The following is a 230,686-nucleotide window of genomic DNA, read 5'->3' on the forward strand; positions in this document are numbered from 1 at the left end:
CGACGTCGTAGTCGACGACGCAGTTCACCGCGACCCAGGTGAGGTTGCCGTGCGTCAGCACCGCTCCCTTGGCCCGGCCGGTCGTGCCGGACGTGTAGATGATCGCCGCCGGGTCGTCCATGCCCACGCCCGCTGGCTCGGCCGTCGCGCCTTCCGCACCTGGCAGGCGCGTGAGCCCGGGCCGGGCTGGGGTTCCTCGGCCGGTGGAGACGACGTGCGGCACGCGGGCCCGGTCCGCGACGGGCGTCACGGCCTCCGTTAGCTCCGGGTCGTGGATCAGGATCCGGGCGCGGCTGTCCGTGAGGACGTGGCGCACCTCGGCCGGTGCCAGCCGGGTGTTGACCGGGACGAAGACGGCGCCGACCTGCGCGACGCCGAACATCACCTGGAGGAGGTCGGGACTGTTCTCGCCCAGGTACGCGACCGCGTCACCGCGCCGGACGCCGAGCCGCCGGAGCACCGAGGCCACCTGGTCCGCGCGATCGGCGAACTGCCGGTAGGTGGTCGACCGGTCGTCGTGAACCAGCGCGACCTTCTCGGGCGACCTGAGCCGGCGCTTGGCCAGCCAGGTGCCGATACCCTGCTGGTGCATCAGCGACCTCCCAGCTCAGGCGTAGAAGCGGTAGAGCCCGCGGGCGACCACCGCGGGCTTGGGTCCGCCTTCGATGTCGATCGCCTGGTCGACCGTGATCTGGAAGCCCCCGGTGACCGCGGTGACCTCGGCGACGACGGCCCGCATGCGGATGCGGGATCCGACCACGACGGGGGCGGGGAAACGCACCTTGTCGAGACCGTAGTTCACCTTCGTCGCCACGCCCCGCACGTCGAGCAGCTCCGTCCACAGTGGGATGAGTAGGGCGAGGGTCAGAAAACCGTGCGCGACCGGCGCACCGAACGGGCCGGACCGGGCGCGCTCGGCGTCGACGTGGATCCACTGGTGGTCGTCGGTGGCGTCCGCGAAGAGGTTGACCTGCTCCTGCGTGACCGTCCGGTAGGCACTGTGACCGAGGTCCGCGCCGGCGATCTCGGGGAGCTGGTCATAGCTGATCGTCGTCGGCACGCAGGTCCTCCTCCTGGTCACCCGACAGCCCCAGCAGCCGGGCGGCGTTGTCCTTCAGGATGCCGGGCAGCACCTCGGCCTTGATTGCCGTGCCGGCCACGTCCCGCAGCCACCGGTCCGGGGTGAGCAACGGGTAGTCGGTGGCGAAGAGCACCCGGTGGGCGAGCATCGAGTTGGCGTAGCGCACCAGTTGCGGCGGGAAGTACTTCGGGCTCCAACCGGACAGGTCGATCCAGGTGTTGGGTTTGTGGCTGGCCACCGACAGCGCCTCGTCCTGCCACGGCACCGACGGATGGGCCATCACGATCTGCAGGTCGGGGAAGTCGGCGGCGACGGCGTCGAGCAGCATGGGGTTCGACAGGCCGAGCCGCAGACCGTAGCCGCCGGGGAGCCCGGCCCCGATGCCCGTCTGTCCGGTGTGGAACAGCGCGGGGACGCCCAGCTTCTCGATCAGGCCCCACAGCGGCGCGTACGCCTCGTCGCTCGGGTCGAAGCCCTGCACCGTCGGATGGAACTTGAACCCGCGTACGCCCTCCTCCTCGACTAGCTGGTTGGCCAGTTCGAGCGCCGCCTGGCCGGTGCGCGGGTCCACCGAGCCGAACGGGATGAGCACGTCCGCGTGGTCCGCCGCGGCGCGGGCGATGTCGACGCTGGACAACGGGGCGTGCGCGAGCTGCGTGCGCGCGTCCACCGTGAACACCACGGCGGCCATGCGCCGTTCACGGTAGTAGCGCGCCACGCTGTCGACGGCCGGTCGGGGGCCGTCGGTCCGGAAGTAGCGCGACGCGGCGGCGACCAGGGGAGCGGGGAGCGAGGTATGGCCGTGGTCGTCGACCTCGATGTGCACGTGTGTGTCGATCGCGGTCAGGGCGGCGAGGTCGATCGCGGGCTGATACATGTTCAGGAGGCCGGCCGGAACGCCTCGGGAAGGTCCGGGAACCGTTCTCCGACCTGCTGCAACGCCCCGGCGAACGTCGTCGGCCACGCGGCGGCGAGCGTGTCGTAGGACCAGCCACCCTCGTGATGGGCGGTCAGCGCGGCCTCGGGGTGGGTCCAGATCTGGATGCGGTCACCACCGACGCCGACCACCTGACCGGTGACCGCCGCGGCCGCGTCGGAGGCCAGGAAGGCGACGAGGCCGGTCACGTCGTCCGCGGTGCCGAACCCGAGGTCGTGCCGGAAGAAGGCGGGTACGGGCTCCCCGCGCGAGTCCGCCCGCACCGCGGCGGCGAAGTAGGGGATGGTGGAGGTCATCGCGGTCGCCGCGACCGGGACGACCGCGTTGACGGTGATGCCGGCGCGTTCGAGCTCCAGCGCCCAGGTGCGCACCATGCCGACGATGCCCGCTTTGGCGGCCGCGTAGTTGGTCTGGCCGAAGTTGCCGCGCTGGCCCGTGGGTGAACCGACGCAGATGACCCGCCCGCCCTCGCCGGCCTGGCGCATGTGCCGGACGGCCGCGCGCACCGTGGTGAAGGTGCCCCGCAGGTGCACGTCGATCACCGCGTCGAACTCGTCGTCGCTCATCTTCCACAGCACCGCGTCGCGCAGGATGCCGGCGTTCGTCACGAGGATGTCCAACCGGCCGAAGCGGCTGACGGCCTCGGTGACCAGTGCCTGCGCCGTGGCGGTGGGACCGACGGGCGCGACCACCGCGACGGCACGGCCACCGGCTGCCTCGATCGCCGCGACGGCGTCGTCCGCGGCTTGGCCGTCGACGTCGTTCACCACCACGCAAGCGCCCTGCCGGGCGAGCTGGCGGGCGTAGGCCAGGCCGAGGCCCTGCCCGGCTCCGGTGACGATCGCGACCTTGCCATCGAGGGGCATGCGAACTCCTTCGCGTCGACCGCAACATAATGCGAAATCCGGCAGCACGTCAACGAATGTGTAATACATCGATGCTCGGTCAGCGGGTGTCGACGAGTTCCTCGAAGCGACGTTGGGCCGGTTCTGCCAGCGACTCGGCCGTGCGAAGGAACAGCTGCCTCGCCTCGGCGCGCGGAAAGGACGGCGGCAGGAACTCGGCCGGAAGATCGGGGTCGTTGCCCACCAGCGCCCGCCAGTCGTCGACGATCTCGGTGCGGTGGACGAGCGCCGCCCGCGGTGCCAGCCCGCCCTCGACGGCCCGGCTCGCCAGCCGGCGATGGCGGGCCAGGAAGTCGCGGTAGGCGCCGGCGAGGTCGTCGATGCGCCAGCCGGCCTCGAGCCGGGCCCGGCCGGTGGGCAGCAGTTCCAGGTCGCGGGACCGCAGCACGACCGCGTCCGTGATGCCGAGCTCGCGGAGTTGGTCGCGTGCCTCGTCGAACCGGTCGTGCGGGGTGACCCAGGTGCCGTCGTACAGCGGCCAGAAGGTCAGCCAGCGCAGCCTGGCCCGCAGCAGCCGGCGCTGGCTCGCGTCGTCCAGGGGGAGGGTGAACGCGATCAGCGTCCAGAGGCCGTCCCAGGTGCTCTCGTCGCTCGGCGCGAAGATGCGCCGAGCGCCGCGGCGCAGGATCTGCCAGGCCGGATCGGTCAGTCGGTAGCTGGTGTGTCGGCCCTCTTTGGACCGCTCGAGCAGACCTCGCTGGGTCAGTCGGCTGAGCGTCGCGCGCGCGTTCGCCGGAGCGATGTCGAACTCGGACAAGGCCGTGACCAGCCCGCCGGACGGCAGCGGCTCCCGGTCGGCGCGCCAGTAGTCGCCGAGCAGGGTCACCAGCAGCCGCTGCGCCCGGGCCCGCCCGACCGGTGGCCGTCGCTCATCGCTGTCGGTCAACACGCCTGAGAAGCTACCGCCCTCGCCCGCGCGGGCCAGAAAGACAGTCGTCTTTTTTCGTTACGAAGGTCCATTCGAAATAGTCCTCGCGACGCGGTCGATACACCTCTTGAAAGTTTCCGAAACCATCTGGCAACATCGGCGCTACCCGATGTGAACGGTTCGTCCTCCCTGTTTGAAATGCGCCCGGGCTTTGTGCGAAATCGAATGTTAACGCTCACATAGCCAATCACGTGAGGCGAGAGGAGTTGATCGTGAGAGTTCGCCGGATGGCCCGGTTCGCCGCCCTGGTGCTCGCTGTTCTGCTCGCGGGAGGAGGCGCAGTGGTCCTGCGGGCGCCCGCCGCCACGGCGCTGGCGAACGGTGTGGCGCGCGTGCCGCCGATGGGCTGGAACAGTTGGAACAGCTTCGGCTGCAACATCAACGAGACCCTGATCCGGCAGATGGCGGACGCCCTGGTCTCCAGCGGAATGCGCGATCTGGGTTACCAGCACGTCGTCGTGGACGACTGCTGGTTCAACCCCAACCGCGACGCCGCCGGGGACCTGCAGGGCGATCCGTCCCGCTTCCCGAGCGGGATGCGGGCGCTCGGCGACTACCTGCACGCCAGGGGCCTGAAGTTCGGCCTCTACCAGGTGCCGGTAGACCGGACCTGCGCGCAGTACTTCGGCGCCTATCCGGGTGCGACCGGCAGCCAGGGGCACGAGGCGCAGGACGCGCGGCAGTTCGCCGCCTGGGGCGTCGACTACCTCAAGTACGACTGGTGCTCGCCCAACGGAACGATCCAGGACCAGGTCACCACGTTCGCGAAGATGCGCGACGCCCTGGCCGCCACGGGCCGGCCGATCGTCTACAGCATCAACCCCAACAGCATCCACGCGAAGACCGGGCCGCAGCGCAACTGGGGTGACGTGGCCAACCTGTGGCGCACCACCGAGGACATCACCAACGCGTGGGACACCGGCCAGAGCAACGGCTACCCGATGGGCATCCAGAACATCGTCAACGTCACCGTCCCGCTGGCGAACTACGCCGGCCCCGGCAGCTTCAACGACCCCGACATGCTCGAGGTCGGCCGCGGCGGGATGTCGGACACCGAGATGCGCAGCCACTTCGCCCTGTGGGCCATGCTGGCGGCGCCGCTGATCGCCGGCAACGACGTGCGGTCCATGACCTCGGCGACGCAGACGATCCTCAAGAACCAGAACCTCATCGCGATCAACCAGGACTCGCTGGCCCTCCAGGCGCGCCAGGTGTCCGGCGACGGTTCGCGCCGGGTGCTCGCGAAACCCCTCGCGAACGGGGACGTCGCGGTCGCCCTGTTCAACCAGAGCGGCTCGACCGCCACGATCTCGACCACCGCCGCGGCGGTCGGCAAGAGCGGCTCGTCGTTCACGCTGCGGGACGCGTGGACCAACACGACCACCAGCTCGACCGGCACGATCAGCGCGTCGGTGCCGGCCCACGGCACGGTCGTCTACCGGGTGTCCGGGGGCGGCACCGTGCCGTCGAACACGGGGACCCTGGTCAGCGCGGCATCCGGGAAGTGCCTCGACGTGCCCCAGAGCAGCGGGGCCAACGGCACCCAGCCGATCATCTGGGACTGCAACGGTGGCACCAACCAACGCTGGACGCGCGACGGGCAGACCGTCCGGGCGCTCGGCAAGTGTCTGGACGCTCCGCTCAACGCCGCCGCCGGGTCGAAAGCGCAGCTCTGGGACTGCAACGGCGGTGCCAACCAACGCTGGACGTTCGGCTCCGACGGCACCGCACGCGGTGAGCAGTCCGGACTCTGCCTGGACGTCGACCGGAACCTGACCACCAACGGCACCGTCGTGCTGCTCTGGAACTGCACGGCGGCCGCCAACCAGCGCTGGGCGCTCGTCACCTGAGCGGCCCAGGAAAGGGAAATCGGCTCGTTCGCCGACGACGTCGCCATCCAGTAGGACGCCGAACAGCTGGACGGTGAGGGCCGGCTCCCGCGGGTTCCACCCCGCGGGAGCCGGCAGCCGGACGCTTCCCGAACCCTATATTCGAGTGGTACGGCCCCGAGCCGGCTCGAAGGGGGATTCGTGGCGCTGACCGACGAAGCCATCGCGAAGCTGCGCGGCATGATCGCGAGCGGCGAGCTGCAGCCCGGGGCCAGGCTGCCCCCGGAACAGCAACTGGCCACGCAGATCGGCCTTTCGCGCAGCGGTGTCCGCGAGGCGGTGAAGGTTCTCGAGTCCGCTCGGGTGCTGGACGTCCGCCGGGGAGACGGCACCTATGTCACAAGTCTGTCGCCGGGGCTGTTGCTGGAAGGACTCGGTGTCGCGGTGGAGCTGTTGCGAGACGACACGCTGCTGGAGGTCATGGAGGTCCGCCGGATGTTGGAGCCGGTGGCGACCGGCGTGGCGACGCTGCGCATGACCACGGTCCAGCTCGCGGAGCTGAGCCGCATCCTCGACGACATGGGTGCGGCGGCCGGCGACGCGGAGAAGCTCATCGAGTACGACACCGCGTTCCATCACGTGATCACCGCCAGCACCGGCAACGAGACGCTGACCTCGCTGCTCGACGGCCTCTCCACCCGCACCCTGCGCGCCCGGGTCTGGCGCGGGTTGATCGAGGGCAACGCGGCCGACCGCACCATCGACGAGCACCGGGCGATCTATCTCGCCCTGCTCGCCCGGGATCCGGCACTCGTCCACGCCGCCGCCCTCGTCCACGTGAACACGTCGGAAGCCTGGCTGCGTACGGTGATCGGTGCCGCGCCTGCCCTAAACGAACGCGACCGTCCACTGTAGGTTCGTGCTGCCGTTCGACGCCCACTGCTTGAGCGTCGAGCCGGCGGCGACGCTGCCGCCGTTGTCGACGGCCAGTCCGGTGGTCCGGTTGAGAATCCGATAGCGGCCCTCGCCGAGGTGGAGGACCTGCCACTGCTGGTTGGTGCCCCCGTTCCAGGCCGCCTGCCGCACCGGGGAGCCGTTGGCGGTCGATCCCCAACCGTCGGCGACCATGCCGTTGGCGCGGTTGACGATGCGGTAGTAGCCGGTGCCGAGCTCGACGAGCTGCCATTGCAGGTTGTTGCTGCCGTTCCAGGCCCACAGCTTCAGGTTCGAGCCGGAGGCGACGGACCCGCCACTGTCGATGACCAAACCGTTGGCCACGTTGGTCACGCGCACGTACCGCGACGGGTTGAAGACGACCCGCACCGACGCGATGGCGTCGTTGTTGCCGGTGGCGCGCAGGTCCGCGTTGTCCGCGGTGAAGGTCCAGCTCGTGCCCGTGAAGTTGTCGTTCGCGTAGCCGACGACCTGGTATCCGGAGGTCACCCGGACCGACGACGCGGTTCGCAGCCCGATCCCGGCCGACTGGAGCTGCGCCGCCGTGAAACTGCCGACCGCGAGCGCGGCGCCGCTGCCGCCGAAGTTCGTGTCCGAGTAGAGCGCCGCGGTGCCGACGACCGGAAGCTGCGCCGCGGTCACCCGGTACGTGCGCCCGGCCAGCACCGGAAGTGCGATGACGTCGCTCTCCGGTCGGGTGACCGAGACGGCGCCGCCGGTGCTGGTGTCGACGACCTGGAAGGTGCCGGCGAAGTCCCGGCCGCGGACGTTGACGGTCCCGGCACGGTCCGCCCGCACCAGGATCTCGCTCGCCTGTCCGGCGCTCCAGGTGATGCCGACGGTGTAGCCCCCGCGACCGCGGAGCCCCTGGACCTGGCCGCTCGTCCAGGCGGACGGCAGCGCCGGCAGCACGTGCAGCTCTCCGGCGTGGCTCTGCAGCAGCATCTCCGCGATGCCGGACGTCGCGCCGAAGTTGCCGTCGATCTGGAACGGCGGGTGCAGGTCGAACATGTTGGGCGCGAGCCTTGCCGGCGTGGCGAGCAGTCGGATCAGGTCGTGCGCGCGGGTGCCCTCCTCCAGCCGTGCCCAGTAATTGATCTTCCACGCGAGCGACCAGCCGGTGCCGTCGTCACCGCGCAGCTCGAGGGTGCGCCGCGCGGCGTTGAAGAGAGTGGCATTGCCGCGCTTGGTGATCTGGTTGCTGGGATGGAGCCCGTAGAGATGCGACACGTGGCGGTGGCTCGTCTCGGGTTCGACCCAGTCGTACAGCCACTCCATGATGTTGCCGCGTGACCCGACCCGCATCGGGGGCAGCCGGTCGCGGGTCGCCAGCACCCGGGTCCGGAAGTCGGCGTCCACCCCCAGCACCTGGCTGGCCTGGGCGTACGCGTTGAACAGGTCCCGCAGGATCTGGTTGTCCATGGTCGGCCCCGCGCACACGCTGACACCGGAGTGGTGCGCGAGCTCCGGCGAGTTCGACGGGTTGGTGACCAGGTAGCCCAGGCTCGGCTCGGGCACCAGGCTGTCCACGAAGAACTGGGCGGCGCCCTTGAGCGCCGGATAGTACTGGCGGAGGAAGTCGAGATCGTTGGTGAACCGGTAGTGGTCCCAGATCAGCGTGGCCAGCCAGGCGCCTCCGGTCTGCCACATTCCCCACAGCGCACCGTCGACGACGGAGCTGCCCCGCCAGGCGTCGGTGTTGTGGTGGGTCACCCACCCGCCGGCGCCGTACTGCACCTGTGCGGTGCGGGCGCCGGTCACGGCCAGGTCGTTCACCATCCTGAACACCGGCTCGAAGCACTCGGACAGGTTCGTGGTGTCGGCCGGCCAGTAGTTCATCGGCAGGTTGGCGTTGATCGTGTACTTCGAGTCCCAGGACGGCGCGAGCGAGTCGTTCCAGATGCCCTGCAGGTTCGCCGGTTGGGTGCCCTGGCGCGACGAGGAGATCAGGAGATAGCGACCGAACTGGAAGAGCAGCGCGGAGAACTGCGGGTCGTTGACGCTGGCGTGCTGGGAGATCCGGACGTCGGTCGGCTGGTCGGCCGCCGAGGTCCGACCGAGGTCGAGCGTCGTCCGGTTGAAGAGCGTCTGGTAGTCGGCCACATGCCGGCTGCGTAGCTGGTCCCAGGAGCGGCTCTGCGCGTTGGCGAGGTGCCCCCGCGCGATGCCCTGGTAGTCGCCGGACACGTTGGCGTAGCTGACGTAGTTGGTGCCGATGGAGATCAGCAGCGTCACGCTGGTGGCGTTGCTGACCGTGAGCGTCCCGCCCGAACTGCTGACGCTGCCTCCCTCGACGACGGCCCGGGCCAGCGCCAGGAACCGGACGCGCCCGGTGACGCCCTCCATGTCGCCCGAGAGGCCGTCGAGCGCGATCGTCGCGCTGTCCGGACTGGACTGCGTCGTGCGCTGCGGGCTGTCGAAGCGGGCCGAGAAGCTGATGGCGCCGGCGCGGTCGGCGGTCAGCCGGACGGCGATCGCCTGGTCGGGCGCGCTGGCGAGCGTCTCGCGCTGGTGCCGGACCCCGTTCTGCAGGTACGACACCGAGGTCGTCGCGGTCGTCAGGTCCAGATGCCGGTAGTACTCGGAGACCCCGGAGCCGCTCGGGAACGTGAGTCGGATGTTGCCGACCGTCTGGTACGCGAGCTGGCCGGCCGGTCGGCCGAGCATGGCCTGGTCGACAAGGGACTGTGCCTGGCTCCACTGGTTGGCGAACACCAGACGCCGGAGCTCCGACAGCGCCCCCGCGCCCTGGGTGTTGCTCGAGTCGTACGGCCCGCCGGCCCAGACGGTGTCCTCGTTGAGCTGCAGACGCTCGACGTCGACGTTGCCGAACACCATCGCGCCCAGCCTCCCGTTGCCGATCGGGAGGGCGCGCAGCCAGTCCGTGCCCGCGCCCTCGTCGTACCAGAGCGCGAGGTCGTTCGCCGCCAGCACCGCGGCGGGGGCGGCCGACGCCGGCCGAGGATGAGCGATCCAGGGGAGCATCGCGGCGCCGGCGCCTGCCGCTCCGAGCAGCACTTGCCTCCGGGTCAGGTCAGACATGACGGACCTCCGCAACGCATCGAAACTCGTCTAAGCGATGTGAAGGTCAGGTTACAAACATCTGACGTCTAACGTCAACACAGGACCAGACCTCGATGATTTACGGCCATCAAGGCGCCAAACATGTGAGCTTTAGGCTCAGGGCAGGTCGATCGGCCGGAGAACGCGGTCGATGCCGTGTGCGATCTGCCGGTTGCCCTTGTTCACGTCGAACCTGATGACGCGCGGGTCGCGGTCGGTGCGATCGGCGTCGACGAGCCTGACCCGCTTCCACCAGTAGCCGTACACGTCGACCTTGACGGTGGACCCCGCCGCGGTCGGCAGCGCGGCGCCGTCGGCCTTCAGCGCCGCCTTGCGCGTGATCGTGGAGCCCGGCACCACGTGGTAGAGCAGAACCGACTCCACGGTGTCGATGCCGAGCCCGGCCACCGCGGTGAACGACGCCCGCTCGCTCGGCAGCCGCTTGGTGTGTCGCAGGTCGGCGACCAGCGTCTGGAAGGCCCGGTCGTTCGGGATGAACGCGGTCAGCGCCGTCCTGCCGTCGGTGAGCACGCCGACCGCGCTGGACGGCTTGGCTTCCAGGACCGCCAGCACCGCGGCCGTCAGGATGTCGTAGTCGCCGCCGTTGCGGTCGAACCCGCTGGTGTCCGCGGTCAACACCGTGGCGAGCGACCGGGTTCCCAGCTTCCCGTGTGCGTCGGCGGGTGCGGCGGCGAGAGCGGACGTGACGATCGCCGCCGCAGCGACGGCGACGGTTCGGAGCAACCTCATCGTCGTGAGTCCTTTCGAAGTACGGGGCGGTGGCTTTGTTGCCACCACCCCGTACTTCGGCCGCGTTGCCCGCGCTGGATGCACCTAATAGGTCAGCGTTCCGCGCAGCAGGCTGCGGCCGGAGTGTGCGGCGTCTCCGTCGTGCGGCTCGTCGCTGATGTCGACCAGGCGGTACCGGTTCATGTCGATGCCGGGCGGCACCGTGAGCACCACGTCCGGCTTGTCGGACAGGTTGCCGATCGCGACCATCCTCGTGAGGTCGTCAGGGTCGATCAGCCACACCTCGTGGAAGCCGGTGGTCAGCGGCAGGTTCCGCACGTCGACGCGCATCTCGCCTTCGGCCAGCACCCGCACGGTCCCGCCGGCTGCCGCGGGCACGGACGGCAGCGGAGAGAGGGTCGCCCGGGCCGTCACCCGCTCCGCCGGAGCGCGGTGCGCCAACCGGTCGACCACGACCGTTCCGGCGACCGCGAGCACGGCGGCCGCCGCCGCGGCGAGCACCGGCATGAGCCAGCGTGGCCGTGACCGGGGTGACCGTCGGGGTCGCTCAGCGAGGTCAGTGACCGCCGGCCCGGCGATGCCGGCCTCGATGGACTGCCAGATCCGCTCGGGCGGCGGTGGCAGGTCACGCAGGTCCTGGCTTTCCGCGCCCAGGTCGGCGACGGTACGCAACGCGTCGAGCTCGTGCCGGCAGACCGCGCACTCGGCCAGGTGGTCGAAGTCGAAAGGGCCCTCGGTCTCCTCAGAGAGCGCGAGAAGAACCAGCCGATCGGGATCCAGATGTTGCACCGTCCACCTCCCAACGCCGTCGTAGGTTCGCCAGTCCACGGCGAATGTGGCTCTTGACCGTACCGAGCGGGAGCCCGGTGACGGCCGCGATCTGTGGATGGGTCAGGTCGTCGAAGAAGGCCAGCTCCAGCGTGCGCCGCTGCTCGGCGGGCAGCCGGCCCAGCTCGTCGGCCACCACGAGCCGGTCGACGACCCGCTCCGGAAGCTCCGCCTGATCCGGCGCGGAGAGCTGGGCACGGACCGTCTGCGTGACCCGGTCGTCGCGGACGGTCGACCGGATCCGGTCGATGGCCTTGCGCCGCGCTATCCCGAGCAGCCAGCCCAGCAGCGTGCCGCGCTGCGGGTCGAACGTCTCCCGCCCCGCCCACGCGGCTACGAACGTCAGTTGCGTGACGTCCTCGGCGTCGGCGCGGTTGCTCAGCAGGCGTTGGGCCAAGTAGAGCACGGCGGCGCCGTGCCGCTCGTACGCCGTGCGCAGGGCCTTCTCGTCACCGTCGCGCAGGCGCTCGGCAAGCTCGTCGTGGGAAATCATCAACCTCCTTCCGGGCAGCGGTTCTCTTTGTCATTCGCTCCGCGGGCCCGAAATGGATGCGGCGACTTTTTAACCGTGCGGACCGCATCCACGGGTGAGGGCTGCGACGAAGACCAGGGCGTACGGAATTCGCGACTATCTGTTCGAGGTGTATCCATGCGTATCCTGCACCTTCGCCGTGCGGCCACGGTCGGCGCGGTCGCTCTGATCGCGTTCGGCGCCGCCGGCGCGTTCCTCTCCGGCCCGGCGTTCGCCAGGGCGAACTCGCAAGTGTTCGTTGTACACGGCATCCCCGGGCAGCCGGTGGACGTCTACGTCAACGGCGAAAAGGCCCTCCCGGACTTCCAGCCGGGCAAGGTCGCGGGGCCGCTGAGTCTGCCGGCCGGGCAGTACGACATCGCGCTCACCAAACCCGGCGACGCGATCGCTGACGCGCTGCTGACCGTCGACAACGCCGACGTGCCCGGCGACGCGAACATCAGCCTAGTGGCGCACCTCAGCGCGGACGGCGAGCCCGTGTTGACCCCGTTCGTCAACGACACCGCCAAGCTGGCCGCGGGCAAGGCCCGGCTCATCGTGCGGCACACCGCCGCCGCGCCGGCCGTCGACGTCCGCGCGGGCGGCGAGCCCGTCTTCAAGGATCTGACGAACCCGAAGGAGGCCAAGGCGGACCTCGACGCGGGCACGGTGTCCGCGGACGTGGTGCTGGCCGGCACGTCGACCCGGGCCATCGGCCCGGCGGACCTCGACCTCAAGGAGGGCACGGCGACCATCGTGTACGCGGTGGGCTCGGCCGAGGACAAGACGCTCGGCCTGGTCTCGCAGAGCATCACCGGGCTGCACTCGGCGCCGGGCGGCGTGCCCAGCGGCGACGGCGGCGGCGCCGATCGAGGCGTGCCGTTGCCCTGGTACGGCGTCGGTGGTGTCGGCATCGTGCTGGCCCTGCTCGGACTCGCGCGGCTGGCGACCGGCCGCCGGTGAGCGGACCCGACGGCGCGCCCCGACCTGTGCCGGGGCGCGCCCTGCTCCTGCTGGCGGTCGGCACGGTCCTCACTGGATCCGCCGGCGTGGCGGCCTGCCAGGCCGAACCAGCCGGCGACTTCGGCCGCCCCACCGTGACCGCACCGACCTCGGCTCCGCCGTCCGTACCCATCCAGGACGGAACGGCCCCCGCGCCCGCCGACGCCGACGGACCCACTGCGCTGACCGTCCCCGCGTTGAAGCTGAAGGCGACCGTCAACGCCGTCGGCGTCGACCCGGAAACCGGTGACTTCGCGGTGCCGCCGAGCGTCGACCAGGTCGGCTGGTACCGGTTCGGGCCGGGCTTCTCGGCGACGGCCGGCTCGATCGTCGTCGCCGGGCACGTCGACAGCGCGGCGGACGGTCAGGGCGCGTTCTTTCGTCTGGGCTCCCTCGAGGCCGGCGACGAGATCACCCTGGCCGGACCGGACGGGCAGAGCCGGGCGTTCCGGGTGACGGCCCGCGAGCGCTATCGCAAGACGGCGATCCCGCTGCGGAAGTACTTCGCGCGAGAAGGCCCCGTGCGGCTCACCCTCATCACCTGCGGCGGCCCGTTCGACACACGCACCCGCCACTACCGCGACAACGTCGTCGTCACCGCCGTGCCACGGACCTGAGCGCCGGGTTCGACGTGGGCGGTTCCATGGCGGCCAGCAGCGCGTCGAGCGGCACCGTGGCGAAGCCGACGCGGGCGTCGCTGGCTCCGAACGGCAGCCACAGCTCACCACTGTGGACCAACCCTCCGCAGGAGTAGACGACGTTGGGAACGTAGCCGTCACGCTCGGTCTCGTCGGGTGCGAGCAGCGCGCCCGGCAGCTCGCCGATGACCCGCTCCGGCCGGTCCAGGTCGAGCAGGAGTGCGCCGATGGCGTACCGGCGCATCGGGCCGACGCCGTGCGTGAGCACCAGCCAGCCCGCGGCGGTCTCGATCGGCGAGCCGCAGTTGCCGACCTGGATCAGCTCCCAGCTTTCCCGCGGTGCGTGCAGCGGGACCGGTGGCTGCCACTGCCCGCCGGCGTCGAGGCAGGTCAGTCCGATGGTCTCCCCGTCGGAGCGGCACAGCGCCAGCTCCCGACCTCCGACGGTACGGGGGAACAGCGCGAGTCCCTTGTTGCGGGCGCCCGGTCCACGCATGGGATGGATCTCGAAGCGGCGCAGATCGTCGCTGGTCAACACGCGGGCGGCGATCCTGCGCCCGTCGTAGGCGGTGTAGGTCGCGCGGTACACCGGCCCGGACTCGTCGACGTACCTGACGAAACGCGCGTCCTCCATCCCGTTGCTCTCCGCCGGAGTGGCCGGCCACAGCACGCGTTGACGCAGGTCGGCATCGGCGGGGAAGGTCGCGGCGTAGCTTTCGGCGTTGATGCGGCGTAGCTGTTCGAGCGTGGTTCGCCCGGTGCTGCGGGAGAGCAGCTCCGCCGGGAGGTCGCCGAGCACCCGCTCGAAGGTCGCCTCGTCGTAGCGTGCCGGAAGCGCGTCGAGCACGGTCGCCGACACCTCGTTGTCACAGTCCTGTTCGGACAGGCCTGAGGCGAGCAGGTCGCGGCGGTGCGCGATGCCCACCCGTTGCCCGACTACCAGCGGGCCGCGGCGGTCGCCGATCGAGAGCCCGCGCCCTGGTCCCAGCACGGCGGTGGCGAACCCGATCGAGGACAGGTGTCCTTCACCGATCTGGCGAAGGCTGACAGCGACGCGAAGCTGCCCGGGCTCCAGACCGTCCTGGTCGGGGTGGGGGACCATCGACGGGTTGCACAACGCCGCCGCCTCCACCGCGTACTCGTGGCTGAAGTAGGCACCCACGAGCCGCCGGGCGGTCGGCGAGAGGTCACGAGCCCGGGTGACCCGGTGTCGGACCAGCGCGTAGTGGTGCTCGAACGTGGTCTCCAGGTCGCGGTGCCGATCGCCGAACCGCTGGAGGATCTCGCGCAGCAGTCGATCGGTCTCGTCGGCGTCGAGGTGCGCGATGCGGTCGATGAGAGCCTGCGCGCGGGTCCGGACGAGCGCGGCGTCCTCGCCCGGCACGAAGAGCTTCACGATGACGCGGCTCGGGTCGGGGATGAGGATCGTTTCGTGCCGGACGGCCACGGCCCGGATCACGACCACCGCCGGGCGTGCTGCATGGTGGAGATCAGCGCGAGGGTCGACTCGGCGCCCTGGTTGAGGTTGGGTCCGTGCCGGGTCAGCCCGTCGTAGCCGCCGCCGGTGTTCGGATCCCACATCGGGGCGTCCGCGTCGTTGTCGCCGAGGAACCAGCCCACGCAGTGGCGCACCGCGGCGTCCCAGACCGGGTCGCCGGTGATCGCGGCGGCGGTGGCGCAGGCGTCGGCGAGTGCGGCGACCTCGATGGGCTGCTGGTCATGATGGAACCGCACCCCACCGCGGCGCCAACCTGAGGCGGGTACGACCGAGAGCCGCCCGTCGCGCGACTGGACGTCACGCAGCCACGCCAGCATGCCCAGGCCTTTGGTCAGCAGGGCGCTGTCGGCGTGGGCGTGGCCGGCGGCGATGACGACCTCGGCCAGGGCCGCGTTCGCGTAGGTCAGCCGATCCTGCGGCCACGGCCAGCGTCGGTCCGGATCGGGCTTACCGACCGCGACCGCGGCATCGGCGAGCAGCGACGCCGCCCCGACGTGTTGGGGGTGCCGGCGCAGCACCTCGGCGGCGCCGAGCCCGGCGAAGGCCATGGCGCGCGGGTGGGGTGAGCGCCGCAACGCGCCGAGGGCGAAGGCGACCAGCGCCTCGTCCCGGATCCAGGGTGCGGGGCTACGGGCGACGGCGGTGCCCAGTCCCCACAACGCGCGGCCCCACCAGTCGCCCAGCGCGGGCTCGTCGTTCCAGCGCCGGTCGTGGCCGAGCCGGTTGTGGAAGGCGCCTCGGGCGTCCTGCGCGTGGGTGAGGAAGCCCAGGTAGCACTCGGCGAGCTCAAGCACCACCGGCGACGGTTCGGGCTCGCGGCTGGTGACGACCAGACCTCGGGCGACGTCGTCGGTGCAGTAGCCGTGTTCGCGGCGGACCGTGGCGTGCCGGGCGTGCTCGAACAGTCCGGTGTCGTCGGTCAGGCGGGTCAGGTGGGTGAAGCTCGGCGCCGGGGCGACGACCCGGTAGGCGATGCGCGGATCGGCGGCGGTGGTCACGCCGACGCCGGACTGACCTCGGGTGTGCGCGCGGCGATGAGCTGTTCGGCCAGGGCGCGGTAGCGGGCGGCGACCGCCGGCCAGCGCAGGTCAGCCGCGATCGGCTGGGTGCGGCCGGCGAGCCCGGCGGCCAGGCCCGGCTCGGTCACGATCCGCCGGATCGCCTTGGCCAGAGCTGTCGGATCCCGGTGGGGCACGAGCAGGCCGGGGCCGTCGGTGAGCAGCTCGACGGCGTGTGGGAACGGCGTGGCCACCACGGGCACCCCGGCGGCGACCGCCTCGATGAGGACGCCGGAGGTGACCTGCTCACGGGAGTCGTACGGGAGCACGACGACATCGGCCGAGCGGATCAGCGCGCCGAGGGCCGCGTCGTCGAGATAGGCCGGCTGGTAGTCGACGGCATGTGCGACACCGAGGCGCGCGCCGAGCTGGTGCAGGCTCGACCGATAGGCGTCACCGTGCAGCTCGAGAACCTTCGGGTGGGTCCGGCCAGCGACCGTGTAGGTCGGCGCGGGATCGAGATCCTGGAGGCGCGCGAGGGCCCGCAACGCCCACTCGATGCCCTTGCCGGGACCGAGCAGGCCCCAGGTGAGCAGGTGCGGGCGGGCACGACGCTCCACCGGCGCGTCGAACCCATCGGCGGCGCCGTGCGGGATGACGGTGATCTTCGCCGGGTCCACGACGTAGCCGACGATCAGCCGTTCGCGGGCGGTGTCGGTCATCGTGACGACCGCGCCGGCGGCCGCGACGATCTGCTCCAGCACGAACTTCTGCCTGGGGGAGGGCTGGCTGAGCACGGTGTGCAGGACCACGATGCTCGGTGTGGTGAGCCGCCGCAGCAGCGGCAGCACGTCCTGGCCGTCGGCACCGGGGTAGATGCCGTACTCGTGCTGGACGACCGCCACGTCGAAGGCGTTCAAGGCGGCGGCCGCTGGCTGCCAGCCCACCGCGGTGCGGGCCGACCAGGTGTGCACGACGTCGGCTCTGGCGCGCTGGTCGTCGCTGCCGTCGGTGACCCGCACGACGCCGCCGCGCGTGCCGTCGGCGGTCAGGTGGGCGGCGAGGGCGGAGTTGAAAGTGGCCAGTCCGCACTGGGTCGGCGGGTGGGTGCTCAGGAAACCGTAGCTGGCGGGCATGGGCGCCGTGCCTTCCGATTATCGGCCACGGCCGCAGGAACGCGGCGAGCCTCACGCGGTTGCGGCGCGCGCCGGCCAGCGTGTGTGGCCGACGGAACGAGTTCGGGGCAGGCCGCCGCAGTTGCGGGACTCGGCCGGCGCGAACCTGTCAAGAGGGGCCGGGTCCGGTGCGGACCGTCGGCCGTTTGAACAGTATCAGGGTCGCCGGCGACCGGTCAGAACGTCGTCGTAGACCGCCAGGTAGTCGGTGACCATCCGATCCACGCCGAAACGCCCGGCGGCGCGGTCCCGACAGGCGGCCCGGTCGATCTCCTTGATCCGGGCGACGGCGGCGACCGCCTGCGCCACGTCGTGGACCAGCATCCCCGTCACCCCCTCGTCGACGACCTCCGGCATCGACCCACGTGCGTACGCGACGACCGGCGTGCCGCAGGCCATCGACTCCACCACCGAGAGGCCGAACGGCTCGTCGAACGCGATCGGGTGGAGCAGGGCGGCGCTCGCGCCCAGGATCTCACCGCGTTGTCGCGGGCCGACCGCGCCGAGGAACACGACCCGCTCCCCGTCGATGTGTGGCAGCACCTGCTCGGCGAAGTAACGCTCGTCCTGGACGATGCCGCAGATGGTCAGCGGCCGGTCGGCGAGGCGGGCAATCTCGATAGCGGTATGAATGCCCTTGTCGGGGTGAATCCGCCCGAAGGCCACCAGGCCGTCGCCCGCGTCCGCCTGAAACGGAAGGCCGCCGAGGTCGACACCGTGGTGCACGGTCGCGACATAGTCGAGCCCGGGGACACGGTCGCTGTCGGAGATCGACACATAGGACGAACGCGCCCGCTCGTACGCGGGGAGGATGCCGGCACCGGAGAATCCGTGCACGGTGGTGACCAGTGGAGCCCGGCAGTGCGCGGCGAAGGCCAGCGGCAGCCAGTCGATGTGGTTGTGGACCAGGTCGAACTCGCCGGACCGGGCCATCGCGCGGGACACGTGGAGCGCCTCCCACACGCGCCCGTCCATGGTCGGATCATCGGCATAGCCGTGGGGGCTGACACCGTCGAGGGTGGCTGCGGTGATCGAGTCCAGAGTCGCGAACAGGGTCACATCGACACCGCGTGCGCTCAGTCCCTCGGCCAGCAGGCTCGTCACCAGCTCCCAGGGCCCGTAGGCGAGCGGTGGCGTCCGCCACGCGACGGGTCCCAACAGGGCAAGCTTCACTCGGTGTGCCGGTTCATGAGCCAGACGCTACGCCTACCTGGGCGTCAGTGCGCTGACGGTGCTCCTGGTGCGCATGTTGCACTCCTTCGACGTTTGACCCTGTCCTTGGAACACGCTCTTTACTGGGGGACTGGTCATTCCGCCCCCATCGAAGGAGCTTCGCGCCATCGAAACGCTTGTCCGTAACTTCCAGGATCTCGTGGCCCAGGTGCCCGAGGCCGTCCAGCCGTTCGTCGTCATGCTCGCCGGTGCGATCCCCTTCATCGAGGGCGAAGGGGCATCGCCGATCGGGGTCATCGGCGGGATCCACCCCGTCGTCGCCGGGGTCGCCGCAGCCGCGGGGAACTTCCTCATCGTGCTAGTCGTCGTGCTCCTCAGCTCGCGGGCCCGCACGGCCGCCATGGCCCGCCGTGGGAGCCGAGCCGACGCGCCCCAGCAGCACAAGCCCGAGTCGAAGGGGCGTCAGCGCTTCCGCAGGTACCTGGTCCGGTTCGGCGTGCCAGGCGCGAGCCTGCTCGGACCTCTGGCGGTGCCCACCCAGATCACCTCCGCCATGCTCATTGCCTCTGGCACGCCGCGTCGGTGGGTGCTGCTGTGGCAGGCGGTGGCGATCGTCGTGTGGACAACCCTGACCACCACTCTGGCGTGGACCCTGTTCCCGGCTGCCCAGGCCTAGGTGTCCCGACGGCGAGGGGGCACCTGGATGATCGTCTCTCGCAGGCGGAGTTTGCCGGCGGTCGTCGTGCAGCGCATGTCCTCACCCATCGCCCGGTACGGCGTGATGAAGCCGTCGCGGAGCAGCGGCAGCACGAGCCGGCGGTCGCGGAACACGGTGAGGGCCGCGAGCACCAGGTAGACCACCGACAGCCCGATCAGCTCGCGGCCCTGCCACGACGAGGGCACCGCGGCGCTGAGCACGAACTGACCCACGAACAATCCGAACAACAGCAGCGCGGCCCGCAGGGTCAGGGTGCGGCCGATCAGCAGCGAGACCGCCAGCAGCGACTGGGCCGCGGTGAGCAACAGCTCCTCGCGTTGCGTGGACTCGATCGGCAGTCCCGACCAGCCGCCGCTGGACACGGCGAACACGATCGGCAGCGAGCCCACCAGCAGCGTCCACTGGTTGACCTTCGAGGAGAGCAGCGCACCCAACGCGTCCGTGGTGTGCAGCCGCCAGGCGTAAAGGCCCGCCACCAGCAACTCGGGCGCCTCCGATGCGAGTGGCGCCAGCCACTGCACCAGGAGGAACTCGCTGATCCCGAACTGCGCACCCGTCTCCACGAGCGAATCGGCGAAGTGCTCGGCGGTGAGCAGGATGACCGCGGCCGCCCCGAGGAACATCGCCACGACCGTTAGGCGGCGGGGGCGTCGCGACAGTGCGCCGACCCATGCCGCCGGGCCGATCAGGTCCGGCACGCCGGCCGGAGCGCGCGAGACCCGCCAGCTGTAGACGACGAAGATGGCCAGCAGCACTCCGCTGTCGACCAGCGACAGTGTCCGTTTGAACGGCAGCACCAGGCAGTACAGGGAGGCCACGGTCAGGAACGCGATGGCGACCGAGTCCGGGCGGCCGAGGGTGACCCGGGTCGCCGTCGCCGGTGGCTCGCCGCGCGCCCGCATGCGGCGCCAGGCGATCACCACCACCAGGGCCCAACCGACGCCGACCAGGATCCGGTTCGCGCCGGTCATGTTGGCCAGGGCCAGCGAACAGTTCGACGTCTCCTCGCCGGGCGCCAGGCACGACGGGCCGTACGCGGCGACCGCCTCGCCCCCGCGGGCGGTGAACACGAAATCCACGGCGTACTCGGGCAGCACGGCGATCAGCGCCAGCAGTGCGACGGCCAGCCCGGCGGAGATGTCGACCTGTGCGGCCTCCGCCGCCCACGCCAGCAGGAACGCCGCACCCACGATCGCGAGTCCATAGACGACGGCCGCCACCGGAGGGGATGGGTGCAGCCCGGCGACACGGATCACCACGCCGGGGACCGCCAGGAGCACGGCGATCAAGCCGGCGGCGGGCGGCCGACCCCCGGAACCAGCGGACATGCTCACGACCTTATGGCCGACCCAGGTCACAGGCGACCGACTCGCGGGGAGGAGAGCCCTGTTGTGTCCTACGGCGCCGGTGTGGACGCACCACGCGGCACACACCCGGTTTCGGTGCCCCGCCGTTGGGCATCTCGCCTGCATGGGTGACTTCACGGACAAGGCGAAGGACTTCGACAACGAGCACGACGGCGCGGTCGACAAGGGCCTGAAGCAAGGCGGGGACAAAGTGGACGACCGCACCGGCGGCGAATATCACGACAAGATCGAGAAAGGCGTCGACGAGGCACAGCACCGCACGGGTGACGGTGACCAGGTCGACTGACCTCCGTCAGTTAGGAGAAGGCGAACGCGATCGACGCGGTCACCGCGTAGTGTCCTGTTTTCGATCGACAGCGTTGTAGGGATTAGAGTCGCGTGCCCGGTTGATCGGCCAATCGGGCATCGCGTCGAGGGCGGCGGCCAGATTTAGCAGGTCCCACAACCGCCGTGGCCCGAATGATTCGACCGAGGCGTTGCGCGGCGTCTGCGAGAAAAAGTCGCTGTTGTGGCGAAAAATCCCCATGTCTGCCCTCGAATTCGGTGCTCGCGAATGCCGAGGTCCGGGGCATCGTGCGTATGTGCGGTTCAGCGTACTCCGTCGCAAAGCGACAGTCGGGAAAGCTGAACTAGCAGGTAAAGTTCACCTTTACAGTTGGCTATCGGCTGACCATTCGACTACGGTTGCCTTTGAGCAAGTATGACCGCTGGCTGGCGGGTTCGCCTCTAGACCCTGGGTGGATGAGCTTCACGTTCAACCCGGGTTGAGGAGAACGATGACGACCACCACCGTTGTTTTGCGTGGCACGATCTCTGATCGAGTAACGGACGCCGGTTACACGTCGACCGCCACCGAGTTGCTCACCGCGCTGACCACGATGCCCCTTGACCACCCCGGCCGCGCCCGGGCACGCGAGCGCGCGATCGAAGCATGGCTCCCACTGGCCCGACACCTGTCCCGCCGTTACACCGGCCGCGGCGAGCCGACCGACGACCTGCTGCAGACCGCGTCGCTCGGCCTGATCAAGGCCATCGATCGGTTCGAACCCGAACGTGGCATCGATTTCCCAGGCTTCGCCATCCCGACCATCGTCGGCGAGCTCAAGCGCCACTTCCGCGATCGCACCTGGTCGGTGCGGGTGCCACGCCGTCTCCAAGAGCTGCGCATGGCGATCGCCACCGCCAACGCCACTCTGATGCACACGATGGGTCGGTCGCCGACCGTCACCGACATCGCCGCTCACCTAGGTGTCAGCGAGGACGACGTCCTCGACGGGCTCGAGGGCGCCCGCGCGTACCGCGCCGCGTCGCTGTCCACGCCGGTTGGCGATTACGACGGTGTCATGGAACTCGGTGACCTGATCGGCGGCGTCGATCCAGACTTCGAAGTCGTCGAGAACCGCCTGGCGCTGGGCCCGGCGCTGCGCCGGCTCAACCAGCGGGAACGGCGGGTTCTGACGCTGCGCTTCTACGGCAACCTCACGCAGACCCAGATCGCCGAGCAGGTCGGCATCTCCCAGATGCACGTGTCCCGCCTGATCGCCCGGGCGCTGGCCACGCTGCGCCGCAACCTTGACGACAGGGACGCCTGAAGCGAGACCGTTGACACAGCGTCGTGAGGATTCGGCGGCCTGCCGGCGGGCACTCCGCTGTGGACGAGTCCTGCCGCCACCCGAGTGCTGTACCGCGTCGTAGGAGAATCCGATCAATACCGCTTCCGAACGTACCGACGGCACGCTGGCCTATACGTTCGCGGGCAGTGGCGAGCCCCTGCTGCTCGTTCACGGCCTCGGTGGGGACCGCCACACCTGGCGCCACCTCATCGGCACGTTGGCCCGGTCGCACACGGTGATCGCGCCGGACCTGCCGGGACATGGAGACTCCGCCGCTCCCGCCGGCGACTACTCCCTGGGCGCCCATGCCACCGCCCTGCGCGATCTCCTCGTCTCGCTCGGCGTGACCTCCGCGACCATCGTCGGCCACAGCCTTGGGGGCGGGATCGCCCTCCAGTTCGCCTATCAGTTCCCCGAGCGAACCGATCGTCTCGTGCTCATCAGCAGCGGAGGGCTCGGACCACAGCTCACGCCCGCGCTCCGGGCGGCCACCTTGCCGGCCGCGGAGACCGTCGTCGCGGCCCTGGCGCGGATCCCTTCCTTCCTGACCAGGCGGGTGCTGCCCACGATGCCGGCGCTGATCGCCCGACAGGACGCACAATCCGTCGCGGACAGCCTGCGCGGCCTGAGCGACGCGCGGCGGCGCCGGACCTTCATCCGCACCGCGCGCACGGTCATCGACTGGCGAGGGCAGACCGTCAGCGCGATCCAGCACCTCAATCTGCTGGCCGGCCTCCCGGTCCTGGTGGCCTGGGGCAGCGACGACAAGACCATCCCGCCACGGCATCACAAGGCGATCGCGGCGGCGAAACCCGCCTTTCACACCGCGGAGATCGCTGATGCCGGGCACTATCCGCATGAGACCGCACCGGATCGCCTCGTACCCGCGATCCAAGCGTTCCTGCGCACCACCCGACCGTTCCGGTACTCGGAAGCGTCGTGGCGTGCCGTCGTCGACGCGGCTGGCAGCGAGAGACCGAAACGCCCACTGCCGAACCTGAAAGCCGCGTGAACATGCGATTCGACGGCAAAGCCGGACGCGAAGCGGCGCTCGCCGCACTCCCACCGACACCTGATCCCCACCGCGTACGCCCTCCGCCGCCGTGCGGTCCATGTTCCTGACCTGCCCGCGCGGAGGCGCCCGGACGCGTTGCGATTCGGTGTCGCAACGTGGGTTCGGATCCGCCGCGGTTTGACCGCTCTGGCCGTCGGGCACCTAGCGGCCGTCGCTGAAGGACACAACCCCCGAGGAGGAGAACGGCCATGACCCCAGGTGGAATCATCACCGCCCTTATTGTCGGTCTGATCATCGGCGCGCTGGGCCGTCTCGTCGTGCCCGGTCGCCAGAACATCCCGTTGTGGCTGACGCTGGTCATCGGTGTCGTAGCTGCGCTCATCGGCTCCGCGATCGCGCGGGCCGGTGGTTTCTCCGACACAGACGGCTGGATCGACTGGCGTGAGCTGCTCCTCCAGATCGCTCTCGCGGCTGTCGGGGTCGCGCTCGCCGTCGGCTTCGCCGGCCGCGGGCGGCGAAGCGTCACGCGCTGACCCTGTTCCATCGGTGCCCCGGCCAACGGCCGGGGCACCGCCGTGTCTGGGATTTGTGGTTCCGACCCATTTGGGCGTTATGTCCGGCATACTGAACTGGAAGCTCAAGCGCACAGGGGTAGGTCGACACCGACACCAGAAGGTTGGTCCGGGATGCAACCCATCGTTCCGCCGCCGCTCACTGCGACGCTCGGCGAGCTCAATGACGCCGTACGCCAGCTACCCGCCGCCGCCGAGCATTCCGCGCCGGCGAGATTGCGGCGGGAGGCCATCGCGTTGGCCGACGTCATCCACCGTGACGGCGAAGGCGCCCACACGGCCGAAGCGAGTCGCCTATTGCGCCGAATCCGCGGCTATCTCGTGGACGCGTCCGAACCCAAACCGTAGAAGGGACCCGGGGGTTCGCTGAACCCCCGGGCCCCGAATGGCAGCTAGCGCGTGGCCGCCCAGAGCACCGCGCGACCGAGCTGAGGCTGCAAGCCCTTGGGATGCAGCCGGTACGCCGGGTCCGTGCCGAACAGCACCGTGCCGTTGCCGCCGGCGCTGACGCCCCGGACGATGCTGGCCTGCCCGGCCGCCGCGGCCTGGCCGTTGGTGCCCGCCGCGTTCGACGCCCACCAACCGGAGAGCAACGGGTCAGGCGCGTACGACTGCTCGACGCTGACGTTGGCCCCCAGGCCCGTGAACCACACCGGCTGGTTGATGAACGAGTGCGGGATGGCACCCGCGGTGACCGGACCACCGCTGTTCACGATGTTGGCCACGCCGCTGGCCAGGCTGTCGCCGGCCGTGGCGGTCACGCTCAGCAGCGCCGTCGCGTTGCTGAACGCGGCGCCGGCGGTGCCGAGACCCACGACGCCGCCGTCGCGGGCGAGGAACGCGTCCAGGGCCGCCTTGTTCTCCGGCGTGAGGGTGGCCACGTTGAGGTTGCCGCCGACCAACAGCAGGTCGACGTCGTCGGTCAGGGTCGTCGCCAGGGTGGCGGCGGTGACGGCGCGGGCCTCGAAGCCGATGTCGAGCAGCGTGTCCCGCTCCTCCGCCGCGCCGACGTAGCCGACCACCACCTCGTCGAGCAGCGTCCCGCTCCAGCGGCGCGGCGCCCGCTCGAAGGTGACGTCGTGCTCGCGGACCTCGTGCGCGGCCAGCCGGCGGTTGGTCCGGGTGCCGGGGATCGCCACGGAGCCGTCGGTCAACCGGTAGACCTTGACGCCCTTGTCCAGCAGCGAGTTGACCGCGAGCAGGTCGGTCGCGTCCTGGATGTCGAGGCGCAAGTCGCCGTCGCCAGGCAGGTAGCCCTCTGCCTCGCCGTCGTAGACCCGCTCCAGCCGCACATCGGGGAGCGTGGACCAGAGCGTGTCCACCGTGGCGCCCCAGGTCAGTCCCTGGCTCCAGGCGGCCGGTCCGGCGTAGAGGTCGTCGACCCGGTCGGTGAGGTCGATGCCGGGCTCCAGCAGGGAGTTGACGAGTCCACGCTTCGGCTGGTGCAGGTCGACCACGTACGAGCCGGCCTGATAGGTCTTGCGACCGACCCGGAAGTCCCGCTTCGCCTGCGTGACCCGGCCGCCGCTGTCGACCAGCAGGTCGACGAGGCGTGCCGCGGCGGTCTCGGAGTGCTGGCCGGGGCCGGTCGGAATCACGTACGACCGGGGGAAGACCGTCTGGTAGTTGTCCTCCTGTCCCCAGCCAGGCACGTACTCGTCCGGGATGTCCCGCAGCGGCTCGCCGGCCCACCCGCGCCGGTAGACCTCGGCCTGGTCGAAGATCACCTGGGCGCGGTGGTCCTGGATGTACTGCAGCGAGGTCTTGATCGCGACCTCGTGGACGTCGGTGTTGATGGCGGAGCGGCGCACGCGCTCCTCGGGGGTCAGGTTGCCGCGGGGGTTGAGCGGAGCCTCGATGGTGTACGGGATGCTGCTCTGCAGCATGGCGAACGAGGGCACGTAGATCGGCGGGAAGTCGTCCCAGACACCGGGCTCGTCGTCACGGAACGGGATCCGGGCCCGCTGCGTCTCGGGGTAGCCCAGCGCGCGCAGGCCCTGCTCGATCGCCAGCGCGTTCGGCAGGCCGTGCTTGATGTAAAGGTCGTACTCGTTGTTGACGTTGTGCGGGGGAGTGCTGGGGTGCAGCAGCGTCGGGTTGACGTACCCGTGCAGGTCCAGCGTGATGATCGGCTTGGTGTCGACGATCAGCTCGCGGATCAGGTTGGTCTCGGGCTGCGACACGATCGTCAGGTCGCGGTTGAGGTCATAACCGGCGGCGTTGGGGCGTTGGCCGGCCACCCGACCGTCCGGGTTGGACGTGATGTTGAAGACGAGCCGGTTACGCCGCAGCAACCGCTCCACCGCGGGGTCAGTGCTGGTCGCGAACTCCTCGATGACCCGCAGCGCCGCGTCGGTGCCCTCCCACTCGTTGCCGTGGATGTTGGCGTTGACGAACAGCGGCGTCTTGTAGCCGGCGAGCAGCTTGCGGTCCGTGCGGGCCTTGGCCGGCTCGTCCTCGATCCACCGCTTCCAGGCCTCCTGCTGGCGCGCATCTGAGCGGCTCTCGGGCGCGGTCACCGTGACGGCGTACAGGTCGTAGCCGCCCGAGGACTTGCCGGCGACCCGGGCGGACACCCGGTCGCCGGCCGCCTGCAGGGCGTTGAGCTTCGGAGCGATCTCGTCGTACGGGATGACCCCGATCGGGATCGACGCGTCAGCGGGGTTGTCCGGCCAGAGCGGCAGGACGTGCTTCTGGGGGAGGCTTTTGACGTCGGACAGCTCGACGGGCCGGCCCGGCTCCTCGGGCAAGGCCGTCGCCTGGGCAGGCACGGCCCAGCCGACGGTCGCGAGCATCGCGGCGGTCACGGCCAGTGTCGAGAGTGGTCTTCCGCGCATAAAGCAGAGTTCTTCTATCGAGAAGATAGAGATTCAGCGGCCAGATAGATCTTGTGCGATCCCCACGCCCGTGTCAACCGTGAAGGCATACGGATCGAGAGGAGATGACTACCGGCAGTAGTCGCTGCAGCCCCGAACGGACGATTCTGGCGGCCATCCGTCGCCGATCGTCGGGGCTCGGCCATAGTCCTTGGATGACCGTTGACCAGTTCTTTCGCCAGCATGTCGGCAACTGCGCAGTCGGAAGGCTGACGCAGGGCCCAGCGGCCGACGTCGATGCTGTTAAGCAGAGCGCGACGTAGAACGAGAGCGTCGAGCCGTGCGAAGGGATCGGGCGATGCGGCTGCAAGGACGTGAACTTCGCGCCGGCATGGCCGGTGACGACGTCAAGGAACTCCACATAGCGCTGGGTCGGCTCGACTACCGCCTTCCCGAGCAGGAGGTGCGCCACGGCATCTTCGGCACGAGCACGGCGCAGGCCGTCGCGGTGTTCCAGAAGGCCCAGGGCCTGCTCGACACGGCGGTCGTCGACGCACGCACCGCCGAGGCGCTGGATCGGGCGACCGAGGACGCCGAGCCGGCCGTCGCTCCACCGCTCCCGCGCACGCCCATTGACGCCGACCCGCCGGCGCCCGATGAGCCGGCGCCGGTCGAGCCGTCCGGGGACGAGCCGCTCGCCGCGGAGCCGGAGTACCTCGTCCGTGGCCAGATCATCTACCGGGGCGGGCTGCCGATCCCGAACCTGGTCGTCCGGGCGATCCACCGCGACCTGCGACGCGAGGTGGACCTCGGGCAGGCCACCACGGACGCCCGTGGACTGTTCGAGATTCACTATGGGCTGGCCGGGCTCGGGCTCCCGCCAGGGCGGTCGGCCGACCTGCTCGTCCGCGCCTTCCAACGGACCGACGACGGCACCGCCGCACTCGTCGCCGAGTCGAAGGTCATCTACCACGCGCGCAAGGTGGAGAAGGTCCGCCTGCAGGTCGACGGCGGACCCGAGAACACCTGGTCCGAATACGAGCAACTGCTCGCCGAGGTGAAGCCCCTGCTCGGTGACGTCGCGATCGACAGCCTGCACGAGACCGACGACGACCCGGACGTCAGCCTGCTCGTCGGCAAGACCGGGCAGCCCGCGCGGCGGGTGGCCGACCTCGTCCTCGCGCACAAGCTCGCGGCGCACAGCAAGGTTTCCCCGGAGCTCTACTACGGGCTGATCCGATCGGGTCTGGGCACGAACCTGTCGGAGATGCTGGCCCAACCCGCCGAGGTCCAGCGCCGCGCGCTGGAGTCCGCCGTGGAGTCCCGGATCGTGCCCGGGCGCCTGGCCGACGAGGTCGACGAGGTGCCGAGGCGACTGGCCGAGGCGGCCCAGCAGTGGATGCTGCGGCTGCGCGTCGACGACGGTCGCACGCCCTTCGGCGCCGTGCTGGCCACCGCGCTGCCCGCAGCCCCGGACCGGACGGCCTTCGCCGCCCGCTTCCTCGCCCACCGGGGGCCGGTCGAGGACTTCTGGGCCGGCGTACGCGACGACGACCGGCTGGGCCCGCGGGCCGAGAGCGTCCAGCTCTCGCTGCGGCTCGCGGCGCTGACGCGCAGCCACGTGCCGACGATGCAGGCGCTGCGCGAACGGGTCGGCCGGGCCGGGTTCCGCGGCCTGGCCGGGCTGTCGACGGAGGACTTCGAGCAGATCATCGGTGCGTTGCCGGAGGAGCAACGGTTCCCGCCCGGCATCCCCGGAGGCTCACCCCAGGAACGGCTCACGGCGTACGCGCAGACGTTGTCCCGCATCGTGTCGGACGCACTGCCCACCGAGGTGCTGGCCCACCGTGCCGCCGACGACACCGAGCAGCCGGCGGACGCGCGCACGTTCTGGCGCAACGTCATCGCGAGCGACGTCGGGTTCGACCTCAGGAAGACCAACGTCGGGACGTTCCTGTCCGCGCATCCGGAGCTGCTGTCCGGCGTCGCCGACGAGGCCGGCGTACGCGCGGAGGTCGCCGGCGTCCGCCGGTTGTTCAACCTCACCCGCGACTACGACCAGGTGCGCACGCTCCAGCAGGCCGGGCTGGACTCCGCGACCGCGGTGACCCGACTCGGCACCGGCGTGTTCGTCTCGCGGTTCGGCGACACGTTCGGCGGGGGAGCCGCCGCCCTGGTGGCGTACGAGAAGGCGGCGACGGTCTCGGGGACGAGCCTGGCCCTGGCCTCCAGCCTCAGCCCGCTGTTTCAGAACCTCGGCACGTACGCACTGTCCACACCGGACTTGAGCGCACTGCCGGATCTGCGGACGCTGTTCGGGTCGCTCGACTACTGCGACTGCGCGCATTGCCGTTCGGTGCTCAGCCCGGCGGCGTACCTCACCGAGTTGCTCACCTGGCTCGGGGAGCGCGCGCTCGCCGACGACACGACCGCACGGGACGTCCTCTACGCGCGCCGCCCCGACATCGGTGAGATCGAGCTGACGTGCGCCAACACCAACACGTCGCTGCCGTATGTCGACCTGGCCATCGAGTTGCTCGAGCTGCTGGTCGAGCCGCTGGAGGGGTTCGCCGTGCCGGGCTCCCTCGCGGGCGACCTCGACGCGCGGACCATCTCCGCCGCGGTGCGCGACGCGTTCGCGGCCAACGGCGTGCCGCTCGCAGGCGAGCACGTCGCCTACGTCGTCGAACCGGACCAGCACTGGTTCCTCACCGATCACGCGACCCTGTACGTCGTGCGGCGATCCGCCGCCGACGAGCTCGAGGTGCGCCTGGGCAGCTACCAGACCCGCGGCACCGACGTCGAGCTCGCCGCGGAGGCCGAGCACCAGCACGCTCCGGCGTACCAACGGCTGCGCGATGCCATCCACCCGTCGGCCCTGCCACTTGACCTGTGGTGGGAGGAGGTCCGGGCGTACCTCGACCACCTCGGCGTCGCCCGCACGGACCTCATGCGGGAGTTCGCCCCGGCTGCGTCCGATGTGGACGCCGACCTCGCGTTCGCCACCGAACAGCTCGCCCTGACGCCGGTGGAACGCGACCTGGTCACCGGCACGGGCGCCGCCGGCACCCGACCGCCCTGGGAGCACTTCGGCCTGGCCGAGACCGGCAACCTGGTCGAGGTGTTCGACGCGTCCGCGCCGGGCGGCGTCAGCACGCAGCCGCTCGGCTGGCTGGCCGCGCTGTCCTGGGTCCGAGAGCTGCTCAAGCGGACCGAGCTGACGTACCAGGAACTGCTCGACGCGCTCGACACCCGCTTCGTCAACCCGGACGGCGCCGTGCGCATCGAGTCCGCGGACCCGGCCGACCTCGCCTCGTGCGACCTGGCCAAGCTGCGCCTGACGAACCTCACCGTCACCGCGGCCAGCCGCCTGCGCCGCTACGTGCGGCTGCGCCGCCGGCTCGGCTGGCGGGCGGACGAGCTCGACGACGCGATCGCCGCTCTCGCGTCCGACACCCCCGACGTCGACGAGCAGCTCTCCGACACCTTGGTCCTGCGCCTGTCCCACCTGGTCCGGCTGCGGGCGACGGTGGGCGGCTCGATCGAGGAGCTGTGCGCCTTCTGGGCACCGCTGGGCACCCGACGCGACGACGCGCTCTACCACCGCCTGTTCCGCAACCCGGCGGTGCTGCTCCCACTCGACCCGGCGTTCCGGCTCAACGCCCAGCGCGACGAGCTGGCCATCGTGACCGAGTCACCCGCCGACGCGACGATCGGCGCACACACCCCCACGGTGCTGGCCGCGCTCGGCCTGACCGCCGCGGAGCTGGACCTGCTCGCCGGCGTGCTCCCCGACGACACCCTCGACCTGGCCAACCTCGGGACGCTGCACCGGCACGCGCGGCTCGCCCGTGGACTCGGCCTGAGCATCCGCGACCTCCTCACGCTTCGCGAGGCGGCCGGCCTGGATCCGTTCGCGGACACCGCCGACACGGTCCGGTTCGTCGACCTGGCCTCCCGCATCCGGGCCAGCGGGCTGTCGGTGTCCGAGGTGGACTACCTGCTCTTTCACCAAACCCCGCTGGCGCCCGCCGAAGCCGAGCTCGCGACGATTCTCACCGAGGTGCGCGACGGGCTCCGGTCGATCGCCGACGAGACCGCCGGCCAGCCCGGCCCGGCCGGCGAACGGCTGGCCAAGGCGCTCGCGTCGCTGCGCTGGCCCATCGAGCTCGTCGAGCGACTCGTCGCCCTGCTCGACGGCAGCGCGACCTACTCGGCGGCGTTGGCGGCCGCACCCGGGGACCTGACCGTGCCACCCGGGCTGGCCGACCGCGTGACGTACACCGACGGGCGGCTCCTCGTCCGGGGAACGCTCACGACGGCCGAGCGGGACGCGTTGCTCGCGGGCAGCGCGGACGGGGACTACCACGCGGCCGTGGCGCAGATCTTCGACGCGCCGCGCGGGTACGCCACGACCTACCTGACGGCCTTCGCGTGGCCGGCTTTCCGCGCACCGCTGCCCGCGCCGGTCGCCGTCCCCGCCGACCTTCGCGAGCGCGTCTATCACGACGGGCCCGCCGGACAGCTCGTCAGCGTCGGCCCGCTGACGGAGACGGACCGCAACCGGCTCCTGGCGCTCTCGGCAGACACCGCGTTCCAGGCCGCAGTGACGCGACTGTTCGAAGCACCGGCGACCTTCGTGCCGGACCCCGGCAACGCGTTCCTCGAAGAGGCCGACGTGTCCGCGATCCTCGACCTGCCCCAAGCCGAGCGGTTCGCGGCCGTCAACGCGCCGCTGCGCGAATACCTGCGGCTCGCGGCGAGCCGGCGGCTGGTCGTGCACCACCTCGGCGAGGCGCTCGGTGTGCCGACCCGGATCGCCGAGCGGCTGCTGACCCGGCAGGTCTCCGTGGCGGGCGAGCCTGGCCGACCCGCGGTCGAGGCTTTCCTGGACGCCGCGTTCGCCGACAGCCACCCCGACGTCGCACTGAGCGAGGCGAGCTTCCCCGCCCCGTTCCGGACCTTCCTGCGCCTGCACAAGGCCGCGGCGCTGATCGGCGGGCTGCGCCTGACCACCACCGAGTTGGACTGGCTCGCGGCGTACGGGGACGCCGTGCCGCCGCGGTCCGTGCCCTGGCTGCCCGGCACGGGAGCCACCGCCCGCTGGCTGAGGTTCGACGACATCCCGGCCACGGCAACCGCGCGCACACCCGGACCCCTCGCCGCGTTGTTGCGGCTCGTCGAGCTCGGCCGCATCCGTGCCGGCCTCGGCGAGGCCACCGTCGGCGACGTGCTCGCCGCGGCCCACGGCCCCTCGCCCGCGTCGTTGCTGGCCTTGTTCGCCGACCGCACGGGCAGCGACGAGGCCGAGCTCACCACGCTGGCCGGACCCGGGATCCTCGACCTGGACCTGCCCGACGCCTTCCGCGACGAGACCGGCCCGGCGCTGATCGCCCGGTGCCTGCGGCGGATGCGGGCCATCGGCAGCTCCGCGAACCAGTGCCGGGCGTTCGCGGCCCCGTCGCCGGACGCCGTCGACGCCCGCGCCGCCCGGCACGCCGCCAAGGCCAGATACGGCGAGGCCGACTGGCCGGCGGTGGCCCGGCCGTTGCGGGACCGGCTGCGCTCCCGGCAACGCGACGCGCTCGTCGCCTACCTCGTCACCCGGGGCCACGACTTCGCCGACGTCAACTCGCTCTACCGGCACCTGCTGATGGACTGCGAGATGGACCCGTGCATGGTGACCTCCCGCATCAAGCAGGCGATCGGCTCCGTCCAGCTCTTCGTGCAGCGGTGCCTGCTCAACCTCGAACCGGACGTGGTCGTCGACGAGGCCGTCGACACCGGCTGGCGGGACTGGCGCTGGATGAAGAGCTACCGGGTGTGGGAGGCCAACCGCAAGGTCTTCTGCTACCCGGAGAACTGGCTGGAACCGGAGCTGCGCGACGACAAGACCCCGTTCTTCGAGGAGCTCGAGTCGGCACTGCTGCAGGACGACGTGACGGCCGAGGTGGCCGAGGAGGCCTTCCGGACCTACCTGCAGCGCCTCGACGGGGTGGCGCGACTGGAGATCCTGGGAAGCTGCCGCGAGGCCGCCGCCGACGGCCGCCCGGCGGTGCTGCACGTCTTCGGCCGCACGCAGGGGATGGCGCCGACCTACTACCACCGGCAGCGCATCGACGGCGGACGGTGGACGGCGTGGCAGCGCATCGACGTCGACATCACCGAGCCGCAGCTCCTGCCGGTCGTGTGGAACCGGCGCCTGTACCTGTTCTGGCCGGTGTTCACCGAGGGCACGATCCCGGTGGAACCACCGCCGGACAAACCGGTGACCCCGAAGCGCTACTTCGACATCCAGCTCGCGTGGAGCGAGTTCCGGCAGGGCCGCTGGCAGCCGAAGCAGCTCAGCAGCCTGACGGTCCGCTCCGCACAGACGCCCGACGCCAGCCCCGACCACGGCCGGCACGCGCACGTCTTGCGGGCACGGGTGACCGATCCGGCGCTGCGGGTCTGGTACGAGTACAACAACCCCTCGACGACGTACGACGAAAGCGACGACTACTACGGCCCGGTCACGTACGGCTTCGCGACCGTCAACGGCTGGTACTTCACCGGTTGCGACGCGAAGGTCCAGGGCTACTCCCAACGCATCTACGGCCTGTTCGAGCCGAACGCCACGGTGCCCAGCGGCATGCTCTTCGAACAGGTCGGCGCCAACCCGCTCTACCTGCCCACGGGCGGGTCGGCGGCACAGGAGGACGTCGCGCTCGCGGCGCCGCCGGCCACGTTCACGCTGTCGTACACCCACGAGGACGCGTACATCACGGGCGGGCAGACGTTCTTCTTCCAGGACGCGGCCAAGACCTACCACGTCGATCCGTCCGAGGAGGTCGTCTGGGATCAGGTCTGGAGCTCGCCGTGGGCCTTCGGTCCGCTCCACGTCGACCTCGTCAACCAGCGGTACTACGAGCCGGATCTGGCCACGGTCGACGGCGCCGGGCCGATAGAGCCGACGCCGATGCTGCGCGCCCTGCTGCACGGGAGGGGCGCGGCCCCGTCGGCGGCAACCCGGGGTGCGGCTGATGATCCGGTCACGACCGCCCTGGCCACCATCGACGGTGGCCGCGCCGCGCTGGTCCGCGCACAGACCGCCGAGCTCGAAGCGCGGGCCAGGCCGGGCGCCACCGTCGACGCACCGTCCACACAGGCCTTGCGCAACGTCATCGTCAGCCGCCCCGACAAGGCGCTGCTGACCATCGGCGAGTACGTGGACGAGGCCCGGGCCCTCGGCGCCGGCTGGACGGTCCCGGTCGCGGCTACCGTCCACCGCTACCATTTCAAGACGCACTACCACCCGTACGCCTGCGCGTTCCTGCGTGACCTGAACGCCGGTGGCATCGAGCGCCTGGTCCGCCGGACCGCGCAGCTCCGCTCCGCCAACCCGTTCGCCGGGCGCTACCAGCCCACCGACCTCGTCCTGGCCGGCCCGGAGCAGCAGCGCTATCCGATCGAGGACGTCGACTTCGACCACCGTGCCGCGTACGCCGCGTACAACTGGGAGCTGTTCTTCCACGCGCCGCTGCTCGTGGCCCTGCGGCTGTCGGCCAACCAGCGCTTCGAGGAGGCCCAGCGCTGGTTCCACCTTGTCTTCGACCCGACCGACGCGTCCAACGGGCCGGTGCCCGCGCGGTTCTGGCAGACCCGACCGTTCTACGAGCAGAGCCAGCCCGAACTGCTCGCCCAGCGGATCGAAGAGCTCCTCGCCCAGCTCGCCGACGGCTCGGCCGACCCCGCCCTGGTCAAGCAGGTCCGGGAGTGGCGGGCGCAGCCGTTCCAGCCGTTCGCGATCGCCCGACTGCGGATCACCGCGTTCCAGCGGTCCGTCGTGATGCGCTACCTCGACAATCTCGTCGCCTGGGGAGACCAGCTCTTCCGGCGCGACACGATCGAGTCCATCAACGAGGCGACGCAGTTGTACGTGCTCGCGGCGGAGCTGCTCGGGCCTCGTCCGGCCGGCCTGGCGCCGCGTGCCGCCCCACAGGTGCGCACGGCGGTCTCGCTCGACCCGGAGCTGGACGCGCTGTCGAACACCCTGGTCGAGCTGGAGCAGCTCATCGCGTCACCCGCGCCGGACAGCGTGATCGTGCCGCCCGACGCCCCGCCACTGACCCTGGCGAAGATGGCGTACTTCGGCGTGCCCCGCAACGACAAGTTGCTCGGCTACTGGGACACCGTCGCCGACCGGCTCTTCAAGATCAGGCATTGCATGAACATCGAGGGCGTCGTCCGGCAGCTCCCGCTGTTCGAGCCGCCGATCGACCCGGCGTTGCTCGTGCGGGCCACCGCCGCCGGCGTCGACATCGCCAGCGCGCTGGCCGACGTCTCGGCTCCGGTGCCGCACTACCGGTTCCGCACGCTCGTCCAGCGCGCCGGCGCCCTGTGCCAGGAGGTCAAGTCGCTCGGCCAGCAACTGCTCGGCGCGCTGGAACGGCGCGACGCCGAAGCCCTGGCCCGGCTGCGGGCGACCCAGGAGCGGGAGCTCACCGACCTCGTCGAACAGGTCCGGGTCCGGCAGCAGGACGAGGCGCGCGCCCAGATCGCGGCGCTGCGCGCGGCCCGTGCGGTGGCCGTCGGGCGTTACCTGCACTTCCAACGCCTGCTCGGCACGAGCGCACCGCGCACACCCGCCGAGGACGAGCCGATCCCGCTCGTTGACCCGTCCGCGAACGCGGGGATCGCGGTGTCGGAGGGTGTCCGGATGCTCCGCCACGACCGGGCCGAGCTGAGCAGCCTCTCCGACGCACACGACAACACGAGGCTCAGCTCCGGTTCCCAGGTGGGCGCGAGCGTGTTCAGCGTCCTGCCCACCGTCTCCTTCGACGCCAAGCCATGGGGCGTGGGCACGGGATCGAGCTGGGGCGGCCCGAACCTCGGCGCCGCGGCGTCGGCGCTGGCCGGTCTCTTCGGCATCTTCGCCGAGTCCGACAGCCACGACGCCGGGCGATCCGCCCGGCTCGCGCAGCACGTGGTGCGTGAGCACGACTGGGTGTTGCAGAGCAACCAGGCCGCGCTGGACATCATGAGCATCGACCGGCAGCGGCTCGCGGCCGAGCTCCGGCTCGAGATCGCGGGTGCCGAACTGGCCAACCACCGCACCCAGATGGAGCACCAGCGCGCGGCGGAGGAGTTCCTGCGGAACAAGTTCACCAACCGGGAGCTGTACGAGTGGATGGTCGGCCGACTGTCCACCGTGTACTTCCAGTCGTACCAGCTCGCGTACGACGCGGCGAAGGCGGCCGAGCGGGCCTTCCGCCGTGACCTCGGTGTGGCGGAGTCCGAGCACATCCGGTTCGGCTACTGGGACAGCCTGCGCAAGGGCCTGCTCGCGGGCGAGCAGCTCCAGCACGCCCTGGGGCGGATGGAGGCGGCGTACCTCGACCAGCACCGCCGCGAGTACGAGTTGACCAAACACGTGTCGCTGGCCGGCCTGCACCCCGAGGCGCTGGTCGACCTGCGCGAGACCGGCCGCTGCTACGTCCAGATCCCAGAGGCCGTCTTCGACCTGGACCGCCCCGGCGACCACCTGCGCCGGATCAGGGCCGTCAGCCTCTCCATCCCGTGCACCGTCGGGCCGTACGCCAGCGTCAACTGCTCGCTGACCCTGCTGTCCAGCCGGGTCCGGGTGGAGACGGGCACGGTGCCGGAATATGCCTGGACCGGTCCCGACGACACCCGGTTCCGGCACTCCGCGGGAGGCACGACGACGATCGTGACCAGCTCCGGCCGGGAGGACGCCGGTCTGTTCGAGACCAGCCTGAGCGACGAGCGCTACCTGCCGTTCGAAGGTGACGGGGCGATCAGCACCTGGCTGCTCGAACTGCCGACGCCACTGCGGCAGTTCGACTACCAGAGCATCACCGACGTGGTCATCCACCTGCGGTACACCGCGCGCGGCGGCGGGCCGGCGCTGCGGGCGGCCGCCCTCGACGAGCTCACCGCGCAGCTCAACGCCATGGAGGTCGAGCAGGGCGTCCGCGGGATGTTCCGGCTGCTCTCCGCGCGGCACGAGTTCGGCAACGCCTGGCAGGCATTCCTGTACGCGCCGCCGGACCCGGCCGCGCCGCAGCGGTTCGCCGCCGTGCTCGGCATCGACCGCTTCCCGTCGATGGTGCGCGACCAGGCCGTGCGGATCGCGCAGGTCGCCGTCTTCTTCCGGCCGGCCGCCGCGTACGACGACAGCCAGCCCTTCGCCGTGCTGGTGCACCCACCGGGCGGGGGAGCACCCCACCCCGTGCCCTTACAGCGGGTCGACACCCACCTCGGTGGGCTACCCGGGGGAGTGCTGGACCTGGGGCCGGGCGGTGTTCCGCTCGACGCCGAGGCGCCGTGGACGATCGAGGTCACCGACGTGCCGGACGACCTGGCCGAAGAGGTCGAGGTCGACGGCCAGACCGTGCGCCGCCTACGACCGGGGGCGGTGACGGACCTTGGCCTCCTTGTCCGCTACGTGTTCTGACGCCCGGACGGTCGGCGACTGGCTGAGCGGGACGGCGCGGCGCCTCGGCACGGCCGACCCCGGAGACCGGCTGGGCGACGTGCTCGCCGGCGCCTTCGCGCGCCCCATGGACGACGCCGCCTACCGCGGCAACGCGCTCGTGCCGGGCGGGTGGCCGCTGGAGGTGTCGTTCTCCGAGGAACGCCCGGACCGGCTCCGCCTCGACCTCCAGCCCTCCGATGTGGAGTGTCTGCCGGTGCGGCGTAGGGCCCGGACCCTGACGGTGGTCGGTCGGCACGCCGGAACCGGGTTCCACCGCCGCTACGCCGCCTGGCGTCCGTATCTGCGCGCCGACCGCTTCGGTGCGTTCCTCGGCGCGGAGTTCGGCCCGGACGACCTGACCTCCGTCAAGGCGTACCTCGAGCTCGACCCGGCGGTCGCGCCGGCCGCCCTGCCCGGACGCCTCGGCGCGGCCGCGTCGATGGTGGCCGCGCACGTGCCCGGCGTCGTACCGCACCTGGTCGCGATCGGCGGCGGCCTCGACGGCCCGCTGGAACGGGTCTACCTCGCGTGCCGCGGCGGCCTGCGGATCCTCGCGCTCGACGGCCTGCTCGCGGGGCTGGGCCTCCGGCACCGGTTGCCGGCGCTGGCCGCGACCGTCGCGGAGCTCACCGGGGGCCGGCTGCTGCTTCCCGAGGACGCGGCGCTGGTGGCGGTCGCCGAGCGGGCGGGCGGGCTCGACCTCAAGGTGGAACTGCTCTCGGACGCCCTGGCCGGTCCGGCGGAGGCCGCGATCGAGCGTCTGTTGCTCGACCGACCGTCGTCGCTGGCGGCGTTCCGGCGGTGGCGGCACGCGGTCGGCCCGGCCGTCACCACCAGCGTGGTCAGCGTTCGGCTCGCCGGCGACAGCCCGCCGCGGCTCAACGTCTACCAACGGATCGCCGCGCCGGACCGGCTGCGCCCGTGACGTCCCCGTTGGCCAACGCCCGCCGGGGCGCCCAGGCCCTCTACCGGCTCGGCGCCCGCCGGGTGTGGATCTGCGGCTCGATCGCCCGCGCCGGCCAGTGGGATGAGCGCTCCGATGTGGACTTCGCCGTCGAGGGGCTGCCACCGCACCGCCTCACCGAGGCGCAGGGCGCGCTGGCCCGGCTCTCGGGCCGGCACGTCGACGTCGTACCGCTCGAACAGGCGGCCGCCGGTCTCCGCGCCGCCATCCTGGCCGGGCGGATCCTCGTCGACCCCGACGGCCGCGTCCACGGCGCGGCGGCGGCGCCGCTCACCGCGCGGCTCGCCGGACCGGTGTCCGCGCCCGGCCCGTGGCACGAACGGCGGCTGGCCGCCGTCGCCTCGGTCCTGACCGAAGCGGGCGCCCGCCGGGTCGTCGACTTCGGCTGTGGCACGGGCCGACTGGTCGAGTCGCTCGCCCGCGCGGGGATCGAGCGGCTGACGGCCGTCGACCGCGACGCGGACACGTTGGCCCGCGCCCGAGCACGGGTCGAGCGGACCCTGCCGCCCGCGACCTGCCGCCGCATCACGTGGCGGCACGCCGCGGTGTCCGTCTGGGACGACGCGCTGGCCGGGCACGACGCCGCCGTCGCCGTCGAGGTCGTCGAGCACCTGGACCCGGCCGACCTCGACGGGTTCGTCACCGTCGTGTTCGCCCGCCTGCGCCCGGCGGTGGTCGTGCTGACGACGCCTAACAGCGAGTACAACGCGTTGTTGAAGACCGTCGACCTGCGCCATCCGGAGCATCGCTTCGAATGGACCCGGGCGCAGTTCCGCGCGTGGTCCGATCACGTCGGGAGCACACACGGGTACGCCGTGCGGGTGCGGCCACTCGGCCGCGCGTACCCGGGCTACGGCTCGGTGACGCAGCTCGCCGTGTTCACCGCGTGACCGTCACTTGAGCCGCTCCACGGTCCATTTGGTCGAAGACTTGATGTAGCTCTCCATCCGATTGGCGACGTCTTCGATCTCGGCGGCCGTCAAGGCTCCCTTCCCCTTTCGCGGGACCCCCTTGATCTGCGACTCGAAGATCTCGTGCAGGCGCAGGTGGAAGTTCAGCCCGAGGCCCGTGCTCCGGTTGTCGAACGCCTCGCGGTCGGTGATCACGATCAGGTTGTCGAGCCGGTTCGGATCCAGATGTGGCTGGAGATGCGCGAACTCCAGCGGGACGCGATGGTGGACCTGGGTGCCGGTGGGCAGGCGCTTTCCCCGGGCGGCCTCCGCGATCTCGCGCGCCTCCTTGCGGAGCTTGGTCCGCTCCGCGTCGGTCAGCTTCTTGGTGACGTACCGGCGCGGCTTGGCCGTCGACTTCGTCCCGCCCTGGTCTTGGTGCCCGGAGCCCTTGCCCTTGACCACCTTCTTGCCGATCTTCAACGCGGTGTCGACGGCCTTGTCCTGCAGCTTGCCGATCCCGTAGTTCTCCGCGGCGGTGGTGACCCCGTTGTCCCACGCGTCGCTGAGGAACTGGAAGGCGCGGTACGCCGCGACGGCCTTCTTGGGTCCGAACCCCCAGTCCAGGGCCGTACCCACCCATCCGGCGGCCGTCCCAAGCCAGCCCTTCGACTCCTTGGGGACGGTCCCGGTAACAGTGATCACTTCCGACGAGGACGGCAGCCACCCCTCGAACGTCACGACCGGCCGGATACGCGTGACGGCCCGCAGCCCGCTATGCACGACCCGCTCGCGTTTGTAGTAGAAGAACGACCAGGCGTCGAACCTGGTCTCCGTCGTCTCCCACTCCGACTCGAGCTCAATGACCGGCTTGTCCTCCACGATCCGCACGTAGTTCCAGATGTCGCCGTTCTGGTCCGTGTAGCTCCAGTGGCGGCCCTCGTCGGTCATCTGGTTGAGGCCGGTCCACCCCTCCGAGTCGTGCCCGGTCCGGTCGACGAGAGTGATCGGGTTACCCCGGCAATAGGCGTACGTGTTGAGGTTGTCCTTGATGCCCGACGGGTCGCTGCTCGTCCACCGCCCGAGCCAGGTCGCGTAGTACCGCGCACCGTGCTGGCTCAGGCCGGTCTCGTCGTCGCGCTCGAGCCCGGTGTACCGGTACCGCTTGAGCTTGACCTCCGCCAGGCTCCGGCCGGCCTGGTACGACGAGCCGCCGTAGGGGAAGTACTCCTCGTAGGAGATCACCTGACCGGCCGCGTCCAGCTCCAGCGCCGCCGACCCGAGATGGTTGCCGAACTGGTACCGCGTCAACTGCTCCGGCACGCCGGGCTCGCTGCCCCGCGTGCGCGTCTCGACCAACGCGACACGCTGCTGGTCGTCCATGACGTGCAGCGTCTCGCGTTCGAGCGTCACCGTGGCGCCGCTCCCGTCGTACTCGCGGTACACCTCGAAGCCGCCGATGTAGACGCGCTCGTTCATGCGCGTGCCGTTCTGCCGTTCGGTGATCTTGCGGACGCGCGCACCGCCCGCGTCGTAGACGTAGTACGTCGTCTCGGGCGTGCCCTCCGTCACCGACTGCTTCGTGGTGGCCGCGAGCTCGTCGTGGTGGTTCCAGTCCATCCCCGTCAGGTGCGGCATCGACGTCATGTTGCCGTGAGCGTCGTACGTGTAGAGCTCGGCGGGACCCGCTCCGACCTTGGTCGCGGTGAGGCGATTCGTGGTGACAGCCGGATCGAACGGGCTCGGCGAGCCGTAGGCATAGGTCCGGGTCCAGTCACCCCCGGCGGCCCGATGGATCAACCGCTCCACGTTGCCGACCGCGTCGTAGTCGTAGCGCTCGCTGTAGGCGCGCATCGCCTGGCCGTCGGTGGGCAGCGGCAGGTGCTCGTCCCAGCCCGGCCTTGGTCGCGCGGCCTGGCCGATGTGCTCGCGCCCCGAGGCGGCGATCAGGCGGTAGACCGCGTCGTAGCGGTAGTCGCTGTCCGGTGTGACGACCTGGTTGTCGTAGTAGAGCGTCTGCTGGGCCTCGTCGCGGATGTGCGTGATGTTGCCGACCGGGTCGTACGTGTAGCGCAGGTTCTGCACGGTCGCCTGGTCCGAAGCGCGCGTCGTCCCGACGCCGGCCAGGCGGAAGGTCAGCGGGTCGTACGCGTACTCGGTCCTGGCGCCGTTGCCGTACTCGACCCTGGTGCGCTGCCCCTTCGCGTCATAGCCGAGGTCGCTGACGAAGGTGGTCGCGGTCGGCGCACCGCGCAGCCGCACCCGCACCCGCTCGAGCAGGTTCGCCTCGTTGAACGTCGCGAGGTAGACGCTTCCGTCCGGTGTCGTCGCCGATGTCGGCCGGTTGAGCCCGTCGTACGTGACGCTGCCGGCGAACGTGGTCGGGTCGAGTGCCGGGGCCGCACCCCAGTCGAGGGTCCCGCGGAACTCGCTGGCGAGCTGGCGAACGCTCGTCAACGCGTTGCCCCGCAGGTCGTACGTGTCGGTGGTCGTCACACCGGACTGGTCGAAGACCTGCACCATCCGGCCGCGCAGGTTCCGCTCGGCGGCGTCCGGCCGGCCCTCACCGTAGACGGACCGCCCGAGCAACACGGGCGACCCGGTTCCTTCGCGAAGGTAGCTCTCGACGGGCCGCCGGCCCGCGTCGTACGCCGTCCGGAACTCGTGGTCGCGGCTGTCCCAGGTGCGGATCGACTTGCCGTCGACGGCGCCCAGCATCCAGCGGTCGCCGGCCTCCATGCTCGCCTGATGCAGGAGCGTGCCGAGCAGGTCGTAGTCGTAGCTGACGACCACGCGATCGCGCGCGTCGACCACGGCCCGCTCGTTGCCTTCGACGTCCAGCTCCAACCGCGTCGCGTAGGTCTCCCGGACGGTCGCGCCGTCGCGCACGAACGCGTTGTGAGCCACTTTCAGGAACGTCCGGCCGAGCGTGTCCGCGTGGGTCACCAGTGGTGTGGCCGCATGGATCGTCGTCTTCTCGGCCGCGTCCTGTTCCTGCGGACCGAGGTCGCCTGACAGCCGGCGCTCGAGCCAGGTCGGCCGGTACTGCGCGTCGTCCAGGCGGCGGAAGAAGCCGCCGGCGTCGGCGTCCGCGGCGGGATCGGCGACGAGGGCCGTGTCGTTGCCGTCCCAGCTCTCCTGGCGCCAGGAGTCGAACACGACCTTCTCCCACGTGTGGTTCGGATGCAGCGTCGCCACGGCGCGGCCCGCGGGGTCGTAGAAGATGACGGGGCTGACGCCCACCCGCATGTCGGACTCGAACGTGAAGGTCGGGCTGAAGAACGGCTCGTACTGCCGGACCGGCTTGCCCTTGTTGTTGAAGACCGTCCAGCCGCCGCCCACCCAACGCCCCAGCTCCGCCTGCGACTTCTGCTGGATGGTGCGGCCGAACCCGTCGGAGTACGCGAAGCGGTGCTGGACCCGGGTCAGCTCGCCCGCGCCGAGCTCCGCGTCGGGGGTCTCGCGCGTGAGCGTGTAGACGACGCACGGCGCCGGCCTGTCCTCGTGCCGCGTGCGCCAGTAGGCGAAGGGGTCGTAGACCATTCGCGTCGTCGCCCGGCCGAGAATCGCGTGCGGGTCGGTGAGCGGATCGCTCAGGTGCGCGGCCACGACGTCGTCGGGGAGGTCGGGCTCGAAGCCGTCGAGCAGGTCGCCCTGCCGGGGCGCCGGGGCCGGTTTGCCCATGACGGCCGTGCCGACGAGCAGGCCGAGCGCGTCGAAGCTCGCCGCGGACCGGTTGCCGTTCGGGTCGGTCACCAGCTTCGGTTGGAGCACGCGATAGTCGTTGCCCGACGACAGCACGTTGCCGGCCGGATCGCGCTCACCGGACGTCACGGTGTTGCCGAGCGGGTCGCTGATGCTCTCGGTCATGAGGTCGTACCCGTCGTAGGTGACGGCGGTGACTTGGCCGAACGGGTCGAGGTAGCGATGGGGGAGGTAGAAGTGACCGCGCGCATAGGCGAGCTCGTCGTCCGCCGCGCTCGGCGACAGGAACGCCCGGCCAGAGGGCACCCACCACTGGTCGTCGCCCTCGCTGTGCACGTATCCGCCCTCGCCGGACAGCACCGCGTCGGAGACCCGCGTGCCGAACACCTGCTCGACCAGTTCCCGCGTGAGCGCCAGCTTCAGGCCCTGGAAGGGAATCGCGCGCGGATCCAGGCGGCCCAACGGAAGGGCTCCCGACAGGTCGTCGGCGCGGTACAGCATCCGCGAGTGGCCGACCAGCCGCTTCTGCGGCCCGCCGTCGGACAGGGCGGCCAACAGCTCGTCCAGTGAGAAGCGCGTGTCCGGCGTCAACCCCGTGAGCTCGAACGACCGCGACTCGGACGTCAGCGGGGTGCGATAGTCGTCGGGGGTGTCGACGGCGTTCGTCATCGCCTGCTCGATGCACATGACGTGCACCTGGCCCTGCTTCGCCTGGTCGCGGGGCTCCAGCGTCGGGTCGGGCCGGCGGCGTGCGTACGCCACCACCGCCGACTGGAGGACGTTGCCGAAGGCGTCGACGGCGAGCGTCAGGTTGTGCGTGACGCGCGGATCGACCGGATCGCGTTCGTAGTGGTAGACGATCGACTCGCGCGAGTGTGGGAAGAAGACGGCGTGCGGGTTCGCGTTCTGGGGCTGCACACACACGACCGTGAAGTTCTGTTCGGCGACCGTGTACGGGTAGGGGGACTGGTCCGTGCCGTCGAGGGCGTAGATCTCCTGTCGCAGCATCGAGCCCTTCAACGCCCGGCACGCCTCGCGCTGCTCGTCGGCGGTCAGGCCCGGGGGCAGCACCGTGTCGTCGAGCAGCAGGCGCTCCGCCTCGGCGTCGGTCAGTCCTGGCTCACGGAAGTACTCGTCGGCGTAGTAGCGCGAGATCCGCTGCCGATCGTCAAACACTCCAGTGTGGAACCAACTCCGGGTGAGCACCGGCGGCACGTCCGAAGCCGCGGCGAACTCCTGCGTGTCCCACTGCTCCACCAGGCCGAAGCCGCGGAACTCCCGCTCGACGCCGTCGAAGAAGCCATGGTGGTACGCCGACCGGGTGACGAAACGGTTGCCCGAGATGCGGTCCAGGGTCTCGACGCTCTCGACGACGTGGACCGGGAACGGCAGGCGCGTGATCCACGGCCGGCCCGCGCGCTCGTCCGCGAGGTAGAACTTCGTCGAAGGGGCGTACCGCATGCGCGTCTCCGCGCCGAGGTTGTTCACCGTGCCGACGAGCAGGTGCGGCTTCTGCCCGCCCATGAGGTCCACGTAACGCATCGCGGCGTCCAGCGGTGAGGTCCACACCAGACACGCGGTGCCGTTGCCCAGCAGATCCACGGCCTGGACGGTCGAGAGGTCGTCCACGACAGGGAACGCCGGCAGCGTGCGCGCGCCCGTCCAGCCGTTGCCGGACTCGTTGAAGTAGAGCCGTACCTCCGTCGCCGCGAGATAGATGAGGTCCGTCGGGCCGGATCCGTCGATGTCCGCCAGACGCAGGCGTCGCGGATCGAACACGTCGGGCGCGTCGAACCACGGTGCGTGATCCATCGTCACCTTCGCACCGAACCGCCCGTAGCCCAGGTTGGGCCAGTAGCAGACCTCGCCGTTCCGCACGCGGACGATGTCGGCGAGGCCATCGCCCGACATGTCCGCGGCGAAGACCGTCTGGTCCAGGTCGGCGAAAATCACGGGCTCGCGGGGGCTCGGCACGCGGAGCGCGGAGCCGAATCCGTCCTCGGCGAGCGACGGATACCACGTCAGAGCGTCGCCCTCGGTGATCGCGAGGTCGACGTGCCCGTCCCCGGTGAGATCGACGAACCGCAGGTTGGGCTCGTTCCAGTCAAGATCGGGAAACGAGGCGAGCGGCGTGTACGGGTCCCAGCCGCGCTCGTCGGTGCGCTCGAAGAAGCCCGGCGCGGGACGCTCCAGCACCACGCAGTCGAGCCGGCCGTCACCGGCGAGGTCGAGAAACTGGTGGTGCCGGGCCGGAGTGGTCGCGAACGACGGCAGGCTCGCCGCCTCGACCACCGGATCGAATCGCGCGGACGAGCCGGACAGCGGGCTCACGTTGCGCTTGTAGAACCAGGCGCCCTGCTGTTGGGCGAGCAGACCGGGCGACCCTTCGCCGTCGAGATCGACCCACTGGTACGCCGAAGCGCCCAGCGGCAGGTCCCCCAGGTCGACGTCGCGGACCTCGCCGTCGACGGTGGCCGGGGAGTACTCGAACTCGACGGGCGGCATCGACTTGCGCAGGTAGCTTCCGTCCGTGCGGAGCACGTAGCCCGAGTTCGTCACCTGCGTGACCAGTGACCGGACGCCCGTGGTGTCGTAGGTGATGTCGGTGGAGCGCACCAGACAGTCGGCGGCGCCGAGCTCCGCCGGGAAATGATGGAACATCAAAACGCGCTGGCACAGCCGCGAGGTGCGCACCTCGAAACCGGCGCGGTAGGTCGAGAAGGTGTCCTCGCGGCGCGCCCAGGCACGCTCGTGGTCGCCGAGCACGGCGGACACCGACCGACCGTCCGCGCCGGGCGTGACGTGCTCGCCGTAGTCGAACACGACCTCGAACAGCCAGTCGGCCCTGGCGGCCAGGTCCTCGTCCGCCAGCCGGGGCGTGCGGTTGCCGTACTTGATCCGCTTCAGGTAACGCCCCGCCGATCGCGCGGCAGGTGTGCGGTGGCGCTCGTGTGACTGCGCCGCGAGGTCCACACCGGACGAGTCCTCGGCCTTGTACTCGTACCGGATCGCATTGCCCTTGTCGTCGTAGCTCTCGCACATCAGCCAGCTGAAGACGCGGCCCGAGTCGGCGATCCGGCTCTCGCCCGTCTTGCCGTACCACGTCGTGATGTTGTCGCGGGAGATCGCCCGCCAGCACACCTCGCGGCTGTCGGTGGTGCTGGTCCACCGCTCGATCCGGGCGAACGACCCGTCGATGCGCGGCCGGTACTGGTCCACCGTGTAGGTGATGCCGCCCAGCGTGCGCCGCAGGGGTCCGCCGCCGGCGCGCGGCACCAGGTCCTCGGCGCCCGACAGGACGAAGACGTCGGACTCGATGCCGTCCTCGTAGCGGGGCAGCCCTTTGTCGGTCTTGCGGGTGACGGTGGCGAGGGCCAGGTTCCAGCCGAGCCCGAACGGCCCGTTGCCCTGGCCGGAGTCGTACGCGAGCGAAAGCTGCGGCCCGAACCCGCCGCGCCCTTCACTGGTCGCGATCGGCACCGACATCGTGCCGGTGCCCGTCACCGGATTCGCGCCGAGCTTCTCACCGATCCCGCGAACCGCACCCCCACCTTTCGGCAGCGTGATCTGCGGGGCCTGGATGGCCGATCCCGTCATCTCAGCTTCTCTCCACGACCCGCTGAGCCCTTGTGCCCGTCACACTGCCAGCGAATGTCCGCGGAACCAACGAAAAGTCAGGAAAGTAGCACCACGAACGGCTGACCCTCGGCCGCCGTCGCGGACGCGCGCATAATCAGGACATGGAGACGAATCGATGGATTCGGGCGAAGTCGGCGATTCCGGTGATCGGCGGCTCGTTGGCCTACATGCACGACCCGCTCACCCTGATGCGTCAGCTTTACCGGTCTCACGGTCCGGTCGCCCCGGTCGCGATGCCGGGCCCTGGGCCGGCGGCGTTCATCCTCGGCCCGGATGCTTGCGGCGCCGTTCTCCAGAACGGCGACAAGGCCTTCGTCAACGGTTGGGAGCTGCTCGTCGGCCCGTTCTTCGACCGTGGCCTGATGCTGCTCGACGGCGCGGAACACAAGCAGCACCGCCGGATCCTGCAGCAGGCGTTCACCCGTTCGCGGCTCGCGGCCTACACCGCGGCGCTGCACCCCGCGGTCGCCGCGGAGCTGGATACCTGGCAGGCGGCGGAGCGTTTCCCGGCGTACTCGGCTCTCAAGCGGTTGACGCTCAATCTCGCCACGCAGATCTTCATGGGCGGGCACCGGATCGCCGACCCGGTCGAGCTGGACCGGGTCAACCGGGCCTTCATCGACTGCGTGCAGGCCGCCGGCGCGATCATGCGCGTCGCGGTGCCGGGCAACAAATGGCACCGCGCGACGCGCGGGCGGGCGACCCTGGATCGGTTCCTCACCGCGCAGTTGCCGGCGGCGCGGGCGGCCGGCGGCGACGACCTGTTCTCCGTGCTGACCCGGGTCGAGGACGAGGACGGCACCCGCTTCGGCGACGCGGACGTCGTCAACCACATGATCTTCCTGCTGATGGCGGCGCACGAGACCACGACCTCGACGGTGTCGACCGCGATGTACTACCTGGGCCGTCATCCCGACTGGCAGGACCGGGTCCGTGCGGAGGCGGCGGTGCTCGGTCCGGAACCGACCGTGGAGCAGCTGAGCACGTTGCCCGACCTGGACATGGTGATCAAGGAGTGTCAGCGCCTGGTCGCGCCCGTTCCCGTGGTGGCGCGGCGGGCGGTCAAGGACACCGAGGTAGCCGGCCGCCACGTTCAGGCCGGCACCCGAGCGTTCGTGTGTCAGCAGCTCTCGCACTACCTACCGGAGCTCTGGACCGGCCCCGAGGCGTTCGATCCGTCGCGGTTCTCACCGCACAGGGCGGAGGAACGGTCGCACCGGTTCGCGTGGGCGCCGTTCGGCGGGGGAGTGCACAAGTGTCTGGGGATGGCGTTCTCGAACCTCGAGGCGCGGACGGTCCTGGCGCAGATTCTGCGACGGTTCCGGTGGTCGGTGCCGGCGCACTACACGCCGCCGATGAGCAACGTTTCGCTGCCGTACCCGAAGGATGGGTTGCCGGTTGATCTGCTGCCCATGGCGCTGATCAGCTAGTCACAGAGTGACCAACCGCGCGTCCGGGAAGCGCGGCGAAGGACGGTGCAGCAGGCCGTCGTCGTGGTGCCGCAGGGTCAGGTCCAGGAACGAGCGCAGGTACGCCCGGGCCGTGCGCACGGAGGCCGCCGGGTTGATCGTGCCGATGAAGCCCGCCACCTGCTCCGGTGTGAAGCCCGCCGGCCCGGCGAGTTGGGGGATCAACGCCTGGAAGTCGGTGAACGACAGGTGCCCGGAGTCGCGCAGGTTCACCGCGGCCCGGAAACCGTGGAGCCGTGTCCACAGCTCGTGCAGGGTCGGGTCGAGCGTGGTGTCGTGCCCCTGGCCCAGGAAGAACAGGAACGGCTTGTGCGACGCCTCCCACAGCGGCGGGCCGAAAATGCCACCGTCGAGGTTCGCGCCGGCCCGCACCCTCGGGTCGTTCAGCAGGTGCGCCGCGGTCGCGCCGCCGAGCGAGTGCCCGATCACCGCCACCCGCCGCAGATCCAGCGCGCCGGCCAGGCCCGCCGGCAATGGCCCACCCGCCACCGACGGATTCCGGCCGGCGTTCACCGTGGGCAGACGGTCCAGGGTGAAGAGCACGTCGGCCATCCGCAGCCCGACCGCCCGGACGTCGTCGTCTGGAAGCCCGGCGACCACCACGTGACCGTCCGGGAACTGCACCTCCCCGGCGTCGTGCGGGTGGTCCACGGTGACCACCACGTACCCGTGGCTGACCAGATCCTCGACCAACACAGTGGCGCTGTCGCGGTCCAGGCCGAAACCGGGCGAGAAGATCACCACCGGGTACGGCGTGGCCACGTGCCTCACCCGGGCACCGATCCGACCGTGTGTGCGGGGGACGGCGAGGACGTCGAGCGGCAATACGTTGCGCTCCTGGAACGTGCGCCAGGCCGCCGGCAGGAGCCAGTCGGCGCGGGGCTGCCCGGGTCCTGGATTCGCCGGATACCAGACGCTCACCATGAAGTCGCGGAACGTGATCTCGGGAATCACTGGGTCGGGGCGCGACAGGTCGCGCAGGTGCAGCGGCAGCACGCCGACCGGGAACCGACCCGTGGGCGTGGGCAGCAGCAGCGGGATCCGCCGGGCCGGGGCGGGCGCGGTGGTCGCGCCGGCGCGGGTCGGGGCCAGCAAGGGGGCGGCCAGCGCGGCGGTGGCCGCGGCGGCCAGGAACGAGCGCCGGGAAAGCGGGTTGCCCGGCATCGCCATCAGCGTCACGGTCCGACTGTATGGCCCGCGGGCATGACCCCGGATCCGGCACAAACCCGGGCTGTGCCCTGAACGTCCTCAGGGTCGCACGCGCTGGGACGCCGGGGTGCCGGACGGAACACCGTTCTACCAGGCGGCCAGCGGTTAAGATCTCCTGCTGTGGCGCCCGACCGCGGTTCAGCTCTTGCCGCGCTGCGAGAGCATGGCTTCGTCGTGCTGCGCGCGCTGCTGTCCGAGGCGGAGCTCGCCGCGGCCCGCGATCACGCGGATGACCTTCTGCGGGGGGCCGGCTGGAGCGACAACGACTTCGACGGCCGGCGCACCCGGCGCGTCTACTCCCTGCTGAACCGCGTCGGCTCCCTCGAACCGCTGCTGCTCCGCCCCGAGGTGCATCACCTCGTCACCGCACGCCTGGGTGAGGTCTACCAGTTCGGCATGCTGTTCCTGTCCGCCGTGGATCCGGGCCAGGGCGCCCAGCAGCCACACTTCGACGCGGGGGTCTACCCACTTCCCCGAGAGGTCGAGGCGGAGACCAACGTCATCTGGGCACTCGACGACTTCACCGCAGGCAACGGCGCCACCTTGATCGCCCCGGGAAGCCACCACTGGGCCGCGGGACGCCGTCCGCAGCCGCAGGAGCTCGTTCCTGCGGTCATGCCCGCCGGCAGTGCGCTCGTCTACAGCGGCCGCCTGTGGCACGCCGCCGGGCACAACACCACCGAGACCACACGGCGGGCCCTGATCTGTGAACACGTCCTGCCCTGGCTCCGGCCCGCCGACAACCACATCCTGGCCACCGGCACCGACCAGCTACGGAGCCTGACCTCCCACCTTCGACGCCTGGCCGGAGTGGCGCTGGCCAGCGATTACCTTGGTTTCGTCGCGGGCGAAGACCCTGAGCGATGGCTGCTCCAGTCCTCATGACATGGCGGGAGTCAAAGCCGGGGGTCCACCGGCTCTGATTCCAGGGCGAGGATCCCGAAGACCAGCTCGTGTACGCGCCACAGCGGCTCGCCGGCGGCGTGGCGGTCGAGCGCGGCGAGTCCGAGCGAGTGTTCACGCAGCGCCAGGCTTCGTTTGCGGCCGAGGTTGCGGCCGCGCAGGCCCGCCAGGGTGTCGGGGGTGGTGTAGTCGGGGCCGTAGATGATGCGCAGGTATTCGCGGCCGCGGCATTTGAGGCCGGGCTGGGCCAGGCCGCCGCGTGCCGTGCGGACCAGGCCGTCGGCGGGCTTGACGACCATGCCCTCGCCTCCGGCGTCGGTGAGCTCGGACCACCATTTCTCGGCGGCCTCCGTGGTCGCCGGATCGTCGAGGTCGACGGGCACGCGGGCCGTCCGGGTGAACAGCGTGCTGTCGGCGGCGACCAGCCGGTCGGCGATGCTCAGGTGCCATCCGTTGTCGTTGGTGGCCAGGTTCGTGCCTTCGGCGGCGAGGACGGCGAACGGGGCGATGGTGACGCCGGTGAGGTCGGTCGTGGGGCGGACGTAGCGCTGGTAGGCCGCGGTGAAGAGGGCGGCGTTGGTGGCGCGGTCCCGGGTGCGGTCGCGTAGGGCGGTCACGTCCAGGCCGCGGTTGATCGCCGTGGCGAGGACGTCCAGCGTTGCGGGCAATGCGGCGCCGGCGGCGGCACCCACGCTCGCGTACTGGCCGCGGATCAGCTCGCCGGCCTTGGCGGACCAGGGGAGGATCTCGGTGTCCAGCAGCAGCCAGTCCGTCTCGAGTGCGGCCCACAGGTCGGCTGCGGACACGGCGGCTCGGACGCGGGCGAGCAGGTCGGCGGTGAGCGGCGGCGTGAAGAACGGCCGGCCCGTGCGGGTGTAGATCGCGCCGGTCTCGCCGTCGGTGACGCCGAACCTGCGCGCTGCCGCCGCCTCGTCGCGGCACACCAGCACGAGGGCCCGCGATCCCATGTGCTTCTCTTCGCAGATCACCCGGGTCACACCGGCCTCGCGGTAGCCGTCGAACGCCTCCCGGGGATGCTCGAGATAGCCGTCCGCTTTCGAGGTGGGCGCGGGTGCCATGGTCGGCGGCAGGTAGATCAGCCAGCGCGGGTCGATGGCGAACCGTCCCAGGATCTCCAGCGCGGCTGCCGCCTGGGGCGCCTCGATCGGGATGCGCCCGTACGGCGTGTCGAGCTGGCGACGTCCCGAGCCGGGCAGCACGTCGGCGACGTCGAGCAGGTCGCCAGGGCGTTCGGGAACCGTCGTCGCCAGCGGTGTGGCCGGTGCGTAGTGCTCGCGTTCGGCGGGCACGGACACCAGGGTGCGTTCCGGGTAGCGCAGGGCGGTGAGCTCTCCGCCGAACACGCAGCCGGTGTCGACGCAGATGGTGTTGTTGACCCACTGCGGGTCGACCGTCGTCGTATGTCCATAGACGACGGTGGCCGGGCCGCGGTAGTCGTCCGCCCACGGATACCGCACGGGGAGGCCGTACTCGTCGGTCTCGCCGGTCGTGTCACCGTAGAGGCAGAACGCGCGTACGCGGCCGGATGCCCGACCCTGGTATTCCTCCTTGATGCCGGCGTGCGCCACCGCGAGCCGCCCGCCGTCGAGGATGTAGTGGCTGACAAGTCCGTCGATGAACGCGGTGGCGTCGGCGACGAAGCCGCCGTCCTCGCCGTCGAGCTGTTCGAGAGTCTCGGCCAGGCCGTGTGAGACGGTGACCTGTTTGCCGCGCAGCTTGCGGAGCAGCTTGGCTTCGTGGTTGCCGTTGACGCACAGGGCGGTGCCGGAGCGCACCATGCCCATGACGAGTCGCAGCACGCCGGGGGAGTCCGGTCCGCGGTCGACGAGGTCGCCGACGAAAACGGCCGTGCGCCCCTCGGGGTGCTCGGCGTTGACCGGCCGGCCGGCGTCGTCGCGGCTGATCGTCCAGCCGAGGCGGGTCAGCAGCGTTTCGAGCTCGGACCGGCAGCCGTGCACGTCGCCGATCACGTCGAACGGCCCGGCCAGCTCGCGGCGGTCGGTGTAGAGCGGCTGGAGCCGGATCGTGGCAGCCTCGATCTCGTCGCGGCCGCGCAGCACATGGACGGTGCGGAAGCCTTCGCGGTTCAGTCGCTTGAGAGTCCGACGCAGGTCGCGGGACTGGCGGGCGAGGACACCGCGTCCGAACGAGCGGTCCGGGCGCTGCTCGGTGCGTGACCAGCATTCTTCCTCGGGCAGGTCGAGCACGATCGCCACGGGAAGCACGTCGTGGGCGCGGGCCAGAGCCACGAGAGTGGAGCGGGCGTGCTCCTGGACATGGGTGGCGTCGATCACCGTGAGTCGGCCGGCCGCGAGCCGCTTGCCGGCCACGTAGTGCAGAGCGTCGAAGGCCGCGGCGGACGCCGACTGGTCGGTCTCGTCGTCGGCCACCATCGCGCGGAAGGCGTCGGAGGAGAGCACCTGGCTCGGCAGGAAGTGCCGCCGAGCGAAGGTGGACTTGCCGGCGCCGGAGATCCCGATCAATGCCACCAGGCTCAGGGCGGGTACGGGGAGCTCGGTCATGCGTTGCCTCCGGCTGCGGTGAAGACGGCAAGCTGGGTCGGTGCGCCCAGGTCCGCGTCGGCCGGACCGACGCCTTCGATCGTCACGGCGTAGTCGTTGGCCGCCGACACGGCTGCCGCCCAGTCCGCGAACTGGGCCCGTGTCCATTCGAAGCGGTGGTCGGTGTGGCGCATCGCCCCCGCGGCCAGACCCGCGTATCGGGTGTTGTACTCCGCGTTGGGCGTCGTGACGATCACCGTGCCGGGTCGTGCGGAGCCGAAGACGGAGCGGACCAGGGCCGGCAGGCGGGACTCGTCGACGTGCTCGATCACCTCCATCAGCACGGCCGCGTCGTATCCGCCGAGCCGGGCGTCGCGATAGGTCAGCGCCGACTGCACCAGCGCGATCCGCTGCCGGTCCCGCTCCGCGATCGCACCGGGCCGATCGAGCCGCAGCCGCCGCGCCGCGATGGCCAGCACCCGCGGGGCGATGTCAACGCCGACGATCTCGGTGAAGCGCCGATCCGCCATCAGGTCGGCGAGCAGCGCCCCGGGACCGCACCCGAGATCGAGCACCCGCTGCGCACCCGACTCACGCAGCACCCGCAGCACCGCCGCGCGCCGGACGACGGCAAGCGACGGGGCGTCTTCGTCGGCGTCCGCGGGCAGCACGGCGTCGACGCTGTCCGCCACGACCAGGTCGTCGGACTCGGCGAGCCGCTCGAGCGCGGGCTCGGACAGCGCGCGGCTGTGCGCCAGGTATCGCCGCACGATGAGCTCCCGCTCCGGGTGTCCCGCCAGCCAGCCCTCACCGGCCCGGACGAGCTTGTCCACCTCGTCGGTCGACACCCAGTAGTGCTTGGCGTCATCGAGCACGGGCAGCAGGACGTACAAATGGTGCAGCGCGTCCGCGAGCCGCACGGTGCCACGGAGCTGAAGGTCGACGTAGGGACTCTCGCCCCACTCCGGATGCCCCTCGTCCAGCGGGATGGCGGCAGCGGCGACGTCGTAGCCGAGCGGCGCGAACAAGCGGTCGGCCAGGTCCGCACCGCCCCGGCATCGCAGCACCGGGATCCGGATCTCCAACGGGATCGCGGTCGCGACCAGCTCGGGCCGATCCTTCGACCGCCCCGCCATCGCGGTGCGGAAGGCTTTGTTCAGGGCTGCCGACATCAAGCTCGACGCCGCGTACGGCCGGTCGTTGACGAACCGCCCGAGTGAGAAGCCGTCCGGCGCCGCACGCCGATCAGGCGCGTCCACCTCGAGCACCAGCGCGGCGGTGCAGCGCGCCTCGTCGGCCTCGGGGAAGCACACGGTCGCCCGCCCGGTCGGCAACTCGAACTCGTGCACCCGGTCCGGGTGCTTCACCAGCAGATAGCCGAGATCGGTCGCGGGCCGATACGTGGTCCCGATGGTCAACATCACGCCGCCATCCTGCCAGCGCCCCCGAACCAACCTCACGTGATTTTGGGCGGGCCACCGATCGTTGTCAGGTGTTGGCTACTTCGGTCCAGTCAACGGTTCCGCGCGGCACCGGTGCGGCGGCGGACGTCGCCGGCGGCGGCCGCACCATCGAGGTCAAGGCCTACGGCCAGTACTCCCGCGGTCAGGATCTGTGGCTCGAGCCTCGGCAGAAGAACGAAGCGGCCAGCGACCCTGACTTCTGGATCTACATCGTGGAGAAGTGCGTCAGGGTGACCCGGCCAACTTCCGGCTCATCCAGATCGGAGGCGACGACCTTCAGCGCCTCATGAAGCGGGCCGTCGAACGGCAGTACTTCACGGTCCCATGGCCGGTCGCCGAATACGACGCGCTCATCGTCCAGCCCCCGACCTGAACCCCGCAGTCGGCGGCGGCCGCGTTGGGCGGCCGCCGCCGGGGCGGAGTGTCAGTTCGTCATTACTGGACCGTCACACGCTGCTTGAGCTCGGCCATTGTCTCCGGGGTGTTGGCCACACCGGGAACAGCGTTGCCGGCCTCCGCGTACCCGTTGGCGTTGCCGAGGTTCTCGGCTCCGACCCTGGCCACGCAGTGGCAATCACCATCGATGGTCGTGGTCGCGACGTTGAAGCCGCTGATGGTCACGACCGGATCCTGCCTGCCCAACTGTGAAGCGGCGTACGTCTGGGTGATGGTCTGCGACTGTCCCGGCCAAAGCGTCACATAGTTGTCGCTGTACGAGGCCGGCCTGACCTGGCTGTCACCGCTGCCAGGCTTGGACCCGCGCCCCCGATGCACGTCGACCCGCACCATGAACGCCACGGTGTCGGAGTTGTTCGTCAGCGTGACGTCGGTGGCCGTGTCCTGCCCGTCGGAAAGCCCGGACTGCCGGTGCGTAACCGCGCTGGCCCGGATCTTCGTCGAGGGCAGCAGCCCGTTGGCCGGATCAGCCGCCGGACTCTGCAGGTTGCGCAGGTCCCCATAGGTGGAAAGGTTCGGATAAGCACTTCCGGTATAGGTAGGAACGTCATTGACCGTCGACAGCCAATAGACGTTGCGGTCGACCACGTGCGAGCCCCGCTTCAGCAGCAACTCCAGGAAGTACGTCCGCTGCGGTGTGCCGTTGACGTCCGGGAGCGTCGGGTTCGGGACGGTCAGAAGCTGGTTCATCACGCCCTGGCTGGGCATGGTGATACCGGCCGCGTTCTGGGTCGTCAGCACAGTGCCGTGCATGTCATAGGTCCGCGCCGTCACCGACAGCCCGCTCTGCGTCTGACCGGTCAGGTTGGACACGCCCACCGTGCGGTTGCTCGGGTCCGCTTCCGGTGCCGGGTGGGCGTAGTAGACGTGCAGCGCCTCGTTCGCCTTCTTGGCGCCGAAGTACGTGCCCGCCTGGTCGAAGTCGAACCCGTACAGGTTCCACAGCAGGCTCGGCATGGGCTTGTTCATCATCCAGTAGACGAGCCCCGTCGAGGGCGAGTCGGTCCTGGTCGAGTGGTCGAGGTACGCCTCGAACTGGGCGCGCACCGTCTCGTAGTTGATGGCCTGGGCCTTGCGGACGAAGTCGTCGACACTGGGGTTGTCGCCGTAGAGGCCCGTGGCACCTGGCGGGTTGGTCGGGCACGTGACCGGGTTGGCCGTCCACGGGCCGTAACGGTGGCAGATCGCGGTCGCGAGCACGCCGACATGCTGGAAGCTCGAGTAGCTCGTGCCGCTGGACTCCTCGCCCCGTCCCGAGTTGAACTGCGCCAGGTTCGGCGAGGTGACCAGGGCGGTCTGGTCGGCCGGCGTCATGAACCGGTTGAGCGAGTCCTGGGTCGGGATGGTCGATCCAGGGCTGGACTCGGTCTGGAACCCCCACGCACCACCGCGGTTGACGAACTCGCCGCTCGTGCAGGGGTCGTTCCCCGTGCGGCCACGGCAGTTCGAGCTGTACGCGTAGCTCGGCGGGAACCAGTTGTACGGTCCTTCCTTCATCCCGGACGGGCCGAGGGTCGGGGTGGACTTGTACTCGGCCGAGGCCATGACCGGGATGTCGAAGTCGGTCTCGGCGAAGCCGCGCAGGACGCCGGCCTCCTGGCTGGCGGACGGCTCGTTGTCACTCCAGCTATAGAAGACGACGCTGGGGTGGCTGCGCTGCTGACGGCCGAGGGCCACCGCGGTGCGGTAGTTCGTCTCCTGGTCCTTCTCGGTCCAGCGGGAGGCTTCTTCCCAGTAGTTGCAGCACAGGAAGCCGCCGTAGATGAGCAGGCCGGCCTTGTCCATCTGCTCGTAGAAGTCGTCCGGCTGGTCGTCGCCCTCCAGCCGCAAACCGTTGAGGCCCATCGACTTGATGAGCTGGATCTGGTCCGCCACGTTGTCGCGCGAGTAGCGCAGGAACATGTCCTGGTCCATCATCCCGCCGCCGCGGAAGACGAACGGCTTTCCGTTGATGGCGAACCACCTTGAGCCGTCGTACGCCTTGGTGCCGGGCGACGAGAGCCACGAGTCGATGGTGCGGATACCGAAGGTCTTGCTGTCCGAGTCCGAGACCTGCCTGTCCCGCGAGACGTTCATCGACAGCTTGTAGAGGGGCTGGTCGCCCATCTGGTACGGCCACCAGAGCTGAGGGTGCCGCAGGTGCAGGGCGGAGTCGGTGCTCGGGTCGAAGGCGACGTTCTTCGCCTCGCCGGCCTGAAGGGTGATCGTCTTGCGCAGGTTGATCGGGTGCTTGCCCCGCGGGTCGGTGACGGTCGCGTTGACGGTGGCGGTCCGCGACTTCCTGGACGTGTTCGTCACGGTGCCCTTGACCGTCAGATCAGAGCTGCTCAGGTCGGTGGCGTTGGCCTGCACGACGTGCACGTCGTCGAGCCGGAACGTGTTGGACGTGTGCAGCCGGATCGGGTACTTGATGCCGGTGTTCTGGTCGCGTGCGGCCTGGGTCCAGTCATTGAAGTCCTGGGTCAACATCTCGCCCGGTACGTTGGGATAGATCTTGAATGCCAGCGCGTTGGGGCCGTTGCCGTTGACCAGGTCGGTGACGTCGAAGGTGTACTCGGGCTCGGAGCCCTGGAGGACGTCCTTGGTGGCGAGTTGGACGCCGTTGACCCAGAGGTCGGCCTGACCCATGATCCCGCGTACCTCGAGCACCACGTTTCGGTCGCCTGGCTGCGGGTGTGCGCTGAACTCCGTGCGGAACCACCACGGGAAGTTGTACTGGTCGTTCGGAGCGCCGTGCGCGTCGGGCTGCGGTCCCTGGCACGCCGTGATGTTCTCCGAGTAGAAGATGTTGTTCGCGCCGCACTGGTCGTCTGGCGGGATGTTCTGAAGCTGTGCCGCGACCACGCTGCCGACCGCGTGGGCGTCGTTGGTGCGCACCGGCAGCCAACCGCGCGGCGAATAACTGCGCCGGGAGATGAGGTCGCCGGTGTCGGGGGTGGCCGTGCTGCTCTGCACCTGCCATTTCCCGTCGAGGTCGACCGTCGATTCCACACCAGCGGAAGTCGCACTGCTGGGGGTCGCCGGAAAAGCTGCGAGAAGCGAGCTGACAAGGAGTACGGGTAGGGCCGCTGCGACGGTGAATCTGCGATTCATGGGGTTACCTCTCCGGGATCACCCGATTTCGAGGACATCGCTTTAAAGCCGAGATTGACATGCCTCAATGCCAACGGTCGATAGTTCCCCCTTCATCGGGCTGATCGGCTCAGTCCGGGGGTGTGGGTGTTGACTAGCTGACGCCCACCGCTTCGACGGCCAGGGCGAGTGCGCCCAGCAGCGGCGCGTCGTCGATGAACGTTGCCGGTGCCAGCTCCGGCGGGAAGGGGACCGCCCGGGGGAGCAGGGCGGCGATGCGGGGCAGGATGCGCTCGGCGGCGCCCATCATGCCGCCGCCGATGACCACTCGCGCCGGGTCGAGGGTGATGCACAGGTTGGCCACGGCCTGGGCCAGCGTGCGCAGTGCTTCGTCGATGAGCGCGTCCACGCGCGCGTCACCGGCCATGGTGAACAGTTCAGCGGCGGCCACCGGGCGGCCAACCAGAGCTGAGCCCTGGGCGGCCAACGCGCTGCCGGACACGAGCTCCTCCAGCGGCGCGTCACCATCGGCATAGCAGTTGTCGCGGGTCGGGTCGAGCAGGTAGCCGATCTCGCCGGCGGCGCCGTGCGCGCCGCGCACCACTCGACCGTCGACGACCAGCGCCGCCGCCAGGCCCGTGCCCAGGTTGAGGTAGATGCCGACGTCGACTCCGCGCAGCGCACCCCAGCGCAGCTCGGCCGCGGCGGCGGCGTTGACGTCGTTGTCGATGACGACCGGTGTGTCGCCGTACTCGTCGCGCAGCATCCGTGGCAGCTCCATGCCCTCCCAGCCGGGCACGTTGGGGGCGAGCCGGATCCGCTCGTCACGGACGACGCCTATTGTGGACACTCCGACGGCGAGGGGTGCGGCGACCATCTCGCGAGCGGCCTCCAGTGACCGCCGCACCACCTCCTCGGCGCTCCCGGTCGTCGGGAGCCTTCGCCGGGCCGACGAGACCACGGGCGACCATCCTGGATCCGCCGTGGCCAGCGCGACCTTCGTGCCGCCGAAGTCGATGCCGAGCACTTGGCCCGCCGTCACTGCTCACTGCCCCGACGGGACAGCGAGTCGATGGCCACGGCTGCCGCGAGCACGACGGCGGTGACCATGAAGCGGATCGACGAGTCCACATTGAGCAGCAGCATTCCGTTCGTGATCGACTGGATCACGAGGATGCCGAGCAGGGCCGCGTACGGACGGCCCCGGCCACCGAACAACGACACCCCGCCGATGACCGCGGCAGCGATGGCCATCAGCAGGGTGTCGCTGCCCCCCGAGCTCTGGTTGACGGCAGCGAGCCGGCTGGCGGCGAGCACACCGCCGAACGCGGCCAGCGTCGACGCCAGGACGAACGCGACGATCCGCAGTCGGGTGACGGGGATGCCGGCCCGCCGTGCCGCCTCCGCGTTGCCGCCGATGGCGTAGATCCACTGTCCGAACACGGTGTTACGCAGCACCAGGTCGAGGGAGACGACCAGGGCGCCGAAGATGACGAGCAGCAGGGGTACGCCGCGGTCTGCGCTCAGCACGAGCACGGCGGCGCCGAGCAGCACCGTGAGCCCGCCGATGCGCAGGATCGAGCGGTGCACCGGTTGCAGCGGCAGGTCGGCACCCCGGCGGGCCCGCCTGTTGAGCACCGCGCTCGTCGCCACGACGCCGACGATGAGCACGACGATGAGCCAGCTTGACCAGGGTGGGAGCCAGGTGTCGCTGAGGCGGGCGATCGCACCGTCGAACGGGAGGTTGATCGTGCCGCCCCGGCCCAGCACGTAGAGCAGCAGTCCTTGCCAGCCGATCAGGCCGGCGAGGGTCACCACGAAGGACGGCATGCGGAGCTGCGTGAACATCAGTCCGTGTACGAGGCCGATGACCGCACCCAGGGCGAGCGCGATGACGACCGCGAGCAGTGCGGACTGTCCATGTCGGACGTGCACGATGGCGAGGACCGCCGCGCACAGCCCGCTGACGGACCCGGCGGACAGGTCGATCTCGCCGAGCAGGAGCACCATGATGATGCCCAGCGAGATCGTGCCGGTCGCGGCGAGTTGCAGTGCGAGGTTGGTGAGGTTCTCGGCGGACAGGAACTGCTCGTTGAGCGAGCCGAACACGATCGCGATGACGATCAGCCCACCTACGACCGGCCAGCTACCGACACCGCCGGGCCTCGCGGCCCGCTCCGCCGGCCGGCGGAGCGCTTTCGCCAGGGTAGTCATGCCACCGCTCCGGTGATTGCGGCCACGATCGCCTCCGGGCTGGTCTCGGCTGTTCGGAACTCGCCGGCGTTGCGCCCCAACCGCAGCACGACCGTGCGGTCGCTCACGGCGCGGACGTCGGCGAGGTTGTGCGAGATGACGAGTACGGCCAGACCGCGGTCGCGCAGGCGCCGGATCAGGTCCAGCACCTGCGCGGTCTGCTCGACACCCAGGGCGGCGGTGGGCTCGTCGAGGATGACCAGCCACGGCTCGCCCACCAACGCCCGGGCGATGGCGACGGACTGACGCTGGCCGCCGGAGAGCATCGCCACCGGCACCTGGATGTCCTGGATCCGCACGTCCAACGAGGACAGCAGCGTACGTGCGGTCCGTTCCATCTCAATCTTGCGCAGCAGCGACCAGCGTCGTCGCTCCGAGCCGAGGAACAGGTTGCCGATGACGTTGAGGTTCTCGCAGAGCGCGAGGTCCTGGTAGACGGTGGAGATGCCGAGGCTTCTGGCCTGATGCGGGTTGTTGATCTGCACGGGCACCCCGTCGCGCTCGAGCTGTCCCTCGTCCGCGGTCACCGCGCCGGAGATCACCTTGATCAGGGTGGACTTGCCGGCGCCGTTGTCGCCGACCAGCGCGACGACCTCGCCCGCGCTCAGGTCCAGGTCGACCGCGTCGAGCGCCCGCACCGCACCGAACCGTTTTGACACGCCTCGCACCGCGAACATCTACTGGATTCCCGCCTTGGCGCAGGCGGCGGCGACGGCGCCCGTACAGATCTCGCTGGCCTTGTAGAAGCCGTCCTTCACGATGGTGTCCTTGATCTTGTCAGCGGTCACCGCGATCGGGTCCAGCAGGAACGCCGGGATGTCCGCCGCCCCGTTGTTGACCTTGGTCGTCGCCGAGGCCGGCTCGCCCTTGGCCAGCCCGACCGCCAGCTCGGCGGACTTCTCGGCCTCGCTGCGGATGTCCAGGTAGATGGTCATGTACTGCTCGCCGGTCAGGATCCGCTGCACGGCGGCCAGCTCGGCGTCCTGCCCGGTGATCGGCGGCAGGGTGGTGTAGCCGGCCCGCTTCATGGCGGCGATCGCACCACCGGCCATGCCGTCGTTGGCCGAGAGCACGCCGACGATGTTGTCCCGGCCGAGCGCCGTGATGGCCTGCTCCATCTGCTGCTGCGCCTTGTCCGGACTCCAGTCGGGAGTGTCGAACTCGCGCCCGATCTGCACCTTGCCGTCGAGGACGTTGTGCGCGCCGGTCTTGTAGTCCGCGGAGCTCGGATCCGTCGGCGCCCCGTTGATCATCACGATCTTGCCCTTGTCGGCGGTCCCCTTGGCGTTGAGGGCGTCCAGCAGCGCCTGACCCTGCGCCTCACCGACACGGACGTTGTTGAAGGACACGTAGTAGTCGTACGAGATGTCGGAGATCAGCCGGTCGTACGCGATGACCGGCACTTTCTTCTGCTTGGCCTGGTTGACCAGAGAAGCGGCCGCGGCGGCGTCGACGGCGTCGAGCACCAGGACGTCCGCGCCCTGCGCGAGGGCCGACTCGACCTGCTGCTGCTGTTTGGCGGCGTCCTGGTCGGCGTTGTTGTAGAGCAACTTGCAGTCCGCGCAGAGCGCCTTGACCTTGGCCTCGAACAGCGGCCGGTCGAACGCCTCATAACGGGTGGTCTTGGACTCGGGTAGGAACAAAGCGATCGTCGGTGCGTCCTCTGCCTGCTTGCCGGAGCCGGAGTCCGAGCCATTGCCGCAGCCGGCGGTCAGCACTGTGGTCGTCAGCGCTGCCACGGATAGGACGAGGAACCACTTAGGTCTCATGGCGTACCTCTCGTCGGAGGTTCAGGCCAGCAGGATGCACCCGGCCGAACGCATTTGGCAAGGTCTCTAACGAAATTCGTAATGGACCTTTACGAACCCGTGTGAGACCGTGAGCCGATGGCGACCGACCACCAGACCGCGAGCACGACGACGATGCTCCGCGTCATGAACGAGCGGGCGGTGTTCGGGGAGATCTTCCGGCTGGGCCCGGTCTCGCGGCCCGAGCTGGCCCAGGCCACCGGCCTGTCCAAGCCGACGATCTCGGTCGCCCTCGCCAACCTGGGCCGCGCGGGCCTGGTGCGGGAGGTCGGCCTGCGCGCGGGACCGGCGGGCCGTTCCGCGGTGCTGTACGAGGCACGCCCGGAGGCGGGCTGGGTGCTGGCCGTCGACATCGGACGGTCTTTTGTCCGGCTGGTGCTGGCCAACCTGGCGGGAACGATCGTCACCCGCATCGATGATCCGTCCGGCAGCCGGAACCCGACCGACCTGCTCGCCCAGTTGACCGGCCTGGCCGACCGCCTGACCGCACAGGTCGGCATCACCCGCGCCGACGTCACCCTGACCGTCTTCGGCACGCCCGGCATCCACGACAAGGAAACCGGCTCACTGCACCTGGCGCCCAACCTGCCCGGCTGGGACCTACCCGGCGCCGTAGACCGGTTCTCGGTGGTGTCGCCGTCGCCGTACCTCGTGGAGAACGACACGGACCTGGCCGCGGTAGGCGAAGCGACCCACGGGTTGGGCCTCGGAGTGGCCCACTTCGCCTACATGTCGATCGGCACGGGCACCGGCATGGGCATCGTGATCGACGGCAAGCTCTACAGGGGTGCGCGAGGCTGCGCGGGCGAGATCTCCTACCTCCCGATCGGCGAGGGCGACCCGCTGCAGGACGACCCGGCCGCCACCCGGCGCGGAATGTTCGAGACGGTGGCCTCGGCCGACGGCATAGTCGCGGCGGCCCAGCGACTGGGCTGGACGAAGGCAACGAGCGCCAAGGAGGTCTTCGACGCGGCCCGGGCCGGCGACCCGATCGCCCAACGCGCGGTGGAGGTCGAAGTCAACCACGTAGCGCACGCGTTGGCCGCGGTGACCGCGGTGCTGGACCTGGAGCTCATCGTGCTCGGAGGCGGCGTGGGAGTCCAGGGAGGCGACCTGCTGATCGGCCCGATCCAGGACCGCCTCCGCCACCTGGTGGCGCTGCAACCCCCACGGATCGAAGTGTCCTCACTGGGCGCCGACGCCGTCCTCGACGGCGCGGTAGCGGTCGGCGTCACCGCCGCCCGCGACCTGGTCCTCGACCGAACCGTGGCGGCGAACGCCTGACGCCCTGCGAGCCAGGTCGGCGTTGACTCGCGGGTTGAGTGCCGAGGCCCGTGAGCGCCGCTATCAGGTCCCGACGTCGCCGAGACGCGGCGCGCGCTACGTAGTCATCATCTGCACGATCGACGTCCGCCCGGACCCGATCACGGTGTACGAGGCGCCACCGGCACATCGCCTCCCGCCGCGCCGCGCCACCTGGTTCGCCCGGATCCAAACGAGCGCCGACGGCCGCCCGGCGCGCGTGCGGATGTTCGACTCAGATCGCTCACGTCCGCCATGTCGATATCTGGACTGGCCATTCGATGGTGCTTTGTCGGCGGCTCGGTTGGCCAAGAACGCGGAACACTCCGTCACATGCACCAGGTACGACGAGGTCGTCGTTCTTTCGCCAGGACCAACCGTTGCGGGGCCGGCGTGTCATCCGTCGGACCTTGGCAGGAGCGAAAGGACAACGCCTGTGGCTGGACCCAGCCGACCGTCGGGCGGTCATCAGCGGCGGCCTGGCGACGGGGACTACCCCGTGGTCAAGACGGCAATCGCGGCCCTCGTCACGCTCGCCACCCTGAGTGGAACCGCTGAGAGCGAGGGAACGATCCGTCTCGCGATGCTCCTCATCGGACTGCTTGCCCTTGCCGTCCTGGTGGTTACCACGCGGCGCTGGGCTCGTCGCCGGTGAGTCGTGGCCTGGCGCGGCGTGCGCCGACGTGATGTCGGCGCACGCCTCCCGCTCGGCTAGGCCGGGTCGCGGTCGAAGCGCGACGTCGACCACACGTAGCCCAGCACCGCCAGGCCCACACACCAGCCGACCGCGAGCCAGCCGTTGTGGCCGATCTCCCCGCCCAGCAGCAGGCCGCGCAGGGTTTCGATGGCCGGCGTGAACGGCTGGTACTCCGCGATCGGCTGGAACCAGCCCGGCATCGAGTGCAGCGGCACGAAGGCGCTCGACAGCAGCGGCAGCACGATCAGCGGCAGCGCGTTGTTGCTCGCCGCCTCCGCGTTCGGGCTGACCAGGCCCATGCCGACCGCGATCCAGGTCACCGCCAGCGCGAACAGCGCGAGCAGACCCAGGGCGGCCAGCCAGTCCAGGACTCCCGCGTCCCTGGACCGGAAGCCGATCGCCACCGCGACCGCTCCGACCAGCACCACGCTGGCCACCGACTGCAGCACGCTGCCGACGACGTGGCCGACGAGTACCGCGCCGCGGTGGATCGACATCGTGCGGAAGCGGGCGATGATGCCCTCGTTCATGTCGTTGGAGACCGACACCGCGGTGCCGATCACGGTGCTGCCGATGGTCATCAGGAGCAGGCCCGGCACGACGTACGCGAGGTAGCCCGACCGGTCGCCGCCCCCGATGCCGGAGCCCAGCGCGTCGCCCAGGATGTAGACGAACAGCAGCAACAGCATGATCGGGGTGAGCAGCAGGTTCAGGGTGAGCGACGGATAGCGCCGCGCGTGCAGGAGGTTGCGGCGCAGCATCGTCGACGAGTCGCGCACGGTCAGGGCGAGGGTGCTCATCGGGCGGCCACCTTGGTCGGGGCGGGGACGCGTACGCCGTCGGTCAGGGCGAAGAACACGTCGTCGAGGTCGGGGGTGTGCACGGTGAGCTCGTCGGCCTCGACGCCGGCCGCGTCGAGTTGGTCCAGGACGTACCGGAGCTCGCGTTGGCTGCCGTCGCTGGGGATCCGCAGCGCGAGGGACTCGTCGTCGCGGGCGGCGTCGGGCAGGGTGGTGGCCGCGGACCGGTACGCCGCCGGGTCGGTGAAGCGGAGCCGGACGTGGCCGCCGGGGATGAGCCGCTTGAGCTCGTCCGCGGTGCCCTCGGCGGCGATCCGGCCGTTGTTGAGCACGGCGATCCGGTCGGCTAGCTCGTCGGCCTCCTCCAGGTACTGGGTGGTGAGGAAGACGGTGGCGCCGTCGGCGACGAGCTCGCGGATGATCACCCACATGTTGTGCCGGCTGCGCGGGTCCAGGCCGGTGGTTGGCTCGTCGAGGAAGATGACCCGCGGTGTGCCGACGAGCGTCATGGCGAGGTCGAGGCGGCGCTTCATGCCGCCCGAGTAGGTCGACGCGGGCTTGCGTGCGGCGTCGACCAGGTCGAAGCGCTCGAGCAGCCGGGCGGCGGTGCGTCGGCCCTCCACCTTGGACAGGTGGTGCAGGTCGGCCATCAGCAGCATGTTCTCCTCGCCGGTGATCAGGCCGTCGACGGCGGAGAACTGGCCGGTGACGCCGATCGCGGCGCGTACCGACTGCGGATCGGTGGTGAGGTCGTGGCCACCGACGCGGATGTCGCCGGAGCCCGGGTCGGCGGAGATCAGGGTCGAGAGGATCTTGACGGCGGTGGTCTTGCCGGCGCCGTTGGGACCGAGCAGGGAGAAGATCGTTCCTTCGGGTACGGACAGGTCGACGCCGTCGAGCACGACCTTGTCCCCGTAGGACTTGCGCAGCCCGTACGCCGCGATGGCCAGATTGTTCATCTTCAAAGCTCCTAGAGGCTGCGTGCGGCGATGTCGCCGTATGCGGTGGTGGCCTGGATCCGCAGGTCGGCGTCGCCGGTGTTCATGAGCGCGTTGTCGATCCGGCCGAAGCTCGTGCTGGCGTCGAGAGCGGCGGAGACGCCATGGGCGGCGCTGACCGCGATGTCGCCGGCCTGGGTGCGCAACACGACGGTGCCGCGTACCGCCTCGGCGATCCGGATGTCGCCCTTCGCCGTGCTGATCTCGGCGGGGCCGTCGAGGCGGCGGACCGACACGTCACCGGCGAGCGCGGTGAGCTTGACGCCGGCGGCCTCGTCGACCTCGATCGTGCCGTGCGCACCGTCGAAGGCGACGTCCCCGAACCGGCCTTCGACCCGGAGCTCGGCACTGGCGGCCTTCGCCTCGACGCTGGAGCCGGTGGGCAGGTGGACGGTCACCTCGACGGATCCGGAGGGGCCGAGGTACTCGTTCTTCACCGTGGTCGCGATCCGCAGCACGCCGTCGGCGTACTCGACCGTGGTCCGCTCCGCCGCTTTGACGTCGCGACCCTTGGCGGCGTCCACGGGCATGACCTCGACGACGGTGTCGGCCCGATCGGTGGCCACGAGGTGGACGCGCCCCGCGGGAATGTCCAGGACGGCGGAGATCGGGGTGGGGGTTTCGAACGTCTGCATCGTGCTGGTCTCCTGTGGTCAGGGCAGGGCGAGCTCGTAGAGGCGAGTTCGCCGGATGGGCTGGAAGCCGAGATCCCCGAGCAGGTAGGGGTCGTTCTCGGCGGTGACGGTCTCGATCTCGTTGACGTGCGGATGGACCTGGCGCACCCGCTGGATCAGGGCGGCGCCGACCCAGGGGCCGAGCTCGGGGCCGTCATGGGTGGGGAGCACCGCGGGTCCGTGCAGCCGAGCGCGGGGTCCGACGTCGATGACCGCCATCGCGTACGCCGCCAGGTCGCTGGCCGTGTTCGCGGCGGTGAGGACCGTGTCGCCCGGGCCGCTCGGCACCACGGGCACGGGGGACGCGTCGGCCACGTCGCCGGTCCAGTGGGTCAGGCGGTAGCCGGGGTGCTCGGCGTCGACCAGCTCACCCAGCCACGCGCCGTGCACGTCGCAGTAGGTGAGCAGGTCATGGCGCCTGGCCACGGTGCGCCGGAAGCCGTGTCGCAGGCAGAACGCCTCGCCGGGCGTACCCGGGACGACGTCCGCCAACAGGCGCGGCTCGGCGGTCTGGTCCCGGACCGCGGCCAGGAGTCGGGAGCCGACCCCCTGCCTCCGCCATCGCGGCTCCACACGAAGGCTCAGCTCCCGGCCCCCCAGAGCCAGCGGCGGATCGGGTCCCATGGCGAGCACTCCTGCCGTGACGCCGCTCGGCGCGACGGCCAGCCAGCGCGCACCTCCCGGCACCGCGACGATGTTGATCATCGTTTCGTTCATGGCACTCACGATCGCGCCGGCCGTCGGCCGGAACAACGGGAGATGTCGAACCGCCGGATAAGCCCTCGGTTATCGTTCGAGGTCCTTGGCGGTGGGATGATCAGGAGGAGGTGGCCGCGTGGAGCTGCGCGACATCGAGATCTTCCTGACGCTGGCGGAAGAGCTTCATTTCGGGCGTACGGCCGAGCGCCTCCGGGTGTCCCAGGCGCGGGTCAGCCAGTCGATCAAAGCGCAGGAGCGCCGGATCGGCGGGGCCTTGTTCGAACGGACCAGCCGCAGCGTCCGGCTCACCCCGCTCGGGGAGCGCCTCCGCGACCGGCTCGCGGCGGGCTACGGCGAGATCATGGCCGGTGTGGACGAGGCGGAGGCCGCCGCCCGTGGCCAGGTCGGCACGCTGACCGTCGGCACCTTCGACACGTACCACCACGGGCTGGCCCCGACCGTCGACCTGTTCCGCCAGCGGCACCCGCAATGCGAGCTGCGGCTCCGCGAGATCCTCCCGGCGGACCCGTTCGGCGCCCTGCGCGCGGGCCGGGTCGACATCGGGCTGCTCTGGCTGCCGGTCCAGGAGCCCGACCTCGTCGTGGGACCTGAGCTGTTCACCGAGCGGACCGTGCTCGCGGTCGCCACCGATCACCCGCTGGCCGCACGGGACCGGGTCGAGATGGAGGACCTCGGCGACCACGCGGTGGTGCAGGTCGACGGACCGATCCCGGACTACGTCTGGGAGGCGCACACCCCGTCGGTGACCCCGGGCGGGCGGCCCATCCGGCGCGGCGTCGCCATCAGCACCGTCGAAGAGGCCCTCACGGCGGTCGGCGCCGGCGGGGTGGTGTCACCGATCGGCTCGTACACGGCCGCCGGCCGAGTGCGCCGTGACGTCACCTTCGTGCCCATCACGGACGCACCGACCATGCGGTACGCGCTGGTGTGGCGCGGCGGCGCGGAGACCTCGCTGGTCCGTGCTTTCGTCCAGGCCGCCCGCGACGCACTGTCCTGATTAGAGACCTTCAGGGAAGGCGAAACTCGCCGGCGGGTTGGCCTGCTGGGCGGCGGTCCCGTAGACGAGCGCGATCTCGTCGTGGGCGTGCAGCACGATGGCGGCGGGGTCGCCCTGGACCTGCTTGCCGTTCACGTACGCCTGCAGGACCTTCCCGTCCCCGGTGTGCAGGCTTCCGAGGTGGTCCGCCGACAGCGACACGTCCCACTCGGTGAAGAACTGCCCGAGGCTGAACTCGGCCTTCACGGGCGACTCGACATGGATCACGCCGGTGGTGTCGTGCGTGTGCAGCGGGCTGAGCTGGCCGGTGGACTCGTCGATCCCGATGAGCGCGGGAACCTCCACCTTCTGGCCGTTGGCGACGACGTCCAGGTGCGCGTGAATGTGGACGACCTCGCCTTCGGTGCCGAGCATCGGCAGGCCAGCATCCTTCACCTGGGCAGCGGCGTCGAAGGGCGCCGGCCAGGGCGGCTGGTCCGTGCGGCCTGGCGCGGCGGTGGTGGCCGGGGTGGCCGGAATCCCCGACGCGGCGGCGGGGCTGCTCTTGTGCAAGCTGAGCGCGAGAACAACTCCAACAACAACCAGCACAACCAAACCAACCATGCTGTACGAGAAGAGGTGTCTACGCCGACGGTCGCGCTTGTTGGCGGTTTCTAGCGCCTTACGAGCCGCGGCGGCGCGCTTCTTCGCGCTTCCACTGGTCATGCGCGGACGTTCCCCTCGATGCGTCGCGCGCCGGTGAGTCCAGCGCGACGCTCAACGGTGCGTCGCTTCGCTGGGAAAATCCGGTCAGCCACCTGAAAATTCGGTGTGTGACCCGGGTCATGCCCAGGCCTGAGCGCGGGTCCGGATCGAATCCAGTTCCCGCCGGGCCGTCTCGGGGCTGGTGGCCAGGAGTCCGCGGGCCGAGGCGACCCGGTCGAGGTTGCCGGGCGCTTGGAAGGATCCGGTGACGAAAAGGTCGTGGACGGTGGCGAAGAAGTACATCGCGGTGGCGAGGTCGTCGCGTAGGGCGTCCGTGCGGTCGTCGCCGGTCTCGGTGCCCAGCAGGCGACTGGCGGCCTCGACCAGAACCGACTCCTCGCCCCACCACATTTCACCGGCACGTGGCAGCGGTGGCCAGTCGCGATCGGCCAGAACCGCGCGCATGGGGTTGCGATTGGTGCTGTCGTCGCTGTGCAGACGTTCGGCGATGCCGCTGACGAGGGCGCCGAGCTCCTGGGCCAGGACGAGCGGCACCAGTCGGGCGAGCTCGGTCTCCCTGGTCGCGACGCTGACCCGAACGATGGTGCGGGCGACTCGGACGAGATCCCGCGGGTTTCCCCCGGAGACCGCGTGCGCCAACGCGATGAACGCGTCAGGAAAGCCGATGACCCGGGCACGCAGAAGTTGGATCGCTTCGTCGTAGGTGAAGGCGTCCAACGTGACGATCTCGTCGAAGGCGTTGTCCACGGCGGGTCTGGCATGGATGACGCGCCTCTCGAACCGAGCCAGGACACTGCGCGGCACGGTCACGACATAGACGCTGTCCCGGCTGCCGAAGATTCCCTTGATGCTGTTGAGGAACCGTTCGGCTTCGTCCTGGTCGGCGATGCGGTCGACCTCGTCGATGCCGATCACGAGACGTCCGCGTCGACCGCGTTGGGCGCGCAGCCACTGCCCGACCTCCCGCGCGAAGGAACGGTACGAGTCGACGAGCTCCGGCAACGTCACCGGTTGCTCGGCAAGCTGGTGCGCCGCACGCCAGCCGAGCTTGAAACCGAGGCGGTCCAACACTCCCGAACGCTCCGTCGTCACGGTTCGCAGATACGCCAGCCGCCGGCGTTCCGACTCGGCCCGCGCTGTCACCGACGAGGCGGCTCTCTTCCTGCCCTGAGCGGGAGTTCGCCCCACGACGAAGTAGAGGGCGCCGAACGCTGCCATCGCGAGAAGAACGACGGCCCATGATTCCGGGACAGCGACGCCGCGGGCACGGAAGAAGTCGCCGACCTCAGGTCGCAAAGACGCCGCGAGTACGGCCAGGGCGAGCACGGCAATGCTCTTGGCCACGAGTCGTAGCACCGATATCGCACGCGGAGCGCGTGTTCCACCACCGTCGTGCGCGATGACTGCGTCGCACAGGCGAAGGTAGAGGTGGATCAGGAAGTCGCGGGGGTCGTAGTTCACCGGCGCCGACAGCACGAACCGGATCACACCGGCGGGTACGAGACCGAACATCCGCTCCTCGACGTAACGGAGCAAGGTCGTCTTGCCGACGCCGCGGTCACCGCTGACCGCGATCGTCGTGGCTCCCAGCCGCTCGATGAGGGCCTCGACCTGCTTGAACTGAGGGCGGTCGACCAGCCGTTCGGGATCGTTGGCCTCGGCAAGGCCGGGGGCGTTCTCGACCAGCAGTGTCGTGGGGTGTCGCGAGTTCGCGAACTCGTTGATCGCGGAGCGGATGAGCGGCCGCAACTCGTCGGAAACCGCCTCCTCGAACTCATGCCAGTAGGCGTACGCCGTGCGAGCCATGGCCCGGTTCGCGACGATCGCGGCGTACAGCAACGCGATGAGCCCGCCGATCGTCAGGGCCGAGTTGACCGGGCCGGCCGGCCACAGGTCGCGAAAGATCCGCGCGGCCTCGTCCCCACGCAGGCCGTTGCCGTCGAGCGACGCCGCCAGCATCGCCTTGACCGGTCCGGCGACGAGGGCTGCGAGGCCGGCCAGCACCGCGATCGCCTCGATGGTCACCACTGCGCCGACGCGTGAGAGCACCGCGTACCAGGTGCGTCGGTCATCGCTGGTGGCGTCGATGATCGATGCCTCCGCCGCCTCCACTTCCTCGTAGATGGCCTTTCGCAGCTCACCGACGCTCGTCGCGGCGTCCACGTCGATGATGGGCATCGTGGCGTGCCGGAACTCCTCCTCCTGCAGGACGGTCAGCACAGTGGGCATCAGGCCCGGCCGACTGACTGCCACGTCCTCATCACTCGCGGGGCCGGGGTGGCGCTCGCGCCGTACGTTGTCTCCGACGAAGTACGCCACGGGCCCGACGAACGTGACGAATCCGATGGCGGCGACGAGGAGACTGCCGAGACCTATGCCCACCGATGCGAGGAAGAGTCCGCTGACCGTTATCGCGGAGAGCGCGTAGGCCCAGGGCCAGGATCTGACCAAACGTGGTCGACGCTTCACGATCGCCACGTCGCCCTGACAGACATGGACCCATGGTTCCGTAATGAACGGCGCCCTGGAAGACACCTGCGGCCTGCCGGGGACGCCGGCTGGTCGCTAGCGGATGGTGATCGGGTTGATGACGTCCGCGGTGATGGTCAGGAGGGTGAACGCGCCGCCGATCAACACCACGGCGTACGTCAGCGGCATCAGTTTGAAGTAGTCGATCCCGCCCGGGTCCGGTCGGCCGAGGCGGGCCGCCACCCACGAGCGGGCGCGTTCGAACCAGGCGATCGCGATGTGACCACCGTCGAGGGGCAAGAGCGGCAGCAGGTTGAAGAAGACCATGAAGACGTTCAGGCCGATGAAGATCATCAGCACTGTCGACCACATGCCGAGCGATGCGGCCTCGCCGCCCAGGAGGCTGACGCCGACCACGCTGATCGGGGTCGCGGGGTCACGCTCGTCGCCGGTGATCGACCGCCACAGGGCCGGCACCTTCTGCGGGATCCGCTTCGCCGCCTCCCAGGTCTGCCCGGCCATCCAGCCCGTGTACGTCACGGTCGCCCCGAACGCTCCGGCCGGCCCGAACGTCACCTCGCGGGGCGCGGTGACCTGCAGGCCCACGCCGAGTGCCGCCACTGTGGTCGGTGCCGCGGTCGGGTCGCTCAGCGACGGGCGCTGGACCGCGCTGAGGTCGGCGCGCACGGTGCCGGGCTGGCCGTCGCGGACGTACGCCACCTCCGCGAGACCCGGCCGGGTGTCCCGGACGACGCGGAGCATGTCCGAGTAGTTGGCGATGGCCACCCCGTTGACGGCGGTGAGCACGTCACCGTCCCGGAGACCGGCGGCGCGCGCCGGTGACGCCGGGTCGCCGGCCGCGCACGCCCGCGCGGTGTCCGGCGTGACGCAGCCGGCCAGCACGATCGCGGCCGGTTGTGCGCCGAGCTGTTGGGCGGTCTGCGGGTAGTCCAGGTTCGGGACGCCGACGAAGGCCGTGGCGAACCAGAGGCCGGGCACGGCCAGTGCGAACTGGACGGTCACGCCGGAGACCATCACGACAGTCCGCTTCCACACCGGGAACCGCCACATCGCGCGATGCTCGTCCTTCGGTTCTAGCTCGTCGTCCCGCGTCATCCCGGCGATCGTGCAGAACCCGCCGAGCGGGATCGCCTTCAGGCCGTATTCGGTCTCGCCGCGACGCCACGAGAAGACCGTGGGTCCGTAGCCCACGAAGAAGCGCGTCACCAGCATCCCGAACCGCTTCGCCGACACCATGTGGCCGAGCTCGTGCAGCGACACCGAGACGAGGATGGCCACTGCGAACGCGATGGTGAAGAGCACCTGCGACATCGCCAGAAGGTACCCCACGACGAACGCTCGCCCCGCCGGCAGAGCGCCACGATCCACCGGTTCAGTCGGTGAGCGCCGGCTCGGCGGGCCGGCGCGTGAAGAAGCGGACGATGTCTTCCGCCGCGGTCGGGGAGAGCATCATCGCCTGGACTCGGGCCGACATCTCGGCGATCGGCTGGATCCGGGTGAACATCGCCTCTTCGTACGCCCGGATCGCCGAGTCCGGGTCGCCGGGGTTCGCGGCGAGCTGACCGGCGAGCTCGGCGGCGTCGAGCATGGCCTGGTTGGCGCCTTCGCCGACCGGTGGCATGAGATGCGCGGCGTCGCCGATGAGGGTGACGCCGCGCCGGCTCGGCCAACGCGCGCCGGTGGGCATCGCCTCGATCCTGCGCTCCGTCACCGTGCCGTCGCCGGCTTCGATGAGTGCGGTGAGGCGTGGGTCCCAGTCGCCGAACAGGTCCAGCAGGGCGCGTTTGTCTCCGATCTGGCGATCGTCCGCGCGCAGCGAGGCCCCGACGCGGAGGCTGCCGTCGCCGAGGCGTTGCGCCGCCAGGATCTGGTTCACGCCGACGCACCACAGGTTGCCGGGGCCGACCAGCTCGGCGAGCTCCGGGTGGCGCCGATCGACGTCGCCGATGCTCAGCTCCACGAGCGTGGCCACATAGGACAGTCGCGCGTCGGTCACCAGTGACCGGGCGACCGAGCGCGCGCCGTCAGCACCGACGAGGAGGTCGCAGGCGATCCTCTGACCATTGTCGAACGTCAGCGCCCAGCCTCCGTCGGGTCGCGGAGTCGCCTTGGTGAGCCGGTGGTGCCAGGCGACCGCGTCGCGGGGGAGTGAGTCGAGCAGAAGGTCACGCAGGGCCCGTCGGTCGATCTCGGGGCGTCCGTCGAATGACCCGGGTCCCTGTTGCGGCGTGTGGTGCACCAGGGTCCGGCCGGCCGGGTCGAGGATGCGATGCTCCTCGCCCTCGGGTCGCGCCTCCGATTGGAACCGGGCGGTGAGACCCGCGTCGGCCAAGGCCCGCTGACCGGACTCCGGGTGCAGGTCGAGCATGCCGCCCTGTGACCGGGCGGATCGGTTCGCCTCGCGCTCGTACACCACCGCAGCTATGCCGTGTCGGTGCAGGATCCGTGCCAGCGTCAGCCCGCCAAGACCACCGCCGGCGATCGCGATTCGCATTTCAATCTCCTTAGCGTACGCTGTATCGCATGGATACGCCGTACGGTAGCGCACCGTTGCCCGTGTGGGAACGGCCCGAGCCCCTACCGCGGGCGGCACCGGTGCCGTTGAGCCGGTCGAAGATCGCCGCGACGGCTCTGCTGCTGGCCGACGAGCACGGCCTGGAGGGCCTGTCCCTTCGCAAGATCGCCAAAGAGCTCGGCGTCGGTCCGATGCGGCTCTACGACTACGTGCTCAACAGGTCCGAGCTGCTCGATCTGATGGTCGACATGGTCTATGCCCAGATCGCCGAGGCCCCGCAGGATGCGGAGTGGCGTGCCACGGTGCTGGCCATCGCCCGTGCGACCCGGGACGCCGCGCTCGCCCACGAGTGGTTCGCCGACGTGCTCGGCGGGCGGCCGCACCTGGGACCGCACGCGCTCGCAGTGGGCGAGGCGACCGCGGCGGCGCTCTTGCATGCCCCGGGCGTGCGCGGCATCGACGATCTCCAGCGGGCGGTAGGCACTCTCAACGCCTTCATCATCGGAGCGCTCCGCAGGGAGATCACCGAGCGACGCACGGCCCGCTCGACCGGCACCGACGAGGCTGCCTGGCAGGCCACCCTCGGCCCTTACGTCACACGCATGCTCGACACCGGCCGATATCCCACCATCGCCCGCCTCGTCATCGACGGCGCCCACCTCGACGCCGACGAGACCTTCGACCGCGGCCTGACCACCGTCCTGGATGGCATCACGGGTAGCCTGCGCCAGCAAGATCCATAAGTGAGGCGGGGGTACGCGGGTGGAGCTTCGCGACATCGAGATCTTCTTGACGCTGGCCGACGAACTGCATTTCGGCCGGACCGCCGAGCGGCTGCACGTCTCGCAGGCGAGGGTGAGCCAGGCGATCAAGGCGCAGGAACGACGCATCGGTGGCGCGCTGTTCGAGCGGACCAGCCGCGCGGTGACGCTGACCCCGCTCGGCGAACAACTCCGCGACGACCTGCGAGTGGGATACGACGCGATCCGGGGCGGTCTGACCCGGGCGACCCAGTCCGCACGCGGCATCACGGGCACCGTGCGGCTGGGGATCATGGGCGCGGTCGGGCACGAGATCCACGACGTCATCCAACTGTTCTGCGACCGCCATCCCGGCTGCGACGTGGTCCAGCACGAGATCCACGTCAGCGATCCGTTCACGGACGTTCGGGCGGGCGACGTGGACCTCGCCCTGGTCTGGCGGCCGGTCCGGGAACCCGACCTCGTCGAAGGCCCGACCCTGCTGACCGAGCGACGCCTGCTCGCGGTGTGGGCCGGCCACGAACTGGCCGACCGGCCGTCGGTGACGAGGGCCGACTTCGGCGGACGGGCCTTTGTGAGCTTGGGCTCGCGAGCGCCGGACTACTGGATCGAATCCATGGTGCCGAGGTCCACCCCCGACGGCACGCCCGTGCTGCGTGGCCCCGAGGTCAAGACCTTCCACGAGGTACTCCACACCGTCGCGACCCGTCAGGCAGTGTCACCGCTGACCGATCACTACGCGCGGTACTACTCGCATCCGGGCATCGTCCTGCTTCGCGTCGAGGACGCACCGCCGAACGAGTGGGCGTTGGTCTGGCGTACGGGCGAACTGTCCCCGCGAGCCCGCGCGTTCGTCGACGTCGCGGTGGCAAGGGGAACGCGCACGTTCGGCCAGGACTGAACGGTCAGAACGTCAGCGGCGGTGGCGGTGCGTCCAGGTCGTCACCGGGCCGGATCTCCGCCGTCCCGGCCGCGACCGTCACCCGGTAGCCCTCGACCCGAGCCCACTCCAGCACCTGCTGGTCGGGCGGCGTGAGGACGATGTCGGTCTTGCCGTCGTTCATCGCGATCAGTGCCTTCAGCAACCCGAGATCGGGCGTCCAAGTCAGCATTCCCAGATCATCCCCAGCAGGTCCCATGAGCGGGATCGGCCAGGGAGATCGTCGCGATGCCTTGCCGGCTGACGCCCTGACTGTCAGCCGAACATCCGTCCACCGCCGCCTAACGGTCTTCCGCTTATCAACCACACGGGCGATCCCGTCGCGCCACCAGTGCGAGCCGCGACGGGAATCCGGCCCGTCGCGGCGCGCGTGATGGGGGTGGGCACGTCGCGGCCCCCGCGACGGGAGGCGGGCGCATTGCGGCGCGCGTGATGGGGGTGGGCACGTCGCGGCCCCCGCGACGGGAGGCGGGCGCATTGCGGCGCGCGTGATGGGCACCGGGCGCGTTGCGGTTCGCGTGATGGGGGGTCGGACGCGTCACGGATCGCGCGATGGGAGGCCAGCGCCCCGCGGTTCGCCGTGACGGGAACTGGCCGGTCGTGGCCATGATTCATAACTGAGCCCCGGCTGCCGCGGGCGCAGGCTCCGCCCGGCGGCACGGCACCTTCGTCCGGACTTGCGGCGGTGTTGTCGGCGCGTCCTCGCCTGAGCCGGTTCGGGTGGGGCTGGTGGCTGGGCGGCCGGCGGGCTGGGCGTGATCATGCGTGGTGGGTCTGTATGGCCAGGGGCGTTCCGCGTGATCCTGTGTGCCAGGTCTGGTCGACACGCCGCGCGAGAACCCGACCAGCCACACACGATCGTGGGTGAGTGCGGTCGGCTTGTGGACCGGCTGAACAGGATCATGGACCAGCACAGTGGAGGGTCCTCATGTCGCGGCACACCGTGCCGCGAACGCGTCCTGGCAGGTGAGCTGACCGTCGGATTCGGTTGTCGCGACGGAAATCCGAGGACTGCGGATCGCCTCGGCGAGGCCCGGTGCCGGGCGGTCAGCACACGGGCCGCGGGCAGCCGGCTGCGCGGTGGCGGATCGCCGGCCGGCGGCATTCCCGTGGCGGGGGTGAGGAGTCTGCGCCCGGCGGCGTACGTGTTCTGGTACGTAAGCACATGCCAGAACACGTACGCCGCCCGGGAACACCCCGGCCCGGCGCATTGGCGGCCACCCAGATGTCCCTGGGGCAGCACCGATATCCCGGCAAAGCCACCGCACACCCAGTGTGCGCGGCAGTCAATCGCTGTACGGTCTTGAGGCATGGCTGACCCCTTGATCATTCCCGGTATGCCGTTCCCGCTCGTTCCCTCGGCCGCGGAGCTCTGGCAGGTGGACGAGGCGGCCGGCGCCGTGACCGTGTCGGCGCAGCCGCACACCGACCTTTTCATCGACCCTGGTGCCGCTGTCAGCGCGGAGTCCCTGCTCAACGCCGCCACGCTGCTCGGCGCCGCGCCAACGGGTGACTTCCAGTTCAGTGCCCGGGTCACGGTGGGCTTCGCGGCGACCTTCGACGCCGGTGTGCTTCTCGTCTGGCTCGACGAGCGGCGCTGGGCCAAGCTGTGCTTCGAGTTCTCACCGGCGGCCGAGCCCATGATCGTGTCCGTCGTCTGCCGTGGTGTCTCGGACGACGCGAACGCTTTCGTGGTGCCGGGCCGCTCGGTGTGGCTGCGGGTCTCACGTCTGGATCAGGTGTACGCGTACCACGCCTCGCTCGACGGCAAGACCTGGCAATTGATCCGAATGTTCGCCTTTGACGAGCACAGCGAGGACGACAGGATCGGTTTCGAGGGGCAGTCGCCGACCGGTGAAGGATGCAGCGCGACCTTCGACGAGATCCGCTTCTCACCGGAACGCCTCGCCGACCTCCGTGACGGCTCCTGACTCGCCGTACCAGCGGGAAAGCTGGCCGTCCAGATCCCGCTGGTCGTCACCGATCCAGGCGACGTGACCGTCGGGACGCAGCAGGACGCACGGAACGTCCAGCGCCGCGACCGGATCCGCGAGGTAGTCGACCCGGTCCGACCAGCCGCCGACACTCAGGCGTTCGGTGCGGTCGAGCAGCAGGCCGCGGCCGCGATGCAGCAGACCGTAAAGAGTGCCCCGTTTCAGGTCGATGTCGGGCAGGCGGCGGCCGAGCAGGTCGGGTCCGGGGCCGAAGTCGTACCGGATGCCGATCGCGGTGATCTTCTCGATCAGATGCCGGTTCACCTCGTTGAAGTCCATCAGCTCGGTGAGCAGTCGGCGCACGGCCTGCGGACCTGGTTCGGTGGACAGCAGCTCCGTCTGCGCGCGGGTGTTGTCCAGCACCTCCGCGGCGACCGGGTGACGTTCGGCCTGGTACGTGTCCAGCAGTGCCTCCGGCGCCCAGCCGTGGACCTGCGCGGCCAGCTTCCAGCCGAGGTTGAACGCGTCCTGCACGCCCAGGTTGAGGCCCTGCCCGCCGATCGGTGGGTGGATGTGCGCCGCGTCGCCGGCCAGCAGCACCCGCCCGACCCGATAACGATCGGCCAGCCGGGTGGCATCTCCGAAACGGGACAACCAACGCGGCGTGTGTACGCCGAAGTCGGTTCCGGCGATTGCGCGTAGCTGTTGTTTGAAGTCCTCGAGGGTGGGCGGTTCCGCACGATCGCTGACTCCCGCGGCAGGCACGACGACGCGACAGACTCCGTCGCCGAACGGCGTGAGGCTGAATCGCCTGGCGGTCTCGCGGAGCTCTGCCACCTTGGCGGCGATCTCCTCCGCGGGCATGCCCACGGCCAGCTCGCCCATCAGCGTCTCGGTCCGCGAGGGCTCGCCGGGGAATCCGACGCCGAGCAGCTTGCGGACCGTGCTGCGCGCCCCGTCACAGCCGACGAGATACCGCGCACGTAGCTGTTCGCCGCCGGCCAGCTCGACGGTCACACCGTCGTCGTCCTGCGCGACACCGGCCACCGCACAACCGCGCCGAACCTCCGTACCCATGGCGATCGCATGTTCTTCGAGCAGATGAACGATGACCGGCTGCGGGATGCCCAGCAGATAAGCGTGGGCGGAGTCCAGGCCCTCGGGCACGGGCTTGTTGATCGCGGCGAAGAAGCCGGCGGCCGGTCGCTGTCGTCCGCGTTCAAGCATCCGCTCCAGCAGCCCGCGCATGGCCATCAGCTCGATGCTGCGAATATGCAGACCGACGATGCGGACGTACGACGTGGGCTCGGTTTCCTTCTCGAGAACGAGGACCCGCACGCCGTGGAGCCGTAGCTCGGCGGCCAGCAGCGCGCCGGTCGGACCGCAGCCGGCAATGATCACGTCAAACATGTGGTGCCTTTCGGGAGTGCCTGTTGGCGAGGCGCTCCCGGCGACACCTACGTCAGTCGCCCGCCCGTGACGGGAAGGGGGAGCACCCACATCGATACAGCGTTCATGGGTCTCACCTCCTCGGGCGGTGTCACGGTCAACGGCAAGCTACAAGCCCGACCATCACCCCGTCCAGCCCTTTACCGGCCACAGCTCACTGCTGACCTCACGATGATCGGCGCCGTGAGCGAACCGTCCGACGTGTCGTATCAACCGACCATCCATTCCGGAAAGACACCATTGCGGCACTACTCTGTGGCATTGACCGCCATTAGGGAGACGCTTCATGGAGCCGTTGATCGCACGGCGAGAAGCGTCCGGCCAGCCTCAGGACGACATCCTCTGGCCGTCGATCGGCCCTGACTTCCGCGCGCACCTGGCCGCCGACGAGCCGCTCCGCTGGACAGGAACCCTCCGCGATGTCTCGGAGCTCCGGCCCGTGGGCGACGATCCGAACATTCTCTGGACCATGGGCGACTTCGACTGCCCCCTGGCGATCACCGACCGACGCCTGATCTACGTCACGCGCGAGATCAAGACAAAGTCCGGACCGATGACCGGCTATCTCATCGGCCTGCACGCGAACGACGACAGGAAGTGGGCTGACCACCGGTACGCGGGTCAGGTGAGATTCGAGTGGCCAACACGGATACAGCTCATTCTCCGCAAGGTCGCCTTCCTCAAACTCGCGGTCATCCTCATCACCTGCCGCCGGCCCGACGGGCAGACGACCGTCATCTCACTGACCATGAGTCTCCACCGGGGCTTTCGCGCGGCGGCCGTCACGGCCTTGGTCCAGGCGTTGGTCCGGGACATCGCCTCCCACCGGCTCATGAGCCGACCCGGTCAGGACACCGCGGCGCTCGAACAACTCCGGGCAACGGCCGCGCCCAGCGCCCAGTCACCGGGCGAGCTGACCTGGGACCTCCCGGCCGCCCTGCCGATCGGCATCGAGGTGCGCCGCCCGCCCACTGCTCCGGTCTCCGTCGCCCAGCCGCCACCGCCGGCCGTCGCCCCGCGCCCCGCGCGCTCCGGCGGGGTCAAACCGCTCAACGTCGTCGCGATGGTGCTCGCCGTCGTCCTGATCGTGTGCGCGTTGGGCAGCCTGCCGGACCTGGGAACGGCCGGCTCCGCGGTGGCGAAGCGAGACGTCGCGCGAGAAGCCACCGCCGCCGGTGACGTCCGTCGGGCCGCCCGCGCGTGGCTCGACGTGCTGGCCGCCGCACCGCGGTCCGTGGAGGCGCTGCTGCGCCTGAGTTGCCTCAGTTGGGACGCCGGCTACCAGGACGAGGCCGTGGCCTATTTCGACCGGGCACTCGGTGCCGGGGTGCGCTGGGACGACACGGTCATCGGCGAGCCGTGCTTCGTCAACGCGCCGACGCTCCACCGCCTTCGGCTCACCTATTACGACGGGAGCTCACCCGCCCTCTACGTGCAGCCGAAGAACGACGACGAGACAGCCGCGATCCTGACCGCGATCGCGCGCGGTGCACCCGGCCCGGCCGAGGAGTCCACTTATCGCGACGCGATCGCGCCCTATCCCAAGGCGCAGGAGTGGCAGCGGCTCCTCGCCATCGGCTGCCTGAATGAGCGGGCCGGCCTGCGGTACCACGCGGGCAAGCATTTCAGCGCGGGCCTCGACCTGCATCTGCGGCTGCGCGAGGAGCCGCTCGCCGTCGGCGGACCGTTGGAGTCGTGCGTCAAGGCCATGGGTCCGAACTACGGGTTCGTCCGTCGCAACGGCTCGGAGCTCTTCTTCCCCAAGGATCTGGGCGACCGGATGTTCATTCCCGAGTCGTCCCCGCTTCCGTCGCGCCTGCCGTTGGTCCTGCCATGAGCGGCGAGTGGACCGACGCCGCTCTCCGGGTCCTGGGGGTGGCCCGCGGTTACGCGGCGGGCCGTCGCGACTGGCTCATCACCGACCTGGACGTGCTGCGTGCGCTCGTCGAAGCGGACGCGACCTGTCCTTGGCTCCTCGGCCAGGCGGGCTTCGACCTCGCCGCGCTGAACACCCGCCTGGTCGAGCACACGAACCGCCTGCCGCATCGGTCGTCGAACGGCGAAATGCCGATGCCCAACGCCACGGTGACCAGGATCCTGGCCGGTGCGCAGGAAGGTGCCCGCCGTGCTGGCGCGCCCGCGTCGCACAGCACGGACCTGCTCGAAGCCGTCGCCGCGGTGAACGAGGGTGCGGCGCACTTCATGCTCGCCGAGGGCGGCGGCCGGCTCGAGGACGTGCGCGCGGACCGCGCACCGCGGCCGGTCACCCCGCGGCGAGCAGTCGACCAGCCACAACCCGTCAGGCAGCCCATGAGCGGGAGTCTCGTCGGCACCGGGGCGCTGGTCGGCTTCGCCGCGATCGGCACGACGCTGCGCGGCCTGCTCCGCTTCGCGAACCAGCAGGTGACCCTGCTGGCCTTCCTGCCCGGCGTCATCGCCCTCGTCGGTGTGCGGGCGTTCACCGCGCGCGCCGCGCAGGTGCCCTACACCGTGCGACTCAACCGCTGGCCGGGCGACGTGACCCTGCCCGAGGACTTCAACCCGGCGACCCGCGGCGCGTGGCGCATGACGGCCGTGCGCCTGTTCCCGTCGGTGGTCCTGCTGGTCCTGGGCACTCTGCTCCTGGCTCCGTTTCTGATCCGCCAGGCGGCGCTGTCCACCGCGATCCTCCCGGCCCTGTCACACAATCCGGGCGTCGCGATCCGCGAGGGCGGGCCGGGACGGATCGCGCTCAACGCCTTCCTCACGTACGGCCTGATCGACCTCGTGAAGATCTGGTGCGGCATCGCCTTCTGGTTCTGTGCGGCCCCGAAATACGAGCAGGTGGCCGAGAGCCGCACCGAGCTCAAGGACGCGGCCAGGAGCGGCAGCAAGCTCCTGGCCGGGACGGTCCGCGTCGCGTTGGCGCCGTTGCAGGGAATCCTCTGGCTGTTCAAGCCCATCGACGAGGTCGCCTTGTGGCTGGGCGCGAACGTGCTGGTGGCAAGCGGCGGCGTGACGGTCGCCGTCTGCGGAATCGCCTGTCTCACCGTGTTCTCGTGGTGGTGACCCCCGCTAGCCGAGGGCCGCGGCCGCTTTGGCGAAGCACTCCATCGGCGCACGCAGGATGCCCGCGCCGATCTGGCCGCCACCGCGTCCCGCCAGCCCGCCGTCGATGACCGGCTGGATGCCGGTCTCCACGACCTTGAACACGTCGATGCCGACCGGGCTGCCGCGGAAGGCCAGGAACGGGATCCGGTACTCCGGGTGCTCGGCCACCGTGATCTGGTACATCCGCTGGTTCATGTCGACCATGGCCTGCGGGCTGCCGCCCTGGTACTGCTGGAGCGCGAACGCCGCGGCCTGAGCGAATCCGCCCAGTCCGGTGGTCTCGGTGATGTGCGACTCGCCGCCCATCCACTCGATGTCGTCCTCGGTGAAGCCGTCGAAGAGTCGGCAGTCCACATCGGGCAGTGGACCGCGGTGCCAGGTGTCGCCGGTGCCGCTGACCCGGATGCCGAACTCCCGGCAACTGATGCTCATCGCGGTCACCACGCTCGAGTGCGCGACGTCGCGGGCCGAGTCGGCGGAGACCTTGGCCGCCGCCATCGCCAGGCGCAGGAACGAGTAGTCGCTGTCCGCCAGGAAGCCGTAGGCGGTGCGCACCGCCAGGTGGTCGCCGTCCGCGGCCATGTCCAGCAGCACCGGGGTCAGGGCCTTGAGGAACAGCGTGGTCGCCGCCGTGTTGCGGCTGTGCAGCTCGTCGCCCATCCGCAGGGCACGGGCGATCAACGGCGTCAGGGGTACGCCGCCCGCGCGTCGCACTGCCTCGGCCAGGACGGGTGCGAGCCCGTCGCGCAGGAAGTCGAGCCCGGCCGCGACCGTCTCGTCGTACACGCCGTAGTTGAGCCTCTTGCGCGACTCGCCCTCGTACATGTTGCAGAAGCCGCGCACGCCGGTGGCGGCGTCCTCGACGACGAAGACCGGCATGGACGCGGTGTAGAGCCCGGCGACCGAGCCGACACAGCCGTGGTCGTGGGTGCTCTCGACGGTGATCCGGTTCTCCCGGATCGCGGCGTCGGCCGTGTCGAGGTCAGGGGCGAGTCCTTCGTAGACGGCGGCGGACAGGATCGCGTGCCGCTGCCCGCCGTAGTAGTCGGACCACGCCAGCGGCGGCCCCGAGGTGAGGATCGTGGTCGGTGTCATGCCGGGCACGACGGCCCCGGCCGGCTCGACGCCGACCAGCGTCGGCCGCGCCGCGCACATCCGCTCGGCCGCGACCCGGTTCGCCTTGTCCCGCAACGACGGCGCGGTCACCACAGCTCCAGGTATTTCGCGCGTTCCCAGTCGCCGACCACCATGTTGTACTCCAACCACTCGGCTTCCTTGTAGTTCGCGTACGCCTCGTGCACCGGGCCGAGAACCTCGGCCATCAGCTCGCTCTCGCGGAACGCGGCCACGGCGGCGCCGAGCGTCGAGGGCAACCGGTGCACGCCGGCCGCGTCCAGTTCCTTCTCCGACCGCGAGTACGTGTCGTAGTTGACCGGGTCGCCGGGCTTGAGCCCACGCCGGATGCCGTCCAGGCCGGCGGCCAGCGTGACCGCGGCGCCGAGATGGAAGTTCACCGCGCTGTCCGCGACCCGCACCTCCAGGCAGCGCCGGTTGGCCGGGAGCCGGCACATCAGAGTGCGGTTGTTGTCGCCGTACGCCCGATAGACCGGGGCCCAGGAGATCTCGTCCATGAGCCCGCGGGGCATGAGCCGCTTGTACGAGTTGACGGTGGGCGCGAGCACCGCGGTCAGTGCGGCCGAATGATGCAGGACGCCGGCGGTGAACTGGCGCGCGACCTCGCTGTAGCCGGTGCCGCTGTCGAACCGGTTCGCGCCCGTGTCGAGGTCGGCGAGGCTGAGGTTGAAGTGGGCGCCGGAGCCGAAGGAGCTCTGGAACGGCTTGGGCATGAACGTCGCGAGGCAGCCCAGCGAGCGCGCGACGTGCTTGGCCATCAGCCGGAAGATCACCATGCGGTCGGCGGTCGTGACGACGTCGCTGTAGCCGAAGTCGAACTCGTACTGCCCCTCGCCGCCCTCGTGGTCGAAGGAGTAGACGCCCCAGCCGAGCGCGTCCATGTGGTCGACCATCTGTTCCAGGAACGGGTCGGCGAGCATCGTGGTGTAGACGTCGTAGCCGCGGGTGGGCGCGTTGACGGTGTCCTCGGCCACGAACGGCGCGAGCTGGCCGTCCGCGCCCCGGCGCAGCACGTACACCTCGGGCTCGACCCCGAAGTCACACCGGAAGCCGAGCTCCGCGGCGGCCGCCGCTTGGTCCTGGAGGATGCGCCGGAAGTCGAAGGGGTACGGCTTGCCGCCGAGCACGAGGTTGACCGGCGCGATCGCATAGCGGGTGTCCCAGGGCAGCACCGTGACCGCGGACAGGTCCGGGTGGCCGCTGCACTCGTCCTCGTTGGGGCCGAGCTCGCCCATCCCTTCGAGGGCGCCCACGGTATAGAGTTCCGACCCGCCCGCGGCTGACGTGAGGTGCCCGATGGGCACGCATTTCGACTTCGGCACTCCGTGGATGTCGGTGTACGCGCCGAAGAAGTAGCGCACGCCGGCGTCGACGAGCCGGCGCCGCACCTCGTCGACCTGCGTGGACGGTGTCTGTGTCACGGGCAGAAGTCAGCACCCGTTCGAATCGGAAGTCAAGGCAGGGTTACCTGCGGGCGTCGATCTTCGTATCATTTGGGCCTGAGAGAAACGGATCTCGAATCATGGCGGATGAACCGACGAAGGCCCTCCCGCGCCTGGAGGACCTCGTCCCGCGTCAGACCGACGCACTCGACCGGCGCATCATCGGCTTTCTCCAGACCGACGGCCGGCTCAGCAACACCGAGATCGCCCGACGGTTGAAGGTCACCGAGACGACCGTCCGCAAGCGCATCAAGGCGCTGGTCGACGACGGTCTGGTCAACGTGGTCGGCATACCGCACCCCAGCGTCGCCGGGCTGACCGTGTCCGCGATCATCGGGATCCGGGTGCAACTCGCCAAGCTGCACCAGGTCTCCGACCAGCTTCGCTCGTACCCGGAGGTCCGCTACGTGGGACTGGCGGCGGGCCGCTACGACATCATCGTCGAAGCGTTCTTCACCGACCAGGAGCACGTGCTGGAGTTCGTGAGCGGGCGGCTCGGCGACCTGGAAGGCGTGACGGCGGTGGAGAACTCGCTGATTCTCAAGGTGGTCAAGTTCTCCTACGAGTGGCAGGTGGACGTCACCTGAGCGGCCAGTGGTGCGGTTCGATTTCCGCACTTAACGGGTCGTTCGAACTCGATATCCGGTGCGGAGCGCAACTTCTCCGTTGACTCTCGAAGATCGCGGTCTTAGCGTGCTGGCACCGCCGAGAGTCGGCGCGTCGCCTTCAAGGAACCGCCATGGCCGAGCAGGTCAGCTTCCACCCGGAGCGCGAGTTCGACGAAGCGCTCGGACTCCTCCACGACGAAACCCTAGCCCCGCCGGACCTCGGCGGTCGTGAGCCCGCATACCCCGACTTCCCGACAGCGGAACACCAGCTTCGGTACGCCCGGCTGACCCGGTTGCTCGAGGCGTACGACCTCGACGCTCTGGTGCTCACCCAGGAGGAGACGATCCGCTACCTCAGCGGGTACGTCTCGGTCATCTGGGCGGTCGGCCGCTGGTTGCCCGGCTGCATGATCGCGACCCGCGACCCTCGGGACGCCGTGCTGATCCCGTCGGCGTTCGACGTCGGCGCGGCCCACGGCACCTCGTGGGTCGGCACGATCGACGGCCATCCCGACCCGATGGCGATCCCCGACAAGGTCTCTGGTCACCTCGAGCGGCTGGGCCTGCGCGCGGGCCGGATCGGCATGGAGACCGGCGCCGGCGCGGTCGTCATGCTGCCCTGGCCGGCCGCCCAGGCGCTGGTGAAGGCCGTCGACCCGGTCGACGCCACGAAACTGATCAGCACGCTGCGGATGGTCAAGACGCCGGCGGAGGTCGACCGGCTCCGGGCGGCCGTCACGGCCACCACCGCCGGTTACCGGGCCGCGATGGAGGCCGCCCGCGCCGGCATGACCGAGCGGGAACTGGTCGGGATCGCCGCGGCCACGATGTTCGGCTCGGGAATCACCGCCGGCACCAAGCCGGTCTACCTCAACTGCGTGGCGGGCCGCGACCGGTACGGGCTCGTCGACACCACCGCGTCCGACCGTCCGCTGGCCGAAGGCGACGTGGTCTTCCTCGACGGCGGGGGAGCCCGCGACGGCTACATCTCCGACATCATCCGGCTGATCGCGATCGGCCGGATCAGCGACGAGGCGGAGCGCTACGCCGCTATCGCCGGCGCGGCACTGGACGCCGCGATCGCGACCATCCGGCCCGGCGTACGCGTGTCGGAGGTCTTCGGGGCCGGTCAGGCGGTCTTCGATGCCGAGGGAGTGGGTGGTTCGGGCGGTGGCCTGTCCGGACACGGCATCGGCCTGGAGTTGTGGGAGCGGCCGTTCGTGCGCGACCACACGGGCGACCCGGTCGAGGACGTGGCCCTGCGTCCCGGCATGACGCTGTCGATCGAACCGATCCTCATGCCCTCGGACGACGCGGGGCTGGTCGGCGTCTTCGTCTTCGAGAACCAGATCCATGTGACCGCGGACGGTGCCGAGGTGCTCTCGGGCGACCTCGAGACCCGCTTGTGGCGAGCCCCCGCGTAACCCCTTTAGGAGCCTCCCGAATGAGAAGAACCATCAGCGTGGCGGCAGCGGCTCTGCTCGGACTGTCGACCCTGGCCGCGTGCGGTGACAAGGGCGATGCCGGCGCGTCGTCGGACGCCAAACTCGTCTACGGCATCCCGTCGCCGCTGTCGACGGAGCCTGGCGAGCACAACATCAACCTGGGCATCACCTGCTACGCCGAGAAGAACGGCGGCAAGGTGATCACCCTCGACGCGAACCTCGACGTGAACAAGCAGATCTCCGACTTCGACAGCCTGCTCGCGCAGGGTGCCAACGTGCTGGCGTTCCTGCCGCTGGACCAGAAGGCGTTCACCGCGCCGTTCGGCCGGGCCAAGGACGCCAACGCCATCGTCGTCGAGCTGTACAACGCGAAGACCACCGCGCCCGGCGGCGTCTACGAGGACAGCCGCGAGGCGGGCGCCGACGCCACCAAGTACGTGGCCGAGAAGCTCCCGAACGGCGCCAAGGCCCTGTTGATCGGCGGCCCGCCGATTCCGGCCGTGACCGAGCGGATGGAGGGCTTCAAGGAGAACGCCGCCGCCAACAAGATCACGATCCTGGAGCAGGCGGACAACCTGAAGGACAACGTCAACGACGCCCGTGCGCTCGCGGACGACCTGCTCACCAAGCACCCCGACGTGCAGGTCATCTTCGGGTTCAACGACAACTCCGCGGTCGGCGCCGGTCTCGCGGCCAAGGCGCGTGGGATGAAGGACGTCATCATCTTCGGCATCAACGGCACCCCCGAGGGCATCGCGGCGGTCAAGGACGGCACGATCACCGCCACCTACGACGCCGACCAGTGGGGCATGGGCTTCAAGGCCGCGGAACTGGGCGCGAAGCTCAAGAAGGACGGCGGGACGGCTACGCCGATCGCGTCAGAGTTCAAGCGGTGGGACGCGTCGAACGCGGCCGAGTGGGTGCCCGCCGAACAGCGCTGCGCAGCGGCGAAGTGAACGACGCGCTGCGGGTCGCCGGCGCCGACGCATCCCCGTCGGTCTCCGTCGGCGACCCCGGTCCGCGCGGCCGTCGCGGCAGGCTCGCGACGGCCGTCGCGGAGGCGCCTCCCTGGACGGGCGTCGGTGTCGTGCTCGTGGTGATGGTGGTCGGGCTGGCCGTCAGCCAACCGCTCTTCCTGACCTACCTGAACCTCAACAACGTCGCCCGCGGCCTGGCGATCCCGCTGCTGCTCGCGATCGGCGCGACCCTGCTGCTCACCACCGGCATGATCGACCTGTCGATCGGCTCGATGCTGGCGCTGTGCACGATGGTCGCCGCCGGCTGCCTGGTGGCCGGCCTGCCGGCCTGGGTGGCGCTGCTCGCGACGATCCTGGCCGGCGGCGTGCTCGGTGCGGTGAACGGAGCGTTGATCGCCAAAGCGGGGCTCTCGTTCTTCGTGGTCACCCTGGGCGCCCTGGCGGTCTACCGATCGGCGGCCCAACTGCCGACCGAGGGGATCAGCGTCCAGCTCTCCGACAAGGCCGGGTTCGGTCTGTTCACCTGGCTCGGCGACGGCGAGATCGGCCCGGTCTCCGTGCCGGTCGTGGTCGCCGTGCTGACGCTGGCGCTCGCCTTCTTCGTCATGCGCTGGACCAACTTCGGCCGGCAGGTGTACGCCGTGGGCGGCAACGAACATGCCGCGCGCCTGTCCGGCATCCCGGTCGAGCGGGTCCGGATCGCGGTCTTCTCCGTCAACGGCCTGCTCGTCGGGCTCGCCGCGGTGCTGTTCGCCGGCCGCATCCAATCCGGGTCCCCGCTCATCGGCCAGGGCATCGAGCTCGAGGTCATCGCCGCCGTACTGCTCGGCGGAACGAGCTTCCTCGGCGGGCAGAGCTCGCTGGTCGGCACGACCCTCGGAGTGCTGTTCATCGCCGTACTCCAGAACGCTCTGAACCTCGTCGGTGTGCAGGCGCTGTGGCGTGGCGTCGTCACCGGCGCGGTGCTGATCCTGGCTGTCTGGATCGACCGGCTGCGGCGCGGGAAGGCAGCCTCATGACCCAGGTGCGGATGCGCGGCATCGTCAAACGCTTCGGCGGCGTCACGGCGCTGCGCGGCGTCGACCTCGACATCGCGCCCGGAGAGATCATCGGCCTGGTCGGTGAGAACGGGTCCGGCAAGTCCACGCTCATGCGCATCCTCGCCGGTGACGAGACACCCGACGCGGGGGAGGTCGTCGTCGACGGTCACCCGCTGCCGCCCGGCGACGTGCCGGCCCGGCTCGCCGCCGGCGTCGGCGTGGTCTTCCAGGAGCCGAACCTCTGCCCGGAGCTCGACGTCGCCGAGAACCTGTTCCTCGGTGCGTGCCGGACCAGCCGTGGCGTGGTCCGCTGGGGTGCCACCCGGCAGGCGGCGACCGACGTGCTCGACCGGGCCGGCATTCCGTTGCGGGCCGGGGCCAAGGTGCGGGCACTGTCCAAGGACGACCGCCACCTGACCGACGTCGCGCACCTGCTCGCCCGCGGCACCCGGGTCCTGGTGCTCGACGAGACCACCGCCTCGCTGACCGACGACTACGTGCGCCGGCTGTTCGCGATCGTCCGCGCCGAGCGCGACCGCGGCACGTCGGTCGTGTTCATCAGTCACCGCCTCAACGAGATCTTCGAGCTGTGCGACCGGATCGCGGTCCTGCGCGACGGCGAACTGGTCGCGGTCCGAACCGCCTCCGAGACCGACGAGGCACAGATCATCCGTGACATGGTCGGCCGCGCGCTGGCCGGCAAGGCGTTGCGGCTGCCGGTGACGCCGGGCGACGTGCGCCTCTCGCTGGACGGTGTCACCGCCGGCCGCCTCGCCGACCCGCTCTCGTTCGACGTGCACGCCGGTGAGACCGTCGGCATCGGCGGGCTGGTCGGCAGCGGGCGCTCGACCGTACTCGAGGCGATCTTCGGCCTGCGGCGCCGCACCGGACAGATCACGGTGGACGGCCGCCGGCTCAAGCCGTCGGCACCACGGGCGGCGGTCGCGGCCGGGCTGGGATACGTGCCCGAGGACCGCCGCGAGCACGGCCTCGCGATGGACATGTCGGTGCGGGCGAACGCCACGTTCGCGTCGTCCGGTCAGCGCGCGTGGACCCGGCGCGCATCGGCGTCCCGCGACGCCGCTCTCGTCTCCCACCTTCGCGAACGACTCGCGCTCAAGGCGCCGGACCCCGACGCGCCGATCCGGACGCTGTCCGGCGGCAACCAGCAGAAGGTCGTGCTGGGCCGGTGGCTGGGCGGGCAGCCGCGGGCGCTGCTGCTGGACGAGCCGACGCGCGGGATCGACGTCGGCGCCAAAGCACAGATCTACGAGATTCTCCAGGCCCTGACGGAGGAGGGCACGGCGATCCTGCTCGTCTCCTCGGAGCTGGAAGAGCTGCTGGGTCTCGCGGATCGGACCGTGGTGCTGCGCGAGGGACGCGTCCGTGGCTGGTTCGGTCGGGATCCCGAACCAGAGGACGTCGCCGTCGCCATGGCCGGCAGCGCGGCGTGATCGTGGGGTGACCTTGGTGGAGTTAAGGAACATTTAGGAATGTAAACCAATCCGTATCGCCTGCCCCGGACGTATCCCCTGGTGCTGCAACCCGGCAGCCGACGTTCGAGGAGCGACGCATGCACAGGAAAAGCAGGACGACCGGCCGGGCGCGGAAACTGTTCCTCGGTGGCGCGGCGGTGGCTCTGCTCGCGGGCGCGTTCGCGGTCGGCACCGGGCTCAGCAACGCCGGCGAGAGCTGCGCCGGCCTGGACACCGCGCTGCGCAACAACCTGAACTTCATCGCCGGCCAGCGGGCCAACCCGGACGCCCAGTCCGCGGCGCGGATCGAGAACCGCCGGGCCGTCGTCGACCTCATCCAGCAGCGTCGCGTCACCGCCGGGTGCACCGCGAAGGTCGTCGCCGACCCGGTCGCCGCCGCACCGGCCAAACCCACCCGGCCCACGACCGCGCCCACTACCAAGGCGCCGTCCGGCGGCGGATCCGGCTCGGCGTCCGGGGAGGTCGTCTGCAAGGGCTCGACCGTGACCTTCTTCAACGAGAACGCCGGGCCCGCCGCGTCCAGCGGAACGTTCCCGATCGGGACCCGGTTGCGTGTCACCAACCTGGACAACAACAAGAGCACGACGGTGCGGGTGACCAGCCCGTCCGGCAGCTGCGTGCTCCTGAACAACGCGGCCTACGAGACGGTCCGCGAGCCCGGCAAGAACCTGATCCGGCGCGCCCTGATCGAACGGGTCGGCTGACGGTTACCGCAACGGCCTGCGCTCACCTTGTACGCGAGGTGGGCGCAGGCCGTTGTTTGGCGCTACCTGTCGCTTGCGGCCGGGTCTACCGCCTTCGGCTCGTCCGTACCCGCGTCGGTGTGCTCGGCCGTTGCCTTGCTCCGGTGGAACGTCACGCTCATGACGGCCACGATCACCGCGCCGACGATCAGACCGACGATCGCGCTGGCGATCGTGTTGACCAGCCAGCCCACCAGGCCGCCGAGGGCGCCCGTGGCGTCGTGGGCCGCCTCCTCCAGGTGGTGCACGGACTCGTACAGGAAATGCAGTCCGAGCTCGTCCGCACCGACCAGCAGGATGTGTCCGCCAACCCACAGCATCGCGGCGGTGCCCACCACCGTCAGGAACGTGAGGACCCGGGGCATCGCCTTGACCAGGCCGCGGCCGAACCGCGCGACGCCCGCGCCCGGGAGCTGGGACAGCCGCAGGCCGACGTCGTCCATCTTCACGATCAGGCCGACCGCGCCGTAGACCAGCACGGTCATGGCGATCGCGACGATCACGAGGATCACCAGGCGGGACACGAACGACTCGTCGGCGACCTCGTTCAGCGAGATCACCATGATCTCCGCCGACAGGATGAGGTCGGTCCGGATCGCCCCGGAGACCAGCGTCTTCTCGTCGGCCTGCCGTTCCTCGCCCGCGCCGTGGGCGTCATGATGAGCGATCTTGGCCCAGACCTTCTCGGCGCCCTCGTAACACAGGTAGGCGCCACCGATCATGAGCAGCGGGGTCAGCAGGACCGGGAGGAACTGGCTGAGGACCAGGATCACCGGCAGGATGATCAGGAACTTGTTGCGCAGCGAGCCCAGCGCGATGCGCTTGACGATCGGAAGCTCGCGCTCCGCCGCCAGGCCACGCACGTACTGCGGGGTGACGGCGGCGTCGTCGATGACGACCCCGGCGGCCTTCGATCCGGCCTTGGCCGCGGCCAGCCCGACGTCATCGATGGACGCGGCCGCCGCACGCGCCAAGACCGCCACATCATCCAACAGTGCCGCGAGTCCAGCGCTCACCAAGGCTCCTTCGCCATCGACGGGTACGTGTGAGCGCCTATTCTCGTCGCCGCCCGCAATTCGCGCAGGACGGGGTGAGCCATATGGGTTGGTTGGCAGGTTCGGAGACGTCGCCGTTGGCGGCTGGGCCGCTGGATCGGTGGCTGACGCCGCGGATGGACCTGTCCTGGCGGCCGACCTCGCACCCGATCGACCAGCCTGTGCCGAAGCTCGGTGGGCAGCCGGTCTGGCTGGACGAACCGTTCTGGCCGGTGTCCGGACAGTTCGGCATTCCGATGACGTTCGTGGGGCAGTTCCCGCTGCCGGGCGCCGGCCTGCGGATGACCTACCTGTTCGTGACCCAGGATGACCTCTGCCTGGCGACGACGTTCGAACCCGAGGGCGGAGAGAGCGCGCTGCTCGTCCAGCCCGGGGGCCGCGTTCCGTGGTTCGTGAAAGGCGTAGCCGAACGGACCGGACCGACCCTGTGGCGCCGCGGCGACCAATGGACCGACCGGATACCCGTCGAGCTCCACGAAAATCCACCCGACCGCGCGGCGATCTATCGCCACTACGAGAAGCAGACGCTTACCGGGGTCGGTGTGTTCAAACGGGCGGAACGCACATCGGCCAAGCAGCAGGCGGCGGCCTGGGCCGATGCGGAGGCAGCTCGGCAGTGGGCGGCGCTCAAGAGCCAGCAGGCGCAGTGGCAGCAAGCGCTCGACCAGCAGTGGCAGGCGTTGGTCAGCAACGACCCCGACGCGGTGCTGCGGACGCTGGCGGAGGCATTCGAGGACAACGAGGCCGCATCTGACGCCGTGGGCGTCGACGGGGACGAGGTATCGCTCGTCGTGTTGGTGCCACCGGCGTCGCAGGCGATCCCCGAGCAGATGCCGGGGCGGACGGCTGCAGGCAACCTTTCGTTGAAGAAGATAACGCAGGCCGACAAGGCTGACTTCTTCAAACAGTTCGTCTGTGGGCAGGTCCTCGTCACGCTGCGCGAGGCGTTCGCCGTCGCCCCGGGTCTTCGGGCCGCCCGGGTGATCGTGCTGCGGAACGACGGCCGGGACCCGTACGGGCGCCCCGACATGCCCTGTCTGGTCGCCGTCTCCGTGGCTCGGCGAGCGCTGGAGGGAGTGCGCTGGCGCGACGCTGACGCGGTCGACATCCTCAACGCGGCAGCGCACGAGAAGCTGATGGCTCAGAAGGGGCGCAGCAAGGAGCTCAGCCCGCTCGACTTGAGTTACGAACCCGACATCACCGCACTCATCAACGCCGTCGACCTCGAAGAGCTTGGCGCCAGCACCTGAAAGATCCTCACCCCAGTCGCCCGGACGCTCGATCGCTCGACCGAAAAGATGACTCTGTGTGTCGCTACCGGCACTTAGTGAGTTGGTCTTGGACACTCAGCGGGTGGAGGGGTCGATGGTCAGCAGGCGCAACGTCATCGTCAGTGCGACAGCAGGGGTGGCCGCCCTAGTCACGGCTGGGGCGGCGGGTGCCGCGCGGGGCACCGACGCCGGCGCGGCGCCGCCCGCGGCTTTGCCCGAGGCCGCGCGCGCGACGGGTCATCCGGGCCATACCGGTCACGTGGCTCCGGTGGAACGGGCCGTCGCGCCGTTCAGTGTCCGCATGCCCGTTCCGAAGGTGCTCCAGCCGCAGTCCACCAAGGGCGACAACGATTTCTACGTCGTGACCGCCAAGAAGGCCAAGGTCGAGATTCTGCCGGGTACGCGCACCGAGGTGTTCACGTACGCGGGGATGTTCCCTGGACCGACGCTGCGGGTCCGCACCGGGCGGACGGCCATCGTCAGGCACACCAACGACCTCGACATGGGCACCGTGGCGCATGTGCACGGGGGCTGCACCCCTGCGAGCAGCGACGGCTTCCCGACCGACACGCTCGCGCCGGGCAAGAGCCGCGACTACGTCTATCCGAACAAGCAGCGCGCCGCCACGTTGTGGTACCACGACCATGCTCATCACATGGAGGCCGAGCACGTGTTCCGCGGGCTCGCCGGCTTCTATCTGATCGACGATCCGGCGGAGGCCGCGCTGCGCCTGCCCAGCGGCGATTACGACATCCCGATCATGCTGCGGGACGCGCGGTTCGACGACAAGGCTCGGATGGTCTTCGAGAAGGACGACTTCCAGGGCCGGACCACGATCCTGGCCAACGGCAAGCCGCAGCCTTACTTCCCGGTCGCCGCGCGGCGGTACCGGTTGCGTTTCGTCAACGCCTCCAACCTGCGGACGTTCACGCTGCGGCTCGGCAAGGACACCCAGGTCGCCCAGATCGCCAGCGACGGCGGCCTGCTCGCGGCGCCGGCGGCCGTGCGGTCGTGGCGGATGACGCCGGGGGAGCGGATCGAGGTGGTCGTCGACTTCAGCCGGTTCAAGGTCGGCAGCCAGGTCATTCTCAATGACGCCGAGGTCGGGCCGGTGATGCGCTTCGACGTCGGCCGCTCGGCCACCACCGACACGAGCCGGGTGCCGGATCGCCTCAGCACCCTCCCGGCGCTGCCGACCGCGACGGGCAAGCGGAAGATCGTGCTCAGCTTCGACCGGACCAATGGCCGGTTCCTCATCAACGGACGAGAGTTCGACCAGAAGCGCGTCGACACGGAGATCAAGCTCGGCACCACCGAGGTGTGGACCGTGACGAACGACAGCACCAACTTCGCCATCCCGCACAACTTCCACCCGCACCTGGTCCAGTTCCGGGTCCTGGACCGCAACGGCCGGCCACCGGCACCGGGCGAGGCCGGCGTGAAGGACACGGTCGCGGTCGGCCCGGGCGAGACCGTCCGTCTACAAGCGACTTTCGGGCCGTACATCGGGAAGTATGCCTATCACTGCCACATGATCGACCACTCGTCGAGCGGCATGATGGCCCAGATGAAGATCGTCGCCTAGCGAACCTCAAGGGATGGCCCCGGTCGTGGACCGGGGCCACCTTTCACCTGTTCAGCAGGCGCCAGTCCACTTGGCCGATGCCGCGTTGAGCCAGACCGTCGAGCCGAATCCGCTCTTGCCGCTGCCCTTGTTGAACACCAGGCCCGGGTTTTCCCACATGTCGTAGGCGTAACCAGGCTGAATGCAGAACCAGGCACCCGTGTAGTTGGATCCCCAGTAGAGCCTGATCCAGTCGCAGTTGTTGCACTGCGTGCCGCGGTTGGTGACGGAGGAATTCCGGTTGGTGCAGCCGCCGAGCGTCGGTGCGACGCCGGAGAATATGCACAACCCGGTTGGAATGCCGGAAGGGGCACCTACGTAGAAGTTGCCGTCGGCGCAGGCGTAGTCCCAGCCTCCGCACGGATTGGCGGCCAGGAGCTGCTGGTTGAGGGCGGATTGTGAGGCACTGGCGCCCGGCTTGCCGGTGGCCTGGGCCACGGCCGGCATCCCGATCATCGCGAGGATGATCGTGCAGGCGAGCAGGATTCTCGCTGGAATTCTCACGGATTTTTCTCCCCGTACCGCATCGATTCCGGTAGCGCGCGCTCGTTGGTCATATCGTCGCCGCTACGTCGACGTGTGTCAATGGAGGATGTGGGAGCGTTGAGTCTCCATTGTGGAGCCGCTACTGGCACGCAAGACGGAGCCGCCGGTCCGGGGTGAGCCCGGACCGGCGGCTGCCGGGTGGATCGAGGGTTACGACACCGCCACGTCGCGGTTGGCCGGGCCGGACACGGCCGCTGCCTCGCCGCGCTTCTCGTCCGCGTACACCATCAGGGTCGAGCCCAGGATGGCCAGCACGATGCCGATCGTCGCGTAGAACGACGGGACCTTCTGGTAGACGATCAGCGAGAGGATCACGGTCAGCACCGGCGCGAGGGCGTTCGTCGTAGGTGCCACGATCGAGGCCTTGCCGCGGCTGAACGCCATCACCAGGAACAGCGCGCCGACGGCGTTGAGGATCTGGGTCACCGCGGCCAGGGTCGGTGCCTGCCACGGCGCGTCCAGGGCGAGGCCGCCGGCCATCCAGATGGCGACCGGTGCCAGCAGCAGGCCGCTGATGGTCATCCACAGGAACGTGGTGGCGTCGTTGACGCCTTCGGTCGCCGCCTTGCGCATGAAGTACGCCTGCACGCCCCAGGCGACGCAGACCACGATGGCGAGCAGCAGCCACAGTCCACCCTTGGCGGAGCCGTCGCCGTCGCTGACGCTGAAGAGCACCACCGCGACCAGCGCGGCGACCGCGCCGAGCAGGGCGAGCCTCGGGATGCGCTCACGGAGCAGCAGCATGGCCATCAGCACGGTGATCGCGGGGGAGAGTGCGATCAACGGGAAGATGAGGTACGCCGGTCCGATGGTCAGCGCCTTGAACAGCAGGAGCTGGCCACCGGCGCCGGTCAGGCCGACGAGCAGGCCGTAGAACGTCGCGACCGGGCGGCGGTCGACGCGCGCGCCACGCAGGGCCACGACGGCGGGGATGATCATCGTGATCGACCAGACGACGTACACCATCCCGTCGGGGTAGCCGTAATCACTGGTGGGGACGGCGGAGAAAGCTCCCCAGACGCCCCAGAACAGCACGAGCAGTCCCGCGTACGGGATCCAGCTCTTGCCGACGCGGGAAATGGTTGTTGGCATGTGGTGCCTCCTCAGGCGGCGGTGGCGGTGGGGGTGTCCCGAAGCCGCTCGAGCGCGTCGACGCCGAGCGGGCTACGGGCCTGTTTCGCGGCATACAGCGCCGCTCCGACGACCGGTGAGTACAGGGGTTGGCGCAGGTCGTACCGGTCGTGCAGCTTGTGGAGGTGCGCCCGGAACTCCTCGCGCACCGGTGTCGCGTTGAACGTGCCGCCGGAGTAGGAGACCAGCACCTGCTCGTCGGCGCCGTAGCCGAGCTGGCTACGAGTCGTGTCCACCAATAGGGCGAGCTCCCGGGCGGCCTCGCGCAGGATCGCGCTCGCCGCCTCGTCGCCCCGCTCGGCGGCGGTGATGACCTGTGGGCACAGGCTCGCGATCTGGCCGCGGTCGCCCTGCCACCGGTTGAGTACCACGTCGATCAGGTCCAGATCGGCGGACAGCTCCAGGTGCTCGCGCAGGACGTCCAGGAGCGGACCGGCCGGCGCGCGCCCGTCGCTCATGCGGGAGAACGCCTGCAGGCCGTGCGCCGCGATCCAGTACGCCGAGCCCTCGTCGCCGAACAGCTCGCTCCAGCCGCCGACGCGGTGGCCGCGCCCGGCCCGCTCGCCGTACGTCATCGATCCGGTGCCGCTGATGACGTTGATCCCGTCCGCGGCACCCAGTGAGCCGGACCAGCCGCAGACCATGTCGTTGTCGACCCGGTAGCGGTCGTGGCCGAGGATGTCCCGCGGCGCCGCGTCGAGGGTCGCGACGTCGCCGCTGACCTCGCCGTAGGCCGGCAGCCCGAAGAAGGCGAAGTCGATGCCGTCCGGGGTGATGCCGGCCGCGGCGCAGACGGCGCCGATGCCCTCCTTGAGGACCCGGGGCACCAGGTCGATGCCGTCGCTGAAGTAGTAGGTGCTCGGGGCCGAGGTCTGGGCCGCGATCGAGCCGTCCGGCCGCAGCAGGCAGAAGGCGGTCTTGGTGCCGCCACCGTCCACGCCGAGGAACATGTCTCTCACCTCCGGTTCGGGTGTTGCAGCGGGTGCATGATCGCGCCCTGGACGACGCGGTTGACCTCGCCGCCGGGGAACGGGTTGTCGGGTGTGCACCCCAGTGCCAGCGAGAAGTGCAGGCCGATCAACTGGGCGCAGATCACGGCGGGCAGGGCCAGCGCGGCGTCGTCCACGTCTTCGACACCGGGCAACGCCCAGGCGTCCGACCGGCCACTGTGGGCAGTCACCGTAACGAGGTTCCGTGCTGGGATGACCCGCAACAGTTCGGCGACCATGTCGCGGTCGTACTGGCTGGTGTAGGGGTCGTTGGACTCGTAGCTGACGACCAGGGTCGCGTCGTTCAGCACGGATTTCGGGCCGTGCCGGAAGGCCAGCGCGGACTCGGACAGCGCCACCGCGCCGCCGGCGGTCAGCTCCAGCACCTTCAGGGCCGACTCTCGGGCCAGCCCGTGCAGCGCGCCGCTGCCGAGGTAGACGATCCGGTCGTAGCCGCGGGCGGCGAGGTCGGCCGCCGCGGTTGGCCGGGTGGCCAGGACCTGTTCGGCCGCGGCGGCCAAGCGGTCCACCAACTCGTCGTCGCGACCGCCGAGGGTCAGCAGGCCGGCCAGCACCATGCCGGTGAAGCTGGACGTCATCGCGAAGCCCCGGTCGTTGGCCGCCGCCGGCAGCAGCACCACCGCGGAGCTGGACCGGTCGGCGTGCTGCCGCGCGAGCTCGCCCTGGGCGTTGCAGGTCACCACGAGGTGCCAGCAGTCGGTCAGCACCTGGGAGGCGAGCTCTGGGGCGGTGAGGCTCTCCGGGCTGTCGCCGGAGCGGGCGAACGAGACCAGCAGCGTGGGCACGTCCTCGGCGAAGCAGGCCAGCGGGTCGGCCACGATGTCGGTGGTGGCGACGGCCTCCACCCGGCGGCCCAGTCGGCGCCGCAGCGACGGCGCCAACACCTCGCCGACGTACGCGGACGTGCCCGCCCCGGTGAGGATGATGCGCAGGTCGGGCCGTTCGAGCAGCGGTTTGAGGAACGCGTCGGTCTCCGCGCCCTCCAGCCGGCCGATCTCCCGCCACACGCCCGGCTGCTGCGCGATCTCGCGGCTGGTGTCGAGTGCGCCGAGGTCGCGCAACTGGTCGAGGTCGTAGCCGAGAAGGGTGCTCATGCCGCCTGCCGCCATTTCGAAGGGGTGATCGCCTGGCGGTAGCCGCGCAGGACGTCCCGGACGCGGTCGAGGACGAGGTCGACGGGGTGGGCGGCGAGGACGCCGGCGCGGACCCGTTGGTACTGATCGGGCAGGTACTGGCTGAGCAGCGGCAGCGGGATCGTCCGGCCGCTCAGGTTGGCCAGCAGCTGTTGCTCGGCGGCCTGGATCTCCGGATCGGGCCAGTAGTAACGCATCCGGTCGCTGTAGCTGAACCGCCGGGCGAGGCGCTGCTCGTCGGCGTCGCCGGTGTAGTACTTCGCCCACTGGCCGGGCTCGGCGCGCATCCGCCGCTCGACCACCTCCGGCAGGCCTTCACGGCCGTCTCCGACGAGCTCGGCCTCGATCGCGGCCAGGGCGAACAGGACTTCCCGCAGCGCGAACGTCAGGCCCGGCCCGACCTTGAGCACGGCCCAGTGGTCCTCTACGAGGGCGGCGAGCCGTGGGACGGTCTGGTAGTCCGTGGAGTGGGCCTCGAAGACCATCGCCGGCTCGTCGTCCAGCACCGCCTGCAGGTCCTTGGTGCGGTCCCGGTCGTAATCGACGACGCGGAGGTGGTCGAACTCGACACCGGGTTGCACGACCAGGGCCAGCACCTGGGGCCAGACGTGTGCGAAACCCTTGGCGGCAAAGGCTTTTCGGTGCTGGTCCAGCGTGCGGTTGGCCGAGGCGGCGGTGGTGGGCCGGAGCTCCTCGATCGTCTCCTCGGCCCCGCCCGGCACCGGAACCTCCGTGCCGATGACGTACCGGAGTGTGCCGGCCCGCCCGGTCGCCGCGGCGGTCCGCTCGGCGACCGCGAGCATGCGGGCGGCGCGGGCAGCCATCACCTCGTCGGTCAACGGCGTCACGTCGTCCGCACACGGGTAGCTGCAGTCGAGGTGGATTTTGGTGAAGCCGGCCTCGACGTACGCGGCCACGAGCACGTCGACGTGCGCCATGGCCTGTTCGGCGGGTAGGTCGCGCCAGCGATTCGGGCCGAGGTGGTCGCCGCCGAGCACCACCCGGTCTCGCGGCAGGCCGGCGTCGTCGGCGGCCCGGTGCACGAGATCGCGGAAGTCGGCCGGTCGCATACCGGTATAGCCGCCGGTCTGGTCGACCTGGTTCGAGGTCGCCTCGATCAGCACGAGGTCGCCGTCCTCGCGAGCCTGTGCCATCGCGGCCTTGAGGACCAACGGATGGGCGGAGCAGATCGACGTGATGCCGACCGGTTCCCCCTGTTTGTGCCGGGTGACCACGGCGTCTAGCGGGTTCGTCACGGGGTGGTTCCTCCTCGCCGTACCAAGGTGGAATGGACCCTACTGGTATTAGAACTGGCCGGTCTACTGTCTAAGTGGTATGTAATCCGGTACGCTGCGCGTCATGGTCGTTCCCCGCGAGCCCGCATTGCCCCAGGCCCTACCCGCCAGCTCGGCGGCGCTCCTCTACGGGCGCACCGCCACGAGACTGGTCGATGACCTGGTCGCCGGCGGTTTCCGCCCAGGCGACCGGCTGCCGTCCGAACGCGTCCTGTCCGAGCACTACCGCGTGTCGCGGTCGACGCTGCGGGCGGCGCTGACCCAGCTCGCGGAGCAGGGCGTCATCACGCCCTCGCCGGCGCGCGGTTGGTTCCTCACCGATCTGACGGCCGGCGACGGCCGCACGCAGCAGCCCGGCGACGGCCGGCCGTCCGGGCACGTGGTGCAGGGTTTCGCCGACTACGCGGCGGAGCACGGCCTGGCCACCCACGCGATGGTCCTGGAGTCCGGGGTGCGGCCCTGCGTGGTCGCGGAGTCCGAGATGCTGCGCATCGCACCCGGCGCCGAGCTGTTCGAGATGCGGCGGCTGCGCTACCTCAACGACCTGGTGGTGGTGCTGGAGCACAACCTGCTGCCGCTGGCGATCTGCCCGGCCCTGGCCACGACCGACTTCACCACCGCTTCGCTGTACGCCACCCTGCGCGCGGCGAAGCCACCACAGCTACCGCGGTTGGCGCAGTACACAGTGGAGGCACGGCAGCCGATCGAGGAGGAGCGGCGCCTGCTGGAGGTCGACAACACCGTGCCCATGCTGGTGGCGACCCAGTTGAGCTTCAACCAGGACGGAGCGCCGATCGAGTTCACCGTCCAGGTCTACCGCGGTGACCGCTACCGGTTCCGTGGGTCGATAACCGACTAGGGCCGGTTGGTGATGGAGGCGCGGAAGCGGTAACGGTCGCCCCGGTAGACCTGCACCGTGAGCTCGATCGGGCGGCCGGCCTGGTTGAACGTGAGCTGGGTGGCGACGAGCATCGGCATGGTGTCGCCGATCTCGAACAGCTCGATCTCCCGCGCCGTCGGGTGTCGGGCCTCGACCGAGTAGTCGGCGACCCGGGGGAGCTGCGGTGGGTCCGCCGCGCGCAGGGTGGCGTACAGCGAAGCGGTCGTGAAGTCGGTCGTGGCCAGGGCCGGGCAGGCGGCCAGCGGCAGCCGGTTGTGCTCGAACGCGACGAGCAGGTCGTCGAGGTAGCGCAGCCGGTGCAGCTCGAACAGGTCGGCGCCGGGTGCGATCCGCAGCTCTTCGGCCTCGGACACCGTCGTCGGGCGGACCGCGGCGGAGAGCACGCGGCTGCTCGGCGTCAGCCCGTTGACGCGGGCGAAGTCGGCCAGGCCCTGCACCTGCGGCTGAGGTGGGGGCGTGGTGGGCGCTGCCGGGCCAGGTTCGAGGTCGCCGATGAACCAGCCGCGGGACGACGCCGGTCGCACGATGCCCCGGGACTCGAGCTCGGCGAGGGCGGCACGCAGCGTCACCCGGGACACGGCGTACCGGGTGGCCAGGGCCCGCTCGGAGGGCAGCCGGTCGCCGGAGCGGGCGGCGTCCGCGCGCAGGTCATCGAGGAGCTGGGCCGCGGTGCGCTCGTAGAGCGGGAGCGCCTCGTCGGCGAACAGGCGACGCGACGTGGGCGTCGTCGTGACGGTCATACCGGACCATAGCAGTCGGTGACCGTACCAGAAAACAACCGGTGCCAGACCATTGACAAGCCATTTCCAGGCCACTTACGTTCGTCGAACTGAACCCGAAAGGGAGTGCGACATGACTGATCTGAATCGGCGGACCGTACTGAAGTTGGCTCTGGGGGGCGCCGGTTTGGCCGCTATCCCTGCCGTGGCTCTGGGCGCCACGCCGGCGGCCGCGAAACCGAAGCACGACCACGACCACGACACCGTCGGGGTCGGCGACGACTCCATCACCGTCGAGTTCGACGAGAAGCTGCACACCCGGGTGGCCCTCCAGGGCGTCGACGTGACCCGCTTCGACGCCAGCGAGGTGCTCGTCCTTGGCGCTACGACCGTCGGCGACTTCGCCTATCGCGGGCACGACACCCGCAAGACCAAGCATTCCCGGCACGGCGCGGGCGTCCAGGTGACCGTGTGGGGCGACTCCGCCGAGGGCGTACGGAAGACGGTCGAGCTGACCTCCTTCCAGCGACTGGCCGGCATGGTCGTCATGTCGGTGACGTACGCCAACCGGTCCCAGGCCGACCTGGCCGTCACCGGCTGGCGCAGCGGCGCGCACGAGGTGCTGGAGAAGCCCGGCGGCTTCTACACCTTCTCGGGCACCACCTACCGCAACCGGCGTGACTGGGTGCGACCGGTGACGGCCACGTTCAGCCAGAAGAACTCGCTGGGCATGGACTCCTCCGACTACGGCGGCGGCACGCCGGTGGCCTCCGTCTGGCGGCCGGACGGCGGCATCTCCGTCGGCCACGTCGAGCCCGTGGCGCGGATCCTGCGCCTGCCGGTGAGCAAGTCGGCGGGTGGCGCGAGCATCGCCGTCGAGGGCGACGTCGTGCGCACCCTCAAGCCGGGCGAGAAGCTGACCACCGACACCACGTTCCTGACCGCCCACCCGGGCGACCACTTCGTGGCGCTGCAGCGGTACCGCGACTACATGAGCGACATTGGCCAGCGCGCGCCCAAGTCGCCGAAGTCGAGCTTCGAGAGCATCTGGTGCGCCTGGGGCTACGAGCGCAACTTCACCACCGAGCAGGTCATCGCGACGCTGCCCAAGGTGCGCGAGGTCGGCCTCAAGTGGGCCGGGCTCGACGACGGCTGGCAGACCAACGAGGGCGACTGGGACATCAACCTGGCCAAGTTCCCGCGCGGTGAGGCCGACATGAAGGCCTTCACCAAGGCGATCCGCGACCAGGGCATGCGGCCGCGGCTGTGGTGGGCGCCGCTGGCGGCGGACCCGGAGAGCAACCTGTTCAAGAACCGCCCCGACATGCTCCTGCTGGACAGCAAGGGCGCCATGCAGCGGGTGACGTGGTGGAACGCCTGGACGCTGTGCCCCGCGTACCAGCCGGTCATCGACTACTTCGCCGCCCAGGCCAAGAAGTACATCGGTGAGTGGGGCTACGAGGGCCTCAAGATCGACGGCCAGCACCTCAACGGGGTCACGCCCTGCTACAACCCGGCGCACGGCCACAAGCGTCCGGAGGAGTCGACCGAGGGCCTGGCGCAGTTCTGGAAGGCCGTGTACGACGCCGCGCACAAGGCCAACCGCAACGCGGTCATCGAGCTGTGCCCCTGTGGGACGGCGTTCGCGTTCCACAACCTGCCCTACATCGACCAGTACCCGGGCTCGGACCCGGAGTCGTCGTACCAGGTGCGGCACAAGGGCAAGACCATGCACGCGCTGATGGGCACCGGCGCCAGCTACGCCGGTGACCACGTCGAGCTCAGCGACAACGGCGACGACTTCGCGTCCACGTACGGCGTCGGCGGCGTCCTGTCGACCAAGTTCACCTACCCGACGGGCCCGGACAACGACACCCTCCTCACACCGGAGAAGGAGGTCGTGTGGCGCAAGTGGGTGAAGCTCTACAACAAGAACATGCTGCCCACCGGTGAGTACCGCGGCGAGCTCTACGACATCGGCTTCGACAAGCCCGAGACGCACGTCGTGAGCAAGGATCGCGCGCTGCACTACGCGTTCTACGCCGCCACGTTCGACGGCACGGTCGAGCTGCGCGGTCTCGGTAAGGGCAAGTACCGCCTGACCGACCCGTTCAACGGCGTCTCGCTGGGCACCGTCGACGCCCGGCACAACACCGTCAAGGTGAAGTTCGAGAAGTTCCAGCTGATCGTGGCCGAGCCCACGCACTAGCGACTTGTGGGGTCCCCGGTGTGCTCCGGGGACCCCATTCGTTTAGGCCGCTTGGGTCTGGGAAGACGCCAGATCATGCGGATCCCAGGCGCGGTGGCACTCGTTACTGGCGGGGGCCGTGGGTTTGGCTTGGCGATGGCCGAGGAACTCCAGACCCACGGCGCGAAGAAGGTCTACGTCGGCATGCGCAACGCGGCCGATTTCGAACACCCCGGCCTCGACGCGGTCGAGCTCGACGTGACCGACACCGAGTCGGTCACCGCGGCGGCGGCGCAATGCGACGACGTGACGCTGCTGGTCAACAACGCCGGGACCGGAAGCCTCCACGTCGAGGGCACGGCCGATCCCGACCTGGTGTCGAGCATGCAGCGGGTCTTCGACGTCAACCTGTACGGGACGGTCCGGTCATCCCAGGCGCTCGCACCGGTGATCCTGCGCAACGGTGGGGGAGCCATCGTCAACGTCGTGTCCGACCAGGCGTGGTACGCCCGCCCGATTCTCGGCGCGTACGCGATCAGCAAGTCGGCGGTGTGGAACTTCACCAACGCCCTGCGGGTCGACCTGCGCCCCAAGGGCGTCGAGGTGCTCAGCCTGCACGTCGGCTTCATGGACACGGACCTGGTGCGCGACCTCGACGTGCCCAAGAACGACCCGCACCAGGTAGCCGTGGCCACCCTCGACGCCCTGGAACGCGGCGACGAGGAACTGCTGGCCGACGAGCAGTCGAGGCTGGTCAAGGGAACGCTGTCGACCGACGAGGGCTACTACCTGGACCCACCCGCCCTCGGCTGAGACCGGCGCGAAAAGGACCCTTGCCCGAGCATGGCTCACGAGCCCGTAAATGATTGATGTTGGAATATCACAACGTCATTATTGACGGACGGGTCGCAATATTTGTTGTTTGCAGATTGGCACACTTGAATCGCCGGGCGAGCCGGACCGGGCGGCCGCAATGCGGCACAATTAATGCGTGGGGCAGCTTGCGTTGTTCACCAGAGCAGAACTGGCCGGCATGCGCGACCGCACCGCTTCCCGCAGTTATTCACCCGCCGGTGAAGAGTTCCGCCGCGAGCATGAGCTGGCCCCCAGGGCGCTTGACCCGGTGAACTGTTCAGCAGCAGGCGCGCGGTCCACGGCTGGCCGGAACGATTCGCGCCATGCGGCGCAGAGCGCGGTCACCCATCCCGGATCGGGCGCGAAGACACCGGCACGGCCTGCCGGGTCGCAGCGATCACGACCGGCTAGACGACCACTGACCGCTTGCGTCGGCACACCCCGATCCAGGCCGGCCCAGATCTGCCGACGGCGGCCGGAAACCAACGCTGGGCCGGATTTCCCGAAGGGGAACAAACGCTCATGGGCCACGCCAGAAATGGCGCGGTCTGACCGTGGTGACCTATGTCGCGACAGGCAGTTCTCGACACGCGCGCCTCCTGTTCGGACCCGCACCAATTTCAAATACTCAGGGATGACTGATCGCATCAGCGGCGCGACAGAAATCCAGAACGGATCGGCAGGCGAGCGCGCGGTGCCTGCCAGGTGGTCGCACCGAACGTCACGACCGGGTCGCCGTCCTCGACCGGCGGCGCCAGGCCGCCGATGTGCGCCGCGTCGCAGGTGCCGCACAGAAGGAGCCGCAGTCGGTGGTCGCTTAGCGCGGCAGCAGGACGTCGCCAAGAGCCGTCCAGCGCGATGACGTCCGCACCGAGCAGCTCGCTGACCCGCCGGCGACCTCCGATCGGCAGCACCGCCGCCTGGACATGCACGCCGGGCAGGGTTAGATTCTGGGTGTAATCTATGCCCTGGAAGATCGGCGCGTAGTGAAGGTGGATCGATGGGGCGGGTATCCCAGGCCGAGGCGCGGGCGAACCGGGCCGCGGCCGTGCAGGCAGCGACACGGCTCTTTCGCGAGAGCGGCGTCGCGAACGTCGGTGTCGCCGACGTGATGAAGTCCGTCGGGCTGACGCCCGGGGGTTTCTACAAGCGGTTTCCGTCCAAGGCTGCGCTGGTCGACGAGGCCGTCGGCATGGGGTTCACGGACATGCTGCGTTACCTGTCGGAGCTGAGCGAGGACACCGACGATCACGCGGCGGCGTGGCAGGCGCTGTTGGACACGTACCTGTCGGTTCAGCATCGCGACGACCCGGGTGAGGGGTGTCCGGCCGCCGGGTTCGCCGGTGACATCGCGCGTGACCCCGCGCCACGCCAGACGTACGCGACCGGTGTCCGTGAGATGGCCGCGTGGATCGCGCCCGGGGACGCCGGGCTGGCCGCGTTGGCCACGCTCGTCGGCGGCGTCCTGCTCGCCCGGGCGACCGCGGGATCCCCTGTGTCGGAAGAGATCCTGCGTGCGGTGAGCGACGCCGCGTCCCCGCTTCCCGAGTAGCGAACAGCGGAGCCGCGGCGGCACGCCACGGCTCCGCTTCCAGTCTCAGCCTTGTCCGGCGGCGGCGACAGCGGCACGGACCTGCCCGGCGAACCCGCGGACGGTGTAGTCCTCGGGCAGGCTGTCGATCAGCACGATGTCGGAGATCGCGTTGTTGAGGCGCAGCGGCAGGATCCGCTGGTACTCGGGCGACGCGTACCACGTCTCGGCGGCCGCCCGATCGGGAAACTCCATGAGGACCACCAGACCGTGCCAGGCGCCCTCCACGACGGTCGGCTCGCCGTTGGCGAGCCACTTGCCGCCGTACGGCTTCACCGTCGCCTCGACCTGCTCGAGGTAGGTCAGGCCGGCGTCGTTCGGGATGCCGCCGGGGATGCGCAAGTGGTTGATGAGGTACGTGGTCATCTCAGGCCTCCAGGTGGGGGAATTAGATTATTAGCGTAATCTAAAGCGGATGGCCGGTGCTCGTACATGTGAGCCACCACCCATCGGTCACTTTCGTGAGCTGAGGCCGGCTGCCGTTGCCGAGACGGTGAGCAGGAGGCAGACGACGCCGATCGCGAGCAGGGGTAGCCACGGGATGGTCATGGGTACGGCGGCGAGGTCGGCGGTGATGGCCCGGCGTACGAGCCAGCCCAGCACCGCGGTGGTGGCTCCGCCCAGCAGCAGCGCGGTGCCGCAGACCAGGCCGGCCTGCCAGATGGCCGCCCGCCGCACCTGGTCCGGGCTCGCGCCGAGGAGTTGGACCAGCTCCCGCTGCCGCCGTCGCTGGGACGCGCCGATGAGGGTGGCGTTGACGATCGCGATGGCGGCGTAGAGCCCGGCAGGTCCTAACAGGACGGTGAACCCTACGTTGTTCGCCTGGCGGGTTTGCGCGGCCGTGGCGTCGATCCAGGCGGACGCGTCGAGGATCCGGCTGTCGGTGCCGGCCAGCGTGCGCCGGAGGGAGTCCCGGGTAGCGCTGGCGTCGCCGTGCGGGACGACGAAGACAGGCCCGTCGGTCGTCGGCGGCACGAGGCCGGCCGGGATGAGGAGCTCGCCGTAGAGGTCCGGTGCGTCGGGCACGACCGCCACCACCCGCAACGGGACTCGGTCACCGTCGATCCAGAACGCGACCGTGCCGCCGAGGCCGATCCCGGCATCGGTGACCCAGGTCGTGGTGACCGCGACCGAAGGGCCGCGCAGGTCGTCGATGCTGCCACGGGTGGCGGTCAGGCTCCGGGCGGTGGAGGCGGTCGCGAGGTCGACGATCTCGACCTCGTCCGGTGAGCCGGGCCGGCCGTCCTCGTCGCGTTGAAGCGTCACCTGCCGGCGCACATCGGCGACGGCGACGGTCGGGTCGGCCGCGACCGCCGCCGTGGCGCCGGGGCTGCCGGCCTCGACGACGAGCGGGGCGCGGAGCCGGGACCGGTCCTGCGCCGTCGTCCAGTCGGCGGTGAAGCTCAGGGACAGCAGCAGCGACCCGGCGATGGCGGAGATGGCCATGACCGGGGCGGCGACGGCAGCGGTGGTGCGGACGGCGCCGCGCACCTCGTCGCGGGCGAGGCGGGCCGCCACGTCCCGGTCGACGAACGGGCGGGCGAGCAGGGCCGCCAGCCGCGGGATGACGGCGGGACCGATGCTCAGCAGACCGATCACCACCACCTCCGGCAGCAGGATGGAGGCGACCAGCGCGAACAGCGGGGGCAGGTCGGCGGCCAGGACGATGGCGGTGACCAGGCCGCCGAAGCACACGATCGCCACGGCGAGTTGCACGATGCTGGGGCGGGTCCGTTCGACGGCGGCCTCGCGCAGGGCGGCACTCGGGGTGATCCGGGAGGCGCGGCGGGCGGATCGCCACACGCCGAGCAGCGCGACCACCGCGCCGGCGGGCGCGGCGACCACCCAGGCGATCCACGGGCTCGGTGCTTCCAGGTGCAGGGTGGTGATCCCGATGGTCCGCACCAGGTCGAGCACGGCCGGTGCCAGCATCGTGCCGAGCAGGCAGCCGACGGTGGTGGCCGCGGCGGCGACGACGGTGGACTCGCCCAGCAACAGGCGCCGCACCTGTCGTGGCGTCGCGCCGACCAGGCGGAGCAGGCCGAGCTCACGCCGGCGGCTGGCCACGACGAAGCCGAACGTGCTGCCCACCACGAACAGGGCCATGAACGCCGAGACCGCCGACATCATCCCGAACATCGCGGCCAGGTCGTCGAGTTGGGTCCGCTGGTCGGCGGTGACACCCGGGAGGTTCGAGGTGGCGTCCACGGACCCGATGAGCGTCGTGGTGACGGCGATCAGCACGACGCCGAACAGCAACGCGACGAAGGCGCCCAGGTAGCCGCGCCAGGAGCTGCGAACGGTCTGCCGTGCCAGCGCGAGCATCATCGCTCCAGCTCGTTCATCGCGGCCGCGATCTGGCCGGCGTCGGCGCGCGCGAGGTGACCGACGATCTGCCCGTCGGCGAGGAACAGCACACCGTCGGCGAAGGAGGCGGCCAGCGGGTCGTGCGTCACCATGACGACGCTCTGCCCGCCCTGGGTCAGCGAGCGCAGGAGCTCGAGGACGTCGCGCCCGGTCCCGCGGTCCAGGGCACCGGTGGGCTCGTCGGCGAAGAGGACGTCGGGCCGGCCGTACACCGCCCGGGCGATCGCGACCCGTTGCTGCTGACCGCCGGACAGCTCCGAGGGCCGGCGCCTGGCCTGGTCGCGCAGGCCCACGTGCGCGAGGGCCGCCAGCACACCCGCCCGGTCGGCCCGGCGTCCGGCCAGCCGGGCGGGAAGGGCGACGTTGTCGAACGCGGTGAGCGAGTCCAACAGGTTGTACGACTGGAAGACGAACGCCATCGACGTACGCCGGAAGCGGGTCAACGCCGTTTCGTTCAGCTTGTCCAACCGGGTGTCGCCGATGGTCACCCGCCCGCTGGTCGGCCGGTCGAGGCCGGCGGCGAGCTGCAGCAGGGTGGACTTGCCGGACCCGGAGGGGCCCATGATCGCGGTGAAGGTGCCCCGCTGGACCACGTGGGTCACGCCCCGCAGGGCGTGCACGGAGCCGGCCCGCGAGCGGTAGGTACGGGTGAGACCGTCGAGCGTGACGGCAGCCTGGTTCATGCCCTCCAGTGCAGCCGCCGGCGGGTCGCGGCACACGGGCCTGGACGCGACATCGAGGTAGCGTGCGCGCTACCGCGTACCGCCGGATCGGTCCGTAGGGTTGGGCGAGTGAGTCGGTTCCCGGACGCCTGGTCGGCCGTGCGTGGCCGCCCCGTCCGGTTCCTGACGTCGGTGTGGCCGTGGCGGGCGCTCGCCTACGTCGCCAGCACCCTGCCGATCGGCCTGGCCTGGTTGCTCGTGATGGTCGTGGTGCTCGGGGTCGGCGTGGCCACGATCGTGGTGGTCGCCGGGCTGTTCGTCCTCGCCGGCCTGCCGACGCTCGCGCACCTCGCCGCCCGGGGCGAGCGCTGGCGGATCCGGCTGGTCATCCCGGGAAGGCGCGGCCCTCTTGCCCCCCGCGACGGCCGGCGGCCCCTCTCCTGGCCCGAGATGGGCGTCACCGTCCTGCTCGCGACGCTGTTCTGGCTGGTCGACGCCGTGGCGCTGGTGCTGCTGACCGCCCCGGTCGTGCTGCTGCTGGCCCCGCTGCTGGTCCGGTACGACACGCTCGAGGTCGCCGGATGGCGGGTCGACGGCACCGGCAAGGCGTGGGCGGCGGTGGCGGTCGGCCTCGTCGCCCTCGTCCTGGTGCTCTACGCGATCACGGCGCTGGCCTGTGGCCAGGCGGCACTGGTCCGGCAGTTGCTGGACCCACCCGAGGCGCGGCTGGTCGAGGCGGTCGCGCAGCTCCGCAAATCCCGCAGCGGGCTGGTCGACGCGTTCGAGACCGAACGGCGCCGGATCGAGCGCGACCTTCACGACGGCGTCCAGCAGCGGCTGGTCGCGCTGACCATGACGCTGGGCAGCGCCGAGCTCGACCTGCCCAGCGGTCCCGGCCTCGAGCTCGTCCGCGAGGCGCACCAGCAGGCGGAGCAGGCCCTCGCCGATCTGCGCACCACGATCCGGGGCATCCACCCGCAGGTGCTCACCGACCACGGTCTGGCGGCGGCCGTGCACGAGATCGCCGGCCGGTCACCCGTCCCGGTCCACCTCGACCTCGCCGTGGAAGGCCGGCTCCCGCCCGCGATCGAGGCCGCGGCGTACTTCTTCGTCAGCGAGAGCCTGACCAACGTCGCCAAGCACGCCCACGCCCGGTCGGCGCAGGTGCACGCGTGGACCTCAGACGGGACCCTTGTCGTGTCGGTGGTCGACGACGGCATCGGAGGCGCCGACCCGCAGGCGGGCACCGGTCTGGCCGGGCTGCGCGCCCGACTCGACGCCCTCGACGGCGAGTTGGACGTCACCAGCCCCGCCGGCGGCCCGACCCAGGTGAGGATGACGTGCCAGATCCAGTGACGCCGCTGCGGATCGTGGTGGCCGAGGACGCGGCCCTGCTCCGCGAGGGGCTGGTGCGGATACTCGAACGGGCGGGCCACGAGATCGTCGCGGCGGTCGCCGATGGCCAGGCCCTGCTCACGTACGTGGCGAGCACCGCACCTGACATCGTCATCACCGACATCCGCATGCCGCCCACCCACACCGACGAGGGCCTGCGCGCGGCCGCGATCATCCGGGCCGAACATCCCGGCGTGGCCATCATGTTGCTGTCCGCCTACGTGGCCGACGCGTACGTCGGAGACCTGCTCGACTCGGCCCCGGGCGGCGGCATCGGCTATCTGCTCAAGGACCGGGTCGGCCACGTGCGCGACTTCCTCGACAGCGTCGACCGCGTGGCGGCGGGCGGCACCGTCGTCGACGGCGAGGTCGTCCGCCAACTCGTCCGCCGCCGGCACGCCGACGGTCCACTCGCGACACTCACGGACCGCGAACGCGAGGTCCTGGCGCTCATGGCCGAAGGCCATACGAACAACGCGATCGCGGGAAAGCTGTTCGTCAGCGAGGCGGCGGTACGCAAGCACATCGGCAACATCTTCGCCAAGCTCCCGCTGGATCCGGCGTCGGACCGGCGCGTGTCGGCCGTGCTCACCTACCTGCGCGGATGACGGCCTCGGCGACGACGAGGTCCTCCCAGGACATGCCGACGCTCTTGAACAACAAAGGCCGGTCGCGCGCGGGTCGGACGCGTCCGGTGACGATGTCCCGCATCGGGACCAGATCGTCGGTCCGCATCGCCCCGTCCCGCACCGCCAGGCAGACGTCGCCGGCCTCACGCAGGGCGGTCGCCACGTCCTCGACGACGACCGTGGCTCGCGCGCACAGCGCGGCCGGGACCTCCCGGGCGTCGGGCTCGTGGGAGCCGACGGCGATGACCACGGCGTGGTCCTGGATCAGGTTGGCGTCGAACAGTGGGGTCCGGGCGGAGGTCGCGCAGACGACGACGTCGGCCGCGCGCAGGACGTCTTCCGCCCGAGGGGTCCCCAGGTCGTCTCTGACCAGGTGCGTCGTCGAGGCGATGGGCACCGTCGCGGCCAGCGTCGCGGCATGCCCGTGCGCCTGCGGACCGGCGCCGAAGACGGCCAGCCGCAACGGGCCGGGCATGGCCAACAGTCGCGACCGCACGGCGGCCACGGACACCGCGGGGGTACGCAGGGTGGTCAGCGCCGTGCCGTCGAGCACCGCGCGCAGGCTGAGCGATTCGGCGTCGAAGAGCAGGTAGGACGCCTGGATGCGGGGGAGTCCGCGGGTCGGGTTGTCGGGAGCGACGGTCACCACCTTGATCCCGGCGTACGCCTGCGAGCGCTCTGACGGCATCAGCAGGAACTCACCGCCGCGCAACGGGACGGTCTGGCGGGGGAGATCGGCGGCCGGATCGAGGCCGGCGACGAGCGCGGCCGTGATCGCGTCGACGGCGGCGAGCGGACCACACGCGGCACGCACCGCGTCGGCATCGAGGACCAGCGTCACGGGACCATCCTTGCGCACGTCCGAGCGGATGGTCTTCGCGCGATGACGGTGAGCGCTTTGCGGATGGTCCTGGCCGCGACCGCTCGTTCCTCCTGGACCCCGGCATCGATCACCAACGGTGAGACCGTCACTACTGCTACTTGGGCCCGATGCGCGGGTGGGCCGTGCTGTATTCTTCCGCGGGGTCGCGCCGCGTCGCTCGACAAGCCCACCGGTGGTGCTGCCGACGCTAGACCGGATGCGCGAGACCCAGGGGTCTGCGTTTACGCGGCGGCGGACCAGTCGCAAGAAGGTTGCCCTCGGTTCGGCGCCAACCGTTCTGGCTGTGCAGATAGCACGATACTGCGCTGGCGTGAAGAGCCTTCGAGGCCCCGAAACTGCAGGAGGCCGCGGCACGCGCCTGCCGCCGGTTGGCTCAATGCTCGCGCGGCTGGCCGCCATCGCCGGCGGTCAGCGATGTGCGGTGCAACGTCCAAAATCGAACTGGTGTTCCCGCGTGTCGTGCGGCCCACCTCGTTCCGTGGCTCTTCCCGGTTCGGTAGGCTGGCGCCACTAGATCCAAGAAACTGCGGCTGAGCTGTCTGTTGGTTCACCGTAGTTACTGCAAAGGAAGGTAGCGCGCATGTCTGACACGAAGCCGAAGGCCGTGGTCCTCCTCAGCGGTGGCCTTGACTCCGCTACGGTGCTCGCGATGGCGCTGCGCGAGGGGTACGAGGCGTATGCGCTGAGTTTCCGGTACGGCCAGCGCCACACGGTCGAGTTGAAGGCCGCGGCTGCGGTAGCTGAGCAGTTCGGCGTCCGTCGGCACGTCATCGCCGACATCGACCTGCGGGCCTTCGGCGGTTCGGCCCTCACGGACGACGGGATCGCGGTGCCGCACTACGCCAGCGCAGACGAGCTGAGCCAAGACATTCCGGTCACCTACGTGCCAGCACGTAACACCATCTTTCTGTCCTTCGCCCTCGCGTGGGCAGAGACGCTTGACGCCTCAGACGTGTTCATTGGCGTCAACGCGCTTGACTACAGCGGCTACCCGGACTGCCGTCCGGAGTTTATCGCCGCCTACGAGGCGATGGCGAACCTAGCCACGAAGGCGGGAGTGGAAGGGCGTCAGCGGTTGCGCATCCACACGCCGCTTATCGAACTGACGAAGGCCCAGACGATTCGTAGTGGCCTGGAGCTTGGTGTTGACTACTCGCTGACGCACAGCTGCTATGACCCAGCCGATGATCGGGCCTGCGGGACGTGTGACTCTTGCCTGCTACGGGGACGTGGGTTCGCCGAGCTCGGTCTCTCTGACCCGGCACTGGCACCCGCCGCCGGGTGAGTCGTGGTGTACCGGGTCAAGGAGATCTTCTACACGCTGCAAGGCGAGGGCACGCATGCCGGCCGGCCGGCCGTGTTCTGTCGGTTCACTAGCTGCAATCTGTGGACCGGCAGGGAGCAGGACCGGCATCGTGCCCTATGCCAGTTTTGCGACACGGACTTCGTCGGCACAGACGGCCCCGGAGGTGGGCGATTCCGTTCCGCGGCGGATCTGGCCGCTGCGGTCGCCCGCACTTGGGAGGGCGAACCGCATCCACGTAGCAGGCCCTATGTCGTCTGCACCGGAGGCGAACCGCTACTGCAACTCGACGACGAGGCCGTACACGCCCTGCACAATCTGGGCTTTGAGGTGGCCGTGGAGACCAACGGCACTCGCCCGGCGCCGGCCGGTCTCGACTGGATCTGCGTCAGCCCCAAAGCTGGCGCACCGGTCGTGTTGACCGCAGGACACGACCTGAAGTTGGTCTTTCCGCAGGCGGGCGCCGAGCCCGAATTGTTCGAGGACCTGGAGTTCGAGCACTTCATGCTTCAGCCGATGGACGGACCGGACCGGGTGGCGAACACCGAGGCCGCGGTTCGCTACTGCATGAAGCATCCGCAATGGCGTTTGAGCTTGCAGACGCACAAGTACATAGGAATCGCCTGATGGAAATATTCCGGGAGTTCACCTTCGAAGCCGCACACCGGCTTCCCAACGTGCCGGAAGGACACAAGTGCGCCCGGTTGCACGGCCATTCCTATCGAGTTCAGGTACACGTCTCGGGTGAGGTCGACGCGCAAACCGGGTGGGTGATGGACTTCGGCGACCTCAAGAAGGCGTTCCAGCCTTTGCACGCTCAACTCGACCACTACTACCTCAACGAGGTAGCGGGCCTGGAGAATCCGACCAGCGAGGTGCTTGCCCGCTGGATCTGGGATCGGCTCATAGGCCAGTTGCCGGTGTCCGCCGTGATGGTGCGCGAGACGTGCACATCCGGCTGCGTCTATCGAGGGGAGCAGTGATGTTGCCGGACGTGCAGGGACTCTCGGACGAGCGAGGCGTCACCCTGGACGACGTCGGAATCGAAGGTCTTCGGTATCCGCTGCTGATTGCGGACGGTCAAGGCGTCAAGCGCGAGACTGTCGCCACTGTCGACATGTCCGTCGGCATAGAGGCAGACGTCAAGGGCGCACATCTGAGCCGTTTCGTGGAAGTGCTGCATGCATGGCGGGACCAACTCGATGCGACGAGTGCGATCAGCCTTGCCGAGGACGTGCGTACCCGGCTTGGCACTCGCGACGCCCGGGTGCGACTGTCGTTCGCCTACTTCCTCGAGCGTCGGGCGCCGGTTACCGGGGCCTGCTCGTTTTCCGAGTACCAATGCACTTTGACGGTTGCGACGAGTGGGGGCGCTGCCTCGCTCCTGTTGCAGGTCCGTGTTCCGGTGACGAGCGTGTGTCCCTGCAGCAAGGCGATCAGCGACCGTGGTGCACACAACCAGCGTGGCTACGTCACCATCGAGGTCGAACCAGCGACCGGTGCGCAGCTCTGGTTCGACGACCTCATCGATGTCGCGGAAGCATCGGCATCATCACCGGTGTATGCCTTGCTCAAGCGGCCCGACGAGCGGCACGTCACGATGGCGGGCTATGACAACCCTGTCTTCGTCGAGGACATGGCACGCCATGTCGCCGTTGTGCTTCGCGGCGACGTGCGTATCGCTCGATTCCGGGCCCGGGTCGTCAATGACGAGAGCATCCACAATCACGCCGCATTCGCGCGGCTGGACTGGACGGCCACCGACGACGGGAACGCGTGATGTCTAACGCTGCTTCCGTCATCTCGCCGATCCACGTCATCGTCACCTGTGCCAATCGCAAGACCGCAGCGGTGCCAGACGAGCTCCGGCTCGGCGGCTTGAAGGTTCATTCGGCGCAGCAACGGTTCCCGGTCTGGGCGGAACGGCTCGCGACTACGGATTGCCCCAGGGTCCCGGCGATCGATCTCTATGCCGGGGAGCACTGGCACGGTGCCCGTGCCCTCCGGCAGACTCTTTCGAGCGCCGCGAACCTTTGGGTCTGCTCCGCCGGTTACGGGCTTGTCGCCGCAGACGCGCCGCTTGCTCCGTACGCGGCGACCTTCGCCCCTGGGGCGGACGACTCCGCTGGTTCGTCGCCAACGGAGATGCGTGAGTGGTGGCGGCAGCTCACCCGATGGAATTGGTCCGCGGAGGCTGGCCCCCGATCGTTCGCCGATCTTGCGCGGCAGAACCCACAGGGCGTCATCATCGCGGTGCTGTCTGAGTCCTACATGCGGGCCTGCTCCGACGATCTCCGCGAGGCTGTCGCCTGCTTGAACGACCGCGAACAATTCGCGATCTTCGGTCCGCCCAATCGCTGCACGGAACTCGATGAGTTCGTTGTGCCGGTAACGGGTGCGCTGCGTCCGGTGGTCGGCGGCAGCATGCAGGCGCTCAACGTCCGCGCTGCTAACCATCTTCTCCGCGCCGCAGGCGACAGGTTCTCGTACAGCGCCCTCTGCAAACTCGCTCAGGAGGCTACCGAAGCGGCTGCTCCGGATCCGGGCCGGCGGCCGGCTGGACAGAAACTGGGCGACGACGAAGTGCGTGAGTACATCCGCCGGGCTCTCGCTGAAGGACGTAGTTCCGCTACGGGTCTTCTGCGGAGGTTGCGCGCGTCAGGTCAATCCTGCGAACAAGCCCGCTTCCACGCCCTGTTCGCAGCGATCGCCGGGGAGGTGCAGGGATGACGTCGACAGCCGTCTCCGCGAGGCATCTGGTCCGGAGGGCCCTGCGCATCGACCAGACGGGCACCCAACCGCTGTTCGTTTTCGCGCTGCGCGCCGACGAGGTGTTGCGGATCGCCGACATTTCCCGAGTCAGCAGGGACGAGGCCGGCAACCTCATCGGCTACCAACGACCTGAGGTGCGTCGGCACGTGGAGGAGATCGTCGAGTACCTGAACACCGCAGGATCACTGTTTCCCAACCCGATTATTCTCGCTCTGTCGTCGCGGACGCGGTTCGAGTCCAGCCGTGGGCCGGGGGCTGGCGATGGTCTGGCTACGTCCGGCAAACTGACGATTCCACTGCCGGCGGACGGAAAACCCAAGCCGGCCTGGATTGTGGACGGCCAGCAGCGAGCGCTCGCCCTTGCACGGACTCACCGCAGCGACTTCCCAGTTCCGGTAACCGCGTTCGTTGCCGACAGCGTCGGCCTGCAACGTGATCAGTTTCTACGCGTCAACAACACCAGGCCGCTTCCGCGCGGGCTTGTCACCGAACTGCTTCCCGAGGTGGACAGTCCTCTCCCGCCGCGACTGGCGATCCGCAAGGCTCCAGCGGCCCTGTGCGACGTGCTCAACACGGACCCCGCCTCTCCAATGCACGGGCTCATCAAGAGGGCTTCGACCACGCGCGAGCAAGCGCCAAACGCAGTCATTACTGACACGGTCATCGTCAACATGATCAATGAAAGCCTCACGTCACCGTCCGGATGCCTGTTCCCTTATCGGGATGTCAGCCGGAACGAAACCGACTTCGACGGCATCCTGCAGGCGCTGTTCACCTACTGGGCGGCGGTGCGCGATACTTTCCCGGACGCGTGGGGGAAGCCGGCTAACAAAAGCAGACTGATGCACGGCGCAGGCGTTCGCGCGATGGGCCGGCTCATGGACCGAATCCTTGGTGTTGTTGATCCACGTAGCCCCAACGCGCCGGAGACAATCCGGCAGCACTTGGCCCTTATCGCACCGTATTGCCACTGGACCGCAGGCACGTGGGACGACCTCGGCCTGCGCTGGAACGAGATCGAGAACGTGCACCGACATATACAAGAGTTGTCCAGTTACCTAATCCGTGTTCAGCGCAACACCCGGGTGGAGTTGGCGTGAGATTCTTCTTCCCGGACAGCCAGGACCAGGTCGATCCGACCTTCGACTTCGAGACCGAGGAGCACGATCCGTTTCGCGTGCGACAGCGGGACGATCTCTATGCCCACGAGGTGTTGACAGGGGCCCCGTTCGACGGCTTGCTCGTCTCAAAGGCCATCGTCGACGGCCAGGCCGGCAGCAGCGCCGGCAAGTACACCGTGGCTCAGCGGCACCGGCTCTACCGCGAAGGCGCTCGTCGGTTCTTCCGCCTGGACCACGGGCATACACCTCTCAAGATCATGGGGGACTGTGGAGCATTCTCTTACGTCGCGGAGGCGAAGCCGCCGTACACGGTTGACGAGGTTATCGACTTCTACGACGGATGCGGATTCGACTACGGCATTTCCGTCGACCACGTCATCTTCCAGTACGACCCGACAGCGAGCCTGGCGGAAGCCGAAGGGAGAGGGTGGGCGGAGCGTCAGCGGATCACGCTCGAGCTCGCGGAAGCGTTCCTGGACCGATGTGCGACGAGACGGGTGAACTTCAGCCCTTACGGTGTGGCGCAAGGATGGAGCCCGCAGTCCTATGCCGAGGCGGTGAATAGGCTGCAAGACCTGGGCTATCGGCACATCGCCCTCGGTGGGATGGTGCCGCTCAAGTCGCGCGACATCCTGGCGTGCCTCGCCGCCATCAAGCAGGAGCTTCGAAGCGATATGGAGATGCACTTGCTGGGTATCAGCCGGTGCGATGACGTTCCGAGCTTCGCCGCGGGCGGAGTCACCAGCTTCGACAGCACGTCGCCGTTCAGGCAGGCGTTCAAGGACGATCGCGACAATTACTACACGCAGTCGCGCACCTATGTCGCCCTGCGGGTGCCGCAGGTGGATGGCAATCTGAAGTTGAGGGCCCGGATCCGTTCCGGCGAGATCAGCCAGGGCATGGCGATCGCGTTGGAGCGGGAGGCGCTTGATCAACTCCGTCGGTACGACAAGGACGAAACTGACGTCGACTCCGTCGTGCAGGCACTCGCGTCCTACAGCGCCGTCTGGGACGGCAAGTCCGACCGCAGCAGTCAATATCGTGAGACACTCACCGACCGTCCGTGGCGAAACTGTTCTTGTGACCTCTGCCAGCGGCACGGTATTGAGATCGCGATCTTCAGAGGATCCGAACGCAACAAGCGCCGTGGATTCCACAACCTGTACGTCTTCGAACAGCAACTTCGTGCCCGCCAAGCAAGGAAGGACCCCGCGTGACCGAGACCTCCGAGCGTGATAGTGGTACGGCGACTGAACTCCGGCTGCCCACGCTGAAGATCGATCAGGGGCGCGGGCGCAGCCTGTTCAGCTTCGCCGTCGACGGCAAGCTGGTGCCGCAGATCGCAACGGTTTCCCGCATCCGCCGCGACCAGAACACCGAACTACACGGCTATCAGCGCCCCGAAGCGCTCAGCCACGTGGCGGCAATCCGTCGGTACATCGAGACTGACGAGAGTCCCATGCTTCCCAACGCCATCGTTATCGCGTTCGACGAGCGAGTTCGATTCGAGCCGGCTTCAGGCAGCACCATCGACGAACCGGGCTACGTACAGGCCGGCACCTTGGTCATTCCGTTGATCGACGGGCCGGACCACGAACGGCCTGGATTCATCGTGGATGGTCAGCAACGTTGCGCCGCCATCCGAGACGCCCGCGTCGACCGATTCCCGATCAGCGTGAACGCCTTCGTCACCAGCGAGACCGCTGACCAGCGTTCGCAATTCATCCTGGTCAACTCCACCAAAGCACTGCCGAAGGGCCTGATTCACGAGTTGCTACCTCGTGCGTCCGGCGCTCTGCCGACACCGCTGCGTGTTCGCCAACTGCCGGCCACGCTGCTGGAGCGACTCAACTTCGACGCCGTGCGTTCCCCGCTGCATCACATGATTCAGACCCCGACCAACCCAGGCGGATACATCAAGGACAACTCGATGCTTCGGATGCTGGAAAACAGCCTTTCCGACGGCGCCCTTTACCGTTATCGCAACGACGACGGGCTGCCCAGCACCGGGGAAATGCTGACGTTGCTGTACAACTTCTGGGCCGCCGTCAGGGATACCTTCCCGGACGCGTGGGGCAAGCCGTCTCGCAAATCCCGGCTCATGCACGGTGCGGGCATCGTCAGCATGGGATACCTGATGGACGCGATCAGCCACGTCCGTGACAACGGAGGCGAGATCGTCAGCACCGAGGAGTTCGCCGTCGACCTCAAGGCCGTGGCCGAGGATTGCCACTGGACCGAGGGCGAATGGAGGTTCAGCGACGGTGTCGTCCGCAAGTGGAACGACATCCAGAACACTCCGAAGGACATCCAGCGAGTGGCGGACATGCTGCAGAACCGCTATCGGGCCAGCCAACTCCGCTGACCGAGAAACCAGGGTCCGGGCGCACGCGCGACGCGTACGCCCGGACTCTGCCGGCTCACAGGGCGGAGGCTACCGCTCGCAGAAGTGACGCCGAGCCCGATCCGTCCGCTTCTCTGATGATCGTGTCCTTGCGCGCCTGGGCGCGGATGAACCCTGTGGCGGCATGGGTTGCGCAGCGGGTGGCCATGATGATTACGTCCGCCCGGCGGACCCACTGTTTGAGCCGTGGGCTACCCACATGGTCGTTGCTGTATTGGATGACCAGTGCGGGCGCCGCCTCCTTCAGCGCATCGCCTGCCCTACGCAGCACGCCGTCGTCCAGCGAGTAGAGCAGGACCTGACGGGCGGTGTTCGGCATCGTTCCCGGTGCGCCGGACTCCCGTTTGACGTCCCACGGCAGCTCCAACCCGAGCTCGCCGTCAATGATGCGGGCGAGGGCGAGTTGGTCGGCTTCAAGCCGAGTCCGTTGGCTTGCCATCGGAGCCAGCAGACGCTCTGCGATTCGCCGACGGGCCTCCTGATCCGGACTTGGTGCCCGGGCGATCGCGTCGCAGATGTCCAACACGATCGAGGCGTTGTTGACGCTGACCCAGCTGGCCGACTCGTCGCCGAGGTCGGCCAGCAACTGCCGGTACTCACCGGCGGCCAGCCCATCTCGCAACGAGATCTCCAGCAGGGCGACGATGCCGGCCATGTCGCTGAACCGGAATCGGCTGTATGTGAGGGCATTGGTGAGGAAAGCACGAGCAGTCAGGCTGGCCGGCTGACCGAAACCGTCAGCTTCGACGAACGCCCCAGCTAGCTCCCAGGCGCGCTCGGCGCTGTCGTCGTCAAGTCTGTTCAGCAACTCCGCTAGAGCGTTGTCGGAGGCTACCGCCGGTTCCCAGGAGCGCCAGGCTTCCTCGGCCATCGCCGGCCGGACGTCCCTGCCCGCGGCGATCTCCTCCACGAGTTCCGTCCAGCTACCAGGCGCCGTAGGCGTCTCTGCCTTCCGCTCTTCCGCCGTCAGTTCTTTCGGCTCGGCGGTGTGCGGCCGGAATGTCGGATGAAGCGATTCGAGGTACTCGACGACGCCGAGCTTCGCACCGACCAGCCGCTGCCAAGCCGACTCGTCGGCTTGGAGCCGTTGCCATAGAACGACGTTGCCGCTGCCAGCGGAGGTGAGCGCCAAGACGGTCAAGGCCTCGACCCCAAAATCGGTCAGCGGTCCGTCGGCCAGTCCGGGGGCCACTGACGCATCGCGTTCCAGCACCTCGAGGGCGCGGTCCAGGTTGCCCTCGGCAAGGGGGGCGGCCACCAGCGTTGAGTGCAGCGCGTCCAGGATCGCTTCGCGGACCGGCAGCGGTGGCCGCGTCGCCACCACGTCGCGCAGCAGGGGAAGACGCAACAATTCGCTGTGTCGTCCCATCCGGGCCAGTCGTTTGACTGTCAGGTAGGCGATGTTCATCCCGCCGAGGCCGGCGCCTTCGAGACGGTTCAAGAGTTCAGCGCTGCTGCGGTGATCACCCGCCGCCATCGCGAGTTCGAACTCGGCCAGCAACCGGCCGACCGGCAGAGTTTCGGTCCAGTGCGTGACCGGCCGATGGGTAATGACCCGGTGCATTCGCTTGAGCGCGCGCCAGAGTTCCCGAGAGGTCGCCTGGGAGTGTTCCAGCACGAACACTCGCCGATGTCCCACGAACGCGGCCACGGCATCGTCGATCGGATCGCCACCACGCAGGGGCTCCGGACGGTCGGCGAGCGCAGCGTGGCTGGGAACCACGAAGGCGTTCAACCATTCGCGTACGGCGTTTGCGTGCCGGACGTCCCGCGGGATCACGTAGATATGTTTGGTCGCCTTTCCGGGCTCGTTGCGCGGAAGGATGTACGGAATGCTAGATCCTTTGACGGCGAAGTCCGCCATGAAGCCGGCGAGGAACTCAGCCGCCCCCGCACCGGGATCGCGCCCGGGCCAACTGTCATTTCCCGGCCCGAAGAAGACGTCTAGGAAGGTCTCCTGGTTCACGGTGCCGCCCCGGTCCCGGCACCGAACCGTCGTTCGAAGTCGAGCCTCGCGTGGGCGGCCGTCGCCGGGTCGATGCGATAGCTGACGGCTTCGTCGTTGACCGCCATCCCCCGGTAGGTGAAGTTCATCGAGCCGGTGATCAGCCAATCCTCCCCGCACAGCGTCTTCTCGTGTACGTCTTCGGCCTTGATCACGCTGACCGAGCCGGTGATCGCCTGCCGGTCCAGGCGGGCGAGGAAGACGCTATTGAACTTATCCGGACGGGTGACAACCGATAGGCGGCCGCCGGCGTGAGTGATGCCGGCGAGCACCTCGGCAAGCGTGTAGACGCGGTTGGACGGATCGGGGAAGACGGCGTCGTACGCCGCGCTCCGATTGTCGATCGCGTCGACGTCGCCGATCCACGGCGAGACCAGCCACAGGTGCGAACTGGGCGTCATGAGTTCGGCCAGCAGCGCCGTGGCCAGGATCCCGTCGATGCGTACCCCCGTACGCGCACTTGTTCGTACCACCCGTTCGTCGGTCACTGAACGAACTCCCGAATCTCTACGACGCAGCGGATCTTCCCGGCCTCGCGGGCGACGGAGCGGACCTGGCCGTACACCCGCAGTGCTCCGTGATCCACCGCAATGGTCGGCACCAGGCGCATGGCGGAGGTCAGGTCAGTCATGGTTTCAACCGGCGCGATCAGTTGCACCGCACCCGACCGGTTGATCTCCGTCGCGTACCTTTCCCGCCATCCAGGGTCAGTGATGTCTATCTGCGTCATCCGCTCGTCGTGTGCCGCCTGCACCAGAAGACGGTCCAGCAACGGGCTCGGCGCGAACGGCTGATAGTGGACAAGTTGCTGGGAGCGGGCGTCGGCGCCGCGCGGCCACAGCATGCTGTACACCTGGTCCGCAGCGAACCGGTGGATGTCCAGGCCGGGCACGGCGATGTGGCCTGTGCTCGCCAGATAGGAGAAGACCGCGGCGTCAACCTCGAAGCCGAGCCGGGTCTGGGTCTCGTCCCAGACCCTCATCAACTCAAGAACGAGCCGATCAGTATTTCGGTCCGTACCCTTCCGGAGGAGGCGCCCGGACAGTGCCGACACGGCCTGTTGTCTGGGGTGTCCGTCGATCGCAGCCCAGGCCCGCTTCAGTTCACGCAGGGCATCCTCCGCCGCTCCGGCGGACGGCGGGTCACGCAGCACCTCGATCTGCCGTGCCGCGGCCGACTGAGGATCGTCGACGACGCGCCGCAACAACTGCGTAAGCGTGTCATGCAGGTATTCGTAATCACTAGGAGCCAGGGCGTTGTCGACAAGCGACCAGAACCGGCGCGGATCCTGCTGGTAGTAGGGCACCAACTGGCTGACGAGGCCCAGTCCGCCTAGCGCCGTCTCGCTCAGCCAGATTGTGGTGACACCGTCTGCTGTCTCTGGCGCGATGACGTCGACGGTGAGGTCACCGTCCTGTGCGTCTGGGCACGCGCGCTGCGCTGCCGCCAGGATCGCCGCGGCCACGGTGTCCCGGTACGCCCGCTGAGCCAGGTCGGCCGTCTGATCTCCGATGTCGTCGCACCAGAGCAGCCGGCTGTGCCGGTCGACGGCCTCCCTGACCACCTTCAAGGTGGCTAGGTGCCGCAGGTCATTCGTCAACCGATCTGGTCCGGTGCTGCCCTCGCTGCGGTAGATGGCATTGAGGACCTGGTCGACCTGATCGGACCAGCGTCCGTCGGACAACGAGCCGTGCGCCAGTTCGGGATCGTTTGGGCCACCCCCACACCGCTTCAGCGCGTACGCGGTGGTGTACACCAGGGCCAGCCATCCGCGGGCGAACACATTGACGTGGTCGTCCAGTTCGGGGTCGGACAGGAGTGCGGCCTTGAACGCCAGGAACCGCCATTGAGGCGAGCGTACGTAGGCGGCGACGCGTTCGTCGGATGGATCCACCGCGGCGATCGTGAATTTGATCGCGTCGACGTCAAGCCGGAACCCGAGTGCCGCGGGCTCGCCGTGGTGGCGGTACTCCACCTTGCTGGTGGTTCGCTCCGTACCGATCTGAGTCGTGCAACTTGCGCCCGTGGTCATCCGGCGCACCTCCACGGGATTGCCGGCCGCGCTGGTCGCGAATCCGACCGAGCGAACGCGCTCTTCCCACAGCGACGCCTTAGGGATCGCACCGCCGTAGAGATGGTCGGGAACGAAATGGGACTCCCACACCGGAATGCCCTGCGACTGGTCTTTGACGTCACGCGGCGGCTCGGCCAGTTTGATGACGTGCGGGCGAAGCACGTGGATGGACCGCTGGCCGGGCGGCTGCCAGCGCCCCTCGTCGTCGTACTGTTCGACGAACGAGGTGATCTCCAGACCGCCGCCGTCCCGGGGGCCGGGCAACGGTAGCCAGGTGCGGTCGTAGCTACTCCGGTGGCCGTACCGGCGGCTGACCCGACCAGGCACAGCCTCACGCAGGGCGCTCTCAATCGGCATCGACTCGTCGTCCGCCGTGCGGAACGGCAACCGGAAGGTCACCTCCGGAAGGTTCAGCGGATCGAACAGGGTACGAGTTACGAACTCGGGCAGCAGCGACCCCGGTCGGGCACCCGGTTCGGACGCCCGCCAGTTCGATTCCAGGCGTCGCAGGATTGTCGGTACGACGCCGAGCAGAAGCGAACGCGGCGGTTCCCACATGAGCGCCGTCACCTCGTCGGCGGGGATGTCCAAGGCCCGCCGCAGCCATACGGCCAGGTCCTCCTGAAGTTCCTGGTTATCCAGCAGGTCCCGCAACCGGTTAAGCACGGCTTCAGTACCTTGCACCTGGGTGGCATTTGCCGCCGGTGCCCTGACTACCTTGCGACTGTCGCATGAGGCACGCCGCCCCAGCCAGTCCAGCAAAGCCTGCGTCGCCTGGATCTTCAGCACGAACCGGTTGTTGACCGGTAATCTGCGCGCGGGGAGTTCTGGCGCGAACAATTGATCGTAGGCCTGGTAGGTGAGCCGGTCCCGGCCGAAGTCCGAGAGCGTCACCACGGTCCAGGGTCGCGTCAGGCGGCGCCGTCCGGCGCGCCCACGTCGCTGCAGGAACGATGCGGCATCGCGGGGCGCCTTATGCTGCAGCACCAATCCGACCCGTTCGTCGTCGACGCCGACCTCGAGTGACGCCGTCGCCACGACGAGATCGGCGTCTTGGTCAACCCCGGAATCCTGCGACGAGGTCCGGGCTACGCGCAAACCATGACGGACAAGCTGTGGGTCCAAGTCCCGGCCGATGCGATGTACAAGGTCCCACGACTGGCCGTCCACGTACTGCTCGTTGGTGGCACCGTCCTTCGAACGCAGACCGGCCAGCACCTGGGGCGTCTTCCGTTGTCCCGGAGCCTGGCCTTCAGCATCGGAAAGGTCGTTGAACAGACGGTTCGTCACGTCGAGGTCGTCAGTGAATACGAATCCACGTGAGCCGTAGAGAGACTCCGAGCCGCGTACATCGAGGAGACGCGCGTGCAGCATCGCGGCCTGGATGGTGGTCGACAGAGGGCTGACCCGGGAAACCGGGTCGACTCGTAGGGCGATGGCATATTCGCGGCCCTCCTCCTCCATATCATCGGGATGGGGAGTGAGGTAGTCGACGTCGTGCCGGTCGATGCCGGTGAGTTCGCTGAAGAAATCAGCGGCGTCGCGAAGCGTCGCGCTCAGGCCGACCATCATCGGTTGCTTACCGAGCCTGCTGCGCCATCGACGCATCAACAGAGCGACCTGGGCGCCGTGCATGCCACTGTACGTATGCGCCTCGTCGAGCAGGACCAAGCGTGGTCCCCGCGGTCCCGACCACCCGAGCAGGGGACCGTTCCGACGCTCTGTGCTGTGGAGGTTCAGCATCTCGGTGGTGGTGAACAGTAGGTCGGGTGGATTTCGGTGCAAGCCGTCCCGAGTGAGAATCAGGTGCTCGATCACCGGCTGGTCGCAATGCGGGTCGGCACACTGCAGCCGCTCGCGTGGCTGAACCGCAGTCCGGTCGACCTCAGCCCAAACCAGGTCGCCCCGGCAGGTGGGACACTTGAGGTATGGGCAAACGGCATTCGTGCCCTGTCGTCGCCAGGCTCCATCACCGGGACGGATCAGCCGGCGATCGGTCGCGCTGTAGACCGTGTCGCCGTAGAGAACTCCAATGCGGAGAGTCCGGCTGCCGTGCGAGTTCTGTGCCTTGTTGATCACGGCGGTGTTGCCCACCGCTTCGCGGAGTTGGTCACGCAGAAGCTCGTTACGCGGGTACAACGCCAGCGTGTGAACCCCCGTGCCGCCGGCGTGGGCGTGGTCGGTCATCGCCAGCAACGCCGGCAGGTAGAAAGAGAGCGTCTTCCCGCTACCCGTGCCTGCGCCGACGATCACGGCCCGTGCCGCACCGGCCGTGAGGTTCTCGCGGATGGTGACGCTGGCGGCGACCTGGAACCCAGCCAGTTTCCGACCGCCCAGAAGGGCTTCCACGACCGCGCTCTGCCGAGCGTCGAGGCCCGCGTGGCCGGCCGACGAAAGCCTCGCGAGCACGTCCGCGGTGGGAATGTCCCGGGCTGGGTACCGGCGCCGGTTCACGTGCAGCCGGTAGTCGGCAACCAGGCGCGCCGACCTCTCCCACCAACGGCCTACCCGTTGGTCGCCTCTAGGAGGAAAGATTTGGCGCAGCGAGGCGGTCAGGCGGACCGCCTCACCGAGGCGGGTCCGGTAGCTACGTGGTGAGCTTTGCGGCACCTCGAGCACCAGGCCGCGATCAACCAACTCGTCCATCACCTCGTCCGACGACAGATCCGGCGCGCCGCGCTTGTCGAGGTGGTGATCGATGACGGTCATCAGTTCGTCGCGGGAGATGACTCCGCTGGTGATCCCCCAGGTCAGCAGCGGCAGCTCGAGGTTCTCCAGGTCATCGAGAATCTCGGAGGTGAAACGTAGGCGGTCGTTCACGACACCCTCCGCCGGACTTCGATCGTCGAGCCAAGCTTGTGCTGGTGAATCAGCGTGAGGTCGTCGGCCGTCAACTTGTCGAACGTTGTCCCAGCGTTGAGCCGACCGAAGAGTTCGACAAGTTGCGGGTCCGGATCCGGCGCCTCGTCGAGCCGCTCGCGAAGGCTGTCGTGGATCAACCGGAACTGAGTGATGGCTGCGGCGCGCGGTTCGCCGTTGCGGAACTTCTCGAGGTCGCGGAGGGAGAGATTCGCGTCGTGGGCAGCCTTGCCCTCGAGCATGACGCGCCGACCTACCTGTAGCTCCCCCAGGCGCGCGTCGCACCAGTCGACCCAGGCCTGCTTCAGGGTGGCGCCGATCTTGGTGCTTACCTCAGACACGGTGTTGATCGCGCCATCTAGAGCCTTGTTGGAAGGCACGCCCTTGCCCGAGCGGCCGCGGAACGTAGCGAGCCCGGCATCGGCATCCGTCAGGTCGATCGCCGCGCCCTTGGCGTTGAGTTGCCGTGCGGCGTCGAGCACGACCCGGAGTTGATCTAGGTTCTTCCGGAGTGTATCGATCTTTGTGTGCACCGCGAACTCGTTTACTTGGTCCGACTGGCTGACCGCGATCCGGCGGGCCTCGGCGGCGAGCAGCAGCGCCTTCTCGCTTACCGACTGGTTACTCACCTGACTTCTCCAGCTCCGTCATGTCGCCCACGATCTGCTGCCACTCGGTGTGCACCTTGCGCACCTGTTCGGCCAGGTCCTCGCCCCGCCCGCCGGCGTGCTTCGCCGCCGCCTCCAGGCCGAACTGCAACCATGCGTCGCACTCCTTGAGGAAGGCCATCAGCGATCCCAGATCTGCACCCCGGTCTCGGACAGCCGTGGTGATCTGGATCCGTTTCCACTCGTTGTCCTCGGCATTTTCCAGTCGTTCGAGGTCCCGTCGCACCTGCTCGATGACCTGGGAGTTTCGACCGCGTACGGCCTTGAGCTTCGCAGGGAAGCCCGCCACAAGGTCCTCACCACCGGGCAGCAGACCCGTGGCCTTGGCCTCCTTGAACGCCTGGTTGACCGCGTCCAGGGTCTCACTCACGTTCACGCCGGCGGGGATCCACCCGGATAGTTGTTCGCTGATGACGCGCAGAGCACTGTTCTGTTGTTCCACGAGTTCGTCGAACTTTGTGAGTGGCGCGTTCGCGTCCCGATACCACTTGACTGCTTCCGACTTCGCGATGGACCAATCTGCGGCCGCCTGCCGGATGAGTGGCATGATGCGGGCGGCATCGAGGATTCGGGCGTTGAGGCCGCTCGTGCCCTGGCGCGCGCCCAGTAGTTGGCGCAGGTCCGCCACCATCGCGGGCCGGGCGGACCGGTGCTTGGTAAGGGCGGTGTTCCAGCGGTCCGACCGTATCGCGGCGTCGCCGAGTTCCCAGGTGATGCCCTCGTCGAAAGCCGCGGCGACGAGCTCGGTGTCCTTCATGCCCGGCCATGCGCGGCCGGCCAGGGCGGCGCCCATCAGAGACACTCGAAGCGCGGCGACCAGCCGGTCGTCCTCCGCGCTGCGAACGCGTAGCACGGCTGCGATGACGTCAGGCTGGTGCAGTTCGGCGAGGCGGGCGAGCCGCGGCAGAGCCGATTCGTTTCCGGGGGCGTCGGCCTTTGCTTGGAGGGTCAGCAGATGTTCGAAGAAGACCGCATTGTGCTGGTTCCGAACGAAACGAATCGGAGCGCCCGCGCTTTGCGCCTCTCCTGCGGCGTTCTCGATCGAAACCACCGATGAAGCGTTTGGCCATGCGGTCTTTTTGATGTCCGCTCCTGGTTCGGCCATCAGCGGCGTGCTCCAGTCGCAACGGCTCATTACCGCCGTACCGACGATTTGACGGATCCTCATAGCCGCGTTCTGTTCCAGCGGCTCGCGCCCGGCCGCCCACTCCAGAACGGATTTCACGTTGGCCTGCAACGATCTCGTCCAGTTTGCCCTGTGATCATTCGGCTTCTTGGGCGGCAGTCGTGGTGGTTCGTCGTCCAACTGCTCGAGAACTCGGCGCCCGGCGACATTGAGTTCAGGGATGGCGAAGGCCTCGTGGATACCGGAAGCCAGGTTAATCACCTCGGCGGGAGCACCGCCCCAAAACTCCAGCATGACCGTCCGGCGGGCAGAGTCGACCGCATCCAGTTTTTCAATCTCGACCGCGACGAAAGGCGAGAGCGGATCCTCGCCGCGCGCCAACGGGAACTGCTCCTGGAAACGACTACCCGGAAAACGTCTGTCGGCCAGGTCCTCTGCGTCCTCGAGCACCGGACGAATCACCCGGCCGATGATCCGGCGAGGGTTGAAAGTGTCTAGTTCGCCCCGGGCGGGGGTGCTCCGAATAGCTCGCCGAAGCGCGTGCCAGTTGAAGGGGAATAAGCCGTGCCCGCTTGGGGAGACACCGAACGCCTCATGACAGCTGTCGCGGAACTTGCAGTCGACGCACGCGTTCGGCACTTCGGCGTTGTAGGCGACGCCGGCGGCTTCCAACCGGTCTACCCCGATGCGCGCGGCGTTCAAGTATCGCCCGACGAAGTCCTCGGTTTGCCTTCGTCCCTCCGTGTCCGCGTCGAAGTCGGTGTCGAGGTCGTAGACGTACGGGGTGGCTGCCTCGATTCGGGTGACGACGGTCTTGGTGAGCGTGAGGTAGTAACCCGACGTGATTGCCATCAGCGTCCGGACCGGTGCATAGATTTGCCGTCCGTCGCGAACACCTGCTTCGATCAGGACCTCAAGCAGGTCCTGCTGCAAACCTTGGATGACCGCGAAGTCCTCGATCAAGAGGACGAGTTCCTTGCCCTGCCGCTGATACTCCTCGCGAATTGTCAGCATGGCGTCCTGGAGCCGGCCGCCGAGCTTGAACACCTGCTGCACCGCGGTGGAGAGATTTTCAGTGATCAGGTCCGCCGCCGCAGTCTGCAACTCCGGCCGACTCATGATCAGAGTGAGTAGTGAACGGACCCGCTGGGCGGCCTCGCTGACGTCGCTAATGTGCGGCAGGTCCTCTGGGGTGAACTGGGTGGGCCGGTCAGACTCGCCGTCGCCTCGGTCATTGAGCAGGCTCGCGGCGAGGCGTGGGATCAGTGATCCGGGGTCGTCCGTTAGATGGTGCCCGACAGTCACGTCGCGGAGCACCTCAGCCAGCTTGCCCTGACTCACCAAAGCCCTGCGGGACGGGTCGGAGCCGGGTTGCGCGCCTGTGATCGCCTCGGCTAGCGCGAACAGCAAGTGTCGCTGCAAGGCCTTCTCGTCCATACCGCTGGCGAGATCGTCGACCTGGTTGCGCAATTGGGTGAGCTTTTCGCTATGGATGTCGCTGCGTTCAAGCAGGATCCGAACGAGCGCCCGTAGACTGGTGCTGGCCTTGGGGATATGGATGATTACCCGGTGGTCGACAGGCATCCGGCTGGTGCGTTCGTGGACCCATCGCACGAGGTGCGATTTCCCGGTGCCGGACTCGCCAATCACCGGCATGAGCAAGGCGCCGTTCCCCGGCGAGCGGTTCAAGAAGTCTTGCAGTACATCCTCCTCAGTCACCACCGCCCCAGCCACGCCCTCGAGCAACTGCGGATCACGCCGCCGGATGCGCAGCGGCGCATGGGTGGCCAAGAAGACAGCGGTGGACGGGCTGACGGCCTCGGTACTCAGCGTCGAGATCGCGGTGGAGACCGTCCAGCAGACCCTCTCATCCAGGTCAGACATCGGTGACGTCTCCAATCTCGACATCGGCGAACAGCCCGATACCGCCAGGTGCTGCAGGATCGAGGAATTGCATTTCATTGCTGGCGTCGGAAGAGGTGGTCAGCTTCAACCACCCGCCCTCGCGGCCCCGCTGTAGCGCGAACGCCAGGCTGTCCGCCACCTTCCGAGGCCCAACGGGGAGGCCTAACGCCACGCTGAACGCGCCGCCGGGAAAAACTGGAAGGGCGTGCAGCAGGCCGGCAACGAACGTGGGAGCGTCGAGTTTGGTGCCCGGTTTCCACATTCCGCGGACGGCTCCCCGGACCGCCCGGGTGCAGTCTGGGACCAATCCCGATGTTCCGTCATCGAATGGCAGCAATAGCGGTTCCGCGAACCCCAGTGCGGGTGCCCAGTACGTAAAGAGGTTCCACCGCTCTTTATTCTGGAGAGGGTTGCCGAACTCGATGTCCAAAGCCTTGTATTGCTCTGCATTGAACGTTTTTGTGCTGACCGGATCCAGTTGGCTTCCTCGGGTGAGGAACCAGCTAAGGGCCCGTATGAGGTCCTTGCCGTTGGTCTGAGACGAGGGGTCGTCGACGACCTCCTTAGGCGTGACGCGAGTAAGCACACGCCCGCGGACGATGTCGTAAAAGCCGGCGATGTCATCTCCGTCGATGTCGTCGGTGAGCGCGATGACCTCGTCGTCCACAGCCACGAGGCCGAGCGCCACGGCTGTGTTCAAAGCCTTCTCGAAGATGCGCTGGCCGTCGTCCAGTCGCTCGGGTTCCTTCGTCGTGGCGAAGAGGGTGGGCGGGCTGAGCATGGCCTTGGCCTCGACCAGCCGCTGCTTGCGGCCCGGCTGAACGGCCAGATGCCGGACGAGCGCCCAGAGTGGCCGCGGCAGCGACGATTCAACGTTGATTAGGGCTACCATGCGGGGTCCTTCGAGAGGATGTCGAGCGGGATTGCCTTGTTCATGTATCTCAGCGGTGTTCCGGGACGGTGCGGATCGGGCAGAGTCGCTGGGTGTACAAGGTAAGTGGGCGCCTCCATGCCAAGCCGCTCTACTACAGCTTCTGGCAGGGACTCGGTGGTCTCGTCGAGAACCCAGACAAGCGCGCTCTCGTACATGCCCAGCAGGCTCGCGTCGCGATCCACGATCACGGGGTAGGGTGCGGCCCGGCGTTGTACCCGGCGCAGCAAGGGTTCTGACAGGCCAGGGCCACCCAGGACGCCACACCGCAGCCGGACGAGCTTTTCGAGCAAGTCGGGGAGCAGGTCGTCGAGATGCTCTCGCCGGCTCCAGTAGATGCTCAGCAGCGGACTGCCGCCACGATACCGGGCCAAGGGATCCGGGCGAGCGGGCCAGCGTGCGCTGGCTGGCCAAGGGAGCATCCCGCGTCGGCGCATTCCAGTCTGTTCGTCAGGTGCCCGGTGTTTCCGACAGTGGGGGCAACTGCGGCACGAGAGCCCAGTGGCCAAGGTGCCACCTTGCCACCTGAGCCGGTAGTACTCGGCGAGAATCTCTGACACGCAACGCTCGCCACGCAACAGGGATTTGAGCTGACGCAGGGCGGTCTGCTGTTGGTCGTGCACCACCTGACGTTGTGCAGTCAGCCGCTCCTTGAAGAAAAATTGGTTGTTGAGTTGGCCTTCGCGCTCACTGACCACGCGGAGCACGGCCTGTTGGTCGACAGGCGATTCGCCGTCCTCGTCTTGGTCGCGTCGCCAGGCCGGAGCTTCCTGGCGGATCAGCCCCGCCTGCTCCATCAGGTTGAGCAGGCGGACATTCCACTGGATGTTCCGGGCTGATTCGGCGCGCAGATAGGCTGGCAACTCCGCAAGATCGATCTCCAGCGTGGAATCCTCGGCCACCCGAGCCTTGGCGCGCATGCTCCGCCAGCGGACCCAGCCCAAGTCGTCACCGATCAGGGTCACTCGGCTGAGCCGCTCGGCCAAGTTCTTGTCCACCGGTGCGGTGGCCATGTACGCGACGCACGCCCGCCCGTCCCGGCCGCCACGACCGACCTCCTGGTAGTAGCGGTCGATCGTCTCAGGCAAGCACGCGTGCACGACCGACCGGACGCTCGCCATATCCACGCCCAGACCGAACGCCGAGGTGCCGACAACGACGTCGAAGCGGGTGGCCGACTCATTCCCGGAGGCGTCCTCGCCGCGCCAGCCGTTGATCACGGTGCGCCGCTCAGCCTCACCGGAGTCCCCGGTCAGTTGAGTTACTCGGCCGAAACCGGCCTCGCGGAGCCGGCGTGCCCAGTCTGTGGCATCTTGGCGCGTGGTGGTGTAGAGGACCAGCGGCCGCGGCAGCGCGTTGATCGCCTCCATGACCGCGCTGTCCCGCGCATCCTGATCGGTGAAGTCGTCGACGAAGTAAATGGGCTCGGCCCGAGTGTGCGAGGCCCAGACCAACTCCACCGGGCTCGGCTTCCCGAAAGTCTCCCTGAGGGTGTGGACCTGCGAGGCGGTGAGGGTGGCGCTCATCGCGATGGTCACCACCTGGCGCCCCTCCGGCGCAACCCTTAGCCACGACCGGCGCTTAGCCGCGATGGCCTGAAACTCAGGCCGGAAGTCGTGGCCCCACTGCTCGACGATGTGTGCCTCGTCAATGATCAGGTGGGTCAAATGACCAGCCCGCGCGGCAGCTTCCAACGCAAAACTCAGGCCGGTGGTCACAGCCTCCGGCGCCGCGATCACCATCCCTTGCTGGCCAGTACGGATGTCCTGCCGGATCGTCTCCTTCACAGCCTTGTCAAGGCTGCCGGTGTATGCGAACGCCCGTGTCGCGGCAGTCTTGTCACCGCGTTGGATAAGGCGACGGCGCAGTCGGCGCTCCATGTCCAAGGCTAGGACCACGGTCGGCACAACCATGACCGCGACACCACCATTTCGGATTGCCGGCAGCACGGTCGCCCACGCGACCTCGGTCTTGCCCTCACCCGTCGGCAGGCAGGCGATCACGGTGCCACCGGCCGGCGCAGTGGCCAAGGTACGAGCGGCCTCTCGCTGTCCGTACGAGGAGTAATTGCCGAAGCCGAGCGCCTCGGTCCAGAAGGGATCAGCTGGCAGATCGCGCTCACGGCCAGCGACTCCAGCGTAAACGCGCGACAAATCGTCCTCGGCGGCTGCATCAGGGCTCGGTGAGGGCGACCAGGGTTCGCCGCCAATGCGTAGGCGTTCCCCGGTCGGAAGGACTGTGCAGCGGGCCGATTTCCACTGCTGCTCAGTCGGTAGGCGAGGACCTGTCGGCACAACCAACGAGTCCTGGACGCCGGTGCGGGCCTGATGCTCGAGCAGAACCTGCCTGGTCAACGCGACGACGTCACGCCAGCGCGCTGCGCCGGTTTCCAGGCTGGCCACGGCGTCACGCAGCCGGCGACAGGTGCCGGCCGTGGGAATGTGCTCGACGTCGGGCCACGCTTGCCAGATCGACTGTGCGGTCGTCCAGTCGTCATGCTGCACGATCGATCCCCCATTGGTTGCCCCCCACGATGCACGTCGCCGCGACTACGCGAATCTTCGGGCGAAGAAGCCCGTTAACTAGGAGGTTTGTCATGTCCACGTTCGTCACATAGCTCTCGGTGTCGGAGAGCAGCCGTCCGGCGGCCTTCCGAGCCAATGCTTGCGCCCGCTGGATGGCCAGTTTGCGACGGCCTTCGGCGTGAGCGGCAGTAGTCTTCGCCTGGAGGTCTTCACTGCTCGCGAGGAGTTCGCGAGCAGTCGCTTCGGCGGTCCGCGCGGCGTCCGCGAAGCGCGCGAGGCCGCCGAAGCTGTTCAGGACCGGCGTGGCGCGATCGGGGTTCAAGTTGATGTCTCGCGCCCCGTACGGCTGGTTCAGCCACCTGAGGAGGTGTTCATCGCTAACTCGGGTGCCTGCGGTGTCTAGCCAGACCCGTTCGATGTAAGGCGGTAGCAGCAGGTCGGCGTGCCGCCGAATCGCGTGCTGGGCTTCCTCGCCGGCATCGGGGTGGTCGAGGGCCGACGTCAAGTCGGCCTCTACCACGACCTCGAATCCAAAGTGCACAGTCTCGTGTGGCTGGCCAGGGCGCCACAGTGCTGAGGCTTGTCCTCGGTCGTCGATCGCGATGACGGCGCTGAGTAGTTCGATTAGCGGATTGCCGATTCGGAAGAGTCGGACGCCACCATCGTGTAGATCGGTGGTGTGCAGGCTGACATTGCGATTGAACGCTCCAGTCATACTGCCGGCCGGGAGGTGGCGGCGTCCGTGCGCCAGAACCAGCGGGGAGATCAACGGTGGAGCGCTGCTGTTGAATCCGAACGTCACCACGGCTTCGCCGGGTGGTTCGACGGTGAGACGGACACCGCCGCTGGTGTGGGAGGTCAGGGCTCGCAAAGCACGCTCCTGGCGCTGCCAGCCCAGCTCCATCCGGGCGATCGCCTTGGCGACCCGCAACCCGTTCGGGTCTTCGTGGATCGATTCGAGGGCATCCATCGCCTCGATCTCGATCCGCTCCTTGCGCAGTTCGGCGACGACCTGGTCCGTCCGCGCGGTTATCGCGGTCGGCCCGTTGAGTACGGCCGCCTCCCAAGCTTGCTCTTGAATCTGGTCCAGTCGGTCTTGCAACGCCGACAGAGAGCCGTCGAACGCGCCTACCGCGTCTACTAGGAAGTCGCGCCAGGCGGAGTTGAAAGACTCGTCGGAGCCACCACCCGACTCGCAGTGTTGGGCAGCGGGTTGTTTGCCGCTCCACGACCAGCCAGCGAACCGGTCAACCCGCCCTAGCCTTTGTTCCAGCCGGTTCGGCGACCAGGGCAACCGAAGGTGGACGACGACGTCGGCCTCTTGCAGGTTGACCCCGTCCTCTCCGCTGTCGTCCACGATCAGCAGCGCCGACCCGGTTCCTAGGCGCCAGGTCGAGAGGTCGGCCGCGACTTGGTCGCCAGCTCGGCTGCCGGTGTGACGCAGGATGGTCCATGGGGTCCGCCGCGTGAGCAACGCAGCGAGGTCGTCCGCCATCCGCCCGGGGCCGCAGAAAACGACCGGTCGCTGGGCTCCCTTCAGCACTCGGCCAAGTTCGTTGAGAGCCAGCGCGGGGCTGGTCGTCATCTGGGTTAGCTCGTCCAACGTCTGTTTTTCCGTTGACAACACAGGAACATCGCGAAGTACCGCTCGCTCGGACACGGAGAGTCCGGCGCTACTCGCCGAGGCCGCAATCCCGTCGATCCGCCACCGAAGCGCATCGATCAGGTCCCCGGAAAGTTCGTCGACTCGGCTGGCGAGGATCGCAAGCACCTGGCCGTAACGGCGGGCAAGCCTCTCGTCGTCGTGGTCCACCAGCCATTGGGCGACTCGCTGCTGCCACTCCAGCAGGGCTTGTTGTGCAAGTAGCGCGCGGCGACTGCCCAGCGCGAGGCTTGCTGGCCGGCTACGACTGGTGACCTCGAAGGGCACCAGGTCTTCGTCCCGTGTCGACAGCACGTCGGTGCGGCGGTGCCGGATCATCCGGCGGTGCATCCGGTACGTCTCGCTGATGTGTGCGCGCAGCAAGTCCAACGCCTCGGCCAACTTTGGCCGCTCCGTTTCGCTGTGCAGGTCGCCGAACTCGGTGAGGAATTTCCGGATGCCGATCGAAAGCTCGTCGAAGGTCTCGTCGCCGGGAATAATCGTGGCGATTTCATCGAGCACCTGCGGCAGCAACATCTCAAATTCTGCGTTCAGGCCGTGAACGGCATTGGCGAGTAGTCTTCGATCCTCGAAATGGACGCGGAACCGATCCAGATCGGACCACTTGTAAAGATGTGGATCGAGCAGATGCAGAAGGCTGAGGTGCAATTCCGGGCGAGCGGCGGCGGGCGTCGCGGAGAGCAGGATGAGCCGGGGTACTGAATGCGCCAAGGCCACCAACTGCGGGTAGGGTGCCTGCCGAGGGTCGCCGGTCCGGGTGAGGTTGTGCACCTCGTCGATCACGAGAAGATCGAAGCCGTGGTACTCGCGCCAGCGGTCGGGAGCCTCGTGTTGCCCGATCCGGATGTCCGCGTTCGGGAAGTCGTCGATGAAGAACTTGGTGCGCAACTCGGCCTTCCACTGCCGGCGCAGAAGATCCGGAGTGAGCACAGCGATCCGGGCCGACGGATGGTCGATGAGGTGCTGCCGGATGACCAGCCCTGCCTCGATGGTCTTGCCCAAACCAACCTCATCGGCCAGCACGTACCGCTGGACAGGATCAGTTAGGACGGTCAGGGCTGTGTCGACTTGGTGGGGATAGATCTCGATGGCTGATGAAACCAGAGCCGAGAAGTTCGCCGAGGCGGCACGTTGCCACATCAGGCTGTACAACATGGGAATCCGGGCGTCCCGAAAGTATGGTGACTCGTTCGCGCCGGCCGCGAGCACCTCCACCGGTGACTGGACCGGCCGGTTCCACCGCACGTAGAGGTTTGTGGCCGAGATCTGTAGGTCGAACTCTCGGTTGGGTAGACGCACCGCGTAGTGGTGCGGACCGCCACCTACGACGCGGCCGGCGCGCCACGCGCCGCTGCCTTCGTGGTCGGGCCAGTACACCCGAGTCTGTATCGGAAGAATGACGACAGAACACTGCTGGGCGGGAAGTTTCCATTCGCGAGCGACGGGTCGAGCGGCGGACTCGAAGGCCTCGACCAGCAGATGATCCCCGTCGTGTGCGCGAACTTTGGCCACGCCTGGAATGGCTGGGTGCTGTACAAATTGCCCCATGGGATGGCTGGTGAGGGGCGATGGCACCTGCGGAGCGTAGCGAGGATCGTAAGCGTTGATGATAGGCATAACGTCTCCTCGCTGGCTATCTAACGTCTTCGTAAGGTCGGCATGTCTTCACAAAAATGCGCCCGAAAGTGCAGGCGTGTCGCGCGGGTTGCTGGCCGCAACCTGTGCATGCCACCGTGATCGCGGTGCTCGACCGCCTGGCGGTCGAAGCCTAATGGGGTGAGGCAAATAGCAAAGCGTTGGTGTCGCAGGATTTCATCGGCTTGCGGAAGCGAATCCGCCTTCGATTTCCCATTTATCGGTATAGGAGTAGCGTTGGCTGTGCTCGCCGGTTGATCCGAAAGGGTTGGGTTCCGTCCGTCGCGCACAGCACGACAACGGGTTGACTGTGGATGAGCCATCCCTTGGGGGCCCTCGTCTTCGGGGGTCGGGATTCATGGAACCACTGTCGGAGAACACTGTCAACAGACAAAGTCTGGACGCCCTGTGTACACTCCGCCGTGTGGAACGGAGAGCAAGGGTCACGGCAGCGGACATCGCCCGCCTTGCGGGAGTCGGGCGGGCCGCCGTCACCAACTGGCGGAAGCGGCATGCGACGTTCCCGACGCCGGTGGGCGGTACTGCCGCGTCCCCGCACTTCGATCTCGAACAGGTTGAGGTATGGCTGGCTGACCAGGGCAAACTGCCGGCAGTCGCTGACGAGGATCGAATCTGGCGCAAGCTGCTCGCGAGCGCGGATGATCCGTCCGAAGCCTTGGCTGCCGCAGGCGAACACCTCCACGGTGTACGCCCTTTGCCCTATTCCGAGTTGGAGTTGGAACTCGCCGACCTTGCGAGAAGACGTGAGCCGCAGGGCGCGTTCGATGAACTCTGGCGCCGGTTCGTCGGGCTGCCTGGACAGCGTTCGATCACCACACCGGACGCTCTAGCCGACCTGATGGTCACCCTCGCCCACGTCTCCGGCAGTACAGTCCTGGACCCTGCTTGCGGGAACGGGAGTCTGCTGCGTGCGGCAATCAGGGCCGGCGCCACAACGGTCTATGGCCAAGACAACGACGCCGCCGCGACTCGTCTTGCTCGACTCTGGCTCGCGATCAACAATCGGCCAGGGACGGTCGCTACCGACGACTCCCTACGACGGGATGCCTTTCCCGGCCTCAACGTCGATGCGGTGGTGGCAAACCTGCCGTTCGGCCTTACCAACTGGGGGCATGAGGCGCTCAGCCACGACGCGCGATGGGTCTATGGACTTCCGCCACGTACCGAACCTGAACTCGCTTGGGTGCAACATGCGCTCGCTCATCTGAAACCCGGGAGGCGTGCGGTACTGCTGATGCCGCCTTCGGCGGCGAGTCGGCGAGCGGGTCGGCGCATCCGCTCCGAGTTGCTGCGGCGGGGAGCGATTCGTGCGGTAGTCGCGTTGCCGCCGGGAGCTGCCGCGCCTCACGCGATCAGCCTGCACCTTTGGGTGCTGCAGCGCACGACCCAGGCCGCTCAAGAGGTCTTATTCGTCGATGCGACCGCGGCAAGCATCGAGTCGGTCACCCGGCGCATCGCGGAATCCGTGGAGGGCGCCGACGACGACATGACATACGCGGCCTCGGTGATCGATCTACTGGACGAAGAAGTCGATCTTACGCCCGGCCGGCACGGCTTGGCAGATGCGGCTGGGGCTGCGTCGGCGAAGACGCTGCACGAGAGCCGGAAACGGCTGGTCGGTATGGTTAACTCGCTTCACGACCTCTTGCCCGACTTGCCTGATGCGGACGTCGCTGCCGGCCCGCTTCCCGTGATCGGAGTCGCTGAGTTGGTTCGCACGGGAAGTCTTCATCTGCTTGGTCCGGTCCGTGTCGGCCCGAGTGATTTGGGTCAGGAGACAGATGTCCCGGTATTGACCAGCGATGACGTCGTAGCGGGCCACAGTGCATCCGGACGCTCGGAAGGGCCGCTTCATCCGCAGATCCCTCTGCTGCCAGGCGATGTGGTCGTGCCTACGATCGGCTCGGGCATAGTGGCACGCGTCATCACCGCAGAGCCAGCGGTGCTCGGCCGCAATCTGCTTCTCCTGCGTTGCACGCCGGATGAACTTGACCCATGGTTCCTCGCGGGCCACTTACGAACATCGACCAACGAACGGCAGACTGCTAGTTCCTCCGGATCCCAACGTTACGACGTCCGCAAGGCCCAGATCCCACGCATCCCCATTGAGCAGCAGCGGCGGCACGGTGCCGCGTTCCAGAAACTCCAGCAATTCGACGTCACCGTCCGAGCGGCCGCGATGCTCAGTGGCGAGCTGTCCCGCCACGCCGCTGACGGCTTGGCCTATGGATTCCTGACGCTTGGCGACATCTGAACGGCCCGATGACATCGATCGCCTGAAATGCGCGATGATGGCGGATGCCGAGCAATGGATCGATCATCTATCCACTAGGGCCGTTGCTCGGCCAGCGGACAGAATGGGGGTCGCGGTGGCGGGGCGAACGCTCGGCGACGGGCGGTACGAACTGCAAAGCCCGCTCGCGCGTGGAGGGATGGGCGAGGTTTGGCTCGGCCGCGACACGCGACTTGACCGGGAGATGGCGGTCAAGTTCATCTGGGCCCGGCACGAAGCGCTGGAAGAAGAGCAGCTCCGCCGGTTTTTTCGGGAAGCGAAGATCACAGCACGGCTGGAGCACCCCGGGGTGCCGGCCGTGTACGACACCGGTGTTGACCAGGACGGTCGCCCGTACATGGTTATGCAACGGGTCCACGGCATGAGCGTGGCAGACCTCGTCTCCGAGCATGACCCACTGCCGATCAGTTGGGCAGCCACCATCGCCGCGCAAGCATGCGCCGTCCTCGTCGCCGCGCACGCCGCATCACTGGTGCATCGTGATCTCAAGCCCAGCAACCTCATGCTCGAACCGAACGGTTGTGTGAAGGTCCTCGACTTCGGCCTGGCCGTGGCACCGACCCTGGCTGACTTCTCTCGGATCACCGTGACCGGCCAGCCGATCGGCACCCCGGCGTACATGGCGCCGGAGCAGGTCGAAGCGGGCCTCAGCGAGCCCGCTACGGACTTGTACGCCCTCGGCTGCACGCTTCACGAGATGATTGCGGGCGACCAAGTCTTCATCGGTCCGACCGCATACTCTGTGATGACGCAGCAGGTGAGGGACGCGCCGCCGCGACTGCGGTCGTTGCGCTCAGATATCCCCGCGGCGCTGGAGAAACTGGTCCTTGATCTGCTGGAGAAGCGGCCAGAGGACCGCCCAGCCGGCGCCGACGAGGTTCACCAGCGCCTGCTGCCCTTCGCCAAGAACCTCCCTTCGCTTCCTGGGGTTCTCGAAGCACCAGGTCGACCTAGTCCAGTCCGTATGTACGCCGAGTTGGTCACTCGAGTGCCAGGCACGGCGCGGGAGTCAACGCCATCCGCTCCTGTGCAAGGCCGGCGTGAACCGAAAACTGCCGAGCCCGCTGTTACCCGCCAAGCTCTGACGAAAGTGCGCGGCGACGTCGGGCAGTTGATTCGTGACACGAGGTTCAGCGAGGCGGCTGAGATCCTCGCCGACGCCGAAAACACCGGTCGAGAGGCCTTCGGCGCCACCGACAACGAGGTGCTACGCATCCGCTACGACCTGGCTAACGCGCTGTTTGAGGGCGGTGACTACCGCCGCGCCGCACCCGTCTACCAAGCGCTTGCTGCTGATCTGCTGGCCGGGGGAGCTGGCTCATCCGACATGGTGTTCGACTGTCGGGTCAGGGCGGCCATCTGTCAGGCTATGACGGGCGAGGCACGGCAAGCCTTAGAACAACTCGACGGGCTACTTGCCTACCGGCGAGGTTCCTACGGCGCGGACGATCCCCGCACGCTGGAGCTTCGTAAACAAATCGCCCTGCTGCAGTTGCGGTCCGGCCAACATGACAGGGCCCAAAAGACGCTGACGAGCCTGCTCGATGACGTGCGCCGGTTGCCGGCCGGCACGGACCCAAGTCCAGCCGAGGTCGCAGATCTGCTCGCGTCCATTCGCTCCGAGAAGAACTAGGGACGGCGACGTGCGAGTCGCGACTCGCCGAGGACCAGCATGTCAGGCCGGCAGGTTCGGCTCGTACAGCCACGCGGCGAACAGCTCGCTGAGTGAGCCTGACGTGTGGTGCTGCGCCAGCGTCGTGAACTGCTCGGTGGTCACCGTGCCGTGCTGATGGGTCTGCGCCCAGTCCCGCACCAGCGCGAAGAACGACGCGTCACCGATGACCGTGCGCAGGGCGTGCAGGGTCAGTGCTCCGCGCTGGTAGACCCGGTCGTCGAACATCCGCCGTACTCCCGGATCGGCCACCCGCAGGTCCTGCGGCAACCCGGCCAGCAGCCTCCGCGACCGGGCCGCGTGCATCGCTGCCGAGTCGCCGCCGGAGAGCTCTGACCACAGCCACTCCGCGTACTTCGCGAAGCCCTCGTTCAGCCAGATGTGCCGCCAGTCGGCCACCGTCAGGCTGTTGCCGAACCACTGGTGCGCCAGCTCGTGGGCGACGAGCCGCTCGGATCCGCGCCGCCCGTCGACGTGGTTCGCGCCGAAGATGGACAGCCCGTGTGCCTCGACCGGCACGTCCAGCTCCTCGTCGACCACGACGACCGCGTACTCGCTGAACGGGTACGGCCCGAAGAGGCCCTCGAAGGTCGTCATCATCTCCGGCTGCCGGGCGAAGTCGTGCGCCACCGGGGTGAGCAGCCGCGGCGGGACGGCCGCCCGCTGCGGAATCGGACCGGTGGCCAGGTCGACGAGCGCGTAACGTCCGATCTGGACGGTCGCGAGGTAGGTCGACATCGGCGCCGACTGCTCGTACACCCAGGTTGTCCTGGTCGCACCGACCGTGCGGGAGACCAGGGTGCCGTTGGCGACGACGGTGAACCGCGACTGGGTGGTCAGCGCGATCCGGTACGTGGCCTTGTCGGCAGGGTGGTCGTTGCACGGGAACCAGGACGGCGCTCCCGTCGGCTGGCTCGCCACGAGCGCGCCGTCGTCGAGCCGCTCCCAGCCGAGGTCGCCCCACCGGCTGGGGATCGCCCGGGGAGCGCCTTCGTACCGCACCGTGACCGTGAACGGTCTCCCGGCGCGCAGCGGCGACGCCGGTCGGATCCGCAGCTTGCCGGCGCGATGGCTGTAGCGCGCCCGCGCGCCGTCGACCAGGACCTGGTCGACCTGGAACATGCCGAGATCCAGGCTGACCTCGGCAAGGGTACGGTCGGCCGTCGCGGAGATCGTCGCCCGGCCGGAGAGCCGGCCCGGACCGGCCCGGTAGTCCAGCTCGAGGTCGTAGTGCGTCGTCCGGTAGCCGTCGTTGCCGTGCCGGGGCAGATACGGGTCCGCGCCCACGCTCAGTCCGCTTGCCACGCGGCGATCGGGTTGCCCAGCCAACGGCCTCCGCCGGGCACGGTCTCGCCGCGCATGACCAGCGACGCCGGCCCGACCGTGGCATGCGCACCGACGGTCGCGCCCGGCAGGACGATGCCGTGCGGGCCGAGCGTGGCGCCCTCCTCGAGAGTCACCTGATCCATGCGCATGATCCGATCATGGAACAGGTGGGTTTGCACGACACAGCCGCGGTTGACGGTGGCGCCGTCGCCGAGGCGGATCAGGTCGCTCTCCGGCAGCCAGTAGGTCTCGCACCACACGCCGCGCCCGATCCGCGCGCCCAGGCCGCGCAGCCACAGGCTCATCAGCGGGGTGCCGCCGACCGAACCGGCGAGCCACGGGACGGCCAGGACCTCGACGAAGGTGTCGGCCAGCTCGTTGCGCCACACGAAACTGCTCCACAGCGGGCGCTCGCCGACCCGGAACGCGCCGACCAGCAGCCATTTCGCGGCGAGAGCGACCACGCACGCGGCGATCCCGGCCGCGAACAGCAGCGCACCGACGGCGGCGATCGCGACAGCGAAGCCGTAACCGGCGGCGAGAGCCTGAAGACCAGCGAGGGTGAGCACCGCGAGCGCGACCGTGCTCATGACCGGGATGACCCGGCAGGCCTCGACGAGGGCACGCGCGAACATCAGGTGCGCCGGCGGGTCGAACGTCCGGCTCTGGTCGCCGTCGGCCACCGCGCGCGGCACCTTCATCGGCGGCATGCCGAGGTAGGAGCTGCCGGCCTTGGCCTTCTTCGGCGTCGCGGACAGCACGCCGACCAGCCCGCGGTTGGGCACGGCACGGCCGGGCGCGGTCATTCCCGAGTTGCCGAGGAACGCCCGCTTGCCGACGCGGGCGGCGCCGATCCGCAGCCAGCCGCCGCCCAGCTCGTACGAGGCGACCATGGTGTCGTCGGCGAGGAACGCGCCGTCGCCGACGGTGGTCATCGCGGGCACCGCGAGGACGGTGGACGCCTCGACCCCGCGGCCGACCCGCATGCCCAGCGCGCGCAGCCAGACCGGCGTGAACAGGCTCGCGTACAGGGGGAACAGGCCGACCCGGGCGAGGCTCATGAGTCGTTCGGTCGCCCACGCCTGCCACGCGACCCGCCCGTGCACGGGGTGGTAGCCGGCGCGCAGGCCGAGGCTGAGCGCCCGCACCAGGGCCAGAATGAGCAGCGCGTACGTGGCCACCACCGCCACGGTGGCGAGCGGCACGCCGATCAGCGCCTGCCCGAGGGCGGCCTGGAGGGTGGCGGTGCCCTGCACGAACCGGCCGAGCACCAGCAGCCCCGGCACCGCCGCGATCGCGGGGAGCAGACCGAGCACGAGCGAGGTCAGCCCGTACGCCAGGGTCCACCCGACCACGCGGTCGGGACGGCGCTGCGGCCAGCGGCGGGCCGCCCGGCCGGACCGGCTCGCCGGGACACCGGCCCACCGTTGCGCCGCGGGCACCGAACCGATCACGGCCGACCCGGGTGCGACCTCGGCCCGTTTGCCGATCCGCGCGCCGGGCATCAGCGTGCTGCGGGCGCCGACCGTGGCGCCGGCGCCGATCCGGATGCGGCCGACGTGCACGACGTCACCGTCGACCCAGTGCCCGGACAGGTCGACCTCCGGCTCGATCGCCGCGCCCGGCCCGATCCGGAGCATGCCGGTCACCGGCGGCAGGGAGTGCAGGTCGACCCCGGCGCCGATCTTCGCGCCGAGCGCGCGTGCGTAGTAGGTGATCCACACCCCGGTGAGGTTGGTCGCGCCGGTGGACGCCGCGAGCTGCTCGGCGGCCCACAGTCGCATGTGGACGCGACCGCCACGCGGGTAGGTGCCGCGCCGCACACCGCGCAGCAGCAGGCGGGCGCCGCCGGCCGCGATCGCGAGCCGGCCCGGCGGGCTGATGAACAGCAGCCAGCCGGCCAGGACCCACCACCAGGACACGGTCGGTGCCCACGGGTACGAGCCGAACATCGCGAGCACGTTGTTGATCGCGGCCAGGGTCACGACCCAACGCAGCCCGACCACGCCGAGCAGCGGGAGCATCAGGACGCTCTGGGCGATACCCGTGCGCCGGGGCGTCGGGCGCACGGTGCGGTTGGCCGCCTCCGCGGCCTTGAAGTCGTCGAGCCTGCGGGCCAGCGCGCGCAGGGTCGGGTGCTGGTAGACGTCGCTGACCGACGCGCCCGGGTAGCGGACGCGCAGCAGCGTGACGAGCTGTGCGGCGCCCAGGCTGGAGCCGCCGGAGGCGAAGAAGTCGTCATCGGTGCCGCCCGGCGCGACGCCGAGGATCTCGCTCCAGCACTCGGCCAGCCACGCCTCGGTGCCTTCCAGCCGGAGGGCGGTCGCGGCGGCCTCCAGCTCCGGCAGCGGCCACGGCAGGGCGGCCCGGTCCACCTTGCCCGACGTGCGGGTGGGCAGGCCGTCGACCACGGCTATCAGGGGCACCAGCGCGGCCGGCAGCGCGGCCCGCAGCCGCTCGACCGCCGCCGCCTTGTCGAACCCCGTATCTGCCGCCGGCACGACGTACCCGACGAGAAGTTGGTTGCCGTGTGTGGTCGTGCGCACCGCGGCGGCCGCGGCGGCCACGTCCGGCAGCGCCTGCAGCGCCGCGTCGACCTCGCCCAGCTCGATCCGGCGCCCGCCCAGCTTGACCTGCTCGTCGGCCCGGCCGAGGAACACCAGCCCCTCAGGCTCGGCGCGGACCAGGTCACCGCTGCGGTACGCGCGCGTCCAGCCGAGTGACGGCAGCGGCGCGAACTTCTCCGCGTCCTTGTCGGCGTCCAGGTAGCGGGCCAGCCCGACGCCGCCGATCACGAGCTCGCCGATCTCGCCCATCGCGGCCGGGTGGCCCCAGGGACCCATGACCGCCAGCTCCCAGCCGTCGAGCGGCAGCCCGATGCGCACCGGACCCTCGCCGGTGAGCTGCGCGGCGCAGGCGACGACCGTGGCCTCGGTCGGCCCGTACGTGTTCCACACCTCGCGGCCTTCGACGGCCAGCCGCTCGGCGAGCTCGGGCGGGCAGGCCTCGCCGCCGAAGATGAGCAGCCGCACGTCGTCGAGGGCCTCGGCCGGCCAGAGCGTGGCGAGCGTCGGGACCGTGGACACCACGGTGATCCCCTGCTCGACCAACCACGGCCCGAGATCCATCCCGGTACGCACGAGCGAGCGCGGCGCGGGCACCAGGCAGGCGCCGTGCCGCCACGCCAGCCACATCTCCTCGCAGGAGGCGTCGAACGCGACCGACAGCCCGGCGAGCACCCGGTCGTCCGGCCCCAGCGGCTCGTCGCGCAGGAAGAGCCGCGCCTCGGCGTCGACGAACGCGGCGGCGGAGCGGTGGGTCACCGCGACGCCCTTCGGCCGGCCCGTGGACCCGGAGGTGAAGATGATCCACGCGTCGTCGTCGGGACCGGGGCGGCGGGCCTTTCCACTGGGTGTGCGGCGCTGTGTCAGCGTCCGGTCGGGTCCGAGGACGGCAGACACGTCCGCCTCGGCGAACACGAGCTCGGCCCGCTCGTCCGGGTCGTCGGCGTCCACCGGCACGTACGCGGCGCCGGCGGCCAGGACGGCGAGGATCGATACGTACAGGTCGACGGTGCCGGACGGGACGCGCACGCCGACGCGGTCGCCGACCCCGACGCCGGTCGCGACGAGCCGCTGCCGCAGCTCGCTGATCTCGCCTTCGAGGGCCTTGTAGGTGAGCTGGGTGGCTCCGTCGTCGATGGCCGGGGCGTTCGGGTGCCGCTGGGCGGTTTGGGCGAGGATGTCCAGAAGGGTGCGCGCGGGCGGGGCGGTCTCGGCGGAGTACAGGGCCCACGGCTGGCTGGGCGCGACGGGTGCGTCGACGGGCAGCGGCTCAGCGGGGGCCTCGACCAGATCGACTTCGGCCACGTTCGCGCGCATGCTCCACCCTCCGACGAACATGAGCTGCACCGCCGGCGGGCAAGGCGCATCTGTTCCTCGGTGGCGCGCGGACACCGCGACCACCGACCGGAAAGCGTAACGCAGTGTTAACCGTAGTTACCCCAAATTCGGCAACCTGGTGGCTGGTATCACAGGGAGGCCCGGGCCGTCCGCGCGCCGGGTTTCATCTGCCCACATTGGACATGAAGGCCCCGGGCGGCGGCACACGAGTCCACAGTGTCGGGGTGTCCCGGGACGATCGACGATCGTCCCGGGACGTCGGTCAGCTAGCAGCACTCGATCGAGTGGCCGCCCGACCTTCCCCCGAGTGCGCTCGCGGCGGCCGGTGCGGCCGCCATCGCGATCATGGCGGCGCCGCCCAGGATCACGATCGCCAGTCGCCGACCCAGGTTCGTGCGGAAGACGCCGTGCTCGGGCCGTTGCGGGTCGAGCGCGACGGCATCGGTGTTCCGCTCGGCCCACAGCTCACCGCGCTGACCTCGACGCTCCTGCTCGAGCCGGGCGCCGCGATCCCGGCCCGGCGCCTGATCGACCTCCTATGGACCGGCGCACCGCCGGACGGCGCGGCGGCCACCCTTCGCAGCCACGTCTCGCATCTGCGCACGGCTCTCGGACCTGATCCGATCGTCACCGTGGGCAGGGGCGCGCGCCTGGGCTATCGCCTCGACATCGACCCTGACGCCGTCGACTCGCACCGCTTCGCGTCGGCCTGTGCGCATTCGCAGCGGGCCGACGACGCCACGCGTTCGCTGGCTCTCCTCGACGAAGCGCTGGCGCTGTGGCGCGGTCCCGCGTACGCCGATATCGCCCATCAGCCCTTTGCCCTGCCCCAGATCGCCCGGTTGCAGGGTCTGCGCCAGGCCGCCCGGCGCGACCGGGCCGAGGCGTTGTCGGCGTCCTACCTCGCGCTGGGGGAGCGGGAGCGCACGATGTTCCGGGTGCTGGGGCTCTTTCCGGGCGCGGCGATCGGCGTCGACGCCGCCGCCAGTCTGGCCGGCACGACGGCGCTGTCCGCCACCGCGGCACTGGCGGTCCTCGCCGAGTCCAATATGGTCACCGAACTGCCCGGCGGACGCTTCAGCACACATGACCTTCTTCGTGCGTACGCCTTCGAGCTGGCGACGCCGGACGCGGAGGCCGCCACCGGACGGCTCGTCGACCACTATCTGCACACCGCTGAGGCCGCCGAGCGGCTGTTGAGGCCGCACCGGCACCGCGGGAGCACCGCCACGGCGACCGTGGCGTTCGACGACCAGGAACAGGCGATGGCCTGGCTGGCCGCCGAGCGGCCCGTCCTGTTGGCGCTCCTGGAGAGCGCTTCGACCGGCGACACGGCGGCCGCCGCGCTCGCCCGTGCCATGACGACGTACCTGCACCGGTCGCTGCAACCGGCCGTCGTCCTGTCCGTGGCGACGTCGGCGCTGCGGGCGACCGAGCGCACCGGTGACGCGTGGGGACAGGCGGATGCGCTGCGCGAACTCGGCCTGGCGCTCATCCAGCTCGACCGGCACAGCGAGGCGGCCGACACGCTCGACGCGGCGCTGGAACGGTTTCGCGACCTCGACGACTACGTCGGCACGGCCGACACCCACCTCACGCTCGGCTGGCTCGCGGACCAGCAGGGGCGCCTGAGCGACAGCCTCGACCACGACCGCCAGGCGCTCGCCCTCTTCGTGCGCGCCGGAGACGTCGCGGGCCAGGCGCGAGCCCTCAACGCGGTCGGCTGGGACCACTCGCGGTTGGGCAGCCATGCCCAGGCGCTGCGGCATTGCCGCCGGGCCGTGCGCCTGCACGAGCAGCGGAACGACACGTCGGGAGCCGCCCGCGCCCATGACAGCGTCGGCTATGCGCTCCACCACCTCGGCCGCTATTCCGAGGCGTTGACCAGCTTCGAAGGCGCCTTGAGCGGCTGAGGAGCCCGGGAGCGTCCGGGTGCGACGCTCCCGGGCATCCTGTTCAGCAGTAGAGGTTGTTACCCGCGCCGACGCCGAGGATGCCGACGAACTGCTGGTAACGGGTGACGCGGCTCTGCACCTGGGCGGGGTTGCCGCCGTTGCACTCGATCGAGCCGTTGATGCTGCGGATGGTCTGGCCGAAGCCGGCGCCGTTGACCATGGCGTTGTGCGCGGTCATCGTGCCGGGGCCGTTCTGGGTCATCCAGTACCAGAGGCCGGTCTTCCAGGCGACCGCCGCGTCGGTCTGGACGAGCCAGGGGTTGGTCAGCAGCGGCAGCCCGAGCGCGTTGCCGGCCGCGTTGTAGTTGAAGTTCCAACTGAGCTGGATCGGCCCGCGGCCGTAGTAGGCGGCCTGGCCGGCGGGGCAACCGTACGACTGGTTCGGGTCGCAGTAGTGGGGGTAGTTCGCGGTGTTCTGCTCGACGATGTAGACGAGCCCGCCAGTCTCGTGGTGCACGTTGGCGAGGAAGGCCGCTGCCTCCTGGCGCTGGACGGTGGTGCTGCCGCTCTTGGCGAACGCGGGGTACGCGCTGAGCGCGGCTACCAGCCCGGAGTAGGTGTAGAAGGAGTTCCGGCCCGGGAACATCTGGTTGAACTGGGACTCACTGACGACGAAGCCACCCGTCGGTGGTGGGTTGGTCGGGCCGCCACCGCCGCAGGTGTAGGGCTCCCAGTACCAGGTGCTGATGATCGGGTCGTAGCCCGGGTTGTCGTGCTCGGCGATGTAGTACAAGCCGTTGGTGTAGCGCACGATCGCGCCGGTGGCGTAGAAGGTGCCGGCGGCCCAGTTCGGGTAGTTGCAGCTTCCGCCCGGGTTGCCGCTCCCGCCGTCGCAGGCGCCGAGGTCCTGCCACACGCCGGTGGTGCCGGGCGGGGCCTCGCCCTGCGTCCACCATTTCGCCTGGTAGTTGCGACCGTTGCGAGAAGCCTGGTTGCCTCCCCAGTAGACGGTGGAGGCCTGCCACGCGGCCGAACAGGCGGCGGCCGAGGCCGCGGTCGCGGGGATGATCGCGGCCACTCCGCCGGCGACGACCATGGCCAGGGCCACGAGAACGGCACGCAGTCTCGACATGCGATCACTCCTTTCTGGAGTATGCCCCTGCGTGCGAACAGGAGCCACGGATCGATGCCCGTGACTGTAGCACCTTCTGTTCGTAAACTTTACTAATAGTTCGGGGGGCTAGCCGGCTTTCTGTTGGTCGCTCGTCCGTTGCGCGCTCCCGCACTCCAGAAGCTGGGGATCGGTCGTGAGCAGGGTGAAGACACCCATGACCTCGAGCACCCGGCGTACGACCGGCTGAGCTCTCGTGACGATCAACGCGGTGCCACACTCCGCCGCGCGATGGCGACCGGCGAGGAGCACCCTGATGCCGGTGGAGTCGAGGAACGGGACTCCGGCCAGGTCCACCACGATTTTGGTGACCCCCGCATTGTCGATCCCGTCCTGGAGCGCGTCTTCGAGTCGTCCCGCGGTGTCCAGGTCCACCTCGCCGGCGACGGCAACGGTCAACGCGTTCTCGTCCACGTACCGCTCGATGAAAAGGTCGAGCACCTCATATGCACCCTCGTGCGATGCGCTGGTCATGACAGCTACCGATCACGTCGATTTTGCGCCGGGCACTGATTGCCAGTCGAGTGTGCCGCAACCACGCCGCCATCGCTATCCGCCCGCGAAACGGAAAAGCCCTGGCCGGACGGAGGTCCGATCAGGGCGTTTCCGGTCCCGGGGTTACCGCTTGGTTCCGTGGGGGACCAGGTGCAGCTCGACGGGCTCCGGTGGGAGGTCGTCGACTCCGGCGGCAACGGCCTGCTGGTGCCGGCGCCGCACCGACGGCAGGGCCAGCGAGGCCAGGACCGCGACGAGGCCCGCGCCGGCGCAGACCCAGAAGCCGTAGGTGAACGCGTCGTCGGTGGGCAGGCCCTGCGGGGTGCTGTGCGAGGTGATGACGGCCGCGACGACGGCCGTGCCGATGCTGCTGCCGATGGTCCGCGCGATGGTGTTGACGCTGGTCGCCTCGCCGGTCTGCGTGGCGGGAACGCTCTCGATGATGGCGTTGGACATCGCGGCGAACGCGAGGCCGATCCCGGCGCCGGTGAGGATGCCGGAGGCCAGCATCTGCCAGATCGCGCCGTGGCCGACGGCGGGCAGCGCGAACGACACGACGACCAGGACGACGCCGAGGAACATCGGGACCTTCGGGCCGTAGCGGCGGTCCAGCAGGCCGGCCAGGGGTCCGAAGACCACCATGGTCGCGACGGTGGGCAGCAGGAACAGGCCCGACTGCGTGACGGACTTGCCGAAGCCGTAGCCGGTGGCCGCGGGGAGTTGCAGCAGTGTCGGGATGAGCAGGAAGGTGCCGAACATCGCGAAGCCGAGGCCGAGGGCCACGACGTCGGTCGCCCAGACGCCGCGCAGCTTCATCAGGCGCATGTCGACGAGGGGCTCGCGTACCTTCAGCTCGACGGCGACGAACGCGACCAGGGCCACCAGACCCAGCAGCAGGAGTACGACGGTCGGTGTCGCGACCCAGCCCCAGCTCTGCCCCTTGCTGATCGCGAGCAGCAGAGACACGAGGGCCACGGACAGGATCCCGGCGCCGAGGATGTCGAGGCGCCCCGGTGTGCGTACCCGCGACTCCTGAATGCCGAAGATCGCACCGGCCAGCGCGACGGCCACGACGACCAGCGGCAGCCAGAACAGCCAGTGCCAGGAGAGGTGCTCGACGATCGGCCCGGCGGCGACGATGCCGACGCCGGCGCCCACGCCGAAGATCGCGGACAGCAGGCCGACGGTCACGCCGACCTTCTCGCGCGGAAGCTCGTCGCGCACGATGCCGATCGAGAGGGGAAGGATCGCGCCGGCCGCACCCTGCAGCGCCCGGGCCACGATCAGCACGATCAGGTTCGGTGCCACGGCGGCGAGCAGGGTGCCGGCGAACAGGGTCGCGAGGACCCCGATGAGCACGCGGCGCTTGCCGACCATGTCGCCGAGTCGACCGAGGATGGGCGTCAGGACCGACGCGGACAGCAGGTAGGCGGTCAGGATCCAGCTCACGTCCGCGGTCGAGGCGCCAAGATCGCGCCCGATGGTCGACAACGCGGGCGCGACGAGCGACTGCAGCACCGCGAAGGCCAACCCGCCGAGCGACAGGTACAGCACGAGCAGGGTGTTGCTGGTGGCCCGCGGGGTGGCGCGCTCGATGATCTCTGTCATGAGTTCCCCGAAGCGTCTTGTAAACAACTGCTGACTTACCAGTATGCGCACGTCAGGACGTAAGTCAACGATGGTTTACATCACACTGACGGCGCCGGTACGCTGATCGTGTGACTTCACCGCGGCGCCGTGACGCGGCCGGCACCAGACGGCTGCTGCTCGAGGCCGCCCGCCGCCGGTTCGCCCGCAACGGCTACGCGGCGACGACAGTGCGCGACATCGCCGACGAGGCCGGCGTGAACGTGGCATTGATCAACCGCTACTTCGCTTCCAAAGAAGGCTTGTTCGAGGCGTGCCTACAGGGAGTCGGCAACGAGCTCGGCGACGCGGTCGTCGGTGTCGACCAAGTGCCGCGGATCATCGCCCGACAGCTTTCCGGCGCCCACAAGGGTGAGCACCCGAACCAACTGCTGTTGTTGTTGCGGTCGTCGGGTGACGAGCGGGCCGAGGAGATCAGGCTCGGCATCCTGCGCTCGTTCGCCGAACGCATGGCTGCCGCGGGAAACTGCGCCCCCGGCAACGAGGACTGCCTGCTCCGCGCGCAGGTCCTCCTCTCGGCGGCGCTGGGGCTGGCCCTCCTGCGGTCGACGACCACAATGGAGCCGCTGACGTCGGCGGACGAGCACGACCTCCTGGCGCCGCTGCAGGACCTGTTCGACGCCCTCCTACCGGGCCGGTGATTTTGCCGAACTGGCTCGACCGTCTCCTCCCGTACCCGGCCCGCAGTCGTCGATCAATGGGCACCCGATGAGGTTGCGGTACTTTGCAACCCATGAGCTGCGAAGTGACGTCTATGACGCATGTAGACGTCGGTGTGTATGACATGGAATATGTCTGTCACGGTCAAGCGAAGCGTTACCGCTTCCGCGTCGAGAGCGTCCCCTTCGCGCACGGCGGCGGCGGCGTCGCGCATATCATCAATGCCGATGGTCATTATCACGGCGACTTCGACGACGACGACGCGCAGCGGGCCATCCCGCGGCTTCACAAATTGCTCCTGGCATTCCATGGCGGCGAGTCTCCCGACCTCCCCTACGACCTTGTTCGAGAAGACCCAGCGCTGACGTGATCGCGGCCGGTGATTTACGGCCCCGTCGTTCTGGGTATGTCCACCATCGCCGGAAAGGTGGTGGTCCGTGATGAAGAAGCCGAGCTGGAAGCTCTACCCGTTCGTAGCCGCGGCGACCGCTGTTCTGCTCGCGATGGCCGTGGGCGACAAGGTGGGTCCGGACGCGGCGTGGATGTTCGTGGTCGTACCGCTGCTGGCGGTGGTCGCGGTGGCGCTGACCGTCCGCCGCGGCACCTGAGACGCTCAACCCGCCAGCAGGTCCCTGAACCCCGCCCGTTCCTTCTCGAGGTCGACCGGGCCGCCCGCCAGTTCGGTCAGGAGATCCGGCAGGGGCCAGGTCGCCAGGTGTGCGTAACGGGCGTTGTAGACCCCGACGGCCTCGATGGCGAACTCGTCCGAGAAGTCGAGCAGGACGTACCCGAGCAACTGCATGATGGTCGCCGCCTCCAGCGACGACCGCCGCGTTCCGTCGGGGCGTTTGCTGCCGAGCCCCGTCTTGAGCTCCAGCAGCAAGCCGGCGGCGACCAGATCGGCATCGGCCTTCATCAAGCGCGACCCCTCGAAGGTCGGCCCTAGCGCCCAAGCGCCGCGCCGAGCCGCCAGGGCCGGCATCAACGTGCTCTGCGCGGACGCACGGAGCTCTCGGAGCTCGTCGATCGCGTTGAGCGGGGCGAGTTCGAGGAGCCTGTCGGCCGTGACCGAGCTTCCCAACTCCGCCAAGGGCGATCCTGGCACGAGGCCGACCCGATAGACGTCGGTCAGCAGCGCCAGCGACCAGCAGGCGCGGGCGAGCAGCTCGTGGTCGATTTCGGTGTCTGAGACCGGTCCCTCGAACCGAGGGGTTCCCGGGTCTTCTCGGTAGCCGAGCATGAGCGCGAGCTCGCGGACCGCGACGCGGACAGCGGGCGTGCGCGCCCCGCGCAGGGCCAAACGTAGGTCTGGGCGAGGGTGCGTCATGAAGCGCACCATCCAGTCGAACGCTGAGCCGATGGTCGCCGGGTTGGCCCGGCCGCCGGCCACGACCAGCGGGCCGACGGATTCCCGGTACCGCGCCTGGAGGTCCTGCCACCTCCCGAACCGTACCGTGACGAACGCCCTCACGGGCGAGGTCCGATCGCTCAAAGCGGTGGTCAGCGAAGGCCATCCGCCAACCGCGGTTCTGTCCATCATGTACGGAGGTTAGCCAACCAAGCAGTGTCCACAAGGGCAGAGATCATCCGTGTGCAGAACTCCTGGACATCGGCCACCTCGACTGGCATGCGTTAGCGAAGCGGCTCGGCATCTTCGCCAGTACAGGCCTGTTCCAGCCAGAGGTCGGAACGGTCTATACGAGCTTGACCCGGGGCAGCCGGGAACATGTTGTCGTGCACAGCAAACCGCTGCCCGACCCCCTTAAGCAGCACTGACCTACGCGTGTTTCGTGGGTGTGTCGCGTCCCATCATTTGACGTCAGCTTTACGACAGCCGTCGATGCCTCTTGTGCCCCCTACGCATGCTCGTTCCCCGCTACCGTCCGGTGTGCATCCATCGGATTCAATCAATGGGGGAACGAGTCCATGCGACATCGCAGACGCATGTTCCGGAGGCTGGCCGCCTTGGTCGCGGCGACCGTCGTCGCTCAGGTGGCGTTCTTCGGCACACCCGCCGCTGCCAACACCGACCGCTGGGAGGCCGCGGTCGCGGCGGTGCCCGGCACCAAGTACGCCCGGGACGCCAAGGCCTACATCACCGAGGCGGTCGAGGCGCTGCGGCCGCACATCAGGGGCAGTGAGGACAAGAAGGAAAGCCGCATCGACCAGGTGCTGGCCGATGTCGGCATCCGTTACTTCGACGGGGCCCGGCTCAACGGCTTCGAAGACGCTGACAAGGCGTTCGGCAACCTCGAGAAGTTCGGCGACTTCGTCGAGGAGCGACTGGACGACGGGCTCAGCGGTACCAAGGAACAGGATCACATCGCCGCGCTGGTGAAGAGCCTGACCGCGGTCCGGCAGCTCGCCGATGCGGCCGTCCAGGACGCCGAGGCGACCATCGGGCCGTTCCGGGCGAACCCGAAGCCGACACCGGTCCCCGAGGGCCTGGACAAGGCGTTCAAGGACCTGCGCGACGCGCGGGAAGACCTCGCCGAGGCCGACGAGGAGTTCCGCGACGCCGACGTCGAGGACGCGATCGAGCACGCCGCCGAGGCGTGGGCGAGCGGATTCAAGGTTCTCAAGCAGTTCGGCATCACGTACACGGGAGACCGTGACGCGGACGGCGTCGTCGACGGGGTGGAGCTGCGTTTCGGGTCCAGCCCGCTGCTTGTCGACTCGGACCGCGACGAGCTGACCGACAAGTTCGAGATCACCCAGCTCGTCGGATTTACGCGGCCGAACTCCTACGACACCGACGCTGACGCGATCTCGGACGCCGCCGAGGACGTCGACCAGGATGGTCTGACCAACCTGGACGAGCAGCGGATCGGCACCTCACCCACGAATCCCGACACCGACGGCGACGGGGTCAACGACGGCACCGAGGTCAGCCGGGGCAGCAACCCGCTCGTGGCCGACCAGCCGCGTGGCCCGCCGCTGCCGGGCGACGTCCCTCCGATCAACCCGCAGCCCACCGGTGTCGACACCGACGGTGACGGGGTTCCGGACCTTGTCGAAGAGGACAACGGGTCCGACCCGGCCAAGCCCGACACCGACGGCGACGGCCTCTCCGACGGCACCGAGCTCGACTACCTGATCAGCGCGCTCTTCCAGGACACCGACGGCGACGGCCTGCGCGACGACTACGAGATCGCCAACGCCGAGTCGCAGGGGCTGCACCCGAGCCAGTTCGACGAGCAGATCAGCAAGTGGACGTACGTCAGCGACTTCCTGCTCGGGATGTTCGCCGGCGACTTCGCCGAGAAAGACTCGATGGCCTGGCTGGCCGGCAACCTCTGCGGCGGCGGGCTCAGCGTCATTCCGGTGGTCGGCTGGATTCTCGGCGGACTCGCCGACATCCGCGACACCATCGCCGCGCTCATCCACGCCGACTGGGTCAGCGCGGGCCTGAGCATCCTCGGCGTCATCCCGTACGTCGGCGACGCGGTCAGCATCCCGGCCAAGGTCGTCAAGTTCGTCAACAAGTACGCGCACCGGCTCATGGCGGCGGCGCGCTACGTCGCCAAGTACGACAAGATCCCGGACACCGTCAAGGAGCTCACCTACGAGCTCATGATGCCCGAGGTCTGGAACTACCTCGTCGTCGAGCAGGTCGAGGAGCCGGCCGGCCTCGTCTCGGTGGCGGTGGCCAGCAGCCGGGTCTCCAAGGGGAACTTCGACCGGCTGCTCAACGGCAAGCGGACCGACCTCAAGCGGCTGCAGGAGATGATGACCGACGGGCCGCACGAGAACGGCCCGAAGGTCGCCTGGGCATACGGCTGGACCGACGGCGAGGACAACTTCGCCGAGATGATGCAGGGCATCGGCCGCCCGGGCGAGCGGACCTTCGACGTCAAGAAGCCGGACAGTCCCGACTTCAAAGGCCCGCGCGAAGTCGACTACGCCGAGGAGACCGACGAGGGCTGGATCTTCCACGAGGTCAAGTCCGGCTTCGCTTTCAGCTCTGGGCGGATCTTGGAACAGGTCGACCAGTGCAAGAAGGACGCCTGGTACCAGGATCGCGCGAACCAGGACTCGATCAAGCAAGCCAATCAGGACAAGATGAAGGGCAAGGGTGTCAAGAAGGTCCACTGGCACTTCGTGGCGAGCGGCAGCGGACAGCCCAACGTGAACGACCTCGGCATGTCCGAGGAGCTTTACAACTGCCTGAAAGAGAACAACATCACCTACACTATTCACTTCCCGGCGGACTGACTGATCGCAGCGTTGCGGGCCGGGCCACGTGCCCGGCCCGCACCTTCGGACCACGTACGTGAGGACGCAGGAATGACCTCTTCGCCTTTCGCGGTGCCGGGCGTCGAACCGCAGGCCGGCTCCGCGGATCAGGGCAGTGTCGGCTACCGCGGCGACCAGTTCGCCGGCCTTCCCGCGGTCGCGGCCGTCCTCGACGGCCTCCCGGCGGAGCTGATCGCGCTGGCCGGTCCGGCCGAGACCCGGGAGGAATACCCGATCGGCCGCCAGGCACTGACGGAGCAGGTCTACGTGTCGACCGACGACGGCCTGCGATGGGGTCTCGGGTTCGCCGACGAGGTGGGCTTCCTGGTCCAGCCGAGCAAGGGCCGCATCCCCGAGGACCTGATCGAGAAGGCGCTCGCCGAGCAACCGGGCGTAGCGTCCGTGTTCCATTACGACCGGGAGTCCTTCGAGGCGGAGACCTCGGAGCTACTGCGCGCGGACGAGATGATGGCCCGCTGGCTGGCGGCCATTTTCACCGCACACCAGGCGTACGCCAGCCACCTCGGGCGGGAGCTTCCCTACTGACGCCGTCAGTTCAAGAGCCGACACCATGACATTCATCGTGACGGCTACGCTCGAAGCTGACCGCGACCGGGGGGAACCCATTGACGTCTTCGCCACGTTGGCTGCCTGGTGAGCGTCAAGCGGACTTCTCGCCCGACGGCATCGTCGACTGTGTACGACGCTTTCGCGAGCCCGTTCATGTCGTACGCGGCCAGGCCGGCTACGAGCCCGGGCTCGGGATCGGTGGACACCTGGCCGCGGACGGCGCATTCGAGCTGCTCGGCACGCTGCCTGCGCTCTACCCGGAATGGCTCGGCGACCGCTCCTTCAACCGCACCCACGGCGTCCGGTTCCCCTACATCGCGGGGGAGATGGCCAACGGCATCGCCACCGTCGCCTCGGTCGTCGCGATGGCCCGCGCGCGGATGCTCGGCTTCTTCGGCGCCGCCGGTCTTCCGCTGCCAGCCGTCGAACGCGCGGTAGGCGAGCTGAGTCGCGAGCTGCGGGGCACCGACAACTGGGGCGTCAACCTGATTCACACCCCGGGCACACCCGAGCTCGAAGACGGCCTGGTCGACCTGCTCCTGAAAGCCGCCGTGCCCAAGGTGTCCGTGTCCGCCTACATGGATCTCACCCCGGCCGTCGTGCGCTGTGCGGTCGCGGGCCTGAGACCGGACGGCCGCGCCCGGCACCTGTTCGCGAAGGTCTCCCGGCCCGAGGTCGCCGCCAAGTTCCTGTCGCCGGCGCCACCCGAGATCCTGCGTGCGCTCCTGGAACGCGGGCAGATCACCAGAGCCGAGGCCGACCTGGCAAGAAAGGTCCCGCTCGCCGAAGACATCACTGTGGAGGCCGACAGCGGCGGCCACACCGACAACCGGCCGCTGGCCGTGGTGCTTCCCGCGATCCGGGCCTTGCGGGACGAGTTGGTCCGCCGCCACGGCTACACCCGCCCCATCAGGGTCGGCGCCGCCGGCGGGCTGGGCGATCCAGCCGGTGTCGCGGCCGCGTTCGCCGCTGGTGCCGCCTACGTCGTGACCGGCACGATCAACCAGCTCTCCCGCGAGGCGGGACTCTCCGACGCGGCCAAAGCGCTGCTCGCCGAAGCGGACCTGGCCGACGTCACCATGGCTCCCGCCGCCGACATGTTCGAGTACGGCATCAAGGTGCAGGTGCTGCGACGCGGCACAATGTTCGCCGCCCGCGCCGGACAGCTCTACGAGACCTACCTGGCCTGTCCGACCCTTGACGACGTCCCGGACGCGACGCGCGAGCGCATCGAGAAGGACATCCTGCGCGGGACCTTTGACGACTGCTGGAAGCAGACCCGCCAGTTCTGGCTCGAACGCGACCCGGCCGAGGCGGACCGCGCCGAGCACGATCCCCGCCACCGCATGGCGCTGGTCTTCCGTTCCTATCTCGGGCTGTCGAGCCGGTGGGCCATCACCGGCGAGCCGACCAGGCAGACCGACTACCAGATTTGGTGCGGCCCAGCGATCGGTGCGTTCAACCGCTGGGTCGCCGGCAGCCCGCTCGCGGAACCCGCGCATCGAACGGTCACCCAGATCGCGCTCAACCTGCTCGAAGGTGCGGCCGTGGTGACACGTGCGCACCAGCTACGTTCCTACGGCGTCGCGGTGCCCGACGAGGCCTTCGCCCCGCGCCCGCGTCTGCTGTCGTGAGGAGGACCAATGGTGCCGATCGCCGTTGTCGGGATCGCGGCTCTGATGCCCGGCGCGCGGGACACGGCCGAGTACTGGCGCAACATCGTCACCGGCCAGGACCTGATCACCGACGTGCCGAAAGACCGCTGGCCCTCCGACGAGTTCTACGACCCTGACCCTTCGACGCCCGACACGACGTACAGCCGCCGGGGTGCGTTCCTGCCCGAGATCGAGTTCGATCCGCTCGCCCACGGGCTGCCGCCGTCCACACTCGAGGCGATCGACCCCGCGCAGCTTTTGGGTCTGACCGTCGCGGACGCACTGCTGGCCGATCTGGACCGCAACCTGGCCGGCCCGCTCGACCGCGAGCGCGTCAGCGTCATCCTCGGCAGCTCCACACTCAGCCGCGTCGGCACGATGGACGCCCGCATCCAGCGCCCGGTGTGGCTCAAAGCCCTGCGGGAGCAGGGTATCGAGGAATCCCTGGCCCAGCAGGTCTGCGACCGGATCGCCGAACAGTACGTGCCCTGGCAGGAGGACTCGTTCCCCGGCCTGCTCTCCAATGTGGTGGCCGGCCGGATCGCGAACCGCCTCGACCTGCACGGCACGAGCTGCACCGTCGACGCCGCCTGCGCGAGCTCACTCGCGGCGGTCTCGGCCGCGGTGAACGAGCTCGCGCTGGGCACCGCGGACCTGGTCGTCACCGGCGGGGTGGACGCGACGAACAACCCGCTGATGTACGTGTGCTTCAGCAAGACGCCGGCCCTGTCTCCGACCGGCGACGCCCGCCCGTTCTCCGACGACGCCGACGGCACGTTGCTGGGCGAGGGCCTGGCGATGTTGGCACTCAAGCGGTTGGACACCGCCGAGCGCGACGGTGACCGGGTCTACGCCGTGATCCGTGGGCTCGGCACCTCGTCGGACGGCCGGGGTGGCGCCATCTACGCGCCGATGCCCGAGGGACAGGTGCGGGCGCTGCGACGCGCGTACGACGCCGCCGGTTACGGCCCCGACACCGTGGAGTTGGTGGAGGCACACGGCACCGCGACCCGCGCCGGCGACGCCGCCGAGTTCGAGTCGCTCCGGCACGTCTTCGGCGCGACCGGACGGCCCGACACCGGATGGTGCGCGCTCGGGAGCGTCAAGTCCCAGATCGGGCACACGAAGGCGGCGGCGGGAGCAGCCGGGCTGATCAAAGCCGTGCTCGCACTGCACCAACGCGTCCTCCCGCCGACCATCAAGGTGCGCGCACCCAGCCCAGGACTGGGCATCGAGGACAGCCCCTTCTACCTGAACACCACCGCGCGCCCCTGGACTCAGAACCCGGACCACCCGCGCCGGGCGTCCGTCTCGAGCTTCGGCTTCGGTGGCGCCAACTACCACGTCACCCTTGAAGAACACGCACACCTGGACACGCGCGCGGGCTTCGACCCCGGCCAGCCAAATCGGCTGGCGACGGTGGCGCGCGACAAGGGCAAGGCCGCCGACCCGGGCCGGATCGCATTCGTCTTCCCAGGGCAGGGATCGCAGTACGTCGGCATGGGCGACGACATCGCGATGGCCTTCCCGGAGGCGCAGGAAGTGTGGGACCTCGCGGCCGGGCTCCGCCTGCACGACGTCGTCTTCCCTCCACCCGCCTTCACCGACGAGCAGCGTGCCGCCCAGCAACGGCGACTCACCGACACCCGATGGGCCCAACCGGCCCTCGCCGCGCACAGCCTCTCCCTGCTCGCGCTGCTGACGTCGATCGGCGTCAAGCCGGACTGCGTGGCCGGCCACAGTCTCGGCGAGCTCGTCGCACTGCACGCGGCCGGCGTCATGGACGCCGACAGCCTGCTGCGTCTGGCCCAGCACCGGGGTGAGCTGCTGGCCCGGATCGACACCGAACCCGGCGCGATGCTGGCCGTGAGCGCTGACGCGGACGCGGTCGCATCGGCGATCGGGGAGGCTGACGCCTGGATCGCGAACCTCAACGCACCGCGGCAGACCGTCGTATCGGGGAGCGTGCGCGCGATCGAGGCACTGCGAGAGGGGCTGGCCGCGCGCGGAATCGCGGCGATCCGCCTCAACGTGTCGGCGGCCTTCCACAGCCCCATGGCCGGCTCGGCCGAGGCGCCGCTGCGGGAGTTCCTTGAGAAGCTCGACGTGACCGCGCCGCGCATCGACGTCTACGGGAACACCGACGCGGCGCTCTACGGCGATGACATTCGCGGCACGCTCGCGAGACAGGTCGCCGCGCCGGTCAGGTTCCTCGACCAGATCGAGGCGATGTACGCCGACGGCGTGCGCACCTTCATCGAGGTCGGCGCCGGATCCGCGCTCACCGGCCTGATCGGACAGATCCTCGGCGACCGCGAGCACCTGGCCGTCAGCCTCGACCGGCGTGGCCGCGACGGGGTCTCCGCGTGGCACGAGGCCCTCGGCCGGCTCGCGGTGCGCGGCGTGCCGATGCACCTGATCCCGGACCGCAGCGATGAGCCACCCCAGGACCGGCCCCGGATGACAGTGCGGGTCAACGGATCCGGCTATGTTCCGCCCACCCCTGTTCGCCGGTCGCCGGCGCCCAAACGCGTGGAGGCCCCCGCCCCGATGACCGAGCCCGAACCGAACGCCCAGTGGTTGGCCGCGGTGCAGGAGGTGCAGCGCCAGACCGCCGAGGCGCACATGCACTTCCAGCGCGTACTCGCGGAATCGCACCAGGCCTTCCTCCAGATGGCCGAGAACACCTTCGCGACCTTCACCGGCCAACAAGCACCACCTCAGCGCGTCGCCCCGGCGCCTGTCCTCATGCCACCGGCACCCGAACCGCCGATCGTGCGGCAGCACATCCCCGAGCCTGAGCCGCCGGTCCCGGCCGCGACCACCGAACCCGTGAGCCTCGCGCTGCTGCTATCCGTCGTCGCCGACAAGACCGGCTACCCGGTGGACATGCTCGACGGTGGCATGGACCTGGCCGCCGACCTGGGCATCGACTCGATCAAGAAGGTCGAGATCTTCGCGGCGGTACGCGAGCGCACCCACGGCCTGCCACCCACCGACTCGCCGCAGATGGCCGACCTGTTCCAGGCCCGCACCCTCGACGAGGTCATCCGCCTGGCGAGCGGCCATCCCACGACCCCGACGGTGGTGGTACGCCGATTACAGGTCCAGCCGGTCTCCGCACCGGCTTCCGGACGGGAATTGGCGGGCCTGCGCCAGGGCCCGATCGCCGTCATCGACGACGGCAGCGAACTCGCCGCTGCCGTCGTCGCCCACCTCGAAGCGCACGCGATCACCGCCACGGTCGAGGAGGCGCCGCCGCCCGACGTGTGGGGCGTGATCCTGCTCGGCAGAGACAACCACGCCGCCTTCCGCGCCGCGCGCACGGTGGCCGCCACCATGGGAGAGCGCGGCGGCGTCTTCGTGACCGTGCAGGACACCGGCGGCAGCTTCGGCCTGGCGGATCCTGACCCGCGCCAGTGCCGGTCGGGCGGCCTCGCGGCGCTGGCGAGGACCGCCGCGAAGGAGTGGCCAGCGGCGGCGGTCAAGGCCATCGACTGCCAACGCGGCGACCGGCACGCCGACGCCATCGCCAAAGCGCTCGTCGACGAGTTGCTGACCGGCGGCCCCACCCTCGATGTGGGCCTGCGCGCCGACGGCACCCGCTGGACCCTCGCCGAGAGCGACGTGGCACCACGACCCGGGGATGACCTGAACATCACCCGCGAGTCGGTCCTGGTCGTCTCCGGCGGTGCCCGTGGCGTCACCGCCGCCGGGCTGCGCGCGCTGGCGGCACAGCGCCAGCCACGCATGCTGCTGCTCGGACGCACCACCCTCGCCGCCGAGCCCGAGTTCCTGGCGGGCGCCCGCGACGAGTCATCGGTGACCCGCCTGCTGGCCGAACGTCAGCCCGCCAAACCGGCACAGCTCGCCGCCCAGGCACGCATGATCCTGGCGCGCCGTGAGGTGCGGGCGACGCTGGCCGACCTCGAACGGGCCGGATCCACGGTGCGCTACGCCGCCCTCGACATCACCGACCGCCCCGCGTTGACCAGCGAGCTCGACCGCGCACGTCAGGAGTGGGGACCGGTCACCGGCCTCATCCACGGCGCCGGCGTCCTCGCGGACAGACGCATCGCGGACAAGACCGACGACGACTTCGACCGCGTCTACGCGACGAAGGTCGCGGGCCTGGAAGCCCTGCTGGACGCGACCGCGAACGATCCGCTCGACGTGCTGTTCCTGTTCTCCTCCGTCGCGGCCCGCTACGGCAACGCCGGGCAGTGCGACTACGCGATGGCCAACGAGGTCCTCAACCACATGGCGAGCGCCGAGCAACGGCGGCGACCGTCCTGCCGGGTGCGCGCAATCGGCTGGGGTCCGTGGGACGCGGGCATGGTCACCGCCGCGCACGCGGCACACTTCAAGAGCCTCGGCATACCGCTGATCCCGCGTGACCAGGGTGCGCAAGCGTTCGTCACCGAGCTGAGCACCGCCGACGGTGCCACGACGGTCCTCCTGGCCGCCGCGGACGGCCGCACCCAGACGGTCGACAAGGCAACGCACGGCTTCCTGGCTGACCACGCTCCGGCCGGGGTGCCGGTGCTCCCGCTGGCGATGGTCATCGAGTGGTTCTCGGCGCACGAACGCTCCCTGGCCGACGTCCGCGTACTGCACCGGGTCGACCTCCCCGACCTCAGCGGCCGGTTCGACATCGACGGAGGCGATGACCTCCGGCTGACCTCGGCCACCGGCCGCGTGCACTTCGCGGCACGCAGGGCCCAAAACGCGGCGGCCCGGCGCTGGACCACACCCGAAGCCTTGGGCGACCCGATCACCACGGCGTACGCCTCACCCGCGCTGTTCCACGGCCCCGACTTCCAGGTCCTGCGCAGGGTGAGCCTGTCACCGCACGGAGCCGAGGCAGACGTCGTCGGCGTGCGGGTGATGGGCTGGCCCGGCACCTGGCAGACCGACCCGGCCGCGATCGACGGCGCGCTGCAGGCGGCGGTCCTGTGGGCCGCGCACACCACCGGCCACGCCACATTGCCGATGGGCGTCGACGCGCTGCACGTCCACCGCCCGGGACCCGCCCCCGGACCGCTGCGCTGCGTCGTGCGTGCCGGCTCCCGCACCACGGACCAGACCCGCTGCGACATCGCCCTGCTCGACGAGGACGGCGAGGTCCGCACCGAGTTGCTGGGCGTGCGTCTCGTCCGCCGCCCCGACCTGGCACCGGCGTGAGCACCTTCGCACCGATCGCGATCGTCGGACGCGGCTGCGTGCTGCCCGGAGCGCACACCCCAGAACAGTTCTGGGACAACATCGCGTCAGCGCGGGTCAGCATCGACACCGTGCGCCACGCCGGCCTCGTCCGAGGCTTCGATCCCGGTGACTCCGCGTACGACCCCGCCCTGCGATGGGTGCTCCACGCGGGCCGGGCCGCGCTGCGCGAGGCAGGCGACCGCGCGCGGCCGGAGCGCAGTGGCCTCGTCCTCGGCAACCTCGGATATCCGAGCCGGAGCCTGGTGGCCTACGCGGAAAGCGTCTGGCGGGCCGACGACCCCGCAGACCCACGCGACCGGTTCTCGTCGGGTCTATGGGCCCATCAGGCCGCCAACGAGCTGAACCTGAAAGGTGGGTCGCTCGCCCTCGACGCGGCGTGCGCCTCCGCGCTCTACGCCATCAAGATCGCCTGCGACCGGCTGCACGACGACACGGCCGACCTCATGCTCGCCGGAGCGGTCAGCGGCTGCGACGGGCAGATCATCAACTCGGGGTTCGCGGCCCTGGGCGCGCTGAGCCCGTCCGGCCGCAGCCGGCCCTTCCATCGCGGCGCCGACGGGCTCGTCCCCGCCGAGGGAACAGCCCTTGTGGCGCTGATGCGCTTGCGCGACGCGGTCGACCAGCGCGTCCCGGTGCTCGGCGTCATCCGCGGCATCGGACTCTCGAACGACGGCCGGACGGGCGGCTTCCTCGCGCCGGCGGAAGAGGGCCAACTCCGGGCCATGCACGCGGCGTACGCGCAGGCGGGTTTCGGTCCGGAGACCCTGGAGCTGCTGGAGTGCCACGCGACGGGTACACCGCTGGGCGACGCCGTCGAGGCCCGCTCGACGGCCCGCTTCTTCGGCGAGCGACCCGATCCACTGCCCATCGGCTCCGCTAAGTCCAATGTGGGCCATCTGCTGACCGCCTCGGGCGCGGCCGGTCTGCTCAAACTCCTGGCGGCCATGGACGACGGGACGTTCCCCGCCACGGCCGGCGCCGACGACCCGATCGACGACCTCCGCGACGGCCCGCTGCGATTGTTGACCGCGAACGAACCATGGTCAGGCTCACGCCGACGCGCGGCAATCAGCGCGTTCGGCTTCGGCGGCAACAACGCCCACCTGATCGTCGAGGCGTACGACGGCGCACCGAAGACCTTCAGCGCACCGAAAGCGCCATCCGGGGTCGCGATCGTCGCCATCAGCGGCCGCGTCGGCGACGACGCGCTCGAAGACGCTGTCCTGCGTGGCTGGACCCGGCGGCCAACCAAGAACGACATTGAGGTCGGGCTCGACGGCTTGCGCTACCCACCGCGCGACCTGCGCGAGACGCTGGGCCAGCAGGTGCTCGTGCTGGAAGTCGCCCGCGAGGCCGTCCAGGGGATCGACCTCCCGCCCGAGCGCACGGCCGTCCTGGTCGGGATGGGCTGCGACCCGGAGACCGCCAGGGTGCGCGGTTTCGGCCCACCGCTGACCGCCGCCCGTGTCCTGGGCGCCATGGCCAACATCGCCGCCAACCGCATCGGCGGGCAGCTCGGCCTGTCCGGACCGGGCTTCGCGGTCTTCGCCGAGGAAGCCTCCGGCATCGTCGGCCTTGAACTGGCCGCCCGCGCGCTGCGGGCCGGCGAGGTGGACGCGGCTCTCGTCGGCGCGGTCGACCTCTCCGACGAGCCGGTGCACCGCGCCGCGATCGCGGAACTGGACCCGCTCGCCGAACCGGCCGACGCGGCCGTCGTCGTCGTCCTCAAACGGCTCGACGACGCGCGGCGCGACGGTGACCGGGTCATCGCGGTGCTCGATCGCACCGACCGGCCGGCTGATTCGTTCCCCTCAGGTCTGTTCGGCGCGCCGCACGCCGCCCGTGGCCTGCTCGACGTGGCCGCTGCCGCGATCGCACTGCATCACCGCGCCTGGCCCGTCGCCGGGCAACGCGCGCAACCGCGTCTGGGCGAGACCACGGCCGAGGTCGTCACGTCCGTGCTGGGCGCGGCACCGACTCGCGTCCGCCTCCGGGCCGCGGACGCCGCTGTCTGGGCCACCGAGCCGGTACCCCGGCTGCACGTCTACTCGGGCGCGAACCGTGCGGAGGTGCTGGCCTCCCGCACCGAGAGTGACACCGGCCCGGCCCGCCTCGCCGTCGCCGCACGCGACTCCGCGCACCTGGCCGAGCAATTGCTGGCGGCCCGCGCGTGGCTCGACGGCACCGCGCTGCGGCCACCCGGTGTCGCCTTCCGCGAGCGGCCCATCGGCGGCGAGACAGCGTTCGTCTACACCAAGGGCTCGGCCTTCTACGCGGGCATGGGCTCCGACGTCGCGCTGGCGTTCGCGCCGCTGGCCGCCGGGATGGACGAGCACGCGCTGGTCTCGTGGCTCTACGAGGGGCGGGACGTACCCGACGACTCCCTGGACCAGATCCTCGCCGTGGGCTTCGTCGCGCGCCTGCACACCAGGATCACCCGCGAGGTGCTGGGGATCGAACCGCAGGCCGCGATCGGCTACTCGTCCGGCGAGTCGGCGGCCCTCGTGTCGCTGGGCGTGTGGAACGACGTGCCGGCCATGTCCGTCGACGCCCGCGCCAGCGGCCTTTTCACCCACGACCTGGGCGGCGACCTGCGCGCCGTGCGCCGCTTCTGGGCCCGGCACGGCATCACCGGGCAGCGGTGGGCCGGCTACCTCGTGTCGGCCGACGCGGAGCAGGTCCGGGCCATGCTCGCGGACGAGGCCGCCGTGCATCTGACGGCGGTCTGCGCCCCCGGCACCTGCGTGGTCGCCGGCGAGGAAGAGGCGTGCGCGGCTTTCGTCGCACGCTTCGACCCGGCCTCCCTTATCCGCATCCAGTACGACCTGGCGGCGCACGCCCCGGAACTGGTCGAGGTGCGTGACCGGTGGCACGCGCTGCACCGCCGCCCGACGACGAGCGTGCCGGGCATCCGGTTCTACCGGGGCGCGACCGGACAGTGGTACCACCCGACAGAGCAGACCGCCGCCGACGCCATCACCGAGCAGATGCTCTCCACGGTCGACTTCCCCAAGGTCATCCAGAAGGCCTGGGACGACGGCGTACGCGTGTTCGTCGAGCACGGTCCCAGCGCGCTGTGCACCGGGTGGATCCGGCGCATCCTGGGCGAACGCGAGCACGTGGCGGTAGCCCTGGACACCGGGAAGGACCGCGGCCTGTGGTCGTTGTCGGCAGCGGTCGTGGAGCTGGCCGCCGCCGGCGTCCCGGTGCGCCACGACGCCCTCGCGACCTACCTCGAGAACGCCCGTCCCGTAAAGGCGCGAGGCCAGACGATCAGCGTGCCGAAACGTCTCGCGGCACCCGTCGAATACACCGTGATGGAGCCCGCCCCGGAGCTGGCTCCGATGCCGACCAGCCACCCTGCGCCGCGAGCCACCTCCCCGGCCGAGGCCTGGCGCGCATCGATCACCGAGGCACACCACCAGTTCCTGGACCTCCAGGCCACCGCGCACAACCGGTTCCTGGCCGGACGGGCCGCGGCCCTCCGCGCGCTCGCCCCCGCCGCCACGCGCGAGCGCCCCGGCCCGCGGTTCGACCGCGCCCAGCTCGAACACCTCGCGAAGGGCCGGATCTCCGACCTGCTCGGCCCGATGTTCGCCGGACAGGACCTCGACGTGCGGCAGACCCGCATGCCCGGGCCGCCGCTGCTGCTCGCCGACCGGGTGGTCGGGATCGACGCCGCACCGGGCTCGCTTGGCAAGGGCACCATCTGGACAGAGACCGATGTGGACACCGACGCGTGGTACCTCGACGCCGCCGGTCGCATGCCCCCCGGCCTGGTCGTCGAAGCGGGCCAGGCCGACCTGCTGCTGATCAGTTGGCTCGGTGCCGACCTGCACAACCGGGGCGAGCGGGTCTATCGCCTGCTGGGCAGCGACGTGACGTTCCACGCCTCGCCACCCGGACCCGGAGCGACCCTCACCTTCGAGATCCGCGTCGTCGGGCACGTCGTGCACGGACCGGTCCGGCTGTTCTTCTTCGAGTACGACTGCCACGTCGGCGACACCCTCCTGCTCACCGTCCGAGATGGACAGGCAGGCTTCTTCGACGACGACGAGCTCGCCAACACCGGCGGGGTCATCTGGGAACCGTCCAATCCTCCCTCCAACAAACCCCAAGACCCGCCCGCGATCCCATGCACGCGCACCGGGTTCGACAAGAACGCGGTCAGCGCCTTCGCCCAGGGCCGTCCCGCCGCTTGCTTCGGCCCCGGTTGGGAGCCGACCCTCGCCCATGTGCGCACGCCGCGGATCGGTGACGGGCGGCTCCGCCTGCTCGACGAGGTTCCCGTCTTCGACCCGACCGGTGGGCCGTGGGGCCGTGGCTACCTGCGGGCCGAGACGGCCGTCAGCCCGGACGACTGGTTCTTCGACGGCCACTTCCACAACGACCCGTGCATGCCCGGCACCCTGATGTCCGACGGCTGTCTGCAGGCCGTTTCCTTCTACCTCGCCGCCTGCGGCCACACGATCGCGCGCGACGGCTGGCGGTTCGAGCCGGTGCCCGGCCGCACCGCCCGGATGCGCTGCCGAGGCCAGGTCACCCCGGACAGCAAGCAGCTCACCTACGAGGTCTTCGTCTCGGAGGTGTCGGCCGGCCCCTACCCGACCGTCGTCGCGGACGTGCTCGTCACCGTCGACGGCGTCAAGGCCCTGCACGTCAACGACTGCGCCGTGCGGCTGGTGCCCGACTGGCCCCTTGAGCACTGGCGACAGCTCGGACCGCCGACCGTCGCGCGTACCGCGGAACCGGTACCGCTGCACCGGCTCGGCGGCCTGGCCGGGCACCGCGACGCCGGACCCGTCGCCGAGGTCGCGGGCCTGTCGCTGGGCTACGCCTCGCTGCTCGCCTGCGCCTGGGGCAAGCCCACCGACGGGCTCGGACCGATGGCCGAGGCGTTCCTCGGCGCGCGGCGCGGACCACGCCTGCCCGGACCCCCGTACCACTTCATGAGCAGGATCGCCGCGGTCGACGGCCCGTACCAGGGGATGGCGGTCGGCAGTGCGGTCACGGCGGAGTACGATGTGCCCGACGAGGTCTGGTATTTCGCCGAGAACGCCGCACCCACGATGCCGGCCGCCGTCCTGATGGAGGTCGCCCTCCAACCCTGTGGCTGGCTGGGCTGCTACGTCGGCAGCCCCACGCAGATCGACGCCGAACTGCTCTTCCGCAACCTCGACGGCGACCTGCGGGTGCTACGCGAGGTGCGGCCGGGCACCCGCCGCATCCGCACGCGGGCCGAGCTCACCGACGTGTCCCGGGCCGCCGGGATGATCATCGAGAGCTTCCGGATCGAGTGTCACGCCGACGGAGAGCCGCTGCTGCGCGGCACCGCCGTGTTCGGCTACTTCCTCACCACGGCGTTCGCCGAGCAGCCCGGCCTGCCACCGTCCCGCGCCGAGCTCGAGCGCCTGACCGAACCGTGCGAGAACGCCCCCGCGCTCTCCGGTCAGGCCGGGAGCATGCTGATGATGCTCGACCGGATCACCGGCTACTGGCCCGAGGGCGGGGCCGCCGGCCTCGGACGGGTGCGGGCCGAGAAGGACGTCGACCCCGACGAGTGGTTCTTCAAGGCCCATTTCTTCCAGGACCCCGTGATGCCCGGCTCGCTCGGTGTCGAGGCGGCCTGCCAGCTACTCCAGTGGTACGTGGCCGAGCGCGGCATCGGCGCCGACCTGCCCGGCGCCCGCTTCGAGCCCGTCGCCGTCGACGAGCCGTTGACGTGGACCTATCGCGGCCAGGTCGTGCCCACCGACCGCCTGGTCACCGTCGAGCTGGAGATCCTCGAGATCCGTGACCGGACCGTCTTCGCCACGGCCTGGCTCTGGATCGACGGCCGTCGCATCTACCGCATCGCCCGACTCGGCGCGAGGATGGTCGCATGAAGCCCGGGGTCGGAATCGTCGAGGAGGCACACGCTGGCCACCTCGAGACCATGCTGGCGTACGTGGAGGGGCAGGCGCTGGACCGCCAGGAGACCTTCCACGAGTGGGAGGCCGAGCTGCCGCCCGACGCGCGCGCGGCGTTCGCCGGCCTGAAGGACTCGGACGCGATCCGCGCGAGCATCCTCGAAGCGTTCCCGGGGAACACTGTCCACAATGTCAGCGGCATGAACGAGGTCTACGTCTCGAACATGGGAGCCAAGGGCTCCGACCGGGCCTTTCTCCAGCAGCACATCGACGGGCCGTTCGGCCTCCTGCCGTTCGTGACGCTGCTGCGGTGCCTCGTCGTCGTGCGGGGCAACGACCGCGTCACGACGGTCTTCGCGGCGCAGAAGACCCAGAACACGCTCCGCACAGGGGAGTTCTGCTGGCTCGACTACAACCGGGACATCCACCACATCGTCAAGAGCGGCGAGCCGGACGACCTCCTGGACGACAGCCGCATCTGCCTCAAGGTGCACTACGCGGTCGTCCCACGCTGGCTCGCGCCCATTCGTGGGCTGTTCGCGGGATGGAACGAGACCTACAACCGGCGGGCCCGGGACCTGTTCGTCGCCAGCAAGAACCCACAGTCCGCGATCGGCAGGTTCCTCGGCGGCATCGTCAACGCCGGCACGTTCCTCTACCCGCTGTTCTTCCAATACGTCGGCATCCTGAACCTGCTCGTCCTGCTGCTGTTCTGGGGCGTGACCTCAGGGCATCCGACCGAGCGGGTCTACCTCTTCAGCTTCGTCCACTACTTCCTGTACTTCGTCGCCCACCTGTTCCGCGCTGTCGAGCCCGGTAGGTTCGCGCGCGACGCGACACTGTTCCAGCTTGTCGCGCTGGGGACCCTGTTCTACCAATACGGGCGGACGGGGTTCGACGCGCCGTCGCTGGCCGTGGCGGCCCTCGGTTTCGGGCTGACCGGGCTCGCGTTCCTCCGGCTCGGCTCCGACCGCACGTACTTCGGCGCGGAGTTCGGCGTCGTGCCGCCGGGCAAGGTCGCGGGCTTCCCGTACGGGGTCATTCCGCATCCCATGATCGTCGGCAAGCTGGTCGGGTTCGCCGGACTCGCCCTGCACGCCCCGTTCCGCGCGGCGTGGTGGCCGCTCCTGCTCGCCCATGTCGCGTGCTACGTGGTCGTCCTGTGCCAGGAGGTGGCCAACCGGCATGTGGGGGACACCTACCGTTTCGAGGCGACCTACCGCGACTTCGCCCGCTTCCACCAGCGGACAGGGAACGTCGTCGTCCACCTGTTCTCCACGGGCATCGGCCTGCTCGGCGTCTGCGGCCTCGTCGGTGCCGGGGCGCTCGCCCTCGGCGCGACGCCCTCGATGGCGGTGTCCTTCGCGGCGGTCCTCTACGCGTTCTTCTGCGCATACACGGCACCCGACCAGACCGCGGTCGCGTCGATTCTCTACACAGGCTTCGTGCTCGCCGTCTACCTCAGCATTCCGACCCTCGGCTGGCTCATCTCGGCGGTGCTCGTCGTTGTCGGCTGGGTGGCTCAGGACGTGTCCCACATCGTGTTCCGCGAGCGGACCTATATGAGTTCCTACCAGCGCGGTCGTGGTGCCGTCGGGCAGTTCGTCCTCCACAGCGTCCTGCTCGTGCCACTGCTGTGCCGGGCGGCGTTCTTCCGGACGGCGCTCAGCCGAGCCGCCTGACGGCGTGCAGGAGCTCCGCCGGTCGTTCGAAGGGGATCGCGTGACCGGTGTCCGCCAGGACCGTCAATCGCGCGTGCGGAAAGCACCGCGCGAGCACGTGTGAGTTGCGCGGCGCCAGCACGCGGTCGTCGGCGCCGACCAGCACCTCGACCGGCCCGCGAACAGCTCCCAGCCGAGCCGCGACGCGATGCGACGACATCGCCACCGCCTGCAAGAGCGAGTTGAGGCGCGAGTAGGGCTCCGCCCGCTGGATCTGGCGGAGTGGGGCCAATAGCTCGCGCGCGTTGCGTGCGTCGTGGACGAGCAGGCGGTCGCACATCGCCCACACGCTCACGTTCTTGGAGACGGCGGCCGCGACGGTGAGGGGCAGCGAGCGCAGGAACTCCGGTGACACGGCGTCGCCGCGGGCCGAGCTCGCCGACAGGACCAGTCCGCCGACGCTCGCCGGGTGCCGGAGGGCCAGGTGCTGCGCGACCATCCCGCCCATCGACTCACCCACCACGACCGCCGGCGCGTCCCCGACGCTGTCGCGCAGGACGGCGGCCACGTCGTCGGCCAGGGTGGCCAGGGTGTACGGCCGAAGCGAGCGCGCCGACTCGCCCGTGCCGCGGTGGTCGACGAGCACGACGCGGAAGGGAAGGGGTCCCACCCGATCGAGCCAGGGGATCCAACTGCTTCCGGACCGGCCGTAACCGGCCAGCAGCACGAGCGCGCGGTCGCTTGGATCGCCGGCGACCTGATAGGACAGCCGCACTCCGTCGCGGACCACCCAGTGGCGACGCATCACGCCGTGAACCGCGCGACGACGTAATAGCGCAACGGGCCGTGCTCGACGTGGTCGGCGCCGTGGCGGTGCAGCAGGTCGTTCGGCACGGCCTCGACGTGGAACGCCGACAGGAACGGGCGCATGGCCCATCCCGCGAGCTCCGAGAAGTCGACCACCCACAGCTCGCCGCCGGGCGCGAGGTGCCTGAGCGCGTTGTCGATCGCCCGGTCCTTGTCGACGAACATCGACAGGCAGTACGACATGAGGATGCGCTGCGGCGGCGCACCCAGCACCGCACCGATGTCCCCGTCCTCGGCGAAGCCCGCGTCGATCCGCGCCCAGGGACAGCGGCGAAGGGCGTGCGCGCGCATGACCTCGCTCGCCTCCAGACCGCCGAGCGCCGCCTCCGGCCGCCGGCGGTGCAGCCGGGCGAGGTTGCGTCCGGTGCCCGGGCCGACCTCCACGAGCGTCGTCCAGTCATCGCTCGCGAGCAGGCGGTCGAGCACGCGGTCGCGGCCGAACAGGAAGTACTTCCGGGACGCGTCGTAGACGTGGTGGGTGAGCCGGTAGTACCGGTCGAGGAACGCGCGGTGGTCCGCCTCCCACGTCATGCGCCGCTGACGACCCGGTAGACGTTGACGCGCCCGTACAGCCGGGTCCGCTCCAGCTCGCTGGCGAGGGTCGACGTCGGCTCGACGCGTTCGAAGCGGTCCGACAGGCCGACGCGGTCCACGACGCACGCGTCTTCGACGCTGCGCGTCAGGACGACGGCCCCGGGTCCGCCCACGCGGGCGATCCGGTGGAGCAGCCGATGCTGCGCGGGGGCCGGCATCCAGTCCAGCACGTCGCACAGGGAGAAGTGGGACCACTGTCCCGGTGTCCCGTCGGCGAGCAACTCTTGCAGCGACGCACGATGGAAACCCACCCGCGTCGGCGCCACGAGCGACAACTTGTGGCTCTGCTCCCGCAGGTACGGCGGCACCGCGTCGGGATGGTCGTGGTTGAACTCTCCGGTCAGGCACAACCAGACGAACCAGTTCGTCTCCAGATCGGTCCGCACCAGCCGCTCGAACTGCGCGGTGACGACGTTCATCATGGACTCCGATCGGCTGGCACGCAGGTTGCGGCGCCGCTGCTCGAAGTTGACGCCGACGCCGAGCAGGAACAGCGGGGTGTTGACCAGCGCGCGCATCGGCCACCAGCGCCGAAGCGAGGCGAAGATGGGTTCGAAGCGCGCGAGCCGCTCGGCGGGCGGGAGCGCCTGCACGGTGCGCAGGAAGTCCGCGTCCACGCCCACCTTCTGCCGCAGCAACCGCTGGAAGGTGCCGACCAGACCCTCGGCGTACAGGTTGTCCCGGAAGCGGCGGTGGTGCGCCCTCCAGTACCGCCCGATCCACGCCGGCAACACCGTCATGAGCGGCTGGAGCGCACGCGCCGGATCGGTGTGCCGGCCTCGGCCGAGCAGTTGGTAGAACTCGCCGTGGGACGTCATCCGTCGCGCCGCGGCGACCTTGAGGGCGGCCAGGGCCAGATGATGCGGGTTGGTGTCGACGGCGTCGATCCGCGCCGGGTGGGCGGCCAGCAGACCCGCCACACCGCAGCCGGCCCCGCTGACCGCCAGCACACGGGAACGCGGGTCCAGCTCGAGGACGCGGTTGTCGACCTCCGAGTCCTCGTACAACAGGGAGAAGGTGAAGACGTGCTTGAAGGTCGCGGCGAACGCGCGATCAGCGAGGTGTGGCACTGCCACCGCTTCGCACCATGCCGCGCAGCTCGTCGGCGAGCCGGGTCTGCCACTCGTCGATCTCCCCGCCCGACCACTCCAGGTGGCGCGGGGAGTAGTACCAGTCGATGCGCGTCGTACCCTCGATCACCGAGCACTCGACGTACAGCGGCGGTTGTTTGACACCGCATTCCGGGTCCCACATGTCGCCGAGCGGAGCGTCACGCAGTGCGAAGAGGCCACTGCGGCTCCGGGTCGGCACCTCGCCCTGGAAGTTGAACCAGAGCGTCGGGGCCGGCGCGTCGAGGATGCTCTTCTCTTCGTTCAGATACCGGAGAGCGTCGAAGGACATGCCCGCGGAGGGTACGTGGGTGAGCCGCTCGCCGACGGCGGCCAGTGTCTCTGCCGGGCTCTGGGCGGAGCTGTCCGCGAAGGCGAGCGGGAAGGTGGAGTGCAGGTCGCCGACCGTCCGGGAGACATCGAGGCCGTGCACCGCCGACTGCCGGCCCGAGCTCGACAGCTTGACCGCGAGTCGGCCGCAGCTCCACCGGCTCTGGGCGGTCCGCACCAGCGCCGCGAGCAGCGTCGTGGCGACCGGTGCCCGGCGCCCGTCCATGCGCACGTCGCGGAGTGCGCGCGTCTCGTCGGGCAGCAGGTATTGGTGGGCGCTCGCCAGGTCCTTCATCGTGACGGCGGGATGCACCCGCGAGTCGTAGGCGGCGGGCGGCGCCGCGTCGAGCTGCTCCCGCCAGAAGTCCAGGTCGGCTCGTGCACCGTCGTGCGCGAAGTCGTTCACCCAGCAGGAGAACGACTCGAAGCGGGCTGACGTCCGGGCCAGGCGGAGGCGTTCGCCCCGCTCGTCCAGCTCGCAGAGGCGGTCCAGCTCGTCGACCAGGATGCCCAGCGTCGCGGCGTCCATGACGAGGTGGTTGACGGTGATGAAGAGCTGTTGCTCCGCGCCGGTCTCCACCAGCAGGAGCCGCATCACCGGGCCGTTCTCGATGTCGAGGCGGCGATGCTGCTCGTCGAGCAACGGCAGGAACTCGTCGGGCGCGGTGACCGACTCGACGGCGAAGCTGTCCTCGATGTCGCCGTAGTGCTGCGCGAAGCGGCCGTCGTCCCGGCGGAACCTCAGGCGCAGCGCCTCGTGGCGGGCGACCAGCGCGGTCGTGGCCCGCTGGAGCCGCTCCGGCGTGAGCCGCCGGTGCACGTCGAGCATGATGGCGCGGTTCCACCAGTTCCATTGGCCGAGGTGCAGGGCGTGGGTCTGCGCGGCGCTGAACGGGACGTCGCCCGTCTGCGGCGCGCCCGCTTGGCTCTCCGCGGCCGGCGCCTGCTCGAACTGGCGCATGACGAGGGTCGCCAGGGCCCGCAGGGTCGAGCCGTCGTTGACCTCTGCCGGGGGCACGCGCGCGCCGGTCCGATCCTCGACCCGCGCGGCCAGGTCCATCATCCCGAGGGAGTCGAGGCCGAGATCGCGCAACGGCACATCCACGGGTACGTCGGTCAGCTGTAACACGGCCGCGACGTCCTGCTGGAGCAGCCGGAGCACGTACTCCGTGTCGCCCTGGATCTCCTGGCTCGGCCTGGGTCCAGGCTTTCCCGTGAGCGCCGCCGACCGCAGCGCGCCGCTGGTCCAGCGTTCCTTGCACTCGCCGCGCTGGAGCTTGCCGCTCGTCGTCTTCGGGAGGCTGTCGGGCTTCAGCAGCAGGACCTCGTGACACTGCACGCCGCAATGGGCGGCCACCGCGGCCCGGATCGCGGCCGCCGCGCGGTCGAGCGGAACGGGCTCCCTGCTGGCGAGGGCCTTCTTGCGTAGCTCGGCCGCCACCACGACCCGCTCGACACCGTCGACCTGCACGCCGAAGGCGACCGCGTTGCCGGGCCGCAGGATCGGGTCCGCCGCGACCACGGCCGCTTCCAGGTCCTGCGGGTGGATGTTGCGTCCGCCGACGATGATGAGGTCCTTGAGGCGGCCGCAGATGAACACCTCGCCGTCGTCGCCGATGACCCCGAGGTCACCGGTGCGCAGGAACCGCCGTTCGTCGTCCGGGGTCGCCAGGCGCGCGGCGAAGACGGCGGCGTTCTCCTCGTCGGTCCGTCCCCAGTAGCCGGTCGACACGCTGGCGCTGGACACCCACAGCTCGCCGACGACGTGGGGTGGCTGCGGCCGGCGGGTGACGGGGTCGACGGCGATCACCGTCACGCCTAGCTCCGCGTCGGGGACGCCGCTGCCGACGAGGGTCACGACGGGCGCGTCAGGTGCGGGCGGGACGATGACGCCGTCCCGGTCCAGCATCGCCCGGTCCCCGCGGAGGAGCGTCGGCCTGCTGCCGGTCTGGCCGCTGACGAAGAGCACGGCTTCCGCCATGCCGTAGACGTTGCAGAACGACGCCGGGTCGAAGCGCATCGGGCTCAGCGCGGCCTCGAACCGGTCCATCGTGGACGCGAGCATCGGCTCGCCGCCTTGGAGCGTGGCGCGCAATGACGAGAGGTCGAACGCGTCGCCGTCGCGTAGCCCGCGCAACACGTACTCGTAACCGAAGTTCGGTCCGGCGATGTGCGTGCCGCGATAGCGGTCGATCGCCTCGACCCAGAGGCGCGGTGCGACGAGGAAGGTGATGGGGGAGAAGGCGACGCAGCGCGCGCCGGTGTACATGGCGTTGAGGATCCCGCCGGCGAGCCCCATGTCGTGGAACAGGGGCACCCAACCGACGAGCACGGAATCGCTGTCGACCCGGGTGTTGCGCGCGATCAGCTCGAGGTTGTGCACGAGGTTCCGGTGGCGCAGGACGACGCCCTTGGGCGCCGACGTCGAGCCGGAGGTGTACTGGAGATACACGATGTCGTCCGGGCCGAACCTGCTGGCCGCTTGGGCGAGTCGGGTCGCGGCCTCCTTCGGCTCGGCCCGCTTGACGCGGTTCGACAGGAGCCAGGAGAGCTTGGGCCAGCTCTCGCCACCGCGCAGGCGGTTCGCCACCGCCGTGACGGCCGTGAGCGCCCGATACTTCCCATGCGTGAGCGCGAAGCGCGCCCCGCTGTCCTCCGCGACGTGCCGGAGCTTCGGCATCTCCCGGTCGAGATGTCGCGGATCGGGGCTCGCCACCGGGACCGCGATAGCGCCGAGCAGCATGCACCCGAAGAAGCCGGCGACGAAGTCGAGACCATCGTCCGGCGGGAAGATCAGCAGGACGCGATCGCCGGGCTCGACCCCGGCCGCCTGGAGGAAGTCGGCGGTCCCGGCCGCGCGCCGCACGACGTCCTCGTAGCCGGCCGAGTCCGCCTCCTGGCCGTGGCGGTCGAGGAAGGTGTACAGGGGCGCCCGAGGAGCGGCGTCGAGGCGCTCGACCATCGTCGTGAGGAGGCTCGCGGTCATCCGTGACTCCGGGGAATGTGGACGTGGCGGGCATCATCATAGATGGATGCCGGCATTCGACCGACCGCTGAGCCGTCAGCGGTCCCGGTGGAACTCGACCAGGTCGCAGTTGTCCGGGTCGCCGTCGAACCGATAAAGCCAGGGCTCGTCGCGGTCGCCGGAGATCCACATCTGGACCTCCCCGAGCCGCATGTCCTCGCTGGTCTTCGACGCGAGGTCGAGGCTCCAGGTGCCTTCGTTGGGTCCGCCCTTGAGCCCCGGCACGTCGTTGGCGCTGAACTGGCCGTCCTCGCGGAGTTCGATGCTCGCGCCGTCGTCGCCGGCGTAAGCACCTGCCAGGTCTGAGACTGTGATGTCTTCGGGCGGACTTGGCGCGCATCCGAACAACCGAGAGCATCCCGCGGTGGCCGGGACGAGCAGGATGCCCACAAGGGCAGCGGCGAGCGCCCGATCTCTATCCATCACAGCCCCCAGGTGCCCGGAACGGCAGACCGGGCTGCGACGGACTCTAGTGGTCGCGCGCTCCCCTCTTGGCGAGCAGCCCGTTCGGGGGGATCGACAACACGGGTGCTGGGCGTGCCGCATGCCTGTGCAGGATCGCGTTCGCGGCGAGCAGGGCCGACGAGGCGGCGCGTTCCATCAGCGCGCAGGGAAAGGGCATGCGAACCCAGTCGCCGGCGAGGTAGAGGCCGGCGAGGTCCGTCCGGACGGACGGGCGGGTGACGTCACTTCCGAGGTCGAAGGCGGGAGCGTCGTGCCCGACTCGGTAGTCGCTGTCGACGATCGCCAGGTCGCTCACCTCCGGCCAGATCGTCTTGAGCTCCGTGCGCATGCGATCGGCCAGGGCCGAGGCGTCGACGCCGGCGGGTGCCGCGTACGCGTGAAGCTCCAGGACGCTTCCGCCTGTGCGGGTCGCCCATCGACCTGATTCCTGCTCGGCCCGGTGGTAGAGCGTGATCGAGTCGAGCGTGGCCTCTCCGGAGATGCTCGTGAACGGGGCACGGTCGGCCGCCACGTCACCGTTGAACCAGATCCGGTCGACCGCGTACGGTGCGGCGGTGCGCAGCGCGGCGATGCGCGCGGCGAACGAAGGGCTCGTTCGCACGACGTCGGGTGATGCGGCGACGATGTCCCGCGCCGCGGCGGGATCGACTGCGAGCACGACGTGCTCGGCCGCGATCCGTGCGCCGCCCACGAGGCAGACCTTCCAGCCCGGCTCGAGGTGATCGACCGGCGAAGCGGTGCGCACGTCGGCGCCGAGGGCTGCCAGCCGAGCCGTCAGCGGTGACCAGATGGCTGCTTCGTAGTCGCTGTCGGGCGCGTCCATGTCCAGTCCTTCGGGGTTGCGAAGGAAGTAGAAGTGGAACTGCATGATCATCTCTGCTGCCGACATCTCGGCCTGATGGTTGAAGAAGGAATGGGCGAAGACGTCGAACAGCATCGCGCGCGCCCGTTCGGGCAGGCCGAGAGTGTCGAGGAAGGTTGCCGCCGACATCGTGTCGAAGCGGCGGTACGTCTCGTCGCGGGCGAACGCGAGCAGGGGGAGGGCGGCCTTGCTGTCCATCCGACGCAGCTCGCGCAACCGCAGGCTCGGCGACCGGACGAGGAGGGACAGCAGGTTGACGGGCGGCATACCGAACAGGCCGGTGAAATCCTCCTCGGGCCACTGCCGTGAAACGACGGGGTAGCGGCCCAGCGGGCGCAGGAAGGCCAGTTCCGGGTCAATGCGCCGCAGCACGTTCCGCCAGTTGTAGTACTGGCGAAAGAATCCGTGAAAGCCGTGCTCGACCACCTGCGTCGAGCCGTCGCGAAGGTTTTTCGGCCACGTGGTGAGGCGACCACCCAGTCGGTGACCGCGTTCGAGCAAGGTCACGGCCATGCCGCGTTCGGCCAGCGTCAGTGCCGCGGTGACGCCGGCTATTCCACCACCGATGACAACCGCCGTGGCGCGGCGGTCGACGGAATGTCCCAGACGGGTCGGGTTGGCGTCGAACCGGTGGGGAGCATTGCCGGTGATCCGGCGTAACAGCGTTGCCATGTGGCTGACTCCCGCGTCCGTGGGTGATTGTCCCGCCCCGTGCGATCGAGACTGCCACGTCGTTGCCCGCCCGGCAGCGATGGCGCGCGCCAGAGCCCCTCATCTCGTCAGGTTCGGGGCACCACGGTCGAGGCCACGATCACGCTGTTGACGATGACGGCGGTGACGGTCCGCGTGACCGCTTCGGAGGCGGCTCCGGCTCCCCAGTTGCCCTGCTCGAGCTCCTTGGCGCGGGTGATCACGGGTGAGGTCCAGGGGATCTCTCGGTGGAACTGGGGGAGCGTCCCACTTCCCGAGAGCAGTGCCGCGAGTGCGGCGGCGCGGGGTCGCGGCTCCGCGCCGTCGACGAGCACCTGCCTGATGTCCGCGACGATGCCCTCCCTGCGTCCGGTTTCGCCTTCCTTGAGGACGGTCGTGTCGAACAGGCCGAGCGTCCGGCGCTTCGCGCGGCGGAGATCGCCGCGTTCGACGAGCCGGTCGAGCAGCGGGCCACGCAACGTCGGCCCGATCGCCGCAAGCACCGTCTGGACGCCGCGGGGCTTCTTGACGAGGTAGTCCCACGCCGAGCGCAGGAGCTCGTCCGCTGGCGGGTGGTCCTCGACGGTCTCCACCAGGGTCCCGCCGACCCGGCCGGGGCGGGTCCGCACGTGATCGCCGAGCGCCAGGTCGGCGAGCACCGCTCCACCCAGGGGGTAGAAGAGCGTGTTCTCGCCGGCGATCGTCCCCGAGCGCGGCTGGAACAGCAGGAGCAGAAGGTCCTCGGCCAGGGTCGGGGCCTCGAGCTGCGCAGTCATCGGTGTTCCTCCTTGTCGAGGCCCAAGTTGACACCGTGTTCCTGGAACAGGGTCAAGTCATTCGCCCTGCTCCTCGCGGGCGATGCGCAGTTGCTCCTGTGCGAGGACGCTGGCTCGCGCCAGCACATCGCGCTGGGCGGGGTTGTAGAGCTCGATCACCGCTTCGACGAACGTGTGCTGCGTCACCTGCTCGCTCTGCGAGAGGCGCCCGGCCGGATCGTTCAGCCACGGGTACTCCATGAGGTTGCGTGCGATGCTCGGCGCCAGCTTCTCGGCGAGGTTCTGCCGGGTGGCTTCGTCCGCGTCGGCCGGCAGCGCGTCGACCTCCGCGCTGACGGGGTCGGTGTCGTCCTCGACCATGCGCCGGAGGTCGGCCATCGCCTCCTCGTCGTACAGCCGCGTGTAGATGTGGATGAGCGAGGTGTCGGCCTCGGACAGCCGTCCCGCGACGGACTCGAACCCCGCTGGCACGTCGGCGGGCGCCTTCTCCCGCAGGATGGCGGCGATGTCGGAGCGAGCCTTCTCCAGACGCGCGATGCGTCCTGCCAGCTCGGCGTCGACCCGGCGCAGTGCGTCCGGGGTGCCGTCCGCGCTCTTTCCGACCTCGCCGATCTGCGAGAGCGGCACGCCGAGCTCGGCGAGCCGGCGGATGCGCAGCAGGCATACGAGATCCGGCACCCCGTACTTCTTGTAGCCGTTGTACCTGCGGTCGGGCTCGTCGAGCAGGTGGAGCCGGTGGTAGTGACGAATGGTGTTCACCGTGGTGCCGGCGAGCTCCGCGAGCTCGCGTGTGCTCCAGGCCACGTCGTCGTCCCCTTCCCACGCGTGAACTATCCAGCGTAGTTCCGGGAGCGGTGGAGCCTCACCGACCTCATTGGCGCCATGCGAATCAGCAGGCGTCGCGACGGCCGTGCGGGCGGGCGGCGACGTGCGTTCGCAGGGTGTCGGCCTCGGGCATGCCCAGGTTGGCGTAGAGGGCGAGAGCGCGTCGGAAATGGAGGTTCGCGTCGGTCTCGGACCCGAGCGCGTCGTGGGCGTGCCCGAGGCCGGCGTGGGCGCGCGCCTGCTGGTCGCGGGCGCCGCTCATCGTGACCAGGGCGAGGGCCGCGGTGTGGTGGCGGAGCGCCTCCGCATGTGCTCCCGTGGCCCGCGACGCCTCACCGAGGCCGTTGCGGGCATCGCCCTCACCGTCCTGATCGCCGACTTCCCGGTACAGCGCCTGCGCCTGGTGCAGCAGGTCGGCGGCTTCGGCGTGCCGGCCGAACTGCGAATAGACGATTCCCAGGCTGGCCATCGCGCTTGCCTCACCGGTTCGGTCGCCGTTGCGCTGGTGCAACCGCAGGGACCGGAGATGGTATTCGGCGGCGCGGCTGTGCTGGCCGCGTTGGTGCTCGACGCTGCCGAGCCGGTCGAGCGCCTCGGCCTCACCGGATGCGTCTCCGATGGCACGACACAGGATGAGCACCCGCTGGAGGTGACCGGCGGCGGCGTCGAGGCGACCCAGCCGGTACTCGCTCCGGCCGAGGTTGGACAGGGCCCGCGCCTGACCGACCTGGTCGCCGACGTCCAGGTAACGGTTCAGGGCGCGCCGGTGGAGGTCGGCCGCGGTGCCGTACCGCCCGCGCCACTGCTCGACACTGCCGAGGTTGTTCAGTGCGCGCGCCTCGCCGCCGCGGTCGCCGACCTGCCGGAAATGCTCCCGGGCGGTACGGAGGTAGCGGGCCGCGACGTCGTACTGTCCATAGTGGTAATGAATGGAGCCGAGGCCGTGCAGAGCGTGTGCCTGAGCGGCGCGGTCGCCGTCGCGTCGTGCCGCGGCCAGCGCGTGGCGGTAGATGATCGACGCGTCGGCGTAGTGGCCGCCTTCGAGGTAGCGAAACAGCACCGTGGCGAGGCGGGTGGCATGGCTGCTCCATCCGTGGGTGGCCGCGTGTGCGGTCACCGCGACCAAGGTGGGCCGTTCGGCGTCGAGCCAAGCGAGCGCGGCGGCGGCATCGGGCAGGTCGGGCGTCGGCGTCGGTGACGCGGGCACGCGCGGCCGGCGATGGGCCTCGGCGGGATGCAGGGTGTCCATCGCCGCTGCCGCGGTGGCCAGGTAGAAGTCGAGGAGCCGCCCGCGCGCCGCCGCTCGCTCCTCGGCGCTGTCCAGCTCGCTGCTGAGTTGCGTGGCGTACGCGCGCAGGAGGTCGTGCATGCCGTGCCGGCCGCCCTCGTTCGCCTGGGTGAGGTGCGCACGCCCGAGCATGGCCAGGGCGTGACCCGCCTGGCGCGGCGTGGTGTCGGCCAACGCCGCCGCGGCGTACGCGTCGACGTTCGCTCCTGGATGGAGCCCGAGCAGCCGGAACGTGCGGGCGCTGTCGGCGGCCAGGTTTCGCATCGACCAGGAGAAGACCGTGGCGACGGCGGCCCGGGGATCACCGCCGGCGTCCAGGGACCGCAGCCGCTCCTGATGGTCGGCCAGCTCGGCGGCCAGGTCGGTGAGTGACGTGTCGGGCCGCGCGGCGGTCAGCTCGGCCGCGACCCGCAGCGCCAGCGGCAGGTGCGCGCACTGCTGGGCGATCCGCGCGACGGCGTCCGGCGAAGCCTCGGCGCGCGCACCGATGAGCTGGCGGAGCAGGAGGACGGACTCGTCCTCCCGCAGGAGGTGGAGGTCGACCCGCCGGGCACCCTGCGCGGCGACGAGGCCGGCCAGGTCGTCTCGGCTGGTGACCACGACGGCGCAGCCGGCGGTGCCGGGCAGCAGCGGTCGGACCTGCTCGGCGGTGCCGGCGTTGTCGAGCAGCATCAACATCCGCCGTCCGGCCAGTGTGGTGCGTAGCTGGGCGGCCCGCTCGTCGACCGACGCCCTGACGTTCTCGCCCGGCACGCCGAGAGCGCCGAGGAGCCGCGCCAGCGCATCACCGGGATCCAGGGGCGTTTCGGGGTCGTACCCCCGCAGGTTCAGGTAGAGCTGGCCGTCCGGGAACCGGTCGGCGACCAGGTGCGCCCAATGGACGGCCAGCGCGGTCTTGCCGGCCCCGGCGGTGCCGGCGATCACGGCGACCGGGCTCCCGGTGAGCAATTGGTCCAGGGCCGACAGTTGGCCGGTGCGACCGACGAACGGGAACGGCGGGGCCGGGAGCTGGGCGGGGGTCCATCGTTCGCGCCGGTCCGCCGCCGCGTCGGTCGTGGGCCGCCCGTCGCGCAGGATCCGCAGGTGGATGTCGGCGAGCGCGGCGCCCGGTTCGACCCCGAGCTCGTTCGCGAGCACGGCGCGCAGGTCCGCGAACACCTGCAGGGCGGCGGCCCGCTCGTCGGTGGCCGTGAGGGCGAGCATCAGCCGGCCGTGCAGCGCCTCCTGCAGCGGCTCCTCGCGACAGAGCGCCCGCAGGGCGGGAATCGCGCGCTCGCTCGCCCCGAGCGCGATGACGGCGTCGGCGAACGCGACGGTGGCGGCGATCCGGCGCTGTCCGGCGGCGATGGCGGCCGGATGGTGGCGCAGGCGATCCCCGGCGTCGACCAGTGCCGGGCCGCGCCAGAGGCGCAACGCGTCCGCGTACAGCTCGGCCGCCTGCTCCGGATGGCCGCCCGACCACGCGGCCCGCGCGCGCGTCACGAGGTCGTCGAACCAGGCCAGGTCGACCTCCTCGGTGCCCCACTGGGCCAGGTAGCCGCCGCCGGAGAACCGCACGGTGTGTCCGGCCGGGCCGAGCAGCGCACGTACCTCGCCGATATAGAGCTGCACCAGGTTGCGCGCGGTCCGGGGTGGCTGGTCGCCCCACAGCGCGTCGACGAAGTCGTCGACCGGGACAGTCCGGCCGTGCGCCAGGGCCAGGAGCGCGAGCACAGTGCGCTGCCGCGCCGAACGAATGTCCACCCGCGACCCGTTGACGACGACATCCGGCGGTCCCAGCACACCGACGCGCAGCCGACCGTCGATCGCGGTCAGGGAGGACAGCAGTGCTTCGCCCACCTTGGAAGGCAAGGCCAGCGCCTCGACCAGCCCGAGAACCGATCGCGACCGCGGCCGGCCGATCCGGCCTTGCTCGATGTCGCGTACCGAACGCACACTCAGGCCCGCCTGCCGGGCAAGCTCATCCTGGGTCAGCCCGGCCGCCACCCGATGCCGGCGGATCGTCGCCCCGACGTGTGCCGCATGCTCATCGCCCACGACCGTCTCCGTCTTGCCCGGTGTTGCCCGGCCTGTCGGCTCCACTTTATACATCCGTCGATGCGTTCGTCGGTGCAGACCGTACGGCACGGTAACCCCATCGCGACTTGATCGTTCCTGAGCGGTGTCGCCAACGTGCTGACCGGCGCCGTCGCGCGGCAACCGGCATAACGACCGGCAGAATCACCGGCAGGTTCGCCCGCCCACACGATCGCGCAGTTGGTCTTTCGTGCCGGCGGTCAGTCGCGGAGTGCCTCTGACATCGCGCCGTCCAGATCGAGTGTGGCGCCTTCGGTGCGGGCCTGTGCGTACGCCGCCGCGTCGACCGGTTGGTAGCCCGGCCAGGGCGGCACGTACCAGGCGAGCCAGGGGGTGCCGGACGCCTGGCGGAGGGAGGTGGCCGCGGCGGCGAGTCTGGTCGCTCGTTCGTGGTCGCCGCGGCGGGCGCTGGCGTCGGCGATCGCGGCGATGAACAGCGACGGGCTGTTGAGGTCGTTGCTGTCCCGCGCGATGACGAGCCCGTCCAGCAGGTAGTTCCGCGCGGCATCGACGTCCTCCCGCAGCACCGCGTTGACGGCCAGGCTGTAGAGCGCGACGATGCTGGCCAGTGGCGCGTCGGCGGCGCCGGCCACGTCGAGCGCGGTGACCAGCAGCCCCGCCGCCCGGTCATGGTCTCCCTCGCCGAGCGCGATCAATCCCAGCCGGCTGTGGTAGAGGCTGATCTGCCAGCGTTCGTCGAGGCGTTCGCTCACCTGCCGGCCCTCTTCGAGCAGGCCACGGGCGCGGGCGTAGTCGCGCTCGCGGATGGCCAGCATGGCCAACGGTCCGATGGCGCGCACGACGCCTTCGTCGTCGCTGGCCGCGCGTAGTAGTGGCAGCGCCTCTTCCACCTGGGATCGGCCGCGCCGGTAGTCGCCGGTGATCAGCGCGACGACCCCGTCGGCGAGCAGGGCCCGACTTCTGCGGGGGTCGGGGAGGCGGTCGCCGTGCGCGTGGATTCGGGCGGAGATCCGGCCGGCCTCTTCGATCGGGCCGTGCAGCAGCCAGTAGACCCAGATCGCCTCGTTCATCGCCAGCGCCGAGTCGTACTCGCCATTGTCGAAGTACCAGTACGTGGCCGTGACGACGTTGTCGTGGTCGATGGCGAGCCGCCGCAGCCATCGCGTGGCACGGCGGTTGAGCTCGGGTCCCGCCTCCAGCGCCACGTCGTGGAAGTAGTCGGCGTGGGCGCGGTGTGCTGCCGTGCCGTCCGCCTCTGAGTCCAGCCGGTCCATCCCGTACTCGCGGATGCTTTGGAGCATGCCGAAGCGGGAAGTGTCGGGCGCATAGTCGACGAGGCTGTTCTCGACAAGGTGGTCGAGCGCGTCGAGGGCGCCGGGTCCGCCGATGGCCCTCGCCGCGGGAAGATCGAAGCCACCCGTGAAGACCGACAGCCGTGTGAACAGCGACTTCTCCTCGGGGCCGAGCAGGTTGTAGCTCCAGGCGATGGTGTCGCGCAGGGTCCGTTGGCGGGCCGGCAGGTCGCGGGCTCCGCTGGTGAGCAGGCTCAGCCGGCTGTCGAGCAGATCGAGGATCCCGGCCGGCCGCATCAGACGCACCCGGGCGGCGGCCAGTTCGATCGCTAACGGCAGTCCGTCGAGGCGCCGGCAGATTTCGGCCACCGCGTCGACGTTGTCCTCGGTCAACGCGAAGCCCGGCTCGGCGGCCCGGGAACGCTCGACGAACAACTGGACCGACGCGTGCGCGGCGGCGGCAGCGGGATCGGTGTCCGATGTGGAGGGCGAAGACAGCGGTGCCACGGCATACACGCGCTCGCCGTCGATGCGCAGCGGTGCCCGGCTGGTCACCAGGGCGGTGACCCGCGGCGCCGCGCGGAGCAGCCGCGCGACCACCGGGGCGGCCTCGGCCACCTGCTCGAAGTTGTCGACCACCAGGAGGAGCCGTTTGGACCGCAGGAACGCCGCGACGTCCTCGACGGCCTCGCCCGCTCCTGAGGTACGCAACCCGAGTGACCGGGCCATCGCCTCGCCGACCAGGTCGGTGCGGCTGACGGCGGACAGGTCGATGTAGCGCACCCCGTCGGGGAAACGGTCCGCGAGCCGCACCGCGAGGTCGGTGGCGAGGCGGGTCTTCCCGACACCGCCCGGTCCGGTCAGGGTGACCAGTGGCACCCCCTCTTCGGCGAGCAGCCCGGTCAGTGCGGCGACCTCGGTTTCGCGCCCGATCAACGGCGTACGTGCCGACGGTGGCGCCTCGCCCTGCGGCGTCCGGCCACTTTGGTGGAAGCGCTCGGTCAGTAGGACGGCGATGTCCTGCTCGACCTGATCGCGTAGCTGCGCCGGATCGGTGAACTCCCGGTACGACACGTCGGCGCTGGACCGGATGCCGTCGATCATGGCGGCGAGCCGGGGCTCGCGCGTGGTCGCAGAGCGCTTGACATAGATGAGCCGGGGAAGCGACAGCTCGCGGGCCAGAAGATATTCGTCCTCGAGCCCCGACATCGTCGTGTCCGGCGCCACCCATCCATAACTCTCGCCGTACACGCCGACGAACAGGTGGCTCTGCGCGAGGTAGGCGCGATACACCTCGCGCGGTGGGTGCGCCTGGGCACTCTGCTCGAAGAACACCGGCGTGAGCCGCAACCGGGTGACGGCCTCGCGGACCGCCCACCGCTCGGCCGCGAGCTCGTGCAACGTCGAACTGACGAACACGCGCACGCGCTGGTCGGGCGTGCCGATCGGAGGCTCGGTCATGAGCACCACCTGGAACAAAAGCGACAAATCCTCTTATCGAGTGTACGTGCCGGACCGGCGTGTCTCCGCGTGCTCGATCGGGTGGCTTTAGCCGATGCCGGTATTTGTCGCCGCCGCGGCCCGCTCCTCATGGGTAACCCCACTACTGAGGAGAGAATCAGATGGGCATCAAGCGACAACTCGCGATCGGCGCCGGGGTCCTGGCGTCCCTGCTGCTGGCGCCGACCTCAGCCCACGCGGCTCCGGCCGGCAGGCACTGCGTGGTCAGCGCCTCTACCGGTGCGGCGATGGTCTGCTACTCGTCGTTCCGGACGGCGATCACGAACGCGACCGGCGGCCGGGTCACCGACGCGCCCGGCGACGCGAAGGCGGCGCTCAACGACGAGAAGCTCGCGACGAAGCTCAACGATCTCCCGTCCGCCCGGTCGAACGCGCCGATGGCCGCCGCCGCGAGCAACATCGTGATCAGCGTCGAGTACACCGGCGAGGGTTTCGGCGGCAGCTCCCTGACCATCACCGGCACCCACGCCTGCGACAACGCCCTCAGTCCGGTCGAGTTCACCATGGCCAGCATGCCGTCGGGCTGGAACGACGACATCGAGTCGTTCCGCGCCTTCGCCAACTGCGCCGCCATGCACTTCCTGCACATCGGCGCGAGCGGGCCCTTCAACGACAACGGGTTCTTCTTCTCCCGCACGTCGTTCCCTAGCTGGCTCGACGACGAGGTCAGCTCGATCGCCTGGACCTGACACCTCGCCACCTGAAGAAGCCGGCGTGTCCGAAGCGAACCCGCTTCGGACACGCCGGACAACTACTGGATGGTGACGTCGTCCACGAGCAGGCCGTCCGTGCCCGACGTCGTCTCGATGTAGAAGGTCGCCGAGGTCAGGGTCCCGGTCCACGCGACGGTGGCCGTGCCGGTCAGCAACGTCCATCCTGACGAGGAGACCGTCGTCGCGGGCGTCAGTGACACATAGCTCGTCGTGCCACCGACGTTGAGCGCCAACGTGGCCTTAGCCGCCGGCGTGCCGCTCTGGGCGCGTACCCATGCGGACGTCGTGTAGGTGCGACCGTTGGCAATCCCGGCCGTCACCGTCTGGCTCGGACCCTGCCACGACGCCGTGCGCCCCGCGATCGCGAGTGAGATCGCACCACCGTGCGCGACACTCGACGTCGACAGTGTGCCACCGCCGAACGGCGCCCACCCGGTCGTCCCGCTCTCCATCGTGCCGTTGGCCAGCACGCTGCTGCTGCCACCGCCGCCGCTGAACTGCCACCAGTTCAGGTTGAACAGCGAGCCTGACCCGCCGGTGAAGCGCAGGTAGAGGTCGTGTGTACCGGTCGCGCCGCTCACGCCGCAGGACACCGTCGTCCAGGTCTGCCAACCGCCGGTGCCCGGCACCGTGCAGCGGCCGGCCACGGTCCCGCTCGTACCGTCGAGCCGCACCTCGATCTGACCTCCGGCGGCGGCCGAGGCCACCCGGGCGCTGAAGGACGTGGCGCCGGCGCCGAAGGCGACTCCCTTGACCTTGATCCAGTCGCCGTTGTCGATCCAGCCGACGTTCATGCCGCCTTCGCCGGCCCGCTCGGTCTCGACGCCCGAGGTCCAGGCGATCGTCTCGGCCTCCTGCCGCGTGTACGGGCTGAGCGTGCCGACCTGCGGAGCGCCGGTCGTGGTCATGTTGATGGTCGGGATCGTGCCGTTGGCGTTGTAGCTGAACCGTTCGACCGCGACCGATCGCGTGTAGCCACCGCCGCCCGGCAACGCCCCGTTGTGGTAGAAGAAGTACGAGCCGCCGTTGAAGTCGACGAGCCCCGGGTGGTTCGTGAAGCTGCTGCCCTGGGTGGGCATGACCGTCCCGCGATAGGTCCACGGTCCGGTGGGTCCGGTGGCGGTCGAGTAGCCGATGAACTCGGAGCAGCAGCGGGCGGCGAAGACGTTGTAGTAGAGCCCGTTGCGCTTGAAGACCCACGGCCCTTCCTCGTAGAGCGTCGGGCGGCTGGCATTGCCGGTGCGGGTGCCGAAGCCGGCGGTGGTCAGTGCGATCTGGTTCACCCCGCCCGAGTACGAGGTCATGTCGGCGTTGAGCCGCACGTACGACAGCCGTGGGTTGCCCCAGTAGAGGTAGGCCTGCCCGTCGTCGTCGATGAACGCGACAGGATCGATCTCGTTGTTCTCCACCAGCGGGCGGCCGAGAGCGTCGCTGAACGGCCCGGTGGGGCTGTCCCCGACGGCGACGCCGATGGCCATCCCACCGGTCGCCCGGTTGCGGACCGGCACGTACCAGTAGAACCGGCCGTTGCGGGCGATCACGTGGCCGGCCCAGGCGTTGGCGTCGGCCCAGGCGAAGCTGGCGAGGTTGAGGGGGGAGCCGTGGTCGGTCCAGTTCACCATGTCGGCGGAGGAGTAGACCCGCCACTCCTTCATGGTGAAGTAGGTGGAGCCGTCCTCGTCGTGACCGGTGTACAGGTAGACGCGTCCGTTGTGGACGATCGGCGCGGGGTCGGCGGTGTAGATGGTCTGGATGATGGGGTTGTCCGCGTAGGCCGGCGCCGCGGTCAACACGCACAGCAGGCCCAGCGCCCCGGCCAACACGCGCCGGATAGCTCTCGTCATGATGTCCTTCCGGTCAGGCGTTGGCCACCAGCCGCCAACGGTTGTCGGCGGTGCCGTTGTCGGAGTCCTGCACGGCCTGGGCGCCCCAGGCGGTCGAGCCGTCGCGGATGCCCAGGAGCTTGCCGCTGTTGACGTTCCGGATCCGGTACGTGCCGTCGCCGTTGCTGAGCAACTGCCAGCGGTGGTCGGCGGTGCCGTTGTCGGCCCACTGCAGGACGCGGGCACCATCCGCCGTGGACATGTTCTCCACGCCTGGCACCTTGCCGCTGTTGACGTTGCGGAACCGCACGGCGTCGCCGTCGGTCACGACGACCCAGTTGTGGTCGGCGGTCCCGGTGTCGCCCCACTGGACCGCGAGCCCCCCGTCGGCGGTCGACATGTCCTGGACTCCGAGCACGAGCCCGGTCCCGGCGTTGACGAGCCGCTGGCTGCCACCGGCGGCACCGACGTTCCAATAGACGACATAGTTGTAGCCGAAGGCGTCGTGGAACGCCCCGAGGTTGACCGTCGAGCCGTTCGCGTTGGCGGTGAAGGCGAGAGCGGACGAGCTGGTCCGGGCGATCGACGACACGGTCAACGACGGCGCCGCGCTGACCGTGGTGTTGCCGTAGTTGCCGCACAACACGACCGGCCCGTAGGTGACCGCCGCGACGCCGACGTTGTCGTTCGCCGCGAGGGTGGTGACCCGCATCGGCAGCCGCACGGTGACCGTGTCGCCGGCCGCCCACGCCCGGGTCACCGCCGCATAGCTGCCCGGGGTGACGGCGACGTTCTGGGCGACGCCGTTGACGGTGATGCTCGCGCCGCTGGTCCACGCGGGGATGCGTACTCGAATGGTCCAGGTGCCGCTCATGGACCCGGCGAGCGTCAACGTGGTCGTGTCGCCGACGGGATAGCTGGTGGTCTGGGTGACCGTGATCCCGCGCTGTGACCAGGTCAGCACCGACGGGACGAACAGGTTCACGGTCAGCGTGGTGCCGTTGTAGAAGTAGACCGAGTCCATCAGCTTCGTGTTCGTCTCGATGCCCGTGCCCTGGCAGCACCAGAACGACGAGTAGTCGGTGCTCCACGTGCCACCGCCCCACGCGGGCCCGACGCCCTTTCGCCCTCCGGGCCGCAGCGGGGTGAAGTAGGTGATGTGGCCGTGGCTGTCGGCGGGGTTCTGCGCGCCGACCAGGTGGTTGAGCAGGGCCCGCTCGTAGTAGTCGAAGTAGGCCGCCCGGCTGGGATCGACGAGCCAGAGCTCCCGGGTCAACTTCAGCATGTTGTACGTGTTGCACTGCTCGCAGGTGTCGTTGGAGAGGTAGCCGGCGATCGCGTTCGGCGCCCGGAAGTGCTCGGCCTGGCTGTTGCCACCGATGGCGTACGTGTGTGCGCCGACCGTGATGTTCCAGGCGTTGGTGGCGATGTCGCGGTAGCGGGTGGTGCCGGTCGCCTTGTACTCGCGGGCCGCCCCGACCCACTTGGGCACCTGGGTGTTGGCGTGCAGACCGGCGAGCTGGTCCTGGCCCGAGGCCAGTGGGTTGAACACCGCGGCGTGGTCGAACCGCTGTGCGGTGGTGAGCCAGCGCCCGTCACCGGTCTGCTGGTAGATGTCGGTCAGCACCTCGTTCATGCCGCCGAACTCGGTGCCGAGCATCGCCTGGAGCTGGCTGGAACTCAGGCGGGCCGTGCGGGTGTCGACCCAGCCCGCCAGGGCCAGCAGCACCGACCGGGCCTGGGTGTTGCCGGTGTAGCGCCAGACGTCGAGCAGGCCCGCGAGGGTCTTGTGTACGCAGTAGTAGGGCACGTTGCCGTTCGAGAGCGTGCGTGCCTCGAGCGCCGTGAAGTCGGACTCCGGGAACCCGGACAGGTATCCGGTGCCGAACCCGGCCGCGCCGTTGTTCGCCTGGCACTTGGCGAGCTCGGCCACCATATACGCGGCCTTGTCGCGGCAGGTGGTGTCCCCGAGCACGGCGTACGCCTGCGCCCAGGCCGTGAGGAAGTGCCCCTGCATATGGCTGCGGAACGGGAAGCTCGGCGCGTCCCAGCCACCGTTGGTCGCGGCGCCGTTGGTGGAGAGGCGGTGGTTGGCGCGGAAGACGTAGAGCAGCCGGTCGACGTCGACGAAGCGCAGATAGGTGAGCGTCCGGGTCTGGTTGTCCAGCAGGCGCCCGCTGGTCAGGCGTACCTGACCGAGGTCGAAGGGATAGGCGGAGACACCGAGGTCCGCACGGGCCGGCGCCACGACGGCGGCCGCCGCCGGCGGCGCGGTCAGGACCGCGCCGCCGGTGGCCGAGAGGACCGTCGCTTGGAGCAGGCCGCGACGGGTGATGGGCATGGAGACTCCGTTCAGCGCTGCAGGGTCAACAGACCCGGCCGGTAGGGAAGCAGGCCGTAGTCGCCGCCGGAGTTGGGGGAGCGACCTTGGTAGAGCAGTTGCAGGTTGCAGGGGTCGACGGTCATGGTCTGGTCGGCGTTGCTGCGGATCAGCTCACCGTGGCTGATGTCGTTGGTCCACGTGGCGCCGCTGTTGGCCTTGCCGGCGAACGGGTTGCTCTCGGACGCAGCCTGCGGTGTCCACGAACCGCCCAGGCTGGTGGCCGTGAACGAGCGGAAGTAGCGGCCCTGCGAGCCGATGGCCTCGACGATCATGAGGTACCGGGTCTCACCCTGGAGCTTGTAGACCTGGACCGCCTCGAACAGGTTGTTGGTCGAGTCGGTCATGATCGTCGTGTAGTTCGAACCGAAGCTGCCCGGGAAGTTCCCGATCGGCATGCTCGCGCGGTAGATCCGGCCGTTGTCACCGGCGAAGAACAGGTACATGTTCGAGCTGTCGCCGATCACGGCCTGGTCGATCGGCCCCGTGCCGGAGTTGGAGATGCTGCCCGTGAACAGCGTCTGCGCCCCCGACCAGCCGTTGGGGTTGGTGGGGTCGCTGGAGGTCCGGTAGGAGAAGGCGGTGCCGCCCCACTGGTAGGCCAGCACCCAGATGTTCCTGGGTGCGAAGTAGAACAGCGACGGCGCGACGGTGGCGCTGTTCATGGTGTTCTGGCTCGCCGAGCCCATGTCCGACCAGTTCGAGAAGAGGCTGAAGTTCATCGAGCCCCACGACGTCCCGGTGTTGTGCGTCGTCGCGTAGACCAGGTGCCGGCCGTTGTACGGGGCGTAGGTGAAGTCCTTGAGCGACACCCAACCCGACTTCGGCTGCGCCAGAGCGCCGGTCGACGACCAGCGGTACGTGGACGGAAGAGAGCACGATCCGCTCGGCGGTGGGGTGGTCGGGTTGCTGCCGCCGTCGACGCGGACGAGCTGCCACTGCTGGTTGGCGCCGTTCCAGTCGTCGTACTGGACGATGCTGCCGCCGTCGGCCGTCGAGGCGCCCTGGACCTCCACGACCCGGTTGCTGTTCCTATTGATCAGCCGGACGTAGCCGCTGTCGGAGTCAGCCAGCCGGAACTGCTGGTTGGTCCCGTTCGCATCGCTCCACTGCACGATGGCGCCGCCGTTGGCGGTCGAGAAGTTGTAGACGTCGAGGACCTTCCCGGACAGCCGCGACTTCAGCCGGTAGTAGCCGCTGCCCGAGTCCACGAACTGCCACTGCTGCTGGTTGCCGTTGTTGCGGGCCCACTGCACGATCCGGGCGCCGTCGTTGGTGGCCAGGTTGTAGACGTCCAACGCCTTGCCGCTGTTGCGGTTGACCAGCACGTACCACGCGCTCGTGTCGACCGTCGCCGCGGCGGCGGGTGCCGCCAACACGGTCGCGGCGGCCGCCCCGACCAGCACCGCCGTCACACCGGCGGCGACGACCCGCGGCAACCACCATCTCCGCCGCGAGGTTCCTTGATAGACAGACATGACCTCTCCTTATCCGACTCGTACGAGCTGCCATTGCTGGTTCGCGCCGCCCCAGTCGGCGTACTGAACGACGTTTGCGCCGTCGGCCGTCGACGCACCCTGCACCTCGACCGCTTTGCCGCTGTGCCGGCTGAGCAGTCGCACGTAGCCGCTCGAGTCCGCGAGCTGGAACTGCTGGTTCGTGCCGTTGCCATCGGCCCACTGCACGATCGCGCCCCCGTCGGCGGTCGAGAAGTTGTAGACGTCCAGGACCTTGCCCGACAGCCGGGACCGGACCCGGTAGTAGCCGCTGCCGGAGTCGACGAACTGCCACTGTTGGTTGTTGCCGTCGTTGCGGGCCCACTGCGTGATCCGGGCGCCGTCGTTGGTGGCCAGGCCGTAGACGTCCAGCGCCTTGCCGCTGTTGCGGTTGACCAGCACGTACCAGGCGGACGTGTCGACCGGGCCGGACGGGTTGCCGCCGCCGCCGGCGTTGAGGGCGTTCAGCACGGCGTCGTACGCGGCCTTCTTGTTGCCGTTGCCGTCGAACAGCAGCGGGTTCTGGCCGGTGCGCCAGGAGTCGCTGTCGCGGATGCCCCAGACGGTGATGCCGTTGCAGCGCGTCACGGCCAGGCAGGCGCGGGTGACGGCGGCGTACGCGTTGGCCTGGTTGGAACCGGAGATGTCGAGCTCGGTGATCTGCACGTCGACGCCGAGGTCGGCGAAGCGTTGCAGGTTGGCCTGGTAGTCGCTCGGCGCCGAGTTGGTCAGGTGCGACTGGAATCCGACGCAGTCGATGGGCACACCGCGGGACTTGAAGTCGCGGACCATGTTGTAGATGCCGGTCGACTTCGCGTTGACGCCGTCGGTGTTGTAGTCGTTGTAGCAGAGCTTGGCGTTCGGGTCGGCGGCGCGGGCGAGGCGGAACGCGACCTCGATCCAGTCGTTGCCGGTGCGCTGGAGGTTCGAGTCGCGCCGGCCGCCGCCGCCCCCGTCGGCGAACGCCTCGTTGACCACGTCCCAGGAGTGGATTTTGCCCCGGTAGTAGGTGGCGACCTGGGTGACGTGATTGTTCATGGCGTTGCGCAGCGCGCTGCCCGACATGTTCTGTGCCCAGCCCGGCTGTTGGGCGTGCCACAGCAGGGTGTGACCGCGGACCGTCTTGCCGAGTGAGCGCGCGTGGTTGACGATGCGGTCGGCACTGCCGTAGCTGAAGCTGCCCTGCTGCGGCTCGGTGTAGGACCACTTCATCTCGTTCTCGGGCGTCACGCTGTTGAACTCGCGGTTGAGGATCCCCACGTACGTGCTGTCGCCCAGCCGGCCGGCCGCGATCGCGGCCCCGAAATAGCGGCCCTTCTCGGCGGCGGAGGCGCCGAGCGTGCTGGCGGCCTGTGCGGTGCCGGGGAAGCCGACCAGCAGCAACACCGCCACCGCGATCGACCACAAGGTCCGTCTCATCGTGATTCCTCCGTCCAGCTTTCAGGGAGTGGTGAGGTCGAAACGGCGCACGGTCACGGCGCCGCCGAGCGCCTGGGTCGCGTAGTTGAACATCGCGAACCGATAGCCCATGAAGAACTGCCAGGCGTTGTTGAGCGTGAACGCGGACCCGAGGCTGGTGAACGTGCTGCCGTCCGTGCTGTAGGAGAACCGCGCCTGTCGACCGGATCCGGGCCGGATGTCGGCGTTCGCCCGCAACCAGATGCGGCCGCCCGACACCGCCGTGCCGGCGACTTCCGTGCCGGTGCTCGTGGTGTTCCAACTGCTGTTCATGGTCAGGTTGTTCGTCATCACGACCCGGGTGGCGCCGTTGTCGCGCCGCACGCCGATCCAGGCCGACGAGTCGCGCAGCATCGCGAGGCCGGCCCGGTCGCCGTTGGCCATGCCCGAGTAGTCCAGCTCGATCGTCGCCGTGGAGGACGGGCCCTGGATGCGGTGCGTGAGGGTGTTGCGGGCGGCGTACAGGTCGTTGGTGACGGTCGCGGTCTGCAGCCGCAGCCCGCTGCCCGCCGTCCACCGGCTGTTGTCGGGGTTGTGGTTCCACTCCCACCGGTGGCCGAGCGTCGCGGCGCTGAAGGTGTCCGCGCCGATCATCGACTGCACGGTGCGGCCCGACGCCGGAATGTTGGGCTTGGGATAGGAGCTGCCCCAGGCGCCGTTGACCGTCTGGATGGTGGGCCAGCCGTCGGAGCTCCACGAGATCGGCGCGAGTGCGGGCACCCGTCCGCCGGGGTACGCGTCCACGAAGGACATGTAGTACCAGTCGCCGTTCTGGGTCTGCACGAGCCCGCCCTGGTGCGGCACACCGCCGCCGGAGATCGGGCCGGGCATGTTCAACAGCACCTGGCGCATCTCGTACGGGCCGAACGGGCTGCTCGACTTGAGCACGTACTGGCCGTTGGCGGGTCGGGTCAGCCAGATGTAGTAGCTGCCGTTGCGCTTGTAGAAGCGTGCGCCTTCGAGGGTGCCGACGCTGGACGGGGTCTGGAACACCTGCTGGGCGCGGACCTGGCTGAGCCCGTCGGTGGAGAGCTGGGCCACGCTGATGGTGCTGTTGCCGTAGGCCACGTACATCGTGTCGTTGTCGTCGACCAGCAGCCCGGCGTCGTAGTAGCAGTTGTTGATCTGGGACCGCTTCTGCCAGGTGCCGTCGACCGCCGCGGCCGTGTAGACGTAGGTGCGGTTGAACTCGACGCAGCCCAGCCAGTAGTAGGTCGAGTTGCTGCGCCGGTAGTTGAGGGTCGAGGCCCAGATCCCCTTCACGTACGCCCGCCCGCCGCTCAGGTCGTAGGCCGAGGACCCGAAGTCGAGGCTGGGCACGGAGTGGCCGGCGTACTCCCAGTTGACCAGGTCGTAGGAGCGCAGGATCGGCGCGCCGGGGGAGTAGTGCATGGTCGACGCCGAGTAGTAGTAGGCGTCACCGACCCGGATGATGTCCCCGTCGGCGAAGTCCTGCCAGACCACGGGGTTGTTGTAGGTGCCGCTGCCGCCGCCCCCGGTCCCGATCTTGACGAGCTGCCACTGCTGGTTGGCCCCACCCCAGTCGGCGTACTGCACGACGTTGGCGCCGTCGGCCGTCGAGGCGTTCTGCACCTCGACCGCTTTGCCGCTGTGCCGGGCGATCAGCCGCACGTAGCCGCTGTCCGAGTCGGCGAGCCGGAACTGCTGGTTGGTGCCGTTGCCGTCGGCCCACTGCACGATCGCGGCGCCGTCGGCGGTCGACCGGTTGGAGACGTCGAGGACCTTGCCCGAGAGCCGGGACTTCAGCCGGTAGTAGCCGTCGCCGGAGTCGACGAACTGCCACTGCTGGTTGTTGCCGTCGTTGCGGGACCACTGAGTGATCCGCGCGCCGTCGTTGGTGGCCAGGTTGTAGACGTCCAGCGCCTTGCCGCTGGTGCGGTTGACGAGGACGTACCAGGCGGTGGTGTCGACGGTGGCCGCTGCCGCGCTGGGCGTGTTCACGCCGATCAGCACGCCACTCATGAGCACGACGGCGCTGGCCGAAGCGAGGGCCCGGCGGAGCATTCGAGGCAAAGGCATGTTAGCGCTCACATTCGATGTCGGGCAGCGTCAAGGTCTAGTTTTGGTGCGGGGGATAGACCGTTCACATCGAGTGACACCGATGTTGCCAGATGGTTTCGGAAAGTTTCAAGAGGTGTATCGGAGGCTGGCCCGGGACTATTTTCGGGGCACCGCCGTAACGAAAAGTCGTCGCTCTTTTTCTGTTACGGCGCCCAAGGCGGGCGCACGAAGAACGAGCTGTCCGCCAGGAAGCCCGCACTTCCGTCGGACTGATCGACCCATAGCTGGCCATCGCGGTGCCGCAGGAACCAACCGGGATAGTTCGACGCCTCCAGCGACACCGAGTCGGGCAGGGCACCCGGGCGTACGCAGAACGTGGCGTCGCCGCGGAAGAGTTCCGTGTCCTCGTCGAGGCTGGTCCGCAGCCGCCATGACATGTGCCGCAGGTAGCCGCCATCCGCCGTTCGCAGCGTGGAGCACTGGGAGTTCGCGATGCCGGGAGTGACCACGAACGTCGCCCGCCGCCGCACGGTTTCGGCGCTGCCCGCATCGACCCTGGTCAGCACGCCGAGGGTCCGGCTCGTCGCGGCGTACTGCCCGGGTTCGTTGGCCATTTCCAGCGCGGCCGGGCCGAGCGGGAGTGCGGTCGCCGACTCGGGCGCGGGTGGTGGCGTCTGCGGCGACCACGGCACGGCGAACGCGACGACGACGGCCACGAGCCCGGCGGCCGCCGACGCGGCGAGGATGGGATGGGCGCCGAGGACCGACATGGCCTTGGCGAGCACCGACGCCTTCGCGGCGCCGACGGGTCTGCCCTGGCCGACCACCGCGGCCGCCACGGCCACCGGCACCGGGAGCAGGGCGTAGTCGAGGAGCCGCTCCGTGGGAACCTGACCCGCTCCGGCCTGCTGACAGGCGGGACAGAAACGGATGTGCCGGGCCAGCCGCTTGCGCCACAGCGGGCCCGGCGCACCGTTCCAGCCGGCGCGGGCCGCGACCAGGCCGGCGCACCGCGGCGTCGCCGCCAGGGCCGCGACCAGCGTGCGGCTCAGCTCGAGCTGCTCCCGCATCCGCTGGAGCCGCACCCGCACGTGCGCGCCGCGGGCGCCGATCGCCTCCGCGAGCTCCTCCCGGGTCAGGTGGCCGACCTGTTCCAGCCACCACAGCGACAGCAACATCCGGTCGGCGGGATCGAGCCAGTGCCCGGCCCGCGCGACCTGGCGGCGCTGCTCGGACAACACCGCATGCAGCATGGTCAGGTCCTCGACCGGCACGTCGACCGCGTCGTCCAGCGGCGCGACGCGCGCGTCGGCCACCCGCCGCCGATGCAAATGGGTCCCGACCTGACGCACCGCGATCGCCATCAGCCAGGCCCGGAACTGGCTCGGCTCCCGCAAGGTCGGCAGGTCCCGGACGGCCCGCAGCATCGCGTCCTGCACGACGTCGTCGAGGTCGGGATCACCGGGCAACGCGCGGGCGACAACGGTGTAGACCAGCGGAAGCACCCGCGCGGCGAGCTCGTCGCGGGCCTGTCGATCACCGCTGCGCGCGGCGACGGCCAAACTGGTCAGGTCCGTGTCGACCACCGGCATCCGCACCTCCCGATCGGCGTTCGCCACTGTGGACGACCTACGGCCGATGCGTCAACAGCCCATCGAGTTCAGTCACGGTTCGCTGACGACGACACCGGCGGCGACCAGCCCCCGCTGAATGTCCGGAGTCGGCCGGCTGGCCGCGACGCGGCGCGTCGAACCATCGCGGCAGCCAGCCGACGACTTTCGGTGCGAATGTCGGCCGGCGCGTCGTCCGCCCCTGTACCCGCCCGCATCAACGTCCTGGCGACGGCGCGCTCCGTATCCCCGTCGTGGCTCACCGGCCGATTGTCGCACCGCACGGTTCAGCGCCGACCAAGGTCAGCGCGGCGCCAGCCCCGACCGGCCCGGCCTCGCCGTCACCATAGACGACGTCTGACGTCGCTGTCGGGAAGTTCGGCCTTCCTAGGCGAGCGGGGCTGTCGACTCCCGCCGCACCAGGGTGAAGTCGTCCGCCAGCAGCAGCTCCACCTGGGCGTCGGGTGGGGTGTCGAGGAGGCTGCGCACCGCTCGGGCGCCCAGCTCCCGCAGCGGCATCCGCACCGTCGTCAATGCCGGCATCACGTGTGACGCCAGCTCCGTGTCGTGGGTGGTCACCACCGACACGTCGCCGGGGACCGACAGGTCCAACGCGGCGAGCTGGTGCAGCACGCCGACGGCCGCGGCCACGTTGGCCACATAGATGGCCGTCGGGCGGCGCCGCGAGGACATCAGCTTCGCCGCCGCCTCGGCGCCACCATCCATCGTGTACTCGCCTACGACGATCCGGGACGCCGGCGTACGCAGGCCGTGTTCCTCCATAGCCTCGGTGAAGCCGGTGAGCCGCCGCTGAGCCGTGTCAGTCGTCTTCGGGCCCGCGATGTGCGCGATCTCGGTGTGGCCGAGCTCGACGAGGTGCTCGACCGCCATGTGGGCCGACTTCGCGTCGTCGAGGATGACGTAGCGCCGGCTCTTGCGGTCGCGTCGGTTGACCAGCAGCCACGGGATGTCGAGGCCGTCGAGGATCCGTTGCTCCTGCGTGGACGGTGCGCCACCGGCGATCAGCAGCCCGTCGACCCGGCCGTTGCCGAGCAGGTCGAGATAGGCGGCGGGCGAGACGGCGCCGCCGGCGGAGCCCGTCACCAGGACGTTGCCGCTGGACAGGGCCGCCGCCTCGGCGCCGGCGATGATCTGTGCATAGACGGGGTTGCTGAAGTCGGGGATGACCAGGCCCAGGATCCCCGTCTTCGCGGTGCGCAACGAGCGCGCGCTCAGGTTCGGCCGGTAGCCGAGATCGACGATCGCCGCCTCGACCCGTGTCCGTGTCTCCGGCCGGATCAGCAGCGTCGGGTCGCGGTTGACGACCCGCGAGACGATCGCCTTGTCGACACCCGCGGCGGCCGCCACGTCGACCAGCGTCACTCGCTTCGTGCCGGCGCGGGGGCCTCGGGTCACGGGTGCTTCTCCTTCAGATCACTGAGCCGGTGGCTGGACGAGTTCGAGCGTAATGTCGTCCGGGTCCAGGAAATAGCATGTGAACCCGCCGCGGTTCACCCCTGCGGTTATTTCCTGTGGTGGGCTGACGAACCTTACGCCCAGCTCGGTCAGCCGGCGGTGCTCGGCCAGCGCGTCACGCACGACGAAGGCGAGGTGCGCGGCACCCGGGCGGTGTCGTTCCGGGCCGAACGGCTCACCGCGCGGCACGACGTACTCCACGAGCTCCAGGTCGTGCGTCGAGTGAGTACGGTCCTGGCCGGGAATGGCGAGCTGGGCCACGCGCAACTCGGCGTCCGGGTAGCCGACCAGGCGGCGGGTGTACTCATTGGACTGGACCTGCTGGTGCACGAGCGTCAGTCCCAGCACGTCCCGGTAGAACGCGACGCTGCGGTCAATGTCCGCGACCGTGAAGCTGAAGTGCCACATGCCGTTCACCCGGCCACCGCCGCGCGCAGGCCGCTGACGATGTCGTCCTCCTGCGGCAGCACCGCGGCCGCGAGGCCGACCGCCGCGGGGATCCGGCTGTCCCGGGCGCCGATCCGGCGCGGTGGGCTCTTCAGCGTCGCGCCGCTCTCCACGACCCGGGCCACGACCTCGGCGCCGAAGCCGCCCGTCGTGTTGGCCTCGTGCACGACGACCAGCCGGCCGGTGCGGGCCACGCTCGCGGCGACCGCCGCGTGGTCGAACGGGTTGAGCCAGACGGCCTCGATGACCTCGGCGTCGATGCCCTCGGCGGCGAGCCGGTCGGCGCCGGCCAGCACCCGGCTGGTGATCGAGCCCCAGGTGACGACCGTGACGTCCGCGCCCGGTCGGCGCAGCCGGTGCCCACCGATCGGCGCCGGGTCACCACCGATCTCGATCTCGGCCTTCGGACCCGCGTACAGCGAGCGGTTCTCGATGACCACCACCGGGTCGTCGCAGGCGACGGCGGAGCGCAGCACGTCGTACGCGTCCTGCGGTGTCGAGGTCATCGCCACCCGGATGCCGGGCACGTGCAGCAGCAGCGCCTCCATGTTCTGCGAATGCTGTGCACAAGCGCCGGGCGCGTTGCCCTGCTGGGTGCGGATCGTCAACGGCGCGGTCAGCCGCCCCTCGGACACGTAGCGCACGTTGGAAGCCTGGTTCACGATCTGGTCGAACGCGACGAACATGAAGTCCATCCACATGATCTCCACGATCGGCCGGCGGCCCATCATCGCGGAGCCGATCGCGGCGCCCAGCATCGCGGTCTCGGAGATCGGGGTGTCGAAGACCCGCGGGCCGAACGCCTTGCGCAGGCCGCGGGTCACGCCGAAGACGCCACCGGGCACGGCCACGTCCTCGCCGAAGAGGATCGCCTCCGGGTAGTCATCGAGGGACCGGGCCAGCGCGGCGTTGACCGCGCCGCCGTAGTTGAGCTTGACGGTCTCACGCATAGAGGTGCTCCAGAGCGGTAGCGGGGTCGGCGGCGGAGGCGGCGAGGGCGCGCCGGGCGGCTTCCTCGATCTCGGTGACGGCACGGCGGCGCGCGGCGTCGACGGTGTCCGCGGCGACGCCGGAGGCGATGAGCTGGTGGGAGAGCCGGACGATGGGTTCCGCGGCGAGGTCGGCCTCGAGCTCGCCCTCGGGCCGGTACTGCTGCGCGTCACCGATGTAGTGGCCGACGATCCGGCGCGTATGCGCCTCGATGAAGGTCGGTCCGAGCCCGTGCCGGGCGGTCTGGATCGCGAGCGCGGTCGCGGCGGCCACCTCGGCCGCGTCGTTGCCGTCGACCCGCGTGGCCGGGATGCCCAGGGCGGTGGCCCGCGCCGACAGGTCGGGGTTGCGGACCATGTCGTTGATCGGCGTCAGCTCGGAGTACTTGTTGTTCTCGCAGACGAAGATCACGGGCAGGTTCATCGCGGCGGCGAAGTTCATCGCCTCGGGCACGGCGCCCTGGTTCATCGCACCGTCGCCGAAGACGGTCACGACGACCCGGCCGCTCTTGTCGAACGTGCTGGCCAGGGCGGCTCCGGTGGCGATGGGGGCGCCGGCGCCGACGATGGAGTTCTCGCCGTAGAAGCCGTACTCGGGAGCGGAGAAGTGGGCCGATCCACCCCGTCCGCCGTTGACGCCGGCCGTGCGGGCCAGCACCTCGGCGAGGATGGGGAAGGCCGGGACGCCGCGGGCCATCGCCCAGCCGTGCCCGCGGTAGGTGGCGAAGACGGCGTCCTGCTTGCGCAGTTGACCGCAGACGCCGACCGCCACCGCCTCCTGGCCGTTGCTGAGGTGTACGGAGCCGACGACGTCGCCGGCGAGGCGCAGCTCGAGGATCTTCTCCTCCAGCACGCGGATCCGCCACATGGCGTGCAGGTCGGCCAAGTGGTCGTCGGTTGTCATCCGTGCTCCCTGTTCAGTCCATCTCGAGGCCGCCGTCGACGTTGACGGCCTGTCCGGTGATGTAGGCGGCGAGGTCACTGGCGAGGAAGGCCACGACAGCGGCGAGCTCCTCGACCGTGCCGAGCCGTTGCAGCGGCGTCTTGGCGGTGACCTCGTCGAGGTAGCGCTGGCCGGCGCCGGGCCCGTACTCGCGGTCCCGGTCCTGCACGATCCCGCGCCACATGTCGGTGAAGAAGACGCCGGGACAGACCGCATTCACCCGGACCTTCGGCGCGTACGCCAGGGCGGCGGACTTGGTCAGCGACAGCAATGCGGTCTTGCTGGCGGCGTACGCCGGCGCGGCGGGCCGCCCGGAGCGCGCGGCGACGGAGGCGATGCTCACGACGGAGCCGCCGGCCTCGGCCATCAGCCCGCAGGCGGCCTGCACGGTGTGGAACACACCGGTCAGGTTGATGTCGATCACCCGCTGCCACTCGTCGGCGGTGACCTCGGCCATCGGCTTGGTCTGCATGATCCCGGTGGCGTTGATTAGGGTGTCGAGCCGGCCGCCGAACGCGTGCGCGCGGTGAGGCAGGTCCCGGCAGGTCGCGACGTCAGCAAGATCGACGCCGATGGCCTCGACGCGGCCACCGGGGGCGCGCAGTTCGGCGGCGACCTGGTCCAGGCGGTCGCCGGGCAGGTCGGCCAGCACGACGTTGCCGCCGGCCGCGAGGTAGGCGCGGGCGCAGGCCGAGCCGAGGCCGCCGGCCCCGCCGGTGATCAGCGCCCACCGGCCCGCGAAGTCGATGCGCGGCGCGCGCTCGTTCATGTGCCGTACCCCGTTCAATCGTTTGAATCTGAGGCTAGAGGGCGGTGCCGCCCACGTCAAACCCCTGGCTGGGCCGGCCGGCGGTGACGCCGGCCGGCCCCGTTCGCTACTGGCCCGGTTTGCCGATGAAGGTCAGGTAGCTGGAGTCGCCGCGGCCCGAGATGCCCGTGTTGGGTCCCAGGAGCAGCCGGCCGGCCGGTGCGTCCTTCTTGAAGACGACCAGCGGCACGTCCTGGCGGGTGGCGGGGATGTCCCACTGCGCCAGGTCGCCCGAGAACTCGTCCTTGAACAGCGTGGCGCCGTCCGGGGACGAGACCGTGATGCGGTCGTACTCGCCGACGTCGCTGCCCCCGAGGTTGACCCCGACGCGGCCGCCGGCAAACGTGTTGTCGATCCGGTCGTCCACCAGCTTGCCGTCGACGAACGTGCGCAGGTGGTTGCCGATCGCCTCGATCCGCAGCGTGTACTCATTGCCGGCGCCCGGACCGATCGGGATGACCGAGCCGATCAGCGTCGACTTGCCGTTGACCACGGTGCTCATCCGGAGCTGGCCGAGGCCACCGGCGCTGCCCAGCGGGCCGCCGATGTTCCACACGTACCCGTTGCTCGCGTCCGTGGCCCGGAACATCACGCTCGCGCCCACCTGGATCTGGCGGACCTTCGCCTCGATGACCTGGTCACCCCAGCCGGCTCCGACGCGGGAGAGGGTCGCCCCACCGCCCGACGCGCGCAGCCGGCCGCCGTCGACGATCTCGAACTTGCGGGCGAACTCGTGCTTGCCGACAGTCAGGTCGGTGCGGGTGAAGCCCTGCTCCTGGAGCCAGGACGGCCACCAGGTGCCCTCGCCGCGCTGGTCGAAAGCAACGTACACAGGCGCCGGCTTGGCCAGGTCGACGCTCAGGTAGGCGGCCGGGGTGTTGCGCGACGCGTCGCCGTTGGCTCCCCGCACCATGGTCGTCCCGGTCAGCTCCTTCGGAAGCGAGGTGACCTGGTCGCTGCGGTCGACGTACGCCGCCACGCCCGGGCGGGCCGCGACGAGGGCGTGCAGCTTGTCGGGCGCGGCCACGGACACGTTGGCGTCCTGGATCTGCGGCGCGGTCGCCGCGACGCCCAGGGTCTGGGTGCCGAGGCGCTTGACCGCGCCGGCCGGGCGACCTTCGATGCGGTCGAACCGGAAGTCACGATCGACCCGCTTCAGCGTGTACGACTTGCCGGCGCTCACGTTGACGTCGACCGTGTCGGACCGGGTGCTGCGGACGACCGCCTTGCCCCGGCCGTCGACGACCTCGATCGCTTTGCCCGGCCACGGGTTCTGGATGCGGATGGTGTCGGTGGAGCCGGCCTGGATGCCGACTTCGTTCGGCTCGCCGCCGCTGACCTGGGTGCTGATCCGGTGCCCGCCGGCGATCAGCGCCGAGCCTTCGACGGTCCAGCCGGCCGGGATCGCCGACGCGACCCGCACGGTGCCGCCGTTGCTCTGGACCAGTGCGTCCTGGAGGGCGTTGGCGACCACGGCGTTCCACGAGCTGTACAGGTTGTGAATCGACGCGGGGTCGTCGTTGCGGCCGTGGCCCGAGAACCCGTTGGGGTACTTCTGGAGGTCCGCGGTGCCCTGGACGATCAGGCGCCGCATGTCGTCGGCCCGCCCGAGGTCCGCCGCCCAGACCGGGGACTCGTCCCACTCGCGGGTCAACGGGAAGCCGCGCTGGGCGAAGGTGTCCTGCATGACGGCGTCGTCGGGTCCTGTCAGGCCCCACGGGGCGAGCGGCTCCAGATCCGTGTTCTGGGTGTTCTTGGCCGGCTCGTTGGTCGCCGACCAGGCGTACACCTGCTTGCCGTTGCGGGTCGTGGTGGGCAGGTTCGGCAGCTTGGTGAGCGCGGCGCGCAGCTTGCCGGCCAGGTCGGCGTCACCGCGGTCCGCGGCGAGGTCGGCGATGACCGGGAACATGACCCGCATGCCCGCGAGGTCGGGTGTCGGGTCGGCCGCGTCCCACTGGGTCTCGAACGAGTTGACGTGCTCGAGGTGGAGCTTGCCGTCCGTGCCTTCCTTGAGTTGCGAGAGGTAGAAGCGGGCGACCTCGCTCATCAGCGGGTAGCCCTGGTCGAGCACCTTGGGGTCCTGGGTGAACTCGTACTGGCGCCACAGGTCGTGTGACACCTCGAGGCCGCCGGTCAGGATCGCGTTCGTCCATGTTGGAGCCTGGCCGTTGACGCAACCATCGGGGGTGCCGTCGTAGCGAATCAGTTCCGGGACACAGGTGCCGTCGGCGCCGGCCCAGTGGGCCTGCGTCCACGCCTTCATCTGCGCGAGGTGGCTCGTGTAGAGGTTGAGGTACGGCGCGTTGAAGCTCGCGGTGCCGGCGCCGTAGTTGGCGTTGACCTGCTGGCGCAGGTTGAAATGGAACCAGGTCGACGGCGAGACGGGGGTGTCCTGCCACGGGTAGAGCATGTTGGCCGCACCGGCCTGCCCGGTCGGCAGAGTGTTCCGCTGGGTCGCGGCCGTCGTGTAGAGCTGCTGGGCGCGCAGCGCCTCGGCGTACTCTCCCGTGCCGTCCTTCGACGTGATCTTCATCGGGGCGGCCTGCCGCCAGAAGTCGTGCCACCAGCTCAGGTGCGCCTGGTCGACCCGTTTGTCGGTCGCGCCGGCGACCGCCTTCTGGCTCGCGGCGGCGAGGTCGCCGCCGGTGTAGGCAGGGGCGCCGACGACGATGCGGAAGCTGCCGTTCGCGTTGGGCTTGAAGGTCAGCCGGACCGTGTCGGCGTCGACGACGGTGGCGCGGACGTCGCGGGCGTCGGCGGTCAGTGCGGCGACCGCACCACCGGCGGCGAACGTTTCGGCGAGCGCGCCGATCTTTCCGTCCGCGTACGTGGTGGGCTTGCGTCCCTCCCACAGGTTGAGGTCGGCGGTCTGCTCCTTGCCCGGCTTGGCCCCGGTCACCTCAAGGACGAGCTGGTCGCGGTCAGCACGGACGAAGGTGCGCGCCGACATGCCCCGGCCGCTCTGCTCCAGCACGGCGTCGCCGATGTTGAGCCGCCCTTTGTAGTTGGGCGCGGCGGCGAGGTCGAACAGGCCCGGCACGACGAGCCGGCCGGCGGACTTCAGGTCGGGAAAGGTGTCGTTGCGGTTGAGCTGCGCGGTGAACCCGTCCTGCGCCCAGACGGCCGCACCGAGGCGGCCGTTGCCTAACGGCATGCTCTGGTAGTCGCGCCATGCCGGTGCCTCGAGCACGAGGTCGGAGCGCGACACGACACCGGCGGTGTCGACCTGCAACGCGCCGTCCCGCCAGGCCGAGGTTGTCTGGTGCGCCGGAGCGGCCCGCGCCGCGGGTGCGACAGCTCCCAGGGCCGCCGTCACGGCGACCGTGACCGCCATCGTGGTGAACGCCTTACCCATCGGACCACCATCCCTTTGGTCAAACGTTTGACTGGATCATGCTAATCTTCGGATCGTTACGGGTCAATCGTTTGACCGGAAGGGCATCGCATGATCGAGTTCCTGACCCAGGCGACGGTCTCCCCACCTGCGGGAATCGCCGCCGACGAACTCGACGATCTCCGGCGACGCGAGGCGGCCCGGGCCGCGGAACTCGCCGAGGAGGGCCGGTTGGTCCGGGCCTGGCGACCACACGGCGCCGCGGGCTGGGCCAACGTCTGCCTCTGGCGGGCGGCGGACGAGCAGGACCTGTGGCGGACCCTGGCCACCTTGCCGTTCTTCCCGCACATGACCGTCGAGGTGCGCCAGCTAGACCCACACCCGAACGACCCGCGGTCGCAGGCAAAGCGAGCCGACTGACCACGGACGACCGAGCTGGCTTTGCCGTGATCTCGCTGGTGATTCGTGAGCGGGTTGACGACACGGCAGCAATGACCTCTGCCGCCGGCACGCCTGCGCACTCTCGCGCGCCTTGTCCGGGCTCAGCAATCCGCAGCGACAACGGCGCGGCCATCTTTTCGCACCGCCGTGCGAGACCCGTCGCCGCTGGACGTGCCGGCTCACGACCCGTCCGCCATGGGCTCCACGGCGGCCGCCAACACGTCAAGCCTCGCGCCGTAATCCCTGTCCTGCGCCGGGAACAGGCCCACGATCGCGACGCGCTAGGGTTCGCGGACCCGAGTTGTCGCGCGCTAGTCCTTGTGGAACAGGGCTTCCAGCCGTTCGTGTGCCTCGGCCAGGGCGGCGTGGCCGGCTCGGTGCTCGATGACTCGGATCATCATGTCGTTGAGGATCAGGGCCATTTCCGGCCAGCGCGGGTCGACGGGCACCGAGCGCGAGTCCTGGTGCGCGTCGGCGAGCACGCCGTAGTACGGCGCCAGCGACGACACCCGTGGGTCCGCCCACGCGTCGAGTCGCGTCGCCGAGCCGCCGGACTGGGCCGTGACGACGTCCATCTCCTTCGTGGTCAGCCGGCGGATCAACTCGGCGGAGCGGGCCGGGTCCTTGGCGCCGGCCGGCACCGCGAGGACCCAGTACGCGTTCATCGTCACGCGCGACTCGCCGCCGGGCACGGGAGCGCAGCCGACCAGTCCGTGCGTGGGTGACTCCGGTGGCGCCGACATGGCGGCGAAGCCGCACCAGTTGACCATCATCGCTCCGGCACCGGCGGCGAAGCGGACGCCCGACTCGACGCTGTCCCAACCCGCCGCCGCCGGGTCCACGACTTGGCTGCCGTGCCAGAGGTCGTCGATGAAGTCGATCGCCGCCCGGGCGCTGTCGCTGTCGAGCCCGGAGCGCCCGTCGAGTACGAGCTCCCCGCCCCGGCTCCAGAGATGCATCAGGAAGTCGTAGACGTTGTTGTGCTCGTCGGGGAAGCCGGCGAGCACCGTGCCGTACAAGCCGGGCCGGGTGAACCAGACCGCCTGGTCGCGATACTCGGCCCAGGTCGCGGGGACGGCCAGCGGGTAGCCGAACCGCTCCGCGAAGCCCGCCTGCTCGGCCGGGTCGCCGTAGAGGTCGGTGCGGTAGAGGAACAGCATCGGCCCGTCGTGGTAGGCAACCCCGTAGGTCTGCCCGTCCGCGCCCGTCTGGAGCGACCGCAGCGCCGGCACCCACTGGTGTGGCCAGCCGTCGGGCGCCTCCGCCGTGAAGTCCAGCGGCAGCACCTTGCCGGCTTCGATGAGGCTCGGCAGCCAGTCGGTGACGACCATGACCACGTCGTACGCGCCGGAGGTGGCCGCGTCGCCGTCGATCAGCCGGTTCTGCAGGTCGGAGATCTCCAGCAGCTCGTAGCGCGCCGGCAGGTCGGGAAGAGCGGCGAGCTGCGTCGTCAACGACCGGTGGAAGCCGTCGAACTCGCGGCCGACGACGACCAAGGAATCGGGCACGGGGCCACCGACCTTCCGGGCAGGCGTTCAAACGATTGACTATGTATAGCAGCCGGTGGTCTGATGGGGAAACCCCCTCGACACCAGGAGACTCGATGCTCGACGCGCTGCGGCCCATCGCGCAGGCCTGCGACCTGTCCATCCCTCAGGAGCACCACCGCGGCATCGCCGTCGTCGGTGCCGGCGCCATCGTGGAGGTGGCCCACCTGCCCGCGTACCAGCGCGCCGGTCTGCCGGTCAGGGGGATCGTCGACCTCGACCGCGCGCGAGCCGAGAAGCTTGCCGCCCGCTTCGGGTTGCCACGGGTCTACGACAGCCTCGACGACGTCCTCGCGGACGACGAGGTCGAGGTGCTCGACGTCGCGGTCGTCCCGAACGCCCAGCCCGAGATCGCCAAGCGCGCCTTCGCCGCCGGCCGGCACGTCCTGGCGCAGAAGCCGATCGCGGTCGACACCACGCTCGGCCACGACCTGGTCGCCGCGGCCGACGCGGCGGGCACCGCACTCGTGGTCAACCAGCAGATGCGTTACGGCGAGGGCATCGCCGCGACCCGGGCGATCGCCGAGGCCGGCTGGCTGGGCGAGGTGACCGCGCTGACCATCGACGTCAACATCACCACCGACTTCACCGCCTGGGACTGGCTCGTGCGCAGCGAGCGGCTGGACCTGATGTACCACTCGATCCACTACTACGACTCCGTGCGGTCGCTGCTCGGCGACCCGGACAGCCTCTACTGCGTCGCCGGCCGGCGGCCGGGCCAGGCGCCGACCGGCGAGACCCGGTCGATCACCACGATGACGTTCCCGTCCGGAGCCCGGGCGCTGGTGAACGTCAACCACGAGAACGTCACCGGCGACCCGTACGCCACCTTCCGGCTCGATGGTTCGCAAGGTTCGGTGCGGGGGAGCATCGGCCTGCTGCTGGACTACCCGCACGGCCGGCCGGACACCGTCGCGGTGCGCAGCGCCGTGCTGCCGACCGACGGCTGGCTCCCATACCCGGTGACCACGCGGTGGATCCCGGACGCCTTCGCCGGGCCGATGGGCGCGCTGCTGCGCCAGGTCGCCGGAACCGGTGCGGCCCCGACCAGGGGAGCGGACGCGCTGCGCACGCTCGCCCTGGTCGAGGCCGGTTACGAGTCGATCCGGACCGGTGAGGTCACGCGCTTGACTTGGTGAGGACCGGTGCGGGGTCGGCAGTTTTGCGGGCCACCCGTTTGCGGAACAGCGCCCGGTCCCGCTGGCTGGTCGCGGTGTAGAGCGACGCCGCCGCGACCAACACCGTGCCCTGGACGACGTTCTGGTAGTTCGAGCCGATGTTCAACACGTTGAAGCCGTTGCTGAGCGTGAACAGGATCAACGTGCCGATCACCGACTTCACGACGACGCCGGAGCCGCCGAACAGCGACGTCCCGCCCAGCACCGCGGCCGCGATGACGGTGAGCTCGCCGCCGGTGAGCACGGTCGGGTCGACCGAGTTGAACCGGCCCGCGTAGAGCACGCCGACGACCGCGGCGAGCACGCCGTTGAGCACGAACGCGCCCATCTTGTAGCGGTCGACGTTGATGCCGGACAGGCGCGCGGCCTCGGCGTTGCCGCCGACGGCGTAGAGGTTGCGGCCGATCACGGTGAACCGCAGGACAAGGCTGGCGACCAGGGCCAGACCGAGCATGATCCACACGGGTACGGCCTGCTCCAGCAGGTTCGGCCGGAAGCCGGCGATGACCAGGATCAGCAGGCCGCCGAGCCACAGCGGCCAGGTCGCGGTGAGCTTCTCGCGCACGGCGCCCGAGCTGTCCGCGCCCGAGCTGGCCGCGCTGGTCCGGGCCGGGCCGGAGCGGACCGCGAGGACCACCGCGAGGGCGATCAGGGCGCCTCCGAGAACCAGAGCGACAGCGACCGGCAGTTCCCAACGCCCGGTCGAGAAGGACAGCAGCGCGGTGTTGTGCGCCGTGATGCTCTTGCCGTCGAGGATCGCCTGCACGACGCCGCGGACCGCGGTCAGCGTGCCGAGCGTGACGATGAAGGCGTTGACCCCGACCTTCTGCACCAGCAGCGCGTTGACCAGCCCGACCAGAGCGCCGCAGGCGATCGCGGCCAGCACGGCGAGGAAGGTGCCGTTGCCGTCGATGAGCTTGAGCGCGACCGTTCCGGCGAGCGCCGCGGTCGATGCGACCGACAGGTCGAAGTTGCCGGAGATGAGCACCACCGTCATGAAGATCGCGAGGATCCCGATGAGGGCGGACTGCTCGAGGATGTTGCTCAGGTTGACGCTGCTGAGATAGCTCGGCCGGCCCTGCACCGACGAAGTGATTGTGAGCACCGCTAACAAAGCGATGAAGGCGTAGACCACGCCGGCGGCACGGGGGGCCAGTGCCTTCCGCCAGGCCGGTGGCTTCGCTGCCGGGTTGGTCATGAGGTTGCTGCCTTTCGGCTGGAGATTTGGTCGCCATGCCTGGCGAAGCCGCTGGCGATCGCGGTGACTTCGTGGACGTCCGTCTCGGCCGAGACCAGGTCGGCGACCAGCGCCCCACGTCGCAGGACGAGGATCCGGTCGCAGGAGCCGATCAGCTCCTCGAACTCGGACGTGACGATCAGGACGGCCGCGCCCCGCTGGGCGAGGCGGCGGATGAGGTGCAGGATGTCGGACTTGGCGCCGACGTCGACGCCGGCGGTGGGCTCGTCGAGCAGGAAGATCGAGGCGTTCCCGTACAGCCACTTGGCGAAGACGACCTTCTGGGCGTTGCCGCCGCTGAGGTCCCCGACCTTCGAGTCGATCGTCTGGGTCTTGATGCCGAGGTCCTCGACGGCCTGGCGGGCCTGTGCGCGTTCGCGTCCGGTGTGCGGGAACATCCGCCGCCACGACAGCCGCGGCAGGTCCGGCAGCGAGATGTTGCGCCAGATCTCCCAGTCGGCGAGGAAGCCCTGGCGGGCACGGTCCTCGGGCACGAGGGCCATGCCCCGGCGCACGGCGACCTGCGGGCCGCGCGGCCGGTCGCGCCCGTTGACCGTGACCGAGCCGGTCACCGCCCGGTCGGCGCCATAGATCGCCTGGAGCAGCTCGGTGCGGCCGCTGCCGAGCAGGCCGGCGATGCCGACCACCTCGCCGGCCCGCACGCTGAAGCTCAGCGGGCCGAACGCCGCGCCCGAGGCCAGGTCGTCGACGGCCAGCACGACCTCCCCGAGGTCCCGCGCCGGGGAGGGGGCGTCGGCCTCGAACGCGGCCAGCCGCTCGCCGACGATCGCGGTGATCAGGGCCGCCTCGTCGGTCGACGCGGTCGGCGCGTCGAGGACCACCAGGCCGTCCCGGAGCACCGTGAGGTGGTCGGTCAGGTCCAGCACCTCGTCGAGGAAGTGCGAGACGTAGATGAAGGTCGTGCCGGTGTCGCGCAGCCGGCGCACCGACGCGAACAGGATCTCGCGCTCGCTCGGTGACAGTGCGGCGGTCGGCTCGTCGAGGAGCACGAGGGCCGGGCCGCGGGCGAGCGCCTGGAGGATGGCGACCATCTGGCGGGCGCCGATCGACAGGTCGCCCACGAGGTCGTCGCCGTCGAGCGGATAGCCCACCCGGTCGCACAGCTCGGCCAGCTCCCGGGTCCGCCGGGTCCGGTCCCACCGGACGCTGCCCGTGTGCCCGAGGAAGACGTTGTCGAGGACGCTGAGACTGGGTACGAGCGGCATGTGCTGATAGACGGCGGCGAGCCCGTCGGCCAGCGCCTGGGATGGCGACGACCAATGCGCCGGCTCACCGCGCCAGGCGATCTCGCCGTCGGAGACGGTCTGCGCGCCCGACAGGATCTTGATGAGGGTGGACTTGCCGGCGCCATTGGCACCGATCAGCCCGTGAACGGTGCCCGGGCGGACCCGCATGCTGACACCGCGGAGGGCGTGCGTACCGGTCCGGTAGACCTTGTGGACATCTCGGACATCGAGAATTGGCGGGGTTCCGCCCGGGTCACTGCTCATGAGATCACCTGATGTTTTGGCCGGTCACCACTGCGGAACGCACGAGTCGACGTTGTCCTTCGTGACGCCGGGCGTCTCGTAGAAGTTCGTCTTGGGCGCGCCGGTAAGCTTGCCGGTCAGCGCGTCGTACATCTGCTGGACGGCCTGGCCACCCTCGTCGAAGGGCTTGTAGCAGACCGTGCCGTACATCGTGCCGTCCTTGATCGCGTCGATGCCGACCTGGGCGCCGCCGATGCCGATCACCTTCGCGGTGGAGTTCGCCGCCTTGATGGCCGCGCCGCAGCCGACGGCCATGTCGTCGGAGATCGCGTAGAAGAGCGCGACGTCCTGGTTCGCGGCCAGGATGTTCTGGCAGGCCGCCTGGCCGTCCTGCTTGGTCCAGTTGCCCGGCTGGGTGGCGACGACGGTGAAGCCGCCCTTGGTCTCCAGCGCCTCGGTGAACTCGCTGACCCGGGTCGTGTTCTCCTGGAAGCCGGCGGCGCCGGTGATCACGGCGACCTTGCCGCCGTTGGGCACGGCCTTGACCGCCATCTCGCCCGCGGTCGCGCCGGAACCGACCTCGTCCTCAGTGACGATGAACTTGAGCTTCGAGTACGGGTCCTCGGGCTTACGGTCGGCGCCCACATAACCGTGCGTGGTGCCCACCGCGATCCCGGCGGCGTCGGCCTGGTCGACCAGCGCCTGCGCCGGCCCGGGGGAGAGCGGCACGAGGATGATGCCGTCGACCTTCTGGGCGATCAGGTCCTGCACCTGGCTGGCCTGCTTGGCCTGGTCGCCCTGCGAGTCCAGGGTGACCAGCTTGACGCCGAGCTCGGCGGCTTTCTTCTTCGCGCCCTCGGAGATCGCGGCGGGGAACGTCACCGACTCCTGCTGGTTGGCCAGGCCGATGGTGAGCTGCTTCTGCTGCTGCGCTGCCGGGGCGTCGTCGCCGGTGCTTTCGGTGTTGCACGCCGCTGCGGTCAGGGCCAGGGCCAGACCCACACAGATGGCGCCGGCTCTGCGGACAGTTCTCATGAAATTCTCTCCTGGGGTACGCGGAGATCCGCTGGTGCTGGACGACGTGGTGCCGGATCTCCAGGGGATAGGGGTGTTCGGCGGTTACGCGCGCGTTCGCCAGGTGCGGAGGGCGGCCGCGCAGAGGTCAGTGGCGTTGCCGAGGTAGGTGTCGGGCTCGGGCAGGACGGTGGCGATCCGGTCCCAAAGCTCGGGCGACACGCTGCGTCGCAGGGCCTCGGACAGGGGCAGGTCGTCAGCCCGGGAGAGCAGGACGGCCTCGTAGACGCTCTCGTGGGCGACGTCGCGCCCGAGATGGTCGGCAAGCGTGATCATGTACGCCTCGGCCATGATCCGGCCGCCGTCGCGCGCGAGGTTGGCGCGCATCCGGTCGGGGAAGACCAGCAGGTGCTCGGCGGCCTCGCGGGCGATGTCCAGAGCCGAGGCGGCGGCGATCAGGCAGTCGGGGACGGCCCGCCACTCAATCTGCCACTCGCCGGCCGCGCGTTCGTGACCCGCCTCCAGCGCCCGCAGCATCGCGTTGGCCGAGCTCTGCGCGACGACGCCGAACCCGATGATCGCCTCGGCGGAGATGGGGTTGGACTTCTGCGGCATCGTCGACGACGCGCCGCGGTACTTCCCGGTCGCCTCGGACACCTCGCCCACCTCGGTCCGGGACAGGTCGACGACCTCCCGCGCGAACCGCACGCAGGTGCCCGCGACCAGCGCCGCCGCGTTGGTCAGCTCGGCCACCCGGTCACGGGCGACGTGCCACGGCAGCGCGGCGTCGGCGAGCCCGAGCCGCGCGGCGAGCGCCGCCCGCACGGCCGGGCCCTTCTCGCCCAACGCCGCCGACGTGCCGCCGGCGCCGTAGGAGGAGACGACTGCCGCCCGGTGGCGAGCGTCGTTGAGTCGCTGGGTGTCGCGGCCGAGCTGGTCGAGGTAGACGGCCAGCTTGAGGCCGAAGGTGGTCGGCACGGCCTGCTGGGCGTGCGTGCGGCCGGGCATGACCGACCCCGCGTGCGCCTGCACGAGCGCGGCGACCGCGTCGCCGAACTGGCCGACCAACGCGACCAGCCGGTCTGCGGCGTCGCGAAGCTGGAGGGCCAGCGCGCAGTCCATGATGTCCTGCGTGGTCGCGCCGTAGTGCACCCACGCGGCGTCGTCGTCGGAGAGCGCGGCGACGATCTGCTTCACCAGCGGCAGGATCGGGTAGCCGACGTTGCGGGTTTCCTTCCAGAGCCGCTGCCGGTCGATGACGTCGAGCCGGCAGGCGGCGGCGATCCGCTCGCCCCGGGCCTGGTCGATGGCCCCGGCATCCGCCAGCGCACGAGCGAACGCGGCCTCGACCACGAGCCAGTCAGAGACCGCGCGCTCCTCGGAGAAGACCGCGCCCATGACGCCGTCTTCTCCGAGTTTGCCGAGCAGATCGAAGGCCATTCACAGCTCCTAGCTGCGGGCGTGCAACGCACGCCCGCGACGCTCAAACGATTGAACGTAAGCTACGGCCGCGTCCGCATCGAGTCAAGCGTTTGAACGAACCGTGCGGCCTTCCGGCTACGCGTCCTTGAGCTCGCCCCAGCCGTGCCAGCGGTCGACCTCGAGGTGCGCGATCACGCGGGGACGCTCCCGGTCCGCGTACGGTCGGCCCGTGTAATGCGTGGCCAGGCGGTCGATCCCGGCCAGGCCCTCGTCGTCGGCGATGGAGACGACCCGGCCTTGCAGACTCACGTGCGTGTACCAGTCATCGCGGGCCAAGACGGTCAGCGAGACCCGGGGATCGGCGTGCAGGTGCTTGAGCCGCGCCCGCTTCGCGTCCAGTCCCAGCAGCACGCGGCCGTCGTCCTCGAGCAGGTACCAGGTGGCCACGGTGACCGGACGTCCGTCCGCGGCCACTGTCGCCATGACCGCGGGGTTCGGCTGTCGCAGAAGTTCGACGACCCGCTCCGGCATTGGTGTGTTTGGCATGGTCAAAGCCTAGAACTCAAGATCCGCCACGACTTTTTCAGGTCGCTTGACGGCAACCCGACAGCCGGGGCGCACCACGCGCGTCACGGCCGGCGCCACCCTGGTCCGGGCCGGAGAATGCCCAGGTGAAACGACGTCTTACTCTCCTCGCGGCCGCGCTCATGCTCGCCGCGGCCGCGTGCTCGGCCAACGACCCCCCGGCGAAGCCCGCCGAAACGCCGCCGGCCGCCGTCCAGATCCCGCCGCGAGCCGACGGCGCGCCGAGTGCACGGGACGTGGTCGACGCGTTCGCCGCGGCCGGCCTGCCGGTGCCTTCGCCCCGGGACAATTCGAGCAACTGCGCCAGCGGCGGGTTGCGTTGCTCCGAGCTCGTCACCACGGACGCGATCTCCGTGTACGTGTTCCCCGACGAGACGAGCGCGGAGGAGTTCGCGGGCCCGGACACCCATCGAGTCGGTGTCGTGGTGCTGAGCTACGCCGCGGCGCGCACGCCGGAGGAGGACCGGCCGGCGTACGAGAGCACCCTGACCAGCCTGCTCTGACCTCAGTCGTCGGGCTCCACGACGAACCACCAGTCGCCGATGATGTGCACCTCCAGCCTGGTGCCGAGGTTCGTCTGCGTCCGCTTCTCCACCGGGGTGTCGTGCGGGGTGTCGGGCACGTAGGAGTAGTACCAGTTCCACCGCCAGGAGTTGTCGCGCAGGTGGAACGACGTGCCGGCACCCCAGCCGCCCTTGTCGATCCGGTCGACGTTGACCCCGGAGCGCTCGATCGCTTTCGTCACCCGGCCGAACGCCGCCTCGCTCGCGGCGTCGAACGGCAGCTCGGGGTCGGTGGCATTCGCGCAGTCCGAGTGCCTGTCCCGATATGCCCCCTGCGACCAGGTGAACACCCGGCAGCCCGGGCGGCCCCACGCCCCTGGATCGTCGATGTAGAGCGTGAGCCCAAGGTCGTTGGTCGCCGACAGCACGAGCCCCAGGCTGGAAGCGTCGTCGAGCATCCGGTCGGCCGGGTAGATCGGAGGGTCACCCTCGTCCGGGAGCGACCCGATGTCGTAGCCGAACGGCGCTGCGAGAGTGCCAGGCAGGTTGAGCCCGCCGACCGTCGTGAGCCCGACCAGAGCGGCGATCACCACGGCCACGCCGCCGGCGAGCGCGCGCCGGACCCGGCTGCGGCGCAGCGCGCGTCGGGCGGAGGCGAGCGTCAGCCCGGCGTCGGGGCCGGTCTCCGGGTAGCCGGGTTCGCCTGCCCGCAACCGGGCGACGACATCGTCCTCGGGCACGTTCATCGCAGATCCCCTTCCGCGAAGATCTCACGTAGTCGCGCGATCCCCCGCGCGTTGTGGGACTTGACCGTGCCGACCGAGATCTCCAGTTCGCGGGCGACGTCGGCCTCGGTGAGGTCGAGCAGGTGCCGCATGACCACGACCCGCCGCTGCGTCAGCGGCAGCCTGGCCAGGGCCTGGACCACGGCGTTGCGGACGACGACGGCGCCCATGTGGTCGGGTCCGGCGCGATCGGGCAGCGCACTCGGGTCGAGGAGCACCTCGCGGCGGGTCCGCCGCCAACCGTCGATGCGCAGGTTGACCAGAATCCGCCGGGCGTACGCCTGCGGATCGCCGTCGCGTGCCACCCGCCAGGAGCGGTAGGTGCGCTCGTAGGTGGCCTGGACCAGCTCCTCCGCCCGGACCGGGTCACCGCAGAGCAGCACGGCGGTGCGCAGCAGGTAGCGACCGGACGCGGCCACGAAGTCGACGAACTCGTGGTCACGCGCGCGTTCGCTGTCCCTGCTCACATCAGCCACCACGCAGCAGCATCGCGGAACGTTGTCACCGGATCACATCAGAATCAGCCGCCGGGGCAGCCGCGTCCACCGCTGATCGGGATGCACCGGGTGACGGCGGGTGCGGGCTCCTGATCGGCCGGGGTCCGGCCGATCAACGGCGCGGTGGCCGCGGCCGGGGCGATCGAGACGGCGACGTAGATCAGCGCCGTGCCGCCGAGCGTCCAGGCGAACTGCCGGATCCATGGGCGGCTGCGCAGGAGCAGGGCGAGCAGCAGCCCGGCCGCGGGAAGGGCGAGGTTTAGCGCCAGCGCGGTGACCAGGATCGTGTCGGTGGTGGCGCCGAACGCCCGCGCCTGCGCGTGGGTCGCGAGATGGGGCGTCGACGTGCGGCGGATGAACCCCACGATCAGCAGGAACGGCACGCCGTAGAGCCAGGCGAGCAGCAGGGCACCGAGGCACCCGGCCCATCCATGCGCACGAACCTGCCACGGCTCCGGGCCGCGCACATCCGCTCCCGTACTCAGGCGCGGTTTCGGCGCCGGAAGACGAGGATGACCGCGGTCAGCCCCACGACAAGGACGGCGGCGCCGGTCACGAGCGCACGCAGGATCGGGCCGAGGCCCTCCGGAGGATGTCCGGTCCGCACCTGACCGGAGCTGATCACGTTGTCGGCCACGTCGATCGACAGCGCCTCCTGCGCCGGCGCCGCCAGCAGGGTGGTCTGCTCGGCGTTTCCGGGCGCGATGGCCACGACCTGCACGGCGGGGACCCGCTCGTAGTCGGTCAGCGCCAGCGCCGCCCCAGGCCGCGGGCCGAATCCGGCGACGGAGGTTCCCGGCTCCGGAGCGAGTGTGGCCACCACGGCCGCGCCGGACGGAGACCAACCCAGGAGTCGGACCGCGACGAGGTCGGTCAGCTCGGGAAGCGTCGACCGGGCCACACCGGTCGCCGCGTCGACCACCGTCAACTGCCAGCGCGACGGATAGGCGTCCCCCGCGCAGCAACCGTGTTGCCGCAGCAGGGCCAGGCCCTGACCGTCCGGAGTCCAGGCGCCCTTGCCCGAGAGCCGGTCGCCCGTGGTGAACCGGCTGACCGTCTGGCCACCGACGGTGGCGACGGTGACGGTCCGTCCGGACTGGTACGCCATCCGCGCACCGTCGCGCGCGAACGCCACGGTGTAGCCGTCGTGAACGTCGCCGGGGTCCAGGTCGGCGAGCCGCTGCGAGCTGCCGGACGACACATCGACGAGGTGAAGGACGGCGGTCGGGGTGCCCCGGGTGTACGCGATGACCGCCAGCGAGCGCCCGTCCGGCGACCAGGCCTGCGGCACGACGACGGCGCCGTCGATCGGCGGAAGCTCGGTCGAGTCGCCGGTGGTCAGGTCGGTGACTCGACCTATGGTGGCGAGCCGGCCGCCGTCGGGGGAGAGCACCGCCTGCTCGCCGGCGTGGTGCAGGTCCGCGAGGTTCTCCGTGATCCGGTAGTCGTCGCGACCCGCCCCGACCAGCGCGAGCACACCTTTGCTGCCGGTGTACCACCAGGTCGGTCCGCCGATGACCACACTGGCCGGACCGGTGGGCGAGGACGACACCGAATCCGTGCCCCAGTGCGGTGCGCCGACCCGGTCCGGCAGGGACGGCGACCCGGCGGCCGGCAGCGGGGCCGCCGTCGCCGGCGACAATCCGAGCGGAACCAGGACGGCCAGCAGAGCCACCACGGCGAGCGACCACCACCGCCGACGAGTCACACGGTCAACCGTCACGCCCGCCCACCTTCGTCTCCGGGAGAAAGGATGATCTTCGTCCATCCGTGCGGCCGGCCCAACGGCCCGTTCGGCCAGATCGCGCACCCGACCACCGGAAGCCGCCGGCCCCATGGGTCCATGCACACTCGCTGATGTGGAGCCTGACGAGAACCTATTGTTCTTCGTATACAATTGTCGCTTGACGTCATTGTGAAAGGCGGTCGGGTGGACACGGACCTACCGGCCAAGATCGGCGCTCAGCACCTGCCGTTGCGGGACCAGGTGCTCGCCGCTCTTCGGAAGGGAATCATCAGCGGCGACTATCCCCCGGGCGAGCGGCTGACCGAGGACCGGTTGGCGGAGGACTTCGGCGTCTCCCGCAACCCGGTCCGCGAGGCCCTGCGCGTCGCGGAGGCCGAGGGCTTCGTGGTGATCCTTCCGCGCAGGGGAGCGGTCGTCGCCTCCCCGAGCAGTGCGACGATCCACGACATCTTCGCGGTACGCGAGCGCCTCGAACCCCTGGCCGCCCGGCTCGCGGCGGAGCGCGCTGCCCCTAGCGACGTGACGTCGCTGCGCGCGGTGCTGGAGCAGGCCCGCCTGGCGACCGAGAACCAGAACCTGCGCCGCGTCGCGGAACTGAACAGCGCCCTGCACCTGCAGATCCTCGAGATAAGCGGGAATCCGTGGCTGGCCTCGATCGCCAAGGCGCTGTACCTGCACGTGCAGTGGGTCTTCCAACTCACTGCCGAGGTGCGCGCTCCGCACTCGTGGGACGAACACATCAAGTTGGTCGACGCCATCGAGTCTGGCGACGGAGACCTGGCTGAGTCGGTCGCGCTCGCCCACGTGGGTGCGGCCTCTGCCGCCGCTCGCGAAACTACCGAGGGCGCGTAATTGCCGTCCCACGACCGGTCGCCGGTCCCGTCCCTTGGATTTCTGCCCGTCGCTGGTTGCCGTCTGGGGCGGGGGAGGATGTTGTGGGTGCCGACAGGCCGCAGAGAGCGCGACCTCTATTGTCGGCACCCACAACATCCTCCCCCGCCCTGAATCACTTCGGCCTCGGTCGACTCCGGTGCCGGGCCGTGGGACACAGTCCAGTGGTTGGTCTTCGCTTCGCGACTGCCGCGGTGGTCGAGGTTGGGGGTCGGAGGCGGCAACGGGGATCTCGCCGAGTCCGTCGCCGTTTCGCATGTGGCGCGGCGTCCGCGTCCGGGCTCGGACCCGTCGAGGCTGTCGTAAGAGCGGCGCACGGATGTAGGTGTGTGTCCAAGGAGCCGACGTGTTCTCGCATGTATTTACGTGTAAGAAGATGTGCGCCCCTGGGAGATGCCACCCCCCGTGGGGACGGAGAGGGTGCCCAGGTGATCCCGGGCCACCGACCAACGCCTGGAGTCCGTGTCGGGTTGCGGGCATTGTGCGGGCTGGGCTGTTTGGTGTTAGCGGCCTACTGCGTAGCCCTGCATGCCGCGTGGGTTCGCGCCTGCGGCCAACACGCCGGACGTGGGATTTCTGGTCACCGCGCACATCCGGCCGAGGCTCCAGGGGTCTGACACTCGCACCTGGTGCCCGAGTGCGGTGAGTTCTGCGCGGACCTTTTCCGGTACGCGGTCTTCCACTACCAGCACGCCGGGCTCGGTCTCTCGCGGGTGGAACGAGGACGGGAAGCTGGTGGTGTGCCACGTCGGGGCGTCGATGGCCTCCTGCAACGCTTGGCCGCCGGCCAGGTGGCGTAGTAGGAACAGCAACTGCCACTGGTCCTGTTGGTCGCCGCCTGGCGTACCGCAGGCCAGTATCGGCTCCTCGTCGCGGTAGACCATGGTTGGGCTCAGGGTTGTTCGTGGGCGTCGGCCCGGGGCCAGCGACGACGGCAGTCCCTCGTCCAACCAGAACATCTGCAACCGGCTGCCCAGTGGGAAACCCAGCTCGGGAATGGTCGGTGAGCTTTGCAGCCAACCTCCGCTGGGAGTTGCCGAGATCATGTTGCCCCAGCGGTCCACTATGTCGACGTGGCAGGTGTCGCCGCGGGTTACCCCGTTGGGCCGCACTGTTGGTTCGCCGGTGGTCGGGTCGGGCGTGGCACCACCACTGCCGCCCTGGGAGACGTGACGGGGGAGGCGGGGAGCTGCGCCGCCCGGGGAGCCGGGGCGCAGGTTCGTGGCGGCCCGGGCGCCGATCAGGGCCGCGCGTTCTGTCGCGTACTCGCGGGACAGCAAGGTCTTCAGCGGTACGTCGCCTGTGTCGCCGTACCAGGCCTCGCGATCCGCGAACGCCAGTTTGAGTGCCTCGGCCTGCGCGTGGATGCCGCGGGTGGTCGACGGGTCGTATGCCCCGGCGTCGTCAAGGGCGTCCAGGATGGACAAAGTTTGGAGCAGTACCGGTCCCTGGCCCCATGGCGCGGTTTTTGCTACGACGTGGCCGTTCCAGGCCAGCGTGACCGGGTCTTCCCAGGAGGCGGACCAGGTGGCCAGGTCGGCGCCGGTCAGTACGCCGGCGTGCTCGCGACCGCTGGAGTCCCGGATCGGTTGGCGGGCGAAACGGTCGATCGCGTCGGCCACGAATCCTTCGCGCCAGGTGTGGCGGGCGGCCTCGATCTGGGTCTGCCGGTCTGAGCCGGCCCCTTCCGCGGTGCGGACCAGGCGGGCCAGCGTGCCACCGTACGCCGGGTTGGTGAACAGGCCGTCCAACGGTCGCAGCCAGAGCTCAGCGGAGGTCGGCCAGTGCTGTTCGAAGAGCGACCGCACCGCCGCGACCGTGTCGCCGACGCGGGCGACCAGTGGGTGTCCGGCGGTCGCGTACTCGATCGCGGGTGTCAGCACTTCCCGCAACGACAGCGTGCCGTGGTCGCGCAGCAGCAGCAACCAGGCGTCGACGGCGCCCGGCACCGTGGCGGCGAGCAGGCCCGAGCCGGGGATGAGGTCCAGCCCGAGCGAACGGAAATGCTCGATGGTGGCGCCGGCGGGCGCCGTGCCCTGTCCACACAGGACGCGTGGCCGGGGGTCCGCGGCGGTCGCGACGATCGCGGGGACCTCGCCGCCCGGGCCGTTCAGGTGCGGCTCGACGACGTGCAGCACGAAGCCCGCGGTCACGGCCGCGTCGAAGGCGTTGCCGCCCAACTCGAGCATCCGCATCGCCGACTGGCTGGCCAGCCAGTGGGTCGACGACACCATTCCGAACGTACCCTGCAAGGTGGGCCTGGTCGTGAACGTCATTCTGGAACCCCCGCGCGCACATCAGGGCGTGTCCCGTCCGCCTGCACGAGGTGACACGCCGCCTCTCCATTGCCGATCTTCACGTGTGGCGGCACATCGGTCGCGCACTTGTCGAAGGCGAGGGGACACCGCGTCCGGAACCGGCAGCCGGACGGCGGGTCGAGCGCGGACGGCAGGTCGTCGCCGAGCAGCACCGGTGTGCGGGCCCGTTGGCGCACCGGGTCCGCGACCGGTGCGGCCGCGAGCAGGGCCTGGGTGTACGGGTGGGCCGGGCTGGAGAAGATCTGCGACCGGGTGCCCTTCTCCATGAGCTGGCCGAGGTACATGACGGCGATCTCGTCCGCCAGGTACTCCACCGCGGAGAGGTTGTGCGTGATGAACAGGCAGGCGAACCCGATGTCCCGCTGGAGGTCCGCGAGGAGGTTGAGCACCGACGCCTGCACCGACACGTCGAGCGCGCTGATCGGCTCGTCGGCGATGAGCAGGGACGGCTTGGAGATCAGCGCCCGGGCGATGCTCACGCGTTGCCGCTGACCGCCGGAGAGCTCGTGGGGATAGCGGCGAGCCACCTCCGCGCGCAGGCCCACCTGGCCGAGCGACTCGGCCACCCGCTTCTGCCGTTCGGCCCGGGACATCCGCGCGGACGACAGCCGCAGCGGCTCGGCCACCACGTCACCGACGAGCATGCGCGGGTCCAAGGAGCCGGCCGGGTCCTGGAAGACGATGGACACCGTGCTGCGGTGCGGTCGAAGCTGGCGCCGCGTCAGGTGGGTCACGTCCACGCCGCCGATCCGGACCGACCCGCTGGTCGGCTTCAGCAGCCGCACGACGCACCGGCCCACGGTCGACTTGCCGGAGCCGCTCTCGCCGACCAGAGCCGTCACGCCACCGCGCGGGATCGTCAGCGAGACTGCGTCGACCGCGCGTACCGGTCCGAAGTGCATCACCAGGTCTTCGATTTCGAGCGCGTTCGTCACGTCGCCTCCACGGGATGCCAGCACGCGACGAGGTGGTCCGCCACGCCAAGGGCAGCAAGCGGCGGTGCCGAGCCGCGGCAGGTGTCGTCGGCCGCCGGGCAGCGGTCGGCGAACGTGCAGGCGTCCGGCTGGGTGGTCAGGACGGGCACGAGGCCGGGGATCTCCTGCAACCGGTCGGTGCCGGCGTGCCGTCCGGGTGTGGGGGAGGCGTTCAGCAGCCCGTTGGTGTACCGGTGGTGCGGGTGCGCGAACAACTCGGTCACCGGTGCGCGCTCCACGACGCGGCCGGCGTACATGACCACGACCCGGTCCGCGATGTCGGCGATCACGCCGAGGTCGTGGGTGATGATGAGGATGCTCGTGCCGAGCCGGTCCCGCAGGTCCCGCAGCACCTCGAGGATGCCGGCCTGCACGGTGACGTCGAGCGCGGTCGTCGGCTCGTCGGCGACCAGCACCGTCGGGTTGCACGCCACCGCCATCGCGATCATCACGCGTTGGCGCATGCCGCCGGAGAGCTGGTGCGGATAGTTGTCGACCCGCGTCGCCGCCGACGGGATGCCGACCAGCGACAGCAGCTCGATCGCCCGCGCCCTGGCCTGTTTGCGGGAGATTCGCTCGTGCACCTGGAGCACCTCGCCGATCTGCCGCCCGACGGTGAGCACCGGGTTCAGCGAGGTCATCGGCTCCTGGAAGATATAGGCGATCTCCTTACCGCGTACGCGCCGGAGCGAGGTCTCGGGGGCGCCGATGAGCTCCGTCCCACGGAGCCGGACCGAGCCCGTGACGCGGGCGCTGCGCGGCAGCAGACCGGCCAGGCTCATCGCCGTCACGCTCTTCCCGCAGCCAGACTCGCCGACGACGCCGACGATCTCGCCGGGTGCCAGGTCCAGGCTCACGTGGTCGACCGCGGAGACGTTGCCACTCTCGGTCACGAACGACACCGACAGGTCGGCGACCTCGAGGATCCGCGCACCGGCCGTCATCGATCGCCCTTCGGGTCGAGGGCGTCGCGGAGGGCGTCGCCGAACACGTTGAACGTCAACGCCAGGATCATGATGACCAGGCCAGGCAGCGTCGCCGCCCACGGTGCCCGGGCCGCGAACTGTTGCGCTGTCGCCAGCATCGTGCCCAGGCTCGGGTCCGGTGGTTGGATGCCCAGGCCGAGGAACGACAGCACCGCCTCACCGAGGATCGCGGCCGGCAGCGCCACGGTGGCCTGCACCAGGATGACCGAGGTCGCGTTGGGCAGGATGTGTCGAGACAGGACCCACAGGTCGCTGGCGCCGTCGACCACCGCCGCGGCGACGAAGTCCAACGACTTGAGGCGCAGGGTGTCGGAGCGGATGACCCGGATGACGCCGGGAATCTGGGCGATGCCGATCGCCACGGCCGCGTTGCCGAGGCTGGCACCCCGGATGGCCGCCAACCCCACCGCGAGGATGAGGAACGGAAACGCCAGCAGCAGGTCGGTGAACCGGCCGATGACCGCGTCGAAGGCCCGGAAGTAGCCGGCGGCCAGACCGAGCGGCACACCGATGACGAGCGCGGTGAGCACCGCGAGCAACCCCACCTCGAGCGACGCCCGGGCGCCGAACATGATGCGGGACAACACGTCCCGGCCCAGGTCGTCGGTGCCGAGGAAGTGCCCGGGCGTGCCCGGTGGCGAGAAGATGTTGCCGAAGTCCGTGTCCTCGACCGAGTGCGGCGCGATCCACGGCGCCAGCAACGCGACCAGCACTGCGATCGCGAGGATCACGAAGCTGATGACGGCGAGCGGGTTGCGCCGCAGCCGCCGGAAAACCCGGGTGCGCCGGGTCAGGCTGGGGCTGGTCTCGGCCTCCGGCACGGTCAAAATCGTCATGCCGCGTCACCCGCCACTCGGATACGTGGGTCGATGAGCGAGTACACCAGGTCCACCAGGAAGTTGATCACAATGTACGCCGTAGCGGTCAGCAGCACGACCGCCTGGATCACCGGGTAGTCCCGTTGGAACACCGCGTCGATCGTCATCTTGCCGAAGCCGGGCAGCCCGAAGATCTGCTCGGTCACGACCGCCCCCGAGATGAGGCCGCCGAGCTGGAGGCCGACGATCGTGACGACCACGATGAGACTGTTGCGCAGGGCGTGCCGGCCGATCACGGCCCGCGGCGACAGGCCTTTGGCTTTGGCGGTGCGCACATAGTCCGCCGAGAGCGAGTCGAGCATCGCCGACCGGGTCTGCCGCATGATGATCGCCGCCAGGCCGGTGCCGAGGATCAGGGCGGGCAGGATGATGTGGTGCAGGTTGCCCACAGGGTCCTCGAAGAAGGGGACGAAGCCGGAGGCCGGAAACAGCCCCGTCGCCACCGACAGGTAGAGGATCGCGAGCAGTCCGAGCCAGAAGTGCGGCACCGAAAGGCCGACGAGGGCCAGGAAGTTGGCCACCCACTCGGCCGGGCGGCCGCGGCGCACTGCCGCGACCACCCCCGCGCCGACTCCCAGCGCGGTCGCGATGAGGATCGCCAGGAACGACAGCTCGATCGTGACCGGCAGCGCGGTGCGGAGCATGTCCGACACCGGTATGCCCGTGCGGATCGAGCTGCCGAAGTCGCCCTGCAGGGCCCGTTCCACGTAGTGTCCGAACTGGACCGTCAGGGGACGGTCCAGCCCGTACTCCGCGCGGATGGCCGCCAATGCCTCCGGCGAGCGGTCCTCGCCGGCCAGCGCGAGCGCGGGGTCCCCCGGAAGCGCACGGATTCCGAGGAACACCACCACCGACGCCAACACCAGGGTCAACGCGGAGTGCCACGCACGGGTCAGCAGGTACCTGGCCATCAGGGGGAACCTACTTGGCGAAGCCGGCGAAGGCCGCCCGGATGACGCCGTCGGGATAGACCTGGACGCCCTTCACCTTGTTGGAGAACGCCGTCAGGTTGGCCTGCCGGTAGAGGTAGACGAGCGGGTTGTCCTCCTGGAGCAGGGTCACCGCCTGCCCGTACAACTTCTTGCGCTCGTCGACGTTGCTCGACTGGCGAGCCTGGTCGAGCACGGCGTCCAATGCGGGGTTGCTGCTGCCGGCGACGTTCTGGCTGCCACCGGTGCCCACGAAGTTCACCATGTTGGCGTCCGGGTCGATGCGGCCGCTCCAACCGAGCTGGAGGATCTCGAAGTTGCCGCGGTCCTGCTCGTCGAGGAGCGACGAGTACTCGACCGGGCTGATCTCGATGTTGAAGCCGCCGTCCTTGACCATCGACTGGAGAGCCTGCGCGAGGCGCAGCGTGTCGGGGGTGTTCGAGGCCAACATCTTGATGGTGTACGGGACCTGCACGCCGGCTTCCTGGAGCAACTGCTTGGACTTGGCCGGGTCGTGCGCACGGCACTTCTGGGCCTCGTCGGACGAGAACACGCTCGCGGGTGAGATCGGGCTGCAGGCCGGGGTCGAGATCCCGTTGAACACGGCGTCGACCAGGGCCTTGCGGTCGATCGCGTACTCGAACGCCTGCCGTACCTTCGGGTCCTTCGCGATCGGACGGTCGATGGGCTTGGGCGGGGTGCCGATTCCGTCGACGTTGCCGACGTTGATGGTGATGCCCTGGTAGCCCAGCGACTGCGACTGGAGCACCGTCAGCGACGACTCCTTGCGCAGACTGTCGACGTCCTGCGTGGAGACGCTGTCCGCGACCTCGGCGTCGCCGGCCCGGAGGTTGGCCGAGCGGATGCTCGCGTCGGTCAGGATGCGCCACGAGATGGCGTCGAGGTGCACCTTGTCGGCGGCGTAGTAGTTCGAGTCGCGTACGACGTCGATCGAGCTCTGCGGCACCCGCTTGTCGAACTTGAACGGGCCCACGCAGACCGGCGCCGAGGCGAAGTTGGTGCCCAGGCTCTGGAGCGCCGCGGGACTCATGATCATGCCGGCGCGGTCGGCCAACGCGCCCAGCAACGGCGCGAACGGGTTCCTGAGGTGGATGGTGACGGTCTGCGCGTCGGTCGCGTCGACCTTGTCGATAGGACCTAGCTCGCTCTTGCGCGCCGACTCCGGCAGGGTCAGGTGCCGGTCGAGGGTGGTCTTCACGGCTGCCGCGTTGAACTCGGTGCCGTCGGCGAACTTCACGCCCTGCCGCACCTTGATGGTGACGGTCTTGCCGTCAGGGCTGACGGTCGGCAGGTCGGTGGCGAGTTGCGGCACCACCTGTGCCTTCTCGTTGACGTCGTACAGCTTCTCGCACATGGCCTGGAAGACGTAGCGCGAGTAGAGGCTCCGGGACAGGGAGGGGTCCAGCCGATCAGGCTCGGCCGACAGGGCGACCGTCAGCTTGCCGCCCTGCTTGACTTCGTCCGGGTTGGCCGGCGATCCGAAGGAATCCTGGGTCTGCGAAGGCTTCTGCTCGTCCGATCCGCCGTCTGGGGACACGGGTGAGCAGGCCGTGAGCGCACAAACGACCGCAACCGCACCGACGGCGGCCCGACCGATCGCACGCGAGATGTTCGTCATGTACGGGCTCCTATATCGACGATTGTCGGAGCGTATGTTGTATACGAAGATCGCGCAAGACACGGCTCGGATCACGGATCGACAGGTGTGAGACGGCTTCGTGGTGACGTCACCGACGGGGGTTCGTCAGTGTCGCCAGGTTGTGTTCGGCGAGCTGGTGGCCGGCGGCGGCGGCCTCGCGGTACCACCGTTTCGCCTCGTCGGTGTCGCCCCGCCGGGCCGCGAGCAGGCCCAACCGGTTCATGGCCTCGGGATGGTGGTCGGCCAAGGCACGGCGAAACCAGTGCTCCGCCTCCTGGTCCCGGCCCTGGTCGTGGAACAGCAGCCCGAGCCGACATGCTGCGCGGGGATTGCCCGCGTCCACCGCCACCCGCTGCCAGCGCTCGGCCTCGGCGAAGTCGCCGCGATGGCGCAGCAGTTCACCTAGCTCGCTGGCCGGCATGAGCTGGCCCGCGTCGACGGCGATCCGCAGCCAATGCTCGGCCTCCTCGTCGCGGGCCAGGTCGACCAGCAGCGAACCCAGGTTGCCCGCGGCGCGCGCGTTCCCGGCCGTCGCGGCGGCCTGATGCAGCTCGACGGCTTTCGCGACGAGCCCGTGCTCCCAGGCGATGATGCCGAGCTCGGTCATCGCGTCGGTATGGCCGGCCGCGGCTGCGATCGAAAGATGGCGGTACGCCTTGACGAAATCGCCCTGCCTTCGCCAATGTGACCCGATCCGGTACGCGTCGTCGGTCGCGTCCGTGTCGGTCTCTTCAGCGAGCGGGGACACGGACCGCGCTCCGCACGCCCAGCCACCTCGCCAGTTCCACCGGACCGGCCGAACGCACCGCGCGGTGCAAGGCGCGCACGACCTCAGGACGGCTGGTCAACACCCGCGCCCCGTCCTCGTCACCGTTGCGGCGGCAGGCCAACGCCAGCCCCGCCCACTGCTCCGCCCGGTCCGGGTGCTCGACGAGCTGACGTTCATAACGGTCGATGGCGACCGCCCAGTCGCCGGCCACGTACGCGATGTCGGCCGGAGTCGCCTCGGCCGGCCGTTCCGCCCGCCCGTCGACGATCCGCCGGAACAGAGCCGGGTCGCGTAGCTGGATCTGCCGCGCTCTGACCCGGCCGCGTTCGCCGCTGAACTGGGTCCGTGCCACAGGACGGATCGTGTCGCCCACGGCATCGAGGTCCAGGCGCCGATCGTCGGCGTGGTGCCAGGCGGCGGCTAGCGCGTCGATCTCGGCCGCATCGGGGTGCAGGTTGAGCAGTCGCCACCGGAGCCAGTGGTCGGTCACGTCGTCGGCGGCGCTCGTCGCGTCGTCCGGCAGGTCCGGGTTCGGCCAGGACGCGACCTTGGCGCTCATCGCGCGGACGAAGCGCACGCCCTCGTCGGTCAGTAGGTCGGACTGCGTCAGGGTGTGCAGGGCGACCTCGACCTCACCGCGGGTACGCAGGAACTCGAACCGGGACTCCCGGTCGTCGCCGTTCTCCTGCCGGCGCCGCCAGAAGTCGCCGACGCCCATGAACGAGTAGGCGCCGTGCAGGATGCCGACCAGCGGGCGGGGATCGTCGCGCCACGGCGAGTACAGCAGCTCATTGCCCGAGGCCCGATGCAGCGGAATCAGTTCCAGCACCGCGTTCAGCATCGAGTGGAACAGCTCGTGGACGAGCGTGGTGGCGAACTTCTCCTCGTCGGCCGGGCGGGTGAGGAAGACGGCGCCGAACGCGTCGTTCGAGGTTATGCTCGCGCTCGCCAGGGCGGGCAGGTCAGCGAGCGGGATGAGCGAGCGCAGCGACTCGCCGGCCAGGCCGGCATGACGCGGATGCGACGAGACCAGCAGCGCCCAGGACCGCTCCAGCAGGTCCTGCCATCGGGCAAGCTCCGCGGTGGAGGCCCGCACGGCCAACGGTTCCAGGGTGTCGCGGTGCGGACTGAGGTCGTCGAGATCCGCGACGATGGTGCGTCCGTCGGCACTCGCGTGGAGCCGGCGCAGACCCCGCCAGCCGGGAGCGTCGCCGCTCGGGTCGGGCGGGATCGCCACCGTGCGGTCGCCCATGCGGACAACCGTGCCGGCCGGCTCGATCCGGATCGTCGCCGGATCGAACGCGTTCTCGTCCGCCAGGTGGGCCACCCCGAGCGTGGGCAGCATGACCTCACCCCGGCGCAGGGGCACGGTGACCTCTGCGGGGTGCCCCGCGCGGATCGCCGCGGCGGCGGCGACGGCGGCGATTTGTCCCACCACGACTCCGAGCGGCACGTCGTCCGCATCGGTCGTGGTGTGCAGCCGCCGCAGGCAGTGCGACAGCCAGGCACCGACCTGCGGATGGCCCAGCACCATCGTCACCGCCGTCGCGTCCGTCCGCTGCACCGCCGTGAGCAGCGCGATGTGCTGCCGCACCTCCGGGTGGGCGACGGCGGTGTCGTCGGCCAGTGCCCGTAGCTGCAGGAACCGCTTGGTCAGTTGGCCGTTCCGGAGGAGCCGGTACGTCTCGGGACGCGCGGCTCCGGCGGCGAGCGAGTCGAAGTCAGCACCGGAGAGGCCCAACGAGGTCAGCTTCATGCGGGACGCTCCACAAGGTCGCGCAGGTCGGTCGTGACGCGGTCGTTGATGTGCGTGATCAGGGTGAACAGGTCCGGGCAGTACACGGACGGGTTCAGGAACCCGCTCCCGGCGCGGTACCGGTGTGGGAAGTAGCCGGCGCCACAGACGTCGCGTACCGCGCATCGCTGACAGGTGTCGCACAGGGCCGACATGCCGACCTGGCGGGACACCGTCATGGGATGGTTCAGGGCGTCGTCGAAGGTGTGACGGAAGACGTCCAGCCCCGTCTCCGGCGCCCCCGGGAACGTCGCCTTCAAGGTGTCCACCTGTTGGATCGAACCGTCCGTGTCGACCACCACGAGCGCGCGCGGCTCGAGCCCGATCGTCTCCACCTGGCCATGGCCACCAAGGAGGAGGTACAGCATGGAGTTGAGGAAGCGGATCCGGGTCTCCTGTCGGGGAGCGCCGTACCAGCGGTCGAACACGGCGATCAACCAGTCCGCGTACGGTGTGGCGGCCGGATCGGCGGTGCGGCCCGGCGGCGGCGCGTCCCAGGTGCCGTGTGGAAGCAGGAAGTCCACCAGCGGCGGCTCGAACGACAGCAGCGTCTCGTAGGTCTCGACCGGGGGGTTTTCCAGGTCGATCGTGCACAGGAGGTGGGAGAAGAGCCGGCGGTAGCGATCCTGGCGTAGCCGCTCGATCCCGCGGACCACAGCGTCGTAGCTCTCCCGGCCGCTGGCGTCACGGCGGTGCCGGTTTCCGCTGCGGTTCCCGTCCAGGCTGATGCTCACCATGACATCCAGGTCCAGCAGGCGATCCAGCACCCGGTCGGTCAGCAGGGTGCCGTTCGTCTGCATCCGGAACGTCAGGTCGACCCCGGCGGGCGTCGCGTGCCGGATGGCGTCCACCGCGTGCGCGATGCCGTCCGGGCCGGCCAGCAGCGGCTCCCCACCGTGCAGGACGATGTTGACGGCGCCCAGGTCGTGTGCGGCGGCGTGCTCGCCAATGCGGCGGGCCGTCTGCTCGACGGTCGCTGTCGACATGCCGCGTGGGCGGTCCCGCCAAGACCGGTCCGCCATCTCGTAGATGTAGCAGTAGTCGCACGACAGGTTGCACCAGCCGTGCAGCTTGAGAATGAACTGCTGGAACGGGTACGGCTGCCAGATCCGCGCCG

The 230,686-nt window shown here is 69.7% G+C and carries 164 protein-coding genes and 1 pseudogene (2 of these 165 cut by a window edge); 62 read left to right on the forward strand and 103 right to left on the reverse strand.

Features of this window, described 5'->3' with window-relative positions; translation table 11 throughout:
- From BLV39_RS33625 to BLV39_RS33645, 5 genes are all read right to left on the reverse strand, one after another.
- A protein-coding gene (locus tag BLV39_RS33625) for an acyl-CoA synthetase (RefSeq protein ID WP_090801200.1) crosses the window boundary here: on the reverse strand, positions 1-592 show its 5' end (the start). Its footprint begins 911 nt before the window's first position; the window shows 592 of its 1,503 coding nt (coding positions 1-592); its start codon is at positions 590-592; its stop codon lies off the left edge, out of view.
- 15 nt (positions 593-607) lie between these two features.
- Complete coding sequence (locus BLV39_RS33630) at positions 608-1,060, reverse strand: MaoC family dehydratase (protein WP_090801202.1); 453 nt, start codon at positions 1,058-1,060, stop codon at positions 608-610.
- Positions 1,038-1,958, reverse strand: coding sequence for an amidohydrolase family protein (locus BLV39_RS33635; RefSeq protein WP_090801205.1), 921 nt, complete (start codon positions 1,956-1,958; stop codon positions 1,038-1,040). The genes BLV39_RS33630 and BLV39_RS33635 overlap by 23 nt, the downstream gene beginning before the upstream one ends.
- Before the next feature lie 2 nt (positions 1,959-1,960).
- Positions 1,961-2,884, reverse strand: a complete 924-nt coding sequence (locus BLV39_RS33640) for an SDR family NAD(P)-dependent oxidoreductase (protein WP_090801207.1) — start codon at positions 2,882-2,884, stop codon at positions 1,961-1,963.
- A gap of 79 nt (positions 2,885-2,963) precedes the next feature.
- The gene (locus tag BLV39_RS33645; RefSeq protein WP_090801210.1) at positions 2,964-3,812 is read right to left on the reverse strand and encodes a PaaX family transcriptional regulator; all 849 of its coding nucleotides are present in this window, start codon (positions 3,810-3,812) and stop codon (positions 2,964-2,966) included.
- A gap of 266 nt (positions 3,813-4,078) precedes the next feature.
- Here BLV39_RS33645 and BLV39_RS33650 point away from each other — a divergent pair, with 266 nt between their 5' ends.
- Together BLV39_RS33650 and BLV39_RS33655 are read left to right on the forward strand one after the other, a co-directional pair.
- The gene (locus BLV39_RS33650) at positions 4,079-5,701 is read left to right on the forward strand and encodes a glycoside hydrolase family 27 protein (RefSeq protein WP_090801212.1); all 1,623 of its coding nucleotides are present in this window, start codon (positions 4,079-4,081) and stop codon (positions 5,699-5,701) included.
- 180 nt (positions 5,702-5,881) lie between these two features.
- Positions 5,882-6,595, forward strand: a complete 714-nt coding sequence (locus BLV39_RS33655; RefSeq protein ID WP_090801214.1) for a FadR/GntR family transcriptional regulator — start codon at positions 5,882-5,884, stop codon at positions 6,593-6,595.
- Here the strand turns inward: BLV39_RS33655 and BLV39_RS33660 are convergent.
- From BLV39_RS33660 to BLV39_RS33675, 4 genes are all read right to left on the reverse strand, one after another.
- Positions 6,569-9,676 (reverse strand): glycosyl hydrolase family 95 catalytic domain-containing protein, encoded by a 3,108-nt coding sequence (locus BLV39_RS33660; RefSeq protein WP_090801216.1) that lies wholly within the window; start codon positions 9,674-9,676, stop codon positions 6,569-6,571. The genes BLV39_RS33655 and BLV39_RS33660 overlap by 27 nt on opposite strands.
- A gap of 138 nt (positions 9,677-9,814) precedes the next feature.
- On the reverse strand, positions 9,815-10,447 hold the full coding sequence (locus BLV39_RS33665) for a fasciclin domain-containing protein (RefSeq protein WP_090801218.1): 633 nt from the start codon (positions 10,445-10,447) through the stop codon (positions 9,815-9,817).
- 84 nt (positions 10,448-10,531) lie between these two features.
- The gene (locus tag BLV39_RS33670) at positions 10,532-11,236 is read right to left on the reverse strand and encodes an anti-sigma factor (RefSeq protein ID WP_090801219.1); all 705 of its coding nucleotides are present in this window, start codon (positions 11,234-11,236) and stop codon (positions 10,532-10,534) included.
- Positions 11,190-11,768 carry an RNA polymerase sigma factor gene (locus BLV39_RS33675; RefSeq protein WP_090801221.1) on the reverse strand — a complete coding sequence of 193 codons (579 nt, stop codon included), beginning with the start codon at positions 11,766-11,768 and terminating at the stop codon, positions 11,190-11,192. Before BLV39_RS33675 ends, BLV39_RS33670 begins: the two co-directional genes overlap by 47 nt.
- 156 nt (positions 11,769-11,924) lie before the next feature.
- Between BLV39_RS33675 and BLV39_RS33680 the strand changes: the two genes are divergently transcribed.
- The gene (locus BLV39_RS33680; protein WP_090801223.1) at positions 11,925-12,749 is read left to right on the forward strand and encodes a DUF4397 domain-containing protein; all 825 of its coding nucleotides are present in this window, start codon (positions 11,925-11,927) and stop codon (positions 12,747-12,749) included.
- Positions 12,746-13,405 carry a class F sortase gene (locus BLV39_RS33685; protein WP_239083557.1) on the forward strand — a complete coding sequence of 220 codons (660 nt, stop codon included), beginning with the start codon at positions 12,746-12,748 and terminating at the stop codon, positions 13,403-13,405. Before BLV39_RS33680 ends, BLV39_RS33685 begins: the two co-directional genes overlap by 4 nt.
- Here BLV39_RS33685 and BLV39_RS33690 read toward each other — a convergent pair.
- The 4 genes from BLV39_RS33690 to BLV39_RS33705 form a co-directional block, all read right to left on the reverse strand.
- Positions 13,383-14,885: a glycoside hydrolase family 130 protein gene (locus BLV39_RS33690; protein WP_090802785.1), complete on the reverse strand. Its 1,503-nt coding sequence runs from the start codon at positions 14,883-14,885 to the stop codon at positions 13,383-13,385. The genes BLV39_RS33685 and BLV39_RS33690 overlap by 23 nt on opposite strands.
- The gene (locus BLV39_RS33695) at positions 14,882-15,922 is read right to left on the reverse strand and encodes a glycosyltransferase (protein ID WP_090801227.1); all 1,041 of its coding nucleotides are present in this window, start codon (positions 15,920-15,922) and stop codon (positions 14,882-14,884) included. The genes BLV39_RS33690 and BLV39_RS33695 overlap by 4 nt, the downstream gene beginning before the upstream one ends.
- Positions 15,919-17,058, reverse strand: coding sequence for a glycosyltransferase (locus BLV39_RS33700; RefSeq protein ID WP_090801229.1), 1,140 nt, complete (start codon positions 17,056-17,058; stop codon positions 15,919-15,921). The genes BLV39_RS33695 and BLV39_RS33700 overlap by 4 nt, the downstream gene beginning before the upstream one ends.
- A 195-nt stretch (positions 17,059-17,253) precedes the next feature.
- Entirely contained in the window at positions 17,254-18,270 is a 1,017-nt protein-coding gene (locus BLV39_RS33705; protein ID WP_090801231.1) for a glycosyltransferase family 4 protein, read from the reverse strand.
- Between the two features lie 208 nt (positions 18,271-18,478).
- On the opposite strand from BLV39_RS33705, the gene BLV39_RS33710 reads away from it, so the two are divergent.
- The gene (locus BLV39_RS33710) at positions 18,479-18,946 is read left to right on the forward strand and encodes a hypothetical protein (RefSeq protein ID WP_204082731.1); all 468 of its coding nucleotides are present in this window, start codon (positions 18,479-18,481) and stop codon (positions 18,944-18,946) included.
- Here BLV39_RS33710 and BLV39_RS33715 read toward each other — a convergent pair.
- Complete coding sequence (locus BLV39_RS33715; RefSeq protein ID WP_090801235.1) at positions 18,943-20,316, reverse strand: sodium:proton exchanger; 1,374 nt, start codon at positions 20,314-20,316, stop codon at positions 18,943-18,945. The two genes, BLV39_RS33710 and BLV39_RS33715, sit on opposite strands and share 4 nt — an antisense overlap.
- A gap of 142 nt (positions 20,317-20,458) precedes the next feature.
- Here BLV39_RS33715 and BLV39_RS33720 point away from each other — a divergent pair, with 142 nt between their 5' ends.
- The 5 genes from BLV39_RS33720 (at position 20,459) to BLV39_RS33740 (ending at position 23,903) form a co-directional block, all read left to right on the forward strand.
- Positions 20,459-20,641, forward strand: coding sequence for an antitoxin (locus BLV39_RS33720; protein WP_090801237.1), 183 nt, complete (start codon positions 20,459-20,461; stop codon positions 20,639-20,641).
- Positions 20,642-21,131: 490 nt separating this feature from the next.
- Positions 21,132-21,947: an RNA polymerase sigma factor SigF gene (locus BLV39_RS33725; protein ID WP_090801239.1), complete on the forward strand. Its 816-nt coding sequence runs from the start codon at positions 21,132-21,134 to the stop codon at positions 21,945-21,947.
- Between the two features lie 181 nt (positions 21,948-22,128).
- Positions 22,129-22,980 (forward strand): alpha/beta fold hydrolase, encoded by an 852-nt coding sequence (locus tag BLV39_RS33730; RefSeq protein WP_275414251.1) that lies wholly within the window; start codon positions 22,129-22,131, stop codon positions 22,978-22,980.
- A gap of 251 nt (positions 22,981-23,231) precedes the next feature.
- The gene (locus BLV39_RS33735) at positions 23,232-23,516 is read left to right on the forward strand and encodes a GlsB/YeaQ/YmgE family stress response membrane protein (protein WP_090801242.1); all 285 of its coding nucleotides are present in this window, start codon (positions 23,232-23,234) and stop codon (positions 23,514-23,516) included.
- A 153-nt stretch (positions 23,517-23,669) separates the two neighbouring features.
- Positions 23,670-23,903, forward strand: a complete 234-nt coding sequence (locus tag BLV39_RS33740; RefSeq protein ID WP_090801244.1) for a hypothetical protein — start codon at positions 23,670-23,672, stop codon at positions 23,901-23,903.
- Positions 23,904-23,947: 44 nt separating this feature from the next.
- Here BLV39_RS33740 and BLV39_RS33745 read toward each other — a convergent pair whose 3' ends face one another.
- A complete protein-coding gene (locus tag BLV39_RS33745; RefSeq protein ID WP_090801246.1) occupies positions 23,948-26,392 on the reverse strand; it encodes a M14 family zinc carboxypeptidase in 2,445 nt (814 codons plus the stop codon).
- A gap of 337 nt (positions 26,393-26,729) precedes the next feature.
- Between BLV39_RS33745 and BLV39_RS33750 the strand changes: the two genes are divergently transcribed.
- Genes BLV39_RS33750 through BLV39_RS33755 form a run of 3 tightly spaced genes read left to right on the forward strand, consistent with a single transcriptional unit; the run spans position 26,730 to position 38,702 of the window.
- Positions 26,730-36,827, forward strand: a complete 10,098-nt coding sequence (locus BLV39_RS33750) for a Tc toxin subunit A-related protein (RefSeq protein ID WP_090801248.1) — start codon at positions 26,730-26,732, stop codon at positions 36,825-36,827.
- On the forward strand, positions 36,808-37,773 hold the full coding sequence (locus tag BLV39_RS42630) for a hypothetical protein (RefSeq protein WP_143050001.1): 966 nt from the start codon (positions 36,808-36,810) through the stop codon (positions 37,771-37,773). The genes BLV39_RS33750 and BLV39_RS42630 overlap by 20 nt, the downstream gene beginning before the upstream one ends.
- Positions 37,770-38,702, forward strand: a complete 933-nt coding sequence (locus BLV39_RS33755; protein WP_143050002.1) for a methyltransferase domain-containing protein — start codon at positions 37,770-37,772, stop codon at positions 38,700-38,702. The genes BLV39_RS42630 and BLV39_RS33755 overlap by 4 nt, the downstream gene beginning before the upstream one ends.
- Positions 38,703-38,705: 3 nt before the next feature.
- Here the strand turns inward: BLV39_RS33755 and BLV39_RS33760 are convergent, their stop codons facing one another.
- Positions 38,706-46,004, reverse strand: coding sequence for a SpvB/TcaC N-terminal domain-containing protein (locus tag BLV39_RS33760; RefSeq protein WP_090801252.1), 7,299 nt, complete (start codon positions 46,002-46,004; stop codon positions 38,706-38,708).
- Positions 46,005-46,147: 143 nt separating this feature from the next.
- On the opposite strand from BLV39_RS33760, the gene BLV39_RS33765 reads away from it, so the two are divergent.
- A complete protein-coding gene (locus BLV39_RS33765) occupies positions 46,148-47,476 on the forward strand; it encodes a cytochrome P450 (protein ID WP_090801254.1) in 1,329 nt (442 codons plus the stop codon).
- On the opposite strand, the gene BLV39_RS33770 is transcribed toward BLV39_RS33765, so the two are convergent.
- Positions 47,477-48,685, reverse strand: coding sequence for an alpha/beta hydrolase family protein (locus tag BLV39_RS33770; protein WP_239083566.1), 1,209 nt, complete (start codon positions 48,683-48,685; stop codon positions 47,477-47,479).
- Between the two features lie 159 nt (positions 48,686-48,844).
- On the opposite strand from BLV39_RS33770, the gene BLV39_RS33775 reads away from it, so the two are divergent.
- Positions 48,845-49,609, forward strand: a complete 765-nt coding sequence (locus tag BLV39_RS33775; RefSeq protein ID WP_176985225.1) for a phytanoyl-CoA dioxygenase family protein — start codon at positions 48,845-48,847, stop codon at positions 49,607-49,609.
- A gap of 11 nt (positions 49,610-49,620) precedes the next feature.
- Here BLV39_RS33775 and BLV39_RS33780 read toward each other — a convergent pair whose 3' ends face one another.
- Positions 49,621-52,170, reverse strand: a complete 2,550-nt coding sequence (locus BLV39_RS33780) for a polynucleotide kinase-phosphatase (protein WP_090801261.1) — start codon at positions 52,168-52,170, stop codon at positions 49,621-49,623.
- Positions 52,167-53,573 (reverse strand): 3' terminal RNA ribose 2'-O-methyltransferase Hen1, encoded by a 1,407-nt coding sequence (locus BLV39_RS33785; RefSeq protein ID WP_090801263.1) that lies wholly within the window; start codon positions 53,571-53,573, stop codon positions 52,167-52,169. The genes BLV39_RS33780 and BLV39_RS33785 overlap by 4 nt, the downstream gene beginning before the upstream one ends.
- Before the next feature lie 259 nt (positions 53,574-53,832).
- Here BLV39_RS33785 and BLV39_RS43310 point away from each other — a divergent pair, with 259 nt between their 5' ends.
- A complete protein-coding gene (locus BLV39_RS43310; RefSeq protein ID WP_176985226.1) occupies positions 53,833-53,985 on the forward strand; it encodes a hypothetical protein in 153 nt (50 codons plus the stop codon).
- A gap of 62 nt (positions 53,986-54,047) precedes the next feature.
- Here the strand turns inward: BLV39_RS43310 and BLV39_RS33790 are convergent, their stop codons facing one another.
- The 5 genes from BLV39_RS33790 to BLV39_RS33810 form a co-directional block, all read right to left on the reverse strand.
- Complete coding sequence (locus tag BLV39_RS33790) at positions 54,048-57,059, reverse strand: glycoside hydrolase family 2 protein (protein WP_176985227.1); 3,012 nt, start codon at positions 57,057-57,059, stop codon at positions 54,048-54,050.
- A 235-nt stretch (positions 57,060-57,294) separates the two neighbouring features.
- Positions 57,295-58,182 (reverse strand): ROK family protein, encoded by an 888-nt coding sequence (locus BLV39_RS33795; protein WP_090801267.1) that lies wholly within the window; start codon positions 58,180-58,182, stop codon positions 57,295-57,297.
- On the reverse strand, positions 58,179-59,354 hold the full coding sequence (locus BLV39_RS33800) for a sugar ABC transporter permease (RefSeq protein WP_090801270.1): 1,176 nt from the start codon (positions 59,352-59,354) through the stop codon (positions 58,179-58,181). Before BLV39_RS33800 ends, BLV39_RS33795 begins: the two co-directional genes overlap by 4 nt.
- On the reverse strand, positions 59,351-60,052 hold the full coding sequence (locus BLV39_RS33805; protein WP_218137108.1) for an ATP-binding cassette domain-containing protein: 702 nt from the start codon (positions 60,050-60,052) through the stop codon (positions 59,351-59,353). Before BLV39_RS33805 ends, BLV39_RS33800 begins: the two co-directional genes overlap by 4 nt.
- A gap of 18 nt (positions 60,053-60,070) precedes the next feature.
- Entirely contained in the window at positions 60,071-61,162 is a 1,092-nt protein-coding gene (locus BLV39_RS33810; protein ID WP_090801274.1) for a sugar ABC transporter substrate-binding protein, read from the reverse strand.
- A 117-nt stretch (positions 61,163-61,279) separates the two neighbouring features.
- On the opposite strand from BLV39_RS33810, the gene BLV39_RS33815 reads away from it, so the two are divergent.
- Positions 61,280-62,485 carry an ROK family transcriptional regulator gene (locus tag BLV39_RS33815; protein WP_090801277.1) on the forward strand — a complete coding sequence of 402 codons (1,206 nt, stop codon included), beginning with the start codon at positions 61,280-61,282 and terminating at the stop codon, positions 62,483-62,485.
- A gap of 729 nt (positions 62,486-63,214) precedes the next feature.
- Here the strand turns inward: BLV39_RS33815 and BLV39_RS33820 are convergent.
- The 4 genes from BLV39_RS33820 to BLV39_RS33835 are packed head-to-tail and all read right to left on the reverse strand — an operon-like array spanning position 63,215 to position 66,389.
- Entirely contained in the window at positions 63,215-64,000 is a 786-nt protein-coding gene (locus tag BLV39_RS33820; protein ID WP_090801279.1) for an ABC transporter permease, read from the reverse strand.
- A complete protein-coding gene (locus BLV39_RS33825) occupies positions 63,997-64,959 on the reverse strand; it encodes an ATP-binding cassette domain-containing protein (RefSeq protein ID WP_090801281.1) in 963 nt (320 codons plus the stop codon). The genes BLV39_RS33820 and BLV39_RS33825 overlap by 4 nt, the downstream gene beginning before the upstream one ends.
- A gap of 11 nt (positions 64,960-64,970) precedes the next feature.
- Complete coding sequence (locus tag BLV39_RS33830) at positions 64,971-65,633, reverse strand: DUF4097 family beta strand repeat-containing protein (RefSeq protein ID WP_090801283.1); 663 nt, start codon at positions 65,631-65,633, stop codon at positions 64,971-64,973.
- 18 nt (positions 65,634-65,651) lie between these two features.
- Positions 65,652-66,389 (reverse strand): GNAT family N-acetyltransferase, encoded by a 738-nt coding sequence (locus BLV39_RS33835; RefSeq protein ID WP_143050003.1) that lies wholly within the window; start codon positions 66,387-66,389, stop codon positions 65,652-65,654.
- Between the two features lie 118 nt (positions 66,390-66,507).
- On the opposite strand from BLV39_RS33835, the gene BLV39_RS33840 reads away from it, so the two are divergent.
- Positions 66,508-67,389, forward strand: a complete 882-nt coding sequence (locus BLV39_RS33840) for a LysR family transcriptional regulator (RefSeq protein ID WP_090801286.1) — start codon at positions 66,508-66,510, stop codon at positions 67,387-67,389.
- On the opposite strand, the gene BLV39_RS33845 is transcribed toward BLV39_RS33840, so the two are convergent.
- The 4 genes from BLV39_RS33845 to BLV39_RS33860 form a co-directional block, all read right to left on the reverse strand.
- The gene (locus BLV39_RS33845) at positions 67,390-68,094 is read right to left on the reverse strand and encodes a hypothetical protein (protein WP_090801288.1); all 705 of its coding nucleotides are present in this window, start codon (positions 68,092-68,094) and stop codon (positions 67,390-67,392) included.
- A gap of 117 nt (positions 68,095-68,211) precedes the next feature.
- Positions 68,212-70,347, reverse strand: a complete 2,136-nt coding sequence (locus BLV39_RS33850; protein ID WP_143050004.1) for a P-loop NTPase family protein — start codon at positions 70,345-70,347, stop codon at positions 68,212-68,214.
- Between the two features lie 312 nt (positions 70,348-70,659).
- A complete protein-coding gene (locus BLV39_RS33855) occupies positions 70,660-71,895 on the reverse strand; it encodes a M50 family metallopeptidase (protein WP_090802787.1) in 1,236 nt (411 codons plus the stop codon).
- A 61-nt stretch (positions 71,896-71,956) separates the two neighbouring features.
- Positions 71,957-73,078 carry an FAD-dependent oxidoreductase gene (locus BLV39_RS33860; RefSeq protein ID WP_090801293.1) on the reverse strand — a complete coding sequence of 374 codons (1,122 nt, stop codon included), beginning with the start codon at positions 73,076-73,078 and terminating at the stop codon, positions 71,957-71,959.
- A 29-nt stretch (positions 73,079-73,107) separates the two neighbouring features.
- Here BLV39_RS33860 and BLV39_RS33865 point away from each other — a divergent pair, with 29 nt between their 5' ends.
- Positions 73,108-73,842, forward strand: a complete 735-nt coding sequence (locus tag BLV39_RS33865; protein ID WP_176985228.1) for a TetR/AcrR family transcriptional regulator — start codon at positions 73,108-73,110, stop codon at positions 73,840-73,842.
- Between the two features lie 19 nt (positions 73,843-73,861).
- On the forward strand, positions 73,862-74,761 hold the full coding sequence (locus BLV39_RS33870; protein ID WP_090801298.1) for a LysR family transcriptional regulator: 900 nt from the start codon (positions 73,862-73,864) through the stop codon (positions 74,759-74,761).
- Between the two features lie 4 nt (positions 74,762-74,765).
- Here the strand turns inward: BLV39_RS33870 and BLV39_RS33875 are convergent, their stop codons facing one another.
- Positions 74,766-74,972 (reverse strand): Rieske (2Fe-2S) protein, encoded by a 207-nt coding sequence (locus tag BLV39_RS33875; protein WP_090801300.1) that lies wholly within the window; start codon positions 74,970-74,972, stop codon positions 74,766-74,768.
- Positions 74,973-76,110: 1,138 nt separating this feature from the next.
- On the opposite strand from BLV39_RS33875, the gene BLV39_RS33880 reads away from it, so the two are divergent.
- On the forward strand, positions 76,111-76,731 hold the full coding sequence (locus BLV39_RS33880) for a DUF1349 domain-containing protein (RefSeq protein ID WP_090801302.1): 621 nt from the start codon (positions 76,111-76,113) through the stop codon (positions 76,729-76,731).
- On the opposite strand, the gene rox is transcribed toward BLV39_RS33880, so the two are convergent.
- Positions 76,693-78,144 carry a rifampin monooxygenase gene (gene rox, locus BLV39_RS33885; RefSeq protein ID WP_090801304.1) on the reverse strand — a complete coding sequence of 484 codons (1,452 nt, stop codon included), beginning with the start codon at positions 78,142-78,144 and terminating at the stop codon, positions 76,693-76,695. The two genes, BLV39_RS33880 and rox, sit on opposite strands and share 39 nt — an antisense overlap.
- A gap of 325 nt (positions 78,145-78,469) precedes the next feature.
- Between rox and BLV39_RS33890 the strand changes: the two genes are divergently transcribed.
- Together BLV39_RS33890 and BLV39_RS33895 are read left to right on the forward strand one after the other, a co-directional pair.
- On the forward strand, positions 78,470-80,020 hold the full coding sequence (locus BLV39_RS33890; protein ID WP_090801306.1) for a tetratricopeptide repeat protein: 1,551 nt from the start codon (positions 78,470-78,472) through the stop codon (positions 80,018-80,020).
- Positions 80,017-81,231 carry a Clp protease N-terminal domain-containing protein gene (locus BLV39_RS33895; protein WP_090801308.1) on the forward strand — a complete coding sequence of 405 codons (1,215 nt, stop codon included), beginning with the start codon at positions 80,017-80,019 and terminating at the stop codon, positions 81,229-81,231. Before BLV39_RS33890 ends, BLV39_RS33895 begins: the two co-directional genes overlap by 4 nt.
- 6 nt (positions 81,232-81,237) lie before the next feature.
- Here the strand turns inward: BLV39_RS33895 and BLV39_RS33900 are convergent, their stop codons facing one another.
- Positions 81,238-82,479, reverse strand: coding sequence for a YlbE family protein (locus BLV39_RS33900; protein WP_204082729.1), 1,242 nt, complete (start codon positions 82,477-82,479; stop codon positions 81,238-81,240).
- Positions 82,476-83,828 (reverse strand): hypothetical protein, encoded by a 1,353-nt coding sequence (locus BLV39_RS33905; protein WP_090801309.1) that lies wholly within the window; start codon positions 83,826-83,828, stop codon positions 82,476-82,478. The genes BLV39_RS33900 and BLV39_RS33905 overlap by 4 nt, the downstream gene beginning before the upstream one ends.
- Positions 83,829-83,929: 101 nt before the next feature.
- Here BLV39_RS33905 and BLV39_RS33910 point away from each other — a divergent pair, with 101 nt between their 5' ends.
- The 6 genes from BLV39_RS33910 (at position 83,930) to BLV39_RS33935 (ending at position 90,119) form a co-directional block, all read left to right on the forward strand.
- Complete coding sequence (locus tag BLV39_RS33910; protein WP_090801311.1) at positions 83,930-84,436, forward strand: Lrp/AsnC family transcriptional regulator; 507 nt, start codon at positions 83,930-83,932, stop codon at positions 84,434-84,436.
- Between the two features lie 152 nt (positions 84,437-84,588).
- Positions 84,589-85,881 carry a M24 family metallopeptidase gene (locus tag BLV39_RS33915; RefSeq protein WP_090801313.1) on the forward strand — a complete coding sequence of 431 codons (1,293 nt, stop codon included), beginning with the start codon at positions 84,589-84,591 and terminating at the stop codon, positions 85,879-85,881.
- 20 nt (positions 85,882-85,901) lie between these two features.
- Positions 85,902-86,858, forward strand: coding sequence for a sugar ABC transporter substrate-binding protein (locus BLV39_RS33920; RefSeq protein WP_090801315.1), 957 nt, complete (start codon positions 85,902-85,904; stop codon positions 86,856-86,858).
- Complete coding sequence (locus BLV39_RS33925; RefSeq protein ID WP_143050005.1) at positions 86,795-87,898, forward strand: ABC transporter permease; 1,104 nt, start codon at positions 86,795-86,797, stop codon at positions 87,896-87,898. The genes BLV39_RS33920 and BLV39_RS33925 overlap by 64 nt, the downstream gene beginning before the upstream one ends.
- On the forward strand, positions 87,895-89,373 hold the full coding sequence (locus tag BLV39_RS33930; RefSeq protein ID WP_090801319.1) for a sugar ABC transporter ATP-binding protein: 1,479 nt from the start codon (positions 87,895-87,897) through the stop codon (positions 89,371-89,373). The genes BLV39_RS33925 and BLV39_RS33930 overlap by 4 nt, the downstream gene beginning before the upstream one ends.
- Positions 89,374-89,492: 119 nt before the next feature.
- Positions 89,493-90,119: an RlpA-like double-psi beta-barrel domain-containing protein gene (locus BLV39_RS33935; protein ID WP_090801321.1), complete on the forward strand. Its 627-nt coding sequence runs from the start codon at positions 89,493-89,495 to the stop codon at positions 90,117-90,119.
- Positions 90,120-90,181: 62 nt separating this feature from the next.
- On the opposite strand, the gene BLV39_RS33940 is transcribed toward BLV39_RS33935, so the two are convergent.
- Positions 90,182-91,174, reverse strand: coding sequence for a DUF808 domain-containing protein (locus BLV39_RS33940; RefSeq protein ID WP_090801323.1), 993 nt, complete (start codon positions 91,172-91,174; stop codon positions 90,182-90,184).
- Positions 91,175-91,257: 83 nt separating this feature from the next.
- Here BLV39_RS33940 and BLV39_RS33945 point away from each other — a divergent pair, with 83 nt between their 5' ends.
- Both BLV39_RS33945 and BLV39_RS33950 read left to right on the forward strand, forming a co-directional pair.
- Positions 91,258-92,463 (forward strand): hypothetical protein, encoded by a 1,206-nt coding sequence (locus BLV39_RS33945; RefSeq protein WP_143050006.1) that lies wholly within the window; start codon positions 91,258-91,260, stop codon positions 92,461-92,463.
- 322 nt (positions 92,464-92,785) lie between these two features.
- A complete protein-coding gene (locus tag BLV39_RS33950) occupies positions 92,786-94,069 on the forward strand; it encodes a multicopper oxidase family protein (protein WP_204082728.1) in 1,284 nt (427 codons plus the stop codon).
- Between the two features lie 51 nt (positions 94,070-94,120).
- On the opposite strand, the gene BLV39_RS33955 is transcribed toward BLV39_RS33950, so the two are convergent.
- The 5 genes from BLV39_RS33955 to BLV39_RS33975 all read right to left on the reverse strand — a co-directional run bounded on the left by BLV39_RS33955 (position 94,121) and on the right by BLV39_RS33975 (position 99,184).
- On the reverse strand, positions 94,121-94,612 hold the full coding sequence (locus tag BLV39_RS33955; RefSeq protein ID WP_143050007.1) for a hypothetical protein: 492 nt from the start codon (positions 94,610-94,612) through the stop codon (positions 94,121-94,123).
- A gap of 192 nt (positions 94,613-94,804) precedes the next feature.
- Positions 94,805-95,746, reverse strand: a complete 942-nt coding sequence (locus tag BLV39_RS33960; RefSeq protein WP_090801332.1) for a DMT family transporter — start codon at positions 95,744-95,746, stop codon at positions 94,805-94,807.
- A gap of 11 nt (positions 95,747-95,757) precedes the next feature.
- Complete coding sequence (locus BLV39_RS33965; RefSeq protein ID WP_090801334.1) at positions 95,758-96,735, reverse strand: N-acetylglucosamine kinase; 978 nt, start codon at positions 96,733-96,735, stop codon at positions 95,758-95,760.
- Between the two features lie 5 nt (positions 96,736-96,740).
- The gene (locus BLV39_RS33970) at positions 96,741-97,889 is read right to left on the reverse strand and encodes an SIS domain-containing protein (RefSeq protein WP_090802792.1); all 1,149 of its coding nucleotides are present in this window, start codon (positions 97,887-97,889) and stop codon (positions 96,741-96,743) included.
- Positions 97,886-99,184 carry a D-tagatose-bisphosphate aldolase, class II, non-catalytic subunit gene (locus BLV39_RS33975; RefSeq protein WP_090801336.1) on the reverse strand — a complete coding sequence of 433 codons (1,299 nt, stop codon included), beginning with the start codon at positions 99,182-99,184 and terminating at the stop codon, positions 97,886-97,888. The genes BLV39_RS33970 and BLV39_RS33975 overlap by 4 nt, the downstream gene beginning before the upstream one ends.
- A 103-nt stretch (positions 99,185-99,287) precedes the next feature.
- On the opposite strand from BLV39_RS33975, the gene BLV39_RS33980 reads away from it, so the two are divergent.
- Positions 99,288-100,082 carry a GntR family transcriptional regulator gene (locus BLV39_RS33980; protein ID WP_090801338.1) on the forward strand — a complete coding sequence of 265 codons (795 nt, stop codon included), beginning with the start codon at positions 99,288-99,290 and terminating at the stop codon, positions 100,080-100,082.
- Here the strand turns inward: BLV39_RS33980 and BLV39_RS33985 are convergent.
- Positions 100,079-100,864 carry a GntR family transcriptional regulator gene (locus BLV39_RS33985; RefSeq protein ID WP_090801340.1) on the reverse strand — a complete coding sequence of 262 codons (786 nt, stop codon included), beginning with the start codon at positions 100,862-100,864 and terminating at the stop codon, positions 100,079-100,081. The genes BLV39_RS33980 and BLV39_RS33985 overlap by 4 nt on opposite strands.
- Before the next feature lie 112 nt (positions 100,865-100,976).
- On the opposite strand from BLV39_RS33985, the gene BLV39_RS33990 reads away from it, so the two are divergent.
- Both BLV39_RS33990 and BLV39_RS33995 read left to right on the forward strand, forming a co-directional pair.
- Positions 100,977-103,052, forward strand: coding sequence for a glycoside hydrolase family 36 protein (locus tag BLV39_RS33990; RefSeq protein ID WP_090801342.1), 2,076 nt, complete (start codon positions 100,977-100,979; stop codon positions 103,050-103,052).
- A 75-nt stretch (positions 103,053-103,127) separates the two neighbouring features.
- Complete coding sequence (locus tag BLV39_RS33995; RefSeq protein ID WP_090801345.1) at positions 103,128-103,844, forward strand: SDR family oxidoreductase; 717 nt, start codon at positions 103,128-103,130, stop codon at positions 103,842-103,844.
- A gap of 689 nt (positions 103,845-104,533) precedes the next feature.
- Here BLV39_RS33995 and BLV39_RS34000 read toward each other — a convergent pair.
- Positions 104,534-104,818: a hypothetical protein gene (locus BLV39_RS34000; protein WP_090801347.1), complete on the reverse strand. Its 285-nt coding sequence runs from the start codon at positions 104,816-104,818 to the stop codon at positions 104,534-104,536.
- Between the two features lie 68 nt (positions 104,819-104,886).
- Between BLV39_RS34000 and BLV39_RS34005 the strand changes: the two genes are divergently transcribed.
- Positions 104,887-105,438 carry a TetR/AcrR family transcriptional regulator gene (locus BLV39_RS34005; protein WP_090801349.1) on the forward strand — a complete coding sequence of 184 codons (552 nt, stop codon included), beginning with the start codon at positions 104,887-104,889 and terminating at the stop codon, positions 105,436-105,438.
- Between the two features lie 45 nt (positions 105,439-105,483).
- Here BLV39_RS34005 and BLV39_RS34010 read toward each other — a convergent pair whose 3' ends face one another.
- From BLV39_RS34010 to BLV39_RS34020, 3 genes are all read right to left on the reverse strand, one after another.
- Entirely contained in the window at positions 105,484-105,843 is a 360-nt protein-coding gene (locus BLV39_RS34010) for a DUF1330 domain-containing protein (protein WP_090801351.1), read from the reverse strand.
- Positions 105,844-105,930: 87 nt separating this feature from the next.
- Positions 105,931-107,805, reverse strand: a complete 1,875-nt coding sequence (locus BLV39_RS34015) for an FtsX-like permease family protein (RefSeq protein ID WP_090801354.1) — start codon at positions 107,803-107,805, stop codon at positions 105,931-105,933.
- Entirely contained in the window at positions 107,802-108,527 is a 726-nt protein-coding gene (locus BLV39_RS34020; RefSeq protein WP_090801356.1) for an ABC transporter ATP-binding protein, read from the reverse strand. The genes BLV39_RS34015 and BLV39_RS34020 overlap by 4 nt, the downstream gene beginning before the upstream one ends.
- 108 nt (positions 108,528-108,635) lie before the next feature.
- Between BLV39_RS34020 and BLV39_RS43780 the strand changes: the two genes are divergently transcribed.
- Positions 108,636-109,862: a sensor histidine kinase gene (locus BLV39_RS43780; protein WP_090801358.1), complete on the forward strand. Its 1,227-nt coding sequence runs from the start codon at positions 108,636-108,638 to the stop codon at positions 109,860-109,862.
- 5 nt (positions 109,863-109,867) lie between these two features.
- The gene (locus BLV39_RS43785; protein ID WP_204082726.1) at positions 109,868-110,509 is read left to right on the forward strand and encodes a response regulator transcription factor; all 642 of its coding nucleotides are present in this window, start codon (positions 109,868-109,870) and stop codon (positions 110,507-110,509) included.
- On the opposite strand, the gene BLV39_RS34035 is transcribed toward BLV39_RS43785, so the two are convergent.
- Positions 110,490-111,371: an ornithine cyclodeaminase family protein gene (locus tag BLV39_RS34035; RefSeq protein ID WP_239083544.1), complete on the reverse strand. Its 882-nt coding sequence runs from the start codon at positions 111,369-111,371 to the stop codon at positions 110,490-110,492. The genes BLV39_RS43785 and BLV39_RS34035 overlap by 20 nt on opposite strands.
- Positions 111,372-111,972: 601 nt before the next feature.
- Here BLV39_RS34035 and queC point away from each other — a divergent pair.
- From queC to dbpB (BLV39_RS34075), 8 genes are read left to right on the forward strand one after another with little or no spacing between them, the layout of a single operon-like run.
- Entirely contained in the window at positions 111,973-112,698 is a 726-nt protein-coding gene (gene queC, locus BLV39_RS34040; protein WP_275414249.1) for a 7-cyano-7-deazaguanine synthase QueC, read from the forward strand.
- A gap of 6 nt (positions 112,699-112,704) precedes the next feature.
- Positions 112,705-113,343 carry a 7-carboxy-7-deazaguanine synthase gene (queE, locus tag BLV39_RS34045; RefSeq protein ID WP_239083543.1) on the forward strand — a complete coding sequence of 213 codons (639 nt, stop codon included), beginning with the start codon at positions 112,705-112,707 and terminating at the stop codon, positions 113,341-113,343.
- Complete coding sequence (gene queD / locus BLV39_RS34050) at positions 113,343-113,699, forward strand: 6-carboxytetrahydropterin synthase QueD (protein ID WP_090801367.1); 357 nt, start codon at positions 113,343-113,345, stop codon at positions 113,697-113,699. Before queE ends, queD begins: the two co-directional genes overlap by 1 nt.
- Positions 113,699-114,496, forward strand: a complete 798-nt coding sequence (gene folE2, locus BLV39_RS34055) for a GTP cyclohydrolase FolE2 (protein ID WP_090802797.1) — start codon at positions 113,699-113,701, stop codon at positions 114,494-114,496. Before queD ends, folE2 begins: the two co-directional genes overlap by 1 nt.
- The gene (locus tag BLV39_RS34060) at positions 114,496-115,446 is read left to right on the forward strand and encodes a hypothetical protein (protein WP_239083542.1); all 951 of its coding nucleotides are present in this window, start codon (positions 114,496-114,498) and stop codon (positions 115,444-115,446) included. The genes folE2 and BLV39_RS34060 overlap by 1 nt, the downstream gene beginning before the upstream one ends.
- Complete coding sequence (gene dbpB / locus BLV39_RS34065) at positions 115,443-116,588, forward strand: DGQHR domain-containing protein DpdB (RefSeq protein ID WP_090801369.1); 1,146 nt, start codon at positions 115,443-115,445, stop codon at positions 116,586-116,588. The genes BLV39_RS34060 and dbpB (BLV39_RS34065) overlap by 4 nt, the downstream gene beginning before the upstream one ends.
- On the forward strand, positions 116,585-117,826 hold the full coding sequence (gene dpdA, locus BLV39_RS34070) for a tRNA-guanine transglycosylase DpdA (RefSeq protein WP_090801371.1): 1,242 nt from the start codon (positions 116,585-116,587) through the stop codon (positions 117,824-117,826). Before dbpB (BLV39_RS34065) ends, dpdA begins: the two co-directional genes overlap by 4 nt.
- Complete coding sequence (dbpB, locus tag BLV39_RS34075; protein ID WP_090801373.1) at positions 117,823-118,974, forward strand: DGQHR domain-containing protein DpdB; 1,152 nt, start codon at positions 117,823-117,825, stop codon at positions 118,972-118,974. Before dpdA ends, dbpB (BLV39_RS34075) begins: the two co-directional genes overlap by 4 nt.
- A 55-nt stretch (positions 118,975-119,029) precedes the next feature.
- On the opposite strand, the gene dpdD is transcribed toward dbpB (BLV39_RS34075), so the two are convergent.
- From dpdD to dpdE, 8 genes are read right to left on the reverse strand one after another with little or no spacing between them, the layout of a single operon-like run.
- On the reverse strand, positions 119,030-120,979 hold the full coding sequence (gene dpdD, locus BLV39_RS34080) for a protein DpdD (RefSeq protein ID WP_090801375.1): 1,950 nt from the start codon (positions 120,977-120,979) through the stop codon (positions 119,030-119,032).
- Positions 120,976-121,506, reverse strand: coding sequence for a phospholipase D-like domain-containing protein DpdK (gene dpdK, locus BLV39_RS34085; RefSeq protein ID WP_239083541.1), 531 nt, complete (start codon positions 121,504-121,506; stop codon positions 120,976-120,978). Before dpdK ends, dpdD begins: the two co-directional genes overlap by 4 nt.
- The gene (gene dpdJ / locus BLV39_RS34090) at positions 121,503-125,912 is read right to left on the reverse strand and encodes a protein DpdJ (RefSeq protein ID WP_239083540.1); all 4,410 of its coding nucleotides are present in this window, start codon (positions 125,910-125,912) and stop codon (positions 121,503-121,505) included. The genes dpdK and dpdJ overlap by 4 nt, the downstream gene beginning before the upstream one ends.
- Entirely contained in the window at positions 125,909-126,580 is a 672-nt protein-coding gene (locus BLV39_RS34095; RefSeq protein ID WP_090801377.1) for a hypothetical protein, read from the reverse strand. The genes dpdJ and BLV39_RS34095 overlap by 4 nt, the downstream gene beginning before the upstream one ends.
- Positions 126,573-129,629, reverse strand: a complete 3,057-nt coding sequence (gene dpdH, locus BLV39_RS34100; RefSeq protein ID WP_090801379.1) for a protein DpdH — start codon at positions 129,627-129,629, stop codon at positions 126,573-126,575. Before dpdH ends, BLV39_RS34095 begins: the two co-directional genes overlap by 8 nt.
- Positions 129,622-130,542, reverse strand: coding sequence for a protein DpdG (gene dpdG / locus BLV39_RS34105; RefSeq protein WP_090801382.1), 921 nt, complete (start codon positions 130,540-130,542; stop codon positions 129,622-129,624). Before dpdG ends, dpdH begins: the two co-directional genes overlap by 8 nt.
- Entirely contained in the window at positions 130,536-133,085 is a 2,550-nt protein-coding gene (gene dpdF, locus BLV39_RS34110) for a protein DpdF (RefSeq protein WP_090801384.1), read from the reverse strand. The genes dpdG and dpdF overlap by 7 nt, the downstream gene beginning before the upstream one ends.
- Entirely contained in the window at positions 133,075-136,386 is a 3,312-nt protein-coding gene (gene dpdE / locus BLV39_RS34115; protein WP_090801386.1) for a protein DpdE, read from the reverse strand. Before dpdE ends, dpdF begins: the two co-directional genes overlap by 11 nt.
- A gap of 442 nt (positions 136,387-136,828) precedes the next feature.
- On the opposite strand from dpdE, the gene BLV39_RS34120 reads away from it, so the two are divergent.
- Positions 136,829-138,679 (forward strand): N-6 DNA methylase, encoded by a 1,851-nt coding sequence (locus BLV39_RS34120; protein WP_204082702.1) that lies wholly within the window; start codon positions 136,829-136,831, stop codon positions 138,677-138,679.
- A complete protein-coding gene (locus tag BLV39_RS34125) occupies positions 138,666-140,351 on the forward strand; it encodes a serine/threonine-protein kinase (protein ID WP_239083539.1) in 1,686 nt (561 codons plus the stop codon). The genes BLV39_RS34120 and BLV39_RS34125 overlap by 14 nt, the downstream gene beginning before the upstream one ends.
- 42 nt (positions 140,352-140,393) lie before the next feature.
- Here BLV39_RS34125 and BLV39_RS34130 read toward each other — a convergent pair whose 3' ends face one another.
- Both BLV39_RS34130 and BLV39_RS34135 read right to left on the reverse strand, forming a co-directional pair.
- On the reverse strand, positions 140,394-141,695 hold the full coding sequence (locus BLV39_RS34130; RefSeq protein WP_090801390.1) for a M1 family metallopeptidase: 1,302 nt from the start codon (positions 141,693-141,695) through the stop codon (positions 140,394-140,396).
- Positions 141,680-145,597 carry a Pls/PosA family non-ribosomal peptide synthetase gene (locus tag BLV39_RS34135; protein ID WP_090801392.1) on the reverse strand — a complete coding sequence of 1,306 codons (3,918 nt, stop codon included), beginning with the start codon at positions 145,595-145,597 and terminating at the stop codon, positions 141,680-141,682. Before BLV39_RS34135 ends, BLV39_RS34130 begins: the two co-directional genes overlap by 16 nt.
- A 428-nt stretch (positions 145,598-146,025) precedes the next feature.
- On the opposite strand from BLV39_RS34135, the gene BLV39_RS34140 reads away from it, so the two are divergent.
- Positions 146,026-147,531 (forward strand): AfsR/SARP family transcriptional regulator, encoded by a 1,506-nt coding sequence (locus BLV39_RS34140; RefSeq protein ID WP_176985229.1) that lies wholly within the window; start codon positions 146,026-146,028, stop codon positions 147,529-147,531.
- A gap of 43 nt (positions 147,532-147,574) precedes the next feature.
- Here BLV39_RS34140 and BLV39_RS34145 read toward each other — a convergent pair whose 3' ends face one another.
- From BLV39_RS34145 to BLV39_RS34155, 3 genes are all read right to left on the reverse strand, one after another.
- On the reverse strand, positions 147,575-148,645 hold the full coding sequence (locus tag BLV39_RS34145; protein WP_090801396.1) for a glycoside hydrolase family 19 protein: 1,071 nt from the start codon (positions 148,643-148,645) through the stop codon (positions 147,575-147,577).
- A 108-nt stretch (positions 148,646-148,753) separates the two neighbouring features.
- Positions 148,754-149,158, reverse strand: coding sequence for an STAS domain-containing protein (locus BLV39_RS34150; protein WP_090801398.1), 405 nt, complete (start codon positions 149,156-149,158; stop codon positions 148,754-148,756).
- A gap of 144 nt (positions 149,159-149,302) precedes the next feature.
- Entirely contained in the window at positions 149,303-150,787 is a 1,485-nt protein-coding gene (locus BLV39_RS34155; RefSeq protein WP_090801400.1) for an MFS transporter, read from the reverse strand.
- A gap of 110 nt (positions 150,788-150,897) precedes the next feature.
- Between BLV39_RS34155 and BLV39_RS34160 the strand changes: the two genes are divergently transcribed.
- The 3 genes from BLV39_RS34160 (at position 150,898) to BLV39_RS43315 (ending at position 152,094) form a co-directional block, all read left to right on the forward strand.
- Positions 150,898-151,467, forward strand: a complete 570-nt coding sequence (locus BLV39_RS34160) for a TetR/AcrR family transcriptional regulator (RefSeq protein ID WP_239083538.1) — start codon at positions 150,898-150,900, stop codon at positions 151,465-151,467.
- Positions 151,468-151,559: 92 nt separating this feature from the next.
- On the forward strand, positions 151,560-151,856 hold the full coding sequence (locus BLV39_RS34165) for a hypothetical protein (RefSeq protein WP_090801403.1): 297 nt from the start codon (positions 151,560-151,562) through the stop codon (positions 151,854-151,856).
- Between the two features lie 70 nt (positions 151,857-151,926).
- Complete coding sequence (locus BLV39_RS43315; protein WP_176985230.1) at positions 151,927-152,094, forward strand: hypothetical protein; 168 nt, start codon at positions 151,927-151,929, stop codon at positions 152,092-152,094.
- Between the two features lie 5 nt (positions 152,095-152,099).
- Here BLV39_RS43315 and BLV39_RS34170 read toward each other — a convergent pair whose 3' ends face one another.
- Positions 152,100-152,957 carry a hypothetical protein gene (locus BLV39_RS34170; protein ID WP_090801405.1) on the reverse strand — a complete coding sequence of 286 codons (858 nt, stop codon included), beginning with the start codon at positions 152,955-152,957 and terminating at the stop codon, positions 152,100-152,102.
- Positions 152,958-153,412: 455 nt separating this feature from the next.
- Between BLV39_RS34170 and BLV39_RS34175 the strand changes: the two genes are divergently transcribed.
- From BLV39_RS34175 to BLV39_RS34200, 6 genes are all read left to right on the forward strand, one after another.
- Positions 153,413-155,701 carry a hypothetical protein gene (locus tag BLV39_RS34175; protein ID WP_143050009.1) on the forward strand — a complete coding sequence of 763 codons (2,289 nt, stop codon included), beginning with the start codon at positions 153,413-153,415 and terminating at the stop codon, positions 155,699-155,701.
- A gap of 72 nt (positions 155,702-155,773) precedes the next feature.
- On the forward strand, positions 155,774-156,268 hold the full coding sequence (locus BLV39_RS34180) for a hypothetical protein (RefSeq protein WP_090801409.1): 495 nt from the start codon (positions 155,774-155,776) through the stop codon (positions 156,266-156,268).
- Positions 156,269-156,348: 80 nt separating this feature from the next.
- Complete coding sequence (locus BLV39_RS34185) at positions 156,349-157,926, forward strand: PfaD family polyunsaturated fatty acid/polyketide biosynthesis protein (protein ID WP_090801411.1); 1,578 nt, start codon at positions 156,349-156,351, stop codon at positions 157,924-157,926.
- A 9-nt stretch (positions 157,927-157,935) separates the two neighbouring features.
- On the forward strand, positions 157,936-163,131 hold the full coding sequence (locus BLV39_RS34190) for a type I polyketide synthase (protein WP_090801413.1): 5,196 nt from the start codon (positions 157,936-157,938) through the stop codon (positions 163,129-163,131).
- Positions 163,128-169,058: a beta-ketoacyl synthase N-terminal-like domain-containing protein gene (locus BLV39_RS34195; RefSeq protein ID WP_090801415.1), complete on the forward strand. Its 5,931-nt coding sequence runs from the start codon at positions 163,128-163,130 to the stop codon at positions 169,056-169,058. Before BLV39_RS34190 ends, BLV39_RS34195 begins: the two co-directional genes overlap by 4 nt.
- A complete protein-coding gene (locus BLV39_RS34200) occupies positions 169,055-170,764 on the forward strand; it encodes a methyltransferase (RefSeq protein WP_090801417.1) in 1,710 nt (569 codons plus the stop codon). The genes BLV39_RS34195 and BLV39_RS34200 overlap by 4 nt, the downstream gene beginning before the upstream one ends.
- On the opposite strand, the gene BLV39_RS34205 is transcribed toward BLV39_RS34200, so the two are convergent.
- The 10 genes from BLV39_RS34205 to BLV39_RS34245 all read right to left on the reverse strand — a co-directional run bounded on the left by BLV39_RS34205 (position 170,748) and on the right by BLV39_RS34245 (position 186,364).
- The gene (locus BLV39_RS34205) at positions 170,748-171,548 is read right to left on the reverse strand and encodes an alpha/beta fold hydrolase (RefSeq protein WP_239083556.1); all 801 of its coding nucleotides are present in this window, start codon (positions 171,546-171,548) and stop codon (positions 170,748-170,750) included. The genes BLV39_RS34200 and BLV39_RS34205 overlap by 17 nt on opposite strands.
- Positions 171,548-172,141, reverse strand: a complete 594-nt coding sequence (locus BLV39_RS42635; protein ID WP_143050010.1) for a class I SAM-dependent methyltransferase — start codon at positions 172,139-172,141, stop codon at positions 171,548-171,550. The genes BLV39_RS34205 and BLV39_RS42635 overlap by 1 nt, the downstream gene beginning before the upstream one ends.
- Positions 172,138-173,280 carry a DUF3419 family protein gene (locus BLV39_RS34210; RefSeq protein WP_090801421.1) on the reverse strand — a complete coding sequence of 381 codons (1,143 nt, stop codon included), beginning with the start codon at positions 173,278-173,280 and terminating at the stop codon, positions 172,138-172,140. Before BLV39_RS34210 ends, BLV39_RS42635 begins: the two co-directional genes overlap by 4 nt.
- Entirely contained in the window at positions 173,258-176,629 is a 3,372-nt protein-coding gene (locus BLV39_RS34215; RefSeq protein WP_090801423.1) for an AMP-binding protein, read from the reverse strand. The genes BLV39_RS34210 and BLV39_RS34215 overlap by 23 nt, the downstream gene beginning before the upstream one ends.
- Before the next feature lie 75 nt (positions 176,630-176,704).
- A complete protein-coding gene (locus tag BLV39_RS34220; RefSeq protein WP_143050011.1) occupies positions 176,705-177,091 on the reverse strand; it encodes a hypothetical protein in 387 nt (128 codons plus the stop codon).
- Positions 177,092-177,137: 46 nt separating this feature from the next.
- Positions 177,138-178,667 carry an FAD-dependent oxidoreductase gene (locus BLV39_RS34225; protein WP_090801428.1) on the reverse strand — a complete coding sequence of 510 codons (1,530 nt, stop codon included), beginning with the start codon at positions 178,665-178,667 and terminating at the stop codon, positions 177,138-177,140.
- Between the two features lie 107 nt (positions 178,668-178,774).
- A complete protein-coding gene (locus tag BLV39_RS34230) occupies positions 178,775-179,461 on the reverse strand; it encodes a GOLPH3/VPS74 family protein (protein WP_176985232.1) in 687 nt (228 codons plus the stop codon).
- A gap of 57 nt (positions 179,462-179,518) precedes the next feature.
- Positions 179,519-180,265 carry a MerR family transcriptional regulator gene (locus BLV39_RS34235; RefSeq protein ID WP_090801430.1) on the reverse strand — a complete coding sequence of 249 codons (747 nt, stop codon included), beginning with the start codon at positions 180,263-180,265 and terminating at the stop codon, positions 179,519-179,521.
- 85 nt (positions 180,266-180,350) lie between these two features.
- Positions 180,351-183,611: a BTAD domain-containing putative transcriptional regulator gene (locus BLV39_RS34240; RefSeq protein WP_176985233.1), complete on the reverse strand. Its 3,261-nt coding sequence runs from the start codon at positions 183,609-183,611 to the stop codon at positions 180,351-180,353.
- Positions 183,612-183,850: 239 nt separating this feature from the next.
- Positions 183,851-186,364 carry an ATP-binding protein gene (locus tag BLV39_RS34245; RefSeq protein ID WP_143050012.1) on the reverse strand — a complete coding sequence of 838 codons (2,514 nt, stop codon included), beginning with the start codon at positions 186,362-186,364 and terminating at the stop codon, positions 183,851-183,853.
- Positions 186,365-186,525: 161 nt separating this feature from the next.
- Here BLV39_RS34245 and BLV39_RS34250 point away from each other — a divergent pair, with 161 nt between their 5' ends.
- Complete coding sequence (locus BLV39_RS34250; protein ID WP_090801435.1) at positions 186,526-187,113, forward strand: hypothetical protein; 588 nt, start codon at positions 186,526-186,528, stop codon at positions 187,111-187,113.
- 62 nt (positions 187,114-187,175) lie between these two features.
- On the opposite strand, the gene BLV39_RS34255 is transcribed toward BLV39_RS34250, so the two are convergent.
- The 12 genes and pseudogenes from BLV39_RS34255 to BLV39_RS34310 all read right to left on the reverse strand — a co-directional run bounded on the left by BLV39_RS34255 (position 187,176) and on the right by BLV39_RS34310 (position 205,944).
- Entirely contained in the window at positions 187,176-188,981 is a 1,806-nt protein-coding gene (locus tag BLV39_RS34255; RefSeq protein WP_090801436.1) for a family 43 glycosylhydrolase, read from the reverse strand.
- A gap of 13 nt (positions 188,982-188,994) precedes the next feature.
- Entirely contained in the window at positions 188,995-191,301 is a 2,307-nt protein-coding gene (locus BLV39_RS34260; RefSeq protein WP_090801439.1) for a beta-L-arabinofuranosidase domain-containing protein, read from the reverse strand.
- Between the two features lie 11 nt (positions 191,302-191,312).
- Complete coding sequence (locus tag BLV39_RS34265; RefSeq protein ID WP_090801441.1) at positions 191,313-192,818, reverse strand: non-reducing end alpha-L-arabinofuranosidase family hydrolase; 1,506 nt, start codon at positions 192,816-192,818, stop codon at positions 191,313-191,315.
- Between the two features lie 15 nt (positions 192,819-192,833).
- Positions 192,834-194,255: pseudogene (locus BLV39_RS45335) on the reverse strand (glycoside hydrolase family 10 protein); the annotation flags it as partial.
- A gap of 21 nt (positions 194,256-194,276) precedes the next feature.
- A complete protein-coding gene (locus BLV39_RS34275; RefSeq protein ID WP_090801446.1) occupies positions 194,277-196,334 on the reverse strand; it encodes a family 43 glycosylhydrolase in 2,058 nt (685 codons plus the stop codon).
- Positions 196,335-196,519: 185 nt separating this feature from the next.
- On the reverse strand, positions 196,520-197,935 hold the full coding sequence (locus BLV39_RS34280) for a sigma-70 family RNA polymerase sigma factor (protein WP_239083537.1): 1,416 nt from the start codon (positions 197,933-197,935) through the stop codon (positions 196,520-196,522).
- Between the two features lie 378 nt (positions 197,936-198,313).
- Positions 198,314-199,342 carry a LacI family DNA-binding transcriptional regulator gene (locus tag BLV39_RS34285; protein WP_090801448.1) on the reverse strand — a complete coding sequence of 343 codons (1,029 nt, stop codon included), beginning with the start codon at positions 199,340-199,342 and terminating at the stop codon, positions 198,314-198,316.
- 18 nt (positions 199,343-199,360) lie between these two features.
- Positions 199,361-199,810, reverse strand: coding sequence for a VOC family protein (locus BLV39_RS34290; protein ID WP_239083555.1), 450 nt, complete (start codon positions 199,808-199,810; stop codon positions 199,361-199,363).
- Between the two features lie 5 nt (positions 199,811-199,815).
- Complete coding sequence (locus tag BLV39_RS34295) at positions 199,816-200,799, reverse strand: alpha-ketoacid dehydrogenase subunit beta (protein ID WP_090801452.1); 984 nt, start codon at positions 200,797-200,799, stop codon at positions 199,816-199,818.
- Entirely contained in the window at positions 200,792-201,742 is a 951-nt protein-coding gene (locus tag BLV39_RS34300) for a thiamine pyrophosphate-dependent dehydrogenase E1 component subunit alpha (RefSeq protein WP_090801454.1), read from the reverse strand. Before BLV39_RS34300 ends, BLV39_RS34295 begins: the two co-directional genes overlap by 8 nt.
- Before the next feature lie 13 nt (positions 201,743-201,755).
- Complete coding sequence (locus BLV39_RS34305) at positions 201,756-202,550, reverse strand: SDR family NAD(P)-dependent oxidoreductase (protein ID WP_090801457.1); 795 nt, start codon at positions 202,548-202,550, stop codon at positions 201,756-201,758.
- A 106-nt stretch (positions 202,551-202,656) separates the two neighbouring features.
- Positions 202,657-205,944, reverse strand: a complete 3,288-nt coding sequence (locus BLV39_RS34310; protein WP_090801460.1) for a glycosyl hydrolase family 95 catalytic domain-containing protein — start codon at positions 205,942-205,944, stop codon at positions 202,657-202,659.
- Between the two features lie 90 nt (positions 205,945-206,034).
- Between BLV39_RS34310 and BLV39_RS34315 the strand changes: the two genes are divergently transcribed.
- Positions 206,035-206,343: a muconolactone Delta-isomerase family protein gene (locus BLV39_RS34315; RefSeq protein WP_090801463.1), complete on the forward strand. Its 309-nt coding sequence runs from the start codon at positions 206,035-206,037 to the stop codon at positions 206,341-206,343.
- A 332-nt stretch (positions 206,344-206,675) separates the two neighbouring features.
- On the opposite strand, the gene BLV39_RS34320 is transcribed toward BLV39_RS34315, so the two are convergent.
- Positions 206,676-207,872: an extracellular solute-binding protein gene (locus BLV39_RS34320; RefSeq protein WP_090801466.1), complete on the reverse strand. Its 1,197-nt coding sequence runs from the start codon at positions 207,870-207,872 to the stop codon at positions 206,676-206,678.
- Positions 207,873-207,967: 95 nt separating this feature from the next.
- On the opposite strand from BLV39_RS34320, the gene BLV39_RS34325 reads away from it, so the two are divergent.
- Positions 207,968-209,050: a Gfo/Idh/MocA family protein gene (locus BLV39_RS34325; protein ID WP_176985234.1), complete on the forward strand. Its 1,083-nt coding sequence runs from the start codon at positions 207,968-207,970 to the stop codon at positions 209,048-209,050.
- On the opposite strand, the gene BLV39_RS34330 is transcribed toward BLV39_RS34325, so the two are convergent.
- The 5 genes from BLV39_RS34330 to BLV39_RS34350 form a co-directional block, all read right to left on the reverse strand.
- Complete coding sequence (locus BLV39_RS34330; protein WP_090801470.1) at positions 209,031-210,287, reverse strand: ABC transporter permease; 1,257 nt, start codon at positions 210,285-210,287, stop codon at positions 209,031-209,033. The two genes, BLV39_RS34325 and BLV39_RS34330, sit on opposite strands and share 20 nt — an antisense overlap.
- The gene (locus BLV39_RS34335) at positions 210,284-211,837 is read right to left on the reverse strand and encodes a sugar ABC transporter ATP-binding protein (protein WP_090801472.1); all 1,554 of its coding nucleotides are present in this window, start codon (positions 211,835-211,837) and stop codon (positions 210,284-210,286) included. Before BLV39_RS34335 ends, BLV39_RS34330 begins: the two co-directional genes overlap by 4 nt.
- Before the next feature lie 24 nt (positions 211,838-211,861).
- The gene (locus BLV39_RS34340) at positions 211,862-212,851 is read right to left on the reverse strand and encodes a sugar ABC transporter substrate-binding protein (protein ID WP_090801474.1); all 990 of its coding nucleotides are present in this window, start codon (positions 212,849-212,851) and stop codon (positions 211,862-211,864) included.
- An 84-nt stretch (positions 212,852-212,935) separates the two neighbouring features.
- On the reverse strand, positions 212,936-214,270 hold the full coding sequence (locus tag BLV39_RS34345) for a lyase family protein (protein ID WP_090801476.1): 1,335 nt from the start codon (positions 214,268-214,270) through the stop codon (positions 212,936-212,938).
- 117 nt (positions 214,271-214,387) lie between these two features.
- Positions 214,388-214,798 carry a TIGR03618 family F420-dependent PPOX class oxidoreductase gene (locus BLV39_RS34350; RefSeq protein ID WP_090801478.1) on the reverse strand — a complete coding sequence of 137 codons (411 nt, stop codon included), beginning with the start codon at positions 214,796-214,798 and terminating at the stop codon, positions 214,388-214,390.
- A 125-nt stretch (positions 214,799-214,923) separates the two neighbouring features.
- Between BLV39_RS34350 and BLV39_RS34355 the strand changes: the two genes are divergently transcribed.
- Positions 214,924-215,340: a hypothetical protein gene (locus BLV39_RS34355; RefSeq protein WP_143050013.1), complete on the forward strand. Its 417-nt coding sequence runs from the start codon at positions 214,924-214,926 to the stop codon at positions 215,338-215,340.
- 2 nt (positions 215,341-215,342) lie between these two features.
- Here the strand turns inward: BLV39_RS34355 and BLV39_RS34360 are convergent, their stop codons facing one another.
- Genes BLV39_RS34360 through BLV39_RS34375 form a run of 4 tightly spaced genes read right to left on the reverse strand, consistent with a single transcriptional unit; the run spans position 215,343 to position 218,345 of the window.
- On the reverse strand, positions 215,343-216,086 hold the full coding sequence (locus BLV39_RS34360; RefSeq protein ID WP_090801484.1) for a hypothetical protein: 744 nt from the start codon (positions 216,084-216,086) through the stop codon (positions 215,343-215,345).
- On the reverse strand, positions 216,083-216,592 hold the full coding sequence (locus tag BLV39_RS34365; RefSeq protein ID WP_204082698.1) for a SigE family RNA polymerase sigma factor: 510 nt from the start codon (positions 216,590-216,592) through the stop codon (positions 216,083-216,085). The genes BLV39_RS34360 and BLV39_RS34365 overlap by 4 nt, the downstream gene beginning before the upstream one ends.
- Before the next feature lie 53 nt (positions 216,593-216,645).
- Positions 216,646-217,089, reverse strand: a complete 444-nt coding sequence (locus tag BLV39_RS34370) for a hypothetical protein (protein WP_239083536.1) — start codon at positions 217,087-217,089, stop codon at positions 216,646-216,648.
- Positions 217,090-217,103: 14 nt separating this feature from the next.
- Complete coding sequence (locus BLV39_RS34375) at positions 217,104-218,345, reverse strand: TolB family protein (RefSeq protein WP_143050014.1); 1,242 nt, start codon at positions 218,343-218,345, stop codon at positions 217,104-217,106.
- Positions 218,346-218,552: 207 nt separating this feature from the next.
- On the opposite strand from BLV39_RS34375, the gene BLV39_RS34380 reads away from it, so the two are divergent.
- Positions 218,553-219,221 (forward strand): GntR family transcriptional regulator, encoded by a 669-nt coding sequence (locus BLV39_RS34380; RefSeq protein ID WP_143050015.1) that lies wholly within the window; start codon positions 218,553-218,555, stop codon positions 219,219-219,221.
- A gap of 542 nt (positions 219,222-219,763) precedes the next feature.
- Here the strand turns inward: BLV39_RS34380 and BLV39_RS34385 are convergent.
- The 9 genes from BLV39_RS34385 to BLV39_RS34425 form a co-directional block, all read right to left on the reverse strand.
- Positions 219,764-221,536 carry a gamma-glutamyltransferase family protein gene (locus BLV39_RS34385; protein ID WP_090801496.1) on the reverse strand — a complete coding sequence of 591 codons (1,773 nt, stop codon included), beginning with the start codon at positions 221,534-221,536 and terminating at the stop codon, positions 219,764-219,766.
- Entirely contained in the window at positions 221,533-222,480 is a 948-nt protein-coding gene (locus BLV39_RS34390; protein WP_090802817.1) for an ABC transporter ATP-binding protein, read from the reverse strand. The genes BLV39_RS34385 and BLV39_RS34390 overlap by 4 nt, the downstream gene beginning before the upstream one ends.
- Before the next feature lie 29 nt (positions 222,481-222,509).
- Positions 222,510-223,496, reverse strand: coding sequence for an ABC transporter ATP-binding protein (locus BLV39_RS34395; RefSeq protein ID WP_090801499.1), 987 nt, complete (start codon positions 223,494-223,496; stop codon positions 222,510-222,512).
- The gene (locus tag BLV39_RS34400; RefSeq protein ID WP_090801503.1) at positions 223,493-224,374 is read right to left on the reverse strand and encodes an ABC transporter permease; all 882 of its coding nucleotides are present in this window, start codon (positions 224,372-224,374) and stop codon (positions 223,493-223,495) included. Before BLV39_RS34400 ends, BLV39_RS34395 begins: the two co-directional genes overlap by 4 nt.
- A complete protein-coding gene (locus BLV39_RS34405; protein ID WP_090801506.1) occupies positions 224,371-225,327 on the reverse strand; it encodes an ABC transporter permease in 957 nt (318 codons plus the stop codon). Before BLV39_RS34405 ends, BLV39_RS34400 begins: the two co-directional genes overlap by 4 nt.
- A 10-nt stretch (positions 225,328-225,337) precedes the next feature.
- On the reverse strand, positions 225,338-226,984 hold the full coding sequence (locus BLV39_RS34410; RefSeq protein WP_090801509.1) for an ABC transporter substrate-binding protein: 1,647 nt from the start codon (positions 226,982-226,984) through the stop codon (positions 225,338-225,340).
- A gap of 109 nt (positions 226,985-227,093) precedes the next feature.
- Positions 227,094-227,753, reverse strand: a complete 660-nt coding sequence (locus BLV39_RS34415; RefSeq protein WP_090801511.1) for a tetratricopeptide repeat protein — start codon at positions 227,751-227,753, stop codon at positions 227,094-227,096.
- Positions 227,737-229,530: an HEXXH motif domain-containing protein gene (locus tag BLV39_RS34420; protein WP_090801515.1), complete on the reverse strand. Its 1,794-nt coding sequence runs from the start codon at positions 229,528-229,530 to the stop codon at positions 227,737-227,739. The genes BLV39_RS34415 and BLV39_RS34420 overlap by 17 nt, the downstream gene beginning before the upstream one ends.
- Positions 229,527-230,686, reverse strand: partial view of an FxsB family cyclophane-forming radical SAM/SPASM peptide maturase gene (locus BLV39_RS34425; RefSeq protein ID WP_239083535.1) — the 3' portion only. 52 nt of this gene lie beyond the right edge of the window; only the last 1,160 of its 1,212 coding nucleotides appear in the window; its start codon lies off the right edge, out of view; it ends in the stop codon at positions 229,527-229,529. The genes BLV39_RS34420 and BLV39_RS34425 overlap by 4 nt, the downstream gene beginning before the upstream one ends.

Source organism: Asanoa ishikariensis (assembly GCF_900107455.1).
In the GTDB taxonomy this organism is placed as follows: Bacteria; Actinomycetota; Actinomycetes; order Mycobacteriales; family Micromonosporaceae; genus Asanoa; species Asanoa ishikariensis.

What these genes read in the sequence shown, in the direction of transcription:
- BLV39_RS33635 (WP_090801205.1), bottom strand. Translation starts at nt 1,958, where the DNA reads ATGTATCAGCCCGCGATCGACCTCGCCGCCCTGACCGCGATCGACACA.
- BLV39_RS33640 (WP_090801207.1), bottom strand. Translation starts at nt 2,884, where the DNA reads ATGCCCCTCGATGGCAAGGTCGCGATCGTCACCGGAGCCGGGCAGGGC.
- BLV39_RS33650 (WP_090801212.1), top strand. Translation starts at nt 4,079, where the DNA reads ATGGCCCGGTTCGCCGCCCTGGTGCTCGCTGTTCTGCTCGCGGGAGGA.
- BLV39_RS33660 (WP_090801216.1), bottom strand. Translation starts at nt 9,676, where the DNA reads ATGTCTGACCTGACCCGGAGGCAAGTGCTGCTCGGAGCGGCAGGCGCC.
- BLV39_RS33665 (WP_090801218.1), bottom strand. Translation starts at nt 10,447, where the DNA reads ATGAGGTTGCTCCGAACCGTCGCCGTCGCTGCGGCGGCGATCGTCACG.
- BLV39_RS33675 (WP_090801221.1), bottom strand. Translation starts at nt 11,768, where the DNA reads ATGATTTCCCACGACGAGCTTGCCGAGCGCCTGCGCGACGGTGACGAG.
- BLV39_RS33680 (WP_090801223.1), top strand. Translation starts at nt 11,925, where the DNA reads ATGCGTATCCTGCACCTTCGCCGTGCGGCCACGGTCGGCGCGGTCGCT.
- BLV39_RS33700 (WP_090801229.1), bottom strand. Translation starts at nt 17,058, where the DNA reads ATGCCCGCCAGCTACGGTTTCCTGAGCACCCACCCGCCGACCCAGTGC.
- BLV39_RS33715 (WP_090801235.1), bottom strand. Translation starts at nt 20,316, where the DNA reads ATGTCCGCTGGTTCCGGGGGTCGGCCGCCCGCCGCCGGCTTGATCGCC.
- BLV39_RS33720 (WP_090801237.1), top strand. Translation starts at nt 20,459, where the DNA reads ATGGGTGACTTCACGGACAAGGCGAAGGACTTCGACAACGAGCACGAC.
- BLV39_RS33725 (WP_090801239.1), top strand. Translation starts at nt 21,132, where the DNA reads ATGACGACCACCACCGTTGTTTTGCGTGGCACGATCTCTGATCGAGTA.
- BLV39_RS33735 (WP_090801242.1), top strand. Translation starts at nt 23,232, where the DNA reads ATGACCCCAGGTGGAATCATCACCGCCCTTATTGTCGGTCTGATCATC.
- BLV39_RS33740 (WP_090801244.1), top strand. Translation starts at nt 23,670, where the DNA reads ATGCAACCCATCGTTCCGCCGCCGCTCACTGCGACGCTCGGCGAGCTC.
- BLV39_RS33745 (WP_090801246.1), bottom strand. Translation starts at nt 26,392, where the DNA reads ATGCGCGGAAGACCACTCTCGACACTGGCCGTGACCGCCGCGATGCTC.
- BLV39_RS33750 (WP_090801248.1), top strand. Translation starts at nt 26,730, where the DNA reads ATGCGGCTGCAAGGACGTGAACTTCGCGCCGGCATGGCCGGTGACGAC.
- BLV39_RS33760 (WP_090801252.1), bottom strand. Translation starts at nt 46,004, where the DNA reads ATGACGGGATCGGCCATCCAGGCCCCGCAGATCACGCTGCCGAAAGGT.
- BLV39_RS33765 (WP_090801254.1), top strand. Translation starts at nt 46,148, where the DNA reads ATGGAGACGAATCGATGGATTCGGGCGAAGTCGGCGATTCCGGTGATC.
- BLV39_RS33770 (WP_239083566.1), bottom strand. Translation starts at nt 48,685, where the DNA reads ATGGCGATGCCGGGCAACCCGCTTTCCCGGCGCTCGTTCCTGGCCGCC.
- BLV39_RS33780 (WP_090801261.1), bottom strand. Translation starts at nt 52,170, where the DNA reads ATGACCGAGCTCCCCGTACCCGCCCTGAGCCTGGTGGCATTGATCGGG.
- BLV39_RS33800 (WP_090801270.1), bottom strand. Translation starts at nt 59,354, where the DNA reads ATGACTACCCTGGCGAAAGCGCTCCGCCGGCCGGCGGAGCGGGCCGCG.
- BLV39_RS33810 (WP_090801274.1), bottom strand. Translation starts at nt 61,162, where the DNA reads ATGAGACCTAAGTGGTTCCTCGTCCTATCCGTGGCAGCGCTGACGACC.
- BLV39_RS33815 (WP_090801277.1), top strand. Translation starts at nt 61,280, where the DNA reads ATGGCGACCGACCACCAGACCGCGAGCACGACGACGATGCTCCGCGTC.
- BLV39_RS33820 (WP_090801279.1), bottom strand. Translation starts at nt 64,000, where the DNA reads ATGAGCACCCTCGCCCTGACCGTGCGCGACTCGTCGACGATGCTGCGC.
- BLV39_RS33825 (WP_090801281.1), bottom strand. Translation starts at nt 64,959, where the DNA reads ATGAACAATCTGGCCATCGCGGCGTACGGGCTGCGCAAGTCCTACGGG.
- BLV39_RS33830 (WP_090801283.1), bottom strand. Translation starts at nt 65,633, where the DNA reads ATGCAGACGTTCGAAACCCCCACCCCGATCTCCGCCGTCCTGGACATT.
- BLV39_RS33835 (WP_143050003.1), bottom strand. Translation starts at nt 66,389, where the DNA reads ATGAACGAAACGATGATCAACATCGTCGCGGTGCCGGGAGGTGCGCGC.
- BLV39_RS33845 (WP_090801288.1), bottom strand. Translation starts at nt 68,094, where the DNA reads ATGACCAGTGGAAGCGCGAAGAAGCGCGCCGCCGCGGCTCGTAAGGCG.
- BLV39_RS33855 (WP_090802787.1), bottom strand. Translation starts at nt 71,895, where the DNA reads ATGTCGCAGGTGCTCTTCACCATCGCGTTCGCAGTGGCCATCCTCGTC.
- BLV39_RS33860 (WP_090801293.1), bottom strand. Translation starts at nt 73,078, where the DNA reads ATGCGAATCGCGATCGCCGGCGGTGGTCTTGGCGGGCTGACGCTGGCA.
- BLV39_RS33865 (WP_176985228.1), top strand. Translation starts at nt 73,108, where the DNA reads ATGGATACGCCGTACGGTAGCGCACCGTTGCCCGTGTGGGAACGGCCC.
- BLV39_RS33875 (WP_090801300.1), bottom strand. Translation starts at nt 74,972, where the DNA reads ATGCTGACTTGGACGCCCGATCTCGGGTTGCTGAAGGCACTGATCGCG.
- BLV39_RS33880 (WP_090801302.1), top strand. Translation starts at nt 76,111, where the DNA reads ATGGCTGACCCCTTGATCATTCCCGGTATGCCGTTCCCGCTCGTTCCC.
- rox (WP_090801304.1), bottom strand. Translation starts at nt 78,144, where the DNA reads ATGTTTGACGTGATCATTGCCGGCTGCGGTCCGACCGGCGCGCTGCTG.
- BLV39_RS33890 (WP_090801306.1), top strand. Translation starts at nt 78,470, where the DNA reads ATGGAGCCGTTGATCGCACGGCGAGAAGCGTCCGGCCAGCCTCAGGAC.
- BLV39_RS33895 (WP_090801308.1), top strand. Translation starts at nt 80,017, where the DNA reads ATGAGCGGCGAGTGGACCGACGCCGCTCTCCGGGTCCTGGGGGTGGCC.
- BLV39_RS33910 (WP_090801311.1), top strand. Translation starts at nt 83,930, where the DNA reads ATGGCGGATGAACCGACGAAGGCCCTCCCGCGCCTGGAGGACCTCGTC.
- BLV39_RS33915 (WP_090801313.1), top strand. Translation starts at nt 84,589, where the DNA reads ATGGCCGAGCAGGTCAGCTTCCACCCGGAGCGCGAGTTCGACGAAGCG.
- BLV39_RS33920 (WP_090801315.1), top strand. Translation starts at nt 85,902, where the DNA reads ATGAGAAGAACCATCAGCGTGGCGGCAGCGGCTCTGCTCGGACTGTCG.
- BLV39_RS33930 (WP_090801319.1), top strand. Translation starts at nt 87,895, where the DNA reads ATGACCCAGGTGCGGATGCGCGGCATCGTCAAACGCTTCGGCGGCGTC.
- BLV39_RS33935 (WP_090801321.1), top strand. Translation starts at nt 89,493, where the DNA reads ATGCACAGGAAAAGCAGGACGACCGGCCGGGCGCGGAAACTGTTCCTC.
- BLV39_RS33945 (WP_143050006.1), top strand. Translation starts at nt 91,258, where the DNA reads ATGGGTTGGTTGGCAGGTTCGGAGACGTCGCCGTTGGCGGCTGGGCCG.
- BLV39_RS33950 (WP_204082728.1), top strand. Translation starts at nt 92,786, where the DNA reads ATGCCCGTTCCGAAGGTGCTCCAGCCGCAGTCCACCAAGGGCGACAAC.
- BLV39_RS33960 (WP_090801332.1), bottom strand. Translation starts at nt 95,746, where the DNA reads ATGCCAACAACCATTTCCCGCGTCGGCAAGAGCTGGATCCCGTACGCG.
- BLV39_RS33965 (WP_090801334.1), bottom strand. Translation starts at nt 96,735, where the DNA reads ATGTTCCTCGGCGTGGACGGTGGCGGCACCAAGACCGCCTTCTGCCTG.
- BLV39_RS33970 (WP_090802792.1), bottom strand. Translation starts at nt 97,889, where the DNA reads ATGAGCACCCTTCTCGGCTACGACCTCGACCAGTTGCGCGACCTCGGC.
- BLV39_RS33980 (WP_090801338.1), top strand. Translation starts at nt 99,288, where the DNA reads ATGGTCGTTCCCCGCGAGCCCGCATTGCCCCAGGCCCTACCCGCCAGC.
- BLV39_RS33985 (WP_090801340.1), bottom strand. Translation starts at nt 100,864, where the DNA reads ATGACCGTCACGACGACGCCCACGTCGCGTCGCCTGTTCGCCGACGAG.
- BLV39_RS33990 (WP_090801342.1), top strand. Translation starts at nt 100,977, where the DNA reads ATGACTGATCTGAATCGGCGGACCGTACTGAAGTTGGCTCTGGGGGGC.
- BLV39_RS33995 (WP_090801345.1), top strand. Translation starts at nt 103,128, where the DNA reads ATGCGGATCCCAGGCGCGGTGGCACTCGTTACTGGCGGGGGCCGTGGG.
- BLV39_RS34005 (WP_090801349.1), top strand. Translation starts at nt 104,887, where the DNA reads ATGGGGCGGGTATCCCAGGCCGAGGCGCGGGCGAACCGGGCCGCGGCC.
- BLV39_RS34010 (WP_090801351.1), bottom strand. Translation starts at nt 105,843, where the DNA reads ATGACCACGTACCTCATCAACCACTTGCGCATCCCCGGCGGCATCCCG.
- BLV39_RS34015 (WP_090801354.1), bottom strand. Translation starts at nt 107,805, where the DNA reads ATGATGCTCGCGCTGGCACGGCAGACCGTTCGCAGCTCCTGGCGCGGC.
- BLV39_RS34020 (WP_090801356.1), bottom strand. Translation starts at nt 108,527, where the DNA reads ATGAACCAGGCTGCCGTCACGCTCGACGGTCTCACCCGTACCTACCGC.
- queD (WP_090801367.1), top strand. Translation starts at nt 113,343, where the DNA reads ATGGAAATATTCCGGGAGTTCACCTTCGAAGCCGCACACCGGCTTCCC.
- folE2 (WP_090802797.1), top strand. Translation starts at nt 113,699, where the DNA reads ATGTTGCCGGACGTGCAGGGACTCTCGGACGAGCGAGGCGTCACCCTG.
- BLV39_RS34060 (WP_239083542.1), top strand. Translation starts at nt 114,496, where the DNA reads ATGTCTAACGCTGCTTCCGTCATCTCGCCGATCCACGTCATCGTCACC.
- dbpB (WP_090801369.1), top strand. Translation starts at nt 115,443, where the DNA reads ATGACGTCGACAGCCGTCTCCGCGAGGCATCTGGTCCGGAGGGCCCTG.
- dpdH (WP_090801379.1), bottom strand. Translation starts at nt 129,629, where the DNA reads ATGTCTGACCTGGATGAGAGGGTCTGCTGGACGGTCTCCACCGCGATC.
- dpdG (WP_090801382.1), bottom strand. Translation starts at nt 130,542, where the DNA reads ATGGTAGCCCTAATCAACGTTGAATCGTCGCTGCCGCGGCCACTCTGG.
- dpdE (WP_090801386.1), bottom strand. Translation starts at nt 136,386, where the DNA reads ATGCCTATCATCAACGCTTACGATCCTCGCTACGCTCCGCAGGTGCCA.
- BLV39_RS34135 (WP_090801392.1), bottom strand. Translation starts at nt 145,597, where the DNA reads ATGCGCGCGAACGTGGCCGAAGTCGATCTGGTCGAGGCCCCCGCTGAG.
- BLV39_RS34145 (WP_090801396.1), bottom strand. Translation starts at nt 148,645, where the DNA reads ATGTCGAGACTGCGTGCCGTTCTCGTGGCCCTGGCCATGGTCGTCGCC.
- BLV39_RS34150 (WP_090801398.1), bottom strand. Translation starts at nt 149,158, where the DNA reads ATGACCAGCGCATCGCACGAGGGTGCATATGAGGTGCTCGACCTTTTC.
- BLV39_RS34155 (WP_090801400.1), bottom strand. Translation starts at nt 150,787, where the DNA reads ATGACAGAGATCATCGAGCGCGCCACCCCGCGGGCCACCAGCAACACC.
- BLV39_RS34165 (WP_090801403.1), top strand. Translation starts at nt 151,560, where the DNA reads ATGAGCTGCGAAGTGACGTCTATGACGCATGTAGACGTCGGTGTGTAT.
- BLV39_RS43315 (WP_176985230.1), top strand. Translation starts at nt 151,927, where the DNA reads ATGAAGAAGCCGAGCTGGAAGCTCTACCCGTTCGTAGCCGCGGCGACC.
- BLV39_RS34175 (WP_143050009.1), top strand. Translation starts at nt 153,413, where the DNA reads ATGCGACATCGCAGACGCATGTTCCGGAGGCTGGCCGCCTTGGTCGCG.
- BLV39_RS34180 (WP_090801409.1), top strand. Translation starts at nt 155,774, where the DNA reads ATGACCTCTTCGCCTTTCGCGGTGCCGGGCGTCGAACCGCAGGCCGGC.
- BLV39_RS34190 (WP_090801413.1), top strand. Translation starts at nt 157,936, where the DNA reads ATGGTGCCGATCGCCGTTGTCGGGATCGCGGCTCTGATGCCCGGCGCG.
- BLV39_RS34200 (WP_090801417.1), top strand. Translation starts at nt 169,055, where the DNA reads ATGAAGCCCGGGGTCGGAATCGTCGAGGAGGCACACGCTGGCCACCTC.
- BLV39_RS34205 (WP_239083556.1), bottom strand. Translation starts at nt 171,548, where the DNA reads ATGCGTCGCCACTGGGTGGTCCGCGACGGAGTGCGGCTGTCCTATCAG.
- BLV39_RS42635 (WP_143050010.1), bottom strand. Translation starts at nt 172,141, where the DNA reads ATGACGTGGGAGGCGGACCACCGCGCGTTCCTCGACCGGTACTACCGG.
- BLV39_RS34215 (WP_090801423.1), bottom strand. Translation starts at nt 176,629, where the DNA reads ATGACCGCGAGCCTCCTCACGACGATGGTCGAGCGCCTCGACGCCGCT.
- BLV39_RS34220 (WP_143050011.1), bottom strand. Translation starts at nt 177,091, where the DNA reads ATGGATAGAGATCGGGCGCTCGCCGCTGCCCTTGTGGGCATCCTGCTC.
- BLV39_RS34225 (WP_090801428.1), bottom strand. Translation starts at nt 178,667, where the DNA reads ATGGCAACGCTGTTACGCCGGATCACCGGCAATGCTCCCCACCGGTTC.
- BLV39_RS34230 (WP_176985232.1), bottom strand. Translation starts at nt 179,461, where the DNA reads ATGACTGCGCAGCTCGAGGCCCCGACCCTGGCCGAGGACCTTCTGCTC.
- BLV39_RS34245 (WP_143050012.1), bottom strand. Translation starts at nt 186,364, where the DNA reads ATGACCGAGCCTCCGATCGGCACGCCCGACCAGCGCGTGCGCGTGTTC.
- BLV39_RS34250 (WP_090801435.1), top strand. Translation starts at nt 186,526, where the DNA reads ATGGGCATCAAGCGACAACTCGCGATCGGCGCCGGGGTCCTGGCGTCC.
- BLV39_RS34255 (WP_090801436.1), bottom strand. Translation starts at nt 188,981, where the DNA reads ATGACGAGAGCTATCCGGCGCGTGTTGGCCGGGGCGCTGGGCCTGCTG.
- BLV39_RS34260 (WP_090801439.1), bottom strand. Translation starts at nt 191,301, where the DNA reads ATGCCCATCACCCGTCGCGGCCTGCTCCAAGCGACGGTCCTCTCGGCC.
- BLV39_RS34265 (WP_090801441.1), bottom strand. Translation starts at nt 192,818, where the DNA reads ATGTCTGTCTATCAAGGAACCTCGCGGCGGAGATGGTGGTTGCCGCGG.
- BLV39_RS34275 (WP_090801446.1), bottom strand. Translation starts at nt 196,334, where the DNA reads ATGCCTTTGCCTCGAATGCTCCGCCGGGCCCTCGCTTCGGCCAGCGCC.
- BLV39_RS34290 (WP_239083555.1), bottom strand. Translation starts at nt 199,810, where the DNA reads ATGTGGCACTTCAGCTTCACGGTCGCGGACATTGACCGCAGCGTCGCG.
- BLV39_RS34295 (WP_090801452.1), bottom strand. Translation starts at nt 200,799, where the DNA reads ATGCGTGAGACCGTCAAGCTCAACTACGGCGGCGCGGTCAACGCCGCG.
- BLV39_RS34300 (WP_090801454.1), bottom strand. Translation starts at nt 201,742, where the DNA reads ATGACAACCGACGACCACTTGGCCGACCTGCACGCCATGTGGCGGATC.
- BLV39_RS34305 (WP_090801457.1), bottom strand. Translation starts at nt 202,550, where the DNA reads ATGAACGAGCGCGCGCCGCGCATCGACTTCGCGGGCCGGTGGGCGCTG.
- BLV39_RS34310 (WP_090801460.1), bottom strand. Translation starts at nt 205,944, where the DNA reads ATGGGTAAGGCGTTCACCACGATGGCGGTCACGGTCGCCGTGACGGCG.
- BLV39_RS34315 (WP_090801463.1), top strand. Translation starts at nt 206,035, where the DNA reads ATGATCGAGTTCCTGACCCAGGCGACGGTCTCCCCACCTGCGGGAATC.
- BLV39_RS34325 (WP_176985234.1), top strand. Translation starts at nt 207,968, where the DNA reads ATGCTCGACGCGCTGCGGCCCATCGCGCAGGCCTGCGACCTGTCCATC.
- BLV39_RS34330 (WP_090801470.1), bottom strand. Translation starts at nt 210,287, where the DNA reads ATGACCAACCCGGCAGCGAAGCCACCGGCCTGGCGGAAGGCACTGGCC.
- BLV39_RS34335 (WP_090801472.1), bottom strand. Translation starts at nt 211,837, where the DNA reads ATGAGCAGTGACCCGGGCGGAACCCCGCCAATTCTCGATGTCCGAGAT.
- BLV39_RS34340 (WP_090801474.1), bottom strand. Translation starts at nt 212,851, where the DNA reads ATGAGAACTGTCCGCAGAGCCGGCGCCATCTGTGTGGGTCTGGCCCTG.
- BLV39_RS34345 (WP_090801476.1), bottom strand. Translation starts at nt 214,270, where the DNA reads ATGGCCTTCGATCTGCTCGGCAAACTCGGAGAAGACGGCGTCATGGGC.
- BLV39_RS34350 (WP_090801478.1), bottom strand. Translation starts at nt 214,798, where the DNA reads ATGCCAAACACACCAATGCCGGAGCGGGTCGTCGAACTTCTGCGACAG.
- BLV39_RS34360 (WP_090801484.1), bottom strand. Translation starts at nt 216,086, where the DNA reads ATGAACGTGCCCGAGGACGATGTCGTCGCCCGGTTGCGGGCAGGCGAA.
- BLV39_RS34385 (WP_090801496.1), bottom strand. Translation starts at nt 221,536, where the DNA reads ATGACGTTCACGACCAGGCCCACCTTGCAGGGTACGTTCGGAATGGTG.
- BLV39_RS34390 (WP_090802817.1), bottom strand. Translation starts at nt 222,480, where the DNA reads ATGCACTTCGGACCGGTACGCGCGGTCGACGCAGTCTCGCTGACGATC.
- BLV39_RS34395 (WP_090801499.1), bottom strand. Translation starts at nt 223,496, where the DNA reads ATGACGGCCGGTGCGCGGATCCTCGAGGTCGCCGACCTGTCGGTGTCG.
- BLV39_RS34400 (WP_090801503.1), bottom strand. Translation starts at nt 224,374, where the DNA reads ATGACGATTTTGACCGTGCCGGAGGCCGAGACCAGCCCCAGCCTGACC.
- BLV39_RS34405 (WP_090801506.1), bottom strand. Translation starts at nt 225,327, where the DNA reads ATGGCCAGGTACCTGCTGACCCGTGCGTGGCACTCCGCGTTGACCCTG.
- BLV39_RS34410 (WP_090801509.1), bottom strand. Translation starts at nt 226,984, where the DNA reads ATGACGAACATCTCGCGTGCGATCGGTCGGGCCGCCGTCGGTGCGGTT.
- BLV39_RS34420 (WP_090801515.1), bottom strand. Translation starts at nt 229,530, where the DNA reads ATGAAGCTGACCTCGTTGGGCCTCTCCGGTGCTGACTTCGACTCGCTC.